Genomic DNA, 230686 nt, shown 5'->3' on the forward strand with positions numbered 1-230686 from the left:
ATGGAGACATTAACAAAGGTTTGGTTTTATAACGGGGGAAGCGAGAAGAAACAGCGGGATGTTTCTCTAATGAAGGATCATCGGGAACAATTCGGGATGTCCGGGAATTGTTTCGATCTTGCACTCTGGTTACTTGATGAGTTTAGACGGGATGGGGTCGAGGCTTATCCCGTTGGTCATAACCTGAATTCGGAAGATGCTCATGCGGCTGTCATCGCACTGAATGAAAAGGGTGAACGCTTCCTTTGTGATTTAGGTGACCAATGGTTGAATCCGATATTAATAGATACGGATAGCATAGATTATTCCAACGAAAAGGTAAGTGGTTTCTTCCCTGCAGCAAGGGTGCAGGTTCAAGATCACCCATCAGGTACAGAAATTCTTTATCATCGACCTAATGGAAAAGTATCGAGGCAAGTTTTTCAGACAGAGCCAATTGAGATGGATACTTTTATAATGGCTGCTGAGCATTCTCAACATATGATAAAGAACCATCCATTATTGGAATGCAGAATCCCGTACAAATCTGAAATTGCTCATTGGGAGTTTTATAACTGGGAGAGCTTTTTAAGTACGACAGAAGGGCTGATGAAGAATCCGAAGCTTGAAACGGTGGAAGAATGGGCTGAAAGAATCCATGGGAAAACGAAATACAACAAAGCGGTTCTAATTGAAGTATTAAATCATTACAAAAGCACTCAACTATGAAAAGGAAAACTACCATGAAACCGACTCAATGGCCAAACGTAATATTAAGAGAATTGACGCTGGATGATGCAGAAGACCGATACCAGTGGTGTCTGGATAGAGAAGTAACGAAGCACTTGAACATGCCGGAGAAATACCCTCCCTTCAGTCAGGAAGAAACTCGAACCTGGATCGAAATGTGCATCAAGAGGACGAATGGATATGAACAAAAAGCCATCATGACGGAAGAAGGCAAACACATCGGCTGGATCGATTTAAAAAACATCGATCGATTAAACAAACATGCAGAATTAGGTGTAGCTATAGGGGATAAACGCTACTGGGGGAGAGGGTACGGTTTAAGTGCGATGCATGAAATGCTCCAATGGGGATTCGAGGAATTAGAGCTGAACAAGATTTGGTTAAGAGTAGAGATTGATAATGAAAAAGCGATCAAGTCTTATAGAAAAAGGGATACGTGGAAGAAGGCATATTAAGGCAGGACCGGCTGAGGAACGGTGAATTTGTAGACCGGTTGAGGATGAGTATTCTGAGGGATGAGTTTTTTGAAAAGTAGGAAGTGTGGAGGAACAAACAAATGGATCATCGCAAATTTAATGAGTTTATAAGAATTGCCCAAAGCCTAAATGATCGTGGAATTATTCCATTGTTAATGGGTTCGGTTGGTTTAGAAGTGGTAACGGGAAAGAGTTGGGATGCAGAGGACCTGGATATACATGTACCTGGTGATGAAGGAGGGTGGGAAGTGCCGCCTGAAACATCTATACATAACTGGAATGAAATTGTGAAGATCATGAAGTCAATGGACTATACCCTAATCGATTTGCATGAACATGAGTTCTCAAAAGACGGATTATCCGTTGAGTTTGGAATTATCGACACTTTACCGGACTTCGCAGGGGTACGATTGGAGAATCTGGAAATGCATCGAAAGGGAGAGGTGAAATATTATCTTCTGAATCCCGAGCAGTATTTACGTGTTTACGAGGCGTCATCTAAGGACAGCTATCGGGCAGATCAAAATAATCATAAAGATATTGGGAAGATAGAGTATTTGAAGAATGTAAGAAATAACTGATCCTGCTTAATAAGAAAGGAGTTTATATGAACAAATATAAAATCATTCTATTCGATTTAGATGGAACACTTTCCGACCCAAAAGAAGGAATTACTAAATCGGTTCAATATGCATTGGAGAATATGGACGTAGAGGTTCCTGATGTTCATGAGCTCGAATGTTTCATTGGGCCACCATTACAAGTGTCATTTGCTGAACATTACGATTTTAATGAGCTGAAAATACAAAGAGCAATTGATTTTTACAGAGAGCGGTTCAAGGAGAAGGGAATGTTTGAAAACAAACTCTATCCAAATATTCCATCACTATTGAAAACGTTAAAAGAAAAAGGGTTTACGTTGGTGGTTGCAACATCAAAGCCTACTGTTTTTGCTGAACAAATCCTTAAGTATTTTACTATTGACCAGTTTTTTGATCTGATTGCAGGGAGCAACCTCGATGGAACAAGAACGTCAAAAGCTGAAATCATTCAATACATTCTAGATGTTTATCATGAATATGAAGCAGGCAGCTTTATTATGATAGGAGACCGGAAGCACGATATCATTGGGGCACACTATACCGGAATTGACTCTATTGGGGTGACGTATGGATATGGTTCATTTGAAGAAATCAGTCAGTCTGACCCTACTTTTATAGTCGAAAATGTCGACGAAATAAAAGATGTCTTAGAGGGATGTCGGGTGAAGCTGTAGATCAGGTAGCTGATCTACAGCTTTTTTCTGTAATGATGCTCATTATTTTAAATTTAGGGAGTCATACAGCTATCTTTAAAAAACAATTACTGCCTTAGAATGGGAAATAGTTGAAGATAATAGGTCCTATTGCCTCTTTTTGTTTCATTCTTCTAAATTAATGAAAAATATACAATCCTTTAATATTTTTCCAGTATGATAAACATGTCATTTATCGATGGATTTTATCGAAATGTGGAATACGATTATAGGAGGCTTGAAGATGAGGAAATCCTTAAAGAGGGTATTACCTGTTGTACTGTCAATTGCAGTCGCGGGCACCATGTTTTCACCAAATTTTGCAGAAGCACTGGGTGATTTTGATTTGGATTCTCCAGTGGTACAAACACCGATTAATGAATACCGGGCGGATCTTGCCCCAGGTGTCATGGAGAAGCATTACAGCTTCGAAGGTACCGATGGAAAGAAGATTGAGAGTTTTGTAGTGGATGTGGATGTTCAGAACCCCGGCGTGTCGATTGAAGCGGGAACACCGAATGACGGGGAGGAGTTTGGACTACAACCTGTCAGGCAGCAGGCCAGTGCCGCAGATGGAGAAAATCATAAAGTGGTGGCTGCTGTGAACGCCGATTTTTATAATATGGCGACAGGAGAACCGACAGGGATTGTGTTCAAAGATGGAATCGGGATCAAAGATCAACTTCGTCAAGGGTGGGGTTTCTTTGGAATGAAAAAGTCAGGGGAAGCAGTGATCGGAAGTACTGCCGAGTATGATGGAGTCAAGGATGAATTGCAAGAAGCCCTTGGTGGAAATGCGATTCTCGTAAAAAACAGTCAAATCTATCAAACTCCTCAAACAGGAGCGGATAAAGAGCCTCGTACGGCTGTCGGAATCAAAGCGGATGGTGATGTATTCTTTGCTGTGATCGACGGCAGACAGGAGCCTTATTCCAGTGGGATCTCCATGCCTGATTTAGCACAAATGATGATCGACTTAGGGGCAGTGACGGCTCTCAACCTGGATGGTGGTGGATCCTCTACGTATACAACCCGTACACTTGGAGGGGATGATCTCGAGGTCGATAATATGCCTTCCGATCGTGGCGAGAGAAGTGTGGCCAATTCATGGCTTGTTGTGTCAAAAGAGCCTTCGGACCATGCCTTTCACTCTGCGTATGTCTACCCTTATGATCAATCCTTCACACCGGGGTCTACCATAGACTTCAGTGCAAAAGGCAGAGATAAGTCCATGGCTTCAGCACCTCTTCCAGACTCTGGACTGACATGGGAATTATCCGATTCGTCATTTGGTACCATCGATGAAAACGGAGTGTTTCGCTCTAATGGTAAGACAGGTCAATTTTATGTGCTGTTGAACCATCAAGGAGAAGAGGTTGGCAAAAGCATCATTGAGATTGCTGCACCTGACAAGATTGCCTTCTCTTCACCGGAACTGACTGTTGCCAGAAACAGTGAGATTCCATTGGGACTTATCGCAACGTTTGAAAAGCGGGTAGTCGATTGGAAGCTCGATGACGTAGAGTTTGAAATTCCTGAAGGACTGGGCACGATTGATGACGAAGGTGTCCTTCATACAAATGACCAAAGTGTCAACGGCATAATCAAGGCAAAGCTGAAAAATACGGATCTGACAGCTCAGTTGAAAATTTCTGTCGGAACGCTTCCAAAAGTGTTATTTGATTTCGAAGACGATTTAGGTACGTGGAAGACAGCTACAGCCAATCGGGGAGAAAAGGGGACTCTAAGTCTATCAAACTACCCGGATCCGGTTCGATTTGGGGATCAGTCTTTAAAGCTTGATTTTGATTTCACCAATGCACAGACTGGAACGACCCTTGGAGTATACGCCGGACCGGGAGTGAATACGGAGATTGAAGGGGATCCACAAAGCCTCGGAATGTGGGTATATGGAACACCTGAGGCACAAGGGTACTGGCTCCGGATGTTGATTGTGGATGGGAACAATAAGAATCAATCGATTAATCTAACCGGAGAGAAGCCTGGGATCGACTGGATCGGCTGGAAATACATCGAAGCCGACATTCCATCATCCTTTACTGGCCCATTTAAAGTATCCGGTACACAGACCTTCAGAATGATGTCGACGAAATCGGGCATCACAGGCCCTATGACAAAAGGGTCCCTCTATATTGATAATATCCGTGCGGTTTACGGCGAAAAAGTAGATGACTTATATCCGCCTGTCATTGAATCCATTAATGCAGACGAAAAAGAATATACAAACAGCGCAGTGAATTTGAAGGCAGATGTTCATGAGTATGAAGAGGATCCGTACAAAACAGGAATTGATTGGGAAAAGATTAAATTGTTTGTGGATGGTGAGGAGTATTCCAAGCGTGCGGGACATTTCTCTTATGATATGGACGGTTCTGTTTCCCTAAGCGGATTACAGTGGGCAGATGGTACACATCAATTTACCTTGATGGTGCCTGATAAATTCGGGAACCAGGCAGTGAAAACAGGCTATTTTACAGTGAACACTGGATCTGCCAAGATCGAAATCATTCAAAATCAGGAAAAGGCATATTTAGGGGATCAATTTGAACTGGCTGTTAACGCAACAAATCCAGCTGAAATCTCTGAATCTACTATGAAACTCCAAGTGGATAAAAGTTTTCGGTTGAAGACGTTACATTTGCAGCCGGCTTTACTGGAAGTACATCAAGCTACGACATTGAAACGGGAATCCTTACTATACATCTAGTGAATAATGGTGAAAAGGGTACAACAGCAGAGGCAGCCAAAATTCAATTAAGGATTCCAGAATCCACAGATGAAGGCAGCAAACTGAATGTAGAGATGATCAAGGGAGAAGTAACCTATGCTCCTCCTGCAGAAGAGACATTCATCTCCACCTATTCTATGAAACCTTTAAGTGTGGAAGTAGAGGCAGCGTTAAAAATCGAAGCAGATCCCATTTTAATTGGGGAGCCTGCAGCGCTTAAGGTGATGGATCAAGAGGGTCAGCCTGTCAGTGGTGCGGAGGTTTTCGCCTCCATAGATGGAAACGAGGAACCTATTACACTTGGGAAAACAGAAGGTGACGGTTCACTCGTTGTCGATTCTATTACGGATGACATTAAGAAAATTACCCTATATTCGGTAAAAGACGGGAGATATTCATTCAAGGTTGACACACAAACGTATCCAGCTTTAGTGGAAAAGGACGAAATGAAGAATGTCATTTCTTCAACCACGGATGATCCTTATAAGTCTAAAACGTTTACCTGGATGTCCAGTCCACTAGGTAAAGAAGAAACGCCTATCATTCAATATGCAAGAAAGAAGGATTATGACAAGAAAGGCGATAAGGGCCTTTTAACCGCTAAGGGGTCATGGAGCAATGAGGTTTTCACTGGAGAGTTGGATGTAACCAAGAATGGCATCGCTCGAGTCAATCAGGTTACAGTGGAGAAGCTCAAGCAGGACACGACGTATGTATACCGAGTTGGAAATGGTGAGAATTGGAGTGATATGCAGGAATTCACTACGTTAAAACGAGACAATCAATTCGAATTTGCGGTATTGGGTGACACGCAATCACCATCTGACTTGAGCCTGTTTGATCAGATCCTTTCAAATATAAATGAACAGGACCCTGCATTTATGATTCATGTCGGTGACCTTGTCGATGAATCTTCTAAATTCAAACAATGGGATGATGTTTTAGGAGTAATGAGTCAGTATGACAAGATTCGCACGACCAATCTTGTTGCGGCTCTGGGGAACCATGAATACATGGGAGACAATGACGCCGGTATAGCAAAAGCGATCCTTGGCTCACCTGAAAATGGTCCGGATGCAGACATAGGCGGCACGTATTCCGTTGATTATCACAACATGCACATTAGTGTGCTAGGCTTTACAAGTGATAGTAAGGTGCTTGATCAACAATTGGAATGGCTGAAACAAGATATGGAGAGCTCGGATAAACCTTGGAAAATTCTTGTGACTCATAAGCCTCCGTACTATACGAATCCGTTTGGCGGCAATGAAATCATGAAGGAAAAGCTGCCTCCGGTCGCAGATGAACTTGGAATCGACATCGTCTTCTCCGGACACGATCATGCCTACGGCAGAACGAAAAAACTGAAAGAAGGCAAAGAAGATGAAAATGGAACGGTTTATGTAGTCGCCGGCACCACTGGTAAAAAGCACTATGATGCAGTGGCAGATGAGAAATTCGAGTACGTCAACATGGAAAACATCGCCGTGTATATGAGTGCGAAGGTGGATAAGGATACGATCACGTTCATCACTAAGACCTCCGATGGTGATGTGATTGATGAATTTTCGGTTGTGAATGAGGAGTACTAATTGTTAGAAAGCACGAGACGAGGCGTCAAGCATCTTAAAACAGGGTGCTTGACGTCTTTGTGTTACATAATCATTTCTTGTACATGGAAGAATGGATTGCGGGTACCATTAAAGAGCATGTACATATAAAAGTCCAAAAAAATAGCTTACCAATCACACTGGTAAGCCGCTACAAATAAGGAATTTTTCGATTTACATCAGGGGTCCTGCCTTAAACCACTATCTTCAAGATGAACAATATATACTTAGTATACAATTGAATTCAGGTGAGTAAAGAGGATATGCCCAGATGAATATTTTTTCTCTAACTATGTAGAAACGCCATTACCTCCCCGCCAAGAATACGTTATGCTTAGGTTGGAATTGATCACGAAACATTCAGTGGAGGCAGTAAATGATTATCAGAAAACGGAAGACAAATGAAGAATTTCCAATGGAATTGCTCCTCTTGGCAGATCCTTCAGAGGAGATTGTGAAGGAATACGTTTCAAGGGGCGAATGCTTTGTAGCGGAGCTTGAACAGAAGGTTGTCGGCACATACGTATTACTTCCCACAAGACCCGAAACGATTGAACTAGTCAATGTAGCGGTTTTAGAAGACCTGCATGGAAAAGGTATCGGGAAACAGCTGGTAAGGGATGCTGTAAAGATTGCCAGGGAGAAAGGCTACAAGACCATCGAAGTTGGGACTGGGAACTCAGGCGTTGGCCAGTTGGCCCTTTATCAAAAGTGTGGATTCAGAATTGTCGGGGTGGATTTGGACTTTTTTGTCAGGCACTATCCTGAACCAATTTTTGAGAATGGGATCCAGTGCAGGGATATGGTTCGGTTGTCGCAGGATTTATAAGGTATAAGAGACCCGGTTCCGTTTTAGGGACCGGGTCTCTTTAGTATTTGATTAAGGAATGAATAAGATTTTACCAGTACTTTTTCTACTCTCTAAATATTCATGAGCTTTTGCACCCTCGCTTAAAGGAAAGACCGTTGGTTCAGAAACCTTCAACTTTCCTTCCTGAATCCAACCGAATAACTCGTGTGAGCGGGTCACCCGTTCTTCGTGAGATGTCAACACATTCCACAGATCTCCGCCAGTCAGGGTTTTCGAGGTGTCCATCAGCATACGGGGATCAACGGAAACCGGATCGCCTCCCGCCATACCGAAGAATACGACCGTCCCTCCGATCTGTGTGACCTCGAAACTGTCCATCAATGTGGAACCCACTGATTCATAGACAACGTTTACGCCTTTACCATCAGTCACAGCCTTCACCAGTTGCTTCCAGTCGTCGCTATATAAAAACATGTTGTCGGCTCCAATAGACAGGGCCGCTTCTCTCTTTTCTTCTGAAGAAGTCAACCCGATGACGGTTCCGCCTAAGATCTTTACGATTTGTACAAGGAGCTGTCCGACCCCACCTGCAGCTGCATGGATCAAAACAGTATCCCCATTTTTTATCTTATAGCTGTCTTTCGTTAAATAATGAGCAGTAAGACCCTGCAACAAAAGGGATGCAGCCGTTTCATACGATATATCATTTGGCAGCGGGATGGCTTTTTCTTTTGGGACTGCCACAAGTTCAGCGTTGGCATACGGTACATCGGCAAAAGCGATTCGGTCTCCAGCTTCTATTCCCGTGACGTTGCTTCCTACTTGTTTGACGATCCCTGCTCCTTCATACCCACATATGTACGGAGGGTTTCCAGCCAAGTGATAGTTGCCTTTTCTTCTATATACATCGGCGAAATTCAGGCCGATTGCCTTCATTTCAACTAAAACGTCATCCGGTCCGATTTCGGGCGCATCGATTTCCTGGTAATGCAGGACCTCCGGTCCACCGAACTTTTCAAACACAAGTGCTTTCATCATCTACTCTCCTCTATAACATCATTCCTTTTTTAGTGTACCCACTTCCCAGCCGTTTGACTAGGAAAGAGCTTACCGTTCATAGGTACTTCCAGGTGCCTATGCCACTTCAAAGTGCGTTCTTCCCAAAAAGTTAGCTATCCCTCATAATTCAGTTTAGCTTTTCAAACAGTACCTGCCGGATTCAGCGGAAGGGGTTTGAAAGGCGTATAGGCACTTGGAAGTCCCTAGGTTACAAAAAAGTACCTACATGACTTTAAAGTGCGTACTTCCATAAGTTATTTGTACTCATTATCATAATGTGTACAGAGAAATGAAAGGCGCCTTCGTTTCTTATTTTATTTTAAATCATACAACCAATTAAGGAGGAAGTTACGTTATGAGTTCAACTTCAGCTACTATAGATCAATCAAAAACGAAAGGCGGCACACCGGCGTTACTTGCCCTGGCCATAAGTGCCTTTGGAATTGGAACGACAGAATTTGTGCCCGTAGGATTATTATCATCGATTGCCGATGATTTATCGATATCGATTACACTCGCAGGATTGTTGATTTCAGGTTATGCCATAGGAGTGGCCATCGGAGCACCGGTGTTGACGGCATTGACCGGTAAGATGAGCAGAAAATCTCTGCTTATGTCCTTGATGCTCGTATTTATTGTAGGAAACTCGGTTGCGGCGATGTCCACAAGCTTTGGACTATTGTTAGTTGCCCGTTTTATCACAGCATTTTCACACGGAATATTCTTCTCAATCGGATCGACGATTGCGGCCGATTTAGTGCCTGCCCATAAGCGGGCAAGTGCCATTGCCTTTATGTTCACAGGATTGACAGTTGCAACAGTTACTGGAGTACCACTTGGAACCTTCATCGGACAGGCATTCGGATGGAGAGCCACATTCTGGGGAGTTGCTCTTCTCGGTATTGTAGGAATCATTGCCAGTTCCATCCTTGTACCGAAAGATTTGAAAGAAGCACCGCCTGCTAAGTTCAGCGAACAATTAAAAATTCTTGCGAATGGCCGATTACTATTAGCCTTTGCCATCACCGCACTGGGGTATGGAGGTACGTTTGTCGCGTTCACGTATTTAACACCACTATTGCAAGACGTAACGGGGTTCAGTGCGAAGTGGGTCAGTATTATCCTGCTTGTATACGGAATTGCCGTCGCCATCGGAAATGTCGTTGGAGGGAAAGCATCCGACAAGAGTCCATTAAAAGCGTTATTCTGGATGTTTGTTCTGCAAGCCATCATTCTAGTAGCTCTTACCTTTGCAGCACAATTTAAAGTGGCAGGTCTAATTGCAATCTTCCTAATGGGATTATTCGCTTTCATGAACGTGCCAGGGCTGCAGGTCCTTGTTGTGAACCTGGCTGAAAAATATGTTCCTTCAGCGGTAAATGTGGCATCTGCACTGAATATTGCCGCATTTAACGTCGGGATTGCCATCGGTTCCTTTGTCGGAGGAATGATTGTGGATGGAATCGGTTTGATCCATACACCTTGGATCGGTGCCATCATGGTGGCAGGAGCTGTACTGTTAACAGCGTGGCTACGAGGCATCGAACGAAAGTCAGCCTAAAGGGGACGATAGAATGGTTGAAATATGGAAAGAGCATGTAGAACAAAGGAAGAAGCATTCTTCCTTGCACTGTTTGACAGTCAGCGTGCGGCTGATCTAAAGATAATAAGAGGTTACTAGCGACGAAACAAGCTCGGAGTATAAGGACCTGAGCTTGTTTTTTTATCGGTAAAATTTAAAAGATTGTTTTCCGGAATTCTTTTATGATTTTTTCTTCGTTGGATTAAACAATGTCACGAATGTTTACTAGTTTGCCCCGGCGCCTCAAATACTTGACGTAATTCAATCTGACCTTCCCCATGTCCTTGTGGATCCGGCATCCGCATCGCCCACTCGATGGCTTCTTTCCTCGACTTCACATCAATTAGAAAAAAACCTGCAACTAATTCGGCCGTTTCAGGGAATGGACCTGCCGTAAGCACCGGTTTTCCCCCCTGGTTCCGGGTACGAGAGGCGAATCCCATTTGAACTTGGATGAAGTCCTTTTGCCGCTACCCGCACACCTGCCTTAACAATCATCATAAACAGCATAAAACATTCCTCCTTCTATTTAAAAACCTCATTATTAATACAACGAACAGGTATCATCAAACTCTCTCCTCTTCCTATTCTTTAAATTTAAAGGATATTCCTTCCATTACCCCGAACTATTTCATAGATATAACTTGTAATTTATACTCTATTAAATGCTATAGCATGTTGGATAAAAAATTTGATTCTTCATTGATTATAAACAGGAGGGATGATGATGGTAACTCAAAAATGGGTGTGGATACTTTCCGTTATTCTCTTTATTCTGACCGGATGCGGGGAATCAGATCAGGCTGCACAGCCTGCTGATGGAGAGGGTTCTGAACTGAATGCTGATGTGATAGATATGCACGGTGGAATCACAGGGCTGGATAACATGGAGAATTATTTTCAGCAGGTAGAAAAGGATGAAAATGGAGATTTAAGAGTCATCCACTATACGATAGAAGGGGATCCCATTATAACGGATTTATCTTACGATGGGCACTATATAGAGGTAAAAAACGACTTTACGAGAGATCAATATGGAAATGGCGGTGTGGATACCTTTCAATGCCGAAAAATGAATAAAGAAGAAAATCCAACCAACCTGACGTATTATCTGACGGGTTGTAAAGGAACCCACGGGGATATGAGTGAGGTCCTTACGGTTTCTTACAATGTAAAACGGCAGGACGTATTTGAAGCAGAATTATCCTATGGTGAAAATGGTCAAAAACAAAAAACCATACAACTAAATGAAAAGGATAAGCAAGAAGTGTACAAGCAGCTGGTGTTGGCGAATTATTTGAATTCAAAGCCCTCGAGTGATGCATGTACTAAAGAGAAACAAACGGATACCTATTCCATGTATGTGAAAATAAATGGAGCAGACCGCACGTTCAACTGGAAATCCTGTGAATCTAGTGAAAAAACGAACAAGTTTACAGATATCGCTGAGTACATCATTCATTCATTTGAAAACCCTACCCAAACCAGTGAAAATGTCATTTATGGTTACGTCATGGAAGTTGAAGAGAATCAGATATTGATTGGAGAGGACTTGACTGCCACCGACTACGAGTCGTTGAAGAATGTAAAACGGGAAGAATTAGCGAATTTTGTTATGACCTTTTTATATGTAGAGACTGAAAATGCCCAAGGTTTTTCTGAGGGAGATAAAATTGTTGTTGAAGTTGACGAAATGTTAGAAGAAGGCTCACTTGGAAGGGTGAGCGCTAGTGATATTAAAAAGATAAGTGAGTGGGAATAGTGTCATATGATTGACGGGCAGAAGATTGGTAGGGATCGTCCCGGATCAGGTGAGACCTTTTTAAAAGTATAAAAAGAGGGGTGTAGAGATGAAAAAATGGGAAAGAAAATTACTGCATACAACTCGTGGAGTATTTGAAGTTTTTATCAAAGGACAGGGAGATCCCCTATGTGTCACACACCATTATTCTGAGTTCAATCATACTGGAGACTATTTTGCAGAGGCGTTCACAGGAACCAACCAGGTCTTCTTGATCAACTTGCGGGAAGCAGGGGGCTCTGACAAAGCAACTGAATCATATCAGCTGAGTATGCTGGAAACCATATTTGATCTGGAATCGGTACGGGAAGAGTTAGGGTTTCGTCAGTGGGGATTTGCCGGTCATTCTACTGGAGGGATGTTGGGCGTCCTCTACGGAATTCACTTCTCAAAAAATCTGGATTTCACTGTGATTGTCGGGGCGGCTGCGAGAGAGTATATGACCTTTTCGGAAGACTGCATCTACAACAAAGCACACCCTGATTTTGACAGGATGCAGGAGTTGATTGAAACACTGAAGCAACCGAATTTACCACTTGAAAAAAGAAAAGAGCTTTCAGTGGAAAGGACGAAATTGTCATTATATAAACCTGAAAAATATAGTGAACTTTTTTCGCTTGATATTCATAAAGGGATGTCTGCCGCAAGAATGAACTTTTTTATTCGTGAACTACAAGTGTATGATATCACAAGAAAACTGGAGTTTATTTCAGTCCCCACGTTAGTCATGTGTGGGAGATATGATGTCCAATGTCCATTAAAGTACTCGATTGAAATGGCTGAAGGTATACCGGATTCCAGATTGATCATCTTTGAGAAGAGTAACCACTACCCGTTTCTTGAAGAGGCAGAGCGGTTTGCAGAGGAGTATGAGTTGTTTTGGAAGAATAGGAAATAGAGGAGGCAGATATATAGTGCCCATCCATGAAAAGAGAATAAGAGAAGTCTACCCTGAGTTTGAGATTACTCACAGTGAAGTGAATGAAATCGGTCAGAATAATGATGTTCTCATTGTTAACCATTCCATCGTGTTCCGATTCCCCAAGTACATGGAAGGGATCAGGAAGTTGAAGAAAGAAACGGGCGTATTGGAAAGTATAAAGGGAAACCTCTCATTGCCGGTCCCATACCCCCTTTACCAATCCATGGAGCCCGCAGAAGTGGGGAAAGTGTTTACCGGATACAGGTTGATTGAGGGTGATCCTTTATGGCCAGGGGTTTTTAAAGAGTATGAAGAACATAGTCTTAAAATCGCTTCCCAATTGGTGAAATTTTTGACTGAATTGCACTCCCGGCCTGTCGAAGATTTAGAGGTTGAAAAGAACAGCATCGATGATATTCGGAGCTCGATTGAAGATTTATACGAAAGATTCAGAGAGAAACTCTTTCCCCATATGAATGTGAAAGCTAAGCTGGAAGTCAGCCGGCACTTCGATTCGTTCTTATCCAAAAATGAACTTCTGGATTTCAAACCGGTCCTCACACATGGAGACTTTGGTGCATCGAATATTCTCTGGAATAGGGAAAGAAATGAAGTATCCGGAATCATCGATTTTGGTGAATCGGAAGTGGGCGATCCCGCTTATGACTTTGCAGGACTATTATCCAGTTACGGCGAACCTTTCGTCAGAAGGTGCCTGGAGATGTATCAGAATGGGGACCGGATTTTTGCCAGAATGAACTTTTACCGGGGTACATTTGCGTTGCAGGAAGCACTCCATGGAGTTGAGAATGACGACCCGGAAGCATTTGAGAGTGGGATGAAGGGATACAGGTAACGCTTATGGATGAAATAGTATCAAGATTGATTCAATCCGATATCGGGACGCTGTAATCCTTTGAAAATAAATAGATCCCCTATTAAAGTCCTTCAACTTCGATAGGGGAAGAAGAAATTATTATTCTAAATCAATGATAATGGGTTCGAGTTCCATTTCAGTATGATCTTTCCCGGACCCCAGACTGGCAATTTCCACGGGTTTGATGATGAGTTTAGTTGCACCTTCTTGAATGGTACTGAATGTTGTTGTGCCTTCCAATGTTTTGCCATTATCCGCTGAAAAGCCTCCGCCCCCCGTTCCATCCAGGTAGACATGGCCCAGGTCGTCCGTCACTTTGAATACCGGTGAAACTTCCGGCCACTCCAGGAGAAGTGTGTCTGTGACCACCTGTTCATAGGCGATCACTGTTGAAACATCGGTAAGCTCAACTGATTTTAATGTAAAGTGAATATCGTTCGTTTTAACGGTTTCGTTTACGAGCCTGACGTCTCCTACCAGTCGTTTTAAGGAAAAGGCGAATGACCATTCTCCATGGACCTTTACATCATTCGACGTGCTGTAAAGCGTCTGTGGTTCCCATGTGATATCCACCTTTTCCGGAAAGTCCCCGCCTTTAAAGCTCGGCGTGATGGTAGACAAACCGACATAGCGATTAGGGCCGATCTTCGTGATTTCACTACTCCCGCCGCTTCCATTCGAACCTGCGATGTCGAACCAATGTGCCCCGCTGTTCATGCCTTCCCCGAAGTCTTTATCCGTTTCAATCGCATAGGAGACCGTTATATTCGTTCCGTCATACACGGCATTATCGATCATGACGGTCACCCCGTTGCTCATCTCAGCCAGACCGATATCCGTCGAGAACTCGTCGAATTCTTTGCCTGCCTCGTCATTACTGAAATACTGTATGACATCATCCATGAAGGGAACCTGCGATGCCAAGGAAGGGTAGGCATAACCCGCAGCAGTGGAGATTCCGATCAGCATAACGGATGCCACAGCGATATTCCTCCATGCGTGCTTATTTTCGAGCTTCTTCAGTACATGCTGTTTCACGCGCTTTTTTTCCAACTCTGTCACTTCTTCAAGTTCAAGTGACTCTATATCTAAATCCATCCATTCCTTCATGCTCATACCAGCCGCTCCTTTAATTTCACATTCGACGCTAACTTTTTCTTTCCGCGGTATAAACGGTTATCCACTGCCGCTTTCGAAAGGTTTAATTGATCTGCAATTTCCTTGTTCGTTAAATCTAAATAATATTTCATCATGAAAATATCCCGGTCCAGGTCCTCAAGCTGGCTGATCGCCGCTAATAATTCATTTTTTTCTTCCCGCTGCAATACGGAGGTATCGGTTGCGAGAGAACTTCCTTTTTGAAGTAGGGATTCGTCCGTTTGTTCACGTGCGTTGCGCTTCTCTGCCTGCCGGTATCGGTCGATTGCTTTATACTTTGTGATCATCCCAATCCATTTTTTGAAGTCCTCAGGTTCTCCTTTAAACTGATGGGCATTTTGCCAGACGGTCAGGAACACATCGTTGATACATTCATCGATATCAAGTCGATTTCTGTTGTGCAAAATCTTTTTGGCAATGGTTTTCGCGAGTGGCATGTAAGCATCGATAATGTACTCCAATGCATCCTCTTTTTTCTTTTTTAACCTGATGATGAAATTGGTCGGTGAACTTTTCATTTACTTCGCTCCTTATATGGTTGAAAGGCCTTTACATGATGTACAACGAATGGATGTTGGAGTTATTCTCATGTTTTTTATTGAATGATTGGATTTTTCACTATGAGTGCAGCCCTAATAAGAATTAATTTAAATGTAAAAAGGGGATTTCACTATCATCAGTATATATGTATTTATTGCGATTGAGCTCGTCTTGAAAGGTATGTTTTTTTCGAATCCAGTATTTAAGGAAACAGTTATCATAAATATTCAAAAGTATGGAAAAATAAAGGTATTATTTAATTTTTGGGGATGGGCTCTTATTGGATAACTATACGAACGATAACACTGCAAGGAGATATACCGCTCATGTCAGTATACTTGGAACAACCCAAATCCATTTAAGGAATCCGTACATCATTGCATGGTGGTCAGTGTCTTTTCCCGGGTTTGGCCATTTATTACTTTCTAAGTATATAAGAGGATACCTTTTGTTAACTTGGGAAGTCGTGATAAACCTGAAAGCACATGTCAATCTGGCCATGATTTATTCTTTCCAGGGGAACGTACCTATGGCAAAAGAAGTATTGGATACCCGCTGGCTCTTGATTTATATTCCAGTCTACATCTTTGCGATCTGGGATAGTTACCGCACGACCGTGGATTTGAATAACGTTTATATTCTCTCTGAACGTGAGGATCACAAAATAAACACCTTTAGTATCGCGGCATTGGAAATGAATTATTTGGATAAAAGAACCCCCTTCTTAGCAGCATTATGGTCTTTATTTATGCCTGGGTTGGGGCAGCTTTACATTCATCGGATCGTGACAGCACTTGTCGTAATCGTTTGGAGTGTTGTGTTCTTTTACTACTCTCACATGTTGGAAGGAGTATCCTTGCTTTTTATTGGGGAAATCGAAAGAGCTACTGAGGTATTGAATCCTGAGTGGTTGCTGATGTTTCCCTCCCTATATGGGTTTGCTATAGTCGATGCCTATATGAACACAGTCGAAAATAATAAACTTTATCAGAAAGAACAGAGGCGTTTTTTAAAAGAACATTATCAAAAAAGAACATTTCACATTCTGAAAGGAAAAAAACGTATATGACCATGCAATTGTTTTCAACTTTCGAAAATCATATCTTTTTAGAAATTGCTATCGCAAACTTAGAGAAAATAGGGATAAAAAAGGAAGATATATATGCAGTCCCACTTGATAATCGGAAAGAAAGCAGGAAACTATTTGATACGTTGCACCGGTCCGACGGATTATCCCTTATTGATATTGCGATGCCTCTGGCCACAGCATCTGCTGTCGTTACGGCTAGCATCGGTTTTGAACTGAAGTGGGGTCCCATCTATTGGGGGTTAATAGGTGCAATTGGAGGGTTTGTGGTTGGACTGGTGATCCGGTTGTTCCTTGTCTCTTTCAAAAATCGGGGAAAGCATAGATTAAAGGGGAAGCAATCTGAAGTCATTCTCATTGTGGAGTGTGACGAAACAAAATCTCAGATTGTAGAGAAAATCCTTTGGGAGCATCTTGCTTTAGGACTAGCGAAAGTCATAAAGTAAAAGTCTATCTTTCAATTTTTTCAACTAAAGGCCAGGTGATCCCCATGAATCGAGCCTGTCTTTGTTATAGGCACCAAGCGTTTTGATCATTTTATTGGAAGATACAGAGGGGGGAGAGGAACGTGAGGTGAATTTGGCTAATCTTGGAAATTGGCGCAATTAACACTGAAAATGATGCAATCAAGCCCTCTTTTGACGCAATTCCTAAAATAACGACGCAATAAATTGAATTTTGACGCAATCACAGCCTCAAATGACGCAATCAAGTAAAAAGGGAGATAGAAAATACCACCAAATGCGTATCGAATAGGGATACCGACAAGCAAATGACCGCTCTAGATGCCGGTTTCACTATTAAAGTGCACGAATTCAACAAAAAAGAACCTGTCATCCATCCGACAGGTTCACAACAAAACTAAGCTCATCACTCCTCATACCTCAACTCCAACGTAATCTGTGTAGTCGTATAAAAGTACATCTCCCGCACTTTCAAATTAAAGGACTTGTCATTCAATTTAACGGTTTTATTTTCAATGATCTTCTTGATGAGTTCCTTATTCCCGTACACCGTTTCTAAGTCTTTGGTCAAAAGGCTCCGCAAATCCTCGCTCAACCGGTCCTCTGTTTCGTGTATACTGAGTAATTCCACTTTTGTTTTCGTATTGTTGATGATCTTTACTTTGACTTCCTGGATGGTGAGTTCGTCTTCGTTTTCGTTGTTTAATTGTTTGTATTCTTCTTGAAGATAGGAGAGGGTGTTTTTCAGTTTGCTAATGTCATGTTTTTGTTCTTCTATCTTCTGCGCTTGCTTCTCATGCATGGTTCCGAACATGAATAAGAAGATCATCCAGCTGATGATTCCGCCTACAACCATTCCTGCAAAGAATCGCTGCCAGGAAGGAAGCCGGTAAAAGGGTGGGATTCTCATGACGGCATATGCTCCTGTGTGAGCCATGAAATGATCATGGCAGCGGTGTTAGCTCCTCCTAAAGCGGAAAGAATCAATAGGAATTGTTTGAAGAGTTCTTTCGTTTCTCCATTCAGAAAGCCTTTTTCAAAGCTGTAAACCGTATCGAAAGTGCCGCCGATCGCCGCGATGATGGCCCAGATGCGCAGGAAATCGGAAAGTCGTCTCATTTCAATGAATAAAGGCTGCCCCATGGCGAAGGAGGCCAGCCCGCCAAGAAGGGAGCCCCCCAGCAGTACCCCCATAGCAATAAAGAAGCTTTTGAATAATTCCGGAAAGAAAGCTTCTGCCATTTCATCATCTCCATCTATTACGTGTCTTTACGATAACTATATGGGATTAGGGGACAAGATATGAGGGAGAACATATTTTCTTTTTTGCGGTTTCTTACCTATAATAAAGGTATATTGAGAAAAAGGTTGTGCATAACATGTCATTTGTTCATTTACAGGTAGCGAGTGCCTATAGTCTCTTGTCTAGCACGATTTCGATAAATGGACTAGTACATAAAGCGAAGAATTCAGGGTTTAAAGCACTGGCTTTAACCGATAAAAATATGATGTATGCCGCCATCCCTTTTTATAAGGCGTGTTTAAAAGAAAATATAAAACCGATCATCGGGTTGACCGCTGATATTTTAACAGAAGACGAAGAAAGGTCCTATCCGCTTGTTCTCCTCGTGAAAAATCAGACGGGCTATCAAAATCTGTTAAAGATTTCGAGTGCGATCGGGGCAAAGTCCAAAAATGGGATTCCGTTGAAGTGGCTCGGATCCTATAGTGAGGGATTAATCGCGATCACTCCAGGAGTGAAAGGGGAGATTGAAACCCTTTTGCTGGAAAATGAAACAGAACAAGCGATAAAGTGCATTCAAACGTTCCAAAGCATGTTCGGTAAACATTCATTTTATTTGAGCCTTCAAAAGCATGGCATCCCGGCTGAAGAAGAACTCATCCCCTTATTAAAGAAGGCGGCAGACGAAACGGGTGCCGGAATCGTCGCTACCAATGATGTTCAATATCTTGACCAGGAGGATCATTTTGCCCATGAGTGCATGAGTGCGATCCGGGACGGAGTGAAGCTTTCTGAAGATGACCGGGACGTGTTGGGTTCACAGGAGTATTACTTCAAGTCCAAAGAGCAGATGGTGGATTTGTTTTCTGATCATGTCACGGAACTCGAAAACACGATGAAAATTGCCGATCAGTGCCACCTGACAATCCCTTTCCATCAACAGCTCCTGCCGAAATATCCCCTGCCTGAGGGAGTGTCCGCCCTTCAGGAATTGACCCATCTTTGTGAAAAGGGGTTGAGTGAGAGGGTAGAAACGGTTTCGGATGAGTACATAGAACGATTGGATTATGAGCTTGAAGTCATCGGCAGGATGGGATTCAGCGATTACTTCCTGATTGTTTGGGATTTTATGAAGTTTGCGAAGGAAAGAAAGATCCTGACGGGACCTGGAAGGGGATCGGTAGCGGGTTCCTTGGTATCGTACGCATTGAGGATTACAGATGTGGACCCGATCGAGCATCATTTGCTGTTTGAACGATTTTTGAATCCTGATCGGGTGTCGATGCCAGATATTGATATCGATTTTCCCGATCACCGGCGGGACGAGGTGATCGAGTATGTGGAAGGGAAGTATGGGAGCCTTCATGTTGCTCAGATCATTACGTTCGGGACCTTTGCTGCAAAGGCGGCCATGCGTGATACAGGTCGTGTATTCGGCTTGAATATGAAGGAGCAGGAGCAAGTATCCAAGCTTGTTCCCAATCAGTTGGGTATCACGCTTAAGGAAGCCTATGAAAAGTCTAAGGGATTCCGGGAATTTGTGACAAGCTCTGATCATTACAAGAAGTTATTCGAGACGGCATGTAAACTCGAAGGACTTCCGAGACACACGTCCACCCATGCTGCGGGAGTCGTGATGAGTGAAGCCCCGCTAGTGCAGTGGGTACCCATCCAGGGCAGTGCATCCGGTATTCACTTGACTCAGTTTTCTATGGACATACTGGAAGAAATCGGATTGTTAAAAATGGATTTTCTGGGACTCCGTAATCTAAGTATTTTAGAGAGAATTGTGAAGAACGTCCAAATGGGAACAAATAAATCCTTCTCACTGGACTCGATTCCCATGGATGATCCAAAAACCTTTGAATTGCTGAGTAAAGGACAGACCAATGGAATTTTCCAGCTTGAATCAGAAGGAATGCGAAATGTATTAAAGAGATTGAAGCCTAATTCTTTTGAAGATATTGTGGCCGTTAACGCATTATACCGTCCAGGCCCGATGGAAAACATCCCGACGTATATCAAGCGGAAACATGGGGGCGAGAAAGTGGAATATCCTTTGCCTGACTTAAAGCCGATCCTTGAAATGACCTACGGCGTCATTGTATATCAGGAACAAATCATGCAAATTGCTTCGAAAATGGCCGGCTTCTCACTTGGAGAAGCAGATTTGCTCAGAAGAGCGGTTTCGAAGAAGAAAAAGGATGTCCTCAATCAGGAGCGGGAGCATTTTGTTTCCGGTTCGACTCGAAAAGGTTATACCGAAGAAGTGGCGCATACGATCTATGATCTTATTGTGAGATTCGCAGATTATGGATTCAACCGGTCGCATGCCGTCGCGTATAGTATGATCGCCTATCAACTGGCCTATCTAAAAGCGCATTATCCTGCTTTTTTCATCTCTTCCCTCTTAACATCTGTAGTGGGAAATGAGACGAAGGTGGCTCAATACATTAGGGAAGCAAAGCTTTATGACCTTGAGATTTTACCTCCTTCCATTAATACGAGTCAGTTTGTTTTTACTGTGGAAGGAAAGAATCGCATCCGTTATAGCCTGGGGGCAATTAAGGGAATAGGAGCGGCAGCTTTAAAGGAAATCATTCGTGCGAGAAAAGAAAAGCCATTTCAGGACCTGTTTGATTTTTGCATGAGGGTTTCTTCCAAAAGCATCAACCGTAAAATCCTCGAAAACCTGGTGTTGGCAGGGGCTTTCGATGAATTTGAAGTAGATCGGGCTATTCTCCTTGCGAGCCTGGATGTGGCGGCTCAACATGCTGAACTGGTGAACCCTGAAGATGATCCTGATTTGTTTCATGAAGAAGAGGCCTTCCTCTTGAAGCCTAAATACGTGGAAGTGGAGGCTATGACGATTGATACCATGCTTCAATTCGAGAAGCAGGTACTGGGGCTATACTTATCCAATCATCCCGTTTCTTCTCATCGTCCCCTGTTTGATCAGTGTGGACTGCAGCAGATAGCCGATCTTCAGAAAGGTTCGAAAATCACATTTGGCGGTTATATTATGGGAGTGAAATCCATCCGGACCAAAAAGGGAGAAGTGATGGCATTCCTTGAAATAGGTGATGAAAGTGGGGAAATCGAAGCAGTGGTGTTCCCAAATGTGTATCGCCATAACATGACGCTTCTGAAAGAAGGGAACATCCTCCTGTTTGGCGGTAACGTGGAAGATCGCAATGATAAGCTACAGTTCATTGTGAATCACCTCGAAACCATGCAAGAGGCAGAAAGGAAAGTGAAAGAAAGGGATCAGAAGCTATATTTGAAAATTGCCAGGGAGCAGGATGAAGAGGCGTGCATGCAGCACATCCACCAGACCATTAAACGGTTTAAAGGGAAGAACCCGGTGATCGTTTATTATGAACGTGAAAAAAAGAGCATTCAGCTTCCAGACAATTTACGCGTGATTCCGTCTGTAGAGGCAATACGTGAATTACATCAAATTCTTGGTAAAGCAAATGTGATATTGCAATAACATACTTTACTAATACCATTATTTATATTATTGTTTAATAGAAAAAGGTGGTCTGACCACCTCTGAACTTATCATTTTTATTATACATTTTACATTTAGAAGATTCGTCTAAGTACGGATCGATCCATAGCATGTAAAACAATCAGAAGGAGTGAGTCAATTTGTCATTACGTGAAGAAGCTCTGCATATGCATCGAGTGAATAAAGGGAAATTAGAATCAAAATCCAAGGTGGAAGTCCGAAATGCGGATGACCTGAGCCTGGCTTACTCCCCCGGGGTAGCCGAACCTTGTAAGGTTATTTATGACAAGCCTGAAACGGTTTACGATTATACGATGAAAGGGAATATGGTGGCCGTTGTTTCAGATGGCACAGCTGTTTTAGGGCTGGGAAATATCGGACCGGAAGCTGCCCTGCCTGTTATGGAAGGAAAAGCGGTTCTATTTAAGAGCTTTGCAGGGGTAGATGCGTTCCCAATCTGTTTGAACACAACGGATGTGGACAAGATTGTAGAAACGGTGAAACTTCTTGAGCCTACATTTGGCGGAGTGAATCTTGAAGACATTGCGGCTCCAAATTGCTTTGAAATCGAAGAACGTTTGAAAAAAGAGACGAATATTCCTGTGTTTCACGATGATCAGCATGGTACGGCAATTGTTACCGTAGCGGGCCTTGTGAACGCTCTTAAAATCGTCGGGAAGAAGATGTCTGAAATCAAAGTAGTGGCAAATGGAGCTGGAGCTGCCGGCATGGCGATCATTAAGCTTCTTTACCGCTATGGAGTGAGAGATATCATCATGTGTGATTCCAAAGGAGCGATTTACGAAGGCCGTCCTGAAGGAATGAACGCCATTAAGGACGAAGTGGCGAAGTTTACCAATAAGGATCACATCAAAGGCGGACTGACAGAAGTATTAAAAGATGCAGACGTATTTATCGGTGTATCTGTTGCAGGGGCATTAACGGAAGAAATGGTTGCTTCCATGAAGAAGGATCCAATCATCTTCGCCATGGCCAATCCTGTTCCGGAAATTATGCCGGCGCTTGCTAAAGCGGCTGGAGCTAAAGTGGTGGGAACCGGTCGATCCGATTTTCCTAACCAGGTGAATAATGTTCTGGCATTCCCGGGTATTTTCCGCGGGGCACTGGATGTCCGCGCCACTCATATCAATGAGAAAATGAAGCAGGCTGCGGTTGAGGCGATTGCGTCGTTAATCAGTGAAGATGAGTTGAATGAAGACTATGTCATTCCTGCACCGTTCGATAAGCGTGTAGCACCTGCCGTAGCGGCTGCGGTTGCAAAGACAGCCATGGAGACGGGAGTGGCCCGTCTGAAAGTGGATCCTGAAGAAATCCGTAAAAAAACGGAAGATTTAGCGGTTATCGGGAAGAGTGAATGATGACGGAAGTGAACTCTCTCCATACTCACGCTAAGGTATATATTGGAATTGTTCACCAACTACGAGAAATGATATCGAAGGATGGCCTTCAGCCAGGCGACAAAATCCCATCTGAAAGAGAACTGTCGGAACGGTTGAACGTTGGGCGTTCTTCAGTCAGGGAAGCATTACGAGCCCTGGAATTATTGGGATTGATTGAAACCAAAAGAGGCGAAGGAACCTTTTTAAGAGACTTTCGGGACCATCATCTGATCGATCTTCTGGGCATGTTCATCCTGCAGGATCATAAGGCTCAGGAAGATATACTCTACACGAAAATGATGATTGAGAAGGAAGCGCTGAAAGATCTGTTTATTGAAGAAAAGAAGATGGCAGCACTTCTGGAAACAGCTGCAAAAGCTGAAAGCCTGGATGATGTGTTCAGGGACATCGTGATGATGAGCGCCAATCATTTGGCTCAACGGATCTGGAATATCCTGAATGATTTTGAAACATTGATTTGTGGCGAAATCAAGATAACGGATCAAATGAGAGAAGAGATTACCCGAATGCTTCAAGGAATAGAAAGACAAGATAAAGAGACTGTGCAAGAGACGTATAAAAGGGTCAGGGAAATTGTCGATAAAGATGCGACAATTTCCAACATCTTTTTTTAAACCTTTCCATTAAACTGATAGTCAAGCAGTTTTATATCGTGCATTTACTACTAGAAACGAAAGCGGCAGCTGGTCCCTGGGAAATTGATTTTTTAGCATTTATTCTCTTCATTTTTTCCTTCAGAAGACGTACAAGCTACTGTAATTAGTTAAGGAGGTTTCACCTTGCTTAAGGAACTTTTTAATAAATCCAAAAAGAAAAAATATGCAACGATCCCTTCTGAAGCGGCTAAACATGACGTTCCGGAAGGCATCATGACCAAATGTCCTGATTGCAAAAAAATCATGTACACAAAAGAACTTCAAAAAAACTTAAAGGTGTGCATTCATTGCGGATACCATCATGGGATGAGCTCACCAGAGAGAGTCGATAGTTTTATAGATGAAGGTACGTTCAAAGAGCTTGACCATGACCTTACATCCGGTAATCCTTTGAACTTTCCTGATTATGAGGGGAAAGTGGAAAAGGACCGTAAAAAGACGGGTATGAATGAAGCCGTGTTAACCGGGTCCGGAAAGGTGAATGGAATCGAAGTCGTCACTGCCATCATGGATTCCCGTTTCAGAATGGGGAGTATGGGCTCTGTGGTAGGAGAGAAAATCACGAGAGCCATCGAAGAAGCCGACAAACGAAAAGTACCATTCATTATCTTCACGGCATCTGGAGGCGCGAGAATGCAGGAAGGTGTCCTTTCCTTGATGCAGATGGCCAAAACCAGTGTGGCCCTTAATCGATTGAGCGAGAATGGGGGACTCTTCATCTCCATCATGACGCACCCAACGACAGGCGGGGTATCCGCAAGTTTTGCTTCCGTTGGGGACTATAACTTTGCTGAGCCCGGAGCCCTTATCGGCTTCGCAGGCAGAAGGATCATTGAGCAAACCATCAGGGAAGACTTGCCGGAAGACTTCCAAACATCCGAATTTTTATTGAAGCATGGTCAACTTGACGGAGTCATCTCGAGACTCGAGTTAAAAGAGAAAATCGGGACAGTACTTGATATACATCAGTGGGACGGTGATCTGCCATGGTAAATGAGATGGAATTTGAAAAGCCTGTAGTTGAGCTCAAGAAAAAAATAGCCGAGCTTAAGGAATTCACTCAGAATTCGGACGTGGACTTATCGAAAGAAATCGAAAAGCTCGAGTCGCGTCTGGGAAAACTTGAAAATGACATTTATGAAAATATGAAGCCGTGGGAAAGAGTGCAAGTTGCCCGTCATCCCAATCGCCCGACAACGCTTGATTATATCGGGTATCTCTTTACTGACTTCATCGAAATGCATGGAGACCGTCTGTATGGGGATGACGAAGCCATTGTTTCAGGCGTAGGGAAATTTCATGGGGTACCGGTTACCATCATCGGGCACCAAAGAGGGAAAGATACGAAAGAAAATATTCGCCGGAACTTTGGAATGCCTCATCCGGAAGGATATCGAAAGGCCTTACGCTTGATGAAGCAAGCGGACAAGTTCAATCGTCCGATCATCTGCTTTATTGATACAAAGGGTGCGTATCCCGGTAAAGCAGCAGAGGAAAGGGGTCAAAGTGAAGCCATTGCAAGAAATCTTGTGGAAATGGCGGGATTGACCGTTCCTGTCATCTGCATGGTCATCGGTGAAGGTGGTAGTGGAGGTGCCCTGGCACTGGGAGTCGGAAACCATATTCATATGCTTGAAAACTCCACTTACTCCGTTATATCACCTGAAGGGGCAGCGGCCATTCTGTGGAAGGATTCCACTCAAGCGAAACGAGCTGCTGAATCCATGAAGATCACTGCACCGGATTTAAAGGAGCTTGGGATCATTGATGAAATCGTCACGGAAGTTAAAGGCGGTGCTCATAAAGATGTCGAAGAGCAAGCACAATATATCAATGATGTATTGATAGCCTCCCTGAAAGAATTAATTCCCATGAAGAAAGAAGAATTGATTCAGCACCGATATGAGAAATTTAAAGCGATGGGTGAATATTCTGTTTTAAATGATTTAATTGGGGTAAAATCATAAGGAACGATGGACTGACAAATAGGAATAACCTTTTGTCAGTCTTTTTTCATTAATTTTCCTTTAAATCAAGATTTGTGACGATATTTTGAAGCTTTTAACAATTAAAACGCTTCCATTTTATAGATTATTTCGTCTTTTGCATTTCGTTAGCGTAACTTGTTGAGAACCTTGAATCTTCATGTTATTTTAGAAATAATCCATAGTCTATTGGTCCATAATAATGTAATGAATGAAACAGGATAGATTGTTCCGTTTTCCTTTTCTCAGATATATGTGAAACCATTAACAAGTTTGTACCATTCATTTACATAAAAAGGCATATTTCTTAATGAGGTGATCGTAGTGAAAAAGATTGGTGTATTAACAAGTGGTGGAGATTCACCAGGTATGAATGCAGCCGTTCGTGCGGTTGTACGTAAAGCCATTTTCCTTGATATAGAAGTGTACGGTATTTATCAAGGGTATAACGGATTGATTAACGGAAACATCAAGAAGCTTGAACTTGGTTCCGTTGGTGACATTATTCATCGTGGAGGTACGATGCTGTATACAGCTCGTTGCGAAGAATTCAAAACAAAAGAAGGTCAGCAAAAAGGCATACAACAATTAGAAAAGCATGGAATTGAAGGTCTTGTTGTCATTGGTGGAGATGGATCTTACCAAGGAGCAAAAGCTTTAACGGAATGGGGATATCCATGTGTCGGTGTACCGGGAACGATCGATAATGACATACCGGGAACTGAATATACAATCGGATTCGATACAGCCCTGAACACGGTCATCGATGCGATTGATAAGATTCGCGACACGGCAACCTCACATGAAAGAACCTTCATCATCGAAGTAATGGGTCGCAATGCGGGGGATCTTGCCCTGTGGTCCGGTCTTGCAGGCGGAGCAGAAACCATCCTGATCCCTGAAGAGAAATTCGATCTTGACGATGTAGTGACTCGTCTTAAAAAAGGTCAGGAGCGTGGGAAGAAGCACAGTGTGATCATTGTGGCAGAAGGTGTCATGTCGGCAAATGAATTTGCTAATCGTTTCACTGAAGCGACTGGAATGGATACCCGGGTCTCTGTATTGGGTCATATTCAGCGTGGGGGAACACCAACTGCATCAGACCGCGTGCTAGCAAGCCGTTTAGGTGCACGTGCAGTAGAGCTTTTGATTGATGGAAAAGGCGGAAGAGCAGTAGGAATTGAGAAAAATCAACTAGTTGATTACGATATTATTGAAGCACTTGCCAAGCCACATCAAATTGACTTGGATATGTACAGACTTTCCAAAGAGCTTTCAATCTAAATTGTTGTAAGATTTCAGGAGGTAAAGAAAATGAGAAAAACGAAAATAGTATGTACCATTGGTCCTGCAAGTGAGAGTGTAGAAAAGTTATCTCAATTAATCGAAGCCGGAATGAACGTTTCCCGCTTAAACTTTTCACACGGTGACCACGAAGAGCATGGGCAGAGAATCGTCAATATCCGTGAAGCAGCAGAAAAAGCCGGGAAAACAGTCGGGATCCTTCTCGATACAAAAGGTCCTGAAATCCGTACGAATAATATGGAAGATGGTGCAATCGAATTAACTCAAGGTTCAAACGTCATCGTTTCCATGAATGAAGTACTGGGAACAACTGAGAAATTCTCCGTTACATACGAAGGATTAATCGATGATGTTCATGTTGGTTCAAAAATTCTTTTAGACGATGGTCTGATCGGATTGGAAGTAACGGAAATCGATAAAGCGAATGGCGAGATTCATACGTATGTTGCCAACAGCGGTGTTTTAAAGAATAAAAAAGGTGTAAACGTACCGGGAGTTTCCGTAAACCTTCCAGGGATTACGGATAAAGATGCAAAGGATATCGTATTCGGTATTGGGCAGGGCGTTGACTTTATTGCGGCATCATTCGTTCGCCGTGCATCTGATGTACTTGAAATTCGTCAATTATTGGAAGAACACAACGCTTCTCACATTCAAATCATCCCTAAGATCGAGAATCAAGAGGGTGTAGATAATATCAATGAAATCCTCGAAGTATCAGACGGATTGATGGTGGCTCGTGGAGATCTTGGTGTGGAAATCCCTGCTGAAGAAGTACCATTGGTTCAGAAGATGTTGATCAAGAAATGTAACTCACTAGGTAAGCCTGTCATCACGGCAACTCAAATGCTTGATTCCATGCAGCGCAACCCTAGACCGACAAGAGCGGAAGCAAGTGACGTAGCCAATGCAATCTTCGATGGTACAGATGCGATCATGCTTTCTGGAGAAACTGCTGCAGGTACGTATCCTGTAGAAGCGGTCCAAACGATGCATAACATTGCTTCAAGAGCAGAAACGGCACTGGATTTCAATGAAATCCTATCGGCACGCAGTAAAGACAGTGAGCATAATATGACAGATGCCATCGGTCAATCTGTAGCTCACACGGCCCTTAACCTTGATGTAAATGCGATTGTGGCTCCAACGGAAAGTGGACATACAGCACGCATGATTTCTAAATACCGTCCTAAAGCCCCAATCGTAGCAGTAACGGGAACAGATTCCGTATCACGCCGATTGGCACTTGTCTGGGGTGTTTACCCTACTGTCGGACGTAAAGTGACGACTACGGACGAAATGCTTGATATGGCTGTAGAAGAAAGCGTCAATTCAGGCATGACGAAGCATGGAGATCGTATTATCATCACAGCAGGTGTTCCGATTGGTGAGTCAGGAACAACAAATCTGATGAAAATCCATGTGGTAGGCGATATCGTGGCAAAAGGCCAAGGAATCGGCCGTAGATCTGCTTACGGTAAAGCGGTTGTGGCAACTACTGCAGAAGAAGCCGTTAAGAACACTCAGCCGGGAAATGTTCTTGTTACGATCGGAACAGATAAAGAAATGATGCCGGCCCTGGAAAAATGCTCGGCTCTTATCGTAGAAGAGGGCGGTTTAACAAGCCATGCAGCAGTAGTAGGGATTAATCTAGGAATCCCTGTCGTTGTTGGTGTAGACAATGCCACTTCTCTATTCTCAAATGGCCAGGAAATTACAGTAGATGCCACTCGCGGTGTCATCTATAACGGTCATGCCAGCGTACTATAAGAAATGAATGAAAGCCGGAGTCTTATGTGGACTCCGGCTTTTTTTGGCTAAATAAGTAGGCTATCCTGACTGTGTTGACAGGTGTTCACAATTTGGCACAAGTTTTGTTGAAAGTGGCACAAGTTTAGCTCAAAGTGGCACAAGTTAGATGGAAAATGCCCCAGCAACCGGCGAAAATGCCACAACAAACGCCAATAATTCCGCAACAATCCCCAAACTATAATCTTTTTCACATCCAATGGCTTAAACATGCTGTCTTTCTCTAAGACAATCCTCACATAATACCTTGAAATTCTTAATATGTTATAATAGAAAGTAATAAGGATTAAATGTATGGAGGAATCCCTCATGAGATATATCTTGTTATTGTTAATTATCGTGCCCGCATTGGAAATTGGGTTGCTGGTTCTTTCCGGACAAGCGTTTGGCTTGATCCCGACTGTTTTACTGATCATTACAACAGGAATTTTGGGAGCTTATTTAGCAAAGAAGCAAGGAATGGAAACGCTACGGAAAGCGCAGCAGGATATGCAGTACGGTCAGCTACCGGGTGACGCGATCATAGATGGGTTATGCATCCTGGTTGGAGGGGTCGTTCTATTGACGCCTGGTTTTATTACCGATGCGATCGGATTCCTGCTATTACTTCCACCAACCCGTAAAATGTTTAAACCGTTCATTTATAAGCTATTCAAACGCTGGATTAATAATGGAAATGTGATTATTTACAGATAATAAAAAAAGCACTGCTCGGTAGCAGTGCTTTTTCCTATTTTACACCCATGATAAACTTCCACGTATCTTCAAAAACCCCGGCTCTTTTTAGAGTGGATAGAATGACTAATACAACAGGCCCAACGATTAAACCTAGAAACCCGATTAGCTTAAAGCCGACAAAGAGAGCAATCAGAGTGGCGAGAGGATCGAGTCCGATGCTTGATGACAGTACTTTCGGCTCCATGATTTGACGCTGAACCACGACAACCAGATAGAGAACGGATAAACCGATGCCTAATCCGACGTTTCCTGTAATAAATTCATATATGATCCAGGGAACGAAAACCGCTCCAGTCCCTAGATAGGGTAGAATATCAACGAGACCTGTGACGAGCGCAATGGTGATCGCGTAATCTACTCTCAGAATGATCAATCCGATTAAGACGATGATCGCCGTAATCGATATGAGGGTAAACTGAGCCCTGATAAATCCGAATAGCGCCCTTTTTAGATCAATAAATACTTTTCTGCCGCTGCTCATGGCTTTACCGGGAATGACTTTCTCTGCTTTAGCAGATAATGTATACCAGTCCTTACTAATAAAGAATGTCGCTAAGGCTGCAAAAATCAGTACGGATGCCGCATTTGGGATCCAAGAAATTAACTGAGGCAATTTGGTGAAAAAGTTTTGCAGGAAATCCCCTGCTGATGTGGCGATTTTCGTTCCGGCATTCTGGACATTCTCTAATATGGTGTCCTGTTGTCCGGCATCAAGGTTCTTGAATAAACCTGCCAGCTGGTTGTATAGTGGAATGACTTGGCCTACGACGATATCCTCGGCATATTTGACTAAGGTCTGCACATGCTTAGGGAGCTCTTCAGCTAAATAATTCGCACCGGAAACAATCTCAGCAATCAGTAAGGTGATAAGCCCAACAAAGATTGCAACAATCAATATGAGAGACAAAGCAACAGCCCATATCCTCGGAAGCCATCTTTCAAGCCAATTCACCAGAGGATTGATCAGCAGTGCGATAGCAATGGCGATGATAAACGGATAAGCAAGTTTCCATATGTAATAGAATGAAATCAATGAGAGTATAACGATAGCTAAAACGATCAAGAACCGAATCGTTCGATAAACATATTCTACATTCAACGGCTTCCCTCCTACCCGATCTTCTACTTCTATTTTAAAGGAGACAGGAAATGAAAGGAAGTTTAATTTAAAGAGGCTGCTCATTTTTATAGAGAATCCTAAAAGTTGATATGGTAGGATAATGATTGGATTTATGATAGGGAGGAAGAGTATTCATATGTCACAGCCATTCATGTTTTTACTGCTCTTACTGGGAATAGGCTTTATTGCCAAAAACCAATCCATTATTATAGCCGTAGCATTTTTAATCATTCTTAAGCTGGCAGGCCTCGATGAAAAGGTGTTTGCGACCATTCAGTCCAAGGGGATTAACTGGGGGGTCACCATTATTACGATTGCTGTATTGGCACCGATCGCTACAGGTGAAATCGGATTTAAAGATCTTTATGATTCATTAAAGTCACCCTATGCGTGGATTGCTCTTGCTTCCGGAATGGCGGTGGCCTTAATTGCGAAGAGTGGATTGACACTGTTGGAAGACGATCCCCATATTACGACAGCTCTTGTACTCGGAACCGTCCTGGCGGTGGCGTTCTTTAAGGCTGTAGCCGTCGGACCGTTGATTGGAGCAGGAATTGCATACCTCGCGATGAAATTATATGAGTTCTTTTTATAAGATCATCCGTGCCGGGTGAAGCGTACACTACCCGGCCTCAATTGCAGGAAATCGGATTAACTTCTTATGAGAAATAAACACTTAACTGAATAGCTATGAATTTGATTATACATTTTCTGCATCTATCCGTCCTTTTTATGCAGGCTTATAAATATCTTGAAATGCTTGTACTCTCTCACTTTATGACCTCCCGCTTACATGGTTTATTTTTCTAGAAAAATAATTTTTATAGAAATTAGTGCGTTTTCATTCACAAAAGTCAGATAATTGTTTATAATAGGAAATGTAAGCGCATCCCAAGCTCGATCAAGTAGAACTTTCACTACGGAAGAGCCGGGAATCATTTTTTGTATAGGGATTGAGCAAACGCTCAACGTCTTATTTATGTTCTTTTTAAACAAGCCTACTGACTTATTTCATAGTCTTGTAGGGTTTTATGCTCATATGAAAATGGGTAAAGAGAAATACTTAACAAAAGGAGAGGTTATTATGACAGCAACTCGCGGATTAGAAGGAGTTGTAGCAACGACATCGTCCATCAGTTCGATCATTGACGATACACTTACATATGTGGGCTACAACATCGATGATTTAGCAAACAATGCCAGCTTTGAAGAGGTTATTTACCTGTTATGGCATCTGAAACTGCCTACATCATCAGAACTTCAGGAATTTACAGAGCTGTTAGCAGCTAACGCTGAACTGCCTAAGGAAGTTATCGAGCATTTCAAGATGTACAACATCAAGGAAGTTCATCCTATGGCCGCTTTACGTTCTGCTGTATCTTTACTTGGATTATATGATGATAAAGCAGATGTAATGGACGAAAAGGAAAACTATTTAAAAGCTGTTCGACTACAAGCGAAGATCCCTACGATCGTAACGAGCTTTTCACGGATCCGCAACGGACAAGATCCGATTGCTCCTCGCAAAGATTTAGGATTCGCTGCTAATTTCCTATATATGTTAACAGGTAAAGATCCTGAGCCGGTTGAGATCGAGGCTTTCAATAAAGCACTTGTTCTTCATGCGGATCACGAGTTAAACGCTTCCACATTCACTGCACGTGTTTGTGTCGCTACTCTTTCTGATGTGTATTCAGGCGTCACTGCTGCCATCGGTGCTTTAAAAGGACCGTTGCACGGTGGAGCAAACGAGCAGGTAATGAAGATGCTTACTGAAATCGGTTCAGTTGATAAAGCAGAATCCTACATCCTGGACAAATTAGAGAAAAAAGAAAAAATCATGGGCTTCGGTCACCGTGTTTACCGTCAAGGAGACCCACGTGCCAAGCACCTTAAAGAAATGTCCAAAAAATTAACTGAATTAACTGGACAAAGTGAATACTACGAAATGTCCGTTAAGGTAGAAGATGTATTTACATCCAATAAAGGCTTACCGCCTAATGTTGATTTCTATTCGGCATCTGTTTATCACAGCTTAGGCATCGACCACGACTTATTTACGCCGATCTTCGCTGTAAGCCGTGTGTCCGGCTGGTTAGCTCATATTCTTGAGCAGTATTCAAACAACCGCCTGATCCGCCCTCGTGCTGATTATGTAGGGCCTGGCAAGCAGGAATATGTGCCTGTAGAACAAAGAGGTTAATCATCAATATTTACAAACAGTGAAAATATTGGTGTAATATTAAATAAGGGAGGGGACTGACTCTAAATGCATAAGGCACTTATGGGTCATCCCCTTTGATAATGAATAAATGGAGGTTACATAATGACACAAGGTGAAAAAATTACAAACCAGAACGGGCAGCTTAATGTGCCAAACAATCCAATCGTACCATTCATTGAAGGAGACGGAACGGGTCCTGATATTTGGGCGGCAGCTCAACGCGTTTTAGATGCTTCTGTTGAAAAAGCATATAAAGGTGAACGCAAAATCTCATGGAAAGAAGTATATGCCGGAGAAAAAGCATTCAACAAAACGGGTGAGTGGCTTCCAAACGATACACTTGAAGCAATCCGTGAGTATTTTATCGCCATCAAAGGTCCACTTACGACTCCTGTCGGCGGCGGAATCCGTTCATTGAACGTTGCACTTCGCCAGGAATTAGACCTGTTCACATGCCTTCGTCCAGTACGCTACTTCGAAGGTGTTCCTTCACCGGTTAAGCGCCCTGAAGACACTGACATGGTCATCTTCCGTGAAAACACAGAAGATATCTATGCAGGGATCGAGTACGCTAAAGGTTCTGATGAAGTGAAAAAGTTAATCAGCTTCCTTCAAGATGAAATGGGTGTGAACAAAATCCGTTTCCCTGAAACATCTGGTATCGGTATCAAGCCTGTTTCTGAAGAAGGAACAAGCCGTCTTGTACGTGCTGCGATCAATTACGCGATCACTGAAGGCCGTAAATCAGTAACGCTTGTTCACAAAGGGAACATCATGAAGTTCACTGAAGGAGCTTTTAAAAACTGGGGTTACGAGCTTGCTGAGAAAGAATTCGGCGATAAAGTATTCACTTGGGCTCAATATGACAAGATCAAGGAAGCTGACGGATTGGAAGCGGCTAACAAAGCTCAATCTGAAGCTGAAGCAGCAGGTAAGATCATCGTGAAGGATTCAATCGCTGATATCTTCCTACAACAAATCCTTACTCGTCCAGCTGAGTTTGATGTTGTAGCAACAATGAACTTAAACGGCGATTACATCTCTGATGCACTTGCAGCTCAAGTTGGCGGTATCGGAATCGCGCCTGGTGCAAACATCAACTACGAATCAGGACATGCAATCTTTGAGGCGACTCATGGAACAGCTCCTAAATATGCAGGTATGGATAAAGTAAATCCATCTTCTGTTATCCTTTCAGGTGTCCTAATGCTTGAGCACCTTGGTTGGACAGAAGCTGCTAACCTGATCACAAAATCAATGGAAAAAACAATCGCTTCTAAAGTGGTAACATATGACTTCGCCCGTCTAATGGATGGAGCAACAGAAGTGAAATGTTCTGAGTTCGGTTCTGCTTTAATCGAGAACATGGAGTAATTTTAATTTGAAATTGGGTGGGGTGCTTCGTACTGGAGCACTCCTTCCTTTACATAATGACACGAATGGGAGGAATTATGATGGCAATTAAACGTAGAAAAGTATCTGTTATCGGTGGGGGATTCACAGGGGCGACCACAGCATTGATGCTCGCTCAGAAAGAGCTTGGAGATGTTGTACTGGTTGATATTCCTCAAAATGAAGACCCAACGAAAGGGAAAGCGCTGGATATGCTGGAAGCGAGCCCTGTACAGGGATTTGATTCAAACATCATCGGTACTTCCAATTACGAGGATACAAAGGATTCGGATATCGTTGTAATCACTGCCGGGATTGCCCGTAAGCCAGGAATGAGCCGCGATGATCTGGTTCAAACCAATCAAAAGGTCATGAAATCGGTCACGCAGCAAATCGTTAAGTATTCTCCAGATTGCTACATCATCGTTCTGACAAACCCGGTGGATGCTATGACGTATACAGTATTCAAGGAGTCCGGATTCCCTAAGGAGCGCGTAATCGGGCAATCAGGCGTTCTGGATACAGCCCGTTTCCGTACGTTTGTCGCACAAGAGTTAAACCTTTCGGTAAAAGATATTACTGGCTTCGTTCTTGGCGGTCACGGGGATGACATGGTTCCTCTTATTCGTTACTCATACGCTGGAGGAATTCCTCTGGAAACATTAATCCCTAAAGACCGTTTAGACGCAATCGTCGAGCGCACACGTAAAGGTGGAGGGGAGATTGTGGGCCTTCTGGGTAACGGCAGTGCTTATTATGCCCCTGCTGCTTCACTTGTTCAAATGGTAGAGGCAATCCTTAAAGATCAACGCCGTGTGATCCCAGCCATCGCATATCTGGAAGGTGAATACGGTTTCGAAGGTATCTACCTTGGTGTTCCAACCATCCTTGGTGGAAATGGTCTGGAAAAAATCATTGAACTTGAACTAACCGAAGAAGAGAAAGCTGCACTCTCCAACTCCGCAGACGCTGTTAAAAACGTCATGTCTTCTTTGGCTTAATACACAATCAATTCAAAACTGGCTTCCATGTAGGAGGCCAGTTTTTTTGGTAAAAGAAGTGACCGTTAAAAAACCTTGTTGTATGATTCACAACAGGGTTTTTTTATTCAACAAACGGGCCATTTATTGGAACAACTCTTTACACTTGTTTTGTTATTTTCTGGTATGATTCTTTTGGGGAGATTCATTCATTGTGAGTGCTTCACTTAAGAAAGAGAAAGAGAAAGAGAAAGAGAAAGAGAAAGAGAAAGAGAAAGAGACTGGGACAAAACTAGTTTCTTATTATTTTTTAGTGGATGAATTGAAAGTTAGCATAATTGCGAACCCTAAGCGAAATGTTAAATGGATTATCACACGGTGTATAGAAGCTTTTTGTATGTTATTACTAGATTATTGGATAATTAAGCTCGTAACTTGGGTAGCAATAGTATGGTGGTCTAAGTCCTATTTTAGACATTGGCCAGGAATCCTCCATATAGACCATCTTTACTTTTTCATTTGAATGGTTTACTAGCAATAGCTTTACTTCTGGATTAAATTCATATCTCAAAATGGTAACTCCCTTCCATTAGGAATGTGTGGATTCTCCCCCATCAACATGAAGGACTTGACCAGTAACAAAACGAGAATCATCAGAAGCAAGATAGACAAAGGTTGGTGCAAGTTCAAATGGATGGGCAACTCGTTCCATTGGATTAAACGCTCCATATACAGCTACTTGGTCTGACGAGAAACTTGCTGAAATAAGCGGGGTCCAAATTCGGCCGGGGGCGACCGCATTGACTCGAATCCCTTGCTTCACGACATTATTAGCCAATGCACGTGTCCAACCAACTATTGCGCCTTTTGTGGCTGTGTAATCAATCATTTGCTGCTCACCTACATACGTTACCACTGAAGAAGTGCCAATGATTGAGCTGCCTGGTTTTAAATGAGGAAGCGCTGCTCTTGTTGTGTAAAAATGAGAGTATATATTAACTTTGAAGGTATCATCGAATTGCTCATCTGTAATGTCAAGCAGACTTAGTTGTTGGAATTGGATACCAACGTGGTTACAAAGAATATCTAGACGTCCAAACGTATTTACTGTTTGTTCTACAATGGAGATACACTGTTGTTTGTCTCGCAAGTCACCAGGCATTAGTAAACAACGTTGTCCGAGTTGTTCAATCCTCGTTTTTGTTCTATTTGCATCCTCATGTTCATCTAAGTATGAAATAGCAACATCTGCGCCTTCTTTAGCAAACGCAATTGCTACTGCTGCACCAATACCACTGTCACCCCCTGTAATAAGTGCTACTTTTCCTGTTAACTTTCCACTCCCTTTATAGTTCGGGTTTTCGATAATTGGAAGGGGGACCATTAATTTTTCCACTCCGGGGTGACGCAGCTGGCGCTGTTCAGGTAAACTTATAGGAATTTCTTCGTAACGTGTGATTTTCCCATAGTTAGGGTACATGGGATAAGGTTGAGTTTTCATGTTCGCTTTAAACATTTGTTGCATTTGCTTTATTTGGTCTAATTGACGACTTTGATCCTTTTGATCCATAGAAACCTCCCATAGAAATAATTTTCTTCTAGGGAATGTATATGTTGTTCACTACAAATAAAGTAATTAAAGTGTGAAAAAAGTTGTTTGCTTTCAACACAGAAGCGTATTCTACCTCCTTTTTTTACTGAACTGACCTTTAGGAAAAGGAGCTTACTCAACATTCTACCCCTTGATAGTGGTAAGAGCTTCGAAGAAAATTTGCTTGTTCATCCATATAAGTTCAAAGTACCTACAACTTGGAAAGATGAGCGAGGCAACCCCCCGCTCAAAAGCGATACACCACTTTGGAAGTGAAAGATAAGGATTCTAATTCGGTTTTTAAAGCAGAATCTTGGTTTTGAAAAGTGTAATTATAAACCAGATATTACTATGTTAAAAATGATGTATAAATGGACAAGAGATTTTGAGAGGGATAGGGCAAATTTTGAAGCAAGGTTAGATCAATATAGAAATAAAGTGATTATAATACCAGATACTAAAAGCATAGCTTCTACTTTGCATTTGATGCATACTAATCGTACAGGCTAAATAAGAGGAGATTTTTTATAAGAAATATTCAACTAACGGGGCAATAAGCGAAGATCAGCCAACTTGTTCCCAAGCCATTGCCTCTTCAATTATTGGGCAGCATAGTTGAACAAACTTTATAGCTCTGTTCATCGACTTATTACTATCAATCACCAAACTCATTGAACAGAGCATAACCGCAGAGTCAGTAGCAAAATAGTAAACGAAGAGAATCCTCTTAAAAATAACCACCCCATGCGTAAAAACTCTTTGTATGGAAACCCTATAAATGTTAAAATATCAATAGACAGATAATAAAAACAATTTTTATTATTTAAAATTGTAATCGTTTACATACACGGAGGTGCTTCTTATGTTATTAGGGAAAAAGAGAAAACTGGGAAGAAAAATCGAGGAAATGACGATTGGTGAAAAGCTGACCCTTACAGAAAAAATAGAAGATAACGAACTGCTTCTTTACTTAGGGCTCACAAATGATGCCAATCCATTATACATCCAGCATGATTATGCTTCTCAAACGCCATTCAAAAAGCCGATTGTTCCTTCAATCATGTTAACAGGCATCATCACGTCAGCCGTTTCTAAATATCTACCTGGTCCGGGCTCTCATATAGTAGAGCAAAATATTGAATTCCCTAAGCCGGTCTATCACTATGCCACAGTACAATTTCTATTTGAAGTGACAGAAGTGAATCCGGATAATCATTTAGTAACCATCAATGTATCGGCTACGAATGAAGAGAGTGAGACGGTTATTAACGGGACAATCAAGGTTTGTCCACCTCATCGCTTAGAAAAAATGAATAGTCATGCATTAGAAAACTTCTAAAAACAAGAGGGAGCTATGATATCCATAGCTCCTTTTATTATGCATAAAAATGATAATGAAAGCGGGAATCGTACATCCTATTAAAGAAGAGAACAACGTTTGAGTCACTTAGTAACGCACTGCAAGAAAACTAAAAAGTGTTAAATCTCTTTAAATGATGGTAAGCCCCGAGATTTATATTATAATGGAAGTACAATTACATAATTACGTTGGATGTTGGGGTTAATTTTCTTTTGTATGGAGGCACATTGAATGAGCAAAAAAATCTTGGTAGTCGATGATGAACAATCTATTGCAACACTCTTAAAGTACAATCTTGAACAATCCGGTTATTCCGTTACAACGGCACATGATGGTGAAGAAGGAAGGGATAAAGCGATTGAGCAATCCCCGGACTTAATTATTCTTGACCTCATGCTTCCTTCCATGGATGGAATTGAAGTGTGTAAAGAACTGCGACAAAGGAAGATTAATATCCCCATTCTTATGTTAACGGCTAAGGATGACGAATTTGATAAAGTTCTTGGATTGGAGCTCGGGGCGGACGACTATATGACAAAACCGTTCAGTCCACGTGAAGTGGTTGCTAGGGTCAAGGCGATCCTTAGACGCAGCCAGGCCATTCAGGAAGCGGCAGAACCAGTTGCCCAGGAACCTACGGATTACAAGGAAGTAGGGGAATTAAAGGTGTATCCTGAACAATATGAGGCGTATTTCCAAGGAGAATTACTGGAATTAACACCCAAGGAATTCGAGCTTCTATTATACTTGACGGATAATAAAGGCAGAGTGTTGACGAGAGATCAACTGCTGAGTGCGGTATGGAATTATGATTTCGCAGGAGACACCAGAATAGTCGATGTTCATATCAGTCATCTACGAGAAAAAATAGAATCCAACACGAAAAAGCCAATATATATTAAAACCATCCGTGGTCTTGGATATAAATTGGAGGAGCCTAAAAATCGATGACCAAGTTTAGAACAAAACTTCTTTTTGCTCTAATCACCCTGATCATCGCTGTATTAATAGGGCTTGGTTTGCTTTTAGGTCAAATCTTCAAGAATTTCTATCTGGATACATTTAATTCCCGTATTCAAAAAGAGGCAAGGTTACTGGCTAATTCCATTGAAGAAAACGGGACACCGAAAGAAATCAATCCGGACATGATCAAAGAATTGAGTGACATATTGGATGTCAGGATTACCATTCTAGATAAATCAGGGAGTGTAGTCCATGATACGGAAACCTCGGAATCACTGGTTGGTCCTCAGCAAAAGAGGATCATCAATGAAATCCAGGAGAACTGGGATGTAAAGCAAAAGCATAGAAAACTTGTGACTTCGGGTGTGGAGTACAGGTATTACTGGTACCCGCTTAAGGGGGAGAATGACCAATTAAATGGACTGCTTATCATGAGTACCGAAGTAGAAGCCTTCGAGAAAGGGATACAGCAAATTTGGTTTGTGCTATCCGTTTCCCTGGGTCTTGCGTTAATTCTCATTATCATTTTGGGTTCGAGAATTACGGTGAGGTATACAAAGCCCATTGAATCGGCAACGAATGTGGCAATGGAGCTCGCCAAGGGGAATTATCGGGCAAGGACATACGAAGACCGCCTGGATGAAACGACTATGTTAAGTACCTCCATTAACATTCTCGCGCGTAATCTTCAGGAAATGGTGAATTCCCAGGAAATGCAGCAGGACCGCTTAACAACGCTGATTGAAAATATGGGGAGTGCCCTTCTATTAATTGATCATCGCGGGTTTGTTGTACTGACGAACAGGACCTTCAGGGATTTCTTTAATCTGGAAGAAAGCCAGCTGAAAAAAGTAAGATACCATGAGGTCATTCACTATCAGGAAGTGAATAAGCTTGTGGAAGAAATCTTCATGACAGAGGAACGGTTAAGAAAGCAGATCCTTCTTCCTCATAAAATAGAAAGAAAGCATTATGAAGTATATGGAGCTCCGATCATCGGTCATAACGATGAGTGGAAAGGGATTGTCGTGGTATTCCATGACATCACGGAGCTCAAAAAGCTCGAGCAAATGAGAAAAGACTTTGTCGCGAATGTTTCCCATGAGTTGAAAACACCGATCACCTCTATTAAAGGTTTCTCGGAAACGTTATTGGATGGGGCGATGAATGATCCTGAAACGTTAAAATCTTTCCTGGATATCATTCTGATGGAAAGCGACCGTCTGCAATCTCTTATACAAGACTTGCTGGAATTATCCAAGATTGAAAAACAGGGGTTCGAGCTCTCCCTTCAAGAGGTTGAGGTTGCTGCTTTAATTGAAGACGTGATGCCTATTCTGAATGAAAAAGCGAAATCAAAAGACATCTCTCTTCAAACTTCCTTTGATTCAAGGGGGCTTGCAGAAGTAGACTCCTATCGATTAAAGCAAGTTTTTATTAATTTGATCAGCAACGCCATTGTTTACACTCCAAAGGGCGGAGATGTCTTGATTTCAGTGATGGAAGATAAAGAAAAGGTTCATGTGAGCATCAAGGATAATGGCATGGGAATCAGTAAAGAAGAACTTCCACGCATTTTTGAACGATTTTACCGGGTGGACAAAGCAAGAAGCCGTAATTCTGGCGGAACGGGCTTAGGTTTAGCCATTGTGAAGCATATAATCGAAGCCCATGAAGGAAATATTGAAGTGGACAGTGAAGTGAATGAAGGCACGACGTTCACAGTCTCCTTATACAAACAGTCTTCAAGCTATACGTTGGGTGAAGGGACGAGCAAATCTTAGTAAGTTTACAATTATTTTACATTGCATTTACAATAGATTTAAGTCCTGTTAATAAAAGGGTGTTACGATACTAAGTGAAACCCCTTCATCCAAGGTGTTAAGAAAAGGCGAGAACTAACCCCGTTCTCGTCTTTTCGCTTTTCATTTTGAAAGCGTTGCCTTTAAATGAATGTCGGTGTGGGTCGAAACTATACGTACCGGCTTTATCCATCCCCTTTTTCCTCAAGTTAATTTTTCATTAAAAAGTATACTGCCTCTATTTGTCATATTCTCTTAATATTCTTGAAACCTTTTTGTAGTAAGTCCGTATATCTTAGTAAGCGCTTAATAAGATATAGAGATAGAAAAGGGAGGGTGCATATGACTTTAAAACGAATTTACATGGTAACAGGGATGGTTGTGGCAGCGGTTATTTTGATTGTTGTGCTATTGACTTCCTGGTATACCGTTGATGAATCGGAACAAGCTCTTGTGTTGACATTTGGGGAAGCCGGTGAGCCGGTTGTGGAGCCTGGCCTGCATTTCAAGATGCCATGGCCAATGCAATCCGTAGAAGTCCTATCGAAAGAAACCTTCAGTCTTCAATTCGGGTATGAAGAAAAGGATGGGAAGATAAAGGATTTCCCAAAAGAAACGAAGATGATCACAGGAGATGAATATATCGTTCTCGCCGATCTCGTGGTTCAATGGAAAATCACGGATCCTGAAAGTTACTTATTTAACTCTGACAACCCGAAGGAAATTCTTTATGATGCCACTTCATCTTCACTAAGAAGCATTATAGGAAGCTCCTTGATAGATGATGCGTTAACGTCGGGAAAAGCTGAAATCGAGGCAGACGTGAGGGATTTATTAACCACCCTTATAGATGATTATGATATTGGTATTTCCATACTCGCTGTCAAATTACAGGACGTAGAGCTACCGAATGCAGAGGTTCGATCAGCTTTTACAGCCGTAACGGATGCGAGGGAAACGATGAATACGAAAATCAACGAAGCAAAGAAATACCGGAACCAACGATCAAATGAAGCACAAGGTGAAAAAGATGCGATCATGTCCAGGGCAAAAGGGGATAAGATTGCACGTGTGGAGCAGGCACGTGGAGATGTAGCCGTTTTCGATAAGCTCTACAATGAATATAAATCGAATCCTGAGATCACAAGAAAACGTCTTGTGTTGGAAACCCTGGAAAATGTTCTGCCAAATGCGGAAATCTACATCATGAAGGATAGTGGAGAAACGTTGAAATACTTCCCTATCCGTCAACTGGAAAATCAAAACGCCCCGGTTAAACAGGAAGGAAGTGATGAGAATGAGTGATCAAAACGTCTTTGACATCAATCGCAAAAAAAGGGAACCGATTGAGTGGAAACGGTATACAAAGCTAGGGATCTTCCTTGTCATTCTCCTTGCTGTCCTCCTTCTCCTATTTACAAATCTCTTTATTGTCAAAGAAGGGGAATATAAAGTCGTCCGTCAATTTGGGGAAGTTGTAAGAATAGACAAAGAACCTGGCTTGAAATATAAGATTCCGTTCATTCAGTCTGTCACAACCCTACCTAAGCATCAAATGACGTATGATGTAACGGAAGCCGAAATCAATACGAAAGACAAAAAGCGGATGCTCATCGACAACTATGCCGTCTGGCGAATCGAAGATCCTCTTAAAATGATCAAGAATGCAAGAACGGTGATCAATGCGGAGACGAAAATGGAAGAGTTCATCTACTCTGTCGTCAGGTCAGAGCTTGGTCAGCTGGAGTATGATGAAATCATCAATGATGAAAAGTCTTCACGTGGAAGCTTAAACGATCGAGTGACTGCCAAGGTGAATGAGCTGCTTGACAGGGATGGATATGGGATTGTCGTTCAGGACGTTCGCATGAAGCGTACGGATTTACCGGAAGCAAATGAAAACTCTGTTTATACGCGCATGATTTCAGAGCGTGAATCAAAGGCTCAGGAATACCTTTCCATGGGGGATGCGGAGAAACAAAGAATCACGGCTGAAACAGATCGTGAGGTGAAGGAGCTGCTGGCAAAAGCGGGGGCGGACGCCAATGTCATCAGGGCAGAAGGAGAATCCGAAGCGGCACAAATTTACAACAAGTCGTTCTCGAAGGATCCCGACTTCTACGACCTCTATAAAACACTGGAAACATATAAGAAAACAGTGGATGATAAAACGGTCATTATTTTACCATCCGACTCCCCTTATGCAAGGCTGTTGATGGGATATACGGAATAAATGAAGAAGCTCTTGAAGATGGGTAAGTATCCAATCTTCAAGAGTTTTTTTATGTAAGCTGGCTTCTGAAAGATAGCTGATATGCTAAGCTCTGTTTTGGTGGCACGCAGTTCTGAGATGAAAGCTGCAATCTCCTTCCCTATTATAAGTGCCCCATTTTTCCTTTCATTCCCCAACATGATAGAATATACGTATAGAAACAGAAGCCTTTACAGGAGGTACTTACATGTCCAAAAAATTAGTATTGATCGATGGCAATAGCATTGCTTACCGTGCATTCTTTGCACTGCCTTTATTGAATAACGACAAGGGTGTACATACAAACGCAGTGTATGGTTTTACCACCATGCTGCAAAAAATATTGGAAGACGAAAAACCATCGCATATTTTAGTCGCGTTTGATGCAGGAAAAACGACTTTCAGACATAAGACATTCAAGGAATACAAAGGTGGCAGACAAAAAACCCCACCAGAATTGTCCGAGCAGTTCCCATATATCCGTGAACTATTGGATGCTTACGGAATTAAGCGCTATGAAAAAGAAAACTATGAAGCGGATGACATTATCGGAACACTCTCTCTACAAGCGGAATCTGACGGATTTGAGGTAAAAGTGTATTCCGGGGATAAGGACTTAACACAGTTAAGCTCGAAGACTACGACGGTTTGTATTACGAGAAAAGGCATAACGGATATCGAAGTGTATACTCCCGAGCACATTAAAGAAAAGTGGGAAATCACACCTGATCGCATCATCGATATGAAAGGCCTTATGGGGGATAGCTCAGATAATATTCCCGGTGTGCCGGGTGTAGGTGAGAAAACAGCGATCAAACTGCTAAAAGAATTTGATTCCCTTGAAAAGCTGCTTGACTCCGTTGACCAGGTGAGTGGGAAAAAATTAAAAGAAAAGCTCGAAGAAAATAAAGAACAAGCGATCATGAGTAAAGAGCTGGCGACCATCCTCAGAGAAGCTCCAATCGAGATCCGAGTAGAAGAATTGAATTATGATGGTATGGATGAAGGAAAACTAAAGGAAGTATACCGGGATCTCGGATTCAACTCATTACTTGAGAAGATGGGTGAGTCCACCCAGGAGGAGCCCCAGGAGCTGGATGATATCTCCTTTGAAATAGTTGAAACCATCACAGAAGAACATCTTACAAACGAAAGTTCATTATACATTGAAATGCTTGAGGAGAATTATCACCTCGGAGAAATAATCGGGATGAGTCTGCACAATGAGAAAGGCACGATTTTCTTTACGCTTGAGACCGCATTGAATTCTGAAGCCTTTAAGGATTGGGCAGAAAACGAAAGCGCAGCGAAATATGTTTACAACTCGAAGGAAACCGTCGTTGCTTTAAAAAGACAAGGAATTGACATGAAAGGGATTGAGTTCGATCTCCTGTTAGCGTCTTATATTATTAATCCTTCTGAATCGAGTGAAGACTTTGCTTCTATTTCAAAAGGACACGGTCAGCCTTCTATCGAATCGGATGAAGCGGTTTATGGAAAAGGTGCCAAGCAGAAAATTCCTTCTACTGAAATTCTATCAGAGCATCTTGCACGAAAAGCATTCATTCTTCATGAGTTAATGAACACATGCATGGAAGAGTTGAAAGAAAATGATCTCTATGAATTATTCACCGAGTTAGAATTACCCCTTGCCCTTATTTTAGCCGAAATGGAATTCACGGGTGTGAAGGTGGATCAGGAGCGTTTGCTCACCATGAAGGATGAGCTAGCTCACCGTTTGGAAGAATTAGAAAAGAATATCCATGAACAAGCTGGCGAAAGCTTTAACATAAATTCTCCCAAGCAGCTTGGGGTGATTCTTTTTGAAAAATTGGGTTTACCAGTCGTCAAGAAAACGAAAACCGGTTATTCCACTTCTGCGGATGTATTGGAAAAACTGCAGTCCAAACATGAAATCATTGATCATATCCTTCATTACCGTCAGTTAGGGAAGTTACAATCCACTTATTTAGAGGGGTTATTGAAGGTCGTCCATAAAGATTCCAGTAAGATTCATACACGGTTTAATCAGGCCCTTACACAAACTGGCCGACTAAGCTCGACAGACCCTAACCTGCAAAACATTCCGATCAGACTTGAGGAAGGAAGAAAAATTCGTCAGGCGTTCATTCCATCTGAAGAGGGCTGGGTCATGTTCGCTGCGGACTATTCTCAAATTGAACTGCGTGTACTGGCTCATATTGCCAAGGATGAAAAATTAGTGGAAGCCTTCAGGAATGATATGGACATTCATACGAAAACAGCGATGGACGTCTTTGGGGTGGCAAAGGAAGAGGTCACATCCAATATGAGAAGGCATGCGAAAGCCGTTAACTTCGGAATCGTTTACGGAATCAGTGACTACGGTCTTTCTCAAAGCCTGGATATTACACGAAAAGAAGCAGGGGAATTCATTAAGAAATATTTAGAAAGCTTCCCCGGGGTAAAAGAGTATATGGATGACATCGTTCAGGATGCAAAGCAGAAGGGGTATGTGACGACCCTGCTGAATCGACGACGCTACCTTCCTGAAATCACGAGCCGTAATTTCAACTTAAGAAGTTTCGCTGAACGTACAGCGATGAACACGCCGATTCAAGGAAGTGCAGCCGATATCATCAAGAAGGCGATGATTGATATGGCAGCGCGATTAAAAGAAGAAAATCTTCAATCGCGATTATTGTTACAGGTGCATGATGAATTGATCTTTGAAGCACCTGAAGAAGAAATTGAAGTATTGAAGAAGATTGTTCCTGAAGTGATGGAGAATGCAATGGAGCTTGAGGTTCCATTAAAGGTCGATTACTCATACGGACAGACTTGGTACGACGCGAAATAGAGTTTGAGAAGGAGGTGGCATAGTGCCGGAGCTGCCTGAAGTAGAAACGGTCAGAAGGACGTTAGAGCTTCTTGTTATTGGGAAGAGAATCAAAGACGTCTCGGTTTTTTGGCCAAAGATGATTAAAAACCCCGACGAGCCCGATGAGTTTGTTCATAGCTTGAAGGGGCAGGAAATTCTTGAAATGAGAAGAAGAGGGAAATTCCTGATCTTTTACTTAAACGACGTGGCCCTTGTTTCTCACTTGAGAATGGAGGGAAAGTATAACGTATCCGATAGCCGGGACCCGATTGAAAAGCATACCCACGTGATCTTTCATTTTACGGATAACACAGAACTCAGATACCGTGATGTCCGGAAGTTCGGGACGATGCACCTTTTCAAGAAAGGGGAGGAGTTGCTTCACCTTCCCCTCCTGCAGTTGGGACCGGAGCCATTCCAATCCGAGTTTACAACAGACTACTTAACAGAGAAGCTGCGCAAGACAGATAGAATCGTGAAAGCTACATTATTAGATCAAACGGTCCTCGTGGGACTGGGGAACATCTATGTAGATGAAGCGTTATTCCGTGCGGGTATACATCCTGACAGGAAATCAAAATCCCTTTCAACGGAAGAAATTGAACGTTTGCATAAAGAAATTATTCATACGCTAACCGAAGCCGTTGAAATGGGTGGAAGTACGATTCGATCCTACGTGAATTCCCAGGGTCAAATGGGGATGTTCCAACAGAACCTCTACGTGTATAGCCGGAAAGAAGAGCCGTGCCGTCAATGTGGGACTCCCATTGAGAAGAAGGTTTCTGCAGGGAGAGGGACTCACTATTGTCCTGATTGCCAACGGTAGAAAGAACATTTAACATCTGATAAGCCCTTACCATATAGTATTGTAATGATTTTTGGGAGGGCTATTAGATGAGTGAAACAATCTCCTTATTACTGCTGGCGTTTGCTGTAAGTCTTGATAGTTTTAGCACCGGTTTAACCTACGGATTACGAAAAGTGAAAATCCCTACAAAATCAATCAGCATCATATCCATTTGTTCGGCAAGCTCTTTATTGTTAGCCATGTTGCTCGGTCAAACCATCGGATCCATCATCACACCGGTTTGGGCTGGCAGAATTGGCGGGCTGATTCTAGTTGTAATAGGAGCGGCCGTATTGTACCAGTTCTTTAGACCGGAAAAAGAAACGGTATTATCCCAGGAAAAGACGCTGATTAACTTTGAGATCAAATCCATAGGCCTGGTGGTTCAAATTTTAAGAAGGCCGTTAACGGCAGACTTTGATAGATCGGGTACGATTACGGGAATCGAGGCATTCATGCTTGGGATCGCCCTGTCACTCGATGCATTCGGTGCCGGAATCGGTGCCGCGTTATTAAATTTCTCGCCATTATTACTTACTTTGGCAATCCTGTTGATGAGCTTTACGTTCTTATTCTCAGGATTGAAGATGGGAGAGTTCTTCTCTCATTTACGGTGGATTCATCGAGTATCATTTCTTCCGGGAGTTCTCTTGATCCTTATAGGGATCCTCCGGTTTTAGTGGCTGAGCTAGAAAGGAATACGATAATGGGAACCATTATAGGATTAACAGGTGGTATTGCAAGTGGTAAAAGTACAGTTTCAACTATGTTAAATGAAAAAGGATATACGATAATAGACGCCGACCTTGCCGCCCGTATGGTGGTTGAGGTTGATCAGCCTGCTTATCTTGCGATTGTGGAAGAATTCGGTGAACACATACTGCACGATCACGATTCAACCATCAATCGGGAAAAACTCGGTCAAATCATCTTTAACTCTGAAGAAAAACGAAAAAAGCTGAATGGAATCGTTCATCCTGCCGTCAGAAGCATGATGCTCGCACATAAAGATGAAGCCATTGCAGCTGGTAAACACACGATTTTCATGGATATCCCTCTTTTATTCGAAAGTGATTTGACGTGGATGGTTGATCGCACAGTCGTGGTATACGTGGACCAAGAAACCCAACTATCCCGCCTGATGGAGCGGAACAACTTTAACCGTGAAGACGCATCATCCCGCATCGCTTCCCAATTCCCCTTAAAGGATAAAGCAAGCCTTGCCGACGCAGTCATCGACAACAACGGATCTCTACATGAGACCAAAGAACAGCTTGATGCACTCTTAGTGGAGTGGAATCTAAAACCATAGAATGGCAAATGAGCCGACAAGAAACCTCTTGTCGGCTTTTTATTATGGCTCACTATAATTAGTAGTTATGCTGATAAATATTGATTTTTGGTTTGTATTTGTAAATAGGAGAAATTCTAATCGTAACTATAGAGGCTTTAAGGTGTTTGTCTTTCAAATGTATAGGCACTAAACATATATCAGCACAGAGTGGATTGTAGCGGTAGGCACTTTACTCCTGCGGGAAATAGAGGAAAGGTCGAGACCCCGCAGGCGCAGCCAAGGAGGCTCGACTTCCTCCCCGCGGAAAGAAAGTGCCTGGAGCGGAAAGGAACGATCAATGTTAAAATCAAAATCTATTTCATTGAAAAAATGTATGAATCCAATCCATAAAAATATACATTCAATAAGCTGATTTGTCAGAATAATAAAACATTAAAAATCCGCAAAATACTTATTAACTAATTCTCTAAATATGTTATACTATTTTTAGCAAATAAACATATAAGTATAACATTAATATAGAGGGGAGCCGGATTTATGAAGGCGAAAATTGCAATCAATGGTTTTGGACGTATTGGGAGAATGGTTTTCAGAAAAGCAATATTAGAGGAAAACTTAGAGGTTGTAGCCATTAACGCAAGCTACCCAGCTGAAACGCTAGCCCATTTAATAAAGTATGACACAAATCATGGAACATTCCAGGCAGATGTAGTGACAGAAGATGATGCACTCATCGTCAACGGGAAACGTGTCCTACTATTAAGCAATCGTGATCCTAAAGCATTACCTTGGAACGAATTGGATATTGATATTGTCATTGAAGCAACAGGAAAATTCAATTCAAAAGACAAAGCGAGCCTGCATTTAGAAGCGGGAGCCAAAAAAGTCATCCTGACGGCCCCAGGTAAAAATGAAGACGTTACCATTGTGATGGGTGTAAATGAAAGCGCATTAAATATTGAAGAACACAGCGTGATTTCAAATGCATCTTGTACAACGAACTGCTTAGCACCAGTTGCGAAGGTATTAGATGAGCAATTTGGTATTGAAAACGGACTTATGACGACAGTCCATGCTTACACAAATGACCAAAAAAATATTGATAATCCCCATAAAGATTTGAGAAGAGCGAGAGCGTGCGGCCAGTCGATCATCCCGACAACGACTGGTGCAGCAAAAGCATTATCATTGGTTCTGCCTCAATTAAACGGCAAGCTTCACGGAATGGCATTACGTGTCCCTACACCAAATGTTTCACTAGTGGACCTGGTTGTAGATGTGAAAAGAGACGTAACAGTAGAAGAAATCAACGAAGCATTTATTACAGCATCTCTTGGTTCTTTACATGGAGTGCTGCAATACACAACAGAACCTTTGGTTTCGATCGACTTTAATACAAATCCTCATTCAGCGATCATCGACGGATTATCCACGATGGTAATGGGAGATCGAAAAGTGAAAGTACTTGCCTGGTACGATAACGAGTGGGGCTATTCATGCCGCGTCGTCGATCTGGCTAAATTCGTAGCAACAAAAATGAACGCAAAACAAGAAGTCAACGTTTGAAAGAATCAACATAAACAATAAGCATCATCCTTAGAACGTACCTTTCCAGGTGCGTTTTTTTTCTTTTATTTCGCTTTTTAAGAATGATGGTATAGAACACTTTATTTAATGGGGATGTATTAAATATTTTAGGAACAAATTCTGCAAAGGAGCTTTTTTATGTTTATCTATCAAAAAGTATAATTAGAAAAAGTGTAGCATCCCAGAGTGGATTGTAGCGGAAGGCACTTGACTCCTGCGGGAATAGCGGGACAGGTGAGACCCCGCAGGCGAAGCCGAGGAGGCTCACCGCCCGCCCCGCGGAAAGCAAGTGCCTGGAGCGAAAAGGAACGGTCAACATTTAGAACATAATCCAAAACTCACTTTACTATTTTGGGTGATAACCCGCATAATCTCGTTGCAATCAACCGATCGTCCACCCATATAAAAAAGTTTATAAAAATTTATTGCAAAACAGTTTTAAACAAAGTATACTATTTTTCGTGAACTTCTTATTAGCAAATGAATACTGATTTAACTACTTAAAGGGTTAGGACCTCTTCGGACTAACTTTCCCCCGTGGTAGTTAAGATTTTGCCAAAGGACACGTTCATTTTGACGAAAAAAATTATGTCAAAGGGGGAAACACTCAATGGAAACAATGGGTCGTCATGTAATCTCGGAATTATGGGGTTGCGATTTTGAAAAATTAAACGATGTAGTAGGAATTGAAAAAACATTCGTCGATGCTGCACTTAAATCAGGTGCAGAGGTTCGTGAGGTAGCTTTCCATAAATTTGCTCCTCAAGGTGTGAGTGGAGTTGTGATCATTTCAGAATCACATCTGACTATTCACAGTTTTCCTGAACATGGTTATGCCAGTATAGATGTATATACTTGCGGTGATTTAGATCCTAACATCGCTGCTGAATATATTGCAGATGCTCTTGGTGCTGACACGCGTGAAACAATCGAATTGCCACGTGGTATGGGTCCGGTACAAGTGAAGAAGTCTCAGGCACAAGCCCTTTAATTGAAAATAACTCAGAAGAGATGCGTATTGGATGCATCTCTTTTTTTGTGCTTTTGTAAAGGAATTGATTTTGAATTTTCATTCGTGCGGTTTTCGTGTAAAATAAGGGTAAATAAAGGGAGGAACTTTATATGAGCGGAATACGTACCCTGTTTAAACGATTTCAATCAGAATGTGAGACATCTGATAAGCACGAAGATAAAGACCTGCAATCACGATATTATAAATCCATGCATCAAGGTGCATTTAATGCAGTACTAGAGTTATTCTCATCCTCTGAATATGAGGTGATTTCCCAGTCTAAGGACAGAGGGGAAATCACGGTTCGTAAAAATGGGACTCCCCAACTGTTCATCGTCGCAACAGTCATCACCGTAAGGCCTTTTGAAACGGCAGTCGATTTCAAGGTGAGTGCAGACAAAGGGAAGGTCTTTGGTACATATACGGTGTTAAAAGCGCAGATCAGCCATTATTATCAGAAGCTTGATAGTGAATTGACAAAAGTGAAATAACGGTAAATCCCATAGAAGCTTGTGTACAGCGCAGCTTTTTTATATGATGAAAGTAAGAGTATGTAATAACGGAGCTGATATTATGAAATGCCCGTCTTGCCAGCATAATGGTACCCGAGTGGTGGACTCCCGGCCTGCTGATGAAGGACGTTCGATCAGGAGAAGAAGAGAATGTGAAGAATGCACTTTTCGCTTCACGACCTTCGAGAAGGTAGAAGAGCTTCCTTTAATTGTGGTGAAAAAAGAAGGGGTAAGAGAAGAGTTTAGTCGAGAGAAGATTTTGAGAGGGTTGATCAAGGCTTGTGAGAAGCGCCCGGTACCTCTTGAGAGATTAGAAAAGATCTCAACGGATATTGAAAAGGAACTCCGAAATCAAGGTGCTTCTGAGGTAGAATCCGTTAAGATCGGTGAGATGGTCATGGATCAACTTGCCAAGGTAGATGAAGTTGCATACGTACGCTTTGCATCTGTTTATCGACAGTTTAAGGATATTAATGTATTTATAGACGAACTGAAAGAATTAATAAAAAAAGAGTAGAAGAATGAGCTGAAGATGTAATTCTTTAGCTCTTTTCTCTTTATTTCTTTGAAAGGTAGAATCCAACTATGATGAAGAAGCATTGGAATGAAATACAGCCAATCGATCCCTACACGGTAGGGACAAATGGGATGCTTCAGGAATATGACCGGAAAATCATTACATTTCTGTACCAGCCTTTAATTGGTTCAGTGTGCTACAGTCTTTATATGAGTTTATGGGGAGAAGTCGAAGAAAATCGGCTCTGGTCGACTGATTCCACCCATTATCACCTTATGAACATACTGTCCGTGAATCTTCAGGACGTCTACGAAGCGCGGATGAAGCTTGAGGGAATCGGCTTGTTAAAGGCATATGAAAAAAGGGACAACGGGGACCGCAGCTTTCTCTATGAACTGCAGCCTCCTCTTTCCCCTCAGGAATTCTTTCATGATGGTATGTTGAATGTGTATCTTTACCGGAAAATCGGCAGAACTCATTACTTGCGTTTGAAGAAGTTTTTCACTGACGAATCGGTTGATAAACAGCAGTACTCGAATATCACTCGATCCTTTCAGGATGTTTTTACATCGGAGCAAATTAATTTTCTTCACCATGATGCAAATGTGGATTCGGAAACCAAGTCTGGTGAACAATATATGAACTATGGAAGGAATGAAGGGATTCCATTAGACGACATCGATTTTGATTTTCAGTTATTGCTGGCGGGATTATCCGAATCCATGGTTCCGCGAAAAGCCTTTACAGCGACTGTGAAGGAAACGGTACTGAAGCTGAGCTATTTATACGGCATCGATCCTATTCAAATGAAAAATATCGTCTTAAGTTCCCTGGATGCTGATGATACCATCGATATAGAATTATTGCGTAAAACTGCACGGGATTGGTATGGGCTACAAACAGGGGATCAATTGCCCGATTTGACTACCAGAATCGAGACCAAGAAACCTGAACCAGCGTATAAACCCCTCTCCAAAGAAGAGGAGCTGATTGAATACCTTGAAAACACGTCTCCAAAAGACGTACTATCTGATATTTCGAATGGCGGTGCCCCTTCTAAGTCTGATCTGCAGGCCGTAGAAGAAGTGCTCATGTCACAGAAGCTGCCGCTTGGTGTTATGAACGTTCTTATACAATATGTCCTATTAAAAACAGATATGAAGCTGACAAAGGGATATATGGAAAAAATCGCATCTCATTGGTCGAGGAAAAAGGTTACGACTGCAAGCGAAGCAATGGATTTAGCCAAGAAGGAACACAAGCAGTATTTGGAGTGGGCTGAAGGGAAAAAGGAAAATAAAACGAATAGGCGAAGAAAGCCGATTCGGACAGAAAAACTCCCGGAATGGTTCCAAGAAGGAGAAGTGGAGAAAGAAAACGATTCCTCTCAGGAAGAATACGATTTCGAGGCAGAGAAGAAAAAACTCGAAGAAGAGCTTAAAAATTTTCGGAAGTAGGTGAACATAGCGGTGGAAAGAATAAACAACACCCTGAAAAGGTTGGCGGCTTCTGGTTCGTTTCAACAAAGATATGAGCAAATGAAAAAAGAGATTCTTGAAAACAATGATGTGAAGGATTTTATTCGCAGGAATGAAGACCGTGTTACAGGGGAAATGGTGAATGAGAGCCTTATGAAGTTATATGAATACATTTCTCAAAGTAAGGAATGCCGTTATTGCCCTTCTTTACAGGAGTGCAAGAATATGATGGAGGGGTATGATCCCCACTTAGTGATCAGGGGCAACACAATCGACATTGATTATCATCGCTGCCCTCGAAAAGTCATCCACGATGAAAGGACGAGCGCCCAGCGTCTAATCAAAAGCCTGTATGTACCGAAGGATATTTTACAAGCATCTTTCTCAACCCTTGACCTTGATTCGAAAAGCCGTCTGGAAGCAGTGCGGCTTGCAAAGAATTTCGTGGAGACCTATACAGAGGGCACGAAAATGAAAGGACTCTATTTTTACGGGAAGTTCGGGGTCGGCAAGTCCTATTTGTTAGGGGCCATGGCCAATGAACTCGCCGAGAAAAAAATCGGTTCTCTTATCGTGTATGTTCCTGAGTTCTTCAGGGAGATCAAACAATCACTCGGTGATAATACGGTGAATGAAAAGCTTGAGATGGTAAAATCAGCCCCGATACTCATGCTCGATGACATCGGCGCAGAAACGATGTCTAGCTGGGGGAGAGATGAGATCCTGGGGACGATCCTCCAGTACAGAATGCTTGAGAACCTGCCTACATTCTTCACCTCCAACTTCAACTTCAGCGAGCTGACTCATCATTTGACATACAGCCAAAGAGGAGAAGAAGAAAAGCTGAAGGCGGCAAGGATCATGGAGCGGATTAAATATCTATCCCAACCTGTGTTGATCGATGGAAGGAATAGAAGAGAATAGATTGAAAGAGAGGAAATTACATGCGATGCGATTTCCTCTCTTTTTTATGTGTGTAAATTTAGGTGTAGACATTGGACATTTTGATGTGATTTTTTTACAATTATTGCAAAACGGCTGGATTATGGAGGTTTTCGGCTGGATTATCGAGAGAAACGGCTGGATTATGAGAGAAACGGCTGGATTATCGAGAGAAACGGCCGGATTTCCGAAAGAAACGGCTGGATTTCCGAGAGAAACGTCCTGATTTCCGAGAGAAACGTCCGGATTATCGAAAGAAACGGCCGGATTCACTCATCGTGCACGGAAGCGAACGCATGTTCATGGTGTCCATAACTACATAGTGAAGAAAAGAGTCAATTAAATTCACTCATCAACTTCTAATTTATACAAGCCTCCCATATATATAAATCAGGGAATTGGGTTTAAGGAGGCGAGAAAGTTTGATTGAATTTATTTTTAAGCAAAAAAGTGATGCGGTAAAGCTTCAAGAATACCTCAATAAAGAGTTCATCCAATCATGGTTTCATGAAACGCTCTTTCAACATACAACTCACTATAATCTGACGATAGAGGTTTCCCCCTTCTTCAAGGAAAGAGAAAAGCTATTCAATGGGGTTTCACACTTTGTCTTAAATGATAAATGCATGGACTGGTCCGAATCAGCCCTGAAAGAAAATTATTTCTATGAAGATGTTGATGAAATCAATCAAATATTAGAAGTCGTATCAGAGATGAGGATGGGTGAACGACCTGAATTGATGGAGCTGATTGGTGAATGGGACGAGGTCAAATACGTCCATGACAGCCTGGAGCTATTGTTGGAAGGAAAGACTCCCATATCATTCGACTCCTTTAGCAAGTTCAGGCTGAAGAACCTTCAGGAGAGACTCCTCCTCATGGTGGATCTTGCTATAGATGAATATAAGATGGAGCAGGAATATCAAATGTTTGTTCATATGCTGCGGGAGTATCTAGCATCAAGGGAGCAGAAAATGCGCACGATCCATCTGTACTCGACGGGTTACGGCTATCGTTTCTTTGATGAAGACATGAAAGAGCTGACACGCCAGGAACTGACAAAGGCGATTGATAAACGATTATTGACGAATCATCCCTTATATGTTGATTCGTACACCATTGCTCCGTTATTATCCATTGCCCCGGAAAAGATACTCGTCTATGGAAATGGTGACCATCAATTGATCAGGACGCTTCAGAACATTTTCGAAGAACGGATCGATCTCCTGCCGTTGAGTTATTTTCCTGACACGCTTCTGTATCCTTCGTGGGATATCGCGAATGAATAGGCTTGCTTTTCAAAACATAACCGATTATAATACCTACATAATAAGTCAATAAATAAAGGTTATGATGAGGACAAGAATATTCCTATTCCATTCACAGAGAGGGAAGTCTCCCGGCTGCAAGCTTCCTAATTCGGTAGTGATATTTACCACCTCGGAACTTCAATTATGAACTGAATCTTGACGGATTCACAGTAATGATTGACGGCTAAATGTCGTTATTCGTTTTCAATGAAGTCATTGTCTGTATTTTGGGCACAATGAGAAGTTGGGTGGAACCACGAGTTTACTTATTAACCTCGTCCCTTCAAACGTGAAGGGGCGGGGTTTTTTATGTTTTATAGAGATTATTTAAGGAGTGAAATTACATGTCAGAAGTAGTGAAAATTCAGTTCCCTGATGGAAATGTAAAGGAGTTTCCTAAAGGGACGACAACAGAAGAGATTGCTGCGTCCATCAGTCCCGGACTGAAAAAGAAGGCGCTCGCTGGTAAAATAAATAATGTATTAATCGACTTGCGTACAGGGATCCAAGAGGATGGGGCGATAGAAATCGTTACACCTCCAGGAGAAGATGCTCTGGAAATTCTTCGTCACAGTACAGCTCATTTAATGGCTCAGGCGATTAAACGTTTATACCCTGAGACAAAGCTCGGAATCGGACCGGTCATCGAAGGCGGGTTTTATTATGATATTGATTCCGAGCACACGTTTACACCAGAGGACCTGCCATTGATCGAGAAAGAAATGAAGAAGATCACTGGTGAAAACTTAGAGGTGGTTCGTAAAGAAGTCAGTCGCGACGAAGCTCAGAAAATGTATGAAGAAATCGGTGACGAGTATAAGCTTGAATTACTTGAAGCGATTCCAGAGGGCGAGCAAGTCTCGATTTACGAGCAAGGTGAATTCTTCGATCTATGTCGTGGGATCCACATTCCGTCCACTAATAAAATTAAAGAGTTTAAGCTGTTGAGCATCGCCGGGGCATACTGGCGCGGGAACAGCGATAACAAAATGCTTCAACGAATTTACGGTACTGCCTTTTTCAAGAAAGAAGACCTGGAAGAGCATCTGCGTCTTTTAGAAGAAGCGAAAGAGCGTGATCACCGTAAAATCGGAAAAGAATTAAACCTATTCATGAACTCACAAAAAGTGGGACAAGGTCTGCCGATGTGGCTGCCTAAAGGTGCAACGATCCGTCGCATCATCGAGCGCTATATCGTGGATAAAGAAGAGCGCTTAGGCTATGATCACGTGTACACTCCTGTCATGGGAAGTGTTGAACTTTATAAAACAAGCGGTCACTGGGATCACTATCAGGAAAACATGTTCCCGGTTATGGAAATGGATAACGAAGACCTTGTTCTCCGTCCAATGAACTGCCCTCATCATATGATGATTTACAAAAACGGCATTCACAGCTATCGTGAGCTTCCGATCCGTATCGCCGAGCTTGGTCTGATGCACCGTTACGAATTATCAGGAGCACTATCAGGACTTCAACGTGTACGTGGAATGACTCTGAACGATGCTCATATCTTTGTCCGTCCCGATCAAATCAAGGAAGAATTCAAGCGTGTCGTACGCCTGGTTCAGGAAGTGTACAAAGACTTTGATCTGAAGGACTATTCCTTCCGCCTGTCTTATCGTGACCCTGAGGATACTGAGAAGTACTTCGATGATGATGAGATGTGGAACCGTGCACAAGGGATGATCAAGGAAGCCATGGATGAACTCGACGTTGAGTACTTTGAAGCTGAAGGGGAAGCGGCATTCTACGGCCCTAAACTGGACGTTCAAGTGAAAACAGCCCTTGGTAAGGAAGAAACTCTATCAACGGTTCAACTGGATTTCCTGCTTCCGGAGCGCTTTGACTTAACATATGTAGGGGAAGACGGGAAGCAGCACCGTCCGGTAGTCATTCACCGTGGTGTCGTATCCACAATGGAACGCTTCGTGGCATTCCTGATTGAAGAATACAAAGGAGCATTCCCGACATGGCTCGCTCCAACGCAGGTTCAGGTAATCCCGGTTTCTCCGGATGTTCACTTTGACTATGCGAAAGAAGTGAAAGAAAAGCTTCAAGCTGAAGGATTACGTGTCGAGATTGACGATCGTAATGAAAAGATCGGCTACAAAATCCGTGAAGCACAGATGAGTAAAGTCCCTTACATGCTTGTAGTGGGAGACAATGAAATCAAGGAAACGGCTGTCAACGTCCGTAAATACGGAGAGCAGAAATCAGAAACAATCTCCCTTGAAGAGTTTATCGGAGACATCACAAAAGAAGCAAAACGATAAAATGAGGAAGAGGGACGGACCTTGCATCAAGGTCCGTCCCTCCCATATAAAATTCAAAAAAACTGTTGCACTCTCCTTAGATGTCTGATATTATGAAATACGTTGTGATATTAAATGATTATTTGACAGCGGTTTTGTCATGTGATATAGTATCTAAGGTGAATTGAATACAGTTTGGTACAAGTAGAGGCTACCCGCTTCTCACCTGAATAACGCTTTCTAAAGTTGTTTCCAGGTATGTGATTGACTATTAAAGCCATTTATATATGCTTAATAATCAGGTGCGGGTGTTTCGACACTCGCATCTTTTTTTGTTTGCTTCAAGCATGCAGAAAAAGGTCCGAGTGCGTCGACCAAAGCCGTGTATTCTTTTAATAAACCTTGGAGGTGGCTAATTATTAGCAAAGACATGATCTTAAACGAAACGATTCGTGCCCGTGAAGTACGTCTTATCGATCAAAACGGTGAGCAACTTGGGATTAAAACCAAGAATGAAGCTCTTGAAATTGCTGAACGTGTAAATCTTGATCTTGTTCTTGTTGCTCCAAATGCAAAACCACCCGTTGCTCGTATCATGGACTACGGTAAGTTTAAGTTTGAACAACAGAAGAAAGAAAAAGAAGCACGTAAGAATCAGAAGATCATCAATCTTAAAGAGGTTCGTTTAAGCCCGACGATTGATGAGCATGATTTCAACACTAAGCTTCGTAACGCTCGTAAGTTCCTTGAAAAAGGAGACAAAGTTAAAGCGTCAATCCGATTTAAAGGTCGTGCGATTACGCACAAAGAAATTGGTCAACGTGTTCTGGATCGCTTCAGTGATGAGTGTAAAGATGTAGCAACCGTTGAATCAAAACCGAAAATGGATGGTCGCAGTATGTTCTTGGTGCTTGCACCAGTTAACGAAAAATAAAGGACCCGAGGAGGAAAAGCATCATGCCAAAAATGAAAACTCACCGCGGCTCAGCTAAGCGTTTCAAGAAAACAGGTTCTGGTAAACTTAAACGTTCACACGCTTACACAAGCCACTTATTCGCAAACAAATCTACTAAAGCAAAGCGTAAGCTACGTAAAGCGGCTGTTGTCTCTAAAGGAGATTTCAAACGCATTCGTCATATGCTTGACAACCTAAAATAAGAGTAATAGAAACAGGAGGGAATTATTATGCCACGCGTAAAAGGCGGAACAGTAACACGCAGACGTCGTAAAAAAGTTCTTAAATTAGCCAAAGGTTATTTCGGTTCAAAACACACTTTATATAAAGTAGCAAATCAACAAGTCATGAAATCATACATGTATGCTTATCGTGACCGTCGCCAAAAGAAACGTGACTTCCGTAAACTATGGATCACACGTATCAATGCGGCTGCACGTATGAACGGTCTTTCTTACAGCCGTTTAATGCACGGATTAAAGCTTGCTGGTATCGAAGTAAACCGCAAAATGCTTGCTGAGCTTGCGATTTCTGACGAAAAAGCATTCAACCAATTAGCTGACGCTGCTAAAGCTCAACTAAACAAATAATAAACTGCTAAGTTAGCAGACAAAAAGGACTGGCCCCTGGCCGGTCCTTTCTTATATAAATCTCATTGGAAAGCAGGTAGAAATCATGGGTACATTAACAGGTATCTTATATCTATATGCCATTGTCATCAATATCATCGGTTTTATCATCATGGGCAGAGATAAAAGAAAAGCTCAGCGAAATGAATACCGCATAAAAGAGAATACATTGTGGCAGGTCGCGATTCTGGGAGGCAGCATCGGCGCCTATATGGGAATGAAGGTATACAGACATAAAACGAAACATAAAGTATTCGCTTTCGGGTTTCCGCTGCTCGTCATGCTTCATAGTCTGCTTTTTATCTGGCTGAATACTAAATTGTAGATAGAAAAATTTTCATTCTTTAACCCGTCTTCATTACATACTATATAGAGAGTGTCTATAACAGCTTAGAAAAGCAGAAGGAGGTCACCTTAGCCATGGACGAACGGTTAGTTGCTGCATTCGCCCTCATGGAAGCTAGTGGATATATGGCTCCTGTTCTGTTTATCTTGTTTCATATCCTGAGGCAATTTTTGTTTATCCCGGTAGCCCTTGTATGTATGGCGGGAGGAGTGCTATTCGGAAGCATATTCGGCACTCTGTATTCATTAATCGGATTGACGCTCTTATCCATTACTTTTTACTTTGTTATAAAGAGCTTTACATCTTTCTATGAAAAGCTTCTGAGACTGAAGGAAAAATGGTTTGGAAGGAATGCTACTCTCACAACCGGTCAAATTGCTATACTGCGGTTAATTCCTTTTGTCCATTATCAGTTGTTGAACCTTTGTTTACTTGAACGCAAGAAAAAGCTTAAACCTTTCATCCGGGCCTCTGTTATTTCCAATATTCCCCTGGCGTTTTTTTACACGGTTTTCGGTCAATACATCAAACAATTTTCCCCTCCTATTCTCGTTATGATTTTCCTGGCACTCATCGTCCTATTTTATCTTCTAAGAGAAAAAGTAAGAGTGATTGAATGGAGAGAGTTCTTTCCGGGTAAATAAAAAACGGCTGGCCAGCCGTTTTTTTTTACTGCTTTCTTTGAAGGAATTCACGGATCGGACTTTTCCAATCCAGCTTTGCGTTAGGGTATCTTTCTTTAATTTCATTTTGAAGGTATTGAAAATCTTCTTGAGTCAATCCCTTTAAAGAAGAGATGTTTTTTGACCAAACAAAGATGGAAACCACCTCGAAGGATTTTTCTGTTGCCCCTAAATACTTTTCTCCTTCAAATAGAACTCCTTTATACGTCACGTGGAAATTCTTACGTACATTTTCCTGATCATCGAGAAAGTAAAAACGTTTCTGCTCCTGGGCAAGTTCCAGCTTTCGCTTTGGGTCCATAATGTATTTCACACTGCGGTATAATAGATAAAGAATAATGAAAAAAATCACTAACCGAATAAGCCAAAGCATTACCATTACCTCCCTAGGCATAAGTCTTCTCCTAATATTTACGATAAAAACAGAAAAAGGTTTCATTTTATTTAAAATTTATTTGAAAATTTGTCATACTAAGAGAGAACATCAGAAATATAATAGGCATCATGAGGGGAGAAAACGTCATGAATATTGAAAAGTTATTGGATATGCAGGAGAAGCTGGATCAGCATATTGAAGAAGAACACGGATTGCAAAACGCAGATTTAATTGAAAAGAAAATCCTTGCCCTGCTTGTAGAAGTTGGGGAACTGGCAAATGAAACAAGAAGCTTTAAGTTTTGGAGTAAGAAATCATCTTCATCAAAGGAAGTGATCCTTGAAGAATTTGTAGATGGAATCCATTTCATCCTATCACTGGGACTTGAAATCGGCATCCAGCAATTTGATTTAGGGGAAACCAATTACGGAAATGAAGATGTCACGAAACAATTCCTGGAAGTATTCAAAGCGGCCAATCATTTTGCTGAAGAGCGTTCCGTTGGGCATTTTCAACAATTGTTCAGGCATTATGTGTATTTGGGTGAGCTGTTAGGGTTCTCTCATGAAGAGGTATTTGATGCTTATGTAAAGAAGAATGAAGTGAATTATAATCGTCAAAAAGAAGGATATTGATCCGTGACATCTGCTGCTGGATAGTAAAGAAGATTCAGGAAATTTTGATGAATCGGACAGGTTTTAGTATAATGAGAGTGTATAAACATTTAGGGGGTCGAAACAGTGGCGAAATTAGATGAAACATTGACAATGCTCAAGGATTTAACTGATGCAAAAGGTGTGCCGGGAAATGAAAGAGAAGTACGAAACGTAATGAAGCGATACATAGAGCCATTTGCAGATGAAATGACAACAGATAACCTTGGAAGCTTGATTGCTAAAAAAGTCGGAGATGAGAACGGACCTAAAATCATGGTGGCCGGTCATCTTGATGAAGTTGGATTCATGATCACTCAAATCGACAGCAAAGGGTTCCTGCGTTTTCAAACAGTAGGCGGCTGGTGGTCACAAGTCATGCTTGCCCAGCGTGTGACGATTGTGACGGGTAAAGGAGAAGTAACGGGTATAATTGGCTCGAAACCACCACATATCCTGCCTCCGGAAGCTCGTAAAAAGCCTGTTGATATTAAAGATATGTTTATTGATATCGGTGCTTCAAGCCGTGAAGAGGTACAGGAGTGGGGAGTGAAGCCAGGGGATATGGTTGTCCCTCATTTCGAATTTACGGTGATGAACAATGAAAAAATGCTTCTTGCGAAAGCCTGGGATAACCGCATAGGATGCGCGATTGCCATTGATGTACTGAAAAACCTGAAAGGTCAAGAGCATCCAAACGTGGTATATGGTGTAGGAACAGTGCAGGAAGAAGTCGGCCTGCGTGGAGCGAGAACGTCAGCATCTAAGATCCAGCCTGACATTGCATTTGGTGTAGATGTTGGAATTGCCGGAGATACACCTGGTGTTTCTGATAAAGAAGCATCGAGTAAAATGGGTGAAGGCCCTCAAATCATCCTTTATGATGCATCCATGGTTTCACACAAAGGACTTCGTGACTTTGTAACAAGTACAGCGGATGAGCATAACATTCCTTATCAATTTGATGCCATTGCTGGTGGTGGTACAGATTCAGGTGCGATTCATTTAACGGCAAACGGAGTTCCTGCTTTATCGATTACCATTGCGACCCGCTATATTCATTCCCATGCAGCAATGTTGCATCGCGATGATTATGAGAACGCGGTTAAACTGATTACAGAAGTTATCAAGAAGTTAGATAAAGATACAGTGGCGAAGATTACATTTGATTGATTGAAATGAAGAGACCCTATTCGATTAGGGTCTCTTGTTTATGAAAAAAGTAGATCTGCCATTAAAAAGTCATTTGCTCCGATAAGGTCATGTCAGCATCGATTGTCTTTTTGATAATGCGAATGGCACTCTCATTGTCCTCGTCTGTTTCTGAGGCCATGCAATCCTTCGGTATCGATATTTCATACTCCCTCATATAGGCATCATTGGCGGTATAAAGCACACAGATATCCCCTGCAATTCCTGTTAAAATCAGGTGTTCTACATCCAGCTGGTGAAGCAGGATATCAAGTTGCGTCCCAAAAAAACACGAATGCTTCGGTTTGATGATAAAATAGTCATCTGTATCAGGGTGAAGTCTGTCGATAACGGTTTCTCCTTTTTTCATTTTGCAGTGCTCGATGATGTCATTCATATTGTCCTGCCATAGACCGTAGTTATCATTCACATAAATGACCGGAATGCCCGAATCCTTCGCTTTCCTCTTGAGTCCGCGGATATTATCTACAATCTCCAGAGTGTTTTCGTATAACTTCTCTCCACCATGGAAATCAAAAGTATTAATCATATCGATGATCAATAATGCGCTTTTCTTTTGGTTCATACATTCGTTTCCCCTTCCGTTTACCTTTGTATGTTTTCATTACCACTGAAAGAGTAATACTAAAACAAAACTGGAGAAAAATTTATAATGGGGAAGGAAAAAACAAGGGCAACCCCTAGAAAGGGTCGCCCTTGTTCTTACTGTGTTTGTTGCTGTTGCAATGATTCCTCTAATGTTTCGAGGACCATTTTTTGTTCCTGGGGATCTGCGTTTTGCCAGAAGACTTCAAGGAGTACACCCAGTCCAGGGAGGGTTTTTTCTTCTCCGCCTTGGATTGCATCGACGATGGTGTCTCTCAGTTCGTCCTGGTTGTTGCCAGATACGTTGTGTATGATTGCTTTTCGTAAGTTAAGATTCATCACACATTTCTCCTTTTTGCTAGGTTGAGGAATTCATTGTTATCTTGTCTCAAATTGAATTTATTATGTAGGAAAGTTAAGGTATAATGAGACCTTGAATAGTAACCTAAAGGAGCGGATACGATTGAAGTATATTCAATCCTCGAAAAATCCTGTTGTGAAGCAGTGGAAAAAATTATTAACCAAAAAAGAACGAGACCTCACTCGTACATACATAGTTGAAGGCTTTCACCTAGTGGAAGAAGCATTAAAGCAAGAAGATACTGTTCTTGAACTCATCCTTGTGGAAGGAATTGATCTGCCGCAGAAATGGACAGTAGACTCAGTTACCATGACGATGGTATCAGAAGAGGTCGGTAAAGCTTTGACCGATACCGAGACACCACAAGGAGTTTTCGCCGTATGTAAGCAAAAAGAAGATGAGCATGACATTGAGAAAGCACAAGCGCTCATGCTCTTAGACGGACTTCAAGATCCGGGGAATATCGGGACGATCATTCGAACAGCTGATGCAGCTGGCATTGATATGATCGTGTTGGGAAAGGGGACAGTTGATCCTTATAATCCTAAGGTATTACGCTCTGCACAAGGAAGTCACTTTCATATTCCTATCGTCAGAAAAGAACTGCCTGAAACCATTTCAGCACTGAAAGAGCGCGGCATTCCCGTGTATGGGACGGCTCTTGAAAATGGTGTGGAGTATACCAAGATAAAGCCACAATCTTCTTATGCCCTCATCGTAGGAAATGAAGGAAATGGCATGTCGAAGGAGCTCTTAAGGGAGACCGATCAAAACCTTTACATTCCTATCTACGGAAAGTGTGAATCATTAAATGTAGCGATCGCTGCGGGTGTTTTATTATACTATTTTAAAAATGGGCAGTGAATTTCTTGAAAAGGTTTGAAATTTGCCTGGGAATTCACTATAATAATGCACATATAACTTAAAAAACGTTGAAAGAGGAAAGTAGCACATGACCTTCTTCAAGGGAGAGGATGCCCTGGACTGTAAGCATTCTTAAGAAAGCATGATGTGAAGATTTCACCTCTCGAGTTGGCATCGGGACCATTCATTTGATGAATGTAAAGATGCTCCGGCAAAGCCGTTATCCGAATGAAGTGAGTATGTCTGCCTATAAGGCTTTTTGCGAAAGCAAAATAACCATGGGATATACTTATAAGGGTGGTACCGCGATATAAACCTCGTCCCTTTTTGGGATGGGGTTTTTTTATTTGTTTTTAAACCAATCCAGTAGGATCATTCGGACGATATACATTAAAGGAGGAAGTATATATGGAGGACAAATTACGATCCCTTCAACAAGAAGCAATCGAAAAAGTGAACGAAGCACAGGACTTAAAAGAACTGAACAATATCCGTGTAGCTTATCTGGGTAAAAAAGGACCCGTAACTGAAGCCTTAAAAGGAATGGGAAAACTTTCAGCGGAAGAACGTCCAAAAATGGGGGCCCTTGCGAATGAAGTTCGTGGAGCCATTACAGAAACACTTGAAGCGAAGCAGGCCATTCTTGAAAAAGAAGCGGTTGAAAAGAAGCTTCAATCTGAAACGATCGATGTTACATTACCGGGGCGCCCTGTTAAAAAGGGAAATCATCATCCGCTCACGATGATTGTGGAAGAAATTGAAGATTTATTTATCGGAATGGGCTATACCGTTGCTGAAGGACCGGAAGTGGAAAAGGATTATTATAATTTTGAAGCACTGAACCTTCCTAAGGGACACCCGGCCCGGGACATGCAGGATTCCTTCTATATTACGGAAGAAACCCTTCTGCGTACTCACACTTCTCCGGTGCAAGCAAGAACGATGGAACTGGCCAAAGGCAAAGGACCAATTAAAATTATTTGTCCAGGGAAAGTGTATCGTCGTGATACAGATGACGCAACACACTCACATCAATTCACTCAAATCGAGGGACTCGTCATCGATGAAGACATCCGCATGAGTGACTTGAAAGGAACGCTAAATGTGTTTGCGAAGAAAATGTTCGGCGAAGACCGGGAAATCCGCTTGCGCCCAAGCTTCTTCCCGTTTACAGAGCCTTCAGTCGAAATGGATATCTCATGTAAAATCTGTGGTGGAAAAGGCTGTCGTGTATGTAAAGGAACTGGATGGATCGAAATTCTTGGAGCAGGAATGGTTCACCCGAACGTACTCGAAATGGCAGGGTTTGATTCAAAGAAATATACAGGATTCGCATTCGGAATGGGACCTGAACGTATTGCCATGCTGAAATACGGAATCGATGATATCCGTCATTTCTACACAAACGACACGCGCTTTGTCACTCAGTTCGGAACAGAAGAGTAAAAGAAAATCGGTAGGAGGTACTAACACATGTTTGTTTCATATAAATGGTTAGAAAATTATGTAGACTTAACGGGTGTATCACCTGAAGAGTTAGCAGAGAAGATTACAAGAAGCGGGATTGAAGTTGAAGGTGTTGAACGGATCGGGGAAGAAATCAAAAATGTGGTCGTCGGCCATGTATTACAATGTGAGCCACATCCTGATGCGGATAAATTAAATAAATGCTTAGTGGATGTAGGGGAAGAAGAACCTGTCCAAATCATTTGCGGAGCACCGAATGTGGCGAAGGGTCAAAAAGTGGCTGTCGCAAAGGTTGGAGCGGTCCTGCCGGGTAACTTCAAGATCAAGAAAGCGAAGCTTCGAGGTGAAGTATCTCACGGGATGATTTGTTCCATGCAAGAGCTTGGCGTAGAAGGAAAGCTTGTACCGAAAGAACATGCAGAGGGAATTTATGTGTTCTCAGATGATGCTGAAGTAGGAAGAGATGCAGTTGAAATATTGAATCTTGATGATGCGATTTTGGAATTGGGCTTAACACCTAATCGTTCGGATTGCTTAAGCATGCTGGGAGTGGCGTATGAAGTAGCAGCCATTTTGGATCGTGACGTAAAGCTTCCTGAAACGGGGCTAACCGAAGGAAACGAAAAGGCATCGGATTATGTATCGGTAAAAGTAGAGGCGAAAGAAGATAACCCTCTATACGGTGCCAAAATCATCAAAGATGTGAAAATCGGTCCATCTCCATTATGGATGCAAAATGCGTTGATCTCAGCCGGGATCCGACCACATAATAACGTAGTCGATATTACGAACTATGTACTATTGGAATATGGTCAGCCTCTTCACGCATTTGATTACGACCGCCTGGGCTCGAAGGAGATCCTTGTCCGCCGTGCGACTGATGGGGAGAGATTCGTCACACTGGATGATGCAGAAAGAACCTTATCAAGCAGCCAGCTTGTCATTACGAATGGTACGGAGCCGGTCGCTCTTGCAGGAGTGATGGGTGGAGCGAATTCTGAGGTCCAAAACGATACAACGACTGTCCTTCTTGAGGCGGCTTATTTCACCGGGGCGATTGTCAGGGGAGCCTCCAAAGATCACGGACTGCGCAGTGAAGCGAGCACACGATATGAAAAGGGAGTCGATCCTGATCGTGTCCTGAAAGCAGGGGAGAGAGCTGCCCAACTGATGGTCGAATATGCACAGGGGAAAGTGCTTGAAGGAACGGTATTATTTAACGAACTTGAAGTTGAGCCTGTTAAAGTAGAGATTACGTTAGAAAAAATCAATTCTTCACTGGGAACGTCCATCTCGGCTGACACAGTCGAAGATATCTTCCGTCGACTTCAATTTGATGTAGAAGTCAATGGAGAAACGTTTGTTGTAACGGCTCCTACAAGACGGGGGGATATTACCATCCCTGAAGATTTACTTGAAGAAGTGGCACGTCTTTTCGGTTATGACAACCTTCCGCTGACATTGCCTAAGGGAGAATCAACACCTGGCGGACTTTCAAATCATCAGTTGAAACGCCGTACGGTTCGCCGTTATTTAGAGGGAGCAGGCCTCCTGCAGGGGATTACGTATTCTTTAACTAATGATAAGAAAGCAACACAATATGCACTGGACGTAAGAGAGCCTGTACGCTTATTGATGCCAATGAGTGAAGAGCGGAGCAATCTACGATTAAGCATCATTCCACAGCTTCTTGAAGTGCTTTCGTACAACAAAGCACGACAAAATGACTCACTTGCCTTTTATGAAGTGGGATCCGTTTTCTTACAGGAACCAGGAGAAGAGCTTCCTAAGGAAGAAGAGCATATTGCAGGGGCTATGACAGGCCTTTGGCATTTGCATCCTTGGCAGGGAGAGAAAAAGCCTGCTGACTTCTACGTAGCGAAAGGTATCCTTGAAGGACTGTTCGAAGAAATCGGCGTTTCTGACGCAATTACTTACCGCCAGGCAGCGATAGAAGGCATGCACCCTGGAAGAACGGCTGAAATCCTATTGGACAATGAAGTCATCGGATTTGTAGGAGCGATTCATCCGGAAGCGGAAAAAGACTTGGACCTGAACGAAACCTATGTGTTCGAACTGAAGGCATCACCAATCTTCCATTACGAAAAGCCGGCATTAAGCTACACGCCAATCCCGCGTCATCCATCGATCACGAGAGACATCGCCCTTGTAGTGGATACAAATGTGAAAGCAGGGGAGCTGGAAACCATCATTAAAGAAGCTGGAGGCAAGCTTCTGAAAGAAGTTTCAGTCTTCGATCTTTATGAAGGGGAGCATATGGAAGCAGGCAAGAAATCCTTAGCGTTCTCCTTGAAGTATTTCGATCCGGAGAAGACATTGACGGATGAGGAAGTAGTCAAAGTACATGATAAAGTACTGGAAACAGTGAAAGCAAAAGCAGGAGCCGAGTTGAGAGGATAATACGGCTTAAAGTGTAAGGGTGTCAGACAATGGTCTGGCACCTTTTTGCTGTTTGGAGAGGGTTTTGCCTGTTAAAAAATCAAGGAATTTTGACAGGAGAATATCCAGGGAATTTAATCAGGTGAATATTGAAGTGAATTTAACAGGCGAATATCCAAGAGATTTTAACAGGAGAATATTCCGGGAATTTCAACAGGTAAATATCGTTCATAATTCAACGGCTGAATCCAAGATAACACGACCATCCAAATAGAAATCCCCACCGGAATAACCGATGGGGATTTTATTTATTTCCTGGCTAACCTGATCGCCTTCTCACTATTGGCAAAATGCCATTTCGTCATAGACTTTAATTCTTCAATCCCTTTACGTTTGATGATTTTCGCAGCTGCAACGTCTACATGCTTACCGGCACCTTTAGGTATTTCGACACCGGCTTTTTCACTCAATTTGTCCATTTCCTTTAAGAAGGCATAACGGGCAATGATCGATGCTGCGGCTACAGCTAGATGGATGCTTTCACCTTTTGTACTGAAGTACACGCGATCTCTTTGGATTTTCTTTTGTGCAGAAACATGTTTGTAGTATGTATTCTTTTCAACAAACTGATCAATCAATATTCCTTCAGGTAGTTCCGGGTCCATTTTTTCTAACAGATTCAGGATCGCCTGATTGTGCAAGAGGGCCTTCATCTTCCCCTGCGTCATTCCTTTTTCTTGCATGGCATTGTATTTAGGGTTGTGCAGAATGAGCAATGAATACGGAATTGCTGAAATTAAATCCCTTGCAATTTTGATGATTTGAGGGTCGGATAAATTTTTGGAATCCTTAACTCCGAGCTCCTTCATGAGTGGAATATGGTCCCTCTTCACGTAAGCACTCACCACAGTGATCGGTCCGAAAAAGTCGCCTGTACCCACTTCGTCGGATCCGATGACAGACCATTGGGCAAAGTTTTCAGGCAGTGTCGTCGTTCCCTTGGAAGGTGACTTCACCTTTGGCGGTTCACTGCTGCCCCACTGACTTGATTCTCCTTCTCCATTAGATCCCTGAAACAACACTTTCCCCGATTTATATGCCGTGATCGTACAGCCGGAAGGCTTTGCTACAAAAACGGCACCCGGGGGCAGTTTGTCCGTTAATACGTTTCCGTAATGCTGTTTCATTTTCTCTATCATTTCTTTGTTAGCTTGAATGACGGTATTAGCCAAGTTTCTCTCTCCTTATGACAAAATTCTTGAGTATTATAAAAAATGTGAGCTTATATGACAAATTCCTTCCAAAATCAAAAGATTTCGTGGTATGATTATGTTTAGGATTCTTATGAATGGGGGGCTTTCAGGTTGTCTGATGAACAAAGAAATCGCACCACTGTAGACATATATGGTCAACAATATACGATTGTTGGGACTGAATCAACAAGTCAGATCCGTTTTGTTTGTTCGAAAGTGGATGACAAAATGAGAGAAATCAACTCCATGAATCCCTCTCTCGACACAGGCAGGCTTGCCGTTCTGACAGCGGTGAATGCCGTGAATGATTATCTCAAACTTCAAGAAAAGTTCGAGGAGCTGGAACGAGAAATTAAACGATTAAAGGATTGAAAATAAGATGCTGGACTTAGCTTTGTTAATCATCCTGGTGATAGGATTTTTAATAGGTTTGAAACGTGGATTCATTTTGCAGGTCATCCACATATTCGGATTTATTGTTGCTTTTATTGTAGCATACATATATTATGATCAGCTTGCACCAAAATTAACTTTATGGATTCCTTATCCTGTTCTGGACGAGCAATCCACGTTAAATATGATTTTTGAATCGACGAATTTAGATCAAGCATATTACCGGGTAATTGCATTCGCCATGATATTCTTTGCGGTGCGAATCATTCTGCAAATCATTGGATCGATGCTGGACTTCGTTGCCCATCTTCCTCTCCTGAAGCAGTTGAATGTTCTTGGCGGGGGAGTATTAGGCTTTATAGAAGCATACTTAATGATTTTTATTCTATTATTTATTGCCGTATTATTGCCGATCGAGTCGGTTCAAGCATTCATTAATAACTCGTTTATCGCACAAGCGATGGTGAAACATACTCCTGTTTTCTCTGATATGGTGAAATCTTGGTGGATTGAATATGTAGCCTAAAGAAGGGGCTGACTATAAGTATGGAACTCAGGTTCGTTAGGCTGACCTTAACGAAAAATGTTCATCTTATATGTCAGTCTTTTTTCTTTTTAAACCAATTTTGCTACTATATAAATGGAGTCGTTTTGCTTTTGCTGGGGACTGGGAAGCATAAAGGATCCTAATCGTTAATTCTAAGATAGAGGGTGAATCTCTTGAATAAAAAAGATATTATAAAATTATTAGAGCAAATTGCGATATATATGGAATTGAAGGGCGAAAACTCTTTTAAAATATCCGCCTATCGAAAAGCGGCGGCTGCACTTGAGAATGATGACCGGAGCTTACAGGAAATCAGTGACTTTACGAAGCTGAGCGGAATAGGCAAAGGAACGGCTGGAGTAATCGTGGAATACATAAACGAAGGCACATCTTCTGTCCTTGAAGAGTTAAAGGAAGAAGTTCCAAAGGGATTGATCCCCCTTCTTCAATTACCTGGTTTAGGTGGAAAGAAAATTGCCAAGCTTTATAGTGAACTCGGGGTAGAAAATATAGAAGATCTGGAGGAAGCTTGTAAAGCAAATAAAGTACAAGGTTTAGCAGGCTTCGGTAAGAAGACGGAAGAGAAGATCCTGGCCTCCATCGAACAGGTCGGAAAAAGACCTGATCGTCTGCCGATCGCTTTTATGAATGGGATTGCTGAGGAGATTGAAGGTTTTCTTTTCGGCATGGACAGCATCCAAACTTTTTCAAGAGCGGGAAGCTTAAGAAGAATGAGGGAAACCATCAAGGACCTTGATTTCATTTTGGCGACAGAGCACCCCAAAGAGGTAAAGGAAGGGCTGTTGAAGTTGCCCAATATCGTTGAGACCATTGCGGCAGGAGATACGAAAGTATCACTTACTCTTTCGTATAATTGGGATGTAAGCATCGATTTTCGAATCGTGAAGCCTGAAGAATTTGCTACGGCCCTTCACCATTTTACCGGATCAAAGGACCATAATGTCCGCATGCGTCAGCTGGCGAAAGAACGCGGTGAGAAAATCAGTGAATATGGCGTCGAGAATAGTGAAACCGGTGAGGTAAAGACATTTAAAAGCGAAGAAGAATTTTATCACCATTTTGATTTGCCCCTGATCCCGCCTGAGCTGAGGGAAGATGGGAAAGAAGTGGAAGAGTTCCATAAGGATTATTCCCTTATCACATTAGAAGATATAAAGGGTGATCTTCATATGCACACCACCTGGTCGGATGGGGCATTTTCGATTGAAGAAATGGTAGAGGCTTGCCGAGCCAAAGGATATCAATATATGGCCATCACAGATCACTCCCAGTACTTACGTGTGGCAAATGGGCTGACAACGGAACGATTACTCAAGCAAATAGATGAGATAAAGGAAATAAACAAAAAGTATGATGATATAGAAGTCCTTTCAGGAATCGAAATGGATATCCTTCCTGATAGTACATTGGACTATGATGATGACATCCTTGAAAAAGTAGACCTTGTGATTGCCTCGATTCACTCGAGTTTTTCACAGTCCCAAGAAAAGATCATGGAAAGGTTAACAACGGCCCTGAAGAGTGCCCATGTGGATATCATCGCTCATCCCACTGGGAGAATCATTGGACGAAGAGAAGGCTACGACGTAGATATGGATCTTCTTATCCGGCTGGCGAAAGAAACCGGTACGGCATTGGAGCTTAATGCAAACCCCAATCGTCTGGATCTGTCTGCTGAAAATATCAGAAAAGCCCAAGAACAGAATGTGAAATTGGTGATTAACACAGATGCTCATAGCACTGATCACCTCGAATTTATGAAGATAGGGATTGGAACGGCCCGCAAAGGCTGGATCAAAAAAGAATCCGTGATCAATGCGTGGGATAAAAAAGAGTTAATCGAATTTATTAAGCGAAACTGATAAAGGTGGAATACATTCCGTGAATTCTAAAGTATTAAAGACGTTAGAGTTTGATAAAATCAAAGAATTATTAAAGCAATATGCTGCATCCGCACTTGGGCATGCAAGGGTATCCGCTCTCATGCCATCCGTAGAGTATGAAGAAATTACAGCTCTTCATGAAGAGACAGATGAAGCCATGACCGTCCTCAGGTTGAAAGGTCATGCCCCATTAGGCGGGATTTTCGATATACGTCCACACGTAAAGCGTGCACAAATAGGTGGGATGCTTTCTCCTTCAGAGTTTGTTCAGGTAGCGAGTACGATTCGTGCAAGCAGGAAGCTGACGCTTTTTGTAGAGGAGTTACTGGAAGAAGAGGTGGACATTCCCCTGCTTCAAGAGAAAATGGGTACGGTCATTCCCCTTCCCTATTTAGAACAGGATATAAGGAAAGTCGTGGATGATAACGGAGGAATCCTGGATACAGCCAGTGAAGCACTCCGCACCATCCGTACTCAGCTTCGGGCCAATGAAGGACGAATCCGGGAAAAACTTGAACGGATGATCCGCTCATCCAACGCTCAAAAAATGTTATCCGATGCGATCATCACGATTCGTAATGATCGATACGTGATTCCAGTAAAACAGGAGTACAGAGGTCAATATGGTGGTATCATTCATGATCAATCATCATCGGGGCAAACCCTGTTTATTGAACCGGAAGCAATTGTTCAGCTGAATAATCAACTGCGTGAGCTTCGATTAAAAGAACAAACAGAAATCGAAAAAATTCTCCAAGAACTCTCTGAAAGCGTACAAGAATCCGGGGAAGAACTGCTCTTGATTGTCAGCGTTTTATCAGACATCGATTTTATGTTTACAAAAGCCAAGTTCGGACGATCCATCAAAGGGTCAAAACCGACGATCAATAATGAACGCCGGGTGAGGCTGAACAAAGCCCGACATCCTCTTCTGCCGATTGATGAAGCGGTGGCGAATGACATCGAGTTGGGGACTGATTTTTCTTCCATTGTCATCACCGGGCCAAATACCGGGGGGAAAACCGTTACCCTGAAAACATTGGGATTAACGAGTTTAATGGCACAGGCCGGGCTCCCGATCCCTGCCCTTGATGGATCTGAAGTGGGCGTCTTCCGTACCATTTACGCTGATATCGGGGACGAGCAATCGATTGAACAAAGTTTAAGTACCTTCTCCTCCCATATGGTCAATATCGTGGACATCCTTAAAAAGGTAGACCATGAAAGCTTAGTACTGTTTGATGAACTGGGTGCCGGTACAGATCCTCAAGAAGGTGCGGCACTGGCCATCTCCATTTTGGATGAAGTACATGGAACTGGTGCAAGAGTCGTGGCGACCACCCACTATCCTGAATTGAAAGCGTACGGGTACAATCGTGAAGGAGTCGTGAATGCAAGTGTGGAATTTAATGTAGAGACATTGAGTCCTACCTATAAGCTCTTGCTTGGAGTTCCCGGAAGAAGTAATGCATTTGAGATTTCGAAGCGTTTAGGACTTTCAGATCCGGTCATTCAGAGAGCGAAGTCCCACATCGGAACGGATAGTAAAGAAGTGGAGAATATGATTGCCTCCCTCGAAGACAGCAGACGTCAGGGTGAACGGGAGCTTGAGGAAGCACATGAACTCTTAAGACAGGCTGAAAAGATGCATAAAGATATGCAGAAGCAAATGATGGAGTATTACGAGAAAAAGGATACACTGTACGAAAAAGCTCAACAAAAAGCCACTGAAGTCGTTGAAAAGGCGAAGGCAGAAGCTGAACAAGTGATCAAGGATTTAAGAAAAATGCAGAAGGAAAAATCAGCTCAAATCAAAGAGCATGAACTGATCCAGGCGAAGAAACAATTGGAAGAAGCTGCACCTAAATTGAAAACGTCCGGTCAAAAGAAAAAAGTCAATCAAACGAAGCATGAATTAAAACCAGGGGACGAAGTCAAAGTCTTAAGCTTTGATCAAAAAGGCCACTTGGTTGAACGAGTGTCTGCGAAAGAATGGCAAGTACAGATGGGCATCATGAAAATGAAGGTGAAGGAATCAGATCTTGAATTCATTCAATCTCAACAGAAGGTTGAAACCAAGCCACTGGCCACAGTGAAAGGGAAAGACTTTCACGTCAGCCTTGAGCTTGATCTACGTGGTGAGCGTTTTGAAAATGCGTTATCGAGAGTAGAGAAGTACATCGATGATGCACTCCTCGCAGGGTATCCCCGCGTTTCCATTATCCATGGGAAAGGTACTGGAGCTTTAAGACAGGGAGTTCAAGAGTACTTGAAAAATCACCGTTCGGTTAAAAACATTCGTTTTGGAGATGCAGGCGAAGGTGGAACGGGAGTCACGGTCGTTCAATTTAAATAAGACTCTGCCCATATGTACGAATTCTAAATAGGACGGCTTAATTAAATCGGTAAAGGGAGCTTTACGATGGAGAACTTTTGGGAAAATGAATTTGTTCAAACAGCTGGTAATTACAGTGTGGTCATTTTATGTTTGATTCTGTTCCTTGCCATTTTTGAATTGGTAACAAAGTATAGAAATTGGGAAGAAATAAAAAAGGGTAATATGGCCGTGGCGATGGCAACTGGTGGGAAAATATTTGGGATTGCGAATATTTTCCGCCACTCCATCAGCCACAATGATACCATCCTGACCACAATAGGATGGGGTGTGTTCGGCTTTTTTCTATTACTGATCGGCTATTTCATTTATGAATTTCTGACACCGAAATTTAAAATTGACGAAGAAATTGCAAATGATAACCGGGCGGTGGGCTTCATTTCATTAGTTATTTCAGTTGGTTTATCCTATGTAATAGGAGCCGGTATATCGTAAGGAGAGGGAATATGGAAACATTGGCAAAGGTTTTGCTCACTCTATGTGGGGGCTTTTTACTCGTTGGGATCATTTATATGCTGTTCTTTACGTAGCGTTTGAACCTATAACGAGATTCAACACGATCGATGGACTCTGTGAAGAGAACTTGAAGATTGAAACAATGCTAAAATAATAATAATGTACGAGCAGACTGTCATATGGTTGAATAGGCAGTCTTTTTTCTTTGATAAAATCATCTGCAAGGAAGGTCAAGCCTGAGAAGTAGGAAAAAAGTATCGAGTGGATTGATTTCAAATTGTAACTGAAGTCCCCTTATATTATAATAGTGAATAGAAGAAATTTTCTAAAAATTCACAAGGAGGGATAACAATGAATAAACCATGGTTTGCTGAATATCCAGCAGAGATTCCCACGGAGTTAAATTTAATCGAAAAACCACTGCAGTCCTATTTAACTGAAGCAGCTACCCTTTATAACAGTAAAGTTGCCATTCAATTTATGGGCAAGGAAATGACCTACAAAGAATTACATGAATCCGCACTCAAGTTCGCTCAGTACCTTAAATCACTGGGAATCAAGAAAGACGATCGGGTTGCGATCATGCTGCCGAATACTCCTCAATCCGTAATCGCGTACTATGGCATTCTCTACGCAGGTGGAATTGTCGTACAAACCAATCCCTTATATATGGAAAGGGAAATTGAATACCAAATGAAGGACTCAGGTGCCAAGGTGATCCTGACATTGGATATTCTATATCCAAGAGTGTCAAAAGTGATGAAGAATACCGGACTTGAGCACATTATTGTAACCGCTATCAAAGACTACCTTCCATTTCCTAAGAATCTCATCTACCCATTCATCCAGAAGAAACAATACGGCATTGTTGTGAAAGTGGACCATTCAGGACAGAATCATTTATTTACTGAGATCATGAAAACGGCCAAACCGGAAATTACACAACAGGCATTTGATTTTGAAAATGATGTGGCTCTACTTCAATACACAGGCGGGACGACAGGTTTCCCGAAAGGGGTTATGCTCACTCATAAGAACCTTGTCGCCAATGCTTCCATGTGTGATGCGTGGCTTTATAAATGTAAAAAAGGAGAAGAGCGGGTCCTTGGAATCCTTCCATTCTTTCATGTGTACGGAATGACAGCCGTTATGATATTATCCGTCATGCAGGGATATAAAATGATCTTACTGCCTAAATTTGATCCCGAAACGACCTTGAAAACCATTCAAAAGCAGAAACCGACCTTATTTCCCGGTGCACCTACCATCTATATCGGCTTGCTGAATCATCCTGAACTGAAGAATTATGACTTATCCTCCATCGATTCATGCCTTAGTGGAAGCGCGCCATTGCCTGTTGAAGTGCAGCAGCAATTCGAAGATGTCACCGGAGGGAAACTCGTTGAGGGCTATGGATTGACAGAATCTTCACCTGTCACTCATTCCAATTTCCTTTGGGATAAAGAAAGAATAAAGGGAAGCGTCGGAGTTCCTTGGCCGAGTACGGATGCAGCCATCTTCTCACTGGAAACAGGAGAACCGCTTCCACCGAACGAAATGGGTGAAATCGTCGTGAAAGGTCCTCAAGTGATGAAAGGTTACTGGAATCGTCCGGAGGAAACCGAACAAACGTTAAGGGATGGCTGGCTATTGACGGGGGATTTGGGTTATATGGATGAGAGAGGTTACTTCTATGTTGTGGATCGCAAGAAGGATATGATCATTGCCGGAGGCTTTAATATTTACCCACGTGAGATCGAAGAGGTCCTTTATGAACATCCTGCGATCCAAGAGGTTGTAGCTGCAGGCGTCCCAGATGAATACAGGGGAGAAACCGTAAAGGCGTATGTGGTCCTGAAAGAAGGAGAAGTCCTGACAGAGGAGGAACTCAACGAATTTGCCCGTAAATACCTGGCTGCCTACAAGGTGCCCCGGATTTATGAATTTAGAAAAGAGCTTCCCAAAACGGCTGTAGGAAAAATATTACGAAGAGCACTTGTAGAAGAGGAGCGCCAAAAGATAGAGGAAGAGCAGAAAACAAGTTAATTGAATACCATTGGCTTTTTCTTTTTGTTGTATAATTGGACAAGGTATCTCTTCTTGACAAGTAAAGAGAAACCTTTTATTATAAAAATATGAATGAACAGTCATTCATATTTTCTTAAGGCAGGTCAAGAACTCATGAAACGAAATAAACCTAAATACAAGCAAATTATCGATGCTGCTGTTATCGTTATAGCCGAAAATGGTTACCATCAGGCACAAGTGTCCAAGATCGCGAAGCAGGCCGGGGTCGCTGATGGAACGATTTATCTCTATTTTAAAAATAAAGAAGATATCCTGATTTCGTTGTTTAAAGAAAAAATGGTACTCTTTGTCGAAAAAATTGAGGAAGTTATAGCAGGAAAACAGACAGTTTCAGAGAAATTATTAGTGATGATTGAAAATCATTGTAAAATTCTGTCGGATGATCACCATCTAGCGATTGTAACACAACTGGAGCTCAGGCAATCCAATAAGGATATCCGTTTAAAAATCAATGATGTACTAAAAGGATATCTGCAATTAGTCGATAAAATTCTGATTAGCGGAATAGAATCGGGAGAGTTTTCAAGTGACCTGGATGTCCGGCTGGCTCGTCAAATGATTTTCGGGACTCTGGATGAAATGGTGACAACGTGGGTGATGAACGATCAGAAATATGACTTAGTAGCTCAAGTCCCTGCTATTCACAAACTATTACTTCATGGGTGTGGCGGCAGGAACTAAATTAGTTTAGGGGGATGAGAGATGGAAAGTTTATCATGGTCATTAGAGGGAAAGGTAGCAACGGTTCTAATCCAAAGACCTCCTGCTAATGCATTAGCCAGTGGACTTATTAAAGAAATCGATTCAGTTCTGGATGAGCTTGAAGAAAACGCCGATGTCAGAGTGATCTTACTGAAAGGTGAGGGACGCTTCTTCTCTGCGGGTGCTGACATTAAAGAATTCACGACGATTGAAAGTGGTGAAGAATTCTCTCAATTGGCGAAAAAAGGCCAGGACGTTTTTGAACGCATGGAGAACTTTTCAAAGCCTATCATTGCAGCGATTCATGGAGCCGCTTTAGGTGGAGGATTGGAGCTTGCAATGGGATGTCACATCCGATTGGTCAGCGAGAACGCAAAGCTTGGTTTACCAGAGCTTCAGTTAGGGCTTGTTCCTGGATTTGCCGGCTCCCAGCGCTTACCGAAATTGGTAGGAAGGGCAAAAGCGGCAGAAATGTTATTAACGAGTGAGCCAATCAGCGGAACTGAAGCTGTACAGTGGGGACTTGCCAATAAAGCATACCCTGAAGATCAGCTCTTCGATAAAGCGAAAGAAATGGCCGATAAGATTGCGAAGAAGAGCCCTGGAGCGATGAAAGCAGCCATTGAGCTGTTAAGTTATACAAAAGATGACCGTTTCTATGAAGGTGTAATGAGAGAATCGGATCTTTTCGGTGAAATATTTGTATCAGCTGATGCCAAAGAGGGTATTTCAGCGTTTGTTGAAAAGCGTGAACCGCACTTTAAAGGCTAGAATACATTCTTGTAATATAGTAAACTCTTATTGAGGGGCAGTCTTGAATGGACGTTTCTGTTCAAGCTGCCCATTCAAAGGGGTTAAATTGTCGAAATCTTTTTAAGGGAAAGAATGTTTACATTATTAGGAGGGACTTACGAATGAACATCTATGTACTTTTGAAAAGAACGTTTGATACTGAGGAGAAAATTTCGATCCAAAACGGTCAAATTGCTGAAGATGGAGCTGAATTTATCATAAATCCTTACGATGAATATGCAGTGGAAGAAGCTATTCAAGTACGCGATGCACATGGTGGAGAAGTGACGGTCGTGTCAGTTGGCGGAGAAGAAAGTGAGAAGCAACTGAGAACCGCTTTGGCGATGGGGGCAGATAAAGCAGTCCTTATCAACACAGAAGACGATCTTGATTATGGAGATCAATTCACTACAGCGAAAATTTTGGCCCACTATTTAAAAGAGCAGGAAGTAGACTTAATTCTTGCAGGTAATGTTGCCATTGATGGTGGATCTGGACAAGTTGGTCCCCGTGTAGCTGAACAACTTGATATCCCTTATGTAACAACGATCACGAAATTGGAAATTGATGGTGAAACGGTTACAGTCACTCGTGATGTAGAAGGGGATTCAGAGGTGATTGAAACATCTCTACCATTGTTAGTAACGGCACAACAAGGTTTGAATGAGCCGCGCTATCCATCACTGCCAGGAATCATGAAGGCAAAGAAAAAGCCTCTTGATGAAGTGGAACTTGATGATTTAGATTTAGATGAAGATGAAGTAGAAGCTAAAACAAAAACAATTGAAATCTACCTTCCACCGAAGAAGGAAGCAGGTAAAGTGTTAGAAGGCGAATTGGATGCTCAAGTATCAGAGCTTGTTTCACTTCTTCGTAATGAAGCGAAAGTTATATAAGGCAAGGTCACAGGAATAACTAACATTCAGGGGGTATTTAACATGGCGAGAAAAGTATTAGTACTTGGAGAAGTTCGTGACGGATCATTACGTAATGTTTCCTTTGAAGCAATTGCGGCAGGTAAAACAGTATCTGAAGGCGGAGAAGTAGTAGCCGTTTTAATTGGTAAAAGTGTAAGCGCTTTAGGAGAAGAATTGATTCAGTATGGAGCAGACAAAGTAGTGGTTGTCGAAAACGATAAGCTGGAACAATATACTTCAGACGGTTATTCACAAGCGATTCTTTCTGTGATTGAGGAAGAGAAACCAGAAGGAATTATCTTTGGACATACAGCCCTTGGGAAAGACTTATCTCCTAAAGTGGCAAGCAAATTAAGTTCAGGATTGATCTCGGATGCGACAGACCTTGAGGAAGCTGGCGGGAACCTCGTTTTCACAAGACCGATTTACTCAGGCAAAGCATTTGAAAAGAAAATCGTGACTGACGGATTGATTTTTGCGACGATTCGCCCTAATAACATCGAGCCATTAGCGAAAGATGAGTCACGTACAGGAGAAGTCACTTCCCTTTCCGTTGACATCAAGGACTTACGTACAATCATTAAAGAAGTCGTTCGTAAAGCAAGCGAAGGTGTAGACTTATCTGAAGCGAAAGTCATTATTGCCGGCGGGCGTGGAGTGAAAAGTGAAGATGGATTCAATCCCCTTAAGGAACTGGCAGATGTACTTGGTGGAGCTGTTGGGGCATCTCGTGGAGCATGTGATGCCGATTACTGTGACTATTCCCTACAGATTGGTCAAACAGGTAAAGTGGTAACGCCTGACCTCTATATTGCATGTGGTATTTCTGGAGCAATCCAGCATTTAGCAGGGATGTCGAATTCTAAAGTCATCGTTGCGATCAATAAAGATCCTGAAGCGAACATCTTTAACGTAGCGGATTATGGAATCGTGGGTGACCTGTTCGAAGTAGTACCGATGCTGACTGAAGAGTTTAAGAAGCTTAAAGTATCTTCTTCTTAATTCAATTCACGTTTCAAGTAGCGTCTAGAGGGTATGAGCATATTATGTAGTGAAAATAAGGATGCAGCCGGACGGCTGCTCCTTATTTTTCTTCCCTGTATATTCCGTTATTTGAAGGGAATATTACCTACGAGCAGATAAATAGCATCCCCAAAAAAACGGTGATATACTAACGTTACATTCAAAGGAGGCGCATATAAATGGCAATTACACATGCTACTGATCAATCATTCTCAACTGAAACAAATTCCGGACTGGTATTAGCGGATTTCTGGGCACCTTGGTGTGGACCTTGTAAAATGATCGCTCCAGTACTGGAAGAGTTAGATGGAGAAATGGGCGACAAAGTGAAAATCGTCAAAGTTGACGTTGATGAAAATCAGGAAACAGCAGGTAAATACGGGGTAATGAGTATCCCGACTTTAGTTGTCCTTAAAGACGGCGAAGTTGTAGACAAAGTAATCGGTTTCCAACCTAAGGAAGCACTTGCTGAACTATTAAACAAACACGTATAAGAAATTTCAAAACACCGGGGCTGTCATGACAGCCCCGGTGTTTTTTTGTTATGGGTGTTGTGGTTTGGTTCATACGTGAAAGGGTATTGTGGTGCCTGTGTTCACAATTTGGCACAACTAATCTAGAAACTGGCACAACAAACGCCGAAACTGGCACAACAAACATCAAAAGTGGCACAACAAATGCCGAAACTTGCACAACCACAACGCTTCACACACTAACCCGATTAAAAATACCCCTAGCTAACCTCAATATCAGTCTTAAAAGCGATTCCTAATCAATAATATGCACGTCCAGAATGTACAAAATCACCAATTCATTAGATGCTTGTCGCCTCAGATCGAGCACTGTCGCTTTTGTTTGAACAAAATTTTCAAAAAACGTTGACTATGAGAATCATTCTCGATATAATTTTAAATGGAAATGAAAATCATTATCATTTATTTATTCAATTCATTCTGGGGGTACATACATATGAAAAAGAGAGACTTATCCAAAATTTTTGCAGCATTTCTTCTAACAGGTTCTGTATTAGCGGGTTGCGGTAGCGCATCTGAAGAACCGAAAGAAGCAGATCAATCGTCTGAAGAGAAGAAAGAAGAACCAAAAGAAGAAGCAAAAGACGAAATGACACTTAATGCAGAATCACAAGTTAAAGCGTATTCAGATATGAAAGCTGAATTAGAGAAGATGAAAGAAGACAAGGAAGTAAATTGGGACACTGTCAATGACATTTATACTTCTGAACTGCAAGCATCGGTAAATGAAGTGAATGGTGAATTTTCTCAAGGGATTGAAGCGGCTATTTCCGGTGGTCAATCAGGTGAGCTTGAGAAAAACGTTGCACGTCAAATCATAGATAAATTAACACAATCGTATTTCTATCAAGTTCAAAAAGGATTACAAGGTCAAGCGGGGGAAGATCTGGAGGCTGATAAAGCGGATGATGCCAAAGCAAAGTTTGCTGAGGTCAAGTACTTAGCAGAAAATGTATTCATCCCTACAGCTGAAAAGCGTGATAGCTTATATGAGTTATCAGGTGAATCCAGCATGGTAGAAACCATTAACAACGGTCTATCTCTACAGGAAGAGGCATTGGCTGATTCAAATGCGGAAGATTTCGCTGTTTATAAGCAAGTGACAGATAAATCGATCTATCAAAGCTATTACCTTGCTTCAAATTCGTATGCTGAAAAAATCAGCAAAGCGGTTGAGGAAGGAAATTCGGAAGAGTTAGCGATTATGCAAGCAGAAGGATATGGTTTCCTCCAGGCTATTAAAGGATCTTTAGCTGGTGGAGATGAGGCGGCTGCGAATGAATTGGATTCCATCTTCTCATTAGAAAATGATCCATCCACGATTGATGCTGAAAAAGTAAATTCACTTTATACTAAAGCAATCAAAGGTAAAGCAGCAGGATATCATGAAGAAGCTGCAGAAGTTGTAGAGTCTGGTGATGTTGCGACAGCAAAAGTAGAGGCAATGGAAGGCAATATGTTTGTTAAAATGCTAGAGGTGAACGTGAAGAATCAACTTGGAGAAGAGAAGTCACAAGAGCTGTTTGATCTTTCTCAAAAATGGTTTGAAGCGATTTCTTCTGAAAAAGCAGATGAAGCAAAACAGTACAGTGAAGCTATTCTTAACATCCTGAATCAATTATAATCTAGTATATAGAGGCTGGCCCGTTAAATGGGGTCAGTCTCTATTTGTAAGTAATTTTTATTCTCCAGTGGGAATTGTGCTAAACTAAACCTATTGTCTAAAAGTCAAGAGAGTGTGATGAAAGTGAAAATAGTGATTACAGGTGGTGCAGGATTTATCGGGATGCACCTTACCAAAAGACTCATGAGTAAGGATTATCAGGTTTCAATCATTGATTGTTTCCATGCTTATTATTCAACCGATCGAAAGAAACAGCATTTGAAAGAGATACAATTCCCTACAGGGGATTTATACGAGGTTGATTTAACAGATCGTGATAAGACCAAAGCAATCATCCATAAATTAAAGCCCGACGCGGTTATTCATTTAGCCGCATTGCCGGGAGTGGCCTATTCATTGGAAGAGCCACTGAAATATGTTGATTATGATATTAAAGCAACGATTAATACAATAGAGGCTTGTGGAGAAGCGGGAGTCAAGCGCTTTTTGTTCGCTTCATCCTCCTCTGTTTATGGAGATGAACCGGGAAGGGCGTTAAAGGAAGAGGATGCAGATGGGAGGACTATTTCTCCATATGCAGCTTCTAAATGGAGTGCAGAAAGCTTCTGCCATATGTATGCACATATGTACGATATGCATGTGAACATTCTTCGTTTCTTTACGGTGTATGGCCCATGGGGAAGACCGGATATGGCGATCCCTAAATTCATATCGAAACTTCTAAAGAACGAGTTCATCTCCATTTTTGGCAGTGATAGTGGACGGGACTATACGTATATCGACGATATCATCCACGGGATTGAATTAACCTTACAAAAGGGAAAAAGAGGAGAAACCTATAATCTGGGAAGTGGTCGGGTAGTGAAAATGACTAGATTGTTAGAGATTCTTCGTACCCATTTTCCTGAAATGAACGTGGACTACGACACGTACCGTATGGGGGATGTTCTTTCTACTCATTCAGATATTTCCAAGGCTCAATCGCACTTGGGATATTTTCCAACCACCACCATTGAAGACGGAATAGGGAATACCATTCTGTGGGCAAAGCAAAATGAGAAGCATTTATAAATCTTTTACGTACATAATCGGAATCGGGATCCTTTGCTACTTTATATGGTTCATTGCAACAGGTTGGGACCATCTGCAGTTTAAACGACTTTTATCTCAACTGATTCTTCATCCCGTCTTGGTGATGTCGGGGATGTTCATTTATGGTTCATCTTTTTATTTAAAAGGCATAGCCACGAAAAAACTATTAGGTGATAGCATCAAGCTTTCCAGTGCCATGTATGGGCTTTGGTACAGCTTGGCACTTAATCATCTACTGCCAGTCAAAGGCGGCGATGTGATTCGTTCGTATATTTTATATGAAAGAGAAGGATTGTCTAAATCAGCTTCGGCACAATCTGTTATTATAGTAAGGTTGATGGATATTCTCTCACTTTGTCTACTGGTGTCATTGGGGATATCGTTTGTAGCATTAGAAAATCCATTATCACCAGATGTCATTTTAGCTGTCGGAGGAATCACCCTGGCGATAGGGGTGGTCTCTTATTACAAACGTCAATTCCTCCATCATCAATGGAATGTCATGCTCTCCCTCATAAAGGGGAGGGGATTTTTCTATGCATTTTTCCTTGTTTTTATTAGTTGGATATTGGAAGCGGCCCTTCTGCTGTCTGTTTGCATCGCAACGAATACAGGAATCTCCACTTTTCAAGGGATATGGGTGAATAGTCTGACCATACTCGGGCAGGTTTTTCAAATTACTCCCGGTGGGCTTGCGAACTATGAAACGATCATGGCTTTTGGTCTCAGCCAATTCTCAATACCGATGGAAACAGGAATGGCAATCGCGGTTTTGACACATGGAATAAAATTCGCTTTCTCATATTCTGTTGGACTATATGCACTATTGAAACATCCTATTTCACCAACTCTTATAAAAAATTCAAGAAAAAGAAAAGGAGGGGCATGAAGTGAAAAGCGCCTCTAAGTTTGAAAAGGTAGCAGCACGCTGCTGGAATTTATTAAATGAAGGAAAGCCCTTCACACCCATTTTTACGGTAGGTACGATGCTTCTCTTTCATCTTGGTGATTTTGCATCGCTATCATTTTGGCTGAATTTCACGATTAGTTTAGCGATCACCCTGCCACTTTTTATATTATTTTTTGTTTATGACTTCCCCTTGTTTTTAAGAAACTATCTGTGGATACCGATTGTGGCTTATTTAATCATTGGATGGGAATGGAATCTCGCGTTATCCCTGTTAGGAATCGGTCTTTACTTTTTCTTCACGATTTTATTCTGGGGAACATTATATTACCACCTCCGCATCGGAACATCGTGGCTCAACTTCACAAGGTTCTGGAAGCTCGTATTGAAGAACAGTGACTCTACAAGTGGTAATGCTCAGGAGCAGCTTCCTAAATTTCTATTATTACTGGCTTACTGGCAGTACACGTACTCACTCCTCGATACAAGCCAGCAGCTGCCAATCGTTCAGTTCTTAAGCTTCTTTGGAGGTCTTCTGGTTTTCACATTCATTCTTCACCGTTATTTATTCGACTGGAAGCCCAAGATGTATGAAGAATATGCTAAAGATGCAGAAGATTGGAAAGAAGATCGGGCAGATCGTGTCGTGGTCATCGTAGTGGACGGAATGAGGAAGGAACGTTTTCAAGAAGCGGAAACCCCGTTTTTGGATTCCCTCAAGGCAGAAGGAACAGAATTCTCCAACATGGAGACGGTCTATCCTGCCCGCACGGTTGTCTGCTTTTCATCCATGTTCACCGGGACGTATCCATACGAACACGGGATCACCTCGAATATGGTTTGGAAGCTGGGGATTAAAGTCGAAAGCATTTTTGACTCTTTACGTAAAGTAGGGAAGAAGGGAAGGCTATTAGGGGTTGCCCATCTGGTCGATTCCATGGGGTCTGACGTTGATACGTTCACAGCCGTCATGCATAACGATAAAGCCGATCCAACAATCATGAAAAAAGCGAAACATATCATGAAAGAGCAAGATCCGGATTTATTCATCGTACAAATGATCGGGACCGATCAAACCGGTCACAGTCGCGGGGTTTTATACGACGAGTATTTACAAAAAATAAATGAAGCAGACCGATTGATTGAAGACTTTGTCCAATGGATGAAAGAGGAAGGCAAGATGGATAACACAACATTATTTATCTGTGCCGATCATGGACAGGCTGATGGAATCGGAGGACACGGACATCTTGATGAAGGAGAACGATTCGTGCCATTTATCATGCATGGACCTAATATCCATAAGGGACGCAAGGTGGAATCAAAGCATAGCCTTGTTTCCATGGCCAGCACCATCGCTCATATTCTGGGAGCACCATTCCCCAGCCATGCACGTGGACCTGTTTTAGAAGAAGCATTTAGAAGAAAGGAAGAACATCGTGAATAAACAGAAGGTTGTTGTTTTTTTGCCTGCTTATAACGAAGAAGAAACCATCGGGGATGTCATCCGTGACATTCCCAGGGAGTTTCATCCTGATGTTCAGGTGGAAGTACTTGTCGTGAATGATGGGTCGACCGATGACACCGTTAAGGTTGCAGAAGAAGCAGGAGCAGACTATATCGTACATATGGAACGTAATTCAGGCTTAGGTGCGGCAGTAAGAAGAGGGTTAAAGGAATCACTGCTAAAAGGGGCGGATATCGGTGTCATGATTGATGCGGATGGAGAATACCCTGCATCTCAAATACCTGAGCTGTTAGAGCCGATCTTTACAAATCAGTCAGATTATACAATGGGATCCCGCTTTAAGGGGACCATCGACGGGATGAGAATCCATCGACGCCTCGGCAATTATTTTTTTACCTTACTACAATGTGTGTTGCTGAGAACCTGGATCTATGATGGTCAGTCAGGGATGAGGGCGTTCTCTAAACAAGTAATGGAACATGCAGAAATCATTCATGACTATAATTATGCTCAAGTGGTGACTCTAAATATCATGCGTAAAGGTTTCAGAATGACGGAGGTGCCGATTGAATATAGAGTTAGGACGAAGGGACAGTCCTTCATCAAGTTCAAAGCCTATATGTTTAATGTGCTTCCGGCTATCGTAAAAGAAATGAAACGGCCTGTTGAAAAAGTGGATATAGATTATAATGTTCACAAAATTTCTGCAACATCCATTGAAGGCCTTTAAAATCGTATTGACAAGTATAATGATAATCATTATCATTGAAAATACAGGAGGATTTCCGTATGAAAAAAAGCCTTTTTTTTAGTCTTTCACTGATATTTATTCTCAATTACATATTTATCCCGTCGCAGGCATCTGCTTATTCTTATGGGGATCCAGGAGAAGAGAAAATCGCTGAAGCGTATAAAGAGCTGGAAAACAGCTTAGCAAATGATGACTGGGATACCGCGAAGAAAATATATGATTCGTATGAAAAGGATTTTGAGCTGTATTTTTCAAAGGTGCAGCCCGACATAAACAAAGCGTTCGAGGAAAAAGACAAGGATCTTTTATTAGAAAGCTGGAGAGCGGCATTGATGCTGAATATCGAAAGAAGACTGCATTTTGCCCAAGAGCAGTTTGATGACTATGGCCAGGCAAAGCTTCTCCTTGCAAAGGCAAGAGGTACCTTTAATGTTTTAGAACCTTTTATGGTGGAAGAAAAGGGCCAGGAAGATGCAGATAAAATCTATGCTTCATTTGATTCTGCGTTAAATTCTTTGGGCAATCCGGGATTGTTTGGAATCGGAAGCAAGGATAATGATCCCGAGGCTTTCGATAAAGAAGTGGAATCAATCATCGATAGCTTGAGACCGTTATTTCCGATTCCTTCTGAAAAAGCGGATGAAAGTCATTTAAACGAGGAGAATCTTGGGTTTTTAGATGGGATTGGTGAAGGAGGAAGTTCCAGCTTCTGGCTTTACTTCTCAATTGCTCTGATTTTGATTCTCATTGTTCTGATTACGATCAATAAGCGTAAAAATAAACAGTAGCACCGAGGTAACAAAGGGGGAAATAAATTGGATTTCCAAGCATTTTTGATCACACTGAGAGAGTCTTTAGAAGCGATTCTTATTGTAGGGCTGATTCTTTCTTATCTTACAAGATTGAAAGCAGACAAATATAAGAAATGGGTATACGTGGGAGTATTGCTTGCTCTTGTATCCAGCTTTTTAGTCGCTTTACTGTTCCAAGTCGTCTTGACAGGTTTTGCAAGCTTTGGAGCGGAAGTATATTTAAAGGTCGGAATCATGTTTGCCTCTGTACTTCTGCTGACTCATATGGTTGGCTGGATGAGGAAACAGTCTAAAGGAATTAACACGGAAATGGAGAAGAAAATCAATGCGGCCCTGACGGCAGGAAGTGTATCCGCCATGATTATTCACTCTTATCTCATTGTTCTTCGTGAAGGTGTCGAAACCGTGTTTTTCTTCGCTGCCATCAGTGGAGGAGACGTAACGAAAGTATTCACAAGTTACGGAGCGCTTAGTGGATTATTACTTGCCACGGTTCTCGGTTATGCGTTCTTCTCAGGTGCAATGAAATTCAAATTGAAAACGTTCTTTAATGTGACAGGTTTGCTGATTATGTTCATCGCAGCCGGCTTACTTGTTCAAGGAGTAGGAATTCTGCAGGATCTTGGGATAATGGGGTCAGTATATACAACAGCAGAAGGAAAACCAGCGGAAGTATATAATCTTGTGGAGATTATGCCTGAACACTTTCAAGATGAGCTTCACTATGAGAGAGACACAGGTAATGAGGTTCTGATCAGTGGTCAAGTCGGTCTGTTCATGGCGGCAATGTTCGGCTATAGCCACAACCCGACGATCGAACAGGTGCTTGCCTATTGGTTCTACTTCGGATTCGTATTCTTATGGATTTACCTGATCCGAACGGATAAACTCATTAACCCATTTAAACGGAAGTCCGTGCCTGCAGGGATCGAACAACAGAAAAAGACAATCAAAAAATCGGATAATGTGAATTCAATAAATGCTTAAATCCCCCTGAACCAACTCATGATTGGAAACCATTCTTAGAAAGCCTTACAATAGGCTAAGAAGGTTTTCAAACTGAGTTGGTTTTTATTTGGAGAGAAACAGGAGAAAATCAATGACCGATAAACATTTGAACAAATGGTTGATTAGTATACTGGTTGTTTTCAGCCTGTACTTTATATACAGACTTATATTGCTTCCGCCCTATGCTTCAAGCTGGGACGAAGTCGATTATGCTCTCGGAGTCATCGAATTTGATTTATTGAAGATGCAGCCTCATTTTCCAGGGTATCCTTTTTTTATTTTCGGGGGAATGATGGTTCACATCTTTATCGATGACCCGGTTCTATCGCTTCAGCTTTTTAATACGATATTGATGGTTAGCTCGATTTTTCCTGTTTATTGGCTATTCGGCCATTACCTTGGGAGAAAAAAGGCCATCATTGCGACGCTTTTCCTATTTTCCCTTTCATATCCGAGCACGATGACCGTTCAAGCAATGAGCGAAGGTGCCGCTATCGCAGTGTTATGGTGGTACTTATGGAGCCTGCACAGGGCTGTCATACAGAAGACGAAGGATGCGGCTGTTCTTCCCATTCTCTTATTAGCCATCTTGATGGGAATCCGGTTATCCTATATCGGTTTTGGTGTGGGGATCCTATACTATTGGTTTGTGTTTTTGAAGGAGAGCGGAAATAGTTCAGAAAAAGTGAAAGCCATCGCTTTTCATCTGATTCTCCTCCTACTCTCTCAAGGGGTATGGCTATCGGCTTTGGCAGCCAATGCAGGAAGTCTCCATACCCTGTTGCAGATTGCCTTTGGGTTTACAGACGGACACTTTACTGAATGGGGAGGAACGGTAGAGCCCGATACAGGATTTTTTGATAGATTAGGGAAATATATATTTATCAATATAGGTTGGAACGGATTATTTACTCAATCACTTTCCATCGTGGTCATCACGTTGCTCCTCTTTCTAGTTACGGGTAAAAATGGAGGAAGGTGGACGAAACCTGGTACAGGCGTTACATTACTCCTGATTGCATTCAGCTCCTATTTTTTCTGGGGCCTATTTGCTCAAAATATTGATAAGCCGAGACATATTCTACCTCTGGCCTTATTACTCGGATTTTTCTTATTAACTGGATGGATGAAAAAACTTAGTACCTTGAAGATGATCATCCTGAGCCTGTGGTTTATTTTGCATATAGGAACAAGTGTGAGTGTGTTGTCAGGCTACCACTCTTCACCACCAGCAGTATATAAAACTGCGTCATTCTTCGAGGAGAAAAATGATGAAATTCCCCTGATAGTGTACACATGGGAAGAAACAAGGGTATACTCGTATCTTGATGTACCGTACTCACATAAGCGCGTGTTAACGTATGCTCAATTTCTTCAAGACATTGAGCATACACAAAAAGAGATCTATCTGACCGATGCAGTGGTTAATGGATTTAAACAACAGGGTATTGAAAACCTTGATCGAAAAATAGAAAAAGTCCAATCATTTCATTCACAGGAGTTATTCGATCCTGTTTATTCAACCATCACAGTCTATAAATGGGTGGACAAGAAGGGAGAGAGACAATGAACCCAACCATAACCAATAAATTAGCTCTATTACCAGATCAGCCCGGATGTTATTTAATGAAGGACAGGCAAGGCACGATTATTTACGTGGGAAAAGCAAAAGTATTGAAGAATCGTGTTCGGTCCTATTTTACGGGTTCTCATGATGCAAAGACTCAACGCTTAGTAGGAGAAATAGAGGACTTTGAATACATCATGACCTCATCTGATCTGGAAGCCCTTGTACTCGAGATGAATCTAATCAAAAAATATGATCCTAAGTACAATGTCATGTTAAAGGATGATAAAAGCTATCCTTTTATTAAATTAACGAACGAAAGGCACCCAAGGCTCATCACTACCCGTAAAGTTCAAAGGGGGAAAGGGCGGTACTTTGGTCCTTATCCAAACGTAGGAGCCGCTAATGAAACGAAAAAGCTGCTGGATCGTTTGTATCCGTTACGGAAATGTTCCACCCTTCCCGATCGGGCGTGTTTGTACTATCACATGGGCCAATGTCTTGCTCCTTGTATTAAAGAAGTGAGCAAAGATACGTACCGTGAAATGACTGACGAAATATCCCGATTCTTAAATGGAGGCTACAAGGACATTAAGAATCAACTAACGGTGAAAATGAATGAAGCATCTGAAAATCTGGAATTTGAAAGAGCGAAGGAATTCCGTGATCAAATACTCCACATTGAAGCGACGATGGAAAAGCAGAAAATGACCATGACTGATTTCACCGATCGCGATGTATTTGGCTATTCGGTCGATAAAGGCTGGATGTGTGTACAAGTATTCTTCGTACGACAAGGTAAGCTTATTGAACGGGATGTGTCACTGTTCCCTCTATACAATGAACCCGAGGATGAATTTCTTACTTTCTTAGGACAGTTTTATTCAAAATCCAATCACTTTAAGCCAAAGGAAATATTTTTGCCTGAAGTGATTGATGAGGAACTGGCTGCTAAGCTGTTAGACGTGAAAATCACCCAGCCAAAGCGGGGGAAGAAGAGAGAGCTGGTGAAGCTTGCTGAGAAAAATGCGAAGCAGGCCCTTGAAGAAAAGTTCGCCCTAATTGAAAGAGATGAGGAAAGAACGATTAAGGCAATTGAACGTCTTGGTGAACATATGGGCATATATACTCCCTTCCGGATCGAAGCATTTGATAACTCGAATATTCAAGGTTCCGATCCCGTGTCTGCCATGATTGTGTTTCTTGACGGGAAACCCGCGAAGAAAGAGTATCGAAAGTACAAAATCAAAACCGTCAAGGGTCCCGATGATTATGATTCCATGCGGGAGGTTGTTCGCAGAAGGTATACGAGAGTCTTGAAGGATGGTCTCCCTTTACCGGATCTCATCATTATCGATGGCGGGAAAGGGCAGATTGAAGCGGCGAGGGATGTCATTGAGAATGAATTAGGTTTGGATATTCCTCTTGGCGGCCTTGCGAAAGACGATAAGCATCAGACGTCAGAACTGCTGTATGGGAATCCTTTGGAAATTGTTCCTCTTGAAAAGCGAAGTCAGGAATTTTATTTGCTGCAACGGATTCAGGATGAAGTTCACCGATTTGCCATCACGTTCCACCGCCAGCTCAGAGGGAAAAGCGCCTTCCAGTCCACCCTGGATGAGATTGACGGCATCGGACCGAAGCGTAAGAAGCAGCTTCTTAAACATTTTGGTTCCATGAAGAAAATGAAAGAAGCGACGGTGGAGGAGTTTATTGAGATAGGGATTCCGGAAGCTGTTGCGAAGGTTTTGAATGAGAAGTTGAAGTAAAGGATATTAGAATCTAAGTGTTGTTGATTATGGTCTTAGTTTACGTGCAATTAGCTGTCAAATTCAGTATGTCTTCCCACTTATCCCATAAAGTCTTTGTTGCATTAGAAGCACAGAGTGGATTGTAGCGGAAGGCACTTTACTCCTGCGGGAAATAGAGGAAAGGTCGAGACCCCGCAGGGCAAAGCCCTAGGAGGCTCGACTTCCTCCCCGCGGAAAGCGAGCACCTGCAGCGGAAATCAACCACCGCATGCTCATTCAATACAGCTCACGAAAGAATAATAAAATGAAATATTGTTTCAATTAGACATTGAATCAATATTTCCCCTGTGCTATAATTAACAAAAATTTATAACATTATCACTTTTTAAAGTGGTGATAGAGGTGCGAGCTTCAAGAGTACAGGCAAAGAGGAGTATGAGCTCCGTTGAGATGCCTGAAAAGGGGAGATTCGCCGAAGTGGTTTCAGTCTCATGCTGATTCCGCTGGTTCTACGTTTAAGAAATGTAGGATTGTCAAGATGATTCAATCTTGGAGAGCTATCTCACAATGCCGATGAACCTATTTTGTTTGTTCTGCTGTATGTTCATAAAGCAATGAGATATTATTCTCATTGCTTTTTTTATTATCCAGCACAGGAACTTTTCTTGGAAAAGAACCTGTTCTATGAACGTGTAGGATGATTGTGATTGTACTCTTCACCATCAAAAAATGAGTCGTGAATTTTCACTCAATGAGAAAGAGGGAGAAGCTATGAGTATTATTGTTCAGAAATTCGGTGGGACTTCAGTAGGTTCTGTAGAAAGAATTCAAAATGTTGCGTCAAGAATTGCGGAAGAAAAAGAAAGAGGTAATGATGTAGTGGTGGTGGTATCTGCCATGGGGAAAACGACGGATACCCTCGTTGGATTGGCAAGGGAAATTACATCACAACCGAGTAAAAGAGAAATGGATATGCTGCTCTCAACCGGGGAACAGGTGACCATTTCACTCCTTACGATGGCTCTGATCCAAGCAGGACATGATGCCATCTCCTTTACAGGCTGGCAGGCCGGGATTGAAACGGAATCCGTTCATAGCAATGCGAGGATTACCAATATTCATACTGAAAAGATGATGGACCACCTCCAATCCGGGAGAGTTGTGATTGTAGCCGGATTCCAGGGCATGACAGAAACGGGTGAAATCACAACACTCGGCCGCGGTGGATCGGATACAACTGCCGTAGCGATTGCAGCTGCCCTGAAAGCAGAGCGTTGTGACATTTATACAGACGTAGACGGGGTATATACGACAGACCCGCGTTATATTAAAGGGGCAAGAAAGTTACCGTCCATTTCCTATGATGAAATGCTGGAACTGGCTAATTTAGGGGCTGGAGTCCTGCATCCACGGGCAGTGGAATTTGCCAAGAATTATCAAATTCCGTTAGAGGTCAGGTCAAGTATCGAAAAAGTTGAAGGAACGTATATTGAGGAGGAAGCAAGCATGGAACAAAACTTAATTGTGAGAGGCGTAGCCTTTGAAGCTGAAATTACACGTGTCACTGTATTTGGACTGGGTAACGCATTAACTGGACTATCTTCAGTGTTTACCACTTTAGCCAAAAATCATCTGAATGTAGACATTATCATTCAAAGCCAGACCGATCAGAATACGACCAATTTATCATTTTCGATTAAAGAACAGGATTTGGAGGAGACCCTCGCTGTTCTGGAACGAAACAAAGAGCAATTAGGCTTCACCCATGTTGAACATGAAAGTGAGCTTTCCAAAGTATCCATCGTGGGCTCCGGTATGATCTCAAATCCAGGTGTTGCAGCGGAAATGTTCGAAGTATTAGCTCAAAATGACATCGTGGTGAAAATGGTCAGCACCTCTGAAATCAAAGTATCTGCAGTGGTAGACGAGAAAAATATGCAAAAAGCGGCAGGCGTCCTACATACTGCATTTAACCTGGACGCGGTGAAGATGGAAGAAATCACGCTATAATACTAAAGCAGCATAGAACGGGACAAGTGAAAAAGGGTTGCCCCATCAAGTGGGGCAACCCTTTATTAAAGAATTAAAAGTATGTTGTTCAGGACTATTCTACTTTATCTTTTTCGTCCCATCTTACAATCACTTTAACTGAATGACTCCGTTTATGTAGTTCGTCAGCAGCTTCTGCCACACATTTTTTTTGTAACTGTATTTGTTCGGCAAGAAAGCCCGTTTCCAGTTTAAATGTGACATCCGACTTTAAGGAAAGGCGTCGTTCTATCACCGGTCCGCTTATTTCAAAGGTCATCTCATTCTTTTTTTGTTCCAGCAGTGCAAGAGTTCCCCAGCCGGCTTCATCGAAAAACGATACCAGTTCTTCTGATGACTGAAGGGGGAATTTCCGAGAGAGCTGTTTTCCACCCCAGTATAAAATATCGGGTGTATGCTTTCCTAAAATTTCTGGAATCAACATGTCACGTAAAATTTCATATCCGAAGATTGGAACGGACGGTTGATGTACTTCTTCTTTTTTCTGTTCCAAGTAAATCCCCTCTTTCTATAAAACTATTATATACATGAAAAGGGGAATTATCATCCCATACTTCGAAAAAATAACCATGGGATATTTTGGTGGTATAACTTTTATTTGATATTTATTTGAATTTTCGAACATTTAACAAGGCAATACCTCATCTTTTTTGTTATCAATATATTAAAAATATTTTTGCGATATTGTCGAATTTATGTATACGTTTTCTTGACGCTTCCACTCCTTGGGAGTAAAATGAACATGTCACATAATTGTTACAATATAAAATATGTATCGTCGTCTAGTCATTCTTAGAAAATGCATTAGAAAACGAATTCATATTTTATCATTAAGGGGGGTAAATCATGGCTGGAAATCGAGAATTTAATTATCGCAGGCTTCATTCATTGCTAGGTGTTATTCCAGTTGGATTATTTTTAACACAACATTTAGTCGTGAACCATTTTGCCACTGGTGGGGAAGAATCATTTAACCAAGCGGCACACTTTATGGAAAGTCTTCCTTTCCGTTATTTCCTTGAAATTTTTATCATCTTCCTTCCATTGTATTTCCATGCAATCTACGGAATTTACATTGCATTCACTTCTAAGAACAATGCAAGTAAGTTTGGCTATTTCCGTAACTGGATGTTTTTACTTCAACGTGTTTCCGGAGTAATCACATTTATTTTCGTTACATGGCATGTGTGGGAAACGAGAGTTGCGGCAGCATTCGGAGCTGAAGTGAACTTTCAAATGATGGAAAACATCTTATCAAATCCATTCATGCTAGGGTTTTATGTACTGGGTGTTCTTTCAACGATTTTCCACTTTGCGAATGGTCTTTGGTCATTCTGCGTAAGCTGGGGAATTACCGTTTCACCTCGTTCTCAATTAATTGCTACATATGTTACGATCGGAATTTTTGTAGCGTTATCGGTTGTCGGTATGCGCGCAATTTTCGCCTTCGTATAAGAAGAAATAGATACAAGTCTAATAGATTCAGTAAATGCTCTGAAGTATGGTAGGAAAAGGAGTGAGTCACGATGAGTAAAGGGAAAATCATCGTTGTCGGTGGCGGTTTAGCCGGCCTGATGGCCACAATTAAAGCAGCAGAAAAAGGAACGCAAGTAGATTTATTCTCACTGGTACCCGTTAAGCGTTCTCACTCTGTATGTGCACAAGGTGGTATTAACGGAGCCGTTAATACTAAGGGAGAAGGAGACTCTCCTTGGGAACATTTTGATGATACAGTGTATGGTGGGGATTTCTTAGCGAATCAACCGCCGGTTAAAGCAATGACTGAAGCGGCACCAGGAATTATTCATTTACTCGATCGTATGGGAGTAATGTTTAATCGTACACCGGAAGGGTTACTGGATTTCCGTCGTTTCGGTGGAACACAGCATCATAGAACCGCTTTCGCCGGTGCAACGACTGGTCAGCAATTATTATATGCTCTGGACGAGCAGGTTCGTCGTCATGAAGTAGCAGGACTAGTGGATAAATTCGAAGGCTGGGAATTCCTTGGCGTCGTGGTAGATGACGAAGGAGTGGCAAGGGGAATCGTTGCCCAAAACCTTCAGACAATGGAAATTAAATCGTTCGCAGCGGACGCCGTGATTATGGCAACAGGGGGACCTGGAATTATCTTCGGTAAATCTACAAACTCTGTCATCAACACCGGTTCGGCAGCATCAATCGTGTATCAACAAGGTGTTTACTATGCAAACGGTGAGTTCATTCAAATCCACCCGACGGCCATCCCTGGGGATGATAAGCTTCGCCTGATGAGTGAATCTGCCCGTGGTGAAGGTGGACGGGTTTGGACATATAAAGATGGTAAGCCATGGTACTTCCTCGAAGAGAAGTATCCTGCATATGGAAACCTTGTTCCACGTGATATCGCAACACGTGAAATCTTCGATGTGTGCGTAAATCAAAAGCTCGGTATCAACGGTGAAAACATGGTTTACCTTGATCTATCCCACAAAGATTCAAAAGAGCTTGATATTAAGCTTGGTGGAATCATCGAAATTTATGAGAAGTTCATGGGTGATGATCCGCGTAAAGTGCCAATGAAAATCTTCCCTGCGGTACACTATTCTATGGGTGGACTTTGGGTGGACTATGATCAAATGACAAATATCCCTGGATTATTCGCTGCTGGTGAGTGTGATTATTCTCAGCACGGGGGTAACCGCTTAGGAGCAAACTCATTACTATCCGCTATTTATGGTGGTATGGTTGCAGGACCTAATGCCATTAAATATATCGAAGGTTTAGAAAAAACGGCTGAGTCGGTACCTTCTTCTTTATTCGATCGTTATGTGAAACAGGAAGAAGAAAAATGGAACAACATCATGTCCATGAATGGTACTGAGAATGCTTACGTCATTCATAAAGAGCTTGGTGAGTGGATGACGGATAACGTAACCGTTGTACGTCATAACGATAAACTTAAACAAACCGATGAAAAGATCCAGGAATTGATGGAACGTTACCAAAATATCAATATCAATGATACGGCTAAATGGAGTAACCAAGGGGCAATATTCACCCGTCAATTGTGGAACATGCTTCAGCTTGCCCGTGTTATTACAATCGGTGCATTGAATCGTAACGAGAGCCGTGGGGCTCACTACAAACCTGACTTCCCTGAACGTAATGATGAAGAATTCCTGAAAACGACGATGGCAAAATACAATGCTGCGACGAATTCTCCGGAATTCCATTACGAAGAAGTAGATACTTCACTGATTGCACCACGTAAGCGTGACTATTCTAAGAAAAAAGGGGGAAATAAATGATGAGTGAAAACAAAAGAGTCCGTTTTATTATTACTCGTCAAGAAAGCCCGGAAACAGCCCCTTTCCAAGAAGAGTTCGAGCTTGATTATCGTCCGAATATGAACGTCATTTCTGCATTGATGGAAATTCGTCGTAATCCGGTCAATGCAAAAGGGGAACAAACTACTCCGATTAACTGGGATATGAACTGTCTGGAAGAAGTATGTGGAGCTTGTTCAATGGTGATCAACGGGAAACCGAGACAGTCTTGTACAGCTTTAGTTGATCAATTGGAACAACCGATCCGTCTTGAGCCTATGCGCACTTTCCCTGTCGTTCGTGACCTGCAGGTTGACCGCAGCCGCATGTTTGACAGCTTGAAGAAAGTAAAAGCATGGATCCCGATTGATGGAACATACGATCTTGGTCCCGGACCGCGTATGCCTGAGAAGAAACGTCAATGGGCGTATGAATTATCGAAATGTATGACATGTGGTGTATGCTTGGAAGCATGTCCAAACGTAAACAGTAAATCGGACTTCATCGGTCCTGCTCCATTATCACAGGTTCGCTTGTTCAATGCCCATCCAACAGGGGCTATGAACCAGGATGAGCGGCTTGAATCGATCATGGGCGATGGTGGCCTTGCAAACTGTGGGAACTCTCAAAACTGTGTTCAATCTTGTCCGAAGGGTATTCCTTTAACAACTTCGATCGCTGCACTGAACAGAGAGACGACGTTCCAAATGTTTAAAAACTTCTTCGGAAGCGACCATATGGTTGACTAATCTTAAACATCTAAAAGCACTTTCCTTCGGGAGAGTGTTTTTTTGTCCTTTATAGGTTTCTTATTTTTCAGAAAAAGCTTATAATAAATAATGAATGGTGATTCATTTTCTTGTTCCATATTCATTTCCCAAAAGGAGGAGCCAATTTGAACCATTTTACATACATTGAAGATATAGAAACATGGCAAAAAGAGTTTTCATTTTCAATCCATATAAAGGTTCGGTTTTCCGAAACTGATATGTTTGGACATATGAACAATACGATTCCATTCACTTATTTCGAAGAAGCTAGAATCGAGTTTTTTAAACACAAAGGGTTTATGCAAAATTGGGTAAAACCTGATCATGAGACGATTCCTGTCGTCGCAGATTTACAATGTGATTTTGTTAAACAAGTATTCTTCGACGAACAGCTGAAGGTATGTGTGAAGGCAAATAGTGTGGGTAATTCCTCTGTAGATTTACACTATATGGGTCTGAATGAAAAAGAAGAGGTTTGCTTTACAGGTAGAGGAACCATGGTCCAAATATCGAAACAGACTGGAAAAGGTGTCCCCTGGACGGAAGAAATGAAGGCAAAGCTTGACTGCAAAAGGCGGTTTCTTAGCCCTTCGGAGTGTGTGAAATAATCCGTTGCCTATTTTTCATTTAACTTCCTCCTCTATGTCACTCTAAACCCTCCCTTCACATATGATATTCTGACGACCGACAATACCCATCCCCGCGGTTTAAAGCTGGCGAAGGCAAGGAGGGTTACCATAATTGAAGGACAATGATTTTACACACAAACCGTTGCTCACCAAAAGAGAAAAAGAAGTATTCGAACTGTTGGTTCAAGACAAAACAACTAAAGAAATTGCTAGTGATCTATTTATTAGCGAGAAAACAGTTCGAAATCATATTTCCAACGCCATGCAAAAGCTTGGAGTGAAGGGGCGATCTCAAGCTGTTGTAGAGCTTCTTCGCATGGGGGAACTCAAGCTTTAAATGTAAGGGACTGATTCTAATGGCAAACAATTAACGGGTCTTCCGCGGATACCTTTTAATGTTTGAATGAGAGTCAGTCTCTTTTAGTTCAGGTCCATTCGTGAACTTGTCTTGAATTTTCAGCCGAAAAAGGCGAAAATGCTAATAAGGGGAGTCTAGGCTGAATGAAAGGTCACTTAGGTCCCATAATATAATAGAAGCTAAAACAGGAAGGTCTACATGACCGATTCCCGTTTTCAATAAGGAATTATGTCCAGTTTCTGATTTAAAAGGAGAGTAATCATGACGAATTCTAAAGAAATCATTGGAGATTTACAAGTTGTTGCAGATATTGAGAAAGACCTGCGATACATATCCTCCATCATCAAGCAAAAGGGAAGAGAAATCTTAAGTCAGTACACCATCACCCCGCCGCAGTTCATAGCGCTGCAGTGGTTATTTGAATATGGAGATATGACCATTGGTGATCTTTCGAATAAAATGTATCTTGCATGCAGTACCACGACGGATCTAGTTGATAGAATGGAGAAGAATCAGTTAGTGGAACGCGTGAAGGATGAAAATGATCGTCGAGTCGTTCGGATTCATATGTTAAAAGAGGGCGAAAGAATTATTGAAGAAGTTATCAATAAAAGGCAAAATTATTTACAGAGTGTCTTAACGGATTTCTCTGAACAAGAAGTGCTATTATTAAAAGATAATTTAGCGAAACTTCATCAAGAAATGAAACAAGAATGAGGGAATAATGTGATTCAACCAATTGGCATCATTGATTCAGGGGTAGGGGGGCTAACCGTCGCTAAAGAAGTGATGCGGCAGTTACCTAAAGAAACCATCTATTATCTCGGTGACACAGCCCGTTGTCCCTACGGACCCAGAACAGCTCAAGAAGTGAAAATATTCACATGGGAAATGACCCAATATCTCATGCAATTTGATATGAAAATGTTGATTATTGCATGCAATACGGCCACTGCGGTTGTGTTGGATGAAATTCAAACCCATTTGGACATCCCGGTAATAGGCGTCATCCATCCTGGAGCGAGAGCGGCTATCAAGCACACTCATAATAAGAGAATCGGAGTATTAGGAACAGTGGGGACAATTAATAGCGGCGCTTATGTAGAAGCTCTTCACTCCCTGCACGGCAGCTTGGATGTCACGTCACTCGCCTGTCCGAAATTTGTCCCCTTAGTAGAAAGTGGGGAATACAATAGCTCCATGGCGGCAGACATAGTAGAAGAGACTCTTCACCCTATCAAAGATTCGGATATTGATACGTTGATATTAGGGTGCACCCACTATCCGCTCTTACAGCCTAAGATTAAAGCCTATATGGGTCCGGAGATCAGTGTGATAAGCTCCGGAGATGAAACGGCACGGGAAGTGAGTACGATTCTTGATTATTACAATCTCCTATACAAAGGAGTCCAGCACCCACAGCATCGCTTTTTCACTACAGGGTCATCGGCCATCTTTTCAAGCATTGCCTCCGATTGGCTGTCAGTCGGGGAAGTGAAAGCAGAAACCATTCGATTACAAGAGTAGGATCTTGTGATCGGATGGTTTTTTTATTTTCAAAAAGTTTCGGTCTATTTTATAGAACAGGCTCGTATATATGTTAGTACAAACTGTCTTTTAGGAGGTTTCCCAATGGCGAAAAAAGCGAAGGTGTCAATTGCTGTAACGGTTTTAGCTTCTTCTGTATATCTTTCAGGTTGTGGATTACTCAGTTTCGGTGATGATAAAGAAAAGATCGATCCTCCTCAAGATCTATCCTACTTAAAAGAAGGGGAGAAAGTGGATACGGCTAAAGGAGAAGACGGGGAGAAAGAAGTGAGCAAGGAAGAAGCAAAGGCTGAAACGGTCATGACAGAACTTTATTTAATCGATAAAAATGGATATGTTGTATCACAATCACTCCCACTTCCAGGTGAAGAAAGTGTAGCTAAGCAAGCTCTTGAGTATCTGGTCAAAAATGGACCGGTTGAAAATGTGCTGCCGAATGGGTTTAGAGCCGTACTTCCGGCAGATACGCAGGTGACGGTCGATATTAAAGACGGAACGGCCATTGCCGATTTCTCTCCGGAGTTCAATAACTACCAGCCTGAAGATGAGCAGAGAATTCTTCAGTCGGTCACGTGGACGCTTACTCAATTTGATTCTGTTGAAAAAGTAGAGCTTCGGGTGAACGGTTATCCACTGACTGAAATGCCTGTTAACGGAACACCGATCGATGAAAAAGGATTAACGAGAAAAGTAGGAATCAACGTGGATACTTCTGGTGTTGTGGATCCTACCAGTACAAAACCACTGACGGTTTATTATGTGTCCCAAAGTGACGATAAAACGTATTACGTACCTGTTACCAAGCGCGTGAGCTCAAATTCAGTGGATGAAGTCACGGCAGTTGTGAATGAATTAATAGACGGACCAGGATATTCATCTTCACTTGCAAGTGATTTTACAGGTGCAAAACTATTAGATGATCCGAAACTTGAAGATGGAACCGTTACATTGAATTTTAACGAAGCAGTTTATGGAAGCCTTGAAGAAAAAATGGTTTCTGAACATATGCTGAATTCTCTGGTTCTCTCTTTAACAGAGCAAAAAGGAATTAAAGGAGTCTCTGTACTAGTGAATGGGGAAGCAACGGTAGTGTCTAAAGACGGCGAAACCATCACAGAACCAGTGACAAGACCAGAAAATGTGAATGCAATTAGTTTTTAAATAACAATTTTTTGATATACTATGATAGAAGCACCCGAAAAGAGGTTGGCAGAATGCCGCCTCTTCTATTTTTGATTAGACCATTTTTACATAACGCACGAAAATACAGGAGGTAATGATATGAGAACAGATGGTAGAGAAAAGAATCAATTGCGTAATATTGAGATCGAGACGGATTATGTTAAGCATCCGGAAGGCTCAGTCTTAATAACGGTTGGAGAGACGAAGGTCATTTGTAATGCCAGTATCGAAGAACGTGTGCCTCCTTTTATGAGAAATAGTGGAAAAGGGTGGATCACGGCTGAATATTCCATGCTGCCAAGAGCAACTGAAACAAGAAACATCCGTGAATCTTCTAAAGGGAAGGTTTCAGGAAGAACAATGGAAATTCAACGTCTTATTGGAAGGGCATTAAGATCTGTAGTCGATTTGGATGCATTGGGAGAACGGACAATCTGGATTGATTGTGATGTCATTCAAGCAGACGGCGGGACAAGAACGGCTTCGATCACGGGAGCTTTCGTTGCCACGGCAATCGCAGTGGCTAAGCTTCAAGACAGTAAAAAAATCTCTTCCTTTCCGCTGAAAAGTTTCTTAGCAGCCACAAGTGTGGGGATTGTTGAAGTGCATGGAGCGGTTCTTGACTTGAATTATATTGAAGATAGCAGCGCATTAGTGGACATGAACATCATCATGACGGGTGAAGGCGAATTTGTAGAGCTGCAGGGAACAGGGGAAGAAGCAACCTTTACGATGGATCAATTGCATCAACTGTTAAAACTCGGACAAGAAGGAATCCACGAGCTATTCCAAATTCAGCAGCAATCATTAGGAGAAATAGTAAAAAGATTTCAATAAAGGGATGAGATTGTAGATGACAAAACGAGTGATCATAGCCACTAAAAACAGGGGAAAAGCAAAAGAATTTCAACATATGTTTGCTCCACACGGATATGAGGTACAAACATTACTAGACCTTCCTCATATTGAGGATGTTGAAGAAACCGGTGAAACGTTTGAGGAAAATGCCATTCTGAAAGCTGAAACGGTTGCGGAAATATTAGGTGAACTGGTGATCGCAGATGATTCCGGTTTGGCCATCGATGCCTTGGAAGGCCGTCCGGGAGTGTATTCTGCCCGCTATGCCGGTGAAGAAAAGAGTGATGAGGCGAACATGGAGAAGGTATTAAGCGAACTGGAATCTGTTGAAGAATCCGACCGTACCGCACGTTTTCACTGTGTTTTAGCGATTGCCGGACCGAATAGGGAAACCAGAACCGTTACGGGAACATGCGAAGGCACGATTTTACAAGAAAAAAGAGGAACGAATGGGTTTGGGTACGATCCGATTTTCTACGTTCCTACTCTTGGAAAATCCATGGCTGAACTAACACAAGAAGAGAAAAGTCAAATCAGCCATCGTGGAAATGCATTGAAAAAACTTAAGAACATAATCTCAGACTTTATTTAAAGGGTGAGCTGAATGAAACTATTGGTTGTAAGTGATAGCCACGGTTCAAAAGAAGAGCTATTGGAGCTATCGGAGAAATATCATTCTACCGTAGATGCCATGGTACACTGCGGAGATTCTGAATTAAGTGCAGATGACCCGGCATTATCTCCCTACCTTGTAGTGAGGGGGAACTGTGATATGGATGCCAGGCTACCCGACGACCTTATTGAAAAGGTTGAGGGCAATTCAATCATGGTGACTCACGGTCATCTGTATGGAATTAAAATGTCACTAATGAAGCTTCGTTATAAAGCAGAAGAAGCAGGCGCCCATTTTGTTTTCTTTGGACACTCCCATACGTTAGGCGCAGAATTGAATAATGGCATTTTGTTTTTAAATCCGGGCAGCATTCTTTTACCGCGGGGAAGAATGGAGCGCACCTATGCCTTGGTAGAGGCTCAGGATCAAGAGATAAAGGTAACATTCCTGACTCATGATCATGTGGCATTGGACGAATTGACTCAAACATTTCAACTGTAAAATCATCGTGAGAACCTGCTACGGCAGGTTCTTTTCATATAGATATTTCATGAAAAAATGACAGCTGAAAATAAAATAAAACTTTTTTTGAAAATCTGTTGACTTATTGATGCTATGTGAATATAATAAATATTGTCCTTGAAAAACAAATCACGTCCCAGTAGCTCAGCAGGATAGAGCAACGGCCTTCTAAGCCGTCGGTCGGGAGTTCGAATCTCTCCTGGGACGCCATAAATCCTACATATACAAAGCTTGCCTGCATTGGGTAAGCTTTTTTTGTTATCTAAAAGATATCGTGCTAAACTAATACAAACTAACAGTATAGGTAGGTACGATTTATGACTAAGGGAAACCAAGAAGGAAAAGGAAAGATTGTCCAGTTCCCGGGATTGAAGGATCGGCTGTTGGAAAAGGGCGTGCAGGCACTGGAAAAAGGAGAGGTTCATGAATCCTCCCAGTTGCTCACACAAGCCCATGAATTAGAACCTGATAATCCCGATATTAATACGGCACTCGTGCTTTCTCTTTATGAAAGCAAGCAGTACGACATAGCGAGATACATATGTAAAGAGATGCTTCTTGAAGGAATCGGCGACTATTTTGAAGTCGTTGATATGTATTTGATGATACTCATCCAGCTTCATCAGCACAGGGAAGTAGTGGATACGATCCACGCCCTGTTTGATGAAAAAGAAGTGCCTTTTGAAAAGGAAGAACATTTCAAAAAGCTTCTGCACTTTAGTGAGAAAGTATTGAATGGTAAAGCAGTGATTCCAGATGAAGAGACCCCTAAAGAAGATCAATCATCCATATTGAACGGGAAGAGTTTAGAGGAGCAAACCTTACTGGTAGCTCAACTGGTTCACCGTAACATAAAGCCCTTTATGGGAGAGCTGCAATCTGTCTTAAAGGATTCAGAATCCCATCCATTTCTGCAAACGATGATTTTAAATGTTTTTAGAGAGCATGGAGTGGATAAAGAAGTGGATATTACTAAGCTTGGAATGGAAGATAGGGTTTCACCAGCTGAATTGGAAGATGTGTTCGATTCTGATTTCTTCACCAAGGTCACAGATTCCCTGGATGATCTTTTGGCGCAGACGAATCCTACGCTATTTCAGCACGCGCATGAATTACTGAAACGGCATGCCTTTCTTCTCTATCCTTTTACATTTGAGGAGGAACCGAAAGAAATCGCTTCGGTGTATGCCTACTACACAGCGGGGATGTTTGCAGATGCGATCCTTGAAAAGGAGTTAAAAGACCAGGTTGAAAACACGCAATCTCAGGGGATTCTTTCAAGACTTAGGGAACTAGAGGAAATTTCCTCTCCTAATATTTAAATGCTGTCTGTTGAAAGACAGTGGCTGTATGTTATAATGTAATGGTTGTAATGTAAAAGTTTTTCATATATTTACGATGATAGTGCTAGATTCATACAGGACTATCTACTACTATGCGTAAAAAATTCAAGATCAATTATAGATTGTTGGAGGGAACAGTATGTCTGCAAAATGGGAAAAGCAAGAAGGAAACCAAGGAGTTCTTACAATTGAAGTAGAAGCTGCTAAAGTAAACGAAGGTTTAGACGCAGCGTTCAAAAAAGTTGTAAAACAGGTGAACGTACCAGGATTCCGTAAAGGGAAAATGCCTCGCGGTATGTTCGAAAAACGCTTTGGAGTAGAATCACTTTATCAAGATGCATTAGATTTCATCTTACCTGAAGCATATGCGAAAGCAATCGAAGAAACTGGAATCGATCCAATCGACCGTCCGGAAATCGATGTTGAGCAAATGGAAAAAGGCAAAGATCTAATCTTCACTGCTAAAGTACAAGTGAAACCAGAAGTGAAACTTGGCGAATACAAAGGTCTTGAAGTAGAGAAAATGGAAACAGAAGTAACAGCAGAAGATGTAGAAGCTGAACTTACTTCACTTCAAGAAAAACAAGCTGAGCTTGCTGTTAAAGAAGAAGGAAAAGCTGAAGAAGGCGACACAGTAACAATGGATTTCGAAGGATTCGTTGACGGTGAAGCATTCGAAGGCGGTCAAGCTGAGAATTATTCACTTGAATTAGGTTCTGGTCAGTTCATCCCAGGTTTCGAAGAGCAATTAGTTGGTGTAACGGCTGGAGAAGAGAAAGAAGTAGAAGTTTCTTTCCCAGAAGAGTATCATGCAGCTGAACTTGCTGGAAAACCTGCTACATTCAAAGTGAAAGTTCACGAAATCAAAGCGAAAGAACTTCCTGCATTAGACGATGAGTTCGCTAAAGACGCAGACGAAGAAGTTGAAACACTTGCTGAACTTAAAGAAAAAATCGAAAAACGTCTTCAAGAGTCCAAAAAGAACGAAGCTGAAACAGCTGTTCGTGAAACTCTTGTAAATAAGGCTTCTGAAAATGCTGAAGTAGAAATCCCAGAAGTAATGGTTACAGCTGAAGTAGACCGCATGATGCAAGAATTCGGTCAACGTCTACAAATGCAAGGTATGAACCTTGACCTATACTTCCAATTCTCTGGTCAAACAGAAGAAGATCTTCGCGGTCAAATGAAAGAAGATGCTGGTAAACGCGTTCGCACAAACCTTACACTGGAAGCAATCGCGGCAGCTGAAAACCTTGAAGTAACTGAAGAAGAAGCAGAAGAAGAAGTAAACAAAATGGCTGAACAATACAACATGTCTGCTGACAACATCAAACAAGCTCTAGGCGGCCTTGACACACTTAAAGCTGACCTGAAAGTACGTAAAGCATTAGAATTCCTTGTTGAAAACAGCAAAACTGTAGCATAATAAAAATAGCTAACAAGGCGCGATTTCTTCGTGCCTTGTTTTGTACAATGAAATGAAGATCCTGCTAGATTTTGACTCATTCGTGTGAAACGAATGTTTCACACGCTTTTCAGCTTTGCTGAAAAGTAGCCACCATCCTCAAAAGCGAAAGAGCAAACTCGTTTGCTCTATCGCTTTTGAGGATGGTGGCATAAAAGAGCCAAAATCTCGACTACACTAAGCTTTACTTCGAACTTATGTGTATGAGCAAACGAGTTTGCTCCAGGCGTTTTTTGTTTCTGTGGCAAAATGAGCCAAAATACTATACTCTATCTAATAAGAAACTTTATCCATCAAACAAGAATAAGAACCACTATTTTTGGAAAAAGCTTATTTAACGGGGTTGCATTACTTTTCACCAGGAACATACATAATTGGATTTCTTACATTACCTGACTTCAATTGGACAAGATACTAACTAGCAATGTAAAATATTTGCTAAAATGCGTGTTACATAATAAGATGATTCTTAAGAATCGTATCAATTTCTTTACGAACATATAATATGATAAAATGCAGTACATAACTTTAGGTAATAGGGATGTAAGGAATCGTTCGTTTGATGAAACAGAGCACGATTTTATGAAGTTTTAACGAAGGGGTGAAAATCATTGTTTAAATTTAATGATGAAAAAGGACAACTAAAATGTTCTTTTTGCGGAAAAACACAAGACCAAGTTCGTAAACTAGTCGCTGGACCAGGTGTGTATATCTGCGATGAGTGTATCGAACTTTGTACTGAAATCGTAGAAGAAGAGCTAGGTACAGAAGAAGAAGTAGAATTCAAAGACGTACCTAAACCTCGTGAAATCCGGGAAATCCTGGACGAGTACGTAATTGGTCAAGATCAAGCCAAGAAATCTCTGGCTGTAGCCGTTTACAACCATTACAAGCGTATCAACTCAAGCAGCAAAGTCGATGACGTTGAACTGTCTAAGAGTAATATTGCGATGATCGGTCCGACAGGTAGCGGTAAAACCTTACTTGCACAAACACTTGCACGTATTCTGAACGTACCTTTCGCGATTGCCGATGCCACTTCTTTAACAGAAGCCGGTTACGTTGGGGAAGACGTGGAGAATATTCTATTGAAATTAATCCAGGCAGCCGATTACGATGTAGAAAAAGCTGAAAAAGGCATCATCTACATCGATGAAATCGATAAAGTAGCGCGAAAATCTGAAAATCCATCCATCACTAGAGACGTTTCAGGTGAAGGTGTTCAACAGGCACTTCTGAAAATTCTTGAAGGTACAGTAGCAAGCGTTCCGCCTCAAGGGGGGCGTAAGCATCCACATCAGGAATTCATCCAGATTGATACGTCCAATGTACTATTCATTTGTGGTGGGGCTTTTGATGGAATCGAGCAAATCATCAAACGCCGCTTAGGTCAAAAGGTGATTGGCTTCGGTTCTGATCCTAAAAACGCAGAAGTAAAAGAAGACAAATCCCTTCTTTCTAAAGTCGTACCTGAAGATCTATTGAAGTTTGGGTTAATTCCAGAATTCATCGGTCGTTTACCAGTGATTTCAAGCCTTGAGCCTCTTGATGAAGAAGCGTTGGTCGAAATCCTGACAAAACCTAAAAATGCGTTGGTAAAACAATATCAAAAAATGCTTGAATTAGATGATGTAGAGCTTGAGTTCACTGAAGATGCTCTTCTTGAAATCTCTAAAAAAGCAATCGAGCGCAAAACGGGTGCCCGTGGATTACGTTCTATCATCGAAACCATGATGTTGGATGTGATGTTCGATCTTCCTTCTCGTGATGATATTAAAAAATGTATCATTACAAAAGAAACGATCCTTGAAGATGCGGCTCCACATCTAATGCTCGAAGATGGAACCATGATCGATCCAAACGAAGAAAAAACATCAGCTTAATAGCTTAAGTAAAGCCAAGAATGATCCTTCATTCTTGGCTTTTTTAATGAAACAAAAATGCGTGAGTATATATTGAACAGAAAGGAACAAAGATAGCGATTTGATGGAGTGGTGGAAAAGTATCATTAATGGAAATTACAAAAGAACTTTTTACATTAGTTTTGTTGATTGAAGCGGAAGGTGCTCGACTCCTGCGGGAAAAGCGGAACAGGTGAGACCCCGGAAGCGAAGCTGAGGAGGCTCACCGCCCGCCACGCGGAAAGCGAGCATCCTGGAGCGGAAATCAACCATTACATGCTTAGGTGCATTTAGGAATAGTCCCGAATTTCTTATTTTTACTCATTTTAGAACCAGAATTTTTTTGTTTATTCCCACATGGTCAAGGAGATACTAACCGATAACAACTTGTATCTACTTGGAGGGAGACGAATGAGCTTTACTAGCATCGCTTTGTTTATCCAGTTATTCTTCGGAATAATCATTGGATTGTATTTTTGGAACCTCTTGAAAAATCAGCGAACGCAAAAAGTTTCCATTGATCGAGAGTCAAAAAAAGAGATGGAAGAGTTACGAAAGATGAGATCCATTTCATTAACTGAACCTCTTGCAGAAAAAGTAAGGCCATCAAGCTTTGATGATATTGTTGGCCAGGAAGATGGAATTAAAGCACTGAAAGCTGCGTTATGCAGCCCTAATCCTCAGCATGTCATCATCTATGGACCTCCCGGAGTCGGGAAAACCGCAGCTGCCCGATTGGTCCTGGAAGAAGCCAAGAAGAATATGAAATCCCCTTTTAAACCTGCAGCTGTTTTTGTTGAACTGGATGCCACAACCGCACGTTTCGATGAACGGGGAATTGCCGATCCGCTGATTGGGTCTGTGCATGATCCCATCTATCAAGGAGCGGGAGCCATGGGACAAGCTGGGATTCCCCAGCCGAAGCAAGGGGCTGTAACGAATGCCCATGGCGGGGTATTGTTCATTGATGAAATAGGAGAATTGCATCCTATCCAAATGAATAAGTTATTAAAAGTATTAGAAGATCGCAGAGTGTTTCTTGAAAGTGCCTACTATAATGAAGAAAATCATCAAATTCCTACCCACATACATGATATTTTTAAAAATGGCCTTCCAGCAGATTTCCGTTTGATCGGTGCGACCACTCGTACCCCGAGTGAAATTCCACCAGCTATTCGCTCGAGATGCATGGAGGTATTCTTTAGGGAGCTTGAGCATGATGAAGTGAAAAAAGTAGCTGCCAGAGCCGTTGAGAAAGTGGAAATGACGATTAGTGACAAAGGTCTTGAAACGCTTGCCTCTTACGCCCGTAATGGCCGTGAAGCGGTCAATATGGTCCAGATTGCAGCTGGAGTAGCCATTACCGAAAATAGAAAAGAAATCTTTGATCATGAACTGGAGTGGATTATCCAATCCAGTCAGCTTTCTCCACGATATCAGAAAAAAATCAATGAAGAAGCTACTATTGGATTAGTAAATGGGTTAGCCGTAACAGGGCCCAATACTGGTTCTCTACTTGAAATTGAAGTAACCGTTATCCCGGCAACGGATAAAGGGCTGATTAATGTGACGGGAATCGTGGAAGAAGAAAGCATCGGAGATCGAAGTAAATCAATCCGAAGAAAAAGCATGGCGAAAGGCTCAATTGAAAACGTGATTACGGTGCTTCGTTCCATGGGGGTCCCTGCCGATCAATACGATATACATGTGAACTTTCCTGGTGGAGTACCCGTAGACGGACCTTCAGCAGGGATTGCCATGGCACTGGGCATCTATTCTGCCATTTACCGAATTCCAGTGAAGCATACCATTGCTGTTACCGGTGAGATCAGCATCCATGGTCTCGTGAAACCAGTCGGAGGCGTGACGGCTAAAGTGAAGGGCGCGAAATTGGCTGGTGCCACTATAGCGATCATCCCTTATGAAAATCAGCAGGCAATGTTAAGTGAAATCGAGGGTATCGAAGTGATCCCGGTGAAACAGCTAAAAGAAGTATTGGATCTGGCTCTTATGAAGGAAACACCACATCAAACTGATCTCATAACAGAACAAAATAAGAAAAGTGTATAGACTGTTGACCGATTCGGGTCTATCCGAATCGGTTTGTTTTTGAATGAAAGAGAAAATGGAATAAGCGTTAAACGGCATGAATAAAGTTGTAAATACCTATTTAATAGACACTACCTAGTAAATAAGTTAGAATTGTACAAAGACTTAGAGCAAAATTCGGAGGTGTTATATGTGGCAAATCAAAATAATTTAACGGTTCCCCTCCTTCCATTAAGAGGCTTACTTGTGTATCCAACAATGGTCTTACATTTAGATGTTGGACGTGAGCGCTCCGTACAAGCTTTAGAAAAAGCCATGATGGATGATCATTTAATTTTCTTAACCACTCAAAGAGATATGAATATAGATGAGCCAACACAAGAAGATTTTTACGAAATGGGAACTCTTACAAAGGTAAAGCAGATGCTCAAATTACCGAATGGAACGATCAGAGTTCTGGTTGAGGGTTTAAACAGGGCATCAATTGAATCATTTACAGAGCAAAAAGACTTCTACGAAGTGGAAATAAAGGAATTCAAAGATTCCGATGTGAAAGAATCAGAAACAGACGCTTTAATGAGGACGTTATTGAATTATTTCGAACAATACATAAAACTTTCAAAAAAAGTTTCAGCCGAAACGTATTCCACTGTTTCAGATATTGAAGAGCCGGGAAGACTTGCGGATATCGTTGCCTCCCATCTTCCGTTGAAAATGAAAGAAAAGCAAAATGTACTTGAGACTCTTGATATCAAGAAGCGGCTTCAAATGGTGATCGAGACCATTAACAATGAAAAAGAGGTGCTGAGTCTCGAGAAGAAAATCGGCCAGCGTGTGAAGCGTTCCATGGAAAGAACCCAAAAAGAGTACTACTTACGGGAACAAATGAAAGCCATTCAAAAAGAACTGGGAGACAAAGAAGGAAAAACGGGTGAAATTGAAGATTTGACTGCGAAGATAGAACAAGCGGATATGCCTGAGGATGTTGAAAGAACTGTATTGAAAGAGCTTGCCCGCTATGAAAAAGTTCCATCAAGTTCCGCTGAAAGCTCTGTCATACGTAATTATATCGAATGGCTTGCATCCCTGCCGTGGTCGACTGAAACAGAAGATCAATTAGATATAAAACGTTCTGAACAAATCTTAAACCGGGATCACTACGGTCTTGAAAAGGTAAAAGAGAGAGTGCTTGAATACCTGGCTGTCCAGCAGTTAACTCAATCCCTTAAAGGACCTATCCTATGCCTTGCCGGACCTCCGGGTGTCGGGAAAACGAGTTTGGCCCGTTCTGTGGCTGAATCACTAGGTCGAAATTTTGTCCGAATTTCCCTCGGAGGCGTTCGTGATGAGTCAGAGATCAGAGGTCACAGGCGTACGTATGTAGGTGCGATGCCCGGTAGAATCATCCGGGGTATGAAAAAGGCAGGCACCATCAACCCTGTTTTCCTCCTTGATGAAATCGACAAAATGTCAAGTGATTTCAGGGGAGATCCTTCTTCTGCGATGCTCGAAGTACTCGATCCTGAGCAAAATTCGAATTTCAGTGACCACTATATTGAAGAAACGTATGATTTATCCAAAGTCATGTTCATCGCAACGGCGAATGATTTATCGACCATTCCCGGCCCGCTCCGGGACAGAATGGAGATCATTACGATCGCAGGTTATACAGAGCTTGAAAAATTAAATATCGCGAAGCATCATTTATTGGAGAAGCAGATTAAAGATCATGGCTTAAACAAATCGAAGCTTCAGGTCAGGGATGAAGCGATTGTCGATATTGTTCGTTATTATACAAGGGAAGCAGGGGTGAGGAGCCTTGAACGCCACCTTGCAGCCCTTTGTAGAAAAACGGCCAAGATCATTGTCTCTGGTGACAAGAAGCGCGTCGTGATTACGTCCAGCAATATTGAAGAGTTCCTCGGGAAGAAAAAATTCCGCTATGGTCAAGCTGAAATAGAAAACCAAATCGGTGTTTCAACAGGTCTTGCTTACACTACGGTTGGCGGAGATACGCTGCAAATCGAGGTGTCCTTAGCACCGGGTAAAGGAAAGCTTGTATTGACGGGTAAATTGGGGGATGTCATGAAAGAGTCGGCTCAGACGGCATTTAGTTATGTACGTTCGAAAGCGAAGGATCTTGGGATCGACGAGTCTTTCCACGAGAAATATGATATTCACATCCACGTTCCTGAAGGGGCAGTTCCAAAAGACGGTCCTTCAGCAGGCATCACTATTACGACGGCACTTGTATCAGCGCTGACAGGTAAATACGTCAATCGTGAAGTAGGAATGACCGGTGAAATAACTCTGAGGGGAAGAGTACTTCCAATCGGGGGAGTGAAAGAAAAAACATTAAGCGCTCATCGTGCGGGAATTAAAACGATTATCCTTCCGAAAGATAATGAAAAGGATATAGATGATATTCCTGAAAGTGTGAGGGGAGAATTAACGTTCATCCTTGTATCCCATATTGATGAAGTCTTAGAGAAAGCATTAGTAGGTGAAAAGAAGTGAAAGTAAATCAAGTTGAGCTAGTCATCAGTGCAGTCAGGCCTGAACAATATCCTGGCGATTTTCTTCCTGAGTTTGCCTTAGCGGGACGCTCGAACGTGGGGAAATCCTCATTCATCAATAAAATGATCGGTCGCAAGAGCATGGCAAGGATTTCATCCAAGCCAGGTAAAACCCAGACGCTGAACTTCTATAAAATAGAAGAGACCCTCTATTACGTGGACGTACCTGGTTACGGTTTTGCCAAAGTATCAAAAACAGAACGGGAAGCATGGGGAAAGATGATTGAAACCTACATCACTTCCCGTGAGCAGTTAAGGGCGGTCATCCTGATCGTGGACCTGCGCCATGCGCCAACCAATGATGATGTCATGATGTACGATTTCCTTAAGCATCATGAGCTTCCATGCATCGTCATCGCCACCAAAGCGGATAAGATCCCGAAAGGCAAATGGCAGAAACACCTGAAAGTAACAAGGGAAACGTTGAATATGGACAAAGAAGACGACCTCATCATGTTCTCTTCCGAAACAGGCCTTGGAAAAGACAAAGCCTGGGACGCCATCAAGTCTTATTATAAATAAGCTTTAAAAAGAACCGATTTCCACATATGTGGAGACGGTTCTTTTTTATGACTAAATAATGACAGCACCCATATAGCTTAAAAGTAGTATAAAAGAGGGTCTACTGAACTCCGTATAAGGCTGATGGACCTATATCATCAAAGCATATGAAAGGAAATAAAAGGATAGAGACGCATATGTACCTGTAACCGAGCTGAATCCGCTTCATCCAATAAAATGGATAATTATAAGCTGTAGAAGCTATATTTGAATTTTGAGAATTTTCTCTTTTGTTGATAAAATTATGAAAGATTAAAAATATTACAAGCTACATAAGGGGGACTCTAGACAGTGAAGAATTGGAAAAGCCTAGTCTTGTTAGTCATTTCTGTGCTTCTTCTATCAGCCTGTGGCGACAAAGCCACAACAGAAAATGGTGCGAAGTTAGTAGAGGAAGGTAAATTCATTTATGCAGCTTCAGGTGAATTTAAGCCATTCAGTGTAACAAATAATGATGGAACCATGTCAGGTTTCGATATTGAAGTGGCAGAAGCCGTTGCGAAAGAAATGGGTCTTGAACCTGAACAGAAGAAATTTAAATTTGCAGGAATTGTAGAAGGAGTGAAATCGGGTCGTTTTGATGCGGCGGTTGCCAGCCATACGATCACGGATGAACGCTTGAAGGAAGTAGACTTCTCAACTCCTTATTATTATTCTGGCCCGCAGATCTTCGTTCGTCCGGACAGTTCGGTAGAAACATTGGATGATTTGGAAGGAATGGAGATTGCCGTTTCCAAAGGATCTACTTACGCAGAGACTGCCCAGGGAGTAACGGATAATATTCAACAATATGATAGTGATGTAGTCGCATTAGAAGCATTAAATAAGGGTAAACATGATGCCGTTATTACCGACTTCATTACTGGTAAAGAAGCGATCGCTGCAGGTTTGAACGTTGAAGCCCGTGAACTGATCGGGCGCAGTGAGCAAGCCATCGCCGTAAGTAAAGAAAATGAAAAGTTATTGGATGAAATCAATAAAGCTCTTGAAACTCTAAGAGAAGACGGTACGTTAAAGAAAATCAGTGAAAAATATTTCAATACAGACATCACATCAGATCCTGAAGAAGAGTAAAGGCAGCATGACACAGAGCGAATGTGCTTCTATGCGCATTCGCTTTTTGTCCGTTACCGGGAGAAGCTTACACGTATTGAATTGACTGGAGGGAAGTTCATGCACTTTTTTGAAACCTTAACTGGTACATATGATGTATTTCTTAAAGGGATGTTATTAACATTCCAATTAACCTTTGTTTCTGTCCTTATTGCGATTGTGATTGGTTTGTTTTTCGCGTTTCTCAAGATTTCCGGAATCAAGCCATTGGAACTATTAGCGGATTTATATATTTTCGTTGTGCGGGGAACACCTTTAATTGTTCAAATCTTTATTTTCTACTTCGGATTAACCTCATTAAATATATCAGGCTTCTGGTCTGTTGTTATGGGTCTTGCTTTCCATAATGGTGCCTACATCGCCGAGATTTTCCGTGGAGCCATCCAATCCATTGATAAAGGGCAAATGGAAGCGGGACGGTCCCTTGGAATGTCTCTTGGATTGTCCATGAGAAGGATCATTTTGCCGCAAGCATTCAGACGAGCCCTGCCACCACTTGGTAATCAATTCATCATTGCATTAAAGGATTCATCTCTTGCATCATTCATAGGGATGTTCGAATTGTTCAGTGTGGCAACGACGCTTGGTTCCAACAACTTCGATTACATGACCTACCTGCTCGTTGTAGCGATCTATTACCTGGTTCTGGTACTGGTATTCTCAACGATTGTCAATATCATAGAAAAACGGATGTCAGTTAGTGATTAATAAAGATGCGGGAGGGATGAGTGTGAGTCAGGAAATGATTAAAGTGGAAAAATTAAATAAATCCTTTGGTGATTTACACGTACTGAAGGACATTGATATCAGTGTAAAGGAAAGTGATGTGGTTTGCCTCATTGGAGCCAGTGGATCAGGGAAGAGTACATTGCTTCGCTGCTTAAACTTCCTGGAACTGAAAGACAATGGAAAGGTTGTCATAGAAGGCGATGAAGTCAACCAGGATACACATGATTTAAATAAAATCCGTCAAAAAGTCGGAATGGTATTTCAACATTTCTACCTTTTCCCTCACAAAACGGTCCTGGAAAATGTGATGGAAGCACCGGTATACGTCAAAGGGGTTTCAAAGGCCGAAGCAAAGAAGGATGCGAAAGAGCTATTAAAGAAAGTCGGCCTGGGGGATAAGGAAAATGTCTATCCATCCAAGCTATCCGGTGGACAGAAGCAGCGTGTGGCCATTGCAAGGGCCCTGGCGATGAAGCCTGAAATCATGCTCTTTGATGAACCTACCTCAGCACTTGACCCTGAATTGGTCGGAGAGGTCTTGGCAACCATGAAGGAGCTTGCTTTAGAGGGGATGACGATGGTTGTCGTGACCCATGAAATGGGGTTTGCCCGCGAGGTAGCCGACTGGGTCGTGTATATGCACGATGGCAGGATCGTGGAAGTAGGACCTCCCCAGGAATTGTTCAACGCTCCAAAAGAGCAGCGGACAAGAGAATTTCTGGATTCAGTTTTATAATAGAATTCACAAAAAGCCCGGAGTGATTTCCGGGCTTTTATTATGGAGTACATAGAATTATTTTTTCTTTATAAACAATAAGTAGACGCCGATACCAATGATGATCATCGGCCAGAATTCCCAAGCGGTCTCCACCACATTACCTCCAATGAAGCCAAACCATCCCGCCGCTTTATCATAGAATAAGAGAATGATAGAAAGGGTTAAAAAGAGCACACTTTGAAAAAGTCCTGCTCTCGTTTTCTGGTACCTGAGCAGGAAACCCAAGGCAATGATCAGAATGAAAGTCCCCATGTGATCAGGCCAGATTTCGAGTCTATTGACAACATGAAAATGCAGACCGAATCCAACGAGAATCGTTCCCGGTAATATGGCTTCATAATCTCTCCCTCCATATCCCTGTCCGAGAAAAGCAAGTCCAACAATCATCAGTAAAGTAGGCCACGTGAAGAACTCCTGAAACAGGACTATGCTCGCCTGCTGTAAGTAAAAGTATGCCCCAAAGCCGATTAAGATCATACCTGGGAAAATTCTTTGTTGTTGTTTCATACTCTTCCTCCCGTATCTTTTAATACTAAATGTTTTAAATACTGTTTTTTCAGGGAAAATAATACATACTACTAATAATAAGCCCGGATGTCCAGGTAAGAAACCTTTCCATTACTTGATTCTTTAGGCTTGTTTTGGTACCCTACATTAGTAGGTGATGTCGAAATATAATAGATTTTTTTAGAATTGAAAATGCTTTCATGTTCATTCTTTGTTAATCTTAAATGTATATGATGAAATAAATGTTTAGCAAGTACCGGAAGAAGCATGCCTTCTTACCTTTATAAATGTATCATACTTAGGTTTCAATTTCTGTTCACATTTACGGGTCAGGAGCTTTTTAGGACATGTTATAATGAGAATAATGATTTTAGTTGGGGGTGTAGTGCATAGCATGTATACAATAGTCGTTGGTTTGAATTACAAAACGGCCCCTGTTGAGATTCGTGAGCGTTTATCATTCAATGAAACTGATCTTCCTTTCGCTATGAAGGCTTTAAAGGAAAAGAAGAGCATTCTGGAAAATGTGATTGTTTCTACATGTAATAGAACGGAAGTCTATGCAGTAGTGGATCAGCTTCATACAGGTCGTTATTATATTAAAGATTTCTTATCTCAATGGTTCGATATAGATAAAGAGGAGTTCACACCTTATCTGTTCATTTATGAACAAGAAGGAGCAGTCGAACACCTTTTTAAAGTTGCGTGCGGTTTGAATTCAATGGTGTTGGGAGAAACCCAGATCCTCGGGCAAATTCGTTCAAGCTTCCTGAATGCACAGGAATCAGGGGCGACTGGTACAGTATTTAATCATCTGTTCAAGCAGGCAGTGACGGTAGCCAAAAAGGGTCACTCCGAAACAGATATCGGTTCCAATGCTGTGTCTGTCAGCTATGCAGCCGTTGAATTAGCTAAAAAAGTATTCGGCAGCCTGGAGAAAAAACATGTTCTTATTCTTGGTGCCGGTAAAATGGGAGAACTAGCGATCCAAAACCTTCATGGCAGCGGAGCGACTAAAGTGACGGTCATTAATCGTACGTATGAAAAGGCACAAACCTTGGCAGAACGTTTCAGCGGGAACGCTAAAACAATGAAGGAACTTCAATGTGCCCTCGTGGAAGCGGACATTATGATCAGTTCTACGGGTGCAAAGGAATTCGTGATCACAAAAGAAATGATGTCCCATGTGGAAAGCATGAGAAAAGGTCGACCTCTTTTCATGGTGGATATTGCGGTACCCCGTGATCTGGATCCTTCCATCGGAGAATTAGAAAGTGTTTTCCTTTATGATATCGATGATCTGGAAGGCATCGTTCAGGCAAACCTGGCTGAGCGTAAGAAAGCAGCCGAGCAAATTGAAATCATGATTGAAGCCGAAATTGTGTCCTTTAAAGAGTGGTTGAATATGCTTGGGGTGGTCCCGGTTATTTCAGCTCTTCGACAAAAAGCACTCTCCATCCAAGCTGAAACGATGGAAAGCATCGAACGGAAAATGCCTGACTTAACAGATCGTGAGCGAAAAGTGTTAAATAAGCATACGAAGAGCATTATCAATCAGTTGTTAAAGGATCCAATCCTGCAAGCGAAGGAATTCGCGGGCCTTCCGGATGCTGAAGATAAACTGGATTTATTTATCAATATTTTTAACATTGAACAACAAGTGCTAGAGCAGAAACAAGTAAAAGCAGCCAATGAAAAGACTGAGAGCGATCTTAAGCTTGTACCACAACCTTCTTTTCAAGCATAAGTGAGGTTATTGACTATGTTTGAACAAACGATGACTAGGCTGCATGAACTTATGATTGTTCTGTATGCTATTAGTATTCTCTTTTACTTTATAGATTTCTTAAACAAAAACCGGAAGGCGAATCTGTTTGCCTTCTGGTTACTTGCGATTGTTTGGATACTTCAAACAATCTTTTTATTTCTTTACATGATGAACACAGGCAGGTTTCCAGTCCTCACCATTTTCGAGGGACTTTATTTTTATGCCTGGGTCCTCATTACCCTGTCACTTGTCATCAATCGATTATTAAGGGTGGACTTTACGGTGTTTTTTACGAATGTACTTGGATTCATCATTATGGCGATCCATACGTTTGCACCGGTACAGGTAGAGTCTCAGGCAATGGCAGAACAGCTCGTATCTGAATTATTGTTGATTCATATTACGATGGCCATCCTTTCATATGGAGCCTTTTCATTATCCTTTGTGGTTTCCTTGCTTTATCTCCTCCAATTTAAATTATTGAAAGAGAAAAAATGGGGACAAAGGTTATGGCGGATCAGTGATCTGTCTAAACTTGAGAAGATTTCATATATTTCCAATTCCATTGGAGTAGCGATGCTTCTGCTCAGCCTGATCCTTGGGTTGCAATGGGCATATATCAAGCTCCCGGATTTCATATGGTATGATCCGAAAATAGTAGGGTCATTTATTCTATTAATTTTATATAGTAGTTATTTATATCTGCGCATCAAAAAGAATGTATTTGGTAAATCATTAGCTTTTCTAAATGTTGCAGCCTTCTTGATCATACTAATTAACTTTTTCTTAGGAAGTCGGTTGTCTTCATTTCATTTCTGGTATTCATAAGATTCAGGAGGTCATTATGAGAAAAATCATTGTTGGATCGAGACGAAGTAAATTAGCACTGACACAAACAAATTGGGTGATCAATCAGTTGAAAGCACTGGACCCCTCTTACGAATTCGAAGTGAAGGAAATTGTCACAAAGGGGGACCAGATTCTTGATGTCACCCTGTCGAAAGTCGGTGGAAAAGGCTTGTTTGTAAAAGAAATTGAACAAGCGATGCTGGATAAAGAAATCGATATGGCCGTTCACAGTATGAAAGATATGCCTGCGGTCTTACCCGAAGGACTGACCATCGGATGTATACCGCTTCGCGAGGATCACCGTGATGCGTTCATCAGTAAAAATCATGTGGCTCTAAAAGATTTACCGGGAGGAGCAATCGTAGGAACGAGTAGTCTGCGCAGAGGGGCACAGATCTTATCCGTTCGTCCAGATCTTGAAATCAAATGGATCCGCGGGAATATCGATACGCGCTTAACGAAGCTTAAAAATGAGGACTACGACGCGATCATCCTTGCAGCAGCAGGATTATCCCGTATGGGTTGGACATCGGATGTTGTAACGGAATTCCTTGATCCCGACCTTTGCCTGCCTGCAGTTGGTCAAGGTGCGTTATCCATTGAATGCAGGGAAGATGATTCTGAGGTGCTTGAACTTCTTCAGAAGTTTGCTTGTGTTGAGACCACAAAGACTGTTACGGCTGAAAGAGCGTTCCTTCACAAAATGGAAGGTGGATGTCAGGTGCCGATTGCAGGATTTGCTGAGCTGAAAGACAATGGGGACATAGCCTTAACAGGGCTTGTAGCTTCACCTGATGGGAAAACGATTTATAAAGAATACATGGTGGGACAAGATCCTGAACAAGTAGGGGAAAAAGTGGCTGAAAGCTTAACAGACCTGGGTGCCAAAGCCCTCATCGATCAGGTGAAAGAGGAGCTTGATCAATAATGAAGGGTAAAGGGCCTTTAGAAAATATAAAGGTTTTGATTACTCGTGGCAGTGAGGGATCCAGTGAAACGGCCGCCCTCATAGAAAAAGAGGGAGGGGTCCCGGTTGTGGTACCTCTCCTTCATTTTCAACCTCATGAAGATAAGTGGGAAGTTAATCTTCACTCAACAATACATACGTATGAATGGATTATTTTCACCAGCACAAATGGAGTGAGATTCTTTCTTCAAGCATTGAATCGATTACGGCTCGATTTATCTTCATTTTCCGGAAAGTTTGCTGCAGTCGGAAGTAAGACAGAACAATATTGCAAGAAATATGGAATCCCTGTTTCCTTTGTGCCAGAACATTTTACAGGGGATGACTTTGCAGAAGAATTCATTTCGAAAGTGAAGCCGTCAGGGGACGTCCTGATTCCAAAAGGGAACTTGGCACGAAACGTCATTGCTTCAGTGTTAACCTCTGCAGGAGTATCCTGTGAGGAATGGATTGTCTATGAAACTGTCCTTCCAAAAGGGAGCATCGGGCAGTTGAAGGATATCATTAAAGAAGAGGATCCAGATATCATTACGTTTACCAGCTCATCGACGGTCCATCATTTTATGAAGGTGGTCAATCAGTACACTTTGCATGATGAGATCAGGGACATTCCCATTGCGTGCATTGGTCCCATTACAAAAAATACGGCTGAAAAGTACGGATTACATGTAAAAATCTGTCCAAGCATTTATACTGTAAATGAAATGGTAAACGAGATGAAAGAATTTATAGCAAATAGATCATCAAAATAAAGCTTTATCTACTTAGGAGGTTTACATATGAAAGATCTGCATTTTAACCGTCATCGTCGCCTGCGTCAATCAGATCATATGCGTGCGTTGGTAAGAGAAACTCATCTAAGAAAAGAAGATTTAATCTATCCATTGTTTATAGTGGAAGGGGAAAACATTAAGAATGTCGTTCCTTCCATGCCAGGAGTTTATCATATTTCCCTTGATAACTTAAAAGCAGAGATGGATGAAGTGGTTTCCCTGGGTATAAAATCCATTATTCTTTTCGGTGTGCCAGCTGAAAAAGATGAGGTAGGAACACAAGCGTATCATGACCACGGGATCGTACAACGGGCAACCCGGTTTGTGAAGGAACATTATCCTGAGCTTGTCGTCATTGCCGATACATGTTTATGTCAATATACGAGCCACGGACATTGTGGAATCGTCAAAGATGGAAAAGTACTGAACGATCCTACGCTTGATCTATTAGCAAAAACGGCTGTCAGCCAGGCTGAAGCGGGTGCTGATATCATTGCCCCTTCCAATATGATGGATGGATTCGTTGCAGCGATCCGCCACGGATTGGACGAGGCCGGCTATCATGATGTGCCGATCATGTCATATGCCGTTAAGTACTCCTCAAGCTTCTATGGTCCATTCCGTGATGCCGCACACTCAACTCCGCAATTCGGAGATCGCAGAACGTATCAGATGGATCCTGCCAATCGCCTGGAAGCGTTAAGAGAAGCACAGTCCGATATTGAAGAAGGCGCAGACTTCTTAATTGTCAAACCTGCCCTTTCCTATTTAGATATCATGCGGGAAGTGAAAGACCGTTTTAATGCGCCGGTTGTCGCTTATAATGTTAGTGGAGAGTACAGCATGGTGAAAGCGGCGGCTCAAAACGGCTGGGTAAACGAACAGGAAATCGTAATGGAAAAGCTGACTAGCATGAAACGTGCGGGTGCAGACCTCATCATTACGTATTTCGCAAAAGATGTAGCGAATTGGTTATCCTAATTGGTGGAAAGTTCCTGTAAGGATGACTGAAAGATCACTAAAGGAGGAACCGATATTGCGTTCATATGAGAAATCGAAGCAAGCGTTCAAAGAAGCAGTAAAGCTAATGCCCGGCGGAGTGAATAGTCCCGTTCGCGCATTCAAATCAGTAAAGATGGATCCCATATTCATGGAAAAAGGAAAAGGATCTAAAATTTACGATATTGATGGAAATGAATACATTGACTATGTTCTATCCTGGGGACCACTCATTCTTGGTCACAGCAATGACCGCGTGGTGGAGTCCATTAAAAAAGTAGCGGAAAACGGGACAAGTTTCGGTGCCCCGACTGAAATCGAAAACAAGCTAGCCCAGCTTGTAATTGAAAGAGTACCAAGTATCGAAGTCGTACGTATGGTGTCTTCTGGTACGGAAGCGACGATGAGTGCCCTTCGTCTGGCTCGCGGATACACAGGCCGCAATAAAATCATCAAGTTTGAAGGCTGCTACCACGGTCATGGTGACTCTTTATTAATCAAAGCAGGATCCGGTGTGGCGACTCTTGGCCTGCCTGACAGCCCTGGTGTACCTGAAGGCGTGGCAAAGAACACGATTACGGTGCCTTACAATGATTTAGAAAGCATCCGCTATGCCTTTGAACAATTTGGTGATGATATCGCCGGTGTGATCGTAGAACCTGTTGCCGGTAATATGGGGGTCGTTCCACCTCAGCCAGGCTTCCTGGAAGGCCTGCGTGAAGTCACGGAGAATCATGGTTCACTGTTAATATTTGATGAAGTCATGACCGGGTTCCGTGTCGGATACGGATGTGCCCAAGGCTACTATAACGTAACACCCGACTTAACTTGCTTAGGTAAAGTGATTGGTGGAGGTCTGCCGGTAGGTGCATATGGAGGTAAGGCTGAAATCATGGAGAGAATCGCTCCAAGCGGTCCGATTTATCAAGCTGGAACTCTATCCGGAAATCCATTGGCGATGACAGCTGGATATGAAACCCTGAGCCAGCTGACTCCTGAAACGTACACAGAGTTTGCCCGCAAAGCAGACCTGCTGGAAGAAGGCTTAAAGAAAGCGGCAGAAAAGCACAACATCCCTCACAGAATCAATCGTGCAGGCTCCATGATCGGGATCTTCTTTACGAATGAAGAAGTAACCAACTACGAAGGTGCCAAGTCGTCTGATCTTGATATGTTTGCTGATTACTACCGTGAAATGGCACACGAAGGTGTATTCTTGCCACCTTCCCAATTCGAAGGACTATTCTTATCGACAGCTCATACAGATGAAGATATTGAAAAGACCCTTGAAGCAGCGGAAAAAGCGTTTGAAAAGATTAGTAAGAAGTAGTGATGATAGCCGATCCTTTTTAGGGATCGGCTATTTATATTCGTTTTCCTATCATAATCCTCCTTTTCGTTTCATAAAGTGATAATGGCATTGTTTACTATTTCTTTGTTTGGAACCTGAAAGGAGGAATTTCTTTTGTCACAAGAACAACAATCGTGTTTGCGATTTTCCTTGGAAGAATCAATTTGGTTTAAAAAAGGACAGGAAGTTGAAGAATTGCTATCTATCTCCTTAGATCCTCATATAACGATACAAGAGCAAGAGCAGTACGTACTTATCAGGGGAAGCCTTGATCTTTCCGGTGAATATTTACCAACTTCACCTAGGGACGAAGAAGAGGATGAGTTTGAAGCAGGTGGTAAGTTTGTACAAATAGTTGAAAAGAGGGAAAAAGGTGAGTATGAATTTGTCCACCGTTTCCCTGTCGATGTGACGATTCCGAAAAATAGAATTGCCAATCTGGGCGATATCGACGTATTCGTTGAGTCATTCGATTACATGGTTCCTGAGAATGCTTGTTTAAAATTGAATGCCGATTTAACGATTACAGGGATTTATGGTGAACAGCAGACGCACACTCCCCTTGAAGCTGAATTTAGCAGAGAGGAAGAATACGAGCCGCTTTACCGTTCTAGTGCAGTTGCCGAAGTAGAAGAAGATACAGCGGAGGAAGAAGTAGAAACAGAAGAAGAGCAAGAAGAAAGAGAAGAAGTATACGAGTATGAGAACTACGACGTCGAAGAATTAACGGCGAACGTTGAAGAGCAGGAGCAAGAAGAGGATTCTGAAGACGACGAGTACCAGCCGTTTAATCTGGAAGGACGGACACCACCATCTGAAGAGGAGGATGAGATACCCGTACAGATTCAATACGGTGCTCAGCCAACTTATTCCTATGAGGAAAATTATTCCAGGAAAGAAAACGTGTTTGAGTTGCCTCAGCATGAACTAAGTGAGTCATCAGAAGAGCAGCCGTCTGAACCAAAGGCCGCCTACACGCCGCCTCCTAAATACAAGCAGCAGGAAGCCGAAGAAGAAGAGTCCTCCTCATCAGCTGTAGAAGCGGAGATGGAAGAAAGCGGGGAAGAACCGGAAGAAAAGAAAAAGACAAAAGGTAAAAAGAAATATGAAAGCATTTCATTAACCGATTTCTTTGCAAGAAAAGATGAGGAGAAGGGCGCAACATTACGGGTATGCATTGTTCAAGAGGGTGAGACCCTGGACTATATTGCAGAAAAGTATGATTTGACCATTCCGCAGCTATTAAGGGTCAATCAACTTGAAGCCAATCAAGACGTCTATGTAGGGCAGGTTCTTTATATCCCGAAAAGCGAGTATGTCTTCAAAGGGTAGAGGAATATGGGTAAAGTCGTTCCCGCTTAAGACATTAGAATAGCGTAATGGACATATAGAGGAAAGAATGGGGCTGACACCAAATTCATTGGAGTTAGTCCGTTTTTTTTAGAAAAGTAATCTTAGAAGGTGAGAGGAATGGTACAAACGCTTGATGGATTAAAGCATGTCTTACAACCTTATGGCGTAGAACCCCATTTTGTTGAGAGCTACGGGAAGATTTCCAAAGTGTTTTCCAATAAAGGCACTCTGGCTGTTAAGCAGATCCCGGCCCAGACTGGAGTTGACTTTGTCCGGAATGTGCAACTATTGTTTCAAAGGGGATATAACCGCATTGTTCCGATCTACCCGACTTTGGATGGGCGTTATGCGGTGTGGAATGAAGGGGAGTTATACTATGTGATGCCCTGGCTGTTGAACCTGGAAAGGGAAGATCAATTTGAAAAGCATCAGAAAATGTTCCGGGAATTGGCAAGATTGCATACTCTTTCGTCTCAAGAAGTAAAGATTGATAAAGAAGAGAGAGAATCTCATTACGAGCAGTTGACATCCAGGTGGGATAAAGAACAACAGTTTCTCGATGAGTATGTTGAGGCATGTGAAAAAACAACGTATATGTCTCCTTTTCAATTGCATTTCTGCATGTATTACAAGGATGCCACTCAAGCGTTGAAATTTTCACGCAAGATGCTTGATGAGTGGTATGAAGAGACGAAGGAGCTGGAAAAGGTTAGGACCGTCATCACCCACGGAAAGGTTTCGACGGAGCACTTTCTATTCGATGAAAGAGGGTTGGGGTATTTCCATAACTTTGAGAACTCAAGGATGGCTTCTCCATTTCATGATCTCTTGCCGTTTTTGTCGAGAACGTTGAAAACCTATCCTAAGTATTACGAGGAATGTGTCGAGTGGCTTACCACTTATTTTCTGCATTTTACTGTACGTAATGAAGAGCGGCTCCTGTTCATGAGTTATTTAGCTTATCCAAGCTCTGTCATTGCAGTGGTGGAAAAGTATTTTCATACACCGAAGGATAAGCGGAATGAACGTAAATCCCTCAAAAAATTGCAACGACACTACTGGCTGCTGAAAAATACAGAATACGTTGTCATGCGTTTAGATGAAATGGAAAAAAAGAAACAGGAGCAGGCGGCTGAAGCAGAATAAAAAAAGGACTGGCGAAGTCCACATCTCGTCAGTCCATTAAATCCAATCGAAATAAATGGCAAGGCCTATACCGATAAACAGAGTTAAAAGAAGGACATCAAAAGTGGTTGGGAGCAAAATGGTCCGGACCCCTTGAAAGATCGTAAAGGGGATGATGAATTGCTTACATATTAATCGGGCGTTTCCCATCCATTTCTGCATGGTATATTGATTGATTTTTTTCATATTCTTCCACTCACTCTCCTGGGTATATTCACTACTTTATCTTATGAATACAGGATAGAATGGTGCCTGAGTAGGCGAAATGAATATTTTTATTAAAAATTGGCGATAATGATTGACGAAAGTTTATCTTTTCCTATACTATAATTAGTAAATAAATAATGCCTTAAAAGCAATGAACAGGAAGAGTACATTGACCCTTACTTTCAGAGAGGAAAATCGTTTGGTGAGAGATTTTCTACGTTAAGACAATGGAAGGTCGCCTGGAGAGCTGTTTCTATGAATTTCAGTAGTAGAAGCCGGTTAAAAGCCGTTATAATCGTCGAGAGTTCAGGAGGTTTATTTCTCCTGAGAAAAAAGGTGGTACCGCGAATGGAATCCTTCGTCCTTTTCATAGGACGGGGGATTTTTTTATTTTTTTAGAAAAGTGTACTTATTCGCACTAATATAGGAGGAAAACAAATGGAAACTCAAGATCAGCAATTAGCAATGCCGACGAAATATGATCCGAATGCCATTGAGCAGGGACGCTACAAATGGTGGCTCGAAGGGAAGTACTTCGAAGCGACAAACGATAAGGAGAAAGAGCCTTACACCATCGTCATCCCTCCGCCGAACGTAACGGGGAAACTTCATCTTGGTCATGCTTGGGACACAACCCTGCAAGATATCCTGACCAGAATGAAGCGAATGCAGGGTTACGATGTATTATGGCTGCCAGGTATGGACCATGCAGGAATTGCCACACAAGCGAAAGTGGATGAAAAACTTCGTAATCAGGGTATTTCACGCTATGACTTGGGCCGTGAAAAGTTCGTAGAAGAAACGTGGAAGTGGAAAGAAGAATATGCCGAGCATATCCGTCAGCAATGGTCTAAAGTTGGATTAGGCTTAGATTATAGCCGAGAACGTTTCACGTTGGATGAAGGTTTATCGGAAGCTGTACAAAAGGTATTTGTCGACCTTTATTATAAAGGCCTGATTTACCGTGGTGAATACATCATCAACTGGGACCCGGCAACGAAAACCGCCCTTTCAGACATTGAGGTTATTCATCAGGATGTACAAGGCGCATTCTATCATATGAAATATCCGTTGGCTGATGGAAGTGGTCATATTGAAATTGCCACAACCCGCCCTGAAACCATGCTTGGTGATACGGCAGTTGCAGTACACCCGGAAGATGATCGCTACAAGCATTTAATCGGTAAAACAGTTACCCTTCCAATCGTGGGACGTGAAATTCCGATTGTAGGAGATGATTACGTTGATATGGAATTTGGTTCCGGAGCAGTGAAAATTACGCCTGCACACGATCCGAATGACTTCGAAATCGGTAATCGTCACAATTTAGAACGTATTCTTGTAATGAATGAAGATGGAACCATGAATGAAAAGGCGGATAAATACCAAGGGATGGATCGATTCCAATGTCGTAAGGAAATCGTGAAAGACCTTCAAGAAGCCGGCGTTCTGTTCAAGATTGAAGAGCATATGCATTCAGTTGGCCACTCAGAAAGAAGTGGAGCAGTCGTTGAGCCATATCTTTCTACTCAATGGTTCGTTAAAATGGATCCTCTGGCAGAAGAAGCGGTAAAACTTCAGCAGGATGAAAACAAGGTCAACTTTGTACCTGATCGCTTTGAAACGTCATACCTGCGCTGGATGGAAAACACGCGTGACTGGTGTATTTCCCGTCAGCTTTGGTGGGGACACCGCATCCCTGCCTGGTATCATAAAGAAACGGGCGAAATCTATGTAAACAATGAAGCACCGGAAGATATTGAAAACTGGACACAGGAAGAGGATGTACTGGATACATGGTTCAGTTCTGCTCTATGGCCGTTTTCAACAATGGGCTGGCCAGATCTGAATGCAGAGGACTTTAAACGGTACTACCCAACCAACACACTTGTGACGGGATATGACATTATCGGATTCTGGGTATCTCGCATGATCTTCCAGGGACTGGAGTTCACGGGAGAACGTCCATTTAAAGACGTACTGATTCACGGACTGGTTCGGGATGCAGATGGGCGTAAGATGAGTAAGTCATTAGGAAACGGTGTAGATCCAATGGATGTCATCGAAAAGTATGGAGCAGATTCCCTACGCTACTTCCTATCTACAGGCAGCTCACCGGGTCAGGATTTACGCTTCTCCTTTGAGAAAGTAGAATCTGTTTGGAACTTTGCGAATAAGATCTGGAACGCATCACGCTTCGCCCTTATGAATATGGACGGTATGACCTATGACGAAATTGATTTATCAGGTGAAAAATCTGTTGCTGACAAATGGATCCTTACCCGATTAAATGAAACGATTGAAACCGTAACACGTTTAGCGGATCGTTACGAGTTTGGTGAAGTTGGTCGTGTTCTTTACAACTTTATCTGGGATGACTTCTGTGATTGGTATATTGAAATGGCTAAATTGCCTTTATATGGCGAGGACGAAGCCGCTAAGAAAACGACCCGTTCGATTCTGGCTCATGTCCTGGACAACACAATGAGACTTCTACACCCATTCATGCCGTTTATTACCGAGGAAATATGGCAGAACTTGCCGCATCAAGGCGAATCCATTACGGTGGCTGCATGGCCGACGGTTCAAGAAGAACTTACAGACCAAGCGGCAGCAGAAGAGATGAAGCTGCTCGTTGATATCATTCGTGCTGTACGTAATGTCCGTGCTGAGGTTAACACGCCGATGAGCAAGCAAATCAACTTGATGCTAAAGGCGAAAGATGCACATACGCTAACAATCATCGAGAAGAACAAAGCGTATATCGAAAAATTCTGTAACCCGGAGAAGCTTGAAATGGGTACAAATCTAGATACACCGGAAAAAGCGATGACCGCAGTCGTTACAGGTGTGGACTTATTCCTTCCATTAGAAGGGCTGATCAACATCGAAGAGGAAATTGCCCGCCTGCAAAAAGAGTTGGAGAAATGGACGAAGGAAGTTTCCCGTGTTCAAGGTAAGCTGAACAATGAGAAATTTGTAAGCAAAGCCCCTCAGAAAGTAGTAGATGAGGAAAAAGCAAAAGAAAAAGATTATTTAGAGAAACAAGCGACTGTTAAAGCAAGAATAGAAGAGCTGAAGTCAGTTTAATTTTGCCGAGTGAATAGAGGTTAAGAAGAGGGCTTTAAAATCAGGTCTGATTGTTATGGGGAGATCCTCTTCAGCAATCAGATCCGATTAGAGCCCTTTTTCTAATGAAACCTAAAAGAGGGAGTGAATAATAATTGTTAACCTATGATAAAGCCGTTGAATGGATACACTCAAGACTCAGACTTGGAATCAAACCGGGTCTGGAGAGAATGCAGTGCTTGTTAGAGAAGCTTGGAAACCCTCATGAAAAGCTCAAAACCGTTCATATCGGGGGAACAAACGGTAAGGGATCTACTGTAACCTATTTGCGAAACATATTACAGGAAGCAGGGTATTCTGTAGGCACCTTTACTTCTCCATACTTTGAACGTTTTAATGAAAGAATCAGTATCAATGGAGATCCTGTTTCAGATGAGGACTTAACTTTTCTTGTGGAGAAAATAAAGCCCATTGCCGAGAGCATGGAACAATCAGAATGGGGAAGTCCTTCTGAATTCGAGGTCATTACAGCCATGAGCTTTTATTATTTTGCCGAAATGAAACCGGTCGATCTCGTCCTTTATGAGGTTGGACTTGGTGGAAGACTCGATTCAACGAATGTCATCACCCCGATGGTTTCAGTCATAACGAGTATCGGCCTTGATCATATGCAATTTTTAGGAAGCAGATTAGAAGACATCGCCTATGAGAAAGCCGGTATCATCAAGCGTTCCGTTCCTGTCATATCAGGGGTCCACCAAAAAGAAGCGGCGGATGTGATAAAAGGTAGAGCATTAGAAATGGATAGCGATCTATTTGAACTTGGAAAGGATTTCTCAGTGGAACGTCTTTCGATCCTTGAAAAAGGTGAAAAATTTTCCTATCATTCACCTTCTTTACATGAAACGTTCGAGCTTGCGATGATAGGTACTCACCAAATGAACAATGCCGCACTTGCCATAAAGGTAATTGAGCTGCTTTCTGAAGAGCATGTCATAAAGGTAGAAGGAACACACATAAATGCTGGATTGAAAAAGTCATCATGGCCGGGGAGGATGGAACTCCTTTCAGATAAACCTGAAATATACATCGATGGTGCTCATAACCCTGAAGGAATTAGCGCCTTGGTGAAAACCATACAGGATCGCTTTATGGAGAAGAGGGTGACGGTTCTATTTTCCGCATTGAATGACAAAGACTTACGGCCGATGATTTCTCATCTTGAAGAAGCAGTGGATGCGATCGGGTTCACGACCTTTGACTTTCCAAGAGTGGCATCAGCTGAAGAGCTTTACGGATTATCTTCCCATCCTGATAAGGTTAAAGTTTCTCGTTGGAAAGAGTTTCTTCAAGAGAAGATCCCGGGGCTGAAAGAAAATGAAGTACTGCTCATAACAGGTTCTTTGTATTTTCTATCTGAGGTAAAACCATATCTTCTGAATGAATTAAAAAATTACAGAAAAAAGTAAGTGACTTTATCGAACCGCTTTGATAAAATATTCATAAACTTGTGACTATTTAACTAGTATAGTATCATAGGACTATATTAAATCGAACGGAACCTTTGGAGGATAGACATGACATTATCAGTAAAAAAGAAGCTGTACATATTGCTGGCCTGGCTAGCCGTTGTACCTGCTGGATTATATTTTACTTATCGCTACTATCCTCCTGAAAATATTGCAGGAAATGAGCTGGAGCTTTTAACCTTAGTGGCTTTTGCCACCTTTATCCCACTCATGCCCATTGTGATAAATGGTGCCACCATTTTCTTCATCCAGTGGGTGACCCTCGTAGGGTTTATAAAGTATGGATTATTTATTGAGATCGTCCTCATGCAATTCTCTATTATCCCATTGCTTATCCGGCTCAGGCTGGCCAAAACCGATTGGCATAGAATTCCCTTGAATTCAGTGATGTTCTTTCTTGTTTCATTAGTGAGCGGCCTCATTTATTTTCTATTCGGTGGAGAAGTCGGATTAAAGGGTATCGGTCAATTACTATTTCCGATACTCAGTTATCAAATCGTTTCGATTATGATCAATCAAATTCTTCTTTTAATGTATCAACGCTATGTAGTGAACAATGATGTCCGTTTTTACAGCAAGGATTTCGTTTGGGACTTTACCGCAAATATGATCATGTTCCCTCTCTCATTATCTCTCTATTATTTAACGTTTGAACTGGGAGCCTTCGCTTCTCTATTGATCGGTATCCCTTTTGTGAGCTTATCGATCATTTTAAAGCTCTATAACTCTTCTGAAAAAATCAATGAATACCTTCAAAAAGCGGGTGAAATCGGTCACCAATTAACCGAAAGCCTGAAAGTAAAAGAAGTGCTTGATATATTCATCGAGAAGATCATCGAGACCCTCCCGGTTGAGTATGCATATATCCTTGATTGCCAGGAAGAGGAACTTGTCCTCTTGAGGCGTGTTGAAAATGGAGAAATGAAGTCGAATAACCTGCGTCCATTAAAGAAAAACCAGGGGATCAGCGGTGTAGTATGGGAAACCGGGAAGTCCGTCCTCTACACTTCACGATCTGAATGGACCGATATCGCTGAAGGGTATATGCCTGAGGGAGTGGAAAGTGTTTTGTGCGTACCCATTGTAAGAAGTCAAAAGGTACGAGGGATCCTTCTATTGGCCTCTTCCAAAAAGAAAGCCTATGAAAAGTATCAATTGATGATTGTCGATATTTTATGTTCCTATTTAGGCGTGGCAATCGCAAATGCAAGACACCATGAACGGACAAAGAAAAACAGTGAAAGATGTGCCCTGACAGGACTATACAATTACCGATATTTTGAAGATCTCCTGACGCTTGAATTCAATCATCTCGATGTTGGGAAAAGACAAAGTCTATCACTCATTATGCTCGACCTGGATCACTTCAAGGTGATTAACGATAACTATGGCCACCAGAGCGGGAATGAAATCCTGATTGAACTTGCCGAACGCCTTCGTACCCTTATCGATTCAAGAGGTACAGTTGCGAGATACGGAGGGGAGGAATTTGTCATCCTTCTTCCGGATGCGAAACGGGATGAAGCACTCCTGCTTGCTGAGAATGTCAGAGGTGCGATTGCCAATGAACCCTTCACTCTCCATGACAGCCTGGACGAATCCAACAAACGAATGATGGTCCGGATCACCGCAAGCATTGGAGTCTCAACCGCACCGGAAGATGCCGATGATACACTTGCTCTTATCCGCCATGCGGATCGGGCACTTTATACGGGTGCGAAGCAGGCTGGACGGAATCGGGTGGCTCAGTATGTGAAATGAATTCGGAAAACACCTTCCTACTTGTGGAGGTGTTTTTTTTGAACGAAAACTATGACTTTTATTCTATTTTTTTCTATTTGTAGCAAATAGTAGCTTTCCATTTACAACTGTATATACTAAAATAGTAGTAGTCGAATTTTGTTAATTTTCATCGAATTATACTTCTAAGTTCCTCCTTCAACAACGTTTAAATCAGTTTACATCCTTTCTTCAAAACATCTAAAAAACCTATAAGGAAAAAGAATAAAAGGGGCATCTGTGATGAGTAAAAGAACACCTTTTACAAAGCTATCCGTATTTTTAGTGTTGTGCAGCATAGGTTTATTCAGTTTTGCTCATCTGGGTGCTTTGGCCTATGATCGCTTCCTATCACCGGCTCAACCTGTTTCCGGCAGCGAGAACAAAGATGTTGCGGGTCCTTCTGATCAAAATCCAGAACACAAAAGTAAGAGCGAAGCTACCATTGAAACCATTTCAGAGATCAAAGTCGATGGTCTACCATTGACACCAGGGCTTCAGCAGTTTATTGATACGAACCCTGAGATTGAAATAAGAGGGGCCTCACCGTTCTCCTTACTGGAGTTTATTGAGGGGGAAGGATTCACTGGAGCAACTGACCAAGATCTTAGCACTCTCGCTTCATGTCTTTATGAGCTGATACTGCCGACAAACTTTGAGGTGATTGAGAGAAATCAGAGCAGGGAGCTTCCTGATGGTACTGAATTAGGGATGGAAGCTTATGTAAATGAAGAACAGGGTAAGGACTTTATTTTTTCAAATCCTAACAGTGGGTCTTATACGATCACCCTTCAGTGGCAAGGAGATCTGCTTTCCATCTCACTAAAGGGCGCAGAACTTCCGTATAGGGTGACGGTAGAGCGAAGGGACAAGCTGGTCTTTAAACCGAAAGTGATCAAGCAATACAGTCCATACTTACATACAGGTGAAGTAATGGTAACGAAAGAAGGCCGAAACGGAATGCAGGTTGAAGTATGGAGGAGCTTTCAGACAATGAAGGGTGAATTTCTCAAGGAAGAAAAGGTATCAGAAGACTTTTACCTTCCCGTTCATAAAGAAGAGTTACATAGTATGAAAGATTATGTGGCAGGGAAAGCGGTCTATGTTTCAGAGGTGGATGAAACGAGTTCTGAGGTTGAAGAGCATAAAACCCGGGACAGCTCAGTGCCTCAAGAAAGTCCATCTAATCAAGAGAAAGATGAACAGTCGGATTCACCTGACAATGCAAATTCCCCTTCAACGAAACAGAACTCCAATGCTTCTTCTTCTGAAGAGGATCTTCCTTTGCCCGATATGAAATAAGAAAATGACAGTTAGGTGGAATGGCATGGCACAAGAGCGGAAACGTTTAGGCGATTTATTAGTTGAATCAGGTTTGTTAACAGAAGAAAAGCTTCAAACGGCTCTCAAAGAAAAGGGGATCGATCAGAAGCTGGGAGATGCGATTTTACAAAAAGGATACATTACAGAACAGCAGCTGATTGAAGTGCTGGAGTTTCAATTAGGCATTCCTCATGTCAGCTTATTTCGATACCCGTTTGATCCCAAGCTGTTTCATTTGATTCCAAAAGAAGTGGCAAAACGGAATTTAATCATCCCACTTAAAAAAGAGGGAGATAAGCTGTTTGTAGCCATGGCTGATCCAATGGATTTCTACACGACCGAGGATCTGCGATTATCCACTGGCTTTTATATTGAGACGTCCATCGCAACAAAGGACGATATCCTTCGGTCAATCAGTAAGTATTACGATATGGATGAAAGCTTTGAAGAGTTAAAAGGGGTGGGGAATGAGCGTCATCCATTAGAGGATGAAGCACTGACAGATCAGGACTCTCCCATCGCCAATCTTGTCAATCAATTGTTATCCAATGCCATGACGCAAAAGGCGAGCGATATCCATATCGATCCTCAGGAAACAAAAGTACATATTCGCTATCGGGTGGACGGCATTTTGCGGACTGATCGCTCTCTCCCTAAGCATATGCAAAGCATGCTGACGGCCCGCATCAAAATCATGTCTCAATTGGATATCACGGAGCACAGGGTACCTCAGGATGGAAGGATCAAAACGAACATCGATTTTCGTCCGATTGATTTAAGGGTCTCGACCCTGCCGACGGTATATGGAGAAAAAATTGTCCTTCGTATACTGGACCTGAGTTCATCGTTAAATGACCTGGGGCAACTCGGCTTCAACAGTTTAAACCTTAAACGATTTCAAGATTTGATTGATCGCCCGACCGGGATCGTCCTTATAACGGGCCCTACTGGTTCAGGTAAATCTTCTACTTTGTATGCAGCCTTGAACAAGCTGAATAGTGAAGAGGTCAATATTATTACGGTTGAGGATCCAGTTGAATATCAATTGGAAGGGGTTAACCAAATTCAGGTGAACACCAATGTCGGCCTTACTTTTGCTACAGGTCTCAGGTCCATCCTAAGGCAGGACCCCAACATTATCATGGTAGGGGAAATCCGTGATAGAGAGACGGTTGAAGTAGCGATACGAGCTTCACTGACGGGACACTTAGTTCTCAGTACGATCCATACGAATGATTCCTTAAGCACGGTAACACGCCTTATAGATATGGGGGTCGAGCCCTTTTTGGTTGCGACTTCTGTAAGCGGCATTGTCGCTCAACGTCTTGTTCGAAAAGTGTGTCGGGATTGTGCACAAGAAGAAATCCCTACAGTGAGGGAGAAAGAAATCTTTGGTCGCAGAGGAATGACAATCGAAAAGGTCATTCGTGGCAGAGGATGTGCCTCGTGCAATATGACAGGCTATAAAGGAAGAATGGCCATTCATGAAGTACTGGTCGTAAACGATGAAATGAAGAGAATCATCATGAATAATGAATCCCTTTCCACATTAAGGGAAGTTGCCAATAATCACAAAACCATTTTTCTTTTGGATGATGGATTGTTTAAGGTGAAGCAGGGATTGACCACGACAGAGGAAATACTGCGTGTAGCAATAGAGTAAAGAAGGTGTATGACTTGAAGGAACGGATAGATCATCTATTACGGGAGGCATTTGAATCAAAGGCCTCTGATATTCATTTAACGATAGGATCAGCCCCTGTTTTCCGAATTCATGGAGACTTAAAGAGATATAGGCAGGATGTGCTGAAGCCGGAAGATACAGAGCAAATGGCAAAAACCATTGTTCCCGAGCATTTATGGACGGAATTCAAGGAACGGGGGGAAATGGACTTTTCTTATGCCCTCCCAGGTGTCTCACGGTTCCGTGTGAATGCCTATTTTCAACGTTCTTGTATTTCGATTGCATTACGTGTTGTGCCCAGAAATATTCCGACCCTGGAAGAACTAAAGCTCCCCCCTGTGATAATGAAGATAGCAGAAAAGCATCAAGGGTTGGTGTTGGTGACGGGCCCGACCGGAAGCGGAAAATCTACGACGCTTGCTTCGATGATTCATTATATGAATCAGACGATGAGAAAGCATATCATTACGCTTGAGGATCCGATAGAGTACTTACATAAGCACGGTTCTTCCATTATTGATCAACGGGAAGTCGGGTTTGACACAAAGTCCTTTGCATACGGATTGCGAAGTGCATTGAGGCAGGATCCCGATGTCATTCTGGTAGGAGAAATGCGCGATCTGGAAACCATTCAAACAGCCATTACAGCAGCTGAAACCGGTCATTTAGTCCTGGGGACGCTGCATACGTCCAGTGCCGTTTCGACAATCGAACGGATTATAGATGTATTCCCGGCTGAACAGCAATCCCAGGTCCGGGTTCAGCTTGCAACGGTTCTGCAGGGAGTGATTGCTCAGCGCCTCCTGCCTACAGTTGATAAAAAAGGCAGGATTGCTGTCTCGGAAATCCTTCTGAATAATTCAGCGGTTGCGAATCTTATCCGTTCTGAAAAGATTCATCAAATTCCCACCATCATGCAAACTTCTAAAGCGCAGGGAATGGAGCTCTTTGAATCGAATGTCAGCAGATATCTACACGCCGGTATGATTTCGAAAGAAGTGGCCTCTCCATTTCTTCAGGAGAACCGTTAAAGATGGGCAGATTTAAGTATGAAGGACGAGATAAAAAAGGGAAGAAAAAAGGCCAGGTCACGGCTGCTACCAAAAAAGAGGCAATGCTCCTGCTGAAGAATCAAGGCATCCGCATTATTTCAGTGGAGGAAATTCCAGAGACACTTTTAACGAAAGAAATTACTTTAGGAAACCCTGTCAAGCTTCAACATATGGTGATTTTTCTCAGGCAATTCTCTACTCTATTGAAAGCGGGAGTCACAGTCGTGGACGCGACCCGCATTCTAAGCAGTCAAACAGATAGTAAAGCCTTAACGAAAATACTTATAGACGTTGAAATAGAATTGAAAGAGGGACATCCCCTTTCAGATGCATTCGGCAAGCATAAGAAAGTGTTTGAGCCCCTCTTCATCAATATGCTGAAAGCGGGGGAAGCAACGGGGAGTCTGGATGAGACCCTGGAAAGACTTGGAGATCACTACGAAAAGCAGCATGGAACCCGGCAAAAAGTGATCGCGGCCCTTTCTTATCCTGCAGTTGTTGGCGTGATCGCCATTGGGGTTGTCATCTTCTTACTAGCAGCTGTCGTGCCGACTTTCGTGGATATGTTTGACGATTTCGGGGGAGAATTACCGTTAATCACGAGATTCGTCCTCGGTGCCAGTGAAACAGTGCAGCGTTTTTGGTACCTTCTTTTATTCCTTGTCATTCTCATGATCACAGGCATTGCAGTGGTAAGACAGAGAAAAGAGTCGAAATACTATTTGGATTACTTCTTACTGCGTATCCCACTATTCGGTAAACTACTCCAAAAAGCGGTTTTAGCCCGAATGACAAGGACATTGAGTTCCTTATTCTCAAGCTCGGTTCCCATCCTTCAGTCGTTGGCTATCGTCGAACGGGTAGTGGAAAATGAAGTCATTGCGGCAGTTCTCAAAGAATCGAGAGAATCACTTGAAAAAGGCGGAACGTTAACGGAACCCATGAAAAAACACTGGGCCTTTCCGCCCCTGGTCTCACAAATGATTTCCATCGGAGAAGAAACAGGATCACTTGATAGCATGCTTTCCAAGGTGGCGGATTTCTATGAGAAAGAAGTCGAAAACTCTACAGATCAACTTAAAGCATTAATAGAGCCACTCATGATCGTTCTATTGGCGGGACTGGTCGGGACGATTGTAACGGCCATCATGATCCCGATGTTTGAAATATTTAACAATGTGCAAAATTTCTAGCAATTATGATAAATATTTACATATTTAGACTTATATTTTATTTTCTGTGTTGTATAATATAGGTAGATTAAAAGAGTACTAAAGTACTACAAAAGGTTATGGGGAGGAAATGAAGAAATGTTGAAGAAAATGAGAAAAATGTTGAAGAATGAGAGAGGTTTGACACTGGTTGAGCTTCTTGCTGTCATTGTTATTCTTGGTATTATTGCGGCGATTGCTGTGCCGAGTATTGGTGGGATCATTAATAAGAGTAAGGATGATGCAAAGGTAGCGGAAGCATTGCAGATTATTGATGCAGCCAGGTTAGCTCATGCAGAGGATCCAGATCAAACTAAATGGACTCATGATGGAGAGGCGGAAGTAAGTGCAGCTCTAAGTGGTTATGTATCTAAAGTAAAAGATAAGGGCTATACTGTTACTTTTACTGATGGTAAGTTTAGTATATCAGGACATGAGGTATCGCCAACTACAGCTATCTCTGAAGATGACTTGGCGGATGAAGTAGATAATTAAAGTGTTAATTTTAATCACCATCTACGCACTCCTCCTAGGCTCCTTCTACAACGTAGTAGGCCTGCGGGTGCCGTTAAAGAAATCCATTGTAAAGCCAAGGTCGAGCTGTCCGTATTGCAGTCATCAACTGACTGCCCTCGAGCTGCTTCCTGTCTGTTCTTATCTCATTCAAAAGGGGAAATGCCGCCGGTGTCAAGGGCGCATTTCTCCTTTATATCCGTTTATGGAAGCATTGAATGCCAGTCTATTTGTCCTCGCGTATCTTGAGTTTGGATTCATATGGGAGCTGCTTGTCGCATGGACGCTCATTTCATTGTTCGTCATCATTACCGTTTCTGATTTGAAATACATGGTCATTCCGGATAAAGTACTACTATTTTTTGCGGGGATTTTTTTGTTGGAACGTCTGTTTATTCCGTTGACCCCGTGGTGGGATAGTCTGGTCGGTGCCGCTGTTGGATTCGGGCTCCTTCTTCTGATCGCCATCGTCAGTAAAGGCGGCATGGGTGGAGGCGATATCAAGTTATATGGAGTCATCGGCTTCGTTGTCGGATTGAAGGTCATGATCCTGTCCTTCATGCTGGCAACCTTCTTTGGAGCGATCTTTGGCTTGGTTGCACTGGCATTCAAGGTCATTGAGAAAGGTAAACCGATTCCCTTCGGTCCGTTTATCGCTTTAGGGACCATCCTTGCTTATTTGTATTACGATGCCATCCTATCCGCATATCTATCGTTTTTCTATTAATGTAAAGAAAGGGTTCATTCCATGGGTTTATTATCGTTTCTCTCTAGCAGCAAAAAAACATCCAATATCGTGTTCACAGACAATTTCATCCGCTTTCTAGAGTTGAAGCAGACTTCACCACTAGTTGTTCAGGCATGTGGGGAACGCTCCCTTCCGGACGGAGTCATTAAAGGTGGAAGGATCATGGATGAACAAACTCTATCATTTATATTGGAAGAATGTGTAGAGGAGTGGGGAATTAAAGGAAGATCGATGCGATTTGTCGCACCTGATCCGTTTGTCGTGCTAAGAAAAGTGAGGATTCCCCTTGATCTGAAAGAAGATGAAATAGAGGGATACTTGTTTTTAGAAATTGGTACTAGCATTCATTTGCCTTTTGAAGATCCCGTTTTTGACTATGCTTTGTTAGATGAAGTGGAAGATGGTAGAGAGGTCCTTTTAATCGCATCCCATCAGGAAGTGGTGGATAGCTACAAAGATGTGCTGGAGGATGCGAAATTAAAGCCCATTGTTGCAGACATTTCACCCCTCTCTCTTTACAGGTTATCAGTAGAGCAAAGATCCGTTTCACCACATGAGCATACAATGTTCCTGCATTTTGATGAGAGATTATTAACCATCTCCATTTTCCGACAGCATAAACCGATCTTTACTAGACCGATTGTGTTAGAGCAGGAAAATAAGAACGTATTGATTGAAGAGCATCTCGCTTGGAGAAATGTCGAAGATGCGTTCAGTGAAATAGAGAAAGTGATGAACTTTTATCAGTATTCACTCCACAAAGGAGATTTCTCTGTTGAACGGGCTCTCATTAGTGGTGATCATCCGAATATACGTGAGATTGAAATGTATATAAAGGAAAGACTTAGTATCCCCGTCGGCTTTCAACGTCTGGAAGGGATCCACACTGTGGATGGCGGGAAGATATCCGATAAGTTTGCCATAGCTTTGGGTCTGGCGCTAAAAGAGGTGCAATATGTTGAATCTAATTGATATTAACCTATTGCCGGAAAAAGAAAAGAAGAGTGCTGTGTTTGTATCCAGTACCGCTATCATTCTTTTAGTATTTTTTGTTGTATGTCTCTTCTTCTTTTTCTCCCTTCGAAGCGTTCAATCGGAAACGGAAAGAACGATTGAAGGTATCTCACAAACGAAAAAAATCATTGAAGTACAACAAACGAAATTGCTTGATTCAGAGTCTTCCCAAGGAGCAAGGGAGCTTAAGGAAACAATTGAATGGATGACAAACTATCCAGTCGAGACAGTTCCTGTACTCAACGAGCTGATCTCGTTACTGCCTCCCCGGGGATTCATTCAGACCTTTGAATATAGTGAAAGACAATCAATTAATGCTTCCATACAATTTGATTCATCCCGGGAAGCAGCCTATTATCTGCATCATTTAAAAGGTGTAGAGTGGATTAAAGAAGCAGAAATCCTTGAGATCACGACAAACAATATGACCGGTGAAGATATGGACTGGGATGAAAGTGGAGTGGTCCCCAGGTATCTGGCTGATTTTTCAATTTCCCTTGATTCTGTAAAACTTCAACAGTCAGATGACACCTCCTTAGAAGAGGAGGTCGAGGAATGATGTCAGCAGTGAACAAAAAAGAAAGACTGCTTTTAATAGGAATTACGTTAGCGTGCCTATTTACCTTGTTTCTCTTCTATTTCTTTGTCTATTCTCCCCCAAAAGACAGGCTGAGGATCAAACATGAGGAACTGAAAACAGAACAAAAGATTTTAGCAGCAATTGAAACCAAGACATCTCAAATTGAAAACCATTCATACAGGGATACTAAAAGTCTGCAAGGGCAAATTCCCGTCGATCCGCTAACAGAACAGCTCATCCTTCAGTTTGAAAAAGTAGAGGTCCTGTCTCAAAGTACGATTCAATCTATGAGCTTCGCGAAGGAAGATTTCCTGTTTTCCAGTGAAGAAAATGAAGATCCCGCCTTGGGAAATGGAGGAGAACCTTCAGATGAGAAAGTGATGGAAAAGGACACTTCTTCTGTAAAGAGATTACAAATCACCATGACGGTTGAATCAGAAAACTATTTTGCAATGGAGAAGTTCATTGGTGAACTGGAAAATCTTGAACGAATTGTAGAAATCAATCAACTTGTGTTTGAGGGAAGGGAAGAAATGAGTCCTGTCCAGGATGGCAGGGAGCCCGAACCTCTAACCTATCAACTAGTGGTCTCTGCTTTTTATTTACCGGAGCTTACAGATTTGCAAGACAGTGTGCCGTCCATTGACAGTCCGCCCCCTTCAATGAAGAAGAATCCTTTTATTCAATATACGAATCCTGCCGAAGAAGGATCCATTACAACGAATGACGGTGACGCTGAAAACTGAAAAATTTGACGAAAACCTATTAGGACAAGACGACAAAAGTCTTGTTCTTTTTTCTATTGTTTGTGATAGCATGGAAAAAAATAGATGAAGGAGGGTGGCGGTGATGGATAAAAGAAGAGGGAATGATAAAAAGATTTCTATTAAAATTAATGGTGAAAAAACAAATTTTGAAGAAGATCTTCTTGTTTATGATTGGAAGTTGGGGGAATCTGAAGCGGCAGCCGGGGAAGAGGCGGAAGACAATGGGTTCGACTGGATCCTTCCAGATGATGAGGAAGCCCAACCTCCTAAGGAATACAAAAAAATCAATTATGTGTCAGGGAACAAAAAGAAGCGAAAGTCTTTCAAAAATCCTTTTCAGGACTCTGTTAATCTTTTAATGTCGATAATTGGCGCGGTTGTGGTGGGAGCAGTGTTAGGGTTTGGCACGCTTAAAGTCATTACGACAACGGATGGACCTTCTGTACCGGCGGCAACGCTGCAAGACAGTACAGCAGAAGGAAATACGGAAGGAAAGCCGGCGGTATCTGCTGTTGAATTACAGGATTTCTCCACTTCAATCGTTCAAGGTGGTGTTTATTCGACAGAGGAGCAACTAAATGCCATGCAGGATAGTTTGTCAGCAAAAGGCTTTTCTCATGCAAGTGTGGAGAAGGACGGGCAATTCTTCTTATTTCTGGGTGTAGCGGGGGATCTTGAAACGGCCAAAAATCTTGGGAGCAAACTTAAAGACCAAGGAGTCGAGGTGTACGCGAAGGATTTTGTTCTCGGTTCTAAGGGAATCAACGCCTCTAAAGAAGAGAAAGCGTTTCTTGAGAAAGGGAATGCCCTCTATAGCACAATCGCGCAGGCGAGCAGCAGTGGTGTGGTCGGGGGGACCCCTGATGATGCAACCATTAAAACCATTCAATCCGGAGTAAAGGAATTGGAAGGGATCAAGGTAGGACAAGAGTCCGTCGCTTCCATGAAAAAATCCCTGGTCAATGCAGGGAATCTTGCAGCAGCGATGAAGTCCCCGGAGGATGCCCAAAAAGTCCAGGAAGAACTATTATCCTACCTCCAACTTTACAGCGGATTATAGTTTCGACTGAATTAGACTATTTTCTAGGAAATAATCCTTTATGCAATATAGAGCCTCTCTCTCATTATGTCAGATATATGCCTGCTGACATAAGAGTGCGGGCTCTATTTTTACTTGTTTAGGGAGGAGGAATTTGGTAGTATAGTCATGTATCTCCCAATTTCTACTCTGAAAGGAATGGTATGGTGTGTCCAACCTCATACTCGCTTCACAATCTCCTCGTCGAAAAGAACTTCTACAACAAATCCAACTCTCTTTTTCCGTCATAAGCTCTACTGTAGATGAAACCTTTTCATCTGATTTATTGCCTCATGAAGTGGTGATGTATCTTGCACAGAAAAAAGCAAAAGAGATAGCGAATCAGCACCCCACCCATTATGTGATCGGTTCTGACACCGTCGTAGCTAAGGATGGACAGATCCTAGGAAAACCGGAATCGAAAGAAGAAGCGAAGGAAATGCTGAAGATGCTTTCAGGTTCTACCCATGCTGTCTACACAGGCGTTGCGATCCTTAATGGTGATGTGGAGAAACTTTTTTATGAAAAAACGGATGTTACGTTTTGGGAGTTGACCTCTAAAGAGATTGACGACTATATTGCATCGGAAGAGCCTTTTGATAAAGCTGGTTCATACGGTATTCAAGGAATCGGAGCGAAATTTGTCAAAGCAATCAAAGGCGATTATTTCTCCGTCGTCGGTTTACCCATCTCACGAGTGAATCGTGTTTTACTTGAAATGGGCTATCTTCAAACAGAATGACTCCCGAGTGTAAGAAAAGGAGGAACCAATGGTAAAAACAAAACCCCAGCACGAAGAAAACAGGCTGATGATCCGGGATTTCCCTCAAGACGAGAGACCCCGGGAAAGACTGATTCAAAGTGGTGCAGCCAGTCTATCCAACCAGGAGCTGCTGGCTATTTTACTCCGGACCGGAACAAAATCCCAGTCTGTTCTTCAACTGGCCAACCGGCTGCTCAATCATTTTGACGGATTGAATCTATTAAAGGATGCTTCCCTGGAAGAGATTACGAAAACGAAGGGGATCGGTCTTGCAAAGGCAGTTCAAATTATGGCTGCTGTTGAATTTGGTCGAAGAATCAGCAACTTAGCCTTTGATGACAGATATAGCATCCGCTCCCCGGAAGACGGAGCCAACTATGTGATGAACGATATGAGATTTTTGGCCCAGGAGCATTTTGTCTGCTTATACCTCAACACAAAGAATCAAGTTCTCCACAAACAAACCATCTTTATTGGAAGTCTGAATGCCTCCATCGTACACCCTCGGGAGGTCTTCAAAGAAGCCTTTCGGCGATCCGCCGCATCAATCATTTGTATTCATAACCATCCATCGGGAGATCCGACTCCAAGCAGGGAAGATATTGAAGTGACAAAAAGATTAGTGGAATGTGGTCGAATCATTGGTATTGATATACTCGATCATCTTATAATAGGGGAGAAGAAGTTTATCAGTTTAAAGGAAAAAGGGTATTTATGACACTATGATTTTTTTCCTGGTTACGATATAATAAAGTTTATGATTTTTGCAAACAATATGGTGATTCTATATAACGCAGTCTGTGAATAAGGGAGTCATTCTACAAGGGAATGAGTCTTTTCGTTATGCATGAACGTACAATTATTGTGAAGAAAATTACGAGGATAGAGAGTGATTGGACAACTCTCCTGTGAAAACACATATAAAATGTTAAAAACCAGCCAATTTGTATCAGAAAGGGAGATACCATTCATGTTTGGAACGAAAGATTTAGGGATTGATTTAGGAACAGCTAACACATTGGTGTACGTGAAAGGCAAAGGGATTGTCGTTCGCGAACCTTCTGTTGTGGCACTTCAAACAGATAATAAGCAAATTGTAGCAGTCGGAAATGATGCTAAAAACATGATCGGAAGAACACCGGGGAATGTAGTGGCGCTTCGCCCAATGAAGGATGGGGTGATCGCTGACTACGAAACAACTGCCACGATGATGAAGTACTACATAAAACAAGCGACACGTAATAAAGGCGCTTTTTCACGTAAGCCTTACGTCATGGTTTGTGTACCGTCAGGCATTACGGGCGTTGAAGAAAGAGCGGTCATTGATGCAACAAGACAGGCTGGCGCAAGGGATGCTTACACGATCGAAGAACCTTTTGCCGCTGCGATCGGCGCAAACCTGCCAGTATGGGAACCAACGGGAAGTATGGTCGTGGATATTGGTGGAGGAACGACGGAAGTAGCGATCATCTCTTTAGGAGGGATTGTGACTAGTCAGTCGATCCGTGTTGCCGGGGATGAAATGGATGATGCCATCATCAACTATATCCGCAAAACGTATAATCTGATGATCGGGGATCGTACAGCGGAAAACATCAAGATGGAAGTCGGTTCTGCCGGGGATTCTGAAGGAATCGAAGCGATGGAAATCCGTGGGCGTGACCTTCTGACAGGTTTACCGAAAACGATAGAAATAACGGCCGTTGAAATTGCATCTGCCCTTCGTGATACTGTATATACGATTGTCGATGCGGTTAAGAGTACATTAGAGAAGACACCACCAGAACTCGCGGCTGACATTATGGACAGGGGAATTGTGCTGACAGGGGGCGGAGCCCTTCTTCGTAATCTTGACAAACTGATCAGTGATGAAACGAAAATGCCGGTCCTCATTGCTGAGGAGCCTCTGGATTGTGTGGCCATTGGTACAGGGAAAGCCCTTGACCACATTCACCTCTTTAAAAATCGGGGAAAATAATAATAGATAATGTATGGGGGACGTCTCCTTAAGGTTACTGATTTAATCTTAAGGCCGGCCCCATCTTTTTTCGAAGAACCATGAATATTTTGACGAATGATATCAAAAACAAGCGATTTTTGATATAGTATTTACTAGAATGAGAAAAGGTTGAGGTGTACATCATGCCACAATTCTTCCTGAATAAACGTTTGATCATTCTGCTCGTCAGTGTCATAGTCCTTGTGGGATTAATTGGATTTTCTTTGCGGGAGCGAGATAGCATCAGCTGGCCTGAGCAGTTTGTGAAAGATATGGTAGGATTCGGACAGTCATTGGTTTCAAAACCTGTTAATTATGTAGCGGGAGTTGTTGAAAACGTTCAAGATCTTCAAAATACATACACAGAAAATGAAAAGCTGAAAACACGTTTAGATGAGTTAGTGAAGCTTGAAACAAAAGTGAAAGACCTTAAACAAGATAATACTGAATTAAGAGCGGTCCTTGAAAAGAAGGAAGACCTTCGTGCCTATAACACGATTCAAGCCACCGTCATTGCAAGAAACCCGGATCGCTGGCAAGAGCTCCTGACGATCGATAAAGGGGAAGTGAACGGAATTAAATCAGACATGGCTGTTATTTCATCGGCCGGATTGATTGGAAAGATTAAGAGCGTAAATGAATTTTCATCCACTGTTGAATTAATTTCGACAAACAATACAAAAAACCGGATTTCCACAGTGATTCAAGGGAAAGAACAAGATATTAACGGGTGGATTGAAGGATACGACAGTGATAAAAAAGAAATCCTAGTTAAGCGGATTTCAAACGATATGAAAGTGGACAAAGGCTCTAAAGTGATGACCTCCGGGTTAGGAGGAGTGTTCCCTAAGGGTCTGGTTATCGGGGAAGTAAAAGAAGTGAAACCGGATCAATACGGCCTGACTCAAACGGCATATGTAAAGCCTGCTGCTGATTTTTATCACCTGGAGCACGTCATGGTCATCGACCGAGAAATTCAAGGTGTGACAGAACAGGAAGTAGATTCTGAGGAGGAAGAGCAATGATTAGCAGGCTCCTCCTTCCTTTCATGACCCTGCTTTTCTTTTACAGTGAAAGTCTATTTGTTCATCTTTTCCCTAATGAAGAATGGTTTGATCAGAAAATCATTGTTCCACATTTTCTGATTATTGTGCTGTTCTTTATTTGTGCGTATTATCAGTATCGAACTGCGTTGCTTTATGGTTTCATCTTTGGCTTTCTATTTGATATTTATTACACTGAAATCAATGGAATTTACTTAGTGCTCTTTCCGTTTGTCATCTTTTTATCACACCAGATGATGAAGGTTTTACATAATAACCTCTTTGTACTGGGAATCATTTCTCTTGTGAACCTTTCTGTCTTAGAGTTTTTGGTGTATCAAATCAATTTAATTATCCAGCGAACCGATTTGACGTTTATGCAGTTCGTGGACTGGCGTTTGTGGCCAACATTGGTCCTTAATATATTGTTTTATATAGTTTTGGCATTTCCACTTAGGAACTATCTCCTCCGTAAACGGAAAGAGTGGTTGGAAGATTAAATTCTATTAGTAATTTTTTCATAAAAAGAGGAAATGACACAGCTTATGTCGAATTTAATAGACGACTGAGGTGAAAATTTGCGCCATGAATAAAAAGCCAAATGTGATGATAAAAGGAACAAAAGAAGGACTGACTCTTCATCTCAATGATCAATGCTCCTTTCGCGAGTTGAAGAAGGAATTGGACGATAAACTGTCTGCCCATTACCGGGAAACGGAAGGGACTCCCCTCCTCACGGTCAATATTCAAACAGGCAATCGCTACTTAACAGATGATCAAGTAGAAGAGTTGAAAGAGATTGTAAGACAAAAACGCAATTTAGTAGTGAATGAAGTATGGAGTAATGTGATTACTAAGAATGATGCAGAGAAACTCATAGATGAACGAAATATAGAAACTCTAACCGGGGTTATCCGGTCGGGACAAGTCGTGGAAGTGCCAGGAGACATCCTTATTGTCGGCGATGTCAATCCCGGGGGAAAAGTTCTGGCTGGAGGGAACATTTACATATTGGGTTCATTAAAAGGGCTTGCCCATGCCGGCCACAATGGAAACCAGGAGGCGGTCATTGTGGCATCGAAAATGGTTCCGTCCCAGCTCCGGATAGGGGATTCCTTGAACCGGGCACCTGATCGGGTGGAGGAAGACGATGACCACGAAATGGAATGTGCGTATGTCGACGATCAGGGGCAAATTGTTGTGGATCGATTACAAGTTTTAAAGCATCTTAGACCAAATATTACTAGTTTTAAAGGAGGAAGCTAATGTGGGTGAAGCCATAGTTGTTACTTCAGGTAAAGGTGGAGTGGGAAAGACGACTACTTCTGCCAATGTTGGTACAGCATTAGCTCTACAAGGCAAAAAGGTTTGCTTAATTGATACAGATATCGGCCTCAGAAACCTGGATGTGGTGATGGGACTCGAAAACAGAATCATTTATGACTTAGTAGACGTTGTAGAGGGCCGCTGTAAAGTACATCAAGCTCTAGTAAAAGACAAGCGTTTCGAAGACAAACTATTTTTACTGCCAGCTGCACAAACAAGTGATAAATCCGCTGTTAACCCTGAACAAATGAAAAAGCTAGTATTGGATTTAAAGCAAGACTATGATTATATCATCATAGATTGTCCTGCGGGAATTGAGCAGGGGTATAAGAACGCTGTAGCAGGTGCTGATCGTGCGATTGTCGTCACGACACCTGAAATTTCTGCTGTTAGGGATGCGGATCGGATTATCGGTTTACTCGAAAAAGAGAATATTGAACCGCCTAAACTCGTCATTAACCGCATTCGCAATCATATGATGAAAAATGGTGAAATGTTGGATGTGGATGAAATTACAGCCCATCTTTCCATCGACCTTCTTGGAATCGTAGCCGATGACGATAATGTGATCAAATCTTCCAATAAAGGTGAGCCGATCGCTCTTGATTCAACAAGCAAAGCCTCTATTTCCTACCGGAATATTGCCAGAAGAATTTTGGGTGAATCTGTTCCGTTACAGTCCTTGGAAGAAGAAAGGGCTGGAGTCTTTTCGAGAATTAAAAAGTTGTTCGGTGTAAAAGCATAATGATCAGTCCCGGTAAAGCGCATAGTGCGTTTTGCCGGGACTTTTTTTATTCTCCCCATGAATATTCTTAAAGGACAAGTCATACATTGTAGCAAATCATGTGTAATCGAATGGACCTCTTTTTATATGGATCTAACATCCCTTGTCCATCATCATGAACACAGAACCATTAGTATAGAATCACTCCGGGATAGGGTGATGCATCAAGAAATGAACCAAACGTTAAGAAACAATACCTTATAAAAAGGAATGGTGTACATGGGGAATCGTGCGGATGAAATACGTAAGCGGATAGCGAAACGAAAGAGAACGAATTCAGGCCAGAACCCTTCACACTTCCTCCTATCGGACGAGGAGCGTTATGGAATGGAACGCCAGACAAGCTTTGAAGGCGGACCGCCACATGAGGGAGTGCATCCTTTGTTTAAAAAGGAAACCTTTATGCTAAAAATTCTTGGAGCCGGAATCATGGTATTGGTGACGGCCATTATGTTTAAGAGTCCTTCACCTGTATTCAATGAGGCGAAATCAATTGTCACGAAAACCATGGATACAGAGTTTCAATTTGCCGCCATTTCCACGTGGTATGAGGATCAATTCGGAAAACCATTAGCCTTATTACCTGCCAGTAATACAAAGAAAGAATCCTCTTCAACGCAAAGTGCTGAATATGCCGTACCTGCGGCAGGGAAGGTCGTTGAGAATTTTAAAACAAATGGACAAGGAATCATGCTTCAAACGGGTTTAGGTGAAGATGTGGCAGCTATGAAGGGGGGCTTGATTATATTTGCAGGTAAGAAAGAGGAGCTTGGGAACACAGTCGTCATTCAACATGCAGACAAATCAGAATCCTGGTATGGCCATCTTGAGTCAATTGATGTGAAACAGTATGAATCGATTGAAAAGGGATCTCTTGTAGGCAAGGTTTCCACAAGCAGTCAGAACGATGTGACAGGAGAGTTTTATTTTGCGATAAAAATGGGTGATACATTTATCGACCCGATACAGGTGATGTCATTTGACTAATATCATTACACTTATGAAAAAATTTTATGTTCACCCTTTGCTTTGGCTTGTCATTGCCATAGCCATTATGACAGCTCACTTTTTTGAGCTGATTCTGCTTCTGATCATCATTACCATTCATGAATTGGGGCACGGATTGATGGCGCATTATTTTTCCTGGAGAGTGAAGAGAATTGCACTGTTACCATTTGGCGGCGTTGCCGAGATGGATGAACATGGAAACCGTTCACTGCGGGAAGAGTTCTGGGTGGTGGCAGCAGGTCCCCTGCAGCATATTTGGCTGATTGCCTTAGGGTGGGGGCTCTTGGGCACAGGCGTCATCAGCCAGGAAACCTTCTCACTTTTTCTTCAATTAAATATGATGGTACTATTATTTAACCTCCTTCCCATCTGGCCATTGGATGGAGGGAAGATGGTTTCTTTATTATTAGCCACGAAGTTTAATTATCTGAGAGCGTATGAGTACACGCTTCTCTTTTCTTTTGGCTTATTATTAGTGTTTCATTTGATTGTTCTCATAACCGCTCCCCTTCATTTGAATCTTTGGATTGTTCTTTCGTTCCTCTATTTCTCCCTTTGGGTGGACTGGAAACAGAGACGATATGCGTTTATGAAGTTTTTGTTAGAAAGGTATTACGGCAAGAGTCATCAATTCGTAGAATTGAAGCCCCTCCCCATCGAAGGGGAGGATTCGATTCTAACGGTAGTAGAGAGATTTCAACGTGGAGTGAAGCATCCATTGGTTGTATTCGAAAAAGGAATCGAAGTGGGGAAGCTTGATGAAAACGAGATCCTCCATGCCTTTTTCGCTGAAAAGATGACCTCTGCCAAAACGAAAGATCTTCTCTACCTTTATTGACGAATGAAGAGGAACTGTATAAAGTAAGGTCATACTAATAAAAGGGTTGGGTTCAACCCTTTTTTCTTATGACTTTTTTTGTAGAAAAGGGGTTTCCGCTGTGGAAGAAATAATTGTTCATAGTAAAAGCAGGGAAAAACGGTGGGTATACCGATCGAATAATGAAATCATAGGTTTACATACATATCAGCCCGGCGAAGAAACGTTGACGGGCAATATTTATTTGGGAAGAGTCATTAAAGTTCAAAAGGGACTGGGTGCAGCATTTGTAGATTTTGGTCACGGTAAAAACGGCTATCTGCATGAAAAGGACTTTCCGCAAAACGTCGAGGCGTATCATACTGGCAGCATTCCTACACCAATCGGGAAGTGCGTTCATGAAGGTCAAAAAATCATCGTGCAGGTCATGAAGGACGAAATTGGAACGAAGGGTGCAAGGTTGACGGCCGTTATTGAGCTGAGAGGGAATCATCTTGTGTACATGCCACAAGGGTACTACGTGGCGGTGTCTAAAAAAGTGGATGAAGAGAACAGGAAGGTATTACGACGCTTAGGGAACGAGTGGAAGAAGCCTGAAGAAGGCATTGTCATGCGTACCGATGCTGCTGAAGCGGGAGAAGCAGTGTTACAGGAGGAGCTCGTGTCATTACGTTCACGATATGAAAGTCTGCATCGGGTATCTCTTAGAGCCAAATGCCCCTCACTCTTATCGCAACAGGACACTTTCCATGAAGATCTCCTTGAACAAATGAAAAAGGGGAGTGGAGGAAAAATTGTGGTCGATGACTATGATAGCCTTCTTCATTTAGAGGAAATGAGCGGACACGGGATCAAAGATAAGTGGACCTTTGAACTCTATCAGGGTCATGAAAATATCTTTCGTCATTATCACGTTGCCCCTGCTTGGGAGAACGCACTGAAAAAAGTGGTATGGCTTGATAAAGGGGCATTTCTCGTCATTGAGTCTACAGAAGCCATGACCGTCGTGGATGTGAATTCCGGTAAGTTTACGGGTAAAGACGATTTAGAGCAAACCATTTTACAAACCAATAAATCAGCAGCAAAAGAAATGGCGAAGCAGCTCGCACTCCGTAATTTGGGCGGCATGATTTTAATTGATTTTATCGATATGAAAAAGGAAAGCCACAAAAAGGAAGTGATGGATGCACTTTCTGATGCGTTGGTATCGGATAAGCAGCGCACCACGATTGTAGGCTTCACTTCCCTTGGCATTCTTGAATTGACGCGAAAAAGGACCCGTCAGCCCCTTTCTGCCTACTTGACCCGTCCTTGCTCGGTATGTCATGGTACAGGAAGGGAAATGACGCCGGAGACGCTGGCATTTCAGCTTGAAAGGGAACTGTGGGAAATGCAGGGGAAGGATGGTTCCGAAATTGAAGTGGAAGCGACCCGGGAAGTCGCAGCTGTTTTTTCTGGAAAACAGAATGTCCATCTTCAAAGATTGGAAAAGGCGTTGAGTAAAAAGATCACAATAAAAGTAATCGCCCATGATCATCCTCATTACCATGTAACAAAGATTATATGAATTTCGTGATTGTTATTGACAGTACATCAAATTTTATGATAGGATTCTAATGTTATTGATTGTAGCACCCGTGCTACAACCGCTCATTACAGGTACAAAAGTGTGGAGTGATCCAACACCTGTCATTGGCGAGTCTGAGTTTATAAGGAGGTGCGATTATGTACGCAATTATCGAAACAGGTGGTAAGCAAATCCGTGTAGAAGCTGGTCAAGCAATCTACATCGAAAAGTTGAACGCAGAGCAAGGCGATACGGTAACTTTTGACAAGGTTCTATTCGTTGGTGGTGACGATGTGAAAGTAGGAAGTCCTTTAGTGGATGGAGCTACTGTAACAGCGAAAGTTGAAAAACAAGGCCGCGCGAAAAAGCTTGTAGTATTTAAATACAAAGCGAAAAAGAACTACCGTCGTAAGCAAGGTCACCGTCAACCTTACACTAAAGTTGTCATTGACGAAATCAACGCGTAAGGCGTGATGACATGATTAACGTTTACGTAGAGCGTTCATCGGGGAAAAGAATCCGTTCTTTCTCAATGGATGGACATGCTGATTTTGCCGAAAATGGGCAAGACATTGTTTGTGCAGGTGCTTCTGCTGTTTCATTCGGCAGTATTAATGCCATTATGGCGTTAACGGGTGTAGAACCGGCCATTGAGCAATCCTCTGATGGTGGATTTCTTCGCTGTGTCATCCCTGATGATCTTCCGGAAGAAACAGAGAGCAAGATTCAGCTGCTACTTAATAGCATGCTTATCAGCCTCCAAACGATTGAAAGAGACTATAGTGATTTTATTAAAATAACCTTCAAAAAGTAGGAGGTGGAACAGATGTTAAGATTAGACCTTCAGTTTTTTGCGTCTAAAAAAGGAGTAGGTTCGACTAAAAATGGTCGTGACTCTATCTCAAAGCGTCTTGGTGCTAAGCGTGCAGACGGTCAAATGGTTACTGGTGGATCAATTCTTTACCGTCAACGCGGTACGAAAATTTATCCAGGCCTAAACGTCGGCCGTGGTGGCGACGATACACTTTTCGCTAAAACCGACGGTGTTGTTCGTTTCGAACGCATGGGTCGTGACAAGAAAAAAGTGAGCGTATACCCAGTTGCGAATGAAGCTTAATCGCATATCTTTAACGAAAACTCTAACCGACTTTCGGTTAGAGTTTTATTTTTTTAGGGATATGGGTGCGGGCTCGGTTTTTGGTACTGTATAGGTTATGTAGTGCGCTTATATATGGGTAAAGAGTTGTATTTGAGAAGAAAAAATGTTGATTTTGCGTTCGTTTTGCTGAAATTGCAAGTGTATCGTTGAATTTGAGGAAGTTTGGCTCAGGTATGAACGGGTCCGGTATTCTTATGATTGACTTTGGGTGATATATTATCGAGTTTGAGACATATATTATCGACTTTGACCTGTTTATAATCGACTTTTCGAATATATTATCGAATTCGACCATTTTATTATCGACTTCCAATTTTTATCTATACGCAAAGAATTTTTGAGTGAATGTATTAATTTATTCCAAATAAGTGAAACATTCGTTGAGAATAAGCTTTGAATCCTAGGGAAATCATGCATAAAAGAGATGGAAAAAGTGATTTATTTTCAACTTTTGCATTTTATTATCAAATTCACACCATATATTTTCAAAAATCGAATTTTATTTTCAACTTCCACCCATTTATTTTCAAAACTAAGGACATATTTTCAATCCCTTGAAATCAAGCATTCCAACCGATTTTCATTCACCCCATCAATTTTACAGAAACGATATACGCACCAGTCCCATCTTTGATATACTTACAGGTAAGCACTTAAAGTATAGGAGTTAGATTATGAGCGAAAATTGGGGTGTAGTCGAGGCGTTACGACATGCTCGTCACGACTGGATGAATGATCTGCAATTAATTAAAGGTAACCTGGATCTTGATCGTGTGGAGCGGGCGAAGCAAGTGATTGAAGAAATGGTCCTTGTTGCACAAAATGAATCAAAGCTATCGAATTTAAAACTTCCATTATTGGCAGAGTGGATATTAACATATAATTGGTCAAGACATTTGATTAAGCTGGATTTTGAAGTACTTCAATTGGAGTCCGCACACGGGCTTGAAGACCGAAGACTTTACAACTGGTGCAAGGAGTTTCTGGAATTCCTTGAATCAAATGTAATGAACAATGTAGAGAATCAATTATCCATCTTACTGAACATTACAAAAGAACATTCCCGTTTGATATTTGATTTCACAGGTATACTAAAGAGTACGAGCGTGGTAGAAGACTGGATTAAAGATCAACAATCAAACGGAGAAAATATAGAAATAGAACAGCTTCAAGAAGAGGTTCTTGTCATTCATGTAATGGCTGGATAGTCGCCTCAATACAGGCGGAAATTCAACTATTGCACGGATAAGTTAGGAGTGAAAGTATGTTTATAGATCAGGTCAAGGTTTATACAAAGGGTGGTGACGGCGGAAACGGTATGGTTGCCTTCCGTCGTGAGAAATATGTACCTAAAGGTGGTCCCGCCGGAGGAGATGGCGGTCACGGTGCAGACGTTATTTTCGAAGTGGATGAAGGTTTAAGAACCTTAATGGATTTCCGCTATCAACGTCATTTCAAGGCACCTCGTGGAGAGCACGGGATGAGTAAGAATCAGCATGGACGCAATGCGGAAGATATGGTTGTCAAAGTTCCACCTGGAACAGTCGTGAAGGATGATGACACAGGTGAAACGATTGCGGACCTGGTGCAGCATGGTCAACGTGCCGTGATTACGAAAGGTGGCCGGGGTGGAAGAGGGAATTCCCGTTTCGCTACGCCTGCCAACCCAGCTCCTGAGCTTTCTGAAAAAGGGGAGCCTGGACAAGAGCGTTATATCGTCATGGAATTAAAGCTTCTGGCCGATGTTGGATTGGTAGGATTCCCGAGTGTCGGGAAATCCACATTGCTATCAGTCGTTTCAGCAGCTAAGCCGAAAATTGCTTCCTATCATTTCACTACCATCGTTCCGAATTTAGGGATGGTTGAAACGGGAGATGGCAGAAGTTTCGTTATGGCCGATTTGCCTGGATTGATTGAAGGAGCCCATGAAGGCGTCGGACTCGGTCACCAATTCCTGCGTCATATAGAACGTACGCGTGTCATTGTCCATGTGATCGATATGAGTGGAATGGAAGGAAGAGATCCATACGAGGATTACCTGACGATCAATGAAGAGCTTAAGCAATACAATCTTCGTTTAACGGAGCGACCTCAAATCATTGTTGCGAATAAAATGGACATGCCTGATTCAGAAGAGAATCTGAAGATCTTCAAAGAAAAACTTCAGGAAGATTATCCTGTGTTCCCGATCTCGGCTGTTACGCGTCAAGGCCTGAGTGAGCTTCTATATGCTGTAGCCGATAAAGTGGAAACGACTTCTGAATTCCCTATTCATGAAGAAGAAGAAACAGGCATCCACCGTGTTGTTTACAAGCATGAAGAAGAAGAGAAAGAATTCGAAATCACTCGTGATCCTGATGGAACATTCGTTGTCAGCGGTGCGAAAATTGAGAGATTATTCAAAATGACCGATTTCTCAAGGGAAGATTCTACGAGACGATTCGCAAGACAGCTTCGTTCGTACGGTGTGGATGAAGCCCTTCGTGAGCGTGGTGCCGAGAACGGTGACACAATCCGCCTGTTAAAATATGAATTCGAATTTGTAGATTAAGTTTCATCCTTCATCTATTTCGGACAGAAAAGCGGAGGCGGCTTGACTTATGACCTCGAGAGACAGGTGCCGTAGCTGGATGACAGAAAAGCTATGGTGGTCAAGGATAAGCCGCCAATGCTCTACAATAGAAAGCGAAAGCGGTACTCAGAGAGGCTTGATCATACCCTCTGGCCTCTGTAGCTAGACAATTGGAGGAATAGTCATTGGGGAAAAAATTTCAAGAAGGCAAGTTTTATTTAGTACGGGAAGACGTGCTGCCTGAAGCGATGAAGAAAACCCTGGATGCGAAAGAATTGATTGAAAGAGGCAAGGCTGACTCAGTATGGGAAGCGGTCCATCGGGTCGATTTAAGCCGGAGTGCCTTTTATAAATATCGTGATACAGTGTTTCCTTTTCACACCGTGGTGAAGGAGAGAATCATCACGCTATTCTTTCATCTGGAAGACCGTTCAGGAACGTTGTCTCATTTACTGAGTGAAACGGCCAATCATGGTTGCAATATTTTAACGATACATCAGACGATCCCATTGCAAGGAAGAGCGAATGTCACACTTTCTTTAAATGTGACTGACCTTACGATCGGATTGGAAGACTTACTCTCAAAACTCAGACGATTAGAATTTGTAGAGAAAGTGGAAGTGTTAGGTTCCGGAGCCTAACACTTTTTTTTGCTTAAAAGCTCTTCCTCTTTGTCTGTATACGTGTTAGAATGTTCAATAAATTTGGTGAGAGCGAGAGGAAGATCAGAGTGAAAATTGCGTATTTAGGACCCCAGGCTTCCTTTACAGATTTAGCTGTTAAGAAGGCATTCCCAGAAGAAGATACCGTATCGTATGTGACGATTCCGGATTGCATTGAAGCGGTAATAGAGAATGAGGTTGATTATGCCGTTGTCCCATTAGAAAATGCCCTGGAAGGCTCGGTACATATTACAGTCGATTATTTGTTTCATGAAGCGAATTTAGCGATTGTAGCTGAATTGACGTCCGCGATTCAGCAGCACTTAATGATACATCCAGAATGGAGTGACAGTGAAGATTCTATCGAGAAAGTTCTTTCCCATTCCCACGCATTGGCACAGTGTCATAAGTTTTTACATAAGCAGTTTCGCGGGGTACCCCTGGAACAGACGACGAGTACGGCTGCCGCTGCTAAATTCGTGAGTGAGAATCCTGACTCGTTCCTTGGGGCAATTGGAAACGAACTGGCAGCAGAAAAATACGGATTGAAAATCATGCATGAAAACATTCATGATTTTGCCTATAATCATACAAGGTTTATCGTTTTACATAAGACGGCTGATCCATTGTCACTTTCTCAGGAAAAAAGTCTGGAGAAGACGACCTTGATGGTGACTCTCCCAAAAGATCGATCAGGAGCGCTCCATCAGGTATTATCAACCTTTGCCTGGAGACAATTGAATTTAAGTAAAATTGAATCAAGACCTCTGAAAACAGGGTTGGGGGATTATTTCTTCTTAATTGATGTGGCTCATGAAATGGATGATGTCCTTCTTCCGGGAGCAGTTAGTGAAATGGAAGCCCTCGGATGCAAAGTGAAAATGATTGGGACGTATTCTTCTTATTTATTGGATAATTGAGCAGCAAAAAGGCAGATTCCAACGTGGAATCTGCCTTATTTATATGCTCGTCGGGGCTGATCAATTGTAAGTTTGAATCAGGAAGCCTGCATCTTGAAGGGCTTTTTCTGCTGTCTCCAGGGCTTGTTCACTATGGGCCATTAAGGTATGTAAATGAACACCATCGGTTAATTCTGAAAGAAAGGAAGCCCCCGTTTCATCAATTTTGTTCATGAATTGTTCCACTTCCTTACGGTTGGACACCATAATCGAAGCGGTCAGGTCTCCGTATACGCCGTGTTCAATCTTTACATCCTTGACTGTGACACCGTGATCGACAAGTAAGAAGAGTTCTTCCTCCGACCGGTCAGGTGTATGCTGGCAAGCAACCGTCCGTTCAATCATTGTATCCTGATTCGAGGCAGGCATATACAAGTAGCCCTGACTCGTCGCAATGATGGGCTCACCCTTTGCTTTCAGCAGTGTGATGTCACTTACGATCACCTGTCGGCTGACACTGGTCTGCTTGGCGAGCTCTCCCCCTGTGATCGGGGCATGTTTTGTGATTAGTTTATCGAGGATCCATTGTCTTCTCTCATCTCCAAGGATCTTTTTTCCTGCCAAAGATATCTCCTCCGTCCCCAATTTATATAGAAAATCATACCACAACTTGTTCTTCAAGTTAAGGAAGATACATGAGCAGCGCGTATTTCGTATAACGCGTGTACAAGTTTCTCTACATGTTCTTCCTTTGTATCTCTCCCAAATGAAATGCGTATGAATTCTTTTCCGGCTCTTTGATCAACTCCCATGCTGGACAGTGTTTTAGACATAGCCCCAGTCCCTGAACCGCAAGCACTCCCTGTGGAAATGCACATTCCCCTCCGGTTGCATTCAAGCATCAGCCATTGACCCTCAAGCCCATGAATTCCCAGGCCGATTACGTGTGGTAGCTGTGCATGTGCGGGTCCCTCATAGAGCGTGTAAGAACCCGGAAGATGTTCTTCTAATAGCGATAGAAAATGGTCTCTCAGACGAGCATAATGCGGGATTGAAAAGGAATCATGAAATAAACTTGCGGCTGTCACGAATCCTGCTATTCCGGGCAGATTCACCGTTCCTCCCCTGAACCCGTCCTCATGTGTCTGGCCCGGGATCATAGGACAAACATCGATAGAAGGATTGATATAAAGAGCGCCGACTCCTTTTGGTCCATAAATTTTATGGGAGGATAGAGTGAAGCTGTCTACGATGGAAGTGTATTCCGTGATGTCTGTTTTCCCAAAGGATTGAACCATATCACTGTGCAGCAAGATATCATTGATTCTCAGTAGATTCTTGATGTCATGGAGAGGCTGGATCGTTCCGATTTCCCCGTTACAATGTCCGATGCTCACGACGGTTGTTTCTTCTGAAATCGCTTCTTCGAGTTTTTGCAGGTGAATCAATCCTTGAGATGTGGTGGGGATTTTCGTGACGGTAAAGCCCCATTGCTCAAGAAAAGCGGCAGAGGAATGCAGGGATGAATGTTCTGCACCACCAATGATGATGTGTTTTCCCTTGTGCTTCCTGCTTAGTGCGAGCGTGACGAGGGCTAAGTGATTTCCCTCTGTTCCCCCGGAAGTAAAGTAGATCCCTTTAGGTGGCACCCCAAGGATTCCAGCCAATTTTTCTCTGCATTTTGTCAGTAAAAGCTGTGCTTTTCCGCCTGTGTCGTGAAGACTGCTCGGATTCCCCCAGAACTCCTCACTGACTGTTTGATACACTTTCAAGCTTTCGGGATCAACTGGGGTTGTAGCGGCGTAATCAAAATAGTTCATCATGTAACCTTCCTTTGTTTAAATAGTCTGAATATATGAGACTTGTAAAAAACTCTTGTCATTAGTTTAAATATGTGTAAATATATGTGTCAAGACACCTGTAAATAATCAGGAGGGTTTTTGATGAAAAAGGCCGATGTTTTGATCGTTGGAAGTGGCATTGCAGCATTGCAACTGGCACGCCAACTTCAAGATTATTTTTATGTGATGATTATCACAAAGGATAAAATCGTAAGTGGCAACTCATATCTTGCCCAAGGTGGTGTTGCAGCAGCTTTAGGACAAAAGGATTCTGTCCATGCTCATTATGAAGATACATTAGAAGCAGGACGCTATCATCAGGATGAGGATAGCGTGAATCAACTCATTGTAGATGGAAAAAGAATCGTAGAATCCCTGGTAAACGAAGGGGCCCCTTTTGACCGCAAAGAAGATGGGAGTCTTTCTCTGGGGATGGAAGGAGCTCACAGTGCAAATCGCATATTGCATAGTGGGGGAGATCAGACAGGAAAGTATTTGGTGGAGCATTTATTGAAATCCCTTTCAAGAAACAAAGTCGAATTTATTGAAGGTGAAATGGTTTACGAGCTAGTTAAAGATGACAGGGGACACTGTTGCGGTTTGAAAACGAAGGATAAGAGTGATGCTATCCGCTATTATTACGCTGCCCACGTTGTTCTTGCCACGGGAGGAATCGGGGGATTATATCCTTCTACATCCAATCATCCGGTCGTAACGGGTGATGGAATGGCCCTTGCTTTTCTTGCCGGGGCTAAGGTTGCGGATATGGAGTTCATCCAATTTCACCCGACTTTGCTTTGGCTGAACGGGAAAACATGCGGTCTTATTTCAGAGGCAGTAAGGGGGGAAGGAGCTCTCCTGCTAAATGATATGGGAGAAAGAATCATGCAGGGAGTGGATCCTCTCTTGGAGCTTGCACCACGTCATATTGTAGCTGAAAGCATCTTTAAGGAGCGGCAAAAAGGAAGAGAAGTGTTTTTAGATATAAGTAGAATAGAAGACTTTCAGTTAAAGTTCCCGTCCATCTCCTCTCTTTGCTTAAAACATAATATTTCTATTGAGGAAGGGAAGATCCCTGTTTCACCTGGATGTCATTTTATGATGGGGGGAGTACTGACCGATCGAGTGGGGAGAACCAATATTCCGGGACTGTATGCGATTGGGGAGGTAGCCTGCAGCGGTATCCATGGAGCGAACCGGTTGGCCAGTAATTCGTTACTGGAAGGTTTGGTATACGGAGACCGACTTGGAAAATACCTCGTTCAGAATGGTGGTAATCATCATTCATCCTTTCTGCTCTCTTCGATTGCTCCCATTCAAGAAGGAAAATCGGCACATATTCCTTTTCAGTCAAGCGATGTAAAAGAGAAAATGATGGAGCATGTAGGGATTATCCGTGATGACAAAGGATTGGTCACTCATTTGAATTGGTTAAGGTCCCAACCCCTGACATTTCATGAGCATATCGATTTCAATTCACGTGAAGAGATTCATACATACTTCATGTGGATTGTAAGCTCACTTGTAACTCAGTCCGCTTTATTACGGACAGAAAGCAGGGGAGGGCATATTCGATCAGATTATCCCCTTGAAGATAATGAAACATGGTTCAAACGAAAAATGATTTTACAAAACAAAGATGGTCGATTGAGGGTGGAGTATCATGAACAAAATGAAACTAAAATCTATGCTTGAAGAGTTTTATCGTGAAGATTTGGGTGATGGAGATCACTCATCTGAAATCCTGTTTTCTAAAGACGATGAAGGATCTTTTTCATTCCTGATGAAAGAGAACGGTATATTTTGTGGGAAAGATGTGATCGAGCTTGGGTTCGGGCTCTTCAATCCATCAATCGAAGCAAGGGTGTTCATAGAAGATGGAGAAATGGTCGAAACGGGACAATTGATTGCTGAAATCAGAGGTCCAATGAGGGATCTTCTCCAGGCGGAACGAGTTGTCCTCAATTTGATCCAGCGCATGAGCGGTATTGCAACCGAAACCCATCGGGCTGTTGAGCAGGTGAAGGGGAGTGGGGTCCGTTTATGTGACACCCGGAAAACAACGCCGGGGTTACGGATGCTTGAGAAGTATGCTGTAAGGACGGGGGGAGGATTCAACCACAGAAGTGGCCTTTATGATGCCGTCATGTTAAAAGATAATCACATTTCATTTGCCGGATCGATTACAAATGCTGTTAAGCAGATGAAAAGTCAAATCGGACATATGGTGAAAGTGGAAGTGGAAATTGAAACGAGGGAGCAATTGGTGGAGGCGATTGAAAGCGGAGCGGATGTCATTATGTTCGATAATTGCACACCTGCCACTATAAGTGAGTGGTTTCCTCTTGTTCCTCCTCATATTGTGACAGAAGCATCAGGAGGTATTACAAGGGAAAGTCTTTCAGCTTATGCAGCTACAGGAGTTCACTATATCTCCCTCGGGTACTTGACACATTCAGTAAAATCACTTGATATCAGCGCACGAGCAAGAATCGCGAAAGGGGTATAAATATGGGGTTGCTTGAAGAATTAACGAAACAAACAGGAGTACTGCCTGAATCGATTACAAGTCTATCGACAGAAGAGATGGAGAACCGGGTAAGAGAAATTAAGCTTCAGCTGGGAAAGAAGCTTTTCATTCCAGGGCATCATTACCAAAAAGATGAAGTGATCCAATTCGCCGATGCCGTTGGTGATTCTCTTCAGCTTGCCCAACTATCCGCGCAAAATAAAGAAGCGGAATACATTGTGTTTTGCGGAGTTCATTTTATGGCTGAAACCGCAGATATTTTAACGGATGAAAATCAAGTTGTCATCTTACCCGATATGAGGGCGGGCTGTTCCATGGCAGATATGGCTGATATTTACCAGACGGAAAAGGCATGGATCAAACTCATGGAGCTATTTGGTGACACGATCATTCCCCTCACGTATGTCAATTCCACTGCAGCCATCAAAAGCTTTGTAGGAAAGAATGGGGGAGCGACGGTTACGTCATCAAATGCACATAAAATGGTTGAATGGGCATTAGGACAGAAGGAGCGGATTCTTTTCTTGCCCGATCAACATTTAGGTCGCAACACAGCGGCTGACCTTGGCGTTTCTTTAAGTGAAATGGCCGTATGGGATCCGATTCGAAACGAACTGATCCATGAAGGAGACCTTGATGGCGTGAAAGTGATCCTGTGGAAAGGGCACTGTTCCGTCCATGAGAATTTTACAGAGAAGAATATAGAAGAAATCCGGAACAATCATCCTGACATGAAGATTATCGTGCACCCGGAATGTCGCCGTGAAGTGGTAGAGAAATCAGACTTGAATGGAAGCACGAAATTTATAATCGAAACCATCGAACAATCTCTTCCAGGCTCTTCTTGGGCGATTGGCACAGAGATGAACCTTGTGAAAAGACTGATCAATCAGCATCCGGATAAAAACATTGTTTCACTTAATCCTTATATGTGTCCTTGCTTAACGATGAATCGCATCGATTTACCACATTTAGTATGGGCATTGGAGAAAATTATTGAAGGAATACCTGAAAATATCATTAAAGTCGATGAAGGTGTTTCAAAAAATGCAATTTTCGCTTTAGAACGCATGTTAACCCGTGCTTAATGAATATAAATAATGAAATGACCAAGCCCGAAATATACCGTCCAATCGCCTGAGACGGTATATTTTTTTTTGAACACACATAAGTTTTTATGTAGATGATTAGCAATTTGCCTATCTTGTCATAGGATATATAGACTTATGCCTGAGGAGGGAAAAAGAGTGAAAATCCATATTGTTCAAAAAGGGGATACTCTCTGGAAAATCGCCAAGAAGTATGGCGTAAACTTCGAAGAGTTAAAACAAATGAATGCCCAGCTATCAAACCCTGATATGATCATGCCTGGCATGAAAATTAAAGTGCCGACTACAGGCGGATCCGTTAAGAAAGAGACACAAATCAAATACGGGTCCAAGGAAATGCCTAAGAAAGAGATGCCTAAAGCAGAGCATCCATTCAAAGAGCAGAAGCCTATGGCCATGCCAGTCGAAGAGCCAAAGAAAGAAAAGCCGAAAGAAGTACAAAAGCCGTTTGCACCAAAAATGCCTCAACCAGTAGTGCCGGAAATCGATATTAACAACTATTACATGATGAATATGGCTAATATGCAAATGCAACAGCCAATGCAAAAGCCAATGCAGCAAGCAAAACCAAAACCAAAACCTCAAATGCCGCCTAAACCTACTAATGTACTACCAAAAGCAAAAGAACAGCCAAAGCCAAAACCGATGCAAGAAGCCGTCCAAGGTGTTCAAGAAGAAGAAAGCTTACAAATGCCATCACAACCACAAGGAGGGAACACCCAACCTATGTATAACCCAAATAATTGCGTGCCTGTATCACCGGTAATGCCAGGACCAGGTTTCTGTCCACCACATGGATGGGGAATGCAGCCAGGAGGATATGGAATGCCGATGGGCCAAGGAATGCCAATGGGGCCAGGAAGCCAGGTTCAGGGGGCATCCATGATGCCAGGAATGCAGCAGATGCCAATGATGCCACAAATGGGATATGAAGAAGAGTCTTCTTCCGTTATGCCATACATGCCGCATGGTCAAATGCCGATGCAACAACCGATGCAGATGCCGATGCACATGCAGCAGCCGATGCAAATGCCGATGCAACAGCCAATGGGTCAGCCGTCAGGAGTAATGGGTGTATCGGATGAAGATGACTATCCATCGGTTCAAATGCCGCAACAGGTATCACCGGCTATGATGTATCCTCAAAATTGCTATCCAGTCTCCCCTGTCATGCCGGGACCAGGATTCCAGGGTGGAATGCCGGGTGGAATGCATGGCGGATATCCAATGGGACCTGGAGGTCAAGTACAGGGTGCGATGTCAGAAGAGTCCCCGTCTTCGATGATGAACGGGTATCAAATGCCAATGGGGCAACCATCCGGAGTAATGGGTGCACAAATGGGCGGTCAAATGCAGATGGGGCAGCCATCCGGAGTAATGGGTGCACAAATGGGCGGTCAAATGCCAATGGGCCAGCCATCCGGAGTAATGGGAGCAAGTGATCAGGGTGATTGCGGATGTGGCGGACCAAAAGGGTATGGACCGATGATGCATCATCCGATGATGCCACAACAAATGCCACAACAAATGCCTCAAGGAATGCAGCAACAACCATACGGCTTCGGACCAGGGATGATGGGTCAGGGAATGCCAGGCCAAGGAATGCCGATGGGACCTCAAGGTCAGGGAATGGGAATGCCAATGGGACCTCAAGGAATGTTTGGTCCAAGAGCATTTTCCATGCCGAACTACCATGACGATGACTTTGAGGGCTAACATGCATGTACGAGGGGACGATTATTCACATCGTCTCCTTTCTTTTTTACAATATAAGTTAAACGATCCCGGAGCATCCCTTAAAATGTTAAAAGAAGGGAAATGGAAGCTGAAAAGCAATGGTAGAAAGTGGTTTGTGAAACGATTTCCAAATCAACTGAAATTCTTACAGCAGGAACGGCTGATTTCAACGCTGTTAAGAAAAAAATTCTATCACGTTCTGCCATTCCATCCTATTCATGAGCGGGAGATATTATTATTTGAAGGATCTCCAATCGGTATTACAATGTGGTTGGAAACGTCTCAATCCATAAGCTATGATCGATCCAAAGATCGGGAAGATGCATTGAAGGTCCTGAAAAAATTTCATTCAGTCTCAGAAACAATCCGGGATTCATGGACAACAGAGATTCCAAGGTACAGATGGCTGAAAAAATGGAAAAAACGAATGATGCAGTTTCAATATAATCTACCCTATTTGCAAGCCTTCATTCAACCTTATTATTTGTATACGTATTTAGAATGGGGAAAGTGGGCGCTGAAAGAATTAAAATCAATCGGCATCGATGAGAATGGAAAATGCATTACTCATGGAGATGTGGCACATCATAATTTCTTAAGAGGAAAGAATGGAATCGTGTATATGATTGACTTTGATTTAATGTCCATTTCTACAGCATTAACAGATGACCTGCAGTTTTGCAACCGGATTTTACCATATTTAAATTGGACATTAAGTGACATCAAGCGCCTGACTCCATTTCAATCATACGAGGATGAGCTTATTTTTTATCTTGGTTTAATGTATCCGTCAGATGTGTTTCGCGAGTGGAATCGATTCATCCGTGAAGATCAATACTATAAACAGCGTGTTTGGGGTTATTTAATCAATTTAACCCTTAACCAATTTCCACAGCGAATGCAATTCAATCAAGAGTTGCATGGAGAATTGAAAAGGATCAATACCCAATTGTAGGAGATGTCTCCAAACTTTGACCCGAATGAAAGGTGAGCTCCTTTCACAACCTAATGGTGAGCACAAATATGCTCGAGTATTGGGTTGAAGGAGGAATCACCATTGAATAAACGATTATTCATGGTACCATTAACAGCCGTCATGACATTGGGCCTTGCTGCATGTAATAGTGGAGAAGAAGAAGCTCAAGATCGATACACAGACTCCTATGAGCCCCTCGGCTTCTATTCAAACGAAGGCCACGGTGGAGATAAGGGAGATGAGAGGGACGGACCTCTAACGGAAATGTATGACCATTCTGTTGGAAAAGAGGGTCAGGATATCCGCCAAAAGAAACGCGAATTCCTTCAAGTAAGGGATGAGAATGGCAATCCTAAAAATCCTTCAAGACCACTTGCCAACTATGATGAGAATTTCTTAGCACAAGACGGTCGCGCGAGCCACGGTGATGCGAATTACCATGGACATCTTGATGATAATACACGAAATGCCAAGAGATCTTACTATACAGCTTATGAAGGGGACTTAGCTGAGAAAATCGGTGATGTTACTGGAAAGGTTGAAAATGTAAGCGACGTTCGTGCTGTTGCATATGGTTCAGATGTCCTCATTGCTGTAGAGCTGGATGACCACAGCAAAATCGAGGAAACGAAAGCCCGGGTCACAAAAGCCGTTCAGCCTTATCTTCATGGAAGGTCGGTTTCGGTTGTGACTGATGAAGGAACGTTCAGTCGGGTCAGAAATATTGACAATGATTTACGTGACGGCGGACCAAGAGAAGGAATTAACTTTGATATGCACGATATGTTTAAATCGGTTAAGAACCGTGTCAATGAGTAACAATGGTGAGACTACTTAAAGAGTTCAATCTCTTTGGTAGTCTTTTTTTTGTTCAGCCTGGTGCATCCTCTTTACCTTCTCTCAAGGTCCGTCCCTCCTGAAAAATTTCACTCAAGACTGGATATTCTTAACAGGGTTTGGCAAGACTAGTGGATAGAGCGTTACATAAATTAAGTTCGAGGTGATCACGATGACGATTAAGGTTCGAATCGTGTTTATGGTGATGTTGTTAATAGGTGCTTTTTACTTCACATTCTTTTATACAGAAGAGAAGCAGGCTGCTGATGGGGGCTCTCTTGAGGAGCTGAATGAAACGCCTGCAGAGGTAACTTCCGCCCACACGATCACAGTCATACTTGAAAGAGTATATCTGGATGGTGAAGTGAGTGAGGAAATCGTACAGGAAACGATTTGGAGCATGGAAGATTTCTGGGCTGCATATGAGGATTGGCAGCTGATGGATATGACGGAAGAACAGATCGTGTTTCAAAAACAGATGGATGATATTTCCCCCCTTTTAAAGACGAATGGATATTTCGGTATTTCTGACAATGGCGTCCTATCCATTTTCAATGGGAAACCGGGACAGGCAGAGATCATTCAGTCCTTCTTTCAGATTGATGTAGAGAAGCTTGAAAGTAAACGGCATGATGATTTAGTCAAGGGCATCCCTATAAAGTCGAAGCAAGAATACGAAGAGGTTCTCGAACAATTTAAACCCTACTCGGTTCCTAAATAACAGTGAAAACCAGTGCGATCGCCACTGGTTTTTTATGTTGGATTTTTTTCTGCCCAATCCAGGTTCGATCTGATAAAATTAGAACAAGTGTTTCATTTTCTGTCACTCTTTCCGACCACAGTAAATAGTGATATGATACAATAGGTTTTACATGACTTTTTTATGCAGGGTTTTTAAATAGGGAGAGAAAAAAGATGTATGAGTATATAAAAGGGACGGTTAGCCAAGTTGGTCCTGAGTATGTAGTAGTGGAGAATAATGGGATCGGATATCAGCTGTATACGGCGAATCCGTTTGTTTATTCTAAATATCAAAATCAAGAGATTCAGATTTTTACATATCAGCATGTGCGTGAAGATCTTATTGCCCTTTATGGCTTTCTGGCAATGGAAGAAAAATTGCTATTTATGAAACTATTAAATGTTTCAGGAATTGGTCCCAAAGGAGCTTTAGCGATTTTGGCCTCGGGTGCCCCCCAGCAGGTAATTACCGCCATCGAAGAAGAGAATGAAAGTTTCCTGACGAAGTTTCCCGGTGTGGGTAAGAAGACAGCACGTCAGATGATCCTGGACTTAAAAGGGAAGCTTCAGGATGTTGTGCCTGATTATTTTCCAAGTTTATTCTCGAATCCAGAGGAGGCAGAAGTGTCCTCTGGGAAGGATGAGGCCTTTGATGAAGCGATTCTTGCTCTTAAAGCCCTTGGCTATTCTGAACGTGAAATCAAGAAAATCACTCCAAAGTTAAAAGGAGAAGGGCATACCTCGGACGAAATCATCAGGAAAGCTCTTCAGCTCCTATTGAAATAAGTGGATTCCATGAAGGGAGGAAGTCTGGATGGAAGAAAGAATCGTATCAGGCGAATCAGAGTTAAATGAAGATTCCTTTGAATATTCCCTGCGTCCGCAGACAATAAAACAATATATTGGGCAAGATAAAGTAAAGCATAATCTAGAGGTATTCATTGAAGCGGCCAAGATGCGTCAGGAAACCTTGGATCATGTTCTTCTTTACGGTCCACCAGGATTGGGCAAAACGACCCTTGCTGCTGTCATCGCAAATGAGATGGGGGTGAACCTGCGCACCACATCTGGTCCCGCTATCGAGAGACCGGGAGATTTAGCTGCGGTCCTGACGGCACTGGAGCCTGGTGATGTGCTGTTTATCGATGAAATCCACCGTTTGCCACGGGCCATTGAAGAGGTTCTCTATCCTGCGATGGAAGACTTTTGTCTGGATATTGTCATAGGGAATGGTCCGAGTGCCCGGTCTGTCCGTTTAGACCTTCCGCCTTTCACACTCGTGGGAGCGACGACCCGGGCAGGTGCATTATCAGCCCCGCTCCGTGATCGGTTTGGTGTTTTATGCCGATTGGAATATTATAATGAGGAGCAGTTGAATGAAATTGTTCAGCGGACAGCAGCGATTTTAAACACAAAAATCGAAGCGACTGCTTCCGAGGAGTTAGCCCGCAGGTCAAGAGGGACACCGCGTATTGCCAATCGATTATTACGAAGGGTAAGAGATTTTGCCCAGGTGAAGGGGAACGGGGATATTACAACCACCCTTTCGAGGGAAGCCCTCGAGCTTCTTCAAGTCGACAAACTGGGTCTTGATCATATCGATCATAAGCTCCTAAAGGGTATCATCGAGCGTTTTAGAGGCGGCCCTGTGGGACTTGATACAATCGCGGCAAGTATAGGGGAAGAGTCACACACGATTGAAGATGTATACGAACCCTACCTTTTGCAAATTGGATTTATCCAACGGACGCCAAGAGGAAGGATCGTCACTCATCTTGTATATGAACATTTCCAGTTGGAGGTGCCGAACAATTGACGGGATTGCCTAAGCTACTAATGATTATAGGTGGAATCATTCTTATTATCGGATTCCTCATGCAATTTATCAAAATAGGTAAGCTTCCTGGAGACATTATCATTAAAAAAGAAAACACAACATTTTATTTTCCACTTATGACTTCTATTCTGTTAAGTGTTATACTTTCCGTTGTCTTTTATTTATTAGGGCGATTTAAATAGGATTCATGGGTGAGATTTAAGTAAGCTAGGTGACAAATTGTGAAAGTAGAAGATTTTGATTTTCATTTACCGGAAGAACTGATTGCACAGACCCCTCTGGAAAATCGTTCCGAGAGTAAACTGATGGTGTTGGATAAAAAAGATGGATCCATTGATCATCTCCATTTTAAAAATATTGTGGATTTCCTGCACGAAGGGGATTGTCTCGTTTTAAATGACACAAGAGTACTACCGGCACGCCTTTTTGGACAAAAAGAAGATACGGGTGCCAATATTGAGGTGCTTCTTCTGAAACAAGAGGATGGAGATCAGTGGGAGACGCTTGTGAAGCCTGCGAAACGAATTCGGGTAGGCACGGAGATTGTCTTTGGAGACGGAAAGTTAAAAGCAACCTGTGTTGGTTTAAAAGAGCATGGTGGAAGAATTCTTGAATTCCGTTACGAAGGGATCTTCTACGAGGTTCTTGATGAATTGGGAGAAATGCCCCTGCCTCCATATATTCGCGAGCGATTAGAAGAACAGGACCGCTACCAAACCGTATTTGCAAGGGAAAGAGGTTCAGCGGCAGCTCCGACGGCCGGTCTTCATTTTACGGAAGAACTGCTGGAAGAACTGAAAGCAAAGGGTGTACATATTGCGTTTATTACCCTCCATGTGGGATTGGGGACATTCAGACCGGTTTCCGTCGATACGATTGAGGAACATGATATGCATGCTGAGTTCTATCAGGTATCCGAAGGGACCGCCCGCCTATTGAATGAAGTAAGGGCAAATGGCGGCCGCATCATTACAGTCGGAACCACATCCACCCGGACTCTGGAAACCATTGCTTCAAAGCACGGGACCTTTGTGGAAGAGAATGGCTGGACGAATATTTTCATTTATCCTGGATATGAGTTCAGGGGGATCGATGGTCTCATCACGAATTTCCATTTACCGAAGTCGACCCTGATCATGCTGGTCAGTGCCTTTGCGGGACAGGAAAACGTCATGCATGCCTATGAAACGGCAGTTAAAGAGAAGTACCGCTTCTTCAGCTTTGGAGATGCGATGTTTATTAAGTAATACACTGATTGAACAAACTATTTACCCCTTTATGGAAAGTGGAAGGAGATTTCACACGTTGACTGCAATAAAATATGAATTGATTAAAACATGTAAACAAACCGGAGCAAGACTGGGCCGCGTCCATACGCCGCACGGTTCATTCGAAACGCCTGCCTTCATGCCTGTAGGAACCATGGCCACTGTAAAAACGATGTCACCGGAGGATTTGAAATCCATGGAATCCGGCATCATTCTTAGTAATACCTATCATCTATGGTTACGCCCCGGTCATGAAATCATCAGGGAAGCTGGCGGCCTTCATAAATTCATGAACTGGGACCGTGCCATCCTTACCGATTCAGGCGGTTTCCAAGTGTTCAGCTTGAGTAAGCTTCGCCAGATTGAAGAAGAAGGAGTCCATTTCCGTCATCATCTGAATGGGGATAAGCTCTTCCTCAGTCCGGAGAAGGCGATGGAAATTCAGAACGCATTGGGCTCGGATATCATGATGGCCTTCGATGAATGTCCACCGTATCCTGCTGAATACGATTATATGAAGAGTTCTGTAGAGCGTACGACACGTTGGGCCGAGCGCTGCCTGGAAGCTCACCAGCGGCCGCATGATCAAGGGTTATTCGGAATCGTCCAAGGTGGGGAGTATGAAGAGCTTCGTAAGCAAAGTGCCCGTGACCTTGTATCCATGGATTTTCCCGGCTATGCCGTAGGTGGCCTTTCTGTCGGTGAACCGAAGGACGTCATGAACCGAGTACTTGATTTCACGACGCCACATCTTCCTTCAGATAAACCTCGTTACCTGATGGGGGTTGGATCTCCGGATTCACTGATCGATGGTTCGATGCGCGGAATTGACATGTTTGATTGTGTCCTCCCAACCCGTATCGCACGTAACGGGACCCTTATGACAAGCGAAGGCCGTCTGGTTGTGAAAAACGCTAAGTTTGCAAGGGATTTCAGGCCGATCGATGAGAATTGTGATTGCTATACATGTAAAAATTATAGCCGTGCGTACATCCGTCACTTGATCAAATGTGACGAAACGTTCGGAATTCGCCTTACGACTTATCATAATCTTCATTTTCTGTTAAAATTGATGGAGCAAGTCAGACAAGCGATTCGTGAAGATCGTCTAGGAGACTTTAGGGAAGAATTTTTCGAGCAGTACGGCTTCAACCGTCCTGATGCGAAAAACTTCTAAAAAGCATGCTATAAATGAATCTTGGAAAGGAGGGGAAAAAGAATGGGAGGAAGTTTAGGAACAATACTACCTTTGATATTAATGTTCGTTCTGTTTTACTTTTTACTGATCCGTCCTCAGCAAAAGCGTCAAAAAGCCATTTCAAAAATGCAAAATGAGCTTGCTAAGGGTGATAGAATCATCACGATTGGTGGATTGCATGGTGCGATCGATGCCATCGAAGAAGGAAAAGTAGTCATTCTATGTGGTGACGGCAGCCGTCTTACATATGATCGTAATGCGATCAGAGAAGTCGTTAGAGCAGATCAGGTATAATAAAAAGGGGTCCTCATCATTGTGCCAAGGCACTTTGGGAGGGACCCTTTTTTTATTGTTTGGATGGACTAGCTCTCCCTGGGACCGCCACTCATATTCACCCCAAGGATTCCCCCCATCATGGCTGTGAGGATGTAGCAGCCGTGATAGACGAGCTGCTCCATTGAAAACAGACTATCGTATCCGAGATATTGAAATAAGAAAATGACCAAGGTGTAAATAAGCCCGGTTGAACCTCCGAGAACCCATCCTTTTGTTTTACCTTTTCCACCAGACATAAATCCGCCAACAAATAATGACAGAAACGATATGATGGTGATAAATAATGTGATGGAGCTTTCAGTCAGTTCTGTAAACCGAAGCAGCAAAGAGAATAATAAGCTTGCGACTATCGCTATGACAAATATGGTTGTTGTCCCGTATAGAACGGCACCTCCCATTTTTTTCGCCTCGATGATGGTCCTCTCCCTTCTAACTCATTAAATTTTATTCATGTGATAGTACAAGCATATTCATCCAACATTAGAAAAAGACTAGAAATTTTTTATGGTCAAGCCTCATAGACTAGTATGAAACTTCCTGGAGAAGGAGGAGCTATGACCATGTCTCCGATAATCGTATTAATTGTGTTTGTTTCTGTATACATCCTGCTAATGACCGAGAAATGGAACCGGGTATTGGCTGCCATGGCCGGTGGTGTTGCCATGCTTTTAATTGGGGCTTTTCCAATTGAGAAAGCATTGTTTACGTATATAGATTGGAAAACCATCACTCTGCTTTTTTCCATGATGTTAATCGTGACGTTGACGAGTAAAACGGGGTTCTTTGAGTATATTGCGATCAGGTTTGCACAAGGGGTGAATGGGAATGGACTGGCTCTTCTTATCCTGTTTTCCTTATTGGCAGCGATTGGCTCTGCCTTTCTGGCTAACGTAACGATTGCCATGTTATTGGTTCCCATTCTATTTAAACTGACAAAGCTTCTTGAACTTCCTCCCATACCTTTTCTGATTATGACGATCCTTGCTTGTAATATTGGAGGGACCGCGACCTTGATTGGTGACCCGCCTAATATGATGATCGGTCAGGCGGTTAAGCACTTCACGTTCAATGCATTTATTGAAAATTTATTGCCTGTCGTTTTGATGGTCTATATTGTCACTTTACTCATCATGTGTGTTCTATATAGAGAAGTCCTCTTTGTCAAGGAAGACAGGAAATTACTTCTTAAAGGAATCAATGCAGTAGAGTATTTAAAGAAAGACAGAGGGCTCCTTCAGTCCCTGTTTGTCCTTGGCCTGGTGTTGGCCGGTTTTTCTTTATATCCGATGTTTCATCTCGATGTAACGACCGTCTCCCTTGCCGGAGCTGTTCTGTTAATGCTGCTTCTCGAAAAAATTTATCCTCCGGAAACCATACTAAGAGAGGTGGAGTGGGGGACCCTGTTTTTCTTTATGGGCTTATTCCTGCTTGTGGGAGGGATTGAAGAAGCAGGCTTCATAGATGAAATAGCCCGTGAAATTTTACGGCTGACAGATGGGGACATGAAGAAGACAGCATTCGTCATTCTGTGGGGAACCGGTATATTGTCCGCCATCGTAGACAACATTCCGTTTGTTGCTGCCATGATTCCGGTCATACAGGAATTTGGTGAATTCGGAATGGTCAATATGGATCCGTTATGGTGGTCGCTTGCTCTCGGGGCTTGTTTAGGCGGGAATGGTACATTGCTTGGTTCTTCTTCTAATCTTGTGATTGCAGGACTTGCTTCCAAGGAAAATGTACATATCAAGTTTTATCAATATTTGCTTATTGGTGTACCGGTGACGCTGATTTCACTTGCAGTATCAACGGTCTATGTGTATTTCAAGTACATCCGGCCATTTTTAGGTGGATAAATATTCCTCCCATTAAATTTCCCTATCTGTCGATACTACATAGTGACATGTGTATGAAGGGGGAAAAGCAGTGGAGGAATATTTTATTATTATTATACGCACTCTTTTTCTTTATTTTTTGATCATCTTTATTTTTCGAATAATGGGGAAAAGAGAGATCGGTGAACTAAGTATACTCGATTTGGTGGTATTCATCATGATTGCGGAGATGGCTGTCATGGCCATCGAGCAACCCAAGGATCCCATTATCCATACGGTACTTCCAATGGGGGTCATTGTCCTGATACAAATGGTATTTGCCTGGTTTTCGCTGCGGTCCAAATCATTCCGTGAGCTTTTGGATGGGAAACCGTCAGTGATCATCCATAATGGGAAAATCGATGATAAGGTGATGAAAAAGCAACGGTACAACTATGATGATTTACTCCTGCAATTAAGAGAAAAAGATATCTTCAATGTGGCAGATGTTGAATTTGCAATATTGGAACCTTCAGGGAAACTATCGGTATTGAAGAAAGATGATGAAGAGGAAGCGTCTCAGTCCTTGACTTTACCGCTGATACTAGACGGGCAGGTCCAAACCACTCATCTGGATATGATCGGGAAAACGGCTTTCTGGTTACGAAAGGAATTGAGGGAGAGAGGCTTTAAGAATATACAAGAGATTTCATTCTGCAGCTTCCAGAATGGGCAATTCTATATTGACGAAAAAAATCAATAGTCTTTAAAAACGCAGGATCCGTTAACGTCCAAGTCAAAACTCCTCAACATCTTGTTGAGGAGTTTTGATGTGCGATGAAATTATACCGTAATAAACCGGCGGATAAATGGAATACGTGCAAGGTCGTTTTTAACGATAAGCTTAAGACTGATGGATAGGAGAAGGTAGACAAGCGTTGAAGTCGTGACTCCAAATAATAAGCGGAACACCAGGACTTCATCACTGAAAAGGTATAGATACGAATAATGACCCCAGGCTCCTGTAGCAATCAGCACGAATCCGATCTTTAAGTAATCCCGTAAGTAGATCGTCATCGGAATGTATTTAAGGATGGTCATGAAATGAAGCATGGTGACAAGCATAAATCCCGTTACAATCCCCAAAGCAGCTCCGTTTATGCCGAATGCGGGTTGTGAGGCAAGAATAAAGATGACCCCGGTCTTCACCACGGCACCTATTAAGCTGTTGATCATAGCGGCCCTTGCAAGGTTAAGTGCTTGCAGAACCGCTTGCAGGGGCCCTTGATAGTAATAGAATAAGAAGAAGGGGGCCATGATCATTAAGAAACCTGCACCACTTTCGCTTCCGTACATCACCTGCATGAGAGGCTTGGCATAGATGTAAAGGATGACGACGGAGATTCCACCCGTAATCAAGCAGAATCTCAACGCCTGCTGAAGCCTGTGCTCAATGGATGTGAAGTTCTTTTGAGAGTTTGCTTCGCTTATGGCTGGTACAAGAGATTGGGATAATGAGAGTGTAATGAATGACGGAAGGAACAAGAGAGGCAGGGCATACCCTGTAAGGGACCCATATTGTTTCGTTGCCACCCCGGCAGCCACTCCAGCGAGGGCTAAGCTATTGACAACCACAATAGGTTCAAAAAACCAGGCGATCGACCCGATCATTCTGCTCCCTGTGGTAGGCAGGGCCACACTCATCAATTCATTAAACGTCTCCCGGCCATTTCGGATCGACTTGAAGAAATTTCGTCTGATTTTGAATTTTTTCTTTAGTTTGAAGCTGGCGAACAGGTAAAGCAGGGATGCGAGTTCCCCTAATACGGATGCTACCATTGCAGCTGCGGCTGCGTATTCAATTCCATATGGAAGAAAGGTTTTGGTTAAGACGGCAATCAATGTAATCCGGACCACTTGCTCAATCACTTGGGAATAAGCAGATGGCTTCATATTCTGTCTTCCCTGGAAATAACCTCTGATGACAGAGGAAATCGCTACAATCGGAATGATCGGAGCGATGGCAACCAAAGGATAATAGATTCGATCATCAGTAAATAAAGCTTCGGTCAAGTACGGAGCAAGTAGAATGAGCGCCGGGGTAAAGATGATGGAAAGCCCAAGTGTGATCGATAAGGAAACCACCAATATTTTTTTTACTTTCCGGATATCTCCCTTTGATTCTGCTTCAGCCACGTTTTTTGAGATGGCTACAGGAAGGCCCAATTGAGTGATGGTGATGACAAGTATCAGGGTCGGGAAAGCCATCATAAAAAGACCGACGCCTTCTTCACCGATGAATCTCGCGACGACAATCCGGTTTACAAACCCTAATATTCTAGTAATAAAGGCTGCCATCATTAAGATCATAGTGCCCTTAAGAAATTTTGACATAAAATTCCCTGCCTTCTCAAAATTGGTATTATCGTATACAATAATGTATATGCACAAGGGTGGACAAAGCATGACAAGTAGTGAATAATTCCGGCTAAATTTAGCCCAGATGGGGTGAACGGGAATGAAGAATAATCAGCATCCTTATGAACGTTTTTATGAATCGTTAGAGCCAGCACTTATTAGCAAAGTAGAAGAATTCGAAATTCTTGGGTATGGAAAAGCAGACGTACACCGACTTTGGTCCTACTTAACGAAGAAGAAATGGAAGAAACCCGAAACAGATGTGAAATTCTTTCAGTTAGTGAGTGATGTGTTAACGGTTAAACCCGGGGAATATATGAGCTTTGAAACGATTGAAGCATTCAGGTCTCCCAATTGGTTTGCAGATGTGAATGAAGATGAGTTGAACGAACTTCTTCGTCCCAATATGCACGGAAAATAGTCCGAAAAGAAATTGACACCTTTTTCTTTCTCATAGATAATGAGAATATTGAAGATTTCAGGAATTATATTACTTTTTGAAGCACATAGTTCGTATGGTTTTTAAAACGGCAAGGAGGATCTATACATAATGGTAAAGCGTGGCCGAATAATTGCCTTCTTTATACTTGTGGTATTACTTGCAGGTACTATGGGAGGAACAACGAAGAGTATTGTCGATAACATCAAATTAGGATTGGACCTGCAGGGTGGGTTTGAGGTTCTTTACGAAGTTCAACCGATCAAAAAAGGTCAGGAAATTACGAAAGAAACGGTGTCCAATACAGCCGATGCATTGGACAAGCGTATTAACGTATTGGGTGTCAGTGAGCCTAATATTCAAATTGAAGATGGAAACCGGATCCGTGTTCAATTAGCGGGAGTGGAAGATCAAAACGAAGCAAGAGAAATCCTGTCCACTCAAGCAAACCTGACGTTCCGCGACGTAAATGATAAAGTCCGGTTGGATGGTTCGGATCTTGCATCCGGTTCTGCGAAGCAAACCTTTGATGACAAGAACAATCCAATCGTTTCCTTGAAATTGAAAGATCGTGAAAAGTTCTATGAATTGACGAAGGAAATATCTGCAATGGCTCCTCAAAATCAGCTGGTGATCTGGCTTGATTTCGAGGAAGGAAAAGATTCTTATCAAGCCGAAGTGGGGAAAGAAGACCCGAAATTCCTATCTGATCCTGCTGTAAGACAACCGATCAACTCCGATGAAGTCATCATCGAAGGGAATTTCACCGTTGAGCGTGCTCAAAATCTTGCTTCCCTATTAAATGCGGGAGCACTCCCGGTCAAGCTGGAAGAAAAATATTCAACTTCTGTCGGGGCAAAGTTCGGTCAACAGGCACTTGATAAAACAGTCACTGCCGGAATCATCGGGATTGCAATCATCTTCTTATTCATGATTGCGTATTACCGCTTCCCGGGACTGATTGCAACGATTACCCTTTCCGTTTATATTTACTTAATTCTATTGATTTTCGATTTAATGAACGGGGTCCTTACACTTCCAGGAATTGCAGCACTGATCCTTGGGGTCGGTATGGCAGTCGATGCCAACATCATCACCTACGAACGGATCAAAGAAGAAATGCGCGTTGGAAAGCCGATTCGTTCAGCCTTCCAAGCGGGTAATAAATCTTCGTTCTTAACGATATTGGATGCTAACGTAACAACGATCCTTGCAGCAACGGTACTATTCTTATATGGAACAAGCTCTGTAAAAGGTTTTGCAACGATGCTGATCGTCAGTATTCTGACAAGCTTCGTCACAGCTGTATGGGGTTCACGCTTATTACTTGGGCTTTGGGTAAACAGCCGCTTCTTTAATAAAAAACCAGGCTGGTTCGGTGTGAACAAAAACGAAATCAAAGACCTGGCGGAAAATTACGATACGCTGGATCTGCCAACTCGTTTCGATCGCTTCGATTTTGCTGCACAGCGCAAAAAATTCTTCGGATTATCAGCAATCCTGATCACAGCAGGAATTATCATCCTGGCTATTTTCAGATTGAATCTGGGAATTGACTTCGTAAGTGGTTCGCGTATGGAAATCCTTGCTGACCAAAGCTTAAAGACAGAAGAGATTCAAGACGAATTGAAAGAAATGAAGCTGCCTTCTGAAGATATAGTGATTTCAGGGGACGATGAAAATATCGCCGTCGTTCGCTATACGGAAGATTTAAACAAAGATGAGATCGCCACATTAAAGGACCGCTTTAACGAACTGTACGGAGCGGAACCAAGCATCAGCACCGTTTCACCCGTGATCGGGAAAGAGCTTGCCAAAAATGCGATGATCGCTGTAGCGATTGCATCGATCGGGATTGTCATCTACGTGACGTTCCGCTTTGAATGGAGAATGGCAGCCGGTGCGATCCTTGCACTCCTGCATGATGCATTCTTTATCATAGCCTTCTTCAGTTTAACAAGACTTGAGGTCGATCTTACATTTATCGCAGCCGTCTTGACCATTGTCGGTTACTCGATCAATGATACGATCGTTACCTTTGACAGGCTACGTGAAAACCTTCATAAGAAGCGTCGTCTGAAAACGGATAAAGACATAGAAGACGTAGTGAACCAAAGTATCCGACAAACGATGGGGCGTTCGGTTAATACCGTATTAACGGTGGTGTTTACGGTTCTTGCTCTCATGATCTTTGGTAGTGAGTCCATCCGAAACTTCTCCATTGCCTTATTGGTCGGGTTGATTTCAGGGACGTATTCTTCCGTATTCATTGCCTCTCAAGTTTGGCTGGTGTTGAAGAAGAAAGAACTGAAGAAAAAAGGTACGATCAAAACCGTGAAAGAAAAGAAAACGTGGTCGGACGAACCACAAGTATAAGTGTATGAATGGGTCCGGGGAGTGCTTCTCCCCGGACCTGTCTTTTTTTTGTTTTTTTACGGCATTGGGTTACAATACTAATAGTTGAAAGGAGGCGATACCGCTTGAATCATGAAGACCGTTTTAGGAAAGCTGAAATAGCAGCAATGATTGGTGTTGTAGGGAATATTGTACTTGCGGTAATTAAGTGGGGTGCCGGTATATTGGGAAATAGTAGAGCGTTGATAGCAGATGCCGTTCACTCTGCCTCGGATGTTGCAGGTTCACTCGCCGTCTTTATCGGATTACGTGCAGCCAAGCAGCCTCCTGATCAGGATCATCCATATGGCCACGGGAAGGCAGAGTCCATAGCAGCAATCATTGTGGCCGTCTTATTGTTCTTAGTTGGGATTGAGATCGGAAAATCGTCCATAGAATCTTTCTTTCATCCCTTAACACCTCCAACAGCGATTGCCATCTATGCCGTCATCTTTTCCATTATTGTGAAAGAAGCCATGTTTCAATATAAATATCGATTGGGTAAAAGAATAAAGAGTGATGCCCTGATCGTCAATGCGTATGAGCATCGTTCAGATGTCTTTTCATCCATTGCCGCCCTTGTCGGGATTTCTGCATCCATCCTCGGAGGGAAATTCGATATTGGCTGGCTTGTATATGCCGATCCAGTAGCCGGAATATTTGTTTCGCTTCTTGTCCTCAGGATGGCCTGGCATTTAGGCGCTGAATCCATACATAATACGCTGGATCACGTCATGCATGAGGAGGATATCGTACCCTTTCGTAAAATAGTGGACTCTGTACCTGAAGTGAAGGAAATCAATGAACTTCATGCCAGGGAACATGGGCATTACGTCATCATTGATTTGAAGATAAGTGTCGATCCGCATATGACTGTCGAGGATGGTCATCGCGTCGGAAAGCAGGTTAAGAAAAAACTTCTCGAAGAATCCAATGTAAATGATGTGTTCATTCATATTAATCCGTACAATCCGGCTTCTGAAGAAAGGGATGAACAAATAGACTTAACATAAGGAGGGGAATCCGATGAAATTTCAGTGGACATTATTATTAGGTATTTTCTTTGCTTTGGTGGTTTCCATTTTCGCTGTCATCAATGTAGATCCTGTCACCGTCAATTATTTCTTTGGTGAAGCTGATTGGCCTCTTATATTAGTCATACTCGGATCTGTATTCATGGGGGGAATCATTATCGGTTCGGTTGGACTGTTTCGATTATTCGTCGTCCAAAGGAAAGTAAAGGCTTTAGAGAAAGAAAATTTACTGTTAAAAGAACAAGCCGAAGGTATGCATAAAGAAAAGGCAGAAAAAGTTCCTTTGAAAAAGAGTGCTCCCGGCACAGTAGGGGAAACGGGAGAGTAAACAGCTTGGTGGTTTTGCCACCAGGCTGTTTTTTTTGTTATAAAGAATCACTCTGATGGGACATGCATGTAGATCCGGCTTTGTTAGCTTTTGGTGAAAATTGTTAATCGGCTGGATTTTTTCGGATTTCGGCCGGATTTTCAACCGAAACGGCTGGATTATCACCAATTTCGGCCGGATTATCACTGAAAACGGCTGGATTTTCATCACAGGTATCCAGAAAATACACTCATTGGCAGGGTTCCACCAAGTAGTCACTTGATAATTTACGTTTTTAAGCACAAAATTGGGGTTTTGCCACAAAATCTCCCTCTTAATCACCAATAGTGATGAAACGAGATTACTATCTGATTCTGGACCAGGATCAATAGCTGAATCTGTATGAAGATTTTTTAGATCAGCCTTTTGCTGGTTGGACTTCCCAAGCAGCCTTTTCTTTGGCATCACCCTTCTATTAAGATTGAAACCGCCCCCTCCTTTTTGTATAATGAGTAAGGCTGAGGGGTGAACGTATGTTAAACTCGAAAACACGTTGGATGATGACAGAATCAGATCAACATAAAATATCAGAACTGGCAAATGAATTAAAAGTACCTTCGCTTGTGGCGAAATTATTAATCAACCGGGACTTGGACGACGTAGAAGAAGCCCGGAATTTTTTATTTGATACAGGGGATTCATTTCACGATCCATTTTTATTTGAAGATATGAAGAAAGCAACGGAAAGAATCCATAAAGCCATTGAAAATGGCGAAAGGATTCTTGTTTATGGGGACTATGACGCTGATGGTGTAAGTAGTACGTCCGTATTGATGACAGTGTTAAGGGACATCGGAGCAGATGTGGAATTCTATATCCCAAACCGGTTCAGCGAAGGATACGGTCCGAATGAAGGAGCTTTTCGCTGGGCGAAGGATGAAGAATTCACGCTCATCATAACCGTCGATACGGGAATATCTGCAGTGAACGAAGCAAAATTGGCAAAAGAACTGGAGATCGATTTGATCATTACGGATCACCATGAACCTGGACCGGAATTGCCTCCAGCCTTTGCCTTGATTCATCCAAAGGTCGAAGGGACTACCTATCCATTTGGAGAATTGGCAGGAGTGGGAGTGGCATTCAAACTGGCACATGCACTGTACGGTGAACTTCCTACCCACCTGCTTGATCTTGCTGCGATTGGAACCATTGCCGATTTAGTGCCGTTAAGAGGAGAAAATCGCCTTCTGGCCAAGCGTGGGATTTCCCAGCTACGTGTTTCAAACCGATTGGGAATCAAAGCATTATGCCGAATTGCAAATGCTCAACAACAGGAAATCACGGAAGAATCCATTGGGTTCATGATTGCTCCCCGTATCAATGCAGTCGGACGGTTAGGGGATGCAGATCCTGCCGTCGATCTTATGCTCACAGAAGATGCCGAGGAAGCGAAGGCCCTGGCTGAAGAAATTGACAGCTTGAATAAAGAAAGACAGGCGATCGTGTCTCAAATGACCGAAGAAGCGGTTGAGATGGTGGAGAATGATTTTCCCCTGAACGAAAACGCTGTCCTTGTAATCGGAAAAGAAGGCTGGAACCCTGGAGTAGTCGGGATTGTAGCTTCACGCTTAGTCGACAAGTTTTACCGTCCGACCATCGTGCTTAGTTTCGATTCTGAAAAGGGAACGGCAAAGGGATCGGCAAGAAGTATCACAGGGTTCGATTTGTTCAAGAATTTATCAACCTGCCGTGATATCCTTCCCCATTTTGGGGGACATCCGATGGCTGCAGGTATGACCTTACAGTTAGACGATGTAGCTCAGTTCAGAAACCGATTAAATGAGTTGGCTTCGACTGAATTGACGGAAGATGACTTTATACCCGTCACACAGCTTGATGCTTCTGTTACAGTGGATGAAATCTCTGTAGAGTCGATTGAAAAGCTTCAGCTTCTGGCCCCTTTCGGGATGCATAATCCAAAACCGAAATGGATCATAGACAGTGTAAGCATCGAACACTATAAAAAAATCGGATCTGCACAAAATCATTTGAAACTGGTCCTAGAAGACAATGGCATTCAATTGGACGGAGTCGGTTTTGGATTGGGAGAACTGGCGGATCATATGACCCCATTTTCAAATGCCTCTGTAATAGGTGAGTTATCCATAAATGAATGGAATAACCGCAAGAAGCCTCAACTATTTTTACATGATGTGAAAATTGAGCATTGGCAATTATTTGATGTCCGGGGGATTAAACAAGTCCATAAATGGAATGGGCTCATACCTGAAGAAAATAAAAAAATCATTTGTTTTAATCCGGCTACTTTAGAAAAGCTGAGTCTGGAAAAAGATGAAGTGATCCTGCTTGAGGATGGTTCTTCACTTGAAGGACTTTCCACCGATAAGGCAAGTTTGGTGCTTCTGGATCTGCCGACTTCTAAACCAATACTTGAAGATCTCTTGAAGAAGGGGCGGCCGCACCGGATTTATGCTCATTTCTTCCAGGAAGAAGATCATTTTTTCAGTACGATGCCAACGCGTGACCATTTCAAATGGTACTATGGATTTTTAACAAAGCGCGGATCATTTGATTTAAATAAACATGGTGATGACCTGGCGAAATACAAAGGCTGGTCAAAAGAAACAATAGATTTCATGTCACAGGTGTTTTTTGATTTGAAGTTTGTTACAATAGTGAATGGATTTATTTCTCTTAATCCTGCTAAAACCAAGAAAGATCTTTCTGAATCTCTCACATATCAGAAGAAACGACAACAATACGAGCTGGAAAACGAATTGTTATATTCTTCCTATCAAGAGTTGAAGACTTGGTTTAATGAAAGGATAGAAGAGTCTGTTACAATTGAGGAGGAAGTAAAAGCATGGACTTAAAACAATATGTTACCATCGTCGAGGATTGGCCTAAAGAAGGAATTAAGTTTAAAGACATCACTACATTAATGGATAATGGTGATGCTTATAGATACGCGACAGATCAAATCGTAGAATACGCAAAAGAGAAACAAATCGACCTGGTTGTAGGACCGGAAGCACGAGGGTTCATCATTGGCTGTCCAGTGGCGTATGCATTGGGAGTGGGTTTTGCTCCTGTACGTAAACCTGGTAAGTTACCACGTGAAACCATTCAAAAAGAATATGGATTAGAGTACGGAAAAGACGCACTGACAATTCATAAAGACGCAATCAAACCTGGACAAAGAGTTCTTATCACGGACGACTTGCTTGCAACGGGCGGAACAATCGAAGCTACGATTAAGCTTGTAGAAGAATTAGGTGGAATTGTGGCGGGGACGGCATTCTTAATCGAATTAACGTACCTTGACGGTCGCGATAAGCTTGATAACTATGATATTCTTACATTAATGCAATACTAATTTTGTTTATCAACTCTCATACACGTATATACTATGTGGTATACTGTTAACTTAAGGGACTGACATCTGGTTTTGAATGTCAGCCCTTATTTTTTATTTGGAAGGGTTAATGGGAGGTTATAAATGAATGGAGTGGTTGTTTTTGTCGACAATCATCGACAAAAACAGATGAATTCTGAGAATTTTACACTTACCCCTTTACATAACCCTGTTTTTTTTTGATAATAGTAACAATCATTAAAATCGAACACTAGTGAAATATATTAAAAATACAAAGGTGATTTTGATCATGGCTAAAGATCAAGTACTAACCCCTGAACAGGTTATTGATAAAACAAGAGAATACTTAAATGATGAGCATGTAGGGATGGTCCAGAAAGCCTATGAGTATGCAAGGGATGCCCATAGTGAGCAGTACCGTAAGTCTGGTGAACCCTATATCATTCATCCCATCCAGGTAGCAGGAATACTCGCGGATCTGGAAATGGATCCGGCAACCGTCGCTGCCGGTTTTCTTCATGATGTAGTGGAGGATACCGGTGTTTCTCTTGGAGAAATCGAGGAAGCATTCAATGCGGAAGTGGCCATGCTTGTAGATGGGGTCACAAAGCTTGGAAAGATTAAATATAAGTCACAGGAAGAGCAACAGGCTGAAAATCACCGGAAAATGTTTGTGGCTATGGCTCAGGATATCCGGGTCATTCTGATTAAATTGGCAGATCGCTTGCATAATATGAGAACGTTGAAACATCTGCCACAGGAGAAGCAGCGAAGAATTGCAAATGAAACCCTGGAAATCTTTGCCCCATTGGCGCATCGTTTAGGGATTTCAAAGATCAAATGGGAATTAGAGGATACCTCTTTGAGATATTTAAATCCTCAACAGTATTATCGTATTGTCAACCTGATGAAGAAAAAGCGTGCGGAGCGTGAAGAGTATTTAGAGGACGTTGTAAATGAGGTAAAGGATAAATTAGGCGACGTGAAAATCACAGCGGAAATCTCAGGCCGTCCTAAACATATATACAGCATTTATCGCAAAATGGCTCTTCAGAACAAGCAGTTCAATGAAATATATGACTTATTGGCAGTACGTGTTGTGGTAGATAGCATAAAGGACTGCTATGCCGTTTTAGGGATCGTTCATACGTGCTGGAAGCCAATGCCTGGCAGGTTCAAAGATTATATCGCCATGCCGAAACCGAATATGTATCAATCACTTCATACGACTGTCATCGGGCCTAAAGGGGATCCCCTTGAAGTACAGATCAGAACCCTTGAAATGCACCAGATTGCTGAATACGGTGTAGCGGCACACTGGGCATATAAAGAAGGAAAAGAAGCGAACGAAACGGTTTCCTTCGAGAAAAAGCTTTCCTGGTTCAGGGAGATATTGGAGTTCCAGAATGAATCTGCAAATGCTGAGGAGTTCATGGAATCTCTTAAGATTGATCTCTTTTCTGATATGGTCTTTGTGTTCACCCCTAAAGGGGATGTACTGGAACTGCCATCGGGATCTGTTCCGATTGACTTTTCATATCGCATTCATTCAGAAATCGGTAACAAAACGATCGGTGCCAAGGTAAATGGCAAGATGGTCACTCTTGACTATAAGCTGAAAACAGGGGACATCATCGAAATACTTACGTCCAAACATTCATATGGCCCTAGTCAGGATTGGCTGAAGCTTGCGCAAACATCTCAAGCAAAGAACAAGATCAAGCAATTCTTCAAAAAGCAGCGAAGAGAAGAGAATATTGAAAAAGGCCGGGATTTAGTAGAAAAAGAAATCAAGAATCAAGATTTCGATGTGAAAGAAATCCTTACTCCTGAAAATATTAAACGTGTGTCAGAGAAATTTAATTTCTCAAATGAAGAAGATATGTATGCAGCCGTTGGGTATAACGGCATTACGGCCGCTCAAATTGCGAATCGCTTAACGGAAAGAGACCGAAAGAAACGTGAACAGGAAGATAGCCTGGAAGAAACGATGAAGGAATTAAATGCTCAACCTGTCAAGCGTAAAAAAGACGCAGGTGTTCAGGTAGAGGGGATTGACAATCTTCTTATCCGACTATCACGTTGCTGCAGTCCTGTTCCCGGGGATGAGATTGTAGGGTTTATTACAAAAGGCCGTGGGGTTTCTGTCCATCGGGCTGACTGTACAAACGTTATGGCTGATGAAGTAGAGCAGCGTCTCATACCAGTGTCATGGGAAAGTGATGGAAATGACCGCAAAGAATATAATGTGGATATTGAAATCTCCGGTTACGATCGCAGAGGTCTATTGAATGAAGTGCTTCAGGCGGTAAACGAGACGAAGACGAATATATCTGCCGTAAGTGGAAAATCCGATCGGAATAAAGTGGCAACCATCAATATGTCCATTTCGATTCACAATATCTCCCACTTACACAAAGTCGTGGAAAGAATTAAACAAATTTCAGATATTTATGCTGTAAGGAGAATCATGAATTAAAGGAGATTTCTTTATGAGGGTTGTACTGCAAAGAAGTAAAGAAGCCTCCGTCACTGTTGATGGAGAAGTAAAGGGAGCGATTCGTTCAGGTGTTGTATTGCTTGTGGGGATCACCCATGAAGATACGGAAGAAGACGCTCGTTATGTTGCAGACAAGGTAGTGAATTTGCGTATTTTTGAAGATGAAGAGGGGAAGATGAATCATTCTTTGCTGGATGTAGAAGGCGAGATTCTCTCCATCTCTCAATTCACTCTTTACGGGGACTGCCGTAAGGGAAGAAGGCCAAACTTCATGAGTGCAGCGAAGCCCGATCACGCAGAGTCTGTTTACGACTACTTTAATAAGGTATTAAAAGAAAAAAGTATTAAAGTGGAAACGGGCGTATTTGGAGCCATGATGGACGTGAGTTTAACGAATGATGGTCCTGTTACGTTAATGATAGAAAGTAAATAATAAAAAGCTGATCCTTCATTTAGCTAAAGGATCAGCTTTTTTCATTCATGAAGCATACTGCATTGGGCGCAGCATCAGTTAGTAAAGTAATCTCCTAAACCATGATAGATAGCCGTTGCCGCCAGGTCTTGGAAATACTGTGTATTGACATTGGCTTCCTCTGCCGGATTACTTAAGAACCCCAGCTCCAAAAGGACAGCCGGCTGATTGTTTTCACGAACAACGTGATAATCTCCTACCCGTACACCCCGGTCTTTCGTCGGTAACCGCTCTGCAAGGCTTCCATGAATTTCATCTGCCAATTCTTCCTGGTGACCTTGATAATAGTAGGTAGTATGCCCGACGATAGAGGAATCCAGAATGCTGTCAAAATGGAGGCTGATAAAGGCATCAGCCTGATAATAATGAGATAATGATACCCTTGATGGTAATGAAAGATATTCATCGTTTTTCCTTGTTAAGACCACTTTGGCTCCAGCGCTCTTTAGCTTTTCGGCAAGGAGTTCCCCGGTTCTCATGGTAAGGAGCTTTTCCAATGTCCCACTTGCTCCGATCGTTCCGCTGTCCCTGCCTCCATGCCCCGGATCAATCACCACGACTTTATCTTGTAAGCCGCCGCTTCGCTTGCGTGGAGGAGTGGTGTTCTCCCCGGTGCTGGATCGGATGGACACCACCCAGCCGGCAACAAAACCTGCACTGCCGTCATCTAATTCAATTTCATACCAATCTCCGTTTTTGCTGATAACGGGGAAGCTGTCACCACTGGAGCCCCGTTCGATGACGCTTGCCCTGGCGTTTGCTTCACTTCTGATATTGGTACCATTGTATAGGACTGTGACGTTTTCTTTTTCTGAAGATGGTTCACTCTCATGGGCGGAGGCAGTAACGGTCTTTTGGACATACCAGCCGGCAATCCAGCCTTTTTTTCCATTTGAGAGTTTAATCTGATACCAATTGTTTTTCTCTTTTAATAAGGAGTATTTCTCCCCTTTTGAGACCTTTCCAACGACGCTCCCGTTTAATGAGGTTTCATCACGGACATTTAAACTGTGAACCGTAATGATTCCTACAAGATTTGTGGACGAGGAGGCGGGCTCCTCGTCATTGGCCCTCGAAGAGAATTCTATATATGCATCGTTCACCCACGCCTTGTCGCTGCCAAATTGAATCTCGTACCACCCGCTGACACTTCCTGTTACCTCTACATGATCTCCCTTGTTTAATACTCCAAGGACGGAACTTTGAAGAGAAGGGGAGGTTCGAACATTTAGGGAGTTGTCGGTGATGATTCCTTGTTTATTCTCACCCTTTTTCGATGGGGAAGGAGTTGCGTTGTTTTCCGACACATATTCCTCATGCACCCAGCCGCTGCCCTTATCCGATTCGATGAACAGCCAGTCACCCTCTTCGTGGGAAACGGATACTCTATCACCGGTGTTTAGAACCGTCACGACTCCTTCAGAGGTGCTTGGGCCTTTTCTGACGCGTAACCCATCTGTGATCACCCGTCTTTCCTGTTTGGGAGAAACGTCGGAAGCGGCAGCTTCTACTGAGACCAACCATTCGGCAACCCAGCCCTCTCCACTATCGGTCGTGACCTTATACCACTCATTTTGTGTATCTACTATACTGTACTCTTCCCCTCTATGTACCTTCGTCAGAACGGGATAACTGAGTCCAGGACCCGTCCGGACATTCAGAGTCGAAACACTGATTGTGGCCGTACCTGAATCTGCATGTGCATAATCAGCTTCAAGTGCCTGAAAAGGAATGATCATGAGCACAATCAGTATCGATGCAATAATTTTCTTAATCATCGTCACCTCCTGTTAGTAATAAACAAACACAATAGTAATATCGGATCCTTTCACTAAGATATTGATCAAAATTCCGACGGTTTATCGAAAAAACCCTTAAGGTTTTAATACGATAAAAAAAATTAAATTCCTCTAAAACGAAATAAAAATAGGTAATTGGAAATGATAGAGTTAAGGAATGTTTTGAAAGGATGATTGAATTGAGGTCAAGTGAAAAAGGGTTTATGAATGCAAATGGTGATAACCAGCTGTTCGGTGTTGATTTTCACCAGTTTCTAGAACGTGAGAAAGATGCATTGAATGTGGAACTTGCTTCCGAGTTCGGGTTATCGTTGAAAGAAGTTAAGTTACTGAAAAAGAAAATGGAAAGATCGTAACGAAATTTTTTTAAACCTCTTGACATGAACTAACGGCATCCGTATCATTATAGAAATAAAATAACATTTACAAAAACCGTTGATCGAGCATAGTAGCTGACACCCACGTGTAAAGAGAGGAAATGCCTTGGCTGAGAGCATTTCTACAATGTGACTTAGTGAATGAACACTCAGGAGGTTTCTCTCTGAAAAAGGTTCTTTAGTAGGAGATGAACGTACCAGGCGTTAACTGGCTAAGTGGAGGTCTTGATAGACTTCAATTAGGGTGGCACCACGGGAATAACAGCTCTCGTCCCTTGTATTATATACAAGGGATTGAGGGCTTTTTTTATTTTACATAAATTTAACTGTATTCGAGAAGGAGGAAATCATCTTGTCCATTCAAATTCCAAGAGGTACACAGGACATTCTACCAGGTGAAGTAGAGAAGTGGCAGTATGTAGAGGAAGTGGCAAAGAATCTTTGTCACGCCTATCAGTATAAAGAAATCCGCACCCCTATCTTCGAGGCGAGCGAACTATTTACCCGAGGTGTAGGAGATACAACGGATATCGTACAGAAAGAAATGTATATGTTTGAAGATCGTGGAGGCAGAAGCTTGGCACTGCGACCTGAAGGCACCGCTTCTGTTGTTCGATCCTTCGTAGGCAATAAGATGTTCGGTCATCCGAATCAACCAACAAAGCTCTTTTACTCCGGACCTATGTTCAGGTATGAAAGACCACAGGCCGGCCGGTACCGTCAATTTGTCCAGTTCGGGGTTGAGGCATTAGGAAGTGAAGACCCGGCGATTGATGCGGAAGTGATTTCATTAGCGATGGGGATTTACAAGAAACTGGGACTGACTCAATTAAAGTTAGTCATTAATAGTCTTGGAGATGCGGGTAGCCGAAACGCTCACAGAGAAGCGCTGATCAATCACTTTAAACCAAGAATCGATGAATTCTGTGGAGATTGTCAAAATCGTTTAGAGAAGAATCCACTACGTATCCTGGATTGTAAAAAAGACCGCGATCATGAATTAATGGCTACGGCACCATCGATTCTCGATTACTTAAATGATGAATCGAAAGCCTATTTCGAAAAGGTCCAATCCCACTTAACCGGGATGGATGTTGAATTCGTAGTCGATCCGACGCTTGTTCGCGGCCTTGATTATTATAATCACACTGCCTTTGAAATCATGAGTGACGCAGAAGGCTTTGGAGCCATCACGACCCTTTGTGGTGGAGGGCGTTACAATGGACTGGTGGAAATGATCGGTGGTCCTGAAACTCCTGGAATCGGTTTTGCCTTCAGTATCGAAAGACTTCTTTCCGCTCTGGAAGCTGAAAACGTTGAACTTCCAATCGAGCAAGGTGTGGATTGCTTTATTGTTTCACTGGGAGAAGAAGCAAAAGATTATGCTGTTAAACTCCTTCACAACTTAAGACAAGTGGGAATTTCTTCAGAGAAGGATTACCTGGATCGCAAGGTGAAAGGTCAATTTAAGGCAGCTGACCGTTATGAAGCGAAATATGTAGCCGTCATTGGAGATAACGAAATACTAGAAAATAAAATCAATCTTAAAGATATGTCTACTGGTGAGCAGGAAGAAATAAGTCTTGATCATTTCGTAGAAAATGTAAAGAACAAACTCGGTAAATAAGCACCTGGATTTGACAAGGAGGAGAATATGATGACAAAAAGAACGGCGTATTGCGGAGAGATAACGGAATCATACACAGGTGAAAAAATCACCTTAAAAGGCTGGGTTCAAAAGAGAAGGGACTTAGGTGGATTAATCTTTATCGACCTTCGTGATAGAGAGGGCATTGTTCAAGTCGTGTTTAATCCCGATTTATCAGAAGACGCTCTGGCTCTTGCGGAAAAAATTCGTAATGAGTATGTATTAAGTGTGACGGGAACTGTCGTAGCAAGAGGAGAAGGAACGGTGAACCCCAACCTGAAAACAGGAAAAGTGGAAATTCACGCAGAAGAGGTTCAAATCATAAATGAAGCCAAGACCCCTCCATTCATGATTGATGATCAAATGGAAGTGTCTGAAGATGTTCGCTTGAAATACCGTTATGTAGATCTTCGTCGTCCAGCGATGATGGAAACATTTAAGATGCGCCATAATGTTACTACTTCATTCCGTAGTTTCTTAAACGATAACGGATTTCTGGATGTGGAAACGCCGATTTTAACAAAGAGTACGCCAGAAGGTGCCCGTGACTATTTGGTACCAAGCCGTGTACATCAAGGTGAATTTTACGCGCTTCCTCAGTCACCGCAAATTTTCAAGCAATTGTTGATGGTATCCGGGTTTGACCGTTATTATCAAATTGCCCGTTGTTTCCGTGATGAGGACCTTCGTGCAGACCGTCAACCTGAATTCACTCAGATTGACATGGAAATGAGCTTTATGGATAAAGAGCAAATCATCTCCCTGGTAGAGAGTATGATGAACAAGCTGATGAACGATGTGAAAGGCTTAGACGTTCAAATTCCATTCCCTAGAATGTCGTATGATGATGCTATGAGCCGATATGGTTCAGACAAACCGGACACACGCTTTGGAATGGAACTGGTCGATGTATCAGAAATCGTGAAGGATTCAGGGTTTAAAGTATTCTCCGGTGCGGTCGCAAATGGTGGTCAAGTGAAATTAATCAATGTAAAAGGCGGAGCTTCCGGGTATTCCCGTAAAGACATTGATGCGTTGACAGAATTTGTTTCCGTTTATGGTGCAAAAGGTCTCGCCTGGTTAAAAGTAGAAGAGGAAGGCTTAAAAGGACCTATCTCCAAATTCGTGACAGAAGAAGATGCTGCACAAATTTCTGTTTCAGCCCATGCAGAAGCAGGAGACTTGTTACTGTTTGTCGCTGACAAAAAGACAGTAGTAGCGGATGCCCTGGGTGCCCTCCGTCTGAAATTAGGAAAAGAATTGGGATTGATTGATGAAACGAAATTCAATTTCCTATGGGTGACAGACTGGCCATTACTTGAGTTTGATGAAGGTGAGAACCGCTATTATGCCGCTCATCACCCGTTCACTATGCCAGTGAGAGAAGACCTGGAACTGCTTGAAACAGATCCCGGTGCTGTTCGTGCAGAAGCTTATGACCTTGTATTAAATGGATATGAGCTGGGCGGAGGTTCTCTTCGTATTTACGAGCGTGACATTCAAGAAAAAATGTTCAGCGTACTTGGATTCTCCAAGGAAGAAGCGGAAAAACAGTTTGGTTTCCTTTTGGAAGCCTTTGAATATGGAACACCTCCACATGGCGGAATCGCCCTTGGGCTTGACCGTTTAGTGATGCTACTTGCAGGTCGCACGAATCTTCGTGATACGATTGCCTTCCCGAAAACGGCGAGTGCAAGCTGTGTACTGACGGACGCTCCTGGTGGAGTAAGTGAAGCTCAATTAAAAGAGTTATCTTTGTCGCTCGATGTAGAATAATGTAATTAAATTCCGGGGGTCATTCATTGAAAACATCATGGTGATATGATATTATTTAAACAATCACAAACGAGTCCTGATGTGTGCGACGTTTTTACCTAACAGTTTTGACCGAACACTTCAAACTTTGGGAGCTTGACGTTTCTGCTAGGCGTTCATGCCCCGTGCCGGGGACTAACAAATAGTGGAATAAAGCACCCACCTGCCGAGAGCGGGTTCAAAACGAAGGAAATGATGGCGGCGGCACGATTGGGACTCATCCAAACATGATAGTTTAACGAAGATCTTATAGAATGAAAAGTCAGGCTGAATAGAGGCCTGGCTTTTTTGTTGGGACTAAATCTTCTCTTAATGGGGTAAACGAAGGGAGAGGGACAACATTTCATATTGATTTTCGGTCCTATATCCTTTATTCTAATTCAGTATAAACCTAGTTGAATACTTATAATGGAGTTGATTATTTTGCTACACCAGTTTTCACGAAATGAACTAGCGATCGGTAAAGAAGGACTTCAAACCCTTAAAAATAGTACGGTGGCAGTATTGGGAATCGGGGGAGTGGGATCCTTTGCAGCTGAGGCTTTAGCCAGATCGGGTGTAGGCCGTCTTGTGTTAGTGGATAAAGATGATGTGGATATCACCAACGTCAATCGTCAAGTCCATGCATTGCTCTCTACAGTGGGTCAGCCAAAGGTCGATCTGATGAGGGACCGCATTAAGGATATTAATCCAGACTGTGAAGTCATTGCTTTAAAGATGTTCTACACGGAGGAAACATACGAGGAATTTTTCAATCAGGGATTGGATTATGTGATCGATGCTTCTGATACGATTTCCTATAAAATTCACTTAATGAAAGAGTGCATAAAACGAGATATTCCTCTAATCGCGAGCATGGGAGCGGCGAATAAAACCGATCCCACACGCTTTAAAATTGCGGATATCAGTAAAACGCATACGGATCCAATTGCCAAGGTGATTCGTACCCGCCTGAAAAAAGAAGGAATTAAAAAAGGCGTAACCGTTGTCTTCTCTGATGAAAGTCCGATTGTCATCCGTGAAGATATTCGAAAAGAAGTAGGAAAAGATGATGCAAAGATTCGTAAAGCGCAACTTCCTCCGTCTTCCAATGCGTTTGTTCCATCGGTTGCAGGTTTGATTGCAGCCAGTCATGTGATGAACCAGCTGTTAAAGCATATTGAAATTAAAAGAGTAAAAGACAAATAATGCCCAGAAAAAGGACTGAATCTAAAATGGATTCAGTCCTTTTTCTATACTTTAAGCAGTACGGCGAATTTTCTATCCAACTTCAAGCCCCCTCTTAGCCAGCTGTACACATTCTTGAAAACTAATTCCATTAATTGGGTTAAAAAAGGATTGACTGTTTAATGTGTCATAGTGTACTATCTAACTAGAACACCATGACACGTTAAAAGGAGTGCACGTATGAACGCTTTTACAGGTCTTCTTTGGAAAGACTTTAAAACCTCTAAGGTTTGGTTTTTTGGCTGGTTAGCGATTATTTTTCTGATTTACATTATTGGATTGGTGATCGGGAATTTCGTCAAAGAGCCAACGATTGTTCAAATCTTTCTCATCATGATCGGTGTATTTCATTTTGCCTTTCTTCCGGGCATCGTATGCTCCATGCTTCGTCTGGAAGGGAAAACACAGCTCTGGCTTCACAGTCCCTATAACGGGTTTATGCTCTTGTTGCCCAAGTTGATTATTGCATTTATTTACTCCACTTTGTCACTACTGTTAGTGGATGGCCTGGGGATCATCTCCATGCTCATGTATCCGGAAGCCTCTCTTTTCTCCTATTGGCCGATTAAAGAAGGCATCTTCTTTAATTTAGGCGTAACGGTGGTGGGCCTGTATATATCCGGATGGACGATTTTCTTATGGACCTTCTACCACTCTCTTTCAAAGTATCCATCCATCAAGAGTATACGATGGATTTTTGTAGCTGGTTTTATCATTGTGTATCAAAGTATTGTCGCATTTCTTATGAGCATTAAATGGGTGGAAAGATTACTCTTCGATACTTTTACTGTTGAAGTGAGTTCGGGCGTCTTTTTCTCGGTTGGTTCCAATCAGGCGAAGGCCGGTTTTGATCCTGAAATGATCCCGCTGCCCTTGCTGCCGTTTGTATTCGAGGGAATAGTCATGATAGTCGTATTTATCATTTCATGCTGGTTATTAGATCGTAAGGTTGAGGTGTAATACATGACAGAGGAATATACAGCTTCCAAGCCGATATACCTTCAAATAGCTGATCGAATCATACGTGAGATTGTAAGAAAAGAATTAACTCCGGGTGACAAACTGCCCTCTGTCCGGGAAATGGCCGTTCAATCCGGGGTGAATCCAAATACCATTCAACGTACGTACAGCGAATTAGAAAGGATGGAAATTGTGGAGACGAGGAGAGGGCAGGGAACATTTGTAACGGAAAAGGAAGAGGTTCTTTCAGTTTTGAATGAAAAGGTCCAACAGGAAGTGATTGAATCGTTCATTAAGAATATGAAAGAACTGGGATTAACAAAAGAACAAATGATAAATGGCGTCGAGAGATACCTTGCCCAAAGAGGGGAGGAATAGAGATGGTTGTGAAATTTGAAGGTGTAACCAAAAAATATGGAAATGAAATGGCCTTAAAGAATACGTCGTTTCAATTTGAAAAGGGTAAGATTTATGGTCTTTTAGGTCCGAACGGCAGCGGAAAATCGACCACTTTGAAGATGATCGCAGGTTTAGTTCTTCCGAGTGCAGGTACTGTGACCATGAACGGCAAGCCTGTTACCCGGAAACAAGCAAGTGAAGTGGCGTATCTTACTGAATTGGATATGTTTTACGAAGCATTTACCGTTGATGGGATGATCCGGTTTTACGCCTCTCAATTCTCAGACTTTGACTTGACCCGTGCTCATGAGTTAGTGGGATTTATGGAGCTGGATAGCAAGAAGAAGATCAAGCATTTATCGAAAGGAAATCGCGGCAGACTGAAGCTTGTTCTTGCCCTGTCCCGAAATACGGAGGTCCTGCTCCTGGATGAACCATTTTCAGGGTTGGATCCCATGGTAAGGGACTCCATCGTGAAAGGTCTCTTATCCTATATCGATTTCGGGAATCAGACAGTGATCATAGCAACCCATGAAATCGATGAAATTGAAGGGATACTTGATGAAGCGTTCATTATCAATGATGGAGAAATTAAAGGGCACTGTCAGGTAGAAGAGCTTAGAGAAATAGAAGGATTGTCAGTCCTGCAGTGGTTGAAACAAACAACGAAAAAAGAAGGGAAGATGAAGTGATGAAGACGGTTGTGCAATTACAGGGTGTCTCAAAAGTCATTAAAGGCAAGACCATTATCGATAATTTATCCTTTGATGTGTATGAAGGGGAAGTATTCGGTTTTCTGGGACCTAATGGAGCAGGAAAAACGACGACGATCCGAATGATAGTAGGACTAATGAATATTTCAAAAGGAGACGTCCTGATTTCTGGGAAGAGCATCAAAAAAGATTTCGAAGGTGCCATTAAGGATGTTGGTGCCATCGTTGAAAACCCGGAGCTCTATAAGTTCATGTCGGGATATCAAAACTTAAAACATTTTGCCCGCATGCAAAATGGAATCACCGAAGAAAGAATGAAGGAAGTCATCGAACTTGTCGGTTTAACAGACCGCATCAATGATAAAGTGAAAACTTATTCACTTGGAATGAGACAGCGCTTGGGTCTGGCGCAATGCCTGCTCCATAAACCAAAGCTCCTCATACTCGATGAGCCTACAAATGGACTGGATCCTGCCGGTATCCGCGAAATTCGTGCGTATATCAGAAAGCTTGCCCAGGAAGAGGGTATGGCGGTTATCGTATCGAGTCACTTATTATCTGAAATGGAAATGATGTGTGATCGTATCGGGATCATCCAATCCGGAAAGCTTGTGGATGTGCAGCAGGTGCGTGATTTTGTAGAGGGGTCAGAGCAGGTTTATCATTTTGAGGTAAATGATGCTGAAAAAATCCAAGCTGTACTGAAATTATTTGATCCAGCAATTAAATATGAAGCCAAGGGTTCGGAAGTTCAGGTAGCTCTAACAAAAGAGCAAGTCCCGAATGTCATTCGCGCTCTAGTGGAAGCAGATGTTCAAATTTATAGCGTTATGCCAATTGCCAAAACATTAGAAGACAGATTCTTAGAAATTACGAATGATAAAGGAGAGGTCGTGCATGCTTAGTCTTATCAGAAATGAATGGACAAAAATATTCAAGCGGGTCGGAACGTATGTAATGCTCGGATTACTTATTCTTATTATTGGTGTTACGGCTGCTTTCACCAAGTATGATGACGGAAAAGCAAAGGAATCGGAAAACTGGAAGCAGGAACTGACAGGACAAGTGGAAGCAGATAAGCAAATGTTATCTGAAAATCCAAGTATGAATAAGTTTATCGTGAAAGACACCGAAAGAAGGATTGCTATTAATGAATATCGAATTGAAAACGACATTCAGCCTAAAGTGAAAGAAACCGTTTGGACGTTTGTAGAAACGAATGCATTCTCCGTTCTTGTTGTAGGTCTGTTTGCCATCATCGTGGCAGCGGGAATTGTGGCAAGTGAGTTCAGCTGGGGCACTATCAAGCTTTTGCTCATCCGCCCTATTTCCAGGACTAAAATCCTGTTATCTAAATATTTCACCGTCATTTTATTCGGAATGAGTATGCTACTTGTATTATTCGTTGTATCTTTCCTGATCGGCCTTCTATTATTTGGCGGAACAGATCAATCAACTCATTTGGCGTATGTGGATGGAAAGGTAGTCGAACAAAATATTGTCGGGTACCTGATTAAAACATATTTATTGAAAACCATCGATGTCGTGATGATGGCTACGATGGCATTCATGATTTCGACCGTATTCAGAAGCAGCTCACTGGCTATCGGGATTTCCCTGTTTCTATTATTTGTGGGAGCCAATGCAACGAGCCTGCTCGCTCTTCGATTCGACTGGGCAAAATTCAGTCTGTTCGCGAACACAGATCTGACTCAATATACAGGTTTCACACCACCGCTAGTGGACGGCATGACCATGGGCTTCTCGATCACCATGCTCATCATCTACTTCATCATCTTCCAGCTGCTGGCCTTCATCGTCTTTAATAAGAGGGATGTAGCGGCATAGAAAAGCGGAGGCGGCTTGGTCAGACCCGACAAGCATAAGGCGAACATCCCGGAAAGGCGTCCTTTGCCTTTTTGGGAAGTTTGACTTATGCCCTCGAGGGTCTAGCCGCCGTAGCTGGACAACTAAAAAGCAACAAAAAGTGACGGACTCATCACAGTTCGTCACTTTTATGCATACCGGTATAAATCTGAGAACTTCAAACGGGTGACTTGTTGAAGGAGAAAGGCTGATTCGGTTGCATCTTTTTTTCGAAGAGTATTTAAAGCTTCTATCATTTCATCATGAGTCATGATTCCCACTCCGTGACCAAAATACTGATCCTCTCCTAAAAACACAGAATTTTCCCCCATCCATATCGGATCGTCATAATCAGGGTTAGAGAAATAATAAACATCCCCTGGAATATAGTCCACGCCTTCATAGGTGACCATGCTCATATCATCGTCATAATTGTGACCCCACACTAAAAGGGGGGAGAACAGCTGATTGAAATAAGGAGTCCTGATCGTATCAAGGATTGATTTATAGTAAATGAGGACAATGCTGGTGACACATTCGAAGCTATAGGCAGAGCTATTTGTGAATATATCTTCAATGGCCTCTGATGGAAGCTTCGAGTCGCGAAGCCTATATCCATATGGAGTCTTGATCCAAAAGGCAGAGTTGAAATAGGAATGTTCAAAAGCAGCGAATTTGGCGTCACCCTCATCCATGCTCCTTGCATTGGCAATGAATCGTTCCCGCATCTTCAACTCAAATATGAGCTCGCCTAAATTACGGTAACGATACTCCGTAGGACTGCTTTCCAGCGCTTTAACGATGCTTTTTTCTACAGGTGATAGATTCTGCAACCCATTACTTGACAATCCATTTTCAATGATAATCAATCCATACACCTCCAGGCTTTTTTACTAATGTATGATGGGGTGAGGAGATATGGGTATCAACAGTAGAAATTTTTTGAAAAGGTAAACTAGGATGGCTGTTTTTTACATGATTGGATAAGTCAAAAGTCTATCTTAGGAGGTTGTTCACAATTTGGAACAACAAAACGTGAATCTGGCACAAGTTCTGGTGAAAGTGGCACAACAACCGGAATTACCCCTTAATACCACCCGTCAATCCCTATAAATGGATGGGAAAGCAGTCCAAAAAACAAAAACCTGCCAAAAAGGATCGTCCTTTCAGCAGGTTTTGATAGAGAAATGCCAGTTTTGGGCCACAACGAGCCGCCTCCGCTTTTGGTTGCATCCAGCTCCGGCGGCTAGAGGCTCGAGGTCATAAGTCAAACCTGCCAAAAAGGCAAAAAGCGCGCCTTTCCGGCAGGTTCGTCTTATGCTTGTCGCCTCTGAACGAGCCGCCTCCGGCTTTGTTATTTCATCTGCTTATTAATCTTTTCATACACCTGGGCAATCGCCTGTTCAAATTTCCCAGTCGATTTTGGAGTATAGTAGTTAGCATTTTTTAATTTGTCAGGTAAATAGGTTTGCGGTACCCATCCTGATTCATAGCTGTGTGGATACTTGTATTCGATTCCTCTTCCAAGTTCTTTGGCGCCTTGATAGTGAGCATCTTTTAAGTGATCCGGAACCTCGCCGCTTTTTCCTTTACGGATATCACCGAGTGCCAGGTCGATGGCCGTGATCGCCGAGTTCGATTTAGGTGAGAGACAAAGTTCGATGATTGCGTTGGCTAACGGGATTCTCGCTTCTGGAAATCCGATTTTCTCAGCAGTTTCGACTGCCGCCAATGTTCTTGGTCCTGCTTGAGGATTGGCAAGGCCGATATCTTCATAGGCAATCACCAATAGTCTGCGGGCGATGCTTGGAAGATCCCCGGCTTCAACGAGTCTGCCTAAATAGTGAAGAGCGGCATTCACGTCACTTCCACGAATCGACTTCTGAAAGGCACTTACGACATCATAATGGGCATCTCCATCTTTATCGTGAGAAAAGCTTTTCTTTTGAAGGCATTCTTCCGCAATGCTTACATCGATGCGAATGACCCCGTCCTCATCCGGTGAAGTGGACAGAACCGCCAATTCCAAAGCATTCAAGGAACTTCTGACATCCCCGAAGCTGCTGCTCGCAAAATGTTCAATCGCTTCGTCGGTCACATCAAGTGAATACTCCCCTAATCCACGTTCTCTATCTTCAATGGCTCGATTCAAGGCGACTTTCATTTCATCAATGGAAAGGGGCTTTAGTTCAAAAATTTGGCATCTGCTTCGTATGGCTGGATTGATCGCATGATAGGGATTGCTTGTTGTTGCCCCAATTAGGGTGATCATCCCGTTCTCTAAATAAGGAAGGAGAAAATCCTGCTTTCCTTTATCCAAGCGATGAACCTCATCTAATAGAAGAATTACTTTTCCCGACATTTTGGCTTCTTCCGCTACGATTTGAATATCTTTTTTATTATTGGTTACGGCATTCAGGGTCTTAAACCGGTATTTCGTACTTCCGGCAATGGCGCTCGCGATGGACGTTTTTCCAATCCCGGGTGGACCATATAAGATCATGGAAGAAAGCTGTTTTGCTTTTACCATCCTGTCTATGATCTTTCCTTCTCCAACTAAATGCTGCTGTCCGATGATTTCATCAATGGTTCTGGGTCTCATCTTAAAGGCAAGTGGTTTAATCGACATGAAACATCTCTCCAAACTGACGTTCTAGTTAGATTCACTTTATCATAGGAGGTTCTCATAAGGAAATATTGTGGCTGGGAAAAAGGAGGGAAGTGAATGAAGACGCCCTTTTCACAGTGAGAGGAAGGATATGCTATAATAACAAAAGTCAATATAGAAGAAAGATACGACTCATTTATGATTGTAACGTTATTAAATATATTAGAGGTGCTGGACATGAAGATATCTACTAAAGGCCGATACGGTTTAACGATTATGATTGAATTAGCAAAACGCCATGGTGAAGGTCCGACTTCACTTAAAACGATCGCGCAGCAGCATGAGCTCTCGGAACATTATCTTGAGCAGCTGGTGGCTCCCCTGCGTAACGGAGGACTTGTAAGAAGCATCCGGGGAGCATACGGCGGGTATGTCTTAGGACATGAGCCATCTGAAATTACAGCTGGGGATATTATCCGGATCCTTGAAGGGCCTATCAGTCCCGTCGAAGGGATTGAAGATGAAGAACCGGCAAAACGTGAGCTTTGGATCCGCATTCGTGATGCCGTGAAAGAAGTGCTCGACAATACAACGATAGAAGATTTAGCCAGTCATTCTGATGATGGTGAATCAGATGCATACATGTTCTATATCTAGGAGGTTACTATAATGGAAAGAGTGTATTTGGATCATGCTGCAACGTCCCCCATGCATCCTGAAGTGATTGAAGAAATGACTTCAGTGATGAGGGAGACCTTTGGTAATCCATCGAGCATTCATTCGTTTGGCCGTGCATCACGTCATCTTGTCGATCATGCACGAACCATCATTGCTCAAAGTATCCATGCAGATTACAATGAAATCATTTTTACAAGCGGTGGAACGGAAGCGGATAATTTAGCCATTATCGGTTCAGCCGAAGCGAATAAAGGTAAAGGGAATCACATCATAACCACACAAACAGAGCATCATGCTGTTTTACATGCATGTAAATTCTTAGAGTCCAAAGGGTTTGAGGTGACGTACCTGCCAGTAGATCGTAAAGGCAGGATATCGGTGGAGGAACTGCAAAAGGAACTTCGCGACGATACGATCCTCGTTACGATCATGTTTGGGAATAATGAGGTGGGGACGATCCAGCCGATTAAAGAGATTGGAAAACTTCTGCAGGATCATCAAGCTTATTTTCATACTGATGCTGTACAAGCTTTCGGATTAACAGAAATCGATGTGAAAGAGCTCGGGGTTGATTTGCTTTCAGTTTCAGGCCATAAGATCAATGGTCCGAAAGGGATCGGATTCCTTTATTTACACAAAAACATGGATCTGCAGCCTGGATTATACGGCGGAGAGCAGGAAAGAAAACGCCGTGCCGGTACAGAAAACGTCCCAGCCATTGTTGGACTGGGAAAGGCAGTAGAAATTGCTCAAAATGCGATAGAAGAGAAAATTTCCAAGTACTCTGGTTTCAAGGTCTTACTGAAAGAAACCTTAGCCGGCGCAGACATTGCCTTTGAGGAGAACGGATCTCTTGAGTATGGATTACCCCATGTGCTAAACTTAAGCTTTCCTGGCACGGATGTTGAGTCTATGCTGGTGAATTTAGATATGTCAGGTATCGCTGTATCAAGCGGTTCTGCTTGCACAGCTGGATCTATAGAGCCTTCGCATGTACTAGTCGCGATGTTTGGAAGTCAGTCTGAGAATACAAGGAACTCCATTCGTTTCAGCTTTGGTCAGGGCAATACGAAGGAACAAATTGTCTGGACTGCCCATGAAGTCGCAAAAATTGTAAAACGTCTAACATCTTAATATGTTCGTCTCAATTGGACGAATGAAGGAATAAGGAGGTGGCGTTAGTGAAAAAAGAACCAAAGGATACGAGAGTAGTCGTTGGAATGTCTGGTGGAGTGGATTCTTCCGTAGCCGCATTATTATTAAAGCAGCAAGGCTACGAAGTCATCGGGATTTTCATGAAAAACTGGGATGATACCGATGAAAACGGAGTATGTACGGCAACTGAAGATTACAACGATGTGATTCGAGTATGTAACCAAATTGGTATTCCTTACTACGCTGTGAATTTTGAAAAACAATACTGGGATAAAGTGTTTACGTATTTCCTTGACGAATATAAAGCTGGAAGAACACCAAACCCGGATGTGATGTGTAATAAAGAAATTAAGTTCAAAGCATTCCTTGATCATGCACTGAAACTTGGTGCAGATTATCTGGCAACCGGCCACTATGCACAGGTTGAATACCGTGATGGAGAATACAAGATGCTCCGCGGTGTCGACAACAATAAGGATCAAACGTACTTCCTCAATCAGTTAGGGCAGGAGCAACTTGAAAAAGTGATGTTCCCCCTAGGCGGCATCGACAAGAAAAAGGTTAGGGAAATTGCTAAGGAAGCGGGCCTTGCGACTGCTGCCAAGAAAGACAGTACGGGGATTTGCTTCATCGGTGAACGCAACTTCAAAGATTTCTTGAGCAACTATTTACCTGCCCAACCAGGAACGATGGAAACATTAGACGGTAAAGTGATGGGAAAACACGATGGATTGATGTACTATACGATTGGCCAACGCCATGGACTGGGTATAGGTGGGGCCGGAGAGCCTTGGTTCGCCATCGGGAAGGACCTTGAAAGAAACGTGCTCTATGTAGGTCAAAGCTTTGAGCATCCCGCCCTTTATTCAGATTCCATTCTCGCAACGGATGTTCACTGGACCTCGAATGGTGAGAAACCGGCTGAATTCGCCTGCACGGCAAAATTCCGTTACCGTCAGGATGATAACAACGTAACGGTCATTCCTTTAGAAGATGGTAAGGTGAAAGTCATCTTTGACGAGCCCATCCGTGCTGTCACACCAGGACAAGCGGTTGTTTTCTACAATGGTGATGAGTGTCTGGGTGGAGGAACGATCGATACCATTTACAAAGATGAGAAAAAACTTACCTATGTAGGGTAACACTGACCAAAGGACTGAGAAGAAGAGATGTGCAAACTCTCCTCTCTCAGTCCTTTTTTCATCATTGATCGATACCGAAATTGAAAGTCCCGTATGTTATACTAGTAACGATAAGTGAGAAAATCATTACTCAGCTTGCATACATAAATAAAGAAAATATAGAGGTGTTTGAATTGGATAAGAATTTAAAAGGAATTGAGTTATTGCAAGAAGGAAAAGTAGAAGAGGCTGTCAAACTTTTTACAGAAGCCATTGAAGAAAATCCAAAGGATCCGGTAGGGTATATAAATTTTGGGAACGTACTCATGTCGGTTGGTGACAACGAAAAGGCGAAGAAATTTTTTGAACGTGCAATCTCAATCGATGAGAATGCAGGGGCAGCCTATTATTCCCTGGGGAACCTGTACTTTAACGAGAATAACTTTGATGAAGCAAAGGATCAATTTGAAAAAGCTGTTTCAAAGGGAATGGAGAATGCCGATGTCTACTTTATGCTCGGAGTCAGCCTGTTCCAATTAGAGCAGCCGAGACTGGCTCTTCCTTACTTGCAACGAAGTGTCGAACTGAATGAAGAGGATACAGAGGCGCGCTTCCAGTTAGGTCTATGCTTAGCGAAGGTTGAAGCATACGAAGAAGCGATTGCGCAATTATCTCAAGTAGTGGAAGCAGATCCAACTCACGCAGATGCTTACTACAACTTAGGGGTTGCCTTTGCAGGTCATAAGGATGATGCAAATACGGCACTGATGTATTTCAACAAAGCAATCGAAGTTCAACCAGATCATATGCTGGCGGGTTATGGCATCAAGATGATCGAAAAGCTGAAAAATGAACAAAGTGAATAGTTAGGGGGTTCACTGATTTGAGCCAGCAAGATTCTTTAAAGCTGTTTGGTGAGGAAGAAATCTATATAAAAGGAAGGCATCTTGTCACGATTTTTCATAATGAGGAAAATCTCTATACCGTCGTCCGGATCCGGGTGGACGAAACGAATGATACTTATGAAGACAAAGAAGCGGTCGTAACCGGGAATTTTCCTAAGATTCATGAAGATGAGACCTACGTGTTTTATGGGAGGTTTCAAGATCACCCAAAGTTTGGCATGCAGTTTCATGCAAAGCATTTCAAGAAAGAAATCCCACAAACCACACAAGGTGTCGTCCATTATTTATCAAGTGATTTATTTAAAGGAATCGGGAAAAAAACAGCTGAGAAGATAGTGGAGCATATCGGGGAAAACGCCATAACCAAAATACTCGAAAATCCAAGCCTGCTGGATGAAATTCCAAAGCTTCCAAAGGAAAAGGCGAAAAGTATTTATGATACGCTTTCCGAGCATCAAGGCTTGGAGCGGGTCATGATCATGCTGAACGACCTGGGATTTGGACCCCAAATTTCCATGAAGGTCTATCAAGCCTATAAAGAGCAGGCACTTGAAATCATTCAAAATAATCCTTATAAGCTTGTGGAAGATATTGAAGGAATCGGCTTTACCCGGGCCGATGAGATTGGTTCTAAGATCGGGTTGACAGGCAGTCATCCCGACCGGATCAAAGCAGGCTGTTTATACACCCTTGAGCAAACATGTGTGAAGCAGGGGCATGTGTATCTCGAAGCAGAAGTACTCATTGTTACGGTGAAGGAGCTGCTTGAGAAAAGTCAGCCCGAAAAGGTCGATTACACTGAAATATCCAGTCAACTGGTTTCCTTGGAGGAAGAGGGTAAAGTCATTGGAGAAGGCACAAAGGTATATGTTCCTTCTCTTTACTTCTCTGAAAAAGGAATCGTGACAAACATTGAAAAGATTTTGTCTCAAACCCAATATAAAGATCAATTTCCTCAATCCGAATTTCTTCTATCACTTGGAGCACTGGAGGACCGACTGGGAGTTCAATACGCACCTTCACAAAAAGAAGCCATCGAAACAGCGTTGATGTCCCCCATGCTTCTGTTAACCGGAGGACCCGGAACCGGTAAGACGACCGTCATTCAGGGGATTGTGGAGCTGTTTGCGGATCTCCATGGCTGCTCCTTGGATCCCAAGGATTACAAGGATGAACCCTTTCCTGTCTTACTGACAGCCCCGACTGGTCGAGCGGCAAAGCGCATGACAGAATCCACGGGCCTCCCTGCCATGACGATTCACCGACTTTTAGGCTGGAACGGTCAAGAAGGATTTAAGAGTGATGAAGAACGGGCGATTGAAGGAAAGTTGTTAATTGTGGATGAAGTGTCCATGGTCGACACGTGGCTTGCCCATCAATTATTGAAGGCCCTGCCTGAGGATATTCAAGTGATACTTGTCGGGGATGAGGATCAATTACCGTCTGTCGGTCCTGGCCAGGTACTAAAGGACCTATTGAAATCGGAAGTGGTGCCAACAGTCAGGTTAACGGATATTTATAGACAGGAAGAGGGCTCCTCCATTATTGAACTTGCTCATTATATGAAAAGGGGACAGGTACCTCAAGACCTGACCAAACAGCAAAAGGATCGATCCTTCTTCCCATGCAGAACCAATCAAATATCCGAAGTCGTTCAAAAAGTCGTTGAGAACGCGAAGAAAAAAGGGTACTCCCCAAAGGATATACAGGTCCTAGCTCCTATGTATCGAGGCCCTGCAGGTATCGACCGATTGAATGAGCTTCTTCAGGAAATTTTCAATAGCAATGACGGTACCCGGAAAGAGATCGCCTTTGGAGATGTGAAATATCGTATTGGGGATAAGGTTCTTCAACTTGTCAATCAACCTGAAAACAATGTTTTCAACGGGGATATCGGTGAAATCGTCTCGATCTTTTATGCGAAGGAAAACACCGAGAAGCAAGATATGATCATTGTTTCATATGAGGGAAATGAGGTCACCTATACGAGGCAAGATCTCATGCAAATTACCCATGCGTATTGCTGCTCGATCCATAAGTCACAAGGAAGTGAGTTTCCCATTGTGATCTTACCTGTCGTGAAAAGCTATTATCGGATGCTGAGAAGAAATCTTCTTTACACTGCCATTACCAGGAGCAAGCAATTCCTCATACTTTGTGGGGAGCTTGATGCTTTTACCCTTGGAGTAGAGAGGGAAGATGATTTTCTCCGCAAAACGACCCTAAGCGAGAAACTGAACGGTTTAACCGCTGCAGAAAACACGGCAGTTTCTCCTGAAGAAGGTTTACCCATTGAAGAAATCTTGCTGAATGAGGATCCAATGATTGGAATGGAAGGCATCAGTCCCTATGATTTCATGAAAGCATAAGGTCAACGAATGAATATTTCTCCTGTAGAAATTATTCCTTCGTTGACCTTTTTCTATTGGTTATTGCCATTAATGATCATGATAATTGTTAACTTAAAACAAAATAAAGTTGACATATATTTAAAGAAAGCGATATCCTTATCTTGTAGAAAAAAGACAGATGGGGGAAGACAGATGAACAGAAAATTAAGGACAATCGATCTTACACTGGCAGGGATGTTTGTTGCACTTATGGCGATAGGTGCCAACATCACGACATTCGTACCTTTTATGGTAGTGGGCGGTGTTCCCATTACGTTACAAACGTTCTTCGCCATTTTAGCTGGAGCGATTCTTGGAAGCAGGGTCGGGGCCATTTCCATGACAGTGTACGCACTGGTGGGACTCGTGGGTGTTCCGGTATTTGCACGATTTGGAGCAGGATTATCCTCTATTGTGAGCCCGACATTCGGATTTATCGTTTCGTTTATTCTTACAGCATACATTACAGGTAAAATCGTAGAAAAACATAAAGGAATCAAGGTCTACATTTTCGCGGCTCTAGTCGGGATGACTGTCAATTATGTGGTCGGTACGAACTGGATGTATGCAGCGTACAAACTTTGGGCTGCAGCTCCTGAAGGATTTACATATAAACTTGCATGGGCCTGGATGGTGGTACCTTTACCGAAGGATATCATATTAGCCGTGTGTGCTGGAATGATGGCTCATCGCCTTGAGAAATCGGTCCTGTCAAAGAGTACATTTAAGAATATAAAAAGAGCGGCATAAAAGGGGAGGAATTTCACATGAAAACGTGGAAGGAACTGGCACTTGGAGTGATTGAGGGAGAAGAAATCACAAATGAAGAGGCTTTATCGATTTTACAAAGTCCGGATGACGAGCTTCTGGAATTATTGCATAGCGCTTACCTGATTCGAAAACATTATTATGGAAACAAAGTGAAATTAAATATGATCATCAATACGAAATCAGGTTTATGCCCTGAAAACTGCGGCTATTGTTCACAGTCCATTGTTTCAAATGCTCCGATCGAGAAATATCGTATGGTGGATAAAGAGACAATATTAAAAGGAGCCCAAAATGCTCATCAGCTAAATGTGGGAACATATTGTATTGTGGCGAGTGGAAGGGGCCCGAGCAATCGTGAAGTCGATCATGTGGTTTCGGCAGTAAAGGAAATCAAAGAGCAGTATAACTTAAAAGTATGTGCATGTTTAGGCTTATTAAAAGAAGATCAGGCGAAACGGTTAAAGGAAGCAGGGGTGGACCGTTATAACCATAACATCAATACTTCAGAGAACCATCATGAAAACATCACCACTTCCCATACCTATGAAGACAGGGTGAATACCGTTGAACAAGCGAAAGCACAAGGGATTTCTCCCTGTTCCGGAATCATAGTCGGCATGAAAGAGACATTGCAGGATGTGGTTGATATGTCCCGCAGTTTAAAGGTGCTGGATGCCGACTCCATTCCCGTGAACTTCTTGCATGCTATAGATGGTACACCTCTTGAAGGAACAAACGACCTCGATCCGAGATATTGTTTGAAGGTTCTTTGTTTAATGCGTTTCATCAACCCGACTAAAGAGATCCGTATTTCAGGGGGACGGGAAGTGAATCTGCGCAGTTTACAGCCACTTGGACTTTATCCGGCTAACTCGATTTTCGTTGGTGATTACTTAACGACAGCCGGCCAGGAAGGCACAGCAGATCACCAAATGCTTGAAGATCTGGGGTTTGAGGTTGATTATGTGAAGGAAGTAAGTGAGCAGGCAACATCTTGAAAATCGAATAAGTAAATTTAGGTGGGTGCTTTGGAAAAGGTTACTCCTTATGAAATCAAGAAAATATCCCACACTATATAAGAACGGTGATTAAACATCGTTTGGGCGGATATTCTCATTGAACAAGTATAAAACGGGCTCGGATTGGTCATGATGGTAGGGAATACACACCAGGTTTGGTGTAATAGAGGTGAACCTTACCGATGAAGTGTCCAAATTGTCAGAGCAAAGATATTGGAAAGATCGGCATCAACCAATATTATTGTTGGGGTTGCTATATAGAGCTTTCCTTGTCAAAGGGAGTCATTCATACTCATCAAGTGGAAGAGGATGGATCACTGAGCTCCTTAGACGACTTGTTTGATGAGGAAGAACGCCGACTAAGCTAGGAAGAGGTGTCTTTCTTGAACAAAACATTTGCATCCATCGTTGGTTTTGGAGCAGGAATTGCGGCTTCCATCTATTCACAAAGATCCAATATGATGAACCAAAGACAAATGAAACGAATTCGTAAACAAGTAAAGAAACTTTTTTAACAGCTAAAAAGGCTGACTTTCGGGTCAGTCTTTTTTTATTTTCCTGGTTTTTCATATGAAGGAACTTAGATACAAAGAAAAATCACTAAATCTTTATTGATATAAGCAGCTGCTATTTGGATATCAGCGGAATTTTTGTTTTATCAGCGAAATCCCACTTTTATCAGCGGAATTCCCGATATATCAGCGAAAAGACTCTCGCTCCTTACATCCCCACCGATTTAGTTCCAGATATGCCCTAGTCTCCCATCATGCTTTTGTTTATGTCCAATGAATAAAATACCCTCCTACATTCCAACACTAGGGAAGAAGAGAAGGAGGTGTTAATAATGGAAAAGAGACCCTATGCCAAATGGTTGTACCGACTTTCAATAGCTCTTATTCTTGCTTTATTCCTATATATTCTCTACTTATTAAAGCCTGTATGGCATCCGGTCCTGGAAGTATTGTTCTTTTCGCTTCTACCCTTCCTGATAGGGGGATTCATTGCCTATTTGCTTCATCCAATAGTAGAAAAAATCCATGAGGCGGGCATTCATAGAGGAATAGCGATCATGCTCATCTACATCCTTTTCTTTGGAGGATTAGGGTACGCGGTCTATAAGGGGACTCCGATCATCATACATCAGCTGAAAGATTTATCAGAGAATGCGCCACTTTTTACAAAACAATACCAGAGGTGGCTGGACTATGTGCAAAGCGAGACCTCCACTTGGCCAGACGGAATACAATCTCAATTAGAGGAAAGAATTGACGGGATCGAAGCCTGGTTGACGGGGCTTGTCGCAGTCGTTCTGGCCACTGTGATGAAGTTTATGAACAGCTTTCTGCTTGTTGCAATCATTCCCTTTGTATCTTTTTATTTATTAAAGGATATTACGAAAGTGAAAAAATTCCTGTGGCAGCTTACCCCTAAAAAATGGAGGAACAGCGCGATTTCATTTTCAAGGGATGTGGATGAATCGCTGGGAGGTTATATCCGGGGACAGCTTTTAGTTTGTTTGATCATTGGGGGACTTTCAGCATTAACACTCTGGTTAATCGGTATGAAGTATCCCTTGATCCTCGGATTGATCATTGGAGTAACCAATGTAATACCCTATTTCGGACCGATTATCGGAGCGGTTCCAGCTGCCATTGTGGCAAGTACGATCTCTGTCAATATGATGATATATGTCGTCATCATGGTCGTAGTTCTCCAATTCCTGGAGGGGAATATCTTATCGCCCCTCATTGTCGGAAAAAGCCTTCATATGCATCCACTGTTTATTATGGCTGCCCTTATCATTGGTGGTGAAGTAGGGGGTGTGATCGGCATGATTGTGGCAGTGCCTTTTTTAGCTGTGGTAAAAGTAGCGATTTTACATGGACGAACCCATTTCATTCATGCAGCAGGGGGAGATTAACTGAAAAAATAAGAATCAACATTGACAAATACAGTGAATATTTCTATAATCCAACATATACAAGTATTCGTATAAAATGAAAGCAATGAAGGATCGAGTACGTTATAGTCCATCTATCAGAGAGGGATTCCCCAGGCTGCAAGGGATTCCAGATGAAGGATAACCGAATGCTAATCCTGAGTGCAGGTAAAACCTGCCGTCTATCCGCGTTAAGGTGTTTTGAGGGATGAACAATAGAGAAATGCGAATAGGCTTCCTGAGAGGCAACAAGGAACTACGAGCCTCTAAGCCTGCACTTTCTTTGTTCATAACCAGGGTGGTACCGCGAGTTAGCTCTCGTCCCTGTTTTAGGGATGAGGGCTTTTTTGTATTCATTTTTAACCATACATAATCAATGAAGGAGGAAGTTTTACATGAACAAATTAACAGGCGCAGAAATTCGTCAAAAGTTTTTAGATTTCTTTCAGGAAAAAGGGCATGGTGTTGAACCGAGTGCATCATTAGTTCCGCATGAAGATCCGTCCCTTTTATGGATCAATAGTGGAGTAGCTACATTAAAGAAGTATTTTGATGGACGTGTCATTCCTCAGAATCCAAGAATCGTGAATGCTCAAAAGTCCATTCGCACAAATGACATCGAAAATGTAGGGAAAACAGCACGTCATCACACGTTTTTTGAAATGCTGGGTAACTTCTCCATTGGTGAATATTTTAAAGTTGAAGCGATTGAATGGGCATGGGAATTTTTAACCGATGAAAAATGGATCGGGTTTGATCCCGAGAAGCTTTCCGTTACCATTCACCCTGAAGATCATGAAGCATTTGATATCTGGAACAAAAAAGTAGGCGTACCTGCTGAACGAATCATTCGTATTGAAGGGAACTTCTGGGATATCGGTGAAGGTCCAAGCGGCCCGAATACAGAAATTTTCTACGATCGCGGACCGGAATATGGGGAAAGTCCTGAAGACCCTGAATTATATCCTGGTGGAGAGAATGATCGTTATCTTGAGGTATGGAATCTTGTGTTCTCACAATTCAATCATAACCCTGATGGAACGTATACTCCGCTTCCCAAGAAAAATATTGATACCGGTATGGGACTTGAACGTATGGCATGTGTCGTACAAGAAGTACCAACAAACTTTGATACAGATTTATTTATGCCGATCATTTCTGCAACCGAAGAGATTTCCGGTAAGTCATACGGGAAAAACAGCGAGATCGATGTAGCTTTCAAAGTCATTGCCGATCATATCAGAACGGTTTCCTTCGCAATCGGTGACGGAGCCCTTCCTTCCAACGAAGGCCGTGGCTATGTATTAAGAAGACTGCTTCGCCGTGCGGTTCGATTTGCGAAGCAAATTGAAATCAATCGTCCGTTCATGTATGAATTGGTTCCGGTTGTTTCTGAAATCATGGTTGATTTCTACCCGGAAGTGAAACAAAAAGCGGAATTCATTCAAAAAGTGGTGAAAAATGAAGAGGATCGCTTCCATGAAACTTTAAACGAAGGGTTGGCTATTCTTTCTTCTATTATCAAGGTACAAAAATCTGCTGGGAATAAAGTGATTCCTGGTGAAGATGTCTTCCGTCTGTATGATACGTACGGTTTCCCGGTTGAATTAACGGAAGAATATGCAGAAGAAGAAGGATTGACGGTTGATCATGACGGTTTTGAAAGAGAAATGGAAGGTCAGCGTAAAAGAGCGAGGTCGGCTCGCCAGGATGTGGGCAGCATGCAAGTGCAAGGAGGAATCCTAAGTGACATCACGGTAGAAAGTCGCTTTGTAGGATATGACACATTAGAAACGACTGCTACAATTCTTGAACTGTTGGTTGATAATGAACGTCAGCCGAAAGTCGATAAAGGACAGGAATGCCAATTTATTCTGGACCAGACACCTTTCTATGCAGAGAGCGGAGGACAAATCGGCGATAAAGGATACATTGAAGCTATGGGCGTGAAAGTATTTGTGACAAACGTGAAGAAAGCCCCTAACGGCCAAAACCTTCATTCTGCCATCGTTGAAGAGGGCACACTAGAGCAAAATGCACAGGTGCTTGCAAAAGTGTCCCGTGAATCCAGAACAAAAGTGGAGAAGAACCACACGGCGACGCATATCCTTCATCAGGCATTGAAAGATGTCCTTGGAGATCATGTCAATCAGGCAGGTTCTTTGGTGGAACCAGACCGTCTGCGATTCGACTTCTCTCATTTCGGTTCTGTTTCCCAGGAAGAGATTGAGCGAATCGAAACCATCGTCAATGAGAAGGTCTGGAAGGCTATTTCAGTTAACACAGCTCTTAAATCACTATCAGAGGCAAAAGCGATGGGAGCGATGGCTTTATTCGGAGAAAAATACGGCGAAGAGGTTCGCGTTGTATCGATTGGAGAGTATAGCTTAGAGCTTTGTGGTGGTTGCCATGTTTCGAACACGTCTGAAATCGGGTTATTTAAAATTCTTTCAGAAGGTGGGATCGGAGCAGGTACGAGAAGGATTGAAGCTGTTACAGCGGAGAATGCTTACAAAGTGTTGAATGATCAGGTTACTCAACTGAAGGAAGTAGCAGGCAAACTTAAAGCGAATCCTAAAGAAGTCGTCAACCGAGTGGACTCTTTATTAGTTGAAATGAAAGAGCTTCAGAGAGAAAATGAATCATTATCCGCAAAGTTGTCTAACATAGAAGCAGGCAGCTTAACGGATCAAGTCAAAGTCATTGACGGGGTGAATGTTCTTTCCGCGAAGGTGGCTGTGGGAGATAGCAATGGATTACGTACAATGATGGATGATCTTAAACAGAAATTGGGCTCAGGGGTTATTGTATTGGCAACAACTGGTGACGACAAAGTTACGATCATTGCAGGAGTTACGAAGGACTTAGTCGAAAAAGGATATCATGCTGGAAAACTTGTTAAAGAGGTAGCTTCACGCTGTGGTGGTGGAGGCGGTGGCCGTCCGGACATGGCTCAAGCCGGGGGTAAACACCCGGAAAAAGTGGAAGAAGCCCTGCAATTTGTAGAAGAATGGGTCAAATCCATTTAACTCCTTGTTAAAGTGGTGTACAATGTAGGTAACGATTAACAATTCGGTTGTCAAAAAGACAAGCCTGAAGAGAGGTGCTAAAAATGAGTTCTTTTGACAAAACGATGCGGTTTGATTTTTCAGAGGAGCCGTTCGAACATGACGTGAAGGAAGTACTCCTGCAGGTTCATGATGCTCTTCAAGAAAAAGGGTACAACCCGATCAATCAAATCGTAGGGTACTTATTATCTGGAGATCCTGCTTACATTCCTAGACATCAAGATGCCAGAAATATCATCCGCCGTTTAGAACGTGATGAGATCATCGAAGAATTAGTCAAATCGTATTTGAAACAGCACAAAGAGGGATAATACATGCGCGTAATGGGTTTAGACGTCGGTTCTAAAACAGTGGGAGTCGCAATTAGCGATGAGCTTGGTTGGACCGCTCAAGGGATTGAAACGATTAAGATTGACGAAGATCAAGGTGTGTTCCGGATCGACCGATTAAAGGAACTTGCCGAGGAATACCAAGTGGACACAGTTGTAGTCGGATTGCCTAAAAATATGAACAACTCAATTGGTCCCCGGGGTGAAGCGTCTAAAGCTTATGGAGAGTTAATTCATCAGGAATTATCCCTTCCCGTTAAATATTGGGATGAGCGACTAAGTACAATGGCAGCGGAACGAGTCCTTTTAGAAGCCGATGTAAGTAGGAAGAAACGTAAGAAAGTAATTGATAAAATGGCTGCGATGATGATCCTTCAAGGATATCTTGACAGCCAAAAATAATGAGGTGAATGTTCATGGAACACGGAGAAAAACAAATTACAGTAGTTGACGAACAAGGAAATGAACAATTATGCGAGGTTCTTTTCACGTTTGAATCAGATAAATTCGGAAAATCTTATGTACTATATTATCCACTGGGAGCAGATGAGAACGACGAAGAAGAAATCGAAATCCACGCGTCTGCATTCCTTCCGGGAGACGAAGGCCAAGAAGGCGAATTAAAGCCGATTGAAACAGAAGAAGAGTGGGACATGATCGAAGAAATGTTAAACACTTTCTTAGACGAAGAAGAAGAAGCTGAATAAGCGTTAATTTTTCATACGAAACAGGGACCGCAAAAAGGGACAAAAAATTCACCTTTTTGCAGGTCCCTGTTTCACTTTGTGCAAAATATTGTATAATAGTGAAGATGATGTCGAATTACGCCCAACGGATATCCCTTTTTTTGCTCGAAAGGGGGAAATATAGCTTTGGAAAAAAATAAAAACATAAAAGAAACGCTTATGAAAAAACTGCTGGAGAGACAAGAGGAGGCTAAGGTCATTAGAAAAATAGTAGGTCTTGTCATTCTTTGTCTTGTCATCGTTATTGGAGGAACGGCCATCGGTGGATACCTTTATGTGAATTCAGCATTAAAACCCGTCGATCCGGACAACACTAATCCAGTGAAAGTCGAAATACCTATAGGCTCTGGAGTTACTTCCATCGGAAACATTTTGGAGGAAAAAGGAATTGTCAAGAATTCAACGATCTTTAAATACTATGTAAAATTTAATAATGAATCCGGTTTTCAGGCAGGTTCCTATGACTTGACACCTTCCATGACGTTAAATGAAATTGTTAATAGTTTAAAAACAGGGAAGGTAATGAGAAAAGCAGAGTTTAAGATTACCATACCTGAGGGACTTCAATTAGATCAAATCGCTGAGATCATAGCTGATAAGTCCCCTTATGAGAAAGAAGAAATTGAAAAAAAATTAAATGATAAGAAATGGCTCGAGCAATTAAAACAGGAATATCCGGCACTGATAACTGATGAAATATTAAATAAAAAAATTAAACGTCCGTTAGAAGGATATCTATATCCCGCGACATACCCTTTCTATGAGAAGAAGCCTTCCTTAGAAGCAATCTTAACGAAGATGATTGCACAAACGAACGAAGTCCTCGCTCAATATGAGGGAGCGATGGCAGATAGGGAATACACGGCCCATGAGCTTCTGACGTTATCTTCCCTCATTGAAGAAGAAGCAACAGAAAAAGCGGACAGAGGAAAAATCTCAAGTGTATTCTATAATCGTATAGAAGAGGATATGCCCCTTCAAACCGATCCAACGGTGCTTTATGCATTAGGGAAGCATAAAGATAGAACCGTATACAAAGATCTTGAAGTGGATTCACCTTATAACACATATAGAGTGAAGGGGTTACCGCCCGGTCCGATCGCGAACGCCGGTGTGTCTTCGATTGAAGCGGCTTTAGAACCGGAGGATACAGAGTATTACTATTTCCTGGCTTCTTCCAATGGATCCGTTTATTATTCTGAAACATTAGAAGAGCATAATGAGAAAAAGGCGAAGTACATTACAAACAAAGAAGAATAGCGGGGTGAGAAGAGGAAAGAAAGATTCGCTTTCCTCTTCTCTATGTGATAAAATAGTACAAGTTATTTTTTATACGGGCGTTATCTTTATGAAGATGTGTGTGAAGTAGAAAGCTCATTGTAGCTTTCTTCTTTTCATGTTGTCTGAGAAAGAATCGTAACCCGGGACCATTTATGATAATGATCGTGAGGCTTATATATGAACGAACAGGTTATTCATTATATAGAATCAATCGTGAAAGAACGTCCTGCATTAATTGCAGAGATGGAACAATATGCTGAAGTCCATAATGTTCCCATTATGGAGCTGGTGGGCATTGAAGCACTCCTTGGGATGTTAAGGATCCAACAGCCGAAGCGCATCTTGGAAATCGGAACGGCTATCGGATATTCTGCTCTCAGAATGGCGGAGGCTCTTCCCCACTCGACAGTTGTGACCCTTGAACGTGACGAAGGAAGATTCGACGCAGCTCAGAGCTTTCTGTCTCGCTCAGAGGACGGAAAGAGGATTGTTACTTTATTCGGTGATGCCCTGGAACTTGGGGAAGAAGTGAAGAAACACGGGCCTTTTGATGCGATATTCATCGATGCGGCCAAGGGACAATACCTTAAATTCTTTGAACTTTACTCCAGTATGCTGTCAGAAGAAGGGGTCGTTTACTCTGACAATGTCCTGTTCAAAGGACTTGTTGCTCAAGAAGAGGTAGAGCAGAAAAGAATTCGAAACATGGTCAAGAAACTACGGAATTATAATACATGGCTCATGACCCATGAGCAATTTAATACGAGTATTTTACCCGTAGGAGACGGTATTGCCATCAGTAAAAAAAGAGGTGAGCGCTCATGAAAAAACCAGAATTACTTGTAACCCCTGTCTCTGTTGCTGATATTGAACCGTTGGCATTGGCGGGGGCAGATGCGTTTATGATTGGTGAACAAAGGTATGGCTTAAGGCTTGCGGGAGAGTTTTCAAGAGAAGATGTTCGAGAAGCCATCAAAGTTGCTCACAAACACGGTAAGAAAGTGTACGTAGCCATGAACGCTCTTTTCCATAATGATAAAATTTCTGAGCTTGACGACTATATTTCCTTTCTAAAAGGAGCCGGTGCGGATGCGATAGTGTTCGGTGATCCGGCTGTGTTAATGGCTGTACGTGAAGTGGCACCTGAGATGAAGCTGCATTGGAATACCGAAACAACTGCCACCAATTGGTACACGTGTAATTACTGGGGCAGAAAAGGGGCGAAACGCGCTGTTTTGGCCAGGGAATTAAGCATGGATACCATTGTGGAGATGAAAGAGAATGCAGAGGTTGAAATCGAGGTCCAGGTCCACGGTATGACCTGCATGTTCCAATCAAAACGCTCTTTACTTGGTAACTATTTTGAGTATAGAGGAAAGGCGATGGAGATTGAAAACCGTAAAGAACAACGAAATATGTTCCTGCACGATGAAGAACGTCATAATAAATACCCAATCTATGAGGATGAGAACGGCACTCATATTATGAGTCCGAATGATATGTGCATCGTCGATGAACTGGGTGAAATGGTCGAGGCAGGCATTGACTCCTTCAAAATCGATGGGGTTCTGAAATCATCAGACTATATATTGGAAGTGACGAAACTATATCGTAAAGCCATTGATCTATGTGTAGAAGACGAAGATCAATATGAAGAGAAAAAAGACGATTTTCTAGAAGGAGCGAAGAAGCTGCAACCGGAAAATCGTCCACTGGATACGGGATTCTTTTTTAAAGAAACGGTGTATTAACAATGAAATCATGTTTGATCAGAACGGAGGAGTTACGATGACCACGGTTGTGAAAAACCCTATATCCAAGATGGTAGATGGAAAGCGTGTCATTGTGAAGAAACCTGAACTACTGGCTCCTGCTGGTAATCTGGAAAAATTGAAAATAGCTGTTCATTACGGTGCAGATGCAGTCTATATTGGCGGACAGGAATACGGCCTGCGTTCAAATGCCGGGAACTTCACCCTTGAAGAGATGAAAGAGGGCGTTGAGTTTGCAAGGGTTTATGGTGCCAAAATATATGTGACAACCAATATCTATGCCCATAATGAAAATATGGATGGCCTGGAAGAATACTTACGTGGACTTCAAGAAGCGGGAGTCGCGGGTATTATTGTAGCAGATCCCCTCATCATTGAGACATGCAGGAGAGTCGCTCCGAATGTGGAGGTACATTTAAGTACCCAGCAGTCACTTTCAAACTGGAAGGCAGTCCAGTTCTGGAAAGAAGAAGGACTTGATCGTGTTGTATTGGCCCGTGAAGCAAGCGGCGACGAAATCCGAGAGATGAAGGAAAAGGTGGATATTGAAATTGAGACCTTTATTCATGGAGCTATGTGCATTGCCTACTCCGGCCGCTGTACATTAAGTAACCATATGACTGCCCGTGATTCAAATCGTGGCGGGTGCTGTCAATCATGCCGTTGGGATTATGATTTATATGAAGTCGACGGAGAGAATGAAAATCCTCTTTACGACAACGGTGATGCTCCTTTTGCCATGAGTCCGAAAGATTTAAAGCTGGTTGAATCAATTCCGAGAATGATTGAATTAGGCATTGACAGCCTGAAAATCGAAGGACGTATGAAGTCCATTCACTATGTAGCCACTGTCGTAAGTGTATACCGTAAAGTGATTGACGAATACTGTAAAGATCCCGATAACTTTACGATTAAACAAGAGTGGCTGAAAGAACTGGACAAATGTGCGAATCGTGACACAGCTCCAGCGTTCTTTGAGGGAGTTCCTGGCTTTAAGGAGCAAATGTTTGGTGTTCATAATAAGAAAAATACAAACTATGAATTTGTCGGACTTGTGTTAGATTACGACGAAGAAACGCAAATCGTCACCCTGCAACAAAGAAACCATTTTAAAACAGGACAGGAAATAGAGTTTTTCGGACCTGAAATCTCAAATTTCACGCAAGTCGTCGAGAAAATGTGGGATGAAAAAGGAAATGAGCTTGATGTTGCACGTCACCCATTACAAATTGTGAAATTCAAAGTTCATCAGAGAGTATATCCTGATAACATGATGCGAAAGGAGAACACCTAATACTTATGAAGCATAAACCCGTTGTGATTGGTGTAGCAGGAGGATCCGGCTCAGGTAAAACAAGTGTCACCAAAGCCATTTATGAGCAATTTCAAGGTCATTCGATTTTAATGCTGCAGCAGGACTATTATTATAAAGATCAATCGAATCTTCCTTTTGAGGAACGTTTAAAAACCAATTATGATCATCCATTAGCATTTGACAATGATCTATTAATTCAACATCTGCACGGTCTTTTAGATCATCAACCCGTAAATAAGCCGGTTTATGATTATAAAATGCACACCCGTTCAGACGACACGATTCTCGTTGAACCGAAAGATGTTATTATTTTAGAAGGAATTTTAGTATTAGAAGATGAAAGATTGCGTAACTTAATGGATATTAAGCTATATGTAGATACAGATGCCGATCTTCGCATCATTAGAAGGATGCTTCGTGATATCAAGGAGCGTGGCCGTTCCATTGATTCCGTCATTGATCAATACATTACAGTTGTTCGTCCTATGCATAATCAATTTATCGAACCGACGAAGCGATATGCTGATGTGATCATTCCTGAAGGTGGTCATAATCACGTAGCCATCGATTTAATGGTAACAAAAATTCAAACAATTCTTGAACAAAAGTCATTTTTGTAATACGATAGCATAGATAAAGACATAAAGGTAGAAGTTACATTTTCCCACATTGTAAAGAAGCAGGGAATGGAGAGAGAATGAATTCTCTCTCCATTCCCTACCTTTACATAACTAGCAAATGAACATTTACATAGAGAGTATGGGGAAACTCTTAGATAGCAGAAGGAGTGAAGAGGGTCATGAGTACAGAAAAAGTATTTCCTATGACAGCAGAAGGTAAAGCTAAATTGGAAAAAGAGCTTGAGAATTTGAAAACGGTTAAACGTAAAGAAGTAGTAGAGCGTATTAAAATCGCCCGAAGCTTTGGAGATTTATCCGAGAACTCAGAATACGACGCAGCGAAAGATGAACAAGCATTTGTTGAAGGCCGTATTTCTACTTTAGAAAACATGATTCGCAATGCGAAAATCATTCAAGAAGATGATATGAATTCAGATACAGTACAATTAGGTAAAAAGGTAACGTTCGTTGAACTGCCGGACGGAGACAAAGAAACATACACAATCGTCGGTAGTGCAGAAGCAGATCCATTTGAAGGAAAGATTTCAAATGATTCACCAATCGCGAAAAGCCTTCTTGGCCATAAAGTAGGCGCGGAAGTAAGCGTTCAAACTCCAGGTGGAGAAATGAATGTGAAGATTGTGGAAGTAAGCTGATCATGTAGGAGGGGCTCATTAGCGGGCCTCTTCTTTTTTTATGCCGGGAAAAAGATTATTTCACCCGAAACTCGTCAACAATGGGGACGAGGTGACATTATGAAACGTAAACGAATCAGGCTGCTCAGTATCTTCTTATTACTCTCTCTCTTTGCCTTGTCAGGGAGACTGATGCAATTGCAATTATTTCAAACAGAGTCCTATTCGAAACATAAAATCAATCTTCTTGAAGAAAGTGTATCTCAACGAACACAACAATTGGTGATCGATGAAGGGCGTGGAGAATTTCTTGATCGAAACGGTGAGCCTCTTACGTTTACGGAAAAGAATATTCTCGTTCTTTTTCCATTTCTAAAACAAATCGAATGGCCAGTAGAAAAAGTGGCGGGAATCCTTCATGTCCCTCCCAAAACCATTCAATCTAAGGTTGAAGAAGCGAAAGGACCTATCGTATTTGGCGGAAAAGAACCTTTACAGCTCACCGAAAATCAAATGAAAGAAATCAATGACCTTGAAATTCAAGGAGTGTTTGCACTCACGAAAAAGTTCAAAAGTAGTGAAGTGCCTGCTTCACAGCTGATTGGTGTGACGGGAGAAAATGCCGACGTGTTCCATAAGCGTTACCCGGATAAAGTAAAGGGGGCCAATCAGAAAATTGGCGTGTCCGGGCTTCAAGAGAGCTTTGATGAATGGCTGGTAGCAGAAGAGGAAGCGAAATTGATCTATCATGTTGATGCAATCGGTGGCCCATTATTCGGTGTGGATGTAAAATATTTGGCGCCAGCCAATCCATTCTATCCCCTTAATGTGAAAACGACGATTGATGGGAAGATGCAGCAAGCATTGGAAGAGGTTGCAGATACGTATAACATTCAAAAGGGAGGATTACTGCTCCTTGATATTGAAAAAAGCGAAATTGTCGCAAGTGTCTCAAGACCTGCGATGAGCAGCCGTGACCCGTTCAGTGGCGGGGCAACGAACTACATGCTGAAAGCGTTGATCCCCGGCTCTGTGTTTAAGACCGTTGTCGCCGCTGCAGCCATGGACGAAGGGATTGTGGATGAAAGCAGGCTATTTGCATGTGATGAAGATATTCGAGGCGGTCGTGCAGAAAAGCCACACGGAACTATCAATATAAAAACGAGTCTTGCCGTCAGCTGTAACCGGACGTTTGCGGATTTGGCCAATGAATTAACGGAGAAAGATACCCATCTTCTTGATGAATATGCTGAAAAGATCGGCTTGCTTGGTGATATTGTCTGGAAAGGGGATGTCTTTCATTACGAAAGCTTTCCTCAGCTTCAAGTAAGCGAAGGAAGGATCTTTGCGTCGGAAGAACATAGAGATGAACCCAAACTTGTTTCTCAAACTGGGATTGGACAACAAGAAGTTCGAGTCACTCCTCTGGGCATCGCCAATATGATGGCCACCATCGCCAGGGGAGGAGAGAAATATCAAGTGAGTGCCGTATCCGCCGTCGAGTACCAAAATGGAACGAAGATGTTTTCCTTCCCCAAACAAAAGCAGGAGGGTGAGACGATTACTCCATATACGGCAATGAAGCTTCAGCAGTATTTAAGAGGAGTTGTAAACTCACCTGAAGGAACTGCTCCATACCTGCAAACAGCTGCCTACACCATTGCCGGTAAAACGGGAACGGCGCAAACAGGTAATTATCGGGGTGAAGAAGCGAAAGAAAATGAATTGTATAATAAATGGTTCGCAGGATATTTTCCCTTTGAAAACCCTAAATACTCCCTGGTTGCCGTCAACATGGATGTGAAGATCGATGAGGGTGGGATCTACCCGATTTTCAAAGATAGCGTAGATGCCATATATAATCTTGAAAACGATTAAACCTATTGTACAATGGTCCTGTGACCTTTTTCCCTTTCTAATGAAAGTGGCTGAATCCCTAAGAATGGATAATGTTTCGCTTTATTCTTTTCCTCTTGTCATGTTAAAATGTTTAGGATAATAGGGAGGGAAACATAATGGCGAAATACCAATCTCGATTAGATAAACGATCCAAGAAGAATACAAATAAAATTTTGAACATAATGATTGCAGTCGTACTTTTATTGATTGTCGTTGTCGGAGCAACAATAGTGATGGGAGACGGCGATGAAAAGGCATCATCCGGTCTTGCGAATACAGAAACAAAAGAATCAAACAAGAGCAATAATAATGTTGAAAAAGACGATAAATCTGTTTCTTTAGATGAGGATAAAAAATCTGAGGAAAAAGAGAATGAAAATAAAAAAGACGAAGAAAAGAAAAGCGATGAAGAAAAACAAAAAGATGAAGCTTCTGATGAAAAGCAGGACACTGTTAAATTAGAAGGTGAAGACCAAAGTGAATTAAAAGTAGAAGATAGTGACGATCCAAATGTGAAGCAAACAATGGTGCATCCTAACTGGAAGCCAATCGGAACAGAGCAAACAGGTGAACACGTATCTTCATATGATTTAGGATCAGCCGACTGGCAGGAAAAAGTAAAAGCTACGTCGTATGCAACGGGAATTCCTGAAGATAATATGACCGTTTGGTATATTGAAGGGAACGGCGGCCCTCAGAAATCCATGGCTACCGTGACAGCTAAAGATACAAAAACGCCATACAGAGTGTACCTGCAGTGGGTGGACGGCAAAGGATGGCAGCCTACGAAAGTACAGGAATTAGTGGAAAATGATAAAGACTAATAATAGATGAAAAAGGCCCTTTCTCTTGGAAGGGCCTTTTTCAATGAATTACTTCTTTACTTTAAAATGAACCGCAGCACTATACAACCTCCTGCCATTTTCATCAATTGAAACGGCATGATCCACATGGTGTACACTAAGCATGATCGCTTTATTATGCTGAATTTGTTCATCTACCTTCTTTTCTAATGTTCTTAAATTATCTGCTTCAAAAAATTCCACTTTATCTTCTATTAAGTCAAATGAAATATTCATAAGATTCTCCTCCTCATTTGCTTGTGGCAGGTTGTCTCCCCTTATTTTAGAGTCACAAAACGGATTTTACAATTATTATTTGTTGAATTCATTAGGAGAATATGATAATTTAATAACAGTTTAAATTTTAATTCATAGTATGTTTATAGGAATTATAAACTTAATGTAGCAGAGGTGCTAAACCATGGGTAGAGAATTTTTGGATTTGTTTCAGGATTGGGCAGATTCTTATGACGATACAGTTACTGGAAAAGACGTTGAATACCAAGCGGTCTTCGAGGAGTATGAATCCATTCTTGACGAGGTTGTGTCCCGTTCTAAGGGAAGGGTCGTTGAATTTGGTCCCGGTACTGGAAACTTGACCAAGAGATTACTGGATGCAGGGCTTGAAGTGGTTCCTTTTGAACCTTCTCCTGAAATGAGAGCGATCGGAATGCAGAAGCTTGGAGAAGACGTGACGTTTAGGGATGGTGATTTCCTGGACTTTTCTTTAGAAGGAAGGGCAGATTCCATCGTCAGCTCCTATGCATTTCATCATTTAACAGATGAAGAAAAGGGAAAAGCTTTTAGCATATATGGAAAGCTCCTAGCACAAGGTGGTAAAATAGTATTTGCCGATACGATATTTGAAACGGATCAGCACTATCAAGCCGCCATATCCCTAGCAATAAAAAAAGAGTATTACAATCTGGCTGAAGATTTAAAACGGGAATATTACACAACCTTGGAGGTTCTAAGGGAGTTATTGAACCAGAATGGATTTTCAGTTCGATTTAAGCAAGTGAATACCTTTGTTTGGATTATGGAGGCGACTAAACAGTAGAAAGAGGTTTTTAGTAATGAAAATCGCCATCATTGGAGCAATGGAAGAAGAAGTAGCCTTACTTAGAGAAAATATTTCAAACCCTGTAGTGGAAACAATCGCAGGGTGTGAATATACAAGTGGAATGATGAAAGACAAAGAAGTGATCTTACTTCGCTCAGGAATCGGCAAAGTGAATGCAGCGATGTCAACAGCTGTTCTTCTACAGCATTTTAAACCGGATTGCATCATCAATACAGGGTCAGCAGGAGGATTCGATCCTTCTCTAAATGTTGGTGATGTCGTCATCTCAACAGAAGTAAGACATCATGATGTGGATGTAACGGCTTTTGGATATGAATACGGTCAGGTACCGCAGCTTCCTGCAGCATTTACAGCAGACGAGAAATTAATGAAAACGGCTATTGCCAGCGTGAAGGAACTGGGAGATGCTCAAGTGGTGTCAGGATTAATCGCCACGGGAGATTCATTTATGAATGATCCGGTGCGAGTGGAAGCGATCCGTGACAAGTTTACTGATTTACAGGCAGTAGAAATGGAAGCGGCTGCCATTGCGCAAGTGGCTCATCAATTCCACGTACCATTTGTCATCATTCGATCTCTTTCTGATATTGCCGGCAAGGAATCAGATGTTTCCTTCGAGCAATACTTAGAAAAGGCAGCACTTCACTCTGCTAAAATGGTAATGAGCATTGTAGAGTCTGTATAATACAAGGGAAATATGGCTGACCCAGGTACCAACTTTCTCCTAAACTCATACGGAACAGATGTGTTCAGGCGAGCACTCTATTCGTGTATACGGAGAACAGGGATGGTGGATGGGTCAGCTTTTTTTATAAAGGGGGATTGAATACATGGACGTGTATAAAAGCGTACATGACCTGATTGGGAATACACCGATTGTCGAGATTACAAACTTCCCATTGAAGAAAGGCGTTCGCCTCTTTGCCAAGCTGGAGTTTTTCAATCCCGGGGGTAGTGTGAAGGATCGTTTAGGCAGGGAATTATTAGAAGATGCCATTCGCAAAGGTAAAATAAAACCGGGAGGCACCTTCATCGAACCGACTGCAGGGAACACGGGAATCGGCCTGGCTCTCGCAGCTGTGAATTCTGGATACAACGTTATGTTCTGCGTACCTGAAAAATTCAGTATGGAGAAACAGGAGCTTATGAAAGCATTAGGAGCAAAAATAGTCCATACTCCTACCGAAGAAGGAATGAAGGGTGCCATCGCAAAAGCAACTGAACTGGTGAAGGAAATCCCTAACTCTTATTCTCCTCAGCAATTTGGAAATGATGCTAACCCCAATACGTATTACAAAACATTGGGACCGGAACTCTGGAGCCAGATGAACGGCGAAATTCATACGTTTGTTGCAGGTGCGGGGACAGGTGGTACCTTTATGGGGACAGCTCAATTCCTCAAAGAAATGAATGGAAATATTAAAACAGTGATTGTCGAACCTGAAGGATCCATTTTGAATGGCGGGTCAACGGGACCTCATAAAACTGAGGGGATCGGTATGGAATTTTTACCTCACTATATGGATTCAAGCTATTTCAATAGTATCCATACCGTAACAGATGACAATGCTTTTAAAAGAGTAAAAGAGCTTGCCTTGCTGGAAGGTTTACTGGTCGGCAGTTCTTCTGGCGCTGCACTTCATGCCGCATTACAGGAGGCAGAAGAAGCTCAATCCGGAAGTCACATCGTAACGATTTTCCCGGATTCAAGTGAGCGCTATTTAAGTAAGAAAATATATGAAGGAGGAATCTAATCATGAAAAAGAAAACACAATTAATACACGGCGGTATCCCGACAGATCCTCAAACAGGTGCTGTATCCACTCCCATTTATCAGGTGAGTACGTATAAACAAGATGAAGTAGGAAAGCATAAAGGCTTTGAATATTCGCGTTCCGGAAACCCGACCCGGCACGCCCTTGAAGAGCTTATTAAAGATCTGGAAGGCGGGGAAAAAGGTTTTGCCTTCGGATCGGGAATGGCGGCTATCACAGCGGTTATGATGTTGTTCAACAGCGGAGATCATATTGTGATGACAGACGATGTTTATGGAGGAACGTACCGTGTCATGACGAAGGTGTTAAATCGCGTCGGTATCGAGTCCACCTTCGTTGATACAAGTGATACCAACAATATCGAAAGTGCCATTAAGCCGAATACAAAAGCTATATACATTGAAACACCTACAAATCCATTATTGAAAATTACCGATATCGAGGCTGCAGCTTCATTAGCTAAGAAGCACAATCTGTTGACGATTGTAGATAATACGTTCAGCACGCCATATTGGCAAAATCCAATCAGCCTGGGAGCAGACATCGTTCTTCACAGTGCAACGAAATACATCGGCGGACACAGTGACGTTGTGGCAGGACTGGTCGTTGTGAATTCCGAAGAGCTTGCTGAAGAGTTATTTTTTGTGCAGAATTCCACAGGTGGGGTTCTTGGACCACAGGATTCATGGTTACTGATTCGGGGCATTAAAACATTGGGGCTTAGAATGGAAGAACATGAAGAAAACACGAAGAAGATAGTCGAGTACCTTACATCACACCCGAAAGTATCAAAGGTTTACTATCCGGGACTCGAAACCCATCCGAACCACGACATTGCCAAGAAACAGGCATCCGGCTTCGGTGGTATGGTATCCTTTGATGTGGGCAGTGAAGAAAATGCTGATCGTCTCCTCACGAACACCAAATACTTTACATTAGCTGAAAGTCTGGGAGCTGTAGAAAGCTTGATCTCGGTTCCGGCTCGCATGACTCACGCATCCATTCCGGCAGAGCGCCGAAATGAGTTAGGGATCACAGACGGATTAGTACGTATATCTGTAGGTCTTGAAGACGTGGAAGACCTGATTGAAGATATTGAAAATGCCCTTTCAAAGTAATTCGTCAACTGGTAGAACTGGTATCAATTACATGGTAGCTGACATGCGTCAGTATGTTACCATAGAATGAGAGTTTACTAGTTCTAAAGTAGGTGAATGCACATGAAGAACGCAAAAAAAAGAACCATTCAACAAAAGATGAACGACTTCAAACGATTTGGTTTTACGTTACTTGCACTTAGTGTCTTTATGTATTTAGGGGTCATTATTCCAACAGAAACCGTCACACCTAGTAAAACGATCACCCTCATGACAGGGACCGTTGTTTTACTCGGATTGTCACTTATATTTTTTACAAAAGCGATCAAATACAAAAAAGATATGCAATCTATAGATGAATAGATCATGTAAAGCGGGTTCTCATTGAGGACTCGTTTTCTTTTTGTCGTTTTCAAAAGTGGATGGCTGTGAGCCTTCACCCGCATATGGGGTCTCATCCCATGGTTTTGTATAGATTCTAAAAAAATAAATTCATTTTTTGTATGAGTGAAGTGTGAAAACTTGGACCGTTCCTTTCCGCTCCAATCCACTCTGTGCTAATTATTTATTTACCTATGGGTTATTGATAAACAAACATAAAATAGTTCCAATTGTAGATATGTAGATAGTTTGTTTCATAAAACAAATTATCTACACAGGATCGCATAAACAAAAAATTGATAACGAATATTAGGGTAATAAGTCAATTTAGTCTTTCTTACTGCCAGATCGGATCATTGGAAATCATATCCTATACATTCTATATTTGTTATTTTGACCTTTATGCTCTGTCACGAAAATCTTCTATAGATGGTGAGGGGAACTGCGGAGACTCCTGCGGAAGAACGGGCGTGCCGAGCCTCCTCAGCTAGCGTAGCAGTTCCCCTCACCATCCAGCACATTCTCATTGACAGAGCCCGCGGAAGGTCTGATGTCTTAAAATCACAAAACTATGAAAAAGAACACTCTAGAATAATGTGGAAATTTGTAGAAAAAATAATGAGGAAAGTGGTTTACTTTCTAATGGAAATTGGATATACTAACCAATGTAAGAAAAAAATCACAAGAGGGAGGTCGAAGAACATGTTCATGCTTATTGGAAAAATAGACACAACTTCATATTGTTTTCATCATTCGACCGCTTGTGGGATGCTTCACGCTTAATTTTTAAATCCATTAAATGATAGCCACAGGGAGAATGCAGGTTCCTGTGGCTTTTTTGTGCCACAAGGATCGGACTCTTTGTGGCTTTTTAGTATGCCTTGCAGCCCTGCAGGCACTTTGAAAGGGGTGATACGTATGACACTGAATCTTTTATTTATTACGGTAACGTTCAAAAAGAAACAAGAAACATTTGAAGAAGTGACTCACAATGAAACGGTTTCAAAGTTCTATGAAGAAACGAAAACCAAGAACCAGTACATGTCCCAGTTGTTCTAAGGTAATATCAAAAAATGGAGAGGAGAATGAAATATGATTTATGTACAGGAGAAAAGGCTAAATGCGCTATGGGTAGAGAAGGATACTGCCTAACGAAACAGAAGGTGGGTGGAACGATGTTTTTAAATATTGTTTTTTGGTCGGCTCTCTTCCATAAAAAGAAGAAGCAGGATAAGAAATAGAATGAATGGGGGGATGCCTTTTTCGGAGGGTGTCCTCCTTTGTTTTAATGGGATTAAGAGGGCCGTAAGACAGACACAGTTCCGTCAATCTTTAGTAATAAGTTGTTCACGATTGAGAGGGGAATATCCGGCTTTTCGTGATACATTAATAGTAAGAGGAGTAATACTAATTACTGCTAAAGAGGGAGTGAGATTACGATGTTTTCAATGATAATGGGTCTTATCGTAACATCTGTGATTGGTCTGATTATTGCCGCTGAAGTCAGTGTTGAATAGCAAATAAAAAAAGCGATCCGAGCCTGGATCGCTTTTTTCATGATTTATTGCGTTTTTCTTTTTCTTCACGATAAAATTCATGAAACATCTTCATCAGTGCCCTTTTCTCGATTCGTGATACATAACTTCTTGAGATTCCCAGTTCCTTGGCAATTTCCCGCTGAGTCTTTTCCTCTTTTAAGTCTAATCCGAATCGCCCCACAATGACTTCTTTTTCTCTTTCGTCGAGAACACAAATATATTTTCTTACTTTCTCCAGTTCCATGCTTAGTTGAATCGTATCGATGACATCATCACTCTCAGACTTTAAGATATCAATTAAGCTGATTTCGTTTCCTTCTTTATCTTGGCCGATAGGATCATGAAGAGAGACATCTTTTTTCGTTTTCTTGAGAGCACGAAGATGCATAAGAATCTCATTCTCGATACATCGTGCCGCATAAGTTGCAAGCTTGGTGCCTTTGCCTTCTGAATAACTTTCAATTGCCTTGATCAATCCGATGGTCCCGATGGAAATTAGATCTTCTGGATCTTCGCCTGTGTTTTCGAATTTCTTGACGATGTGAGCAACCAATCGCAGATTATGTTCAATGAGCATATTACGGGCATGCTCATTTCCTTCTGCCATCAGCCTTAAATATTTCTTTTCATCTGCTGCAGAAAGTGGTTGAGGGAATGCATTATTCTTAACGTAAGAAACGAGGAAAATTAACTCTTTAAAGAAATACCCCAGTGCTGTTAGAACTCCAGACATGTTTACACCTCCATAAGGACTTAAGCCTATATTCATTCATATGATAAGAAGGGAATGTCCTTGCATGTCCCTGGAAAGTAATCAAAGAAAAGGCAAACTTTCTTAGCCGGTAAATCCCATATTTAAGGTGAAAAATGCCTATACGCTCTTTCCCTATGTACATATACTAGTAGTAAAAGTAAGTGAGGAGGTATTGTAATGCCGTATGGGTACCCTTGTTATGGACCAGTCTATCCAGGTTACTATGGTGGTGGAGGATTCTACTTCGCGTTAGTTGTTGTATTACTAATCTTACTTTTCCTATTTGGTGGATGGTGGTACTACAATAACTGTTAGCCTGACAAGTACAACCTTATATCCGAGCAGAGCCCTGTTCCATGGGAACAGGGCTCTGTTATCATCCTTACATCTTCTTTAAAGTAAACGGGCTAATCATTAAAATGGACAGAATGATGGTCATACATAAAATGAGAACACCTGAAACAAATGGGATGGCGAAATAGCACAGGGTCAGTAAACATCCGGCTACGGTTATTGGCAAGCCCGTAAAGTAGCCATCGTTCTCTGAAATATTGAAGCGAGCCAATCGAAAAGCTCCGCACCCTATATAAAATATGACGAAAAACATCCCGGGAAAGTCATACTGATTCAGAACAGCTGTATACAGGAGTAATGCCGGTGCTACGCCGAATGATATAATATCACTCATGGAATCCAACTGCTTCCCTAATTCTGACTCAATGTTCAATCTCCTCGCAACCATCCCATCAAAGCGGTCTGTTAAGGCTGCGACGAAAATGAGTAACAAACATAGGTTTAATTGGTTATGAAGAATAGAAATGATAGCAAATCCACCTAAAGATAAGTTGGACAAGGTAATGAGGTTGGCCGTTTGGGCCTTAAGCTTTTTAAATGTTTGATCGACGACTTCGGAGAGAAACAATCATTACTCACTCCTTTTAAATAAGTTTGCTCACCATTGAACATAATTTCTGCCTGGGATTTTCACGTGTCACATTACTTGCAGAAACAAGGGCCCTGAGGTCACTGTTACATCCAATGGTGAAAAAAGATTCTTATAAATATAGTATATAA

The 230686-nt window shown here is 42.3% G+C and carries 217 protein-coding genes, 1 tRNA gene, 1 other RNA gene, 2 pseudogenes, 1 riboswitch and 6 other annotated features (1 of these 228 running past the window's edge); of the genes and pseudogenes, 196 read left to right on the forward strand and 25 right to left on the reverse strand.

The window, feature by feature from the left end; translation table 11 throughout:
- The 7 genes and pseudogenes from ACFQWC_RS00625 to ACFQWC_RS00655 all read left to right on the forward strand — a co-directional run.
- On the forward strand, positions 1 to 708 hold the 3' portion of the coding sequence (locus ACFQWC_RS00625; protein ID WP_377105620.1) for a hypothetical protein. 54 nt of this gene lie to the left of the window's left edge; the window shows 708 of its 762 coding nt (coding positions 55-762); its start codon lies off the left edge, out of view; it ends in the stop codon at positions 706 to 708.
- A 14-nt stretch (positions 709 to 722) separates the two neighbouring features.
- Positions 723 to 1264: pseudogene (locus ACFQWC_RS00630) on the forward strand (GNAT family N-acetyltransferase).
- A 21-nt stretch (positions 1265 to 1285) separates the two neighbouring features.
- Positions 1286 to 1786 (forward strand): phosphoribosylanthranilate isomerase, encoded by a 501-nt coding sequence (locus tag ACFQWC_RS00635; protein WP_377105622.1) that lies wholly within the window; start codon positions 1286 to 1288, stop codon positions 1784 to 1786.
- Positions 1787 to 1812: 26 nt separating this feature from the next.
- Complete coding sequence (locus tag ACFQWC_RS00640; protein ID WP_299739004.1) at positions 1813 to 2481, forward strand: HAD family hydrolase; 669 nt, start codon at positions 1813 to 1815, stop codon at positions 2479 to 2481.
- A 262-nt stretch (positions 2482 to 2743) separates the two neighbouring features.
- Complete coding sequence (locus ACFQWC_RS00645) at positions 2744 to 5227, forward strand: phosphodiester glycosidase family protein (protein WP_377105624.1); 2484 nt, start codon at positions 2744 to 2746, stop codon at positions 5225 to 5227.
- Positions 5227 to 6840, forward strand: a complete 1614-nt coding sequence (locus ACFQWC_RS00650; protein WP_377105626.1) for a purple acid phosphatase family protein — start codon at positions 5227 to 5229, stop codon at positions 6838 to 6840. The genes ACFQWC_RS00645 and ACFQWC_RS00650 overlap by 1 nt, the downstream gene beginning before the upstream one ends.
- A 394-nt stretch (positions 6841 to 7234) precedes the next feature.
- On the forward strand, positions 7235 to 7687 hold the full coding sequence (locus tag ACFQWC_RS00655; protein ID WP_299739002.1) for a GNAT family N-acetyltransferase: 453 nt from the start codon (positions 7235 to 7237) through the stop codon (positions 7685 to 7687).
- Positions 7688 to 7738: 51 nt separating this feature from the next.
- Here the strand turns inward: ACFQWC_RS00655 and ACFQWC_RS00660 are convergent, their stop codons facing one another.
- Positions 7739 to 8704, reverse strand: coding sequence for a quinone oxidoreductase family protein (locus ACFQWC_RS00660; protein ID WP_377105628.1), 966 nt, complete (start codon positions 8702 to 8704; stop codon positions 7739 to 7741).
- 379 nt (positions 8705 to 9083) lie between these two features.
- Between ACFQWC_RS00660 and ACFQWC_RS00665 the strand changes: the two genes are divergently transcribed.
- Positions 9084 to 10289, forward strand: a complete 1206-nt coding sequence (locus ACFQWC_RS00665) for an MFS transporter (protein WP_377105630.1) — start codon at positions 9084 to 9086, stop codon at positions 10287 to 10289.
- A gap of 233 nt (positions 10290 to 10522) precedes the next feature.
- On the opposite strand, the pseudogene ACFQWC_RS00670 reads toward ACFQWC_RS00665, so the two are convergent.
- Positions 10523 to 10805: pseudogene (locus ACFQWC_RS00670) on the reverse strand (YciI family protein); the annotation flags it as partial.
- A gap of 232 nt (positions 10806 to 11037) precedes the next feature.
- Between ACFQWC_RS00670 and ACFQWC_RS00675 the strand changes: the two are divergent.
- The 3 genes from ACFQWC_RS00675 (at position 11038) to ACFQWC_RS00685 (ending at position 13889) form a co-directional block, all read left to right on the forward strand.
- Complete coding sequence (locus ACFQWC_RS00675; protein ID WP_377105632.1) at positions 11038 to 12072, forward strand: DUF4362 domain-containing protein; 1035 nt, start codon at positions 11038 to 11040, stop codon at positions 12070 to 12072.
- A gap of 88 nt (positions 12073 to 12160) precedes the next feature.
- Complete coding sequence (locus ACFQWC_RS00680) at positions 12161 to 13009, forward strand: alpha/beta fold hydrolase (protein WP_341356708.1); 849 nt, start codon at positions 12161 to 12163, stop codon at positions 13007 to 13009.
- Positions 13010 to 13025: 16 nt separating this feature from the next.
- Positions 13026 to 13889, forward strand: a complete 864-nt coding sequence (locus tag ACFQWC_RS00685; protein ID WP_299738997.1) for a phosphotransferase family protein — start codon at positions 13026 to 13028, stop codon at positions 13887 to 13889.
- A gap of 120 nt (positions 13890 to 14009) precedes the next feature.
- Here the strand turns inward: ACFQWC_RS00685 and ACFQWC_RS00690 are convergent, their stop codons facing one another.
- Positions 14010 to 15026: a DUF4179 domain-containing protein gene (locus ACFQWC_RS00690; RefSeq protein ID WP_299738996.1), complete on the reverse strand. Its 1017-nt coding sequence runs from the start codon at positions 15024 to 15026 to the stop codon at positions 14010 to 14012.
- Positions 15023 to 15586 carry a sigma-70 family RNA polymerase sigma factor gene (locus tag ACFQWC_RS00695; RefSeq protein ID WP_377105635.1) on the reverse strand — a complete coding sequence of 188 codons (564 nt, stop codon included), beginning with the start codon at positions 15584 to 15586 and terminating at the stop codon, positions 15023 to 15025. The genes ACFQWC_RS00690 and ACFQWC_RS00695 overlap by 4 nt, the downstream gene beginning before the upstream one ends.
- A gap of 302 nt (positions 15587 to 15888) precedes the next feature.
- On the opposite strand from ACFQWC_RS00695, the gene ACFQWC_RS00700 reads away from it, so the two are divergent.
- On the forward strand, positions 15889 to 16677 hold the full coding sequence (locus tag ACFQWC_RS00700) for a hypothetical protein (RefSeq protein ID WP_299738994.1): 789 nt from the start codon (positions 15889 to 15891) through the stop codon (positions 16675 to 16677).
- A gap of 2 nt (positions 16678 to 16679) precedes the next feature.
- Complete coding sequence (locus tag ACFQWC_RS00705; protein ID WP_299739660.1) at positions 16680 to 17141, forward strand: hypothetical protein; 462 nt, start codon at positions 16680 to 16682, stop codon at positions 17139 to 17141.
- A 424-nt stretch (positions 17142 to 17565) separates the two neighbouring features.
- Here ACFQWC_RS00705 and ytrI read toward each other — a convergent pair whose 3' ends face one another.
- Positions 17566 to 18069, reverse strand: coding sequence for a sporulation membrane protein YtrI (gene ytrI / locus ACFQWC_RS00710; protein ID WP_299738993.1), 504 nt, complete (start codon positions 18067 to 18069; stop codon positions 17566 to 17568).
- Complete coding sequence (ytrH, locus tag ACFQWC_RS00715) at positions 18066 to 18401, reverse strand: sporulation membrane protein YtrH (protein WP_044339284.1); 336 nt, start codon at positions 18399 to 18401, stop codon at positions 18066 to 18068. Before ytrH ends, ytrI begins: the two co-directional genes overlap by 4 nt.
- A gap of 137 nt (positions 18402 to 18538) precedes the next feature.
- Between ytrH and dnaE the strand changes: the two genes are divergently transcribed.
- The 8 genes from dnaE to ACFQWC_RS00755 all read left to right on the forward strand — a co-directional run bounded on the left by dnaE (position 18539) and on the right by ACFQWC_RS00755 (position 29788).
- Positions 18539 to 21895 (forward strand): DNA polymerase III subunit alpha, encoded by a 3357-nt coding sequence (gene dnaE, locus ACFQWC_RS00720; protein ID WP_377105638.1) that lies wholly within the window; start codon positions 18539 to 18541, stop codon positions 21893 to 21895.
- Between the two features lie 161 nt (positions 21896 to 22056).
- Positions 22057 to 23295, forward strand: coding sequence for an NADP-dependent malic enzyme (gene ystJ / locus ACFQWC_RS00725; RefSeq protein ID WP_299738991.1), 1239 nt, complete (start codon positions 22057 to 22059; stop codon positions 23293 to 23295).
- A 68-nt stretch (positions 23296 to 23363) separates the two neighbouring features.
- Positions 23364 to 23951 (forward strand): FadR/GntR family transcriptional regulator, encoded by a 588-nt coding sequence (locus ACFQWC_RS00730; RefSeq protein ID WP_377107195.1) that lies wholly within the window; start codon positions 23364 to 23366, stop codon positions 23949 to 23951.
- 165 nt (positions 23952 to 24116) lie between these two features.
- Positions 24117 to 24986, forward strand: coding sequence for an acetyl-CoA carboxylase, carboxyltransferase subunit beta (gene accD, locus ACFQWC_RS00735; protein ID WP_113969601.1), 870 nt, complete (start codon positions 24117 to 24119; stop codon positions 24984 to 24986).
- Entirely contained in the window at positions 24980 to 25960 is a 981-nt protein-coding gene (gene accA / locus ACFQWC_RS00740) for an acetyl-CoA carboxylase carboxyl transferase subunit alpha (RefSeq protein ID WP_299738989.1), read from the forward strand. Before accD ends, accA begins: the two co-directional genes overlap by 7 nt.
- 342 nt (positions 25961 to 26302) lie before the next feature.
- Complete coding sequence (pfkA, locus tag ACFQWC_RS00745; protein ID WP_299738988.1) at positions 26303 to 27262, forward strand: 6-phosphofructokinase; 960 nt, start codon at positions 26303 to 26305, stop codon at positions 27260 to 27262.
- A 30-nt stretch (positions 27263 to 27292) separates the two neighbouring features.
- Complete coding sequence (pyk, locus tag ACFQWC_RS00750) at positions 27293 to 29053, forward strand: pyruvate kinase (RefSeq protein WP_299738987.1); 1761 nt, start codon at positions 27293 to 27295, stop codon at positions 29051 to 29053.
- A gap of 348 nt (positions 29054 to 29401) precedes the next feature.
- Positions 29402 to 29788 carry an FxsA family protein gene (locus ACFQWC_RS00755; protein WP_044339278.1) on the forward strand — a complete coding sequence of 129 codons (387 nt, stop codon included), beginning with the start codon at positions 29402 to 29404 and terminating at the stop codon, positions 29786 to 29788.
- A 34-nt stretch (positions 29789 to 29822) separates the two neighbouring features.
- On the opposite strand, the gene ytvI is transcribed toward ACFQWC_RS00755, so the two are convergent.
- Positions 29823 to 30929 carry a sporulation integral membrane protein YtvI gene (gene ytvI, locus ACFQWC_RS00760; RefSeq protein WP_299738986.1) on the reverse strand — a complete coding sequence of 369 codons (1107 nt, stop codon included), beginning with the start codon at positions 30927 to 30929 and terminating at the stop codon, positions 29823 to 29825.
- Positions 30930 to 31086: 157 nt separating this feature from the next.
- Here ytvI and ACFQWC_RS00765 point away from each other — a divergent pair, with 157 nt between their 5' ends.
- From ACFQWC_RS00765 to mdh, 4 genes are all read left to right on the forward strand, one after another.
- Positions 31087 to 31545 (forward strand): DUF441 domain-containing protein, encoded by a 459-nt coding sequence (locus tag ACFQWC_RS00765; protein WP_299738985.1) that lies wholly within the window; start codon positions 31087 to 31089, stop codon positions 31543 to 31545.
- A 489-nt stretch (positions 31546 to 32034) separates the two neighbouring features.
- Positions 32035 to 33153, forward strand: coding sequence for a citrate synthase (gene citZ, locus ACFQWC_RS00770; protein WP_299738984.1), 1119 nt, complete (start codon positions 32035 to 32037; stop codon positions 33151 to 33153).
- Between the two features lie 123 nt (positions 33154 to 33276).
- Positions 33277 to 34548: an NADP-dependent isocitrate dehydrogenase gene (icd, locus tag ACFQWC_RS00775; RefSeq protein ID WP_299738983.1), complete on the forward strand. Its 1272-nt coding sequence runs from the start codon at positions 33277 to 33279 to the stop codon at positions 34546 to 34548.
- A gap of 80 nt (positions 34549 to 34628) precedes the next feature.
- Complete coding sequence (mdh, locus tag ACFQWC_RS00780; RefSeq protein ID WP_044339272.1) at positions 34629 to 35567, forward strand: malate dehydrogenase; 939 nt, start codon at positions 34629 to 34631, stop codon at positions 35565 to 35567.
- A 568-nt stretch (positions 35568 to 36135) separates the two neighbouring features.
- Here the strand turns inward: mdh and ACFQWC_RS00785 are convergent.
- The gene (locus tag ACFQWC_RS00785; protein ID WP_299738981.1) at positions 36136 to 37116 is read right to left on the reverse strand and encodes an SDR family oxidoreductase; all 981 of its coding nucleotides are present in this window, start codon (positions 37114 to 37116) and stop codon (positions 36136 to 36138) included.
- Positions 37117 to 37999: 883 nt separating this feature from the next.
- Here ACFQWC_RS00785 and ACFQWC_RS00790 point away from each other — a divergent pair.
- The 23 genes from ACFQWC_RS00790 (at position 38000) to ACFQWC_RS00900 (ending at position 60701) form a co-directional block, all read left to right on the forward strand.
- Entirely contained in the window at positions 38000 to 38476 is a 477-nt protein-coding gene (locus tag ACFQWC_RS00790) for a MaoC family dehydratase (protein ID WP_299738979.1), read from the forward strand.
- Between the two features lie 252 nt (positions 38477 to 38728).
- Entirely contained in the window at positions 38729 to 39448 is a 720-nt protein-coding gene (locus tag ACFQWC_RS00795) for a response regulator transcription factor (RefSeq protein ID WP_299738977.1), read from the forward strand.
- Positions 39445 to 41244: a two-component system histidine kinase PnpS gene (pnpS, locus tag ACFQWC_RS00800; protein WP_299738975.1), complete on the forward strand. Its 1800-nt coding sequence runs from the start codon at positions 39445 to 39447 to the stop codon at positions 41242 to 41244. The genes ACFQWC_RS00795 and pnpS overlap by 4 nt, the downstream gene beginning before the upstream one ends.
- A gap of 360 nt (positions 41245 to 41604) precedes the next feature.
- Positions 41605 to 42567 carry an FtsH protease activity modulator HflK gene (gene hflK / locus ACFQWC_RS00805; protein WP_299738973.1) on the forward strand — a complete coding sequence of 321 codons (963 nt, stop codon included), beginning with the start codon at positions 41605 to 41607 and terminating at the stop codon, positions 42565 to 42567.
- Positions 42560 to 43495 carry a protease modulator HflC gene (hflC, locus tag ACFQWC_RS00810; protein ID WP_341356703.1) on the forward strand — a complete coding sequence of 312 codons (936 nt, stop codon included), beginning with the start codon at positions 42560 to 42562 and terminating at the stop codon, positions 43493 to 43495. The genes hflK and hflC overlap by 8 nt, the downstream gene beginning before the upstream one ends.
- Before the next feature lie 226 nt (positions 43496 to 43721).
- Positions 43722 to 46352 (forward strand): DNA polymerase I, encoded by a 2631-nt coding sequence (polA, locus tag ACFQWC_RS00815; RefSeq protein ID WP_377105646.1) that lies wholly within the window; start codon positions 43722 to 43724, stop codon positions 46350 to 46352.
- A gap of 22 nt (positions 46353 to 46374) precedes the next feature.
- Complete coding sequence (mutM, locus tag ACFQWC_RS00820) at positions 46375 to 47199, forward strand: DNA-formamidopyrimidine glycosylase (protein WP_377105648.1); 825 nt, start codon at positions 46375 to 46377, stop codon at positions 47197 to 47199.
- 68 nt (positions 47200 to 47267) lie between these two features.
- On the forward strand, positions 47268 to 47900 hold the full coding sequence (ytaF, locus tag ACFQWC_RS00825) for a sporulation membrane protein YtaF (protein WP_299738965.1): 633 nt from the start codon (positions 47268 to 47270) through the stop codon (positions 47898 to 47900).
- 26 nt (positions 47901 to 47926) lie between these two features.
- Entirely contained in the window at positions 47927 to 48532 is a 606-nt protein-coding gene (gene coaE, locus ACFQWC_RS00830) for a dephospho-CoA kinase (protein WP_299738964.1), read from the forward strand.
- Between the two features lie 519 nt (positions 48533 to 49051).
- The gene (locus ACFQWC_RS00835) at positions 49052 to 50080 is read left to right on the forward strand and encodes a glyceraldehyde-3-phosphate dehydrogenase (protein ID WP_377105651.1); all 1029 of its coding nucleotides are present in this window, start codon (positions 49052 to 49054) and stop codon (positions 50078 to 50080) included.
- Between the two features lie 631 nt (positions 50081 to 50711).
- The gene (gene speD / locus ACFQWC_RS00840; RefSeq protein WP_034756998.1) at positions 50712 to 51092 is read left to right on the forward strand and encodes an adenosylmethionine decarboxylase; all 381 of its coding nucleotides are present in this window, start codon (positions 50712 to 50714) and stop codon (positions 51090 to 51092) included.
- A gap of 131 nt (positions 51093 to 51223) precedes the next feature.
- Positions 51224 to 51604, forward strand: a complete 381-nt coding sequence (locus tag ACFQWC_RS00845; RefSeq protein ID WP_299738953.1) for a cytosolic protein — start codon at positions 51224 to 51226, stop codon at positions 51602 to 51604.
- A gap of 82 nt (positions 51605 to 51686) precedes the next feature.
- The gene (nrdR, locus tag ACFQWC_RS00850) at positions 51687 to 52142 is read left to right on the forward strand and encodes a transcriptional regulator NrdR (protein WP_044340490.1); all 456 of its coding nucleotides are present in this window, start codon (positions 51687 to 51689) and stop codon (positions 52140 to 52142) included.
- 68 nt (positions 52143 to 52210) lie between these two features.
- A complete protein-coding gene (locus ACFQWC_RS00855) occupies positions 52211 to 53599 on the forward strand; it encodes a replication initiation and membrane attachment family protein (RefSeq protein ID WP_341356699.1) in 1389 nt (462 codons plus the stop codon).
- Between the two features lie 12 nt (positions 53600 to 53611).
- Positions 53612 to 54544, forward strand: coding sequence for a primosomal protein DnaI (gene dnaI / locus ACFQWC_RS00860; RefSeq protein WP_299738949.1), 933 nt, complete (start codon positions 53612 to 53614; stop codon positions 54542 to 54544).
- A 1-nt stretch (position 54545) separates the two neighbouring features.
- Positions 54546 to 54788 carry a hypothetical protein gene (locus ACFQWC_RS00865; RefSeq protein WP_377105655.1) on the forward strand — a complete coding sequence of 81 codons (243 nt, stop codon included), beginning with the start codon at positions 54546 to 54548 and terminating at the stop codon, positions 54786 to 54788.
- 196 nt (positions 54789 to 54984) lie between these two features.
- On the forward strand, positions 54985 to 55851 hold the full coding sequence (locus tag ACFQWC_RS00870) for a putative sporulation protein YtxC (protein ID WP_299738945.1): 867 nt from the start codon (positions 54985 to 54987) through the stop codon (positions 55849 to 55851).
- Positions 55852 to 55903: 52 nt separating this feature from the next.
- Positions 55904 to 56158 (forward strand) — a binding site (T-box leader).
- Positions 56159 to 56216: 58 nt separating this feature from the next.
- Positions 56217 to 58148, forward strand: a complete 1932-nt coding sequence (gene thrS / locus ACFQWC_RS00875) for a threonine--tRNA ligase (protein WP_299738943.1) — start codon at positions 56217 to 56219, stop codon at positions 58146 to 58148.
- 175 nt (positions 58149 to 58323) lie between these two features.
- Positions 58324 to 58465 (forward strand) — a sequence feature (ribosomal protein L20 leader region).
- A gap of 92 nt (positions 58466 to 58557) precedes the next feature.
- Positions 58558 to 59061 (forward strand): translation initiation factor IF-3, encoded by a 504-nt coding sequence (infC, locus tag ACFQWC_RS00880; protein ID WP_044340447.1) that lies wholly within the window; start codon positions 58558 to 58560, stop codon positions 59059 to 59061.
- Between the two features lie 23 nt (positions 59062 to 59084).
- On the forward strand, positions 59085 to 59285 hold the full coding sequence (gene rpmI / locus ACFQWC_RS00885; RefSeq protein WP_032087387.1) for a 50S ribosomal protein L35: 201 nt from the start codon (positions 59085 to 59087) through the stop codon (positions 59283 to 59285).
- A 27-nt stretch (positions 59286 to 59312) separates the two neighbouring features.
- Positions 59313 to 59672: a 50S ribosomal protein L20 gene (rplT, locus tag ACFQWC_RS00890; RefSeq protein WP_034757014.1), complete on the forward strand. Its 360-nt coding sequence runs from the start codon at positions 59313 to 59315 to the stop codon at positions 59670 to 59672.
- 85 nt (positions 59673 to 59757) lie between these two features.
- Positions 59758 to 60036 (forward strand): DUF1294 domain-containing protein, encoded by a 279-nt coding sequence (locus tag ACFQWC_RS00895; protein ID WP_299738932.1) that lies wholly within the window; start codon positions 59758 to 59760, stop codon positions 60034 to 60036.
- A 95-nt stretch (positions 60037 to 60131) separates the two neighbouring features.
- Entirely contained in the window at positions 60132 to 60701 is a 570-nt protein-coding gene (locus ACFQWC_RS00900; RefSeq protein ID WP_299738930.1) for a TVP38/TMEM64 family protein, read from the forward strand.
- A 25-nt stretch (positions 60702 to 60726) separates the two neighbouring features.
- Here the strand turns inward: ACFQWC_RS00900 and ACFQWC_RS00905 are convergent, their stop codons facing one another.
- Positions 60727 to 61113, reverse strand: coding sequence for a sigma-w pathway protein ysdB (locus tag ACFQWC_RS00905; protein ID WP_299738929.1), 387 nt, complete (start codon positions 61111 to 61113; stop codon positions 60727 to 60729).
- Between the two features lie 149 nt (positions 61114 to 61262).
- Here ACFQWC_RS00905 and ACFQWC_RS00910 point away from each other — a divergent pair, with 149 nt between their 5' ends.
- Positions 61263 to 61751, forward strand: a complete 489-nt coding sequence (locus tag ACFQWC_RS00910) for a dUTP diphosphatase (protein ID WP_341356698.1) — start codon at positions 61263 to 61265, stop codon at positions 61749 to 61751.
- Positions 61752 to 61856: 105 nt separating this feature from the next.
- A complete protein-coding gene (locus ACFQWC_RS00915) occupies positions 61857 to 62942 on the forward strand; it encodes a M42 family metallopeptidase (protein WP_377105661.1) in 1086 nt (361 codons plus the stop codon).
- Between the two features lie 61 nt (positions 62943 to 63003).
- On the opposite strand, the gene ACFQWC_RS00920 is transcribed toward ACFQWC_RS00915, so the two are convergent.
- Together ACFQWC_RS00920 and sspI are read right to left on the reverse strand one after the other, a co-directional pair.
- Positions 63004 to 63546, reverse strand: coding sequence for a cysteine hydrolase family protein (locus ACFQWC_RS00920; protein ID WP_299738921.1), 543 nt, complete (start codon positions 63544 to 63546; stop codon positions 63004 to 63006).
- 137 nt (positions 63547 to 63683) lie between these two features.
- On the reverse strand, positions 63684 to 63905 hold the full coding sequence (sspI, locus tag ACFQWC_RS00925; RefSeq protein WP_113969566.1) for a small acid-soluble spore protein SspI: 222 nt from the start codon (positions 63903 to 63905) through the stop codon (positions 63684 to 63686).
- 124 nt (positions 63906 to 64029) lie between these two features.
- Here sspI and ACFQWC_RS00930 point away from each other — a divergent pair, with 124 nt between their 5' ends.
- The 3 genes from ACFQWC_RS00930 (at position 64030) to pheT (ending at position 68679) form a co-directional block, all read left to right on the forward strand.
- A complete protein-coding gene (locus ACFQWC_RS00930) occupies positions 64030 to 64791 on the forward strand; it encodes a TrmH family RNA methyltransferase (RefSeq protein ID WP_299738914.1) in 762 nt (253 codons plus the stop codon).
- A 408-nt stretch (positions 64792 to 65199) separates the two neighbouring features.
- Positions 65200 to 66237, forward strand: coding sequence for a phenylalanine--tRNA ligase subunit alpha (gene pheS / locus ACFQWC_RS00935; protein ID WP_113969564.1), 1038 nt, complete (start codon positions 65200 to 65202; stop codon positions 66235 to 66237).
- A gap of 27 nt (positions 66238 to 66264) precedes the next feature.
- Positions 66265 to 68679, forward strand: a complete 2415-nt coding sequence (gene pheT, locus ACFQWC_RS00940; RefSeq protein ID WP_377105664.1) for a phenylalanine--tRNA ligase subunit beta — start codon at positions 66265 to 66267, stop codon at positions 68677 to 68679.
- Positions 68680 to 68966: 287 nt separating this feature from the next.
- Here the strand turns inward: pheT and rnhC are convergent, their stop codons facing one another.
- Complete coding sequence (gene rnhC / locus ACFQWC_RS00945; RefSeq protein WP_299738907.1) at positions 68967 to 69890, reverse strand: ribonuclease HIII; 924 nt, start codon at positions 69888 to 69890, stop codon at positions 68967 to 68969.
- 132 nt (positions 69891 to 70022) lie between these two features.
- On the opposite strand from rnhC, the gene zapA reads away from it, so the two are divergent.
- From zapA to ACFQWC_RS01050, 21 genes are all read left to right on the forward strand, one after another.
- Positions 70023 to 70283: a cell division protein ZapA gene (gene zapA, locus ACFQWC_RS00950; RefSeq protein WP_299738905.1), complete on the forward strand. Its 261-nt coding sequence runs from the start codon at positions 70023 to 70025 to the stop codon at positions 70281 to 70283.
- 7 nt (positions 70284 to 70290) lie between these two features.
- Positions 70291 to 70830 carry a CvpA family protein gene (locus ACFQWC_RS00955; RefSeq protein WP_299738902.1) on the forward strand — a complete coding sequence of 180 codons (540 nt, stop codon included), beginning with the start codon at positions 70291 to 70293 and terminating at the stop codon, positions 70828 to 70830.
- Between the two features lie 194 nt (positions 70831 to 71024).
- Complete coding sequence (gene polX, locus ACFQWC_RS00960) at positions 71025 to 72734, forward strand: DNA polymerase/3'-5' exonuclease PolX (RefSeq protein ID WP_299738900.1); 1710 nt, start codon at positions 71025 to 71027, stop codon at positions 72732 to 72734.
- Between the two features lie 19 nt (positions 72735 to 72753).
- A complete protein-coding gene (locus ACFQWC_RS00965; RefSeq protein ID WP_299738897.1) occupies positions 72754 to 75111 on the forward strand; it encodes an endonuclease MutS2 in 2358 nt (785 codons plus the stop codon).
- A 66-nt stretch (positions 75112 to 75177) separates the two neighbouring features.
- Complete coding sequence (locus ACFQWC_RS00970) at positions 75178 to 75585, forward strand: DUF350 domain-containing protein (RefSeq protein WP_299738895.1); 408 nt, start codon at positions 75178 to 75180, stop codon at positions 75583 to 75585.
- Between the two features lie 372 nt (positions 75586 to 75957).
- Positions 75958 to 77652: a long-chain-fatty-acid--CoA ligase gene (locus ACFQWC_RS00975; protein ID WP_377105668.1), complete on the forward strand. Its 1695-nt coding sequence runs from the start codon at positions 75958 to 75960 to the stop codon at positions 77650 to 77652.
- 135 nt (positions 77653 to 77787) lie between these two features.
- Complete coding sequence (locus ACFQWC_RS00980) at positions 77788 to 78375, forward strand: fatty acid metabolism transcriptional regulator FadR (protein ID WP_341356695.1); 588 nt, start codon at positions 77788 to 77790, stop codon at positions 78373 to 78375.
- A gap of 21 nt (positions 78376 to 78396) precedes the next feature.
- Positions 78397 to 79167, forward strand: a complete 771-nt coding sequence (locus ACFQWC_RS00985) for an enoyl-CoA hydratase (RefSeq protein ID WP_299738891.1) — start codon at positions 78397 to 78399, stop codon at positions 79165 to 79167.
- Positions 79168 to 79310: 143 nt separating this feature from the next.
- Positions 79311 to 80084: an electron transfer flavoprotein subunit beta/FixA family protein gene (locus ACFQWC_RS00990; RefSeq protein ID WP_299738889.1), complete on the forward strand. Its 774-nt coding sequence runs from the start codon at positions 79311 to 79313 to the stop codon at positions 80082 to 80084.
- A gap of 42 nt (positions 80085 to 80126) precedes the next feature.
- The gene (locus tag ACFQWC_RS00995) at positions 80127 to 81107 is read left to right on the forward strand and encodes an electron transfer flavoprotein subunit alpha/FixB family protein (protein ID WP_341356694.1); all 981 of its coding nucleotides are present in this window, start codon (positions 80127 to 80129) and stop codon (positions 81105 to 81107) included.
- A 200-nt stretch (positions 81108 to 81307) separates the two neighbouring features.
- Positions 81308 to 81622 carry a thioredoxin gene (trxA, locus tag ACFQWC_RS01000; RefSeq protein WP_148969866.1) on the forward strand — a complete coding sequence of 105 codons (315 nt, stop codon included), beginning with the start codon at positions 81308 to 81310 and terminating at the stop codon, positions 81620 to 81622.
- A 475-nt stretch (positions 81623 to 82097) separates the two neighbouring features.
- Positions 82098 to 83285 carry a hypothetical protein gene (locus ACFQWC_RS01005; RefSeq protein ID WP_299738881.1) on the forward strand — a complete coding sequence of 396 codons (1188 nt, stop codon included), beginning with the start codon at positions 82098 to 82100 and terminating at the stop codon, positions 83283 to 83285.
- Positions 83286 to 83402: 117 nt separating this feature from the next.
- Positions 83403 to 84356 (forward strand): NAD-dependent epimerase/dehydratase family protein, encoded by a 954-nt coding sequence (locus ACFQWC_RS01010; RefSeq protein ID WP_341356693.1) that lies wholly within the window; start codon positions 83403 to 83405, stop codon positions 84354 to 84356.
- Positions 84340 to 85266, forward strand: a complete 927-nt coding sequence (locus ACFQWC_RS01015; protein ID WP_377105672.1) for a lysylphosphatidylglycerol synthase transmembrane domain-containing protein — start codon at positions 84340 to 84342, stop codon at positions 85264 to 85266. Before ACFQWC_RS01010 ends, ACFQWC_RS01015 begins: the two co-directional genes overlap by 17 nt.
- 1 nt (position 85267) lies before the next feature.
- Positions 85268 to 86731 carry an alkaline phosphatase family protein gene (locus ACFQWC_RS01020; protein WP_299738875.1) on the forward strand — a complete coding sequence of 488 codons (1464 nt, stop codon included), beginning with the start codon at positions 85268 to 85270 and terminating at the stop codon, positions 86729 to 86731.
- Entirely contained in the window at positions 86724 to 87482 is a 759-nt protein-coding gene (locus tag ACFQWC_RS01025) for a glycosyltransferase family 2 protein (RefSeq protein WP_377105674.1), read from the forward strand. The genes ACFQWC_RS01020 and ACFQWC_RS01025 overlap by 8 nt, the downstream gene beginning before the upstream one ends.
- A 59-nt stretch (positions 87483 to 87541) precedes the next feature.
- Positions 87542 to 88291, forward strand: a complete 750-nt coding sequence (locus ACFQWC_RS01030; RefSeq protein ID WP_299738870.1) for a hypothetical protein — start codon at positions 87542 to 87544, stop codon at positions 88289 to 88291.
- 27 nt (positions 88292 to 88318) lie between these two features.
- Positions 88319 to 89302, forward strand: a complete 984-nt coding sequence (locus tag ACFQWC_RS01035; protein WP_377105676.1) for an FTR1 family iron permease — start codon at positions 88319 to 88321, stop codon at positions 89300 to 89302.
- A gap of 112 nt (positions 89303 to 89414) precedes the next feature.
- Entirely contained in the window at positions 89415 to 90893 is a 1479-nt protein-coding gene (locus ACFQWC_RS01040; protein ID WP_377105678.1) for a nucleoporin-interacting protein, read from the forward strand.
- Complete coding sequence (gene uvrC, locus ACFQWC_RS01045; protein ID WP_377105680.1) at positions 90890 to 92659, forward strand: excinuclease ABC subunit UvrC; 1770 nt, start codon at positions 90890 to 90892, stop codon at positions 92657 to 92659. The genes ACFQWC_RS01040 and uvrC overlap by 4 nt, the downstream gene beginning before the upstream one ends.
- Positions 92660 to 93030: 371 nt before the next feature.
- Positions 93031 to 93209, forward strand: a riboswitch (Lysine riboswitch).
- Between the two features lie 203 nt (positions 93210 to 93412).
- A complete protein-coding gene (locus ACFQWC_RS01050; RefSeq protein WP_299738861.1) occupies positions 93413 to 94651 on the forward strand; it encodes an aspartate kinase in 1239 nt (412 codons plus the stop codon).
- A gap of 94 nt (positions 94652 to 94745) precedes the next feature.
- Here ACFQWC_RS01050 and ACFQWC_RS01055 read toward each other — a convergent pair whose 3' ends face one another.
- Positions 94746 to 95183: a YslB family protein gene (locus ACFQWC_RS01055; RefSeq protein WP_341356689.1), complete on the reverse strand. Its 438-nt coding sequence runs from the start codon at positions 95181 to 95183 to the stop codon at positions 94746 to 94748.
- Between the two features lie 353 nt (positions 95184 to 95536).
- Between ACFQWC_RS01055 and ACFQWC_RS01060 the strand changes: the two genes are divergently transcribed.
- From ACFQWC_RS01060 to ACFQWC_RS01160, 21 genes are all read left to right on the forward strand, one after another.
- Positions 95537 to 96145, forward strand: a complete 609-nt coding sequence (locus ACFQWC_RS01060) for a succinate dehydrogenase cytochrome b558 subunit (protein WP_044340478.1) — start codon at positions 95537 to 95539, stop codon at positions 96143 to 96145.
- A 71-nt stretch (positions 96146 to 96216) separates the two neighbouring features.
- Entirely contained in the window at positions 96217 to 97980 is a 1764-nt protein-coding gene (sdhA, locus tag ACFQWC_RS01065; protein WP_299738855.1) for a succinate dehydrogenase flavoprotein subunit, read from the forward strand.
- Positions 97980 to 98747: a succinate dehydrogenase iron-sulfur subunit gene (gene sdhB, locus ACFQWC_RS01070; protein WP_299739653.1), complete on the forward strand. Its 768-nt coding sequence runs from the start codon at positions 97980 to 97982 to the stop codon at positions 98745 to 98747. Before sdhA ends, sdhB begins: the two co-directional genes overlap by 1 nt.
- A 146-nt stretch (positions 98748 to 98893) precedes the next feature.
- The gene (locus ACFQWC_RS01075; RefSeq protein ID WP_299738853.1) at positions 98894 to 99376 is read left to right on the forward strand and encodes an acyl-CoA thioesterase; all 483 of its coding nucleotides are present in this window, start codon (positions 98894 to 98896) and stop codon (positions 99374 to 99376) included.
- Positions 99377 to 99509: 133 nt separating this feature from the next.
- Complete coding sequence (locus ACFQWC_RS01080; RefSeq protein ID WP_032087424.1) at positions 99510 to 99734, forward strand: helix-turn-helix domain-containing protein; 225 nt, start codon at positions 99510 to 99512, stop codon at positions 99732 to 99734.
- Positions 99735 to 100016: 282 nt separating this feature from the next.
- Positions 100017 to 100472 carry a MarR family winged helix-turn-helix transcriptional regulator gene (locus ACFQWC_RS01085; RefSeq protein WP_299738843.1) on the forward strand — a complete coding sequence of 152 codons (456 nt, stop codon included), beginning with the start codon at positions 100017 to 100019 and terminating at the stop codon, positions 100470 to 100472.
- Positions 100473 to 100481: 9 nt separating this feature from the next.
- Positions 100482 to 101282 carry a glutamate racemase gene (gene racE / locus ACFQWC_RS01090; RefSeq protein ID WP_299738841.1) on the forward strand — a complete coding sequence of 267 codons (801 nt, stop codon included), beginning with the start codon at positions 100482 to 100484 and terminating at the stop codon, positions 101280 to 101282.
- Between the two features lie 105 nt (positions 101283 to 101387).
- On the forward strand, positions 101388 to 102464 hold the full coding sequence (locus ACFQWC_RS01095; protein ID WP_299738839.1) for a GerMN domain-containing protein: 1077 nt from the start codon (positions 101388 to 101390) through the stop codon (positions 102462 to 102464).
- Positions 102465 to 102584: 120 nt separating this feature from the next.
- A complete protein-coding gene (gene rph, locus ACFQWC_RS01100) occupies positions 102585 to 103322 on the forward strand; it encodes a ribonuclease PH (RefSeq protein ID WP_299738837.1) in 738 nt (245 codons plus the stop codon).
- Positions 103323 to 103338: 16 nt separating this feature from the next.
- Positions 103339 to 103935, forward strand: a complete 597-nt coding sequence (locus ACFQWC_RS01105; RefSeq protein ID WP_377105686.1) for an XTP/dITP diphosphatase — start codon at positions 103339 to 103341, stop codon at positions 103933 to 103935.
- A gap of 12 nt (positions 103936 to 103947) precedes the next feature.
- Positions 103948 to 104457: a metallophosphoesterase gene (locus ACFQWC_RS01110; protein ID WP_299738833.1), complete on the forward strand. Its 510-nt coding sequence runs from the start codon at positions 103948 to 103950 to the stop codon at positions 104455 to 104457.
- Positions 104458 to 104611: 154 nt separating this feature from the next.
- Positions 104612 to 104688: transfer RNA gene (locus ACFQWC_RS01115), tRNA-Arg, on the forward strand.
- A gap of 107 nt (positions 104689 to 104795) precedes the next feature.
- On the forward strand, positions 104796 to 105800 hold the full coding sequence (locus tag ACFQWC_RS01120) for a tetratricopeptide repeat protein (RefSeq protein ID WP_377105688.1): 1005 nt from the start codon (positions 104796 to 104798) through the stop codon (positions 105798 to 105800).
- A 160-nt stretch (positions 105801 to 105960) separates the two neighbouring features.
- On the forward strand, positions 105961 to 107247 hold the full coding sequence (gene tig, locus ACFQWC_RS01125) for a trigger factor (protein WP_377105690.1): 1287 nt from the start codon (positions 105961 to 105963) through the stop codon (positions 107245 to 107247).
- Between the two features lie 650 nt (positions 107248 to 107897).
- Positions 107898 to 109169, forward strand: a complete 1272-nt coding sequence (gene clpX / locus ACFQWC_RS01130; protein WP_113969530.1) for an ATP-dependent protease ATP-binding subunit ClpX — start codon at positions 107898 to 107900, stop codon at positions 109167 to 109169.
- 429 nt (positions 109170 to 109598) lie between these two features.
- Complete coding sequence (gene lonB / locus ACFQWC_RS01135) at positions 109599 to 111257, forward strand: ATP-dependent protease LonB (protein WP_377105693.1); 1659 nt, start codon at positions 109599 to 109601, stop codon at positions 111255 to 111257.
- Positions 111258 to 111428: 171 nt separating this feature from the next.
- Positions 111429 to 113753, forward strand: a complete 2325-nt coding sequence (gene lon / locus ACFQWC_RS01140; protein WP_299738823.1) for an endopeptidase La — start codon at positions 111429 to 111431, stop codon at positions 113751 to 113753.
- Positions 113750 to 114334, forward strand: coding sequence for a ribosome biogenesis GTP-binding protein YihA/YsxC (gene yihA / locus ACFQWC_RS01145; protein ID WP_299738821.1), 585 nt, complete (start codon positions 113750 to 113752; stop codon positions 114332 to 114334). Before lon ends, yihA begins: the two co-directional genes overlap by 4 nt.
- Positions 114335 to 114664: 330 nt before the next feature.
- Positions 114665 to 115447, forward strand: coding sequence for a transporter substrate-binding domain-containing protein (locus ACFQWC_RS01150; RefSeq protein WP_299738819.1), 783 nt, complete (start codon positions 114665 to 114667; stop codon positions 115445 to 115447).
- Positions 115448 to 115546: 99 nt separating this feature from the next.
- Positions 115547 to 116194, forward strand: coding sequence for an amino acid ABC transporter permease (locus ACFQWC_RS01155; RefSeq protein WP_044339486.1), 648 nt, complete (start codon positions 115547 to 115549; stop codon positions 116192 to 116194).
- Positions 116195 to 116210: 16 nt separating this feature from the next.
- A complete protein-coding gene (locus tag ACFQWC_RS01160) occupies positions 116211 to 116951 on the forward strand; it encodes an amino acid ABC transporter ATP-binding protein (protein WP_044339672.1) in 741 nt (246 codons plus the stop codon).
- A 57-nt stretch (positions 116952 to 117008) separates the two neighbouring features.
- On the opposite strand, the gene ACFQWC_RS01165 is transcribed toward ACFQWC_RS01160, so the two are convergent.
- Positions 117009 to 117500: a LiaI-LiaF-like domain-containing protein gene (locus tag ACFQWC_RS01165; protein WP_377105696.1), complete on the reverse strand. Its 492-nt coding sequence runs from the start codon at positions 117498 to 117500 to the stop codon at positions 117009 to 117011.
- Positions 117501 to 117894: 394 nt separating this feature from the next.
- Between ACFQWC_RS01165 and hemA the strand changes: the two genes are divergently transcribed.
- The 8 genes from hemA to ysxE all read left to right on the forward strand — a co-directional run bounded on the left by hemA (position 117895) and on the right by ysxE (position 126706).
- The gene (hemA, locus tag ACFQWC_RS01170; RefSeq protein ID WP_299739650.1) at positions 117895 to 119247 is read left to right on the forward strand and encodes a glutamyl-tRNA reductase; all 1353 of its coding nucleotides are present in this window, start codon (positions 117895 to 117897) and stop codon (positions 119245 to 119247) included.
- Between the two features lie 15 nt (positions 119248 to 119262).
- Positions 119263 to 120096, forward strand: a complete 834-nt coding sequence (locus ACFQWC_RS01175; RefSeq protein ID WP_341356686.1) for a cytochrome c biogenesis protein — start codon at positions 119263 to 119265, stop codon at positions 120094 to 120096.
- A 16-nt stretch (positions 120097 to 120112) separates the two neighbouring features.
- Positions 120113 to 121045: a hydroxymethylbilane synthase gene (gene hemC / locus ACFQWC_RS01180; RefSeq protein ID WP_299738812.1), complete on the forward strand. Its 933-nt coding sequence runs from the start codon at positions 120113 to 120115 to the stop codon at positions 121043 to 121045.
- Positions 121045 to 121836, forward strand: a complete 792-nt coding sequence (locus ACFQWC_RS01185; protein WP_299738809.1) for a uroporphyrinogen-III synthase — start codon at positions 121045 to 121047, stop codon at positions 121834 to 121836. The genes hemC and ACFQWC_RS01185 overlap by 1 nt, the downstream gene beginning before the upstream one ends.
- A 27-nt stretch (positions 121837 to 121863) precedes the next feature.
- A complete protein-coding gene (hemB, locus tag ACFQWC_RS01190; protein ID WP_299738807.1) occupies positions 121864 to 122838 on the forward strand; it encodes a porphobilinogen synthase in 975 nt (324 codons plus the stop codon).
- 55 nt (positions 122839 to 122893) lie between these two features.
- Entirely contained in the window at positions 122894 to 124186 is a 1293-nt protein-coding gene (gene hemL, locus ACFQWC_RS01195; RefSeq protein ID WP_299738802.1) for a glutamate-1-semialdehyde 2,1-aminomutase, read from the forward strand.
- Positions 124187 to 124321: 135 nt separating this feature from the next.
- On the forward strand, positions 124322 to 125539 hold the full coding sequence (gene spoVID, locus ACFQWC_RS01200; protein ID WP_377105700.1) for a stage VI sporulation protein D: 1218 nt from the start codon (positions 124322 to 124324) through the stop codon (positions 125537 to 125539).
- A 138-nt stretch (positions 125540 to 125677) separates the two neighbouring features.
- On the forward strand, positions 125678 to 126706 hold the full coding sequence (ysxE, locus tag ACFQWC_RS01205) for a spore coat protein YsxE (RefSeq protein WP_299738799.1): 1029 nt from the start codon (positions 125678 to 125680) through the stop codon (positions 126704 to 126706).
- Positions 126707 to 126742: 36 nt separating this feature from the next.
- On the opposite strand, the gene ACFQWC_RS01210 is transcribed toward ysxE, so the two are convergent.
- On the reverse strand, positions 126743 to 126931 hold the full coding sequence (locus ACFQWC_RS01210; RefSeq protein ID WP_044339496.1) for a hypothetical protein: 189 nt from the start codon (positions 126929 to 126931) through the stop codon (positions 126743 to 126745).
- A 163-nt stretch (positions 126932 to 127094) separates the two neighbouring features.
- Positions 127095 to 127321: a binding site (T-box leader), on the forward strand.
- A 69-nt stretch (positions 127322 to 127390) separates the two neighbouring features.
- On the opposite strand from ACFQWC_RS01210, the gene ACFQWC_RS01215 reads away from it, so the two are divergent.
- The 30 genes from ACFQWC_RS01215 (at position 127391) to pheA (ending at position 157919) form a co-directional block, all read left to right on the forward strand.
- Entirely contained in the window at positions 127391 to 130042 is a 2652-nt protein-coding gene (locus ACFQWC_RS01215; RefSeq protein WP_377105703.1) for a valine--tRNA ligase, read from the forward strand.
- Positions 130043 to 130176: 134 nt separating this feature from the next.
- Complete coding sequence (locus tag ACFQWC_RS01220) at positions 130177 to 131490, forward strand: bifunctional folylpolyglutamate synthase/dihydrofolate synthase (RefSeq protein ID WP_377105705.1); 1314 nt, start codon at positions 130177 to 130179, stop codon at positions 131488 to 131490.
- Positions 131491 to 131598: 108 nt separating this feature from the next.
- Positions 131599 to 133311: a sensor domain-containing diguanylate cyclase gene (locus tag ACFQWC_RS01225; protein WP_299738792.1), complete on the forward strand. Its 1713-nt coding sequence runs from the start codon at positions 131599 to 131601 to the stop codon at positions 133309 to 133311.
- A gap of 261 nt (positions 133312 to 133572) precedes the next feature.
- Positions 133573 to 134631, forward strand: a complete 1059-nt coding sequence (locus tag ACFQWC_RS01230) for a VanW family protein (RefSeq protein ID WP_377105707.1) — start codon at positions 133573 to 133575, stop codon at positions 134629 to 134631.
- Positions 134632 to 134656: 25 nt separating this feature from the next.
- A complete protein-coding gene (locus tag ACFQWC_RS01235; RefSeq protein WP_377105709.1) occupies positions 134657 to 136315 on the forward strand; it encodes a GspE/PulE family protein in 1659 nt (552 codons plus the stop codon).
- 14 nt (positions 136316 to 136329) lie between these two features.
- Positions 136330 to 137367 carry a type IV pilus twitching motility protein PilT gene (locus ACFQWC_RS01240; RefSeq protein ID WP_377105711.1) on the forward strand — a complete coding sequence of 346 codons (1038 nt, stop codon included), beginning with the start codon at positions 136330 to 136332 and terminating at the stop codon, positions 137365 to 137367.
- Between the two features lie 2 nt (positions 137368 to 137369).
- Entirely contained in the window at positions 137370 to 138581 is a 1212-nt protein-coding gene (locus ACFQWC_RS01245; protein WP_377105713.1) for a type II secretion system F family protein, read from the forward strand.
- 117 nt (positions 138582 to 138698) lie between these two features.
- Positions 138699 to 139094: a type II secretion system protein gene (locus ACFQWC_RS01250; RefSeq protein WP_377105715.1), complete on the forward strand. Its 396-nt coding sequence runs from the start codon at positions 138699 to 138701 to the stop codon at positions 139092 to 139094.
- A gap of 1 nt (position 139095) precedes the next feature.
- Positions 139096 to 139839, forward strand: coding sequence for a prepilin peptidase (locus ACFQWC_RS01255; RefSeq protein WP_377105717.1), 744 nt, complete (start codon positions 139096 to 139098; stop codon positions 139837 to 139839).
- Between the two features lie 21 nt (positions 139840 to 139860).
- Positions 139861 to 140832: a type IV pilus biogenesis protein PilM gene (gene pilM / locus ACFQWC_RS01260; RefSeq protein WP_377105719.1), complete on the forward strand. Its 972-nt coding sequence runs from the start codon at positions 139861 to 139863 to the stop codon at positions 140830 to 140832.
- Positions 140816 to 141433, forward strand: a complete 618-nt coding sequence (locus tag ACFQWC_RS01265; RefSeq protein WP_377105721.1) for a hypothetical protein — start codon at positions 140816 to 140818, stop codon at positions 141431 to 141433. Before pilM ends, ACFQWC_RS01265 begins: the two co-directional genes overlap by 17 nt.
- Positions 141430 to 142200, forward strand: coding sequence for a hypothetical protein (locus ACFQWC_RS01270; protein ID WP_377105723.1), 771 nt, complete (start codon positions 141430 to 141432; stop codon positions 142198 to 142200). Before ACFQWC_RS01265 ends, ACFQWC_RS01270 begins: the two co-directional genes overlap by 4 nt.
- Positions 142201 to 142303: 103 nt before the next feature.
- Positions 142304 to 143281: an SPOR domain-containing protein gene (locus ACFQWC_RS01275; RefSeq protein ID WP_377105724.1), complete on the forward strand. Its 978-nt coding sequence runs from the start codon at positions 142304 to 142306 to the stop codon at positions 143279 to 143281.
- 187 nt (positions 143282 to 143468) lie between these two features.
- A complete protein-coding gene (locus ACFQWC_RS01280) occupies positions 143469 to 144041 on the forward strand; it encodes a Maf family protein (RefSeq protein ID WP_299738771.1) in 573 nt (190 codons plus the stop codon).
- A gap of 28 nt (positions 144042 to 144069) precedes the next feature.
- Positions 144070 to 144780 carry a RadC family protein gene (radC, locus tag ACFQWC_RS01285; RefSeq protein ID WP_377105727.1) on the forward strand — a complete coding sequence of 237 codons (711 nt, stop codon included), beginning with the start codon at positions 144070 to 144072 and terminating at the stop codon, positions 144778 to 144780.
- Positions 144781 to 144987: 207 nt separating this feature from the next.
- Complete coding sequence (locus ACFQWC_RS01290) at positions 144988 to 146040, forward strand: rod shape-determining protein (RefSeq protein WP_377107198.1); 1053 nt, start codon at positions 144988 to 144990, stop codon at positions 146038 to 146040.
- Between the two features lie 164 nt (positions 146041 to 146204).
- Positions 146205 to 147086, forward strand: coding sequence for a rod shape-determining protein MreC (mreC, locus tag ACFQWC_RS01295; protein ID WP_299738764.1), 882 nt, complete (start codon positions 146205 to 146207; stop codon positions 147084 to 147086).
- Entirely contained in the window at positions 147083 to 147604 is a 522-nt protein-coding gene (mreD, locus tag ACFQWC_RS01300) for a rod shape-determining protein MreD (protein ID WP_299738762.1), read from the forward strand. Before mreC ends, mreD begins: the two co-directional genes overlap by 4 nt.
- An 85-nt stretch (positions 147605 to 147689) precedes the next feature.
- Positions 147690 to 148370 carry a septum site-determining protein MinC gene (minC, locus tag ACFQWC_RS01305; RefSeq protein WP_299738760.1) on the forward strand — a complete coding sequence of 227 codons (681 nt, stop codon included), beginning with the start codon at positions 147690 to 147692 and terminating at the stop codon, positions 148368 to 148370.
- 1 nt (position 148371) lies between these two features.
- Positions 148372 to 149175: a septum site-determining protein MinD gene (minD, locus tag ACFQWC_RS01310; protein WP_299738758.1), complete on the forward strand. Its 804-nt coding sequence runs from the start codon at positions 148372 to 148374 to the stop codon at positions 149173 to 149175.
- A 258-nt stretch (positions 149176 to 149433) separates the two neighbouring features.
- On the forward strand, positions 149434 to 150201 hold the full coding sequence (locus tag ACFQWC_RS01315) for a peptidoglycan DD-metalloendopeptidase family protein (RefSeq protein WP_377105730.1): 768 nt from the start codon (positions 149434 to 149436) through the stop codon (positions 150199 to 150201).
- On the forward strand, positions 150194 to 151060 hold the full coding sequence (locus ACFQWC_RS01320; protein WP_299738755.1) for a M50 family metallopeptidase: 867 nt from the start codon (positions 150194 to 150196) through the stop codon (positions 151058 to 151060). The genes ACFQWC_RS01315 and ACFQWC_RS01320 overlap by 8 nt, the downstream gene beginning before the upstream one ends.
- A 100-nt stretch (positions 151061 to 151160) precedes the next feature.
- Positions 151161 to 152606, forward strand: coding sequence for an Rne/Rng family ribonuclease (locus ACFQWC_RS01325; RefSeq protein ID WP_341356625.1), 1446 nt, complete (start codon positions 151161 to 151163; stop codon positions 152604 to 152606).
- A 67-nt stretch (positions 152607 to 152673) separates the two neighbouring features.
- Positions 152674 to 152752, forward strand: a sequence feature (ribosomal protein L21 leader region).
- Positions 152753 to 152764: 12 nt separating this feature from the next.
- On the forward strand, positions 152765 to 153073 hold the full coding sequence (gene rplU, locus ACFQWC_RS01330; RefSeq protein ID WP_034757222.1) for a 50S ribosomal protein L21: 309 nt from the start codon (positions 152765 to 152767) through the stop codon (positions 153071 to 153073).
- An 11-nt stretch (positions 153074 to 153084) separates the two neighbouring features.
- Positions 153085 to 153420, forward strand: coding sequence for a ribosomal-processing cysteine protease Prp (locus ACFQWC_RS01335; RefSeq protein ID WP_299738748.1), 336 nt, complete (start codon positions 153085 to 153087; stop codon positions 153418 to 153420).
- 12 nt (positions 153421 to 153432) lie between these two features.
- Positions 153433 to 153723, forward strand: coding sequence for a 50S ribosomal protein L27 (gene rpmA / locus ACFQWC_RS01340; RefSeq protein WP_044339518.1), 291 nt, complete (start codon positions 153433 to 153435; stop codon positions 153721 to 153723).
- A 716-nt stretch (positions 153724 to 154439) separates the two neighbouring features.
- On the forward strand, positions 154440 to 154973 hold the full coding sequence (locus ACFQWC_RS01345) for a Spo0B C-terminal domain-containing protein (protein WP_299738744.1): 534 nt from the start codon (positions 154440 to 154442) through the stop codon (positions 154971 to 154973).
- A gap of 56 nt (positions 154974 to 155029) precedes the next feature.
- Positions 155030 to 156316, forward strand: coding sequence for a GTPase ObgE (obgE, locus tag ACFQWC_RS01350; RefSeq protein ID WP_044339520.1), 1287 nt, complete (start codon positions 155030 to 155032; stop codon positions 156314 to 156316).
- A gap of 206 nt (positions 156317 to 156522) precedes the next feature.
- Complete coding sequence (locus ACFQWC_RS01355; protein WP_113969485.1) at positions 156523 to 156978, forward strand: ACT domain-containing protein; 456 nt, start codon at positions 156523 to 156525, stop codon at positions 156976 to 156978.
- A gap of 50 nt (positions 156979 to 157028) precedes the next feature.
- On the forward strand, positions 157029 to 157919 hold the full coding sequence (pheA, locus tag ACFQWC_RS01360; protein ID WP_299738732.1) for a prephenate dehydratase: 891 nt from the start codon (positions 157029 to 157031) through the stop codon (positions 157917 to 157919).
- 60 nt (positions 157920 to 157979) lie between these two features.
- Here the strand turns inward: pheA and ACFQWC_RS01365 are convergent, their stop codons facing one another.
- The gene (locus ACFQWC_RS01365; protein ID WP_299738730.1) at positions 157980 to 158522 is read right to left on the reverse strand and encodes a transcription repressor NadR; all 543 of its coding nucleotides are present in this window, start codon (positions 158520 to 158522) and stop codon (positions 157980 to 157982) included.
- Between the two features lie 53 nt (positions 158523 to 158575).
- Positions 158576 to 159718: an IscS subfamily cysteine desulfurase gene (locus tag ACFQWC_RS01370; RefSeq protein WP_377105736.1), complete on the reverse strand. Its 1143-nt coding sequence runs from the start codon at positions 159716 to 159718 to the stop codon at positions 158576 to 158578.
- A 123-nt stretch (positions 159719 to 159841) separates the two neighbouring features.
- Between ACFQWC_RS01370 and nadB the strand changes: the two genes are divergently transcribed.
- The 13 genes from nadB (at position 159842) to yajC (ending at position 172266) form a co-directional block, all read left to right on the forward strand.
- Positions 159842 to 161434, forward strand: a complete 1593-nt coding sequence (nadB, locus tag ACFQWC_RS01375) for an L-aspartate oxidase (protein WP_377105738.1) — start codon at positions 159842 to 159844, stop codon at positions 161432 to 161434.
- Positions 161403 to 162248: a carboxylating nicotinate-nucleotide diphosphorylase gene (gene nadC / locus ACFQWC_RS01380; RefSeq protein ID WP_377105740.1), complete on the forward strand. Its 846-nt coding sequence runs from the start codon at positions 161403 to 161405 to the stop codon at positions 162246 to 162248. Before nadB ends, nadC begins: the two co-directional genes overlap by 32 nt.
- 2 nt (positions 162249 to 162250) lie before the next feature.
- A complete protein-coding gene (gene nadA / locus ACFQWC_RS01385) occupies positions 162251 to 163357 on the forward strand; it encodes a quinolinate synthase NadA (protein ID WP_377105742.1) in 1107 nt (368 codons plus the stop codon).
- Positions 163358 to 163516: 159 nt separating this feature from the next.
- A complete protein-coding gene (gene safA, locus ACFQWC_RS01390; RefSeq protein ID WP_377105744.1) occupies positions 163517 to 165094 on the forward strand; it encodes a SafA/ExsA family spore coat assembly protein in 1578 nt (525 codons plus the stop codon).
- A gap of 1 nt (position 165095) precedes the next feature.
- Entirely contained in the window at positions 165096 to 166070 is a 975-nt protein-coding gene (locus ACFQWC_RS01395) for a phosphotransferase (RefSeq protein WP_377105746.1), read from the forward strand.
- A 102-nt stretch (positions 166071 to 166172) separates the two neighbouring features.
- The gene (locus ACFQWC_RS01400; protein ID WP_299738716.1) at positions 166173 to 166910 is read left to right on the forward strand and encodes a YhcN/YlaJ family sporulation lipoprotein; all 738 of its coding nucleotides are present in this window, start codon (positions 166173 to 166175) and stop codon (positions 166908 to 166910) included.
- Positions 166911 to 167100: 190 nt separating this feature from the next.
- The gene (locus tag ACFQWC_RS01405) at positions 167101 to 167649 is read left to right on the forward strand and encodes an intercompartmental signaling factor BofC (protein WP_299738713.1); all 549 of its coding nucleotides are present in this window, start codon (positions 167101 to 167103) and stop codon (positions 167647 to 167649) included.
- Positions 167650 to 167843: 194 nt separating this feature from the next.
- Positions 167844 to 168455, forward strand: a complete 612-nt coding sequence (ruvA, locus tag ACFQWC_RS01410) for a Holliday junction branch migration protein RuvA (protein WP_299738710.1) — start codon at positions 167844 to 167846, stop codon at positions 168453 to 168455.
- Between the two features lie 28 nt (positions 168456 to 168483).
- On the forward strand, positions 168484 to 169485 hold the full coding sequence (gene ruvB / locus ACFQWC_RS01415; protein WP_377105749.1) for a Holliday junction branch migration DNA helicase RuvB: 1002 nt from the start codon (positions 168484 to 168486) through the stop codon (positions 169483 to 169485).
- On the forward strand, positions 169482 to 169688 hold the full coding sequence (locus ACFQWC_RS01420) for a DUF2905 domain-containing protein (protein ID WP_299738706.1): 207 nt from the start codon (positions 169482 to 169484) through the stop codon (positions 169686 to 169688). The genes ruvB and ACFQWC_RS01420 overlap by 4 nt, the downstream gene beginning before the upstream one ends.
- 39 nt (positions 169689 to 169727) lie before the next feature.
- Positions 169728 to 170753 (forward strand): tRNA preQ1(34) S-adenosylmethionine ribosyltransferase-isomerase QueA, encoded by a 1026-nt coding sequence (queA, locus tag ACFQWC_RS01425; protein WP_299738703.1) that lies wholly within the window; start codon positions 169728 to 169730, stop codon positions 170751 to 170753.
- Between the two features lie 31 nt (positions 170754 to 170784).
- Positions 170785 to 171951, forward strand: coding sequence for a tRNA guanosine(34) transglycosylase Tgt (gene tgt / locus ACFQWC_RS01430; RefSeq protein WP_377107200.1), 1167 nt, complete (start codon positions 170785 to 170787; stop codon positions 171949 to 171951).
- 42 nt (positions 171952 to 171993) lie between these two features.
- Positions 171994 to 172266, forward strand: a complete 273-nt coding sequence (gene yajC, locus ACFQWC_RS01435; protein WP_149156354.1) for a preprotein translocase subunit YajC — start codon at positions 171994 to 171996, stop codon at positions 172264 to 172266.
- 68 nt (positions 172267 to 172334) lie between these two features.
- Here the strand turns inward: yajC and ACFQWC_RS01440 are convergent, their stop codons facing one another.
- A complete protein-coding gene (locus tag ACFQWC_RS01440) occupies positions 172335 to 172706 on the reverse strand; it encodes a TIGR04086 family membrane protein (protein WP_299738695.1) in 372 nt (123 codons plus the stop codon).
- A 162-nt stretch (positions 172707 to 172868) separates the two neighbouring features.
- Here ACFQWC_RS01440 and ACFQWC_RS01445 point away from each other — a divergent pair, with 162 nt between their 5' ends.
- Positions 172869 to 174164: an ArsB/NhaD family transporter gene (locus ACFQWC_RS01445; RefSeq protein WP_341356621.1), complete on the forward strand. Its 1296-nt coding sequence runs from the start codon at positions 172869 to 172871 to the stop codon at positions 174162 to 174164.
- A 70-nt stretch (positions 174165 to 174234) separates the two neighbouring features.
- Entirely contained in the window at positions 174235 to 174885 is a 651-nt protein-coding gene (locus ACFQWC_RS01450; RefSeq protein WP_299738691.1) for a DUF421 domain-containing protein, read from the forward strand.
- A gap of 80 nt (positions 174886 to 174965) precedes the next feature.
- Here ACFQWC_RS01450 and spoVB read toward each other — a convergent pair whose 3' ends face one another.
- The gene (gene spoVB / locus ACFQWC_RS01455) at positions 174966 to 176516 is read right to left on the reverse strand and encodes a stage V sporulation protein B (RefSeq protein ID WP_299738688.1); all 1551 of its coding nucleotides are present in this window, start codon (positions 176514 to 176516) and stop codon (positions 174966 to 174968) included.
- Between the two features lie 124 nt (positions 176517 to 176640).
- Between spoVB and ACFQWC_RS01460 the strand changes: the two genes are divergently transcribed.
- The 8 genes from ACFQWC_RS01460 to dtd all read left to right on the forward strand — a co-directional run bounded on the left by ACFQWC_RS01460 (position 176641) and on the right by dtd (position 187047).
- Positions 176641 to 176961, forward strand: a complete 321-nt coding sequence (locus tag ACFQWC_RS01460) for a post-transcriptional regulator (protein WP_299738686.1) — start codon at positions 176641 to 176643, stop codon at positions 176959 to 176961.
- A gap of 129 nt (positions 176962 to 177090) precedes the next feature.
- Entirely contained in the window at positions 177091 to 179355 is a 2265-nt protein-coding gene (gene secDF / locus ACFQWC_RS01465) for a protein translocase subunit SecDF (protein WP_299738683.1), read from the forward strand.
- A gap of 146 nt (positions 179356 to 179501) precedes the next feature.
- A complete protein-coding gene (locus ACFQWC_RS01470; RefSeq protein ID WP_299739648.1) occupies positions 179502 to 180386 on the forward strand; it encodes a cation diffusion facilitator family transporter in 885 nt (294 codons plus the stop codon).
- A gap of 13 nt (positions 180387 to 180399) precedes the next feature.
- The gene (locus ACFQWC_RS01475; protein ID WP_299738681.1) at positions 180400 to 180735 is read left to right on the forward strand and encodes a LapA family protein; all 336 of its coding nucleotides are present in this window, start codon (positions 180400 to 180402) and stop codon (positions 180733 to 180735) included.
- 512 nt (positions 180736 to 181247) lie between these two features.
- Positions 181248 to 183611 carry a single-stranded-DNA-specific exonuclease RecJ gene (recJ, locus tag ACFQWC_RS01480; RefSeq protein ID WP_299738677.1) on the forward strand — a complete coding sequence of 788 codons (2364 nt, stop codon included), beginning with the start codon at positions 181248 to 181250 and terminating at the stop codon, positions 183609 to 183611.
- Positions 183602 to 184114: an adenine phosphoribosyltransferase gene (locus ACFQWC_RS01485; protein WP_044339542.1), complete on the forward strand. Its 513-nt coding sequence runs from the start codon at positions 183602 to 183604 to the stop codon at positions 184112 to 184114. The genes recJ and ACFQWC_RS01485 overlap by 10 nt, the downstream gene beginning before the upstream one ends.
- Positions 184115 to 184403: 289 nt before the next feature.
- Positions 184404 to 186593 (forward strand): RelA/SpoT family protein, encoded by a 2190-nt coding sequence (locus ACFQWC_RS01490; RefSeq protein ID WP_299738673.1) that lies wholly within the window; start codon positions 184404 to 184406, stop codon positions 186591 to 186593.
- 13 nt (positions 186594 to 186606) lie between these two features.
- Positions 186607 to 187047, forward strand: a complete 441-nt coding sequence (gene dtd, locus ACFQWC_RS01495; protein ID WP_299738671.1) for a D-aminoacyl-tRNA deacylase — start codon at positions 186607 to 186609, stop codon at positions 187045 to 187047.
- Positions 187048 to 187121: 74 nt separating this feature from the next.
- On the opposite strand, the gene ACFQWC_RS01500 is transcribed toward dtd, so the two are convergent.
- On the reverse strand, positions 187122 to 188864 hold the full coding sequence (locus ACFQWC_RS01500; protein WP_377105756.1) for an N-acetylmuramoyl-L-alanine amidase family protein: 1743 nt from the start codon (positions 188862 to 188864) through the stop codon (positions 187122 to 187124).
- Positions 188865 to 189055: 191 nt separating this feature from the next.
- On the opposite strand from ACFQWC_RS01500, the gene ACFQWC_RS01505 reads away from it, so the two are divergent.
- The 10 genes from ACFQWC_RS01505 to ACFQWC_RS01550 all read left to right on the forward strand — a co-directional run bounded on the left by ACFQWC_RS01505 (position 189056) and on the right by ACFQWC_RS01550 (position 197872).
- On the forward strand, positions 189056 to 189241 hold the full coding sequence (locus ACFQWC_RS01505) for an RNA polymerase subunit sigma-70 (RefSeq protein ID WP_377105758.1): 186 nt from the start codon (positions 189056 to 189058) through the stop codon (positions 189239 to 189241).
- Positions 189242 to 189311: 70 nt separating this feature from the next.
- Positions 189312 to 189541: a binding site (T-box leader), on the forward strand.
- Between the two features lie 73 nt (positions 189542 to 189614).
- The gene (hisS, locus tag ACFQWC_RS01510) at positions 189615 to 190889 is read left to right on the forward strand and encodes a histidine--tRNA ligase (protein WP_299738665.1); all 1275 of its coding nucleotides are present in this window, start codon (positions 189615 to 189617) and stop codon (positions 190887 to 190889) included.
- Between the two features lie 30 nt (positions 190890 to 190919).
- A complete protein-coding gene (gene aspS, locus ACFQWC_RS01515) occupies positions 190920 to 192686 on the forward strand; it encodes an aspartate--tRNA ligase (RefSeq protein ID WP_377105761.1) in 1767 nt (588 codons plus the stop codon).
- Between the two features lie 70 nt (positions 192687 to 192756).
- A non-coding RNA gene (gene ssrS, locus ACFQWC_RS01520) (6S RNA) lies at positions 192757 to 192946 on the forward strand.
- Positions 192947 to 193148: 202 nt separating this feature from the next.
- Positions 193149 to 193913 (forward strand): tRNA threonylcarbamoyladenosine dehydratase, encoded by a 765-nt coding sequence (locus tag ACFQWC_RS01525; RefSeq protein WP_299738663.1) that lies wholly within the window; start codon positions 193149 to 193151, stop codon positions 193911 to 193913.
- A gap of 219 nt (positions 193914 to 194132) precedes the next feature.
- Positions 194133 to 194912, forward strand: a complete 780-nt coding sequence (locus ACFQWC_RS01530) for a hypothetical protein (protein ID WP_299738661.1) — start codon at positions 194133 to 194135, stop codon at positions 194910 to 194912.
- A 3-nt stretch (positions 194913 to 194915) separates the two neighbouring features.
- Positions 194916 to 195290: a GntR family transcriptional regulator gene (locus ACFQWC_RS01535; protein ID WP_299738659.1), complete on the forward strand. Its 375-nt coding sequence runs from the start codon at positions 194916 to 194918 to the stop codon at positions 195288 to 195290.
- A 2-nt stretch (positions 195291 to 195292) separates the two neighbouring features.
- Positions 195293 to 196003, forward strand: a complete 711-nt coding sequence (locus ACFQWC_RS01540; protein WP_299738656.1) for an ABC transporter ATP-binding protein — start codon at positions 195293 to 195295, stop codon at positions 196001 to 196003.
- Entirely contained in the window at positions 196003 to 196929 is a 927-nt protein-coding gene (locus ACFQWC_RS01545; protein ID WP_299739644.1) for an ABC transporter ATP-binding protein, read from the forward strand. The genes ACFQWC_RS01540 and ACFQWC_RS01545 overlap by 1 nt, the downstream gene beginning before the upstream one ends.
- Positions 196922 to 197872, forward strand: coding sequence for an ABC transporter permease (locus ACFQWC_RS01550; protein WP_299738654.1), 951 nt, complete (start codon positions 196922 to 196924; stop codon positions 197870 to 197872). The genes ACFQWC_RS01545 and ACFQWC_RS01550 overlap by 8 nt, the downstream gene beginning before the upstream one ends.
- Before the next feature lie 167 nt (positions 197873 to 198039).
- On the opposite strand, the gene ACFQWC_RS01555 is transcribed toward ACFQWC_RS01550, so the two are convergent.
- Positions 198040 to 198759 (reverse strand): protein-glutamine gamma-glutamyltransferase, encoded by a 720-nt coding sequence (locus tag ACFQWC_RS01555; protein ID WP_377105765.1) that lies wholly within the window; start codon positions 198757 to 198759, stop codon positions 198040 to 198042.
- A 485-nt stretch (positions 198760 to 199244) separates the two neighbouring features.
- A complete protein-coding gene (locus ACFQWC_RS01560; protein WP_299738645.1) occupies positions 199245 to 200519 on the reverse strand; it encodes a replication-associated recombination protein A in 1275 nt (424 codons plus the stop codon).
- A gap of 216 nt (positions 200520 to 200735) precedes the next feature.
- Here ACFQWC_RS01560 and cymR point away from each other — a divergent pair, with 216 nt between their 5' ends.
- From cymR to ACFQWC_RS01670, 22 genes are all read left to right on the forward strand, one after another.
- On the forward strand, positions 200736 to 201155 hold the full coding sequence (gene cymR / locus ACFQWC_RS01565; protein WP_044339554.1) for a cysteine metabolism transcriptional regulator CymR: 420 nt from the start codon (positions 200736 to 200738) through the stop codon (positions 201153 to 201155).
- Positions 201156 to 201167: 12 nt separating this feature from the next.
- Positions 201168 to 202310 (forward strand): cysteine desulfurase family protein, encoded by a 1143-nt coding sequence (locus ACFQWC_RS01570; protein WP_299738641.1) that lies wholly within the window; start codon positions 201168 to 201170, stop codon positions 202308 to 202310.
- Positions 202311 to 202357: 47 nt separating this feature from the next.
- Complete coding sequence (mnmA, locus tag ACFQWC_RS01575) at positions 202358 to 203473, forward strand: tRNA 2-thiouridine(34) synthase MnmA (RefSeq protein ID WP_299738639.1); 1116 nt, start codon at positions 202358 to 202360, stop codon at positions 203471 to 203473.
- 173 nt (positions 203474 to 203646) lie between these two features.
- The gene (locus ACFQWC_RS01580) at positions 203647 to 204318 is read left to right on the forward strand and encodes a tetratricopeptide repeat protein (RefSeq protein ID WP_299738637.1); all 672 of its coding nucleotides are present in this window, start codon (positions 203647 to 203649) and stop codon (positions 204316 to 204318) included.
- A 17-nt stretch (positions 204319 to 204335) separates the two neighbouring features.
- On the forward strand, positions 204336 to 206726 hold the full coding sequence (gene recD2 / locus ACFQWC_RS01585) for an SF1B family DNA helicase RecD2 (protein WP_377105768.1): 2391 nt from the start codon (positions 204336 to 204338) through the stop codon (positions 206724 to 206726).
- Between the two features lie 174 nt (positions 206727 to 206900).
- Entirely contained in the window at positions 206901 to 207497 is a 597-nt protein-coding gene (locus tag ACFQWC_RS01590) for a biotin transporter BioY (protein WP_341356615.1), read from the forward strand.
- Positions 207498 to 207514: 17 nt separating this feature from the next.
- A complete protein-coding gene (gene bioB, locus ACFQWC_RS01595) occupies positions 207515 to 208516 on the forward strand; it encodes a biotin synthase BioB (protein WP_299738631.1) in 1002 nt (333 codons plus the stop codon).
- 203 nt (positions 208517 to 208719) lie between these two features.
- Entirely contained in the window at positions 208720 to 208905 is a 186-nt protein-coding gene (locus tag ACFQWC_RS01600; protein WP_034757353.1) for a hypothetical protein, read from the forward strand.
- Positions 208906 to 208911: 6 nt separating this feature from the next.
- Positions 208912 to 209052, forward strand: coding sequence for a YrzQ family protein (locus tag ACFQWC_RS01605; protein ID WP_113971292.1), 141 nt, complete (start codon positions 208912 to 208914; stop codon positions 209050 to 209052).
- A gap of 329 nt (positions 209053 to 209381) precedes the next feature.
- Entirely contained in the window at positions 209382 to 210458 is a 1077-nt protein-coding gene (locus ACFQWC_RS01610; RefSeq protein ID WP_341356614.1) for an AI-2E family transporter, read from the forward strand.
- Positions 210459 to 210534: 76 nt separating this feature from the next.
- Positions 210535 to 210805, forward strand: a binding site (T-box leader).
- A 66-nt stretch (positions 210806 to 210871) separates the two neighbouring features.
- Positions 210872 to 213505, forward strand: coding sequence for an alanine--tRNA ligase (alaS, locus tag ACFQWC_RS01615; RefSeq protein WP_377105772.1), 2634 nt, complete (start codon positions 210872 to 210874; stop codon positions 213503 to 213505).
- Positions 213506 to 213588: 83 nt separating this feature from the next.
- On the forward strand, positions 213589 to 213855 hold the full coding sequence (locus tag ACFQWC_RS01620) for an IreB family regulatory phosphoprotein (protein WP_034757362.1): 267 nt from the start codon (positions 213589 to 213591) through the stop codon (positions 213853 to 213855).
- 3 nt (positions 213856 to 213858) lie between these two features.
- A complete protein-coding gene (gene ruvX / locus ACFQWC_RS01625) occupies positions 213859 to 214275 on the forward strand; it encodes a Holliday junction resolvase RuvX (RefSeq protein WP_299738615.1) in 417 nt (138 codons plus the stop codon).
- A gap of 14 nt (positions 214276 to 214289) precedes the next feature.
- Positions 214290 to 214580, forward strand: a complete 291-nt coding sequence (locus ACFQWC_RS01630; RefSeq protein ID WP_299738614.1) for a DUF1292 domain-containing protein — start codon at positions 214290 to 214292, stop codon at positions 214578 to 214580.
- Between the two features lie 159 nt (positions 214581 to 214739).
- Positions 214740 to 215879, forward strand: coding sequence for an endolytic transglycosylase MltG (mltG, locus tag ACFQWC_RS01635; protein ID WP_299739642.1), 1140 nt, complete (start codon positions 214740 to 214742; stop codon positions 215877 to 215879).
- 198 nt (positions 215880 to 216077) lie between these two features.
- Entirely contained in the window at positions 216078 to 216725 is a 648-nt protein-coding gene (locus ACFQWC_RS01640; RefSeq protein WP_377105775.1) for an O-methyltransferase, read from the forward strand.
- Positions 216722 to 217651, forward strand: coding sequence for a peptidase U32 family protein (locus tag ACFQWC_RS01645; RefSeq protein WP_377105777.1), 930 nt, complete (start codon positions 216722 to 216724; stop codon positions 217649 to 217651). Before ACFQWC_RS01640 ends, ACFQWC_RS01645 begins: the two co-directional genes overlap by 4 nt.
- Positions 217652 to 217688: 37 nt before the next feature.
- Positions 217689 to 218966, forward strand: coding sequence for a peptidase U32 family protein (locus tag ACFQWC_RS01650; RefSeq protein WP_299738606.1), 1278 nt, complete (start codon positions 217689 to 217691; stop codon positions 218964 to 218966).
- 5 nt (positions 218967 to 218971) lie between these two features.
- The gene (gene udk / locus ACFQWC_RS01655; RefSeq protein ID WP_044339568.1) at positions 218972 to 219607 is read left to right on the forward strand and encodes a uridine kinase; all 636 of its coding nucleotides are present in this window, start codon (positions 218972 to 218974) and stop codon (positions 219605 to 219607) included.
- Positions 219608 to 219786: 179 nt separating this feature from the next.
- Complete coding sequence (greA, locus tag ACFQWC_RS01660) at positions 219787 to 220263, forward strand: transcription elongation factor GreA (protein WP_299738603.1); 477 nt, start codon at positions 219787 to 219789, stop codon at positions 220261 to 220263.
- 99 nt (positions 220264 to 220362) lie between these two features.
- The gene (locus ACFQWC_RS01665; protein WP_341356611.1) at positions 220363 to 222120 is read left to right on the forward strand and encodes a peptidoglycan D,D-transpeptidase FtsI family protein; all 1758 of its coding nucleotides are present in this window, start codon (positions 220363 to 220365) and stop codon (positions 222118 to 222120) included.
- 137 nt (positions 222121 to 222257) lie between these two features.
- Positions 222258 to 222965 (forward strand): YrrS family protein, encoded by a 708-nt coding sequence (locus ACFQWC_RS01670; RefSeq protein ID WP_299738599.1) that lies wholly within the window; start codon positions 222258 to 222260, stop codon positions 222963 to 222965.
- 48 nt (positions 222966 to 223013) lie between these two features.
- Here ACFQWC_RS01670 and ACFQWC_RS01675 read toward each other — a convergent pair whose 3' ends face one another.
- Complete coding sequence (locus ACFQWC_RS01675; RefSeq protein WP_299738597.1) at positions 223014 to 223220, reverse strand: DUF2536 family protein; 207 nt, start codon at positions 223218 to 223220, stop codon at positions 223014 to 223016.
- Between the two features lie 184 nt (positions 223221 to 223404).
- On the opposite strand from ACFQWC_RS01675, the gene ACFQWC_RS01680 reads away from it, so the two are divergent.
- From ACFQWC_RS01680 to ACFQWC_RS01710, 7 genes are all read left to right on the forward strand, one after another.
- Positions 223405 to 224043, forward strand: coding sequence for a class I SAM-dependent DNA methyltransferase (locus tag ACFQWC_RS01680; RefSeq protein ID WP_341356609.1), 639 nt, complete (start codon positions 223405 to 223407; stop codon positions 224041 to 224043).
- Positions 224044 to 224059: 16 nt separating this feature from the next.
- A complete protein-coding gene (mtnN, locus tag ACFQWC_RS01685; protein ID WP_341356608.1) occupies positions 224060 to 224752 on the forward strand; it encodes a 5'-methylthioadenosine/S-adenosylhomocysteine nucleosidase in 693 nt (230 codons plus the stop codon).
- Positions 224753 to 224897: 145 nt separating this feature from the next.
- On the forward strand, positions 224898 to 225821 hold the full coding sequence (locus ACFQWC_RS01690; RefSeq protein ID WP_299738590.1) for a PLP-dependent cysteine synthase family protein: 924 nt from the start codon (positions 224898 to 224900) through the stop codon (positions 225819 to 225821).
- 2 nt (positions 225822 to 225823) lie between these two features.
- Positions 225824 to 226960, forward strand: a complete 1137-nt coding sequence (locus ACFQWC_RS01695; protein WP_299738588.1) for a bifunctional cystathionine gamma-lyase/homocysteine desulfhydrase — start codon at positions 225824 to 225826, stop codon at positions 226958 to 226960.
- A 102-nt stretch (positions 226961 to 227062) separates the two neighbouring features.
- Positions 227063 to 227302: a YrhC family protein gene (locus ACFQWC_RS01700; protein WP_187443288.1), complete on the forward strand. Its 240-nt coding sequence runs from the start codon at positions 227063 to 227065 to the stop codon at positions 227300 to 227302.
- Positions 227303 to 228238: 936 nt separating this feature from the next.
- Positions 228239 to 228379, forward strand: coding sequence for a YrzI family small protein (locus ACFQWC_RS01705; RefSeq protein WP_172655777.1), 141 nt, complete (start codon positions 228239 to 228241; stop codon positions 228377 to 228379).
- A 26-nt stretch (positions 228380 to 228405) separates the two neighbouring features.
- Entirely contained in the window at positions 228406 to 228561 is a 156-nt protein-coding gene (locus ACFQWC_RS01710; RefSeq protein WP_299738577.1) for a hypothetical protein, read from the forward strand.
- A 313-nt stretch (positions 228562 to 228874) separates the two neighbouring features.
- Here ACFQWC_RS01710 and sigK read toward each other — a convergent pair whose 3' ends face one another.
- A complete protein-coding gene (gene sigK, locus ACFQWC_RS01715) occupies positions 228875 to 229591 on the reverse strand; it encodes an RNA polymerase sporulation sigma factor SigK (protein ID WP_299738575.1) in 717 nt (238 codons plus the stop codon).
- 198 nt (positions 229592 to 229789) lie between these two features.
- On the opposite strand from sigK, the gene ACFQWC_RS01720 reads away from it, so the two are divergent.
- Complete coding sequence (locus ACFQWC_RS01720) at positions 229790 to 229927, forward strand: hypothetical protein (protein WP_172655779.1); 138 nt, start codon at positions 229790 to 229792, stop codon at positions 229925 to 229927.
- Positions 229928 to 229994: 67 nt separating this feature from the next.
- Here ACFQWC_RS01720 and pssA read toward each other — a convergent pair whose 3' ends face one another.
- Complete coding sequence (gene pssA, locus ACFQWC_RS01725; RefSeq protein ID WP_299738568.1) at positions 229995 to 230534, reverse strand: CDP-diacylglycerol--serine O-phosphatidyltransferase; 540 nt, start codon at positions 230532 to 230534, stop codon at positions 229995 to 229997.
- Positions 230535 to 230686: the final 152 nt, after the last annotated feature.

This window comes from Rossellomorea sp. GCM10028870 (assembly GCF_042666755.1).
GTDB lineage: Bacteria > Bacillota > Bacilli > Bacillales > Bacillaceae_B > Rossellomorea.

Bases quoted from the DNA above. Each gene is read 5' to 3' on its own strand.
- ACFQWC_RS00635 (WP_377105622.1), top strand. From the start codon at position 1,286: ATGGATCATCGCAAATTTAATGAGTTTATAAGAATTGCCCAAAGCCTA.
- ACFQWC_RS00640 (WP_299739004.1), top strand. From the start codon at position 1,813: ATGAACAAATATAAAATCATTCTATTCGATTTAGATGGAACACTTTCC.
- ACFQWC_RS00645 (WP_377105624.1), top strand. From the start codon at position 2,744: ATGAGGAAATCCTTAAAGAGGGTATTACCTGTTGTACTGTCAATTGCA.
- ACFQWC_RS00655 (WP_299739002.1), top strand. From the start codon at position 7,235: ATGATTATCAGAAAACGGAAGACAAATGAAGAATTTCCAATGGAATTG.
- ACFQWC_RS00660 (WP_377105628.1), bottom strand. From the start codon at position 8,704: ATGAAAGCACTTGTGTTTGAAAAGTTCGGTGGACCGGAGGTCCTGCAT.
- ACFQWC_RS00665 (WP_377105630.1), top strand. From the start codon at position 9,084: ATGAGTTCAACTTCAGCTACTATAGATCAATCAAAAACGAAAGGCGGC.
- ACFQWC_RS00675 (WP_377105632.1), top strand. From the start codon at position 11,038: ATGGTAACTCAAAAATGGGTGTGGATACTTTCCGTTATTCTCTTTATT.
- ACFQWC_RS00680 (WP_341356708.1), top strand. From the start codon at position 12,161: ATGAAAAAATGGGAAAGAAAATTACTGCATACAACTCGTGGAGTATTT.
- ACFQWC_RS00690 (WP_299738996.1), bottom strand. From the start codon at position 15,026: ATGAGCATGAAGGAATGGATGGATTTAGATATAGAGTCACTTGAACTT.
- ACFQWC_RS00695 (WP_377105635.1), bottom strand. From the start codon at position 15,586: ATGAAAAGTTCACCGACCAATTTCATCATCAGGTTAAAAAAGAAAAAA.
- ACFQWC_RS00705 (WP_299739660.1), top strand. From the start codon at position 16,680: ATGCAATTGTTTTCAACTTTCGAAAATCATATCTTTTTAGAAATTGCT.
- ytrI (WP_299738993.1), bottom strand. From the start codon at position 18,069: ATGAGAATCCCACCCTTTTACCGGCTTCCTTCCTGGCAGCGATTCTTT.
- ytrH (WP_044339284.1), bottom strand. From the start codon at position 18,401: ATGGCAGAAGCTTTCTTTCCGGAATTATTCAAAAGCTTCTTTATTGCT.
- dnaE (WP_377105638.1), top strand. From the start codon at position 18,539: ATGTCATTTGTTCATTTACAGGTAGCGAGTGCCTATAGTCTCTTGTCT.
- ACFQWC_RS00730 (WP_377107195.1), top strand. From the start codon at position 23,364: ATGATATCGAAGGATGGCCTTCAGCCAGGCGACAAAATCCCATCTGAA.
- accA (WP_299738989.1), top strand. From the start codon at position 24,980: ATGGTAAATGAGATGGAATTTGAAAAGCCTGTAGTTGAGCTCAAGAAA.
- pyk (WP_299738987.1), top strand. From the start codon at position 27,293: ATGAGAAAAACGAAAATAGTATGTACCATTGGTCCTGCAAGTGAGAGT.
- ACFQWC_RS00755 (WP_044339278.1), top strand. From the start codon at position 29,402: ATGAGATATATCTTGTTATTGTTAATTATCGTGCCCGCATTGGAAATT.
- ACFQWC_RS00765 (WP_299738985.1), top strand. From the start codon at position 31,087: ATGTCACAGCCATTCATGTTTTTACTGCTCTTACTGGGAATAGGCTTT.
- citZ (WP_299738984.1), top strand. From the start codon at position 32,035: ATGACAGCAACTCGCGGATTAGAAGGAGTTGTAGCAACGACATCGTCC.
- icd (WP_299738983.1), top strand. From the start codon at position 33,277: ATGACACAAGGTGAAAAAATTACAAACCAGAACGGGCAGCTTAATGTG.
- mdh (WP_044339272.1), top strand. From the start codon at position 34,629: ATGGCAATTAAACGTAGAAAAGTATCTGTTATCGGTGGGGGATTCACA.
- ACFQWC_RS00785 (WP_299738981.1), bottom strand. From the start codon at position 37,116: ATGGATCAAAAGGATCAAAGTCGTCAATTAGACCAAATAAAGCAAATG.
- ACFQWC_RS00790 (WP_299738979.1), top strand. From the start codon at position 38,000: ATGTTATTAGGGAAAAAGAGAAAACTGGGAAGAAAAATCGAGGAAATG.
- ACFQWC_RS00795 (WP_299738977.1), top strand. From the start codon at position 38,729: ATGAGCAAAAAAATCTTGGTAGTCGATGATGAACAATCTATTGCAACA.
- pnpS (WP_299738975.1), top strand. From the start codon at position 39,445: ATGACCAAGTTTAGAACAAAACTTCTTTTTGCTCTAATCACCCTGATC.
- hflK (WP_299738973.1), top strand. From the start codon at position 41,605: ATGACTTTAAAACGAATTTACATGGTAACAGGGATGGTTGTGGCAGCG.
- hflC (WP_341356703.1), top strand. From the start codon at position 42,560: ATGAGTGATCAAAACGTCTTTGACATCAATCGCAAAAAAAGGGAACCG.
- polA (WP_377105646.1), top strand. From the start codon at position 43,722: ATGTCCAAAAAATTAGTATTGATCGATGGCAATAGCATTGCTTACCGT.
- ytaF (WP_299738965.1), top strand. From the start codon at position 47,268: ATGAGTGAAACAATCTCCTTATTACTGCTGGCGTTTGCTGTAAGTCTT.
- coaE (WP_299738964.1), top strand. From the start codon at position 47,927: ATGGGAACCATTATAGGATTAACAGGTGGTATTGCAAGTGGTAAAAGT.
- ACFQWC_RS00835 (WP_377105651.1), top strand. From the start codon at position 49,052: ATGAAGGCGAAAATTGCAATCAATGGTTTTGGACGTATTGGGAGAATG.
- speD (WP_034756998.1), top strand. From the start codon at position 50,712: ATGGAAACAATGGGTCGTCATGTAATCTCGGAATTATGGGGTTGCGAT.
- ACFQWC_RS00845 (WP_299738953.1), top strand. From the start codon at position 51,224: ATGAGCGGAATACGTACCCTGTTTAAACGATTTCAATCAGAATGTGAG.
- nrdR (WP_044340490.1), top strand. From the start codon at position 51,687: ATGAAATGCCCGTCTTGCCAGCATAATGGTACCCGAGTGGTGGACTCC.
- ACFQWC_RS00855 (WP_341356699.1), top strand. From the start codon at position 52,211: ATGATGAAGAAGCATTGGAATGAAATACAGCCAATCGATCCCTACACG.
- thrS (WP_299738943.1), top strand. From the start codon at position 56,217: ATGTCAGAAGTAGTGAAAATTCAGTTCCCTGATGGAAATGTAAAGGAG.
- infC (WP_044340447.1), top strand. From the start codon at position 58,558: ATGATCTTAAACGAAACGATTCGTGCCCGTGAAGTACGTCTTATCGAT.
- rpmI (WP_032087387.1), top strand. From the start codon at position 59,085: ATGCCAAAAATGAAAACTCACCGCGGCTCAGCTAAGCGTTTCAAGAAA.
- rplT (WP_034757014.1), top strand. From the start codon at position 59,313: ATGCCACGCGTAAAAGGCGGAACAGTAACACGCAGACGTCGTAAAAAA.
- ACFQWC_RS00895 (WP_299738932.1), top strand. From the start codon at position 59,758: ATGGGTACATTAACAGGTATCTTATATCTATATGCCATTGTCATCAAT.
- ACFQWC_RS00900 (WP_299738930.1), top strand. From the start codon at position 60,132: ATGGACGAACGGTTAGTTGCTGCATTCGCCCTCATGGAAGCTAGTGGA.
- ACFQWC_RS00905 (WP_299738929.1), bottom strand. From the start codon at position 61,113: ATGCTTTGGCTTATTCGGTTAGTGATTTTTTTCATTATTCTTTATCTA.
- ACFQWC_RS00910 (WP_341356698.1), top strand. From the start codon at position 61,263: ATGAATATTGAAAAGTTATTGGATATGCAGGAGAAGCTGGATCAGCAT.
- ACFQWC_RS00920 (WP_299738921.1), bottom strand. From the start codon at position 63,546: ATGAACCAAAAGAAAAGCGCATTATTGATCATCGATATGATTAATACT.
- sspI (WP_113969566.1), bottom strand. From the start codon at position 63,905: ATGAATCTTAACTTACGAAAAGCAATCATACACAACGTATCTGGCAAC.
- pheS (WP_113969564.1), top strand. From the start codon at position 65,200: ATGGAGGACAAATTACGATCCCTTCAACAAGAAGCAATCGAAAAAGTG.
- pheT (WP_377105664.1), top strand. From the start codon at position 66,265: ATGTTTGTTTCATATAAATGGTTAGAAAATTATGTAGACTTAACGGGT.
- ACFQWC_RS00955 (WP_299738902.1), top strand. From the start codon at position 70,291: ATGCTGGACTTAGCTTTGTTAATCATCCTGGTGATAGGATTTTTAATA.
- ACFQWC_RS00970 (WP_299738895.1), top strand. From the start codon at position 75,178: ATGGAGAACTTTTGGGAAAATGAATTTGTTCAAACAGCTGGTAATTAC.
- ACFQWC_RS00975 (WP_377105668.1), top strand. From the start codon at position 75,958: ATGAATAAACCATGGTTTGCTGAATATCCAGCAGAGATTCCCACGGAG.
- ACFQWC_RS00980 (WP_341356695.1), top strand. From the start codon at position 77,788: ATGAAACGAAATAAACCTAAATACAAGCAAATTATCGATGCTGCTGTT.
- ACFQWC_RS00985 (WP_299738891.1), top strand. From the start codon at position 78,397: ATGGAAAGTTTATCATGGTCATTAGAGGGAAAGGTAGCAACGGTTCTA.
- ACFQWC_RS00990 (WP_299738889.1), top strand. From the start codon at position 79,311: ATGAACATCTATGTACTTTTGAAAAGAACGTTTGATACTGAGGAGAAA.
- ACFQWC_RS00995 (WP_341356694.1), top strand. From the start codon at position 80,127: ATGGCGAGAAAAGTATTAGTACTTGGAGAAGTTCGTGACGGATCATTA.
- trxA (WP_148969866.1), top strand. From the start codon at position 81,308: ATGGCAATTACACATGCTACTGATCAATCATTCTCAACTGAAACAAAT.
- ACFQWC_RS01005 (WP_299738881.1), top strand. From the start codon at position 82,098: ATGAAAAAGAGAGACTTATCCAAAATTTTTGCAGCATTTCTTCTAACA.
- ACFQWC_RS01010 (WP_341356693.1), top strand. From the start codon at position 83,403: ATGAAAGTGAAAATAGTGATTACAGGTGGTGCAGGATTTATCGGGATG.
- ACFQWC_RS01015 (WP_377105672.1), top strand. From the start codon at position 84,340: ATGAGAAGCATTTATAAATCTTTTACGTACATAATCGGAATCGGGATC.
- ACFQWC_RS01030 (WP_299738870.1), top strand. From the start codon at position 87,542: ATGAAAAAAAGCCTTTTTTTTAGTCTTTCACTGATATTTATTCTCAAT.
- ACFQWC_RS01040 (WP_377105678.1), top strand. From the start codon at position 89,415: ATGACCGATAAACATTTGAACAAATGGTTGATTAGTATACTGGTTGTT.
- uvrC (WP_377105680.1), top strand. From the start codon at position 90,890: ATGAACCCAACCATAACCAATAAATTAGCTCTATTACCAGATCAGCCC.
- ACFQWC_RS01050 (WP_299738861.1), top strand. From the start codon at position 93,413: ATGAGTATTATTGTTCAGAAATTCGGTGGGACTTCAGTAGGTTCTGTA.
- ACFQWC_RS01060 (WP_044340478.1), top strand. From the start codon at position 95,537: ATGGCTGGAAATCGAGAATTTAATTATCGCAGGCTTCATTCATTGCTA.
- sdhA (WP_299738855.1), top strand. From the start codon at position 96,217: ATGAGTAAAGGGAAAATCATCGTTGTCGGTGGCGGTTTAGCCGGCCTG.
- sdhB (WP_299739653.1), top strand. From the start codon at position 97,980: ATGAGTGAAAACAAAAGAGTCCGTTTTATTATTACTCGTCAAGAAAGC.
- ACFQWC_RS01085 (WP_299738843.1), top strand. From the start codon at position 100,017: ATGACGAATTCTAAAGAAATCATTGGAGATTTACAAGTTGTTGCAGAT.
- ACFQWC_RS01095 (WP_299738839.1), top strand. From the start codon at position 101,388: ATGGCGAAAAAAGCGAAGGTGTCAATTGCTGTAACGGTTTTAGCTTCT.
- rph (WP_299738837.1), top strand. From the start codon at position 102,585: ATGAGAACAGATGGTAGAGAAAAGAATCAATTGCGTAATATTGAGATC.
- ACFQWC_RS01105 (WP_377105686.1), top strand. From the start codon at position 103,339: ATGACAAAACGAGTGATCATAGCCACTAAAAACAGGGGAAAAGCAAAA.
- ACFQWC_RS01110 (WP_299738833.1), top strand. From the start codon at position 103,948: ATGAAACTATTGGTTGTAAGTGATAGCCACGGTTCAAAAGAAGAGCTA.
- ACFQWC_RS01120 (WP_377105688.1), top strand. From the start codon at position 104,796: ATGACTAAGGGAAACCAAGAAGGAAAAGGAAAGATTGTCCAGTTCCCG.
- tig (WP_377105690.1), top strand. From the start codon at position 105,961: ATGTCTGCAAAATGGGAAAAGCAAGAAGGAAACCAAGGAGTTCTTACA.
- lonB (WP_377105693.1), top strand. From the start codon at position 109,599: ATGAGCTTTACTAGCATCGCTTTGTTTATCCAGTTATTCTTCGGAATA.
- ACFQWC_RS01155 (WP_044339486.1), top strand. From the start codon at position 115,547: ATGCACTTTTTTGAAACCTTAACTGGTACATATGATGTATTTCTTAAA.
- ACFQWC_RS01160 (WP_044339672.1), top strand. From the start codon at position 116,211: ATGAGTGTGAGTCAGGAAATGATTAAAGTGGAAAAATTAAATAAATCC.
- ACFQWC_RS01165 (WP_377105696.1), bottom strand. From the start codon at position 117,500: ATGAAACAACAACAAAGAATTTTCCCAGGTATGATCTTAATCGGCTTT.
- hemA (WP_299739650.1), top strand. From the start codon at position 117,895: ATGTATACAATAGTCGTTGGTTTGAATTACAAAACGGCCCCTGTTGAG.
- ACFQWC_RS01175 (WP_341356686.1), top strand. From the start codon at position 119,263: ATGTTTGAACAAACGATGACTAGGCTGCATGAACTTATGATTGTTCTG.
- hemC (WP_299738812.1), top strand. From the start codon at position 120,113: ATGAGAAAAATCATTGTTGGATCGAGACGAAGTAAATTAGCACTGACA.
- ACFQWC_RS01185 (WP_299738809.1), top strand. From the start codon at position 121,045: ATGAAGGGTAAAGGGCCTTTAGAAAATATAAAGGTTTTGATTACTCGT.
- hemB (WP_299738807.1), top strand. From the start codon at position 121,864: ATGAAAGATCTGCATTTTAACCGTCATCGTCGCCTGCGTCAATCAGAT.
- ysxE (WP_299738799.1), top strand. From the start codon at position 125,678: ATGGTACAAACGCTTGATGGATTAAAGCATGTCTTACAACCTTATGGC.
- ACFQWC_RS01210 (WP_044339496.1), bottom strand. From the start codon at position 126,931: ATGAAAAAAATCAATCAATATACCATGCAGAAATGGATGGGAAACGCC.
- ACFQWC_RS01215 (WP_377105703.1), top strand. From the start codon at position 127,391: ATGGAAACTCAAGATCAGCAATTAGCAATGCCGACGAAATATGATCCG.
- ACFQWC_RS01225 (WP_299738792.1), top strand. From the start codon at position 131,599: ATGACATTATCAGTAAAAAAGAAGCTGTACATATTGCTGGCCTGGCTA.
- ACFQWC_RS01230 (WP_377105707.1), top strand. From the start codon at position 133,573: ATGAGTAAAAGAACACCTTTTACAAAGCTATCCGTATTTTTAGTGTTG.
- ACFQWC_RS01235 (WP_377105709.1), top strand. From the start codon at position 134,657: ATGGCACAAGAGCGGAAACGTTTAGGCGATTTATTAGTTGAATCAGGT.
- ACFQWC_RS01245 (WP_377105713.1), top strand. From the start codon at position 137,370: ATGGGCAGATTTAAGTATGAAGGACGAGATAAAAAAGGGAAGAAAAAA.
- ACFQWC_RS01250 (WP_377105715.1), top strand. From the start codon at position 138,699: ATGTTGAAGAAAATGAGAAAAATGTTGAAGAATGAGAGAGGTTTGACA.
- pilM (WP_377105719.1), top strand. From the start codon at position 139,861: ATGGGTTTATTATCGTTTCTCTCTAGCAGCAAAAAAACATCCAATATC.
- ACFQWC_RS01265 (WP_377105721.1), top strand. From the start codon at position 140,816: ATGTTGAATCTAATTGATATTAACCTATTGCCGGAAAAAGAAAAGAAG.
- ACFQWC_RS01270 (WP_377105723.1), top strand. From the start codon at position 141,430: ATGATGTCAGCAGTGAACAAAAAAGAAAGACTGCTTTTAATAGGAATT.
- ACFQWC_RS01275 (WP_377105724.1), top strand. From the start codon at position 142,304: ATGGATAAAAGAAGAGGGAATGATAAAAAGATTTCTATTAAAATTAAT.
- radC (WP_377105727.1), top strand. From the start codon at position 144,070: ATGGTAAAAACAAAACCCCAGCACGAAGAAAACAGGCTGATGATCCGG.
- ACFQWC_RS01290 (WP_377107198.1), top strand. From the start codon at position 144,988: ATGTTAAAAACCAGCCAATTTGTATCAGAAAGGGAGATACCATTCATG.
- mreC (WP_299738764.1), top strand. From the start codon at position 146,205: ATGCCACAATTCTTCCTGAATAAACGTTTGATCATTCTGCTCGTCAGT.
- mreD (WP_299738762.1), top strand. From the start codon at position 147,083: ATGATTAGCAGGCTCCTCCTTCCTTTCATGACCCTGCTTTTCTTTTAC.
- minC (WP_299738760.1), top strand. From the start codon at position 147,690: ATGAATAAAAAGCCAAATGTGATGATAAAAGGAACAAAAGAAGGACTG.
- ACFQWC_RS01315 (WP_377105730.1), top strand. From the start codon at position 149,434: ATGGGGAATCGTGCGGATGAAATACGTAAGCGGATAGCGAAACGAAAG.
- rplU (WP_034757222.1), top strand. From the start codon at position 152,765: ATGTACGCAATTATCGAAACAGGTGGTAAGCAAATCCGTGTAGAAGCT.
- ACFQWC_RS01335 (WP_299738748.1), top strand. From the start codon at position 153,085: ATGATTAACGTTTACGTAGAGCGTTCATCGGGGAAAAGAATCCGTTCT.
- rpmA (WP_044339518.1), top strand. From the start codon at position 153,433: ATGTTAAGATTAGACCTTCAGTTTTTTGCGTCTAAAAAAGGAGTAGGT.
- ACFQWC_RS01345 (WP_299738744.1), top strand. From the start codon at position 154,440: ATGAGCGAAAATTGGGGTGTAGTCGAGGCGTTACGACATGCTCGTCAC.
- obgE (WP_044339520.1), top strand. From the start codon at position 155,030: ATGTTTATAGATCAGGTCAAGGTTTATACAAAGGGTGGTGACGGCGGA.
- pheA (WP_299738732.1), top strand. From the start codon at position 157,029: ATGTTCAATAAATTTGGTGAGAGCGAGAGGAAGATCAGAGTGAAAATT.
- ACFQWC_RS01370 (WP_377105736.1), bottom strand. From the start codon at position 159,718: ATGAACTATTTTGATTACGCCGCTACAACCCCAGTTGATCCCGAAAGC.
- nadB (WP_377105738.1), top strand. From the start codon at position 159,842: ATGAAAAAGGCCGATGTTTTGATCGTTGGAAGTGGCATTGCAGCATTG.
- nadC (WP_377105740.1), top strand. From the start codon at position 161,403: ATGAACAAAATGAAACTAAAATCTATGCTTGAAGAGTTTTATCGTGAA.
- nadA (WP_377105742.1), top strand. From the start codon at position 162,251: ATGGGGTTGCTTGAAGAATTAACGAAACAAACAGGAGTACTGCCTGAA.
- ACFQWC_RS01395 (WP_377105746.1), top strand. From the start codon at position 165,096: ATGCATGTACGAGGGGACGATTATTCACATCGTCTCCTTTCTTTTTTA.
- ACFQWC_RS01405 (WP_299738713.1), top strand. From the start codon at position 167,101: ATGACGATTAAGGTTCGAATCGTGTTTATGGTGATGTTGTTAATAGGT.
- ruvA (WP_299738710.1), top strand. From the start codon at position 167,844: ATGTATGAGTATATAAAAGGGACGGTTAGCCAAGTTGGTCCTGAGTAT.
- ruvB (WP_377105749.1), top strand. From the start codon at position 168,484: ATGGAAGAAAGAATCGTATCAGGCGAATCAGAGTTAAATGAAGATTCC.
- tgt (WP_377107200.1), top strand. From the start codon at position 170,785: ATGGAAAGTGGAAGGAGATTTCACACGTTGACTGCAATAAAATATGAA.
- yajC (WP_149156354.1), top strand. From the start codon at position 171,994: ATGGGAGGAAGTTTAGGAACAATACTACCTTTGATATTAATGTTCGTT.
- ACFQWC_RS01440 (WP_299738695.1), bottom strand. From the start codon at position 172,706: ATGGGAGGTGCCGTTCTATACGGGACAACAACCATATTTGTCATAGCG.
- ACFQWC_RS01445 (WP_341356621.1), top strand. From the start codon at position 172,869: ATGTCTCCGATAATCGTATTAATTGTGTTTGTTTCTGTATACATCCTG.
- spoVB (WP_299738688.1), bottom strand. From the start codon at position 176,516: ATGTCAAAATTTCTTAAGGGCACTATGATCTTAATGATGGCAGCCTTT.
- ACFQWC_RS01460 (WP_299738686.1), top strand. From the start codon at position 176,641: ATGAAGAATAATCAGCATCCTTATGAACGTTTTTATGAATCGTTAGAG.
- secDF (WP_299738683.1), top strand. From the start codon at position 177,091: ATGGTAAAGCGTGGCCGAATAATTGCCTTCTTTATACTTGTGGTATTA.
- ACFQWC_RS01470 (WP_299739648.1), top strand. From the start codon at position 179,502: ATGATTGGTGTTGTAGGGAATATTGTACTTGCGGTAATTAAGTGGGGT.
- ACFQWC_RS01475 (WP_299738681.1), top strand. From the start codon at position 180,400: ATGAAATTTCAGTGGACATTATTATTAGGTATTTTCTTTGCTTTGGTG.
- recJ (WP_299738677.1), top strand. From the start codon at position 181,248: ATGTTAAACTCGAAAACACGTTGGATGATGACAGAATCAGATCAACAT.
- ACFQWC_RS01485 (WP_044339542.1), top strand. From the start codon at position 183,602: ATGGACTTAAAACAATATGTTACCATCGTCGAGGATTGGCCTAAAGAA.
- ACFQWC_RS01490 (WP_299738673.1), top strand. From the start codon at position 184,404: ATGGCTAAAGATCAAGTACTAACCCCTGAACAGGTTATTGATAAAACA.
- dtd (WP_299738671.1), top strand. From the start codon at position 186,607: ATGAGGGTTGTACTGCAAAGAAGTAAAGAAGCCTCCGTCACTGTTGAT.
- ACFQWC_RS01500 (WP_377105756.1), bottom strand. From the start codon at position 188,864: ATGATTAAGAAAATTATTGCATCGATACTGATTGTGCTCATGATCATT.
- ACFQWC_RS01505 (WP_377105758.1), top strand. From the start codon at position 189,056: ATGATTGAATTGAGGTCAAGTGAAAAAGGGTTTATGAATGCAAATGGT.
- aspS (WP_377105761.1), top strand. From the start codon at position 190,920: ATGACAAAAAGAACGGCGTATTGCGGAGAGATAACGGAATCATACACA.
- ACFQWC_RS01530 (WP_299738661.1), top strand. From the start codon at position 194,133: ATGAACGCTTTTACAGGTCTTCTTTGGAAAGACTTTAAAACCTCTAAG.
- ACFQWC_RS01535 (WP_299738659.1), top strand. From the start codon at position 194,916: ATGACAGAGGAATATACAGCTTCCAAGCCGATATACCTTCAAATAGCT.
- ACFQWC_RS01540 (WP_299738656.1), top strand. From the start codon at position 195,293: ATGGTTGTGAAATTTGAAGGTGTAACCAAAAAATATGGAAATGAAATG.
- ACFQWC_RS01545 (WP_299739644.1), top strand. From the start codon at position 196,003: ATGAAGACGGTTGTGCAATTACAGGGTGTCTCAAAAGTCATTAAAGGC.
- ACFQWC_RS01550 (WP_299738654.1), top strand. From the start codon at position 196,922: ATGCTTAGTCTTATCAGAAATGAATGGACAAAAATATTCAAGCGGGTC.
- ACFQWC_RS01560 (WP_299738645.1), bottom strand. From the start codon at position 200,519: ATGTCGATTAAACCACTTGCCTTTAAGATGAGACCCAGAACCATTGAT.
- cymR (WP_044339554.1), top strand. From the start codon at position 200,736: ATGAAGATATCTACTAAAGGCCGATACGGTTTAACGATTATGATTGAA.
- ACFQWC_RS01570 (WP_299738641.1), top strand. From the start codon at position 201,168: ATGGAAAGAGTGTATTTGGATCATGCTGCAACGTCCCCCATGCATCCT.
- ACFQWC_RS01590 (WP_341356615.1), top strand. From the start codon at position 206,901: ATGAACAGAAAATTAAGGACAATCGATCTTACACTGGCAGGGATGTTT.
- bioB (WP_299738631.1), top strand. From the start codon at position 207,515: ATGAAAACGTGGAAGGAACTGGCACTTGGAGTGATTGAGGGAGAAGAA.
- ACFQWC_RS01600 (WP_034757353.1), top strand. From the start codon at position 208,720: ATGAAGTGTCCAAATTGTCAGAGCAAAGATATTGGAAAGATCGGCATC.
- ACFQWC_RS01610 (WP_341356614.1), top strand. From the start codon at position 209,382: ATGGAAAAGAGACCCTATGCCAAATGGTTGTACCGACTTTCAATAGCT.
- alaS (WP_377105772.1), top strand. From the start codon at position 210,872: ATGAACAAATTAACAGGCGCAGAAATTCGTCAAAAGTTTTTAGATTTC.
- ACFQWC_RS01620 (WP_034757362.1), top strand. From the start codon at position 213,589: ATGAGTTCTTTTGACAAAACGATGCGGTTTGATTTTTCAGAGGAGCCG.
- ruvX (WP_299738615.1), top strand. From the start codon at position 213,859: ATGCGCGTAATGGGTTTAGACGTCGGTTCTAAAACAGTGGGAGTCGCA.
- ACFQWC_RS01630 (WP_299738614.1), top strand. From the start codon at position 214,290: ATGGAACACGGAGAAAAACAAATTACAGTAGTTGACGAACAAGGAAAT.
- ACFQWC_RS01640 (WP_377105775.1), top strand. From the start codon at position 216,078: ATGAACGAACAGGTTATTCATTATATAGAATCAATCGTGAAAGAACGT.
- ACFQWC_RS01645 (WP_377105777.1), top strand. From the start codon at position 216,722: ATGAAAAAACCAGAATTACTTGTAACCCCTGTCTCTGTTGCTGATATT.
- ACFQWC_RS01650 (WP_299738606.1), top strand. From the start codon at position 217,689: ATGACCACGGTTGTGAAAAACCCTATATCCAAGATGGTAGATGGAAAG.
- udk (WP_044339568.1), top strand. From the start codon at position 218,972: ATGAAGCATAAACCCGTTGTGATTGGTGTAGCAGGAGGATCCGGCTCA.
- greA (WP_299738603.1), top strand. From the start codon at position 219,787: ATGAGTACAGAAAAAGTATTTCCTATGACAGCAGAAGGTAAAGCTAAA.
- ACFQWC_RS01665 (WP_341356611.1), top strand. From the start codon at position 220,363: ATGAAACGTAAACGAATCAGGCTGCTCAGTATCTTCTTATTACTCTCT.
- ACFQWC_RS01670 (WP_299738599.1), top strand. From the start codon at position 222,258: ATGGCGAAATACCAATCTCGATTAGATAAACGATCCAAGAAGAATACA.
- ACFQWC_RS01675 (WP_299738597.1), bottom strand. From the start codon at position 223,220: ATGAATATTTCATTTGACTTAATAGAAGATAAAGTGGAATTTTTTGAA.
- ACFQWC_RS01680 (WP_341356609.1), top strand. From the start codon at position 223,405: ATGGGTAGAGAATTTTTGGATTTGTTTCAGGATTGGGCAGATTCTTAT.
- mtnN (WP_341356608.1), top strand. From the start codon at position 224,060: ATGAAAATCGCCATCATTGGAGCAATGGAAGAAGAAGTAGCCTTACTT.
- ACFQWC_RS01690 (WP_299738590.1), top strand. From the start codon at position 224,898: ATGGACGTGTATAAAAGCGTACATGACCTGATTGGGAATACACCGATT.
- ACFQWC_RS01695 (WP_299738588.1), top strand. From the start codon at position 225,824: ATGAAAAAGAAAACACAATTAATACACGGCGGTATCCCGACAGATCCT.
- ACFQWC_RS01700 (WP_187443288.1), top strand. From the start codon at position 227,063: ATGAAGAACGCAAAAAAAAGAACCATTCAACAAAAGATGAACGACTTC.
- ACFQWC_RS01705 (WP_172655777.1), top strand. From the start codon at position 228,239: ATGACACTGAATCTTTTATTTATTACGGTAACGTTCAAAAAGAAACAA.
- ACFQWC_RS01710 (WP_299738577.1), top strand. From the start codon at position 228,406: ATGAAATATGATTTATGTACAGGAGAAAAGGCTAAATGCGCTATGGGT.
- sigK (WP_299738575.1), bottom strand. From the start codon at position 229,591: ATGTCTGGAGTTCTAACAGCACTGGGGTATTTCTTTAAAGAGTTAATT.
- ACFQWC_RS01720 (WP_172655779.1), top strand. From the start codon at position 229,790: ATGCCGTATGGGTACCCTTGTTATGGACCAGTCTATCCAGGTTACTAT.